Annotated in this window: 172 protein-coding genes, 1 tRNA gene and 2 pseudogenes (2 of these 175 running past the window's edge); 78 read left to right on the plus strand and 97 right to left on the minus strand. The window is 46.1% G+C overall.

Annotated elements, in window-relative coordinates:
* The 6 genes and pseudogenes from SEDOR53_RS0112530 to SEDOR53_RS0112565 form a co-directional block, all read left to right on the plus strand.
* A protein-coding gene (locus SEDOR53_RS0112530) for a DUF5977 domain-containing protein (RefSeq protein ID WP_037361224.1) crosses the window boundary here: on the plus strand, positions 1 to 1,601 show its end. Its footprint begins 2,773 nt before the window's first position; only the last 1,601 of its 4,374 coding nucleotides appear in the window; its start codon lies beyond the left edge, outside the window; the stop codon is at positions 1,599 to 1,601.
* 17 nt (positions 1,602 to 1,618) lie between these two features.
* Positions 1,619 to 2,164, plus strand: a complete 546-nt coding sequence (locus tag SEDOR53_RS0112535) for a hypothetical protein (RefSeq protein ID WP_157576811.1) — start codon at positions 1,619 to 1,621, stop codon at positions 2,162 to 2,164.
* Positions 2,165 to 2,195: 31 nt separating this feature from the next.
* Positions 2,196 to 6,785 (plus strand): DUF6443 domain-containing protein, encoded by a 4,590-nt coding sequence (locus SEDOR53_RS0112540; RefSeq protein WP_037361228.1) that lies wholly within the window; start codon positions 2,196 to 2,198, stop codon positions 6,783 to 6,785.
* A 553-nt stretch (positions 6,786 to 7,338) separates the two neighbouring features.
* A pseudogene (locus SEDOR53_RS19125) lies at positions 7,339 to 8,405 on the plus strand (IS3 family transposase); the annotation flags it as partial.
* 329 nt (positions 8,406 to 8,734) lie between these two features.
* Entirely contained in the window at positions 8,735 to 8,995 is a 261-nt protein-coding gene (locus tag SEDOR53_RS19130; protein ID WP_157576813.1) for a hypothetical protein, read from the plus strand.
* A 431-nt stretch (positions 8,996 to 9,426) separates the two neighbouring features.
* Positions 9,427 to 10,581 (plus strand): ATP-binding protein, encoded by a 1,155-nt coding sequence (locus SEDOR53_RS0112565; RefSeq protein ID WP_026770041.1) that lies wholly within the window; start codon positions 9,427 to 9,429, stop codon positions 10,579 to 10,581.
* Between the two features lie 460 nt (positions 10,582 to 11,041).
* Here the strand turns inward: SEDOR53_RS0112565 and SEDOR53_RS0112570 are convergent, their stop codons facing one another.
* On the minus strand, positions 11,042 to 11,845 hold the full coding sequence (locus tag SEDOR53_RS0112570; RefSeq protein WP_051416628.1) for a Fic family protein: 804 nt from the start codon (positions 11,843 to 11,845) through the stop codon (positions 11,042 to 11,044).
* A gap of 184 nt (positions 11,846 to 12,029) precedes the next feature.
* On the opposite strand from SEDOR53_RS0112570, the gene bshB1 reads away from it, so the two are divergent.
* From bshB1 to SEDOR53_RS0112585, 3 genes are read left to right on the plus strand one after another with little or no spacing between them, the layout of a single operon-like run.
* On the plus strand, positions 12,030 to 12,761 hold the full coding sequence (gene bshB1 / locus SEDOR53_RS0112575) for a bacillithiol biosynthesis deacetylase BshB1 (RefSeq protein WP_026770043.1): 732 nt from the start codon (positions 12,030 to 12,032) through the stop codon (positions 12,759 to 12,761).
* Positions 12,762 to 12,767: 6 nt separating this feature from the next.
* Complete coding sequence (locus SEDOR53_RS0112580) at positions 12,768 to 13,643, plus strand: carbon-nitrogen hydrolase (RefSeq protein WP_026770044.1); 876 nt, start codon at positions 12,768 to 12,770, stop codon at positions 13,641 to 13,643.
* Between the two features lie 14 nt (positions 13,644 to 13,657).
* Entirely contained in the window at positions 13,658 to 14,695 is a 1,038-nt protein-coding gene (locus SEDOR53_RS0112585; RefSeq protein WP_051416764.1) for an agmatine/peptidylarginine deiminase, read from the plus strand.
* Between the two features lie 8 nt (positions 14,696 to 14,703).
* Here SEDOR53_RS0112585 and SEDOR53_RS17915 read toward each other — a convergent pair whose 3' ends face one another.
* Positions 14,704 to 15,141, minus strand: coding sequence for a ubiquinol-cytochrome c reductase iron-sulfur subunit (locus tag SEDOR53_RS17915; RefSeq protein WP_051416629.1), 438 nt, complete (start codon positions 15,139 to 15,141; stop codon positions 14,704 to 14,706).
* A gap of 60 nt (positions 15,142 to 15,201) precedes the next feature.
* Positions 15,202 to 15,807, minus strand: coding sequence for an HD domain-containing protein (locus tag SEDOR53_RS0112595; protein ID WP_026770046.1), 606 nt, complete (start codon positions 15,805 to 15,807; stop codon positions 15,202 to 15,204).
* Positions 15,808 to 15,863: 56 nt separating this feature from the next.
* Between SEDOR53_RS0112595 and SEDOR53_RS0112600 the strand changes: the two genes are divergently transcribed.
* The 4 genes from SEDOR53_RS0112600 (at position 15,864) to SEDOR53_RS0112615 (ending at position 19,877) form a co-directional block, all read left to right on the plus strand.
* On the plus strand, positions 15,864 to 16,685 hold the full coding sequence (locus SEDOR53_RS0112600) for an N-acetylmuramoyl-L-alanine amidase (protein ID WP_026770047.1): 822 nt from the start codon (positions 15,864 to 15,866) through the stop codon (positions 16,683 to 16,685).
* A gap of 67 nt (positions 16,686 to 16,752) precedes the next feature.
* The gene (locus tag SEDOR53_RS0112605) at positions 16,753 to 17,907 is read left to right on the plus strand and encodes an acyl-CoA dehydrogenase family protein (RefSeq protein WP_026770048.1); all 1,155 of its coding nucleotides are present in this window, start codon (positions 16,753 to 16,755) and stop codon (positions 17,905 to 17,907) included.
* 166 nt (positions 17,908 to 18,073) lie between these two features.
* Positions 18,074 to 19,213, plus strand: a complete 1,140-nt coding sequence (locus SEDOR53_RS0112610) for a hypothetical protein (protein ID WP_026770049.1) — start codon at positions 18,074 to 18,076, stop codon at positions 19,211 to 19,213.
* A gap of 13 nt (positions 19,214 to 19,226) precedes the next feature.
* On the plus strand, positions 19,227 to 19,877 hold the full coding sequence (locus SEDOR53_RS0112615) for a YggS family pyridoxal phosphate-dependent enzyme (RefSeq protein WP_026770050.1): 651 nt from the start codon (positions 19,227 to 19,229) through the stop codon (positions 19,875 to 19,877).
* 5 nt (positions 19,878 to 19,882) lie between these two features.
* Here SEDOR53_RS0112615 and SEDOR53_RS17920 read toward each other — a convergent pair whose 3' ends face one another.
* Positions 19,883 to 21,172, minus strand: a complete 1,290-nt coding sequence (locus tag SEDOR53_RS17920; protein WP_037361233.1) for an amidohydrolase — start codon at positions 21,170 to 21,172, stop codon at positions 19,883 to 19,885.
* Between the two features lie 128 nt (positions 21,173 to 21,300).
* On the opposite strand from SEDOR53_RS17920, the gene SEDOR53_RS19250 reads away from it, so the two are divergent.
* Positions 21,301 to 21,738 carry a YqaE/Pmp3 family membrane protein gene (locus tag SEDOR53_RS19250; RefSeq protein WP_198018920.1) on the plus strand — a complete coding sequence of 146 codons (438 nt, stop codon included), beginning with the start codon at positions 21,301 to 21,303 and terminating at the stop codon, positions 21,736 to 21,738.
* A 2-nt stretch (positions 21,739 to 21,740) separates the two neighbouring features.
* Here the strand turns inward: SEDOR53_RS19250 and SEDOR53_RS0112630 are convergent, their stop codons facing one another.
* Both SEDOR53_RS0112630 and SEDOR53_RS0112635 read right to left on the minus strand, forming a co-directional pair.
* Positions 21,741 to 23,303 (minus strand): methylmalonyl-CoA mutase, encoded by a 1,563-nt coding sequence (locus tag SEDOR53_RS0112630; RefSeq protein WP_026770052.1) that lies wholly within the window; start codon positions 23,301 to 23,303, stop codon positions 21,741 to 21,743.
* The gene (locus SEDOR53_RS0112635; protein WP_232214774.1) at positions 23,300 to 23,872 is read right to left on the minus strand and encodes a hypothetical protein; all 573 of its coding nucleotides are present in this window, start codon (positions 23,870 to 23,872) and stop codon (positions 23,300 to 23,302) included. The genes SEDOR53_RS0112630 and SEDOR53_RS0112635 overlap by 4 nt, the downstream gene beginning before the upstream one ends.
* 15 nt (positions 23,873 to 23,887) lie before the next feature.
* Between SEDOR53_RS0112635 and SEDOR53_RS0112640 the strand changes: the two genes are divergently transcribed.
* Positions 23,888 to 24,235, plus strand: coding sequence for an iron-sulfur cluster assembly accessory protein (locus tag SEDOR53_RS0112640; RefSeq protein WP_157576815.1), 348 nt, complete (start codon positions 23,888 to 23,890; stop codon positions 24,233 to 24,235).
* A gap of 104 nt (positions 24,236 to 24,339) precedes the next feature.
* Here SEDOR53_RS0112640 and SEDOR53_RS17925 read toward each other — a convergent pair whose 3' ends face one another.
* The 9 genes from SEDOR53_RS17925 to groES all read right to left on the minus strand — a co-directional run bounded on the left by SEDOR53_RS17925 (position 24,340) and on the right by groES (position 36,731).
* The gene (locus tag SEDOR53_RS17925; protein ID WP_051416630.1) at positions 24,340 to 27,528 is read right to left on the minus strand and encodes an efflux RND transporter permease subunit; all 3,189 of its coding nucleotides are present in this window, start codon (positions 27,526 to 27,528) and stop codon (positions 24,340 to 24,342) included.
* Between the two features lie 17 nt (positions 27,529 to 27,545).
* On the minus strand, positions 27,546 to 28,655 hold the full coding sequence (locus tag SEDOR53_RS0112650; protein WP_026770055.1) for an efflux RND transporter periplasmic adaptor subunit: 1,110 nt from the start codon (positions 28,653 to 28,655) through the stop codon (positions 27,546 to 27,548).
* Positions 28,656 to 28,681: 26 nt separating this feature from the next.
* Positions 28,682 to 30,088: a TolC family protein gene (locus tag SEDOR53_RS0112655; protein WP_051416631.1), complete on the minus strand. Its 1,407-nt coding sequence runs from the start codon at positions 30,086 to 30,088 to the stop codon at positions 28,682 to 28,684.
* 47 nt (positions 30,089 to 30,135) lie between these two features.
* Positions 30,136 to 30,519 (minus strand): hypothetical protein, encoded by a 384-nt coding sequence (locus SEDOR53_RS0112660; RefSeq protein WP_157576817.1) that lies wholly within the window; start codon positions 30,517 to 30,519, stop codon positions 30,136 to 30,138.
* A gap of 113 nt (positions 30,520 to 30,632) precedes the next feature.
* Positions 30,633 to 33,707, minus strand: coding sequence for a protein translocase subunit SecDF (gene secDF / locus SEDOR53_RS0112665; protein WP_026770058.1), 3,075 nt, complete (start codon positions 33,705 to 33,707; stop codon positions 30,633 to 30,635).
* Between the two features lie 68 nt (positions 33,708 to 33,775).
* Positions 33,776 to 34,345: an FKBP-type peptidyl-prolyl cis-trans isomerase gene (locus SEDOR53_RS18895; RefSeq protein WP_198018922.1), complete on the minus strand. Its 570-nt coding sequence runs from the start codon at positions 34,343 to 34,345 to the stop codon at positions 33,776 to 33,778.
* Entirely contained in the window at positions 34,314 to 34,772 is a 459-nt protein-coding gene (locus SEDOR53_RS19255; protein WP_051416633.1) for a hypothetical protein, read from the minus strand. The genes SEDOR53_RS18895 and SEDOR53_RS19255 overlap by 32 nt, the downstream gene beginning before the upstream one ends.
* On the minus strand, positions 34,735 to 36,369 hold the full coding sequence (groL, locus tag SEDOR53_RS0112680) for a chaperonin GroEL (protein ID WP_026770060.1): 1,635 nt from the start codon (positions 36,367 to 36,369) through the stop codon (positions 34,735 to 34,737). The genes SEDOR53_RS19255 and groL overlap by 38 nt, the downstream gene beginning before the upstream one ends.
* A gap of 80 nt (positions 36,370 to 36,449) precedes the next feature.
* Positions 36,450 to 36,731, minus strand: a complete 282-nt coding sequence (groES, locus tag SEDOR53_RS0112685) for a co-chaperone GroES (RefSeq protein WP_026770061.1) — start codon at positions 36,729 to 36,731, stop codon at positions 36,450 to 36,452.
* Positions 36,732 to 36,999: 268 nt separating this feature from the next.
* Here groES and nusB point away from each other — a divergent pair, with 268 nt between their 5' ends.
* From nusB to SEDOR53_RS0112710, 5 genes are all read left to right on the plus strand, one after another.
* A complete protein-coding gene (gene nusB, locus SEDOR53_RS0112690; RefSeq protein WP_026770062.1) occupies positions 37,000 to 37,929 on the plus strand; it encodes a transcription antitermination factor NusB in 930 nt (309 codons plus the stop codon).
* 5 nt (positions 37,930 to 37,934) lie between these two features.
* Positions 37,935 to 38,363, plus strand: coding sequence for a DUF1573 domain-containing protein (locus SEDOR53_RS18615; RefSeq protein ID WP_051416634.1), 429 nt, complete (start codon positions 37,935 to 37,937; stop codon positions 38,361 to 38,363).
* 15 nt (positions 38,364 to 38,378) lie between these two features.
* On the plus strand, positions 38,379 to 38,720 hold the full coding sequence (gene yajC, locus SEDOR53_RS0112700) for a preprotein translocase subunit YajC (RefSeq protein ID WP_037326523.1): 342 nt from the start codon (positions 38,379 to 38,381) through the stop codon (positions 38,718 to 38,720).
* An 89-nt stretch (positions 38,721 to 38,809) separates the two neighbouring features.
* Entirely contained in the window at positions 38,810 to 39,415 is a 606-nt protein-coding gene (gene coaE, locus SEDOR53_RS0112705; protein WP_026770064.1) for a dephospho-CoA kinase, read from the plus strand.
* Between the two features lie 71 nt (positions 39,416 to 39,486).
* Entirely contained in the window at positions 39,487 to 39,870 is a 384-nt protein-coding gene (locus SEDOR53_RS0112710; RefSeq protein WP_026770065.1) for a hypothetical protein, read from the plus strand.
* Positions 39,871 to 39,873: 3 nt separating this feature from the next.
* Here SEDOR53_RS0112710 and SEDOR53_RS0112715 read toward each other — a convergent pair whose 3' ends face one another.
* Together SEDOR53_RS0112715 and SEDOR53_RS0112720 are read right to left on the minus strand one after the other, a co-directional pair.
* Positions 39,874 to 40,905, minus strand: a complete 1,032-nt coding sequence (locus SEDOR53_RS0112715) for a PorP/SprF family type IX secretion system membrane protein (protein ID WP_026770066.1) — start codon at positions 40,903 to 40,905, stop codon at positions 39,874 to 39,876.
* A complete protein-coding gene (locus tag SEDOR53_RS0112720) occupies positions 40,905 to 45,335 on the minus strand; it encodes a PKD-like domain-containing protein (RefSeq protein ID WP_084220427.1) in 4,431 nt (1,476 codons plus the stop codon). Before SEDOR53_RS0112720 ends, SEDOR53_RS0112715 begins: the two co-directional genes overlap by 1 nt.
* Before the next feature lie 434 nt (positions 45,336 to 45,769).
* On the opposite strand from SEDOR53_RS0112720, the gene SEDOR53_RS0112725 reads away from it, so the two are divergent.
* From SEDOR53_RS0112725 to SEDOR53_RS0112735, 3 genes are read left to right on the plus strand one after another with little or no spacing between them, the layout of a single operon-like run.
* Positions 45,770 to 48,901, plus strand: a complete 3,132-nt coding sequence (locus SEDOR53_RS0112725; RefSeq protein ID WP_198018924.1) for a SusC/RagA family TonB-linked outer membrane protein — start codon at positions 45,770 to 45,772, stop codon at positions 48,899 to 48,901.
* A 27-nt stretch (positions 48,902 to 48,928) separates the two neighbouring features.
* Positions 48,929 to 50,590, plus strand: coding sequence for a SusD/RagB family nutrient-binding outer membrane lipoprotein (locus tag SEDOR53_RS0112730; protein WP_037361239.1), 1,662 nt, complete (start codon positions 48,929 to 48,931; stop codon positions 50,588 to 50,590).
* Positions 50,591 to 50,607: 17 nt separating this feature from the next.
* Positions 50,608 to 51,519, plus strand: a complete 912-nt coding sequence (locus SEDOR53_RS0112735) for a hypothetical protein (protein WP_037361242.1) — start codon at positions 50,608 to 50,610, stop codon at positions 51,517 to 51,519.
* A 356-nt stretch (positions 51,520 to 51,875) separates the two neighbouring features.
* Here SEDOR53_RS0112735 and SEDOR53_RS0112740 read toward each other — a convergent pair whose 3' ends face one another.
* The 3 genes from SEDOR53_RS0112740 to msrA all read right to left on the minus strand — a co-directional run bounded on the left by SEDOR53_RS0112740 (position 51,876) and on the right by msrA (position 57,829).
* On the minus strand, positions 51,876 to 53,543 hold the full coding sequence (locus SEDOR53_RS0112740; RefSeq protein WP_026770071.1) for a RagB/SusD family nutrient uptake outer membrane protein: 1,668 nt from the start codon (positions 53,541 to 53,543) through the stop codon (positions 51,876 to 51,878).
* An 11-nt stretch (positions 53,544 to 53,554) separates the two neighbouring features.
* The gene (locus SEDOR53_RS0112745) at positions 53,555 to 56,719 is read right to left on the minus strand and encodes a SusC/RagA family TonB-linked outer membrane protein (RefSeq protein ID WP_026770072.1); all 3,165 of its coding nucleotides are present in this window, start codon (positions 56,717 to 56,719) and stop codon (positions 53,555 to 53,557) included.
* Positions 56,720 to 57,178: 459 nt separating this feature from the next.
* Positions 57,179 to 57,829 carry a peptide-methionine (S)-S-oxide reductase MsrA gene (msrA, locus tag SEDOR53_RS0112750; protein ID WP_037361246.1) on the minus strand — a complete coding sequence of 217 codons (651 nt, stop codon included), beginning with the start codon at positions 57,827 to 57,829 and terminating at the stop codon, positions 57,179 to 57,181.
* An 86-nt stretch (positions 57,830 to 57,915) separates the two neighbouring features.
* On the opposite strand from msrA, the gene SEDOR53_RS0112755 reads away from it, so the two are divergent.
* Positions 57,916 to 60,030: an endonuclease MutS2 gene (locus SEDOR53_RS0112755; RefSeq protein ID WP_026770074.1), complete on the plus strand. Its 2,115-nt coding sequence runs from the start codon at positions 57,916 to 57,918 to the stop codon at positions 60,028 to 60,030.
* 6 nt (positions 60,031 to 60,036) lie between these two features.
* On the opposite strand, the gene SEDOR53_RS18620 is transcribed toward SEDOR53_RS0112755, so the two are convergent.
* The 5 genes from SEDOR53_RS18620 to SEDOR53_RS0112780 form a co-directional block, all read right to left on the minus strand.
* A complete protein-coding gene (locus tag SEDOR53_RS18620; protein WP_084220428.1) occupies positions 60,037 to 61,725 on the minus strand; it encodes a hypothetical protein in 1,689 nt (562 codons plus the stop codon).
* 5 nt (positions 61,726 to 61,730) lie between these two features.
* Complete coding sequence (locus SEDOR53_RS0112765) at positions 61,731 to 64,886, minus strand: TonB-dependent receptor (RefSeq protein ID WP_084220429.1); 3,156 nt, start codon at positions 64,884 to 64,886, stop codon at positions 61,731 to 61,733.
* Between the two features lie 101 nt (positions 64,887 to 64,987).
* Positions 64,988 to 65,704 (minus strand): DUF4397 domain-containing protein, encoded by a 717-nt coding sequence (locus SEDOR53_RS0112770; RefSeq protein ID WP_026770076.1) that lies wholly within the window; start codon positions 65,702 to 65,704, stop codon positions 64,988 to 64,990.
* Positions 65,705 to 65,826: 122 nt separating this feature from the next.
* The gene (locus SEDOR53_RS0112775; RefSeq protein ID WP_026770077.1) at positions 65,827 to 66,663 is read right to left on the minus strand and encodes an alpha/beta fold hydrolase; all 837 of its coding nucleotides are present in this window, start codon (positions 66,661 to 66,663) and stop codon (positions 65,827 to 65,829) included.
* An 18-nt stretch (positions 66,664 to 66,681) separates the two neighbouring features.
* Positions 66,682 to 67,770, minus strand: a complete 1,089-nt coding sequence (locus SEDOR53_RS0112780) for an exo-alpha-sialidase (RefSeq protein WP_026770078.1) — start codon at positions 67,768 to 67,770, stop codon at positions 66,682 to 66,684.
* A gap of 102 nt (positions 67,771 to 67,872) precedes the next feature.
* Here SEDOR53_RS0112780 and SEDOR53_RS17945 point away from each other — a divergent pair, with 102 nt between their 5' ends.
* Entirely contained in the window at positions 67,873 to 70,110 is a 2,238-nt protein-coding gene (locus tag SEDOR53_RS17945) for a transferrin receptor-like dimerization domain-containing protein (protein ID WP_037361251.1), read from the plus strand.
* 54 nt (positions 70,111 to 70,164) lie between these two features.
* Here SEDOR53_RS17945 and SEDOR53_RS0112790 read toward each other — a convergent pair whose 3' ends face one another.
* Positions 70,165 to 72,474 carry a mechanosensitive ion channel family protein gene (locus tag SEDOR53_RS0112790; RefSeq protein ID WP_026770079.1) on the minus strand — a complete coding sequence of 770 codons (2,310 nt, stop codon included), beginning with the start codon at positions 72,472 to 72,474 and terminating at the stop codon, positions 70,165 to 70,167.
* A gap of 170 nt (positions 72,475 to 72,644) precedes the next feature.
* Between SEDOR53_RS0112790 and SEDOR53_RS0112795 the strand changes: the two genes are divergently transcribed.
* Together SEDOR53_RS0112795 and SEDOR53_RS0112800 are read left to right on the plus strand one after the other, a co-directional pair.
* A tRNA-Ser gene (locus SEDOR53_RS0112795) sits at positions 72,645 to 72,729 on the plus strand.
* 563 nt (positions 72,730 to 73,292) lie between these two features.
* Positions 73,293 to 73,937, plus strand: coding sequence for a hypothetical protein (locus SEDOR53_RS0112800; RefSeq protein ID WP_037361254.1), 645 nt, complete (start codon positions 73,293 to 73,295; stop codon positions 73,935 to 73,937).
* Here SEDOR53_RS0112800 and ppsA read toward each other — a convergent pair.
* The 3 genes from ppsA to SEDOR53_RS0112815 are packed head-to-tail and all read right to left on the minus strand — an operon-like array spanning position 73,930 to position 78,304.
* On the minus strand, positions 73,930 to 76,347 hold the full coding sequence (gene ppsA / locus SEDOR53_RS0112805) for a phosphoenolpyruvate synthase (protein ID WP_026770081.1): 2,418 nt from the start codon (positions 76,345 to 76,347) through the stop codon (positions 73,930 to 73,932). The two genes, SEDOR53_RS0112800 and ppsA, sit on opposite strands and share 8 nt — an antisense overlap.
* Positions 76,348 to 76,359: 12 nt before the next feature.
* The gene (locus SEDOR53_RS0112810) at positions 76,360 to 77,190 is read right to left on the minus strand and encodes a universal stress protein (RefSeq protein ID WP_026770082.1); all 831 of its coding nucleotides are present in this window, start codon (positions 77,188 to 77,190) and stop codon (positions 76,360 to 76,362) included.
* 19 nt (positions 77,191 to 77,209) lie between these two features.
* Positions 77,210 to 78,304 (minus strand): hypothetical protein, encoded by a 1,095-nt coding sequence (locus tag SEDOR53_RS0112815; RefSeq protein ID WP_026770083.1) that lies wholly within the window; start codon positions 78,302 to 78,304, stop codon positions 77,210 to 77,212.
* 355 nt (positions 78,305 to 78,659) lie between these two features.
* Between SEDOR53_RS0112815 and SEDOR53_RS18900 the strand changes: the two are divergent.
* The 4 genes and pseudogenes from SEDOR53_RS18900 to SEDOR53_RS0112835 form a co-directional block, all read left to right on the plus strand.
* A pseudogene (locus SEDOR53_RS18900) lies at positions 78,660 to 78,860 on the plus strand (helix-turn-helix domain-containing protein); the annotation flags it as partial.
* Between the two features lie 128 nt (positions 78,861 to 78,988).
* Entirely contained in the window at positions 78,989 to 80,815 is a 1,827-nt protein-coding gene (locus tag SEDOR53_RS0112825; RefSeq protein ID WP_026770085.1) for an ABC transporter ATP-binding protein, read from the plus strand.
* Between the two features lie 112 nt (positions 80,816 to 80,927).
* A complete protein-coding gene (locus SEDOR53_RS0112830) occupies positions 80,928 to 81,371 on the plus strand; it encodes a DUF3276 family protein (protein ID WP_026770086.1) in 444 nt (147 codons plus the stop codon).
* A gap of 102 nt (positions 81,372 to 81,473) precedes the next feature.
* Positions 81,474 to 81,959, plus strand: coding sequence for an asparaginase domain-containing protein (locus tag SEDOR53_RS0112835; RefSeq protein ID WP_026770087.1), 486 nt, complete (start codon positions 81,474 to 81,476; stop codon positions 81,957 to 81,959).
* Positions 81,960 to 81,971: 12 nt separating this feature from the next.
* Here the strand turns inward: SEDOR53_RS0112835 and SEDOR53_RS0112840 are convergent, their stop codons facing one another.
* From SEDOR53_RS0112840 to SEDOR53_RS0112850, 3 genes are all read right to left on the minus strand, one after another.
* The gene (locus SEDOR53_RS0112840) at positions 81,972 to 82,454 is read right to left on the minus strand and encodes a GNAT family N-acetyltransferase (RefSeq protein ID WP_026770088.1); all 483 of its coding nucleotides are present in this window, start codon (positions 82,452 to 82,454) and stop codon (positions 81,972 to 81,974) included.
* A gap of 4 nt (positions 82,455 to 82,458) precedes the next feature.
* Positions 82,459 to 84,117: a glucose-6-phosphate isomerase gene (gene pgi / locus SEDOR53_RS0112845; protein WP_026770089.1), complete on the minus strand. Its 1,659-nt coding sequence runs from the start codon at positions 84,115 to 84,117 to the stop codon at positions 82,459 to 82,461.
* A gap of 62 nt (positions 84,118 to 84,179) precedes the next feature.
* The gene (locus SEDOR53_RS0112850; protein ID WP_026770090.1) at positions 84,180 to 85,193 is read right to left on the minus strand and encodes a low specificity L-threonine aldolase; all 1,014 of its coding nucleotides are present in this window, start codon (positions 85,191 to 85,193) and stop codon (positions 84,180 to 84,182) included.
* 174 nt (positions 85,194 to 85,367) lie between these two features.
* On the opposite strand from SEDOR53_RS0112850, the gene SEDOR53_RS0112855 reads away from it, so the two are divergent.
* The 7 genes from SEDOR53_RS0112855 (at position 85,368) to SEDOR53_RS0112885 (ending at position 94,381) form a co-directional block, all read left to right on the plus strand.
* Positions 85,368 to 86,708, plus strand: a complete 1,341-nt coding sequence (locus SEDOR53_RS0112855) for a TolC family protein (RefSeq protein ID WP_026770091.1) — start codon at positions 85,368 to 85,370, stop codon at positions 86,706 to 86,708.
* A 20-nt stretch (positions 86,709 to 86,728) separates the two neighbouring features.
* Positions 86,729 to 87,856, plus strand: a complete 1,128-nt coding sequence (locus SEDOR53_RS0112860; RefSeq protein ID WP_026770092.1) for an efflux RND transporter periplasmic adaptor subunit — start codon at positions 86,729 to 86,731, stop codon at positions 87,854 to 87,856.
* Between the two features lie 21 nt (positions 87,857 to 87,877).
* Entirely contained in the window at positions 87,878 to 91,075 is a 3,198-nt protein-coding gene (locus tag SEDOR53_RS17950; RefSeq protein WP_051416638.1) for an efflux RND transporter permease subunit, read from the plus strand.
* A gap of 183 nt (positions 91,076 to 91,258) precedes the next feature.
* Positions 91,259 to 92,116: an RNA polymerase sigma factor RpoD/SigA gene (locus SEDOR53_RS0112870; protein WP_026770093.1), complete on the plus strand. Its 858-nt coding sequence runs from the start codon at positions 91,259 to 91,261 to the stop codon at positions 92,114 to 92,116.
* A 92-nt stretch (positions 92,117 to 92,208) separates the two neighbouring features.
* Positions 92,209 to 93,156, plus strand: coding sequence for a thioredoxin-disulfide reductase (trxB, locus tag SEDOR53_RS0112875; RefSeq protein WP_026770094.1), 948 nt, complete (start codon positions 92,209 to 92,211; stop codon positions 93,154 to 93,156).
* Between the two features lie 112 nt (positions 93,157 to 93,268).
* Entirely contained in the window at positions 93,269 to 93,622 is a 354-nt protein-coding gene (gene folB / locus SEDOR53_RS0112880; RefSeq protein ID WP_051416639.1) for a dihydroneopterin aldolase, read from the plus strand.
* A gap of 3 nt (positions 93,623 to 93,625) precedes the next feature.
* Positions 93,626 to 94,381 (plus strand): hypothetical protein, encoded by a 756-nt coding sequence (locus SEDOR53_RS0112885; RefSeq protein ID WP_026770096.1) that lies wholly within the window; start codon positions 93,626 to 93,628, stop codon positions 94,379 to 94,381.
* Between the two features lies 1 nt (position 94,382).
* Here SEDOR53_RS0112885 and SEDOR53_RS0112890 read toward each other — a convergent pair whose 3' ends face one another.
* The 3 genes from SEDOR53_RS0112890 to SEDOR53_RS0112900 form a co-directional block, all read right to left on the minus strand.
* Positions 94,383 to 95,075: a hypothetical protein gene (locus tag SEDOR53_RS0112890; protein WP_037361260.1), complete on the minus strand. Its 693-nt coding sequence runs from the start codon at positions 95,073 to 95,075 to the stop codon at positions 94,383 to 94,385.
* 238 nt (positions 95,076 to 95,313) lie between these two features.
* Positions 95,314 to 96,264 carry a class I SAM-dependent methyltransferase gene (locus SEDOR53_RS0112895; protein ID WP_026770098.1) on the minus strand — a complete coding sequence of 317 codons (951 nt, stop codon included), beginning with the start codon at positions 96,262 to 96,264 and terminating at the stop codon, positions 95,314 to 95,316.
* A 151-nt stretch (positions 96,265 to 96,415) separates the two neighbouring features.
* Positions 96,416 to 97,606, minus strand: a complete 1,191-nt coding sequence (locus SEDOR53_RS0112900) for a pyridoxal phosphate-dependent aminotransferase (protein ID WP_026770099.1) — start codon at positions 97,604 to 97,606, stop codon at positions 96,416 to 96,418.
* Between the two features lie 86 nt (positions 97,607 to 97,692).
* Here SEDOR53_RS0112900 and SEDOR53_RS0112905 point away from each other — a divergent pair, with 86 nt between their 5' ends.
* The 3 genes from SEDOR53_RS0112905 (at position 97,693) to SEDOR53_RS0112915 (ending at position 102,916) form a co-directional block, all read left to right on the plus strand.
* Positions 97,693 to 99,120 (plus strand): L-serine ammonia-lyase, encoded by a 1,428-nt coding sequence (locus tag SEDOR53_RS0112905; RefSeq protein ID WP_026770100.1) that lies wholly within the window; start codon positions 97,693 to 97,695, stop codon positions 99,118 to 99,120.
* A 99-nt stretch (positions 99,121 to 99,219) separates the two neighbouring features.
* Positions 99,220 to 101,319: a tetratricopeptide repeat-containing sensor histidine kinase gene (locus SEDOR53_RS0112910; RefSeq protein WP_026770101.1), complete on the plus strand. Its 2,100-nt coding sequence runs from the start codon at positions 99,220 to 99,222 to the stop codon at positions 101,317 to 101,319.
* On the plus strand, positions 101,312 to 102,916 hold the full coding sequence (locus SEDOR53_RS0112915; RefSeq protein WP_026770102.1) for a histidine kinase dimerization/phospho-acceptor domain-containing protein: 1,605 nt from the start codon (positions 101,312 to 101,314) through the stop codon (positions 102,914 to 102,916). Before SEDOR53_RS0112910 ends, SEDOR53_RS0112915 begins: the two co-directional genes overlap by 8 nt.
* Before the next feature lie 21 nt (positions 102,917 to 102,937).
* Here the strand turns inward: SEDOR53_RS0112915 and mqnE are convergent, their stop codons facing one another.
* The 5 genes from mqnE to dnaE form a co-directional block, all read right to left on the minus strand.
* A complete protein-coding gene (mqnE, locus tag SEDOR53_RS0112920; protein ID WP_051416640.1) occupies positions 102,938 to 104,107 on the minus strand; it encodes an aminofutalosine synthase MqnE in 1,170 nt (389 codons plus the stop codon).
* Positions 104,108 to 104,166: 59 nt separating this feature from the next.
* A complete protein-coding gene (locus SEDOR53_RS0112925; protein ID WP_198018926.1) occupies positions 104,167 to 104,853 on the minus strand; it encodes a class I SAM-dependent methyltransferase in 687 nt (228 codons plus the stop codon).
* 22 nt (positions 104,854 to 104,875) lie between these two features.
* Positions 104,876 to 106,120 (minus strand): nucleoside permease, encoded by a 1,245-nt coding sequence (locus SEDOR53_RS0112930; protein WP_304412464.1) that lies wholly within the window; start codon positions 106,118 to 106,120, stop codon positions 104,876 to 104,878.
* A 116-nt stretch (positions 106,121 to 106,236) separates the two neighbouring features.
* On the minus strand, positions 106,237 to 106,554 hold the full coding sequence (gene trxA / locus SEDOR53_RS0112935) for a thioredoxin (RefSeq protein WP_026770106.1): 318 nt from the start codon (positions 106,552 to 106,554) through the stop codon (positions 106,237 to 106,239).
* Between the two features lie 144 nt (positions 106,555 to 106,698).
* The gene (dnaE, locus tag SEDOR53_RS0112940; RefSeq protein ID WP_026770107.1) at positions 106,699 to 110,370 is read right to left on the minus strand and encodes a DNA polymerase III subunit alpha; all 3,672 of its coding nucleotides are present in this window, start codon (positions 110,368 to 110,370) and stop codon (positions 106,699 to 106,701) included.
* Between the two features lie 141 nt (positions 110,371 to 110,511).
* Here dnaE and SEDOR53_RS18905 point away from each other — a divergent pair, with 141 nt between their 5' ends.
* Positions 110,512 to 111,219, plus strand: a complete 708-nt coding sequence (locus SEDOR53_RS18905) for a C40 family peptidase (RefSeq protein ID WP_232214775.1) — start codon at positions 110,512 to 110,514, stop codon at positions 111,217 to 111,219.
* A 1-nt stretch (position 111,220) separates the two neighbouring features.
* Here the strand turns inward: SEDOR53_RS18905 and SEDOR53_RS0112950 are convergent, their stop codons facing one another.
* Positions 111,221 to 112,903, minus strand: a complete 1,683-nt coding sequence (locus tag SEDOR53_RS0112950; RefSeq protein ID WP_026770109.1) for a M1 family metallopeptidase — start codon at positions 112,901 to 112,903, stop codon at positions 111,221 to 111,223.
* Positions 112,904 to 112,930: 27 nt separating this feature from the next.
* On the opposite strand from SEDOR53_RS0112950, the gene SEDOR53_RS0112955 reads away from it, so the two are divergent.
* Complete coding sequence (locus SEDOR53_RS0112955) at positions 112,931 to 114,541, plus strand: ABC transporter substrate-binding protein (RefSeq protein ID WP_026770110.1); 1,611 nt, start codon at positions 112,931 to 112,933, stop codon at positions 114,539 to 114,541.
* A 7-nt stretch (positions 114,542 to 114,548) separates the two neighbouring features.
* Here the strand turns inward: SEDOR53_RS0112955 and SEDOR53_RS0112960 are convergent, their stop codons facing one another.
* From SEDOR53_RS0112960 to SEDOR53_RS0113085, 26 genes are all read right to left on the minus strand, one after another.
* Positions 114,549 to 115,895 (minus strand): carbohydrate porin, encoded by a 1,347-nt coding sequence (locus SEDOR53_RS0112960; protein ID WP_026770111.1) that lies wholly within the window; start codon positions 115,893 to 115,895, stop codon positions 114,549 to 114,551.
* Positions 115,896 to 115,948: 53 nt separating this feature from the next.
* Positions 115,949 to 118,654 carry a magnesium-translocating P-type ATPase gene (mgtA, locus tag SEDOR53_RS0112965; RefSeq protein ID WP_037326489.1) on the minus strand — a complete coding sequence of 902 codons (2,706 nt, stop codon included), beginning with the start codon at positions 118,652 to 118,654 and terminating at the stop codon, positions 115,949 to 115,951.
* A 4-nt stretch (positions 118,655 to 118,658) separates the two neighbouring features.
* Entirely contained in the window at positions 118,659 to 118,856 is a 198-nt protein-coding gene (locus tag SEDOR53_RS0112970; protein ID WP_026770113.1) for a hypothetical protein, read from the minus strand.
* Positions 118,856 to 119,566 carry an MgtC/SapB family protein gene (locus tag SEDOR53_RS0112975; RefSeq protein ID WP_026770114.1) on the minus strand — a complete coding sequence of 237 codons (711 nt, stop codon included), beginning with the start codon at positions 119,564 to 119,566 and terminating at the stop codon, positions 118,856 to 118,858. The genes SEDOR53_RS0112970 and SEDOR53_RS0112975 overlap by 1 nt, the downstream gene beginning before the upstream one ends.
* A 225-nt stretch (positions 119,567 to 119,791) precedes the next feature.
* Positions 119,792 to 120,715, minus strand: coding sequence for an alpha/beta fold hydrolase (locus tag SEDOR53_RS18630; protein ID WP_051416642.1), 924 nt, complete (start codon positions 120,713 to 120,715; stop codon positions 119,792 to 119,794).
* 40 nt (positions 120,716 to 120,755) lie between these two features.
* Positions 120,756 to 122,123 (minus strand): HAMP domain-containing sensor histidine kinase, encoded by a 1,368-nt coding sequence (locus SEDOR53_RS0112985; protein WP_026770115.1) that lies wholly within the window; start codon positions 122,121 to 122,123, stop codon positions 120,756 to 120,758.
* 1 nt (position 122,124) lies between these two features.
* Positions 122,125 to 122,808, minus strand: a complete 684-nt coding sequence (locus SEDOR53_RS0112990; protein WP_198018928.1) for a response regulator transcription factor — start codon at positions 122,806 to 122,808, stop codon at positions 122,125 to 122,127.
* Between the two features lie 30 nt (positions 122,809 to 122,838).
* On the minus strand, positions 122,839 to 124,188 hold the full coding sequence (locus SEDOR53_RS0112995) for an ATP-binding protein (RefSeq protein ID WP_026770117.1): 1,350 nt from the start codon (positions 124,186 to 124,188) through the stop codon (positions 122,839 to 122,841).
* Positions 124,189 to 124,702: 514 nt separating this feature from the next.
* Positions 124,703 to 125,902: a DUF4157 domain-containing protein gene (locus SEDOR53_RS17960; RefSeq protein ID WP_037361269.1), complete on the minus strand. Its 1,200-nt coding sequence runs from the start codon at positions 125,900 to 125,902 to the stop codon at positions 124,703 to 124,705.
* A gap of 15 nt (positions 125,903 to 125,917) precedes the next feature.
* Positions 125,918 to 131,035 (minus strand): DUF4157 domain-containing protein, encoded by a 5,118-nt coding sequence (locus SEDOR53_RS18635; RefSeq protein ID WP_051416643.1) that lies wholly within the window; start codon positions 131,033 to 131,035, stop codon positions 125,918 to 125,920.
* Between the two features lie 17 nt (positions 131,036 to 131,052).
* Entirely contained in the window at positions 131,053 to 132,546 is a 1,494-nt protein-coding gene (locus SEDOR53_RS0113010) for a contractile injection system tape measure protein (protein ID WP_026770118.1), read from the minus strand.
* Between the two features lie 2 nt (positions 132,547 to 132,548).
* Positions 132,549 to 136,787, minus strand: a complete 4,239-nt coding sequence (locus SEDOR53_RS0113015) for a PKD domain-containing protein (RefSeq protein ID WP_026770119.1) — start codon at positions 136,785 to 136,787, stop codon at positions 132,549 to 132,551.
* Positions 136,788 to 136,798: 11 nt separating this feature from the next.
* On the minus strand, positions 136,799 to 139,798 hold the full coding sequence (locus tag SEDOR53_RS17970) for a hypothetical protein (RefSeq protein ID WP_026770120.1): 3,000 nt from the start codon (positions 139,796 to 139,798) through the stop codon (positions 136,799 to 136,801).
* A 20-nt stretch (positions 139,799 to 139,818) separates the two neighbouring features.
* Positions 139,819 to 143,529, minus strand: a complete 3,711-nt coding sequence (locus tag SEDOR53_RS0113025) for a baseplate J/gp47 family protein (RefSeq protein WP_037361272.1) — start codon at positions 143,527 to 143,529, stop codon at positions 139,819 to 139,821.
* 6 nt (positions 143,530 to 143,535) lie between these two features.
* Complete coding sequence (locus tag SEDOR53_RS0113030; protein WP_198018930.1) at positions 143,536 to 143,988, minus strand: GPW/gp25 family protein; 453 nt, start codon at positions 143,986 to 143,988, stop codon at positions 143,536 to 143,538.
* Between the two features lie 9 nt (positions 143,989 to 143,997).
* On the minus strand, positions 143,998 to 144,288 hold the full coding sequence (locus SEDOR53_RS0113035; protein WP_026770123.1) for a PAAR domain-containing protein: 291 nt from the start codon (positions 144,286 to 144,288) through the stop codon (positions 143,998 to 144,000).
* Between the two features lie 11 nt (positions 144,289 to 144,299).
* Positions 144,300 to 146,048, minus strand: a complete 1,749-nt coding sequence (gene vgrG / locus SEDOR53_RS0113040) for a type VI secretion system tip protein VgrG (RefSeq protein ID WP_026770124.1) — start codon at positions 146,046 to 146,048, stop codon at positions 144,300 to 144,302.
* Complete coding sequence (locus SEDOR53_RS0113045) at positions 146,048 to 146,731, minus strand: hypothetical protein (RefSeq protein ID WP_026770125.1); 684 nt, start codon at positions 146,729 to 146,731, stop codon at positions 146,048 to 146,050. The genes vgrG and SEDOR53_RS0113045 overlap by 1 nt, the downstream gene beginning before the upstream one ends.
* Before the next feature lie 4 nt (positions 146,732 to 146,735).
* Positions 146,736 to 146,918, minus strand: a complete 183-nt coding sequence (locus SEDOR53_RS0113050) for a DUF5908 family protein (RefSeq protein WP_026770126.1) — start codon at positions 146,916 to 146,918, stop codon at positions 146,736 to 146,738.
* Positions 146,919 to 146,926: 8 nt separating this feature from the next.
* Positions 146,927 to 147,382: a phage tail protein gene (locus tag SEDOR53_RS0113055; RefSeq protein ID WP_026770127.1), complete on the minus strand. Its 456-nt coding sequence runs from the start codon at positions 147,380 to 147,382 to the stop codon at positions 146,927 to 146,929.
* A gap of 37 nt (positions 147,383 to 147,419) precedes the next feature.
* Positions 147,420 to 147,857 (minus strand): phage tail protein, encoded by a 438-nt coding sequence (locus SEDOR53_RS0113060; RefSeq protein WP_026770128.1) that lies wholly within the window; start codon positions 147,855 to 147,857, stop codon positions 147,420 to 147,422.
* 31 nt (positions 147,858 to 147,888) lie between these two features.
* On the minus strand, positions 147,889 to 149,352 hold the full coding sequence (locus SEDOR53_RS0113065) for a phage tail sheath C-terminal domain-containing protein (RefSeq protein ID WP_026770129.1): 1,464 nt from the start codon (positions 149,350 to 149,352) through the stop codon (positions 147,889 to 147,891).
* A 29-nt stretch (positions 149,353 to 149,381) separates the two neighbouring features.
* The gene (locus tag SEDOR53_RS0113070) at positions 149,382 to 150,551 is read right to left on the minus strand and encodes a hypothetical protein (RefSeq protein ID WP_026770130.1); all 1,170 of its coding nucleotides are present in this window, start codon (positions 150,549 to 150,551) and stop codon (positions 149,382 to 149,384) included.
* A gap of 8 nt (positions 150,552 to 150,559) precedes the next feature.
* A complete protein-coding gene (locus tag SEDOR53_RS17975) occupies positions 150,560 to 151,147 on the minus strand; it encodes a DUF4255 domain-containing protein (RefSeq protein ID WP_051416644.1) in 588 nt (195 codons plus the stop codon).
* Between the two features lie 269 nt (positions 151,148 to 151,416).
* Positions 151,417 to 152,952, minus strand: coding sequence for a right-handed parallel beta-helix repeat-containing protein (locus SEDOR53_RS0113080; RefSeq protein WP_026770131.1), 1,536 nt, complete (start codon positions 152,950 to 152,952; stop codon positions 151,417 to 151,419).
* Positions 152,953 to 152,978: 26 nt separating this feature from the next.
* Positions 152,979 to 155,501 (minus strand): DUF5686 and carboxypeptidase-like regulatory domain-containing protein, encoded by a 2,523-nt coding sequence (locus tag SEDOR53_RS0113085; RefSeq protein ID WP_026770132.1) that lies wholly within the window; start codon positions 155,499 to 155,501, stop codon positions 152,979 to 152,981.
* A gap of 102 nt (positions 155,502 to 155,603) precedes the next feature.
* Between SEDOR53_RS0113085 and SEDOR53_RS0113090 the strand changes: the two genes are divergently transcribed.
* From SEDOR53_RS0113090 to SEDOR53_RS0113105, 4 genes are all read left to right on the plus strand, one after another.
* Positions 155,604 to 156,188 (plus strand): RNA polymerase sigma-70 factor, encoded by a 585-nt coding sequence (locus SEDOR53_RS0113090; RefSeq protein WP_026770133.1) that lies wholly within the window; start codon positions 155,604 to 155,606, stop codon positions 156,186 to 156,188.
* 40 nt (positions 156,189 to 156,228) lie between these two features.
* Positions 156,229 to 157,239 carry a FecR family protein gene (locus SEDOR53_RS0113095; RefSeq protein ID WP_037361278.1) on the plus strand — a complete coding sequence of 337 codons (1,011 nt, stop codon included), beginning with the start codon at positions 156,229 to 156,231 and terminating at the stop codon, positions 157,237 to 157,239.
* 49 nt (positions 157,240 to 157,288) lie between these two features.
* Positions 157,289 to 159,856, plus strand: a complete 2,568-nt coding sequence (locus tag SEDOR53_RS0113100) for a TonB-dependent receptor domain-containing protein (RefSeq protein WP_026770135.1) — start codon at positions 157,289 to 157,291, stop codon at positions 159,854 to 159,856.
* Between the two features lie 86 nt (positions 159,857 to 159,942).
* Positions 159,943 to 160,503, plus strand: coding sequence for a dihydrofolate reductase family protein (locus SEDOR53_RS0113105; protein WP_026770136.1), 561 nt, complete (start codon positions 159,943 to 159,945; stop codon positions 160,501 to 160,503).
* A 3-nt stretch (positions 160,504 to 160,506) separates the two neighbouring features.
* Here SEDOR53_RS0113105 and SEDOR53_RS0113110 read toward each other — a convergent pair whose 3' ends face one another.
* From SEDOR53_RS0113110 to SEDOR53_RS0113120, 3 genes are all read right to left on the minus strand, one after another.
* Positions 160,507 to 161,073, minus strand: a complete 567-nt coding sequence (locus SEDOR53_RS0113110) for a DUF4256 domain-containing protein (RefSeq protein WP_026770137.1) — start codon at positions 161,071 to 161,073, stop codon at positions 160,507 to 160,509.
* Between the two features lie 101 nt (positions 161,074 to 161,174).
* Positions 161,175 to 161,642, minus strand: coding sequence for an SRPBCC domain-containing protein (locus SEDOR53_RS0113115; RefSeq protein WP_026770138.1), 468 nt, complete (start codon positions 161,640 to 161,642; stop codon positions 161,175 to 161,177).
* A 5-nt stretch (positions 161,643 to 161,647) separates the two neighbouring features.
* Entirely contained in the window at positions 161,648 to 161,971 is a 324-nt protein-coding gene (locus SEDOR53_RS0113120; RefSeq protein ID WP_026770139.1) for a helix-turn-helix transcriptional regulator, read from the minus strand.
* 129 nt (positions 161,972 to 162,100) lie between these two features.
* Between SEDOR53_RS0113120 and SEDOR53_RS0113125 the strand changes: the two genes are divergently transcribed.
* Complete coding sequence (locus SEDOR53_RS0113125) at positions 162,101 to 162,478, plus strand: septal ring lytic transglycosylase RlpA family protein (protein WP_026770140.1); 378 nt, start codon at positions 162,101 to 162,103, stop codon at positions 162,476 to 162,478.
* A gap of 48 nt (positions 162,479 to 162,526) precedes the next feature.
* Here SEDOR53_RS0113125 and SEDOR53_RS0113130 read toward each other — a convergent pair whose 3' ends face one another.
* From SEDOR53_RS0113130 to SEDOR53_RS0113140, 3 genes are all read right to left on the minus strand, one after another.
* A complete protein-coding gene (locus SEDOR53_RS0113130; protein ID WP_026770141.1) occupies positions 162,527 to 163,900 on the minus strand; it encodes a hypothetical protein in 1,374 nt (457 codons plus the stop codon).
* Between the two features lie 34 nt (positions 163,901 to 163,934).
* A complete protein-coding gene (gyrA, locus tag SEDOR53_RS0113135) occupies positions 163,935 to 166,496 on the minus strand; it encodes a DNA gyrase subunit A (protein WP_026770142.1) in 2,562 nt (853 codons plus the stop codon).
* A 64-nt stretch (positions 166,497 to 166,560) separates the two neighbouring features.
* Entirely contained in the window at positions 166,561 to 167,277 is a 717-nt protein-coding gene (locus SEDOR53_RS0113140; protein WP_026770143.1) for a head GIN domain-containing protein, read from the minus strand.
* 69 nt (positions 167,278 to 167,346) lie between these two features.
* Here SEDOR53_RS0113140 and SEDOR53_RS0113145 point away from each other — a divergent pair, with 69 nt between their 5' ends.
* Positions 167,347 to 168,657 (plus strand): saccharopine dehydrogenase family protein, encoded by a 1,311-nt coding sequence (locus SEDOR53_RS0113145; RefSeq protein ID WP_026770144.1) that lies wholly within the window; start codon positions 167,347 to 167,349, stop codon positions 168,655 to 168,657.
* On the opposite strand, the gene rnr is transcribed toward SEDOR53_RS0113145, so the two are convergent.
* From rnr to SEDOR53_RS0113175, 6 genes are read right to left on the minus strand one after another with little or no spacing between them, the layout of a single operon-like run.
* Positions 168,641 to 170,644, minus strand: coding sequence for a ribonuclease R (gene rnr / locus SEDOR53_RS0113150; protein WP_026770145.1), 2,004 nt, complete (start codon positions 170,642 to 170,644; stop codon positions 168,641 to 168,643). The genes SEDOR53_RS0113145 and rnr overlap by 17 nt on opposite strands.
* A gap of 2 nt (positions 170,645 to 170,646) precedes the next feature.
* The gene (gene lpxK / locus SEDOR53_RS0113155; RefSeq protein ID WP_026770146.1) at positions 170,647 to 171,732 is read right to left on the minus strand and encodes a tetraacyldisaccharide 4'-kinase; all 1,086 of its coding nucleotides are present in this window, start codon (positions 171,730 to 171,732) and stop codon (positions 170,647 to 170,649) included.
* A complete protein-coding gene (locus tag SEDOR53_RS0113160; protein WP_026770147.1) occupies positions 171,722 to 172,291 on the minus strand; it encodes a 5-formyltetrahydrofolate cyclo-ligase in 570 nt (189 codons plus the stop codon). Before SEDOR53_RS0113160 ends, lpxK begins: the two co-directional genes overlap by 11 nt.
* Positions 172,288 to 172,944: a dethiobiotin synthase gene (bioD, locus tag SEDOR53_RS0113165; RefSeq protein WP_026770148.1), complete on the minus strand. Its 657-nt coding sequence runs from the start codon at positions 172,942 to 172,944 to the stop codon at positions 172,288 to 172,290. Before bioD ends, SEDOR53_RS0113160 begins: the two co-directional genes overlap by 4 nt.
* Positions 172,945 to 172,946: 2 nt before the next feature.
* Positions 172,947 to 173,486 carry an RsmD family RNA methyltransferase gene (locus SEDOR53_RS0113170; RefSeq protein ID WP_026770149.1) on the minus strand — a complete coding sequence of 180 codons (540 nt, stop codon included), beginning with the start codon at positions 173,484 to 173,486 and terminating at the stop codon, positions 172,947 to 172,949.
* Positions 173,467 to 174,324 (minus strand): DUF3822 family protein, encoded by an 858-nt coding sequence (locus SEDOR53_RS0113175; RefSeq protein ID WP_026770150.1) that lies wholly within the window; start codon positions 174,322 to 174,324, stop codon positions 173,467 to 173,469. The genes SEDOR53_RS0113170 and SEDOR53_RS0113175 overlap by 20 nt, the downstream gene beginning before the upstream one ends.
* Positions 174,325 to 174,383: 59 nt before the next feature.
* On the opposite strand from SEDOR53_RS0113175, the gene SEDOR53_RS0113180 reads away from it, so the two are divergent.
* The 7 genes from SEDOR53_RS0113180 (at position 174,384) to SEDOR53_RS0113210 (ending at position 180,352) form a co-directional block, all read left to right on the plus strand.
* Complete coding sequence (locus SEDOR53_RS0113180; protein ID WP_026770151.1) at positions 174,384 to 175,721, plus strand: MATE family efflux transporter; 1,338 nt, start codon at positions 174,384 to 174,386, stop codon at positions 175,719 to 175,721.
* Positions 175,722 to 175,763: 42 nt separating this feature from the next.
* The gene (locus SEDOR53_RS0113185; RefSeq protein ID WP_026770152.1) at positions 175,764 to 176,276 is read left to right on the plus strand and encodes an antitoxin Xre/MbcA/ParS toxin-binding domain-containing protein; all 513 of its coding nucleotides are present in this window, start codon (positions 175,764 to 175,766) and stop codon (positions 176,274 to 176,276) included.
* A gap of 14 nt (positions 176,277 to 176,290) precedes the next feature.
* Positions 176,291 to 176,746 carry an RES family NAD+ phosphorylase gene (locus SEDOR53_RS17980; protein WP_037361286.1) on the plus strand — a complete coding sequence of 152 codons (456 nt, stop codon included), beginning with the start codon at positions 176,291 to 176,293 and terminating at the stop codon, positions 176,744 to 176,746.
* Between the two features lie 69 nt (positions 176,747 to 176,815).
* A complete protein-coding gene (locus tag SEDOR53_RS0113195; protein ID WP_026770153.1) occupies positions 176,816 to 177,835 on the plus strand; it encodes a LacI family DNA-binding transcriptional regulator in 1,020 nt (339 codons plus the stop codon).
* Between the two features lie 84 nt (positions 177,836 to 177,919).
* Positions 177,920 to 178,993 carry a phosphotransferase enzyme family protein gene (locus tag SEDOR53_RS17985; RefSeq protein WP_051416645.1) on the plus strand — a complete coding sequence of 358 codons (1,074 nt, stop codon included), beginning with the start codon at positions 177,920 to 177,922 and terminating at the stop codon, positions 178,991 to 178,993.
* Between the two features lie 27 nt (positions 178,994 to 179,020).
* Positions 179,021 to 179,326, plus strand: coding sequence for a hypothetical protein (locus tag SEDOR53_RS0113205; RefSeq protein ID WP_026770154.1), 306 nt, complete (start codon positions 179,021 to 179,023; stop codon positions 179,324 to 179,326).
* A 12-nt stretch (positions 179,327 to 179,338) separates the two neighbouring features.
* Positions 179,339 to 180,352 (plus strand): isoaspartyl peptidase/L-asparaginase family protein, encoded by a 1,014-nt coding sequence (locus SEDOR53_RS0113210; protein ID WP_026770155.1) that lies wholly within the window; start codon positions 179,339 to 179,341, stop codon positions 180,350 to 180,352.
* A 17-nt stretch (positions 180,353 to 180,369) separates the two neighbouring features.
* On the opposite strand, the gene SEDOR53_RS0113215 is transcribed toward SEDOR53_RS0113210, so the two are convergent.
* Together SEDOR53_RS0113215 and SEDOR53_RS0113220 are read right to left on the minus strand one after the other, a co-directional pair.
* Complete coding sequence (locus SEDOR53_RS0113215; protein ID WP_026770156.1) at positions 180,370 to 181,155, minus strand: universal stress protein; 786 nt, start codon at positions 181,153 to 181,155, stop codon at positions 180,370 to 180,372.
* Between the two features lie 35 nt (positions 181,156 to 181,190).
* Positions 181,191 to 182,573: an HAD-IB family phosphatase gene (locus SEDOR53_RS0113220; RefSeq protein ID WP_026770157.1), complete on the minus strand. Its 1,383-nt coding sequence runs from the start codon at positions 182,571 to 182,573 to the stop codon at positions 181,191 to 181,193.
* A gap of 181 nt (positions 182,574 to 182,754) precedes the next feature.
* Here SEDOR53_RS0113220 and SEDOR53_RS0113225 point away from each other — a divergent pair, with 181 nt between their 5' ends.
* The 3 genes from SEDOR53_RS0113225 to SEDOR53_RS17990 all read left to right on the plus strand — a co-directional run bounded on the left by SEDOR53_RS0113225 (position 182,755) and on the right by SEDOR53_RS17990 (position 185,453).
* Complete coding sequence (locus SEDOR53_RS0113225) at positions 182,755 to 183,072, plus strand: hypothetical protein (RefSeq protein ID WP_037361289.1); 318 nt, start codon at positions 182,755 to 182,757, stop codon at positions 183,070 to 183,072.
* A 99-nt stretch (positions 183,073 to 183,171) separates the two neighbouring features.
* A complete protein-coding gene (locus tag SEDOR53_RS0113230; protein ID WP_026770159.1) occupies positions 183,172 to 183,879 on the plus strand; it encodes a copper homeostasis protein CutC in 708 nt (235 codons plus the stop codon).
* A gap of 65 nt (positions 183,880 to 183,944) precedes the next feature.
* On the plus strand, positions 183,945 to 185,453 hold the full coding sequence (locus SEDOR53_RS17990) for a bifunctional UDP-sugar hydrolase/5'-nucleotidase (protein WP_157576819.1): 1,509 nt from the start codon (positions 183,945 to 183,947) through the stop codon (positions 185,451 to 185,453).
* Here the strand turns inward: SEDOR53_RS17990 and serA are convergent.
* Complete coding sequence (serA, locus tag SEDOR53_RS0113240; protein WP_026770160.1) at positions 185,450 to 186,688, minus strand: phosphoglycerate dehydrogenase; 1,239 nt, start codon at positions 186,686 to 186,688, stop codon at positions 185,450 to 185,452. The two genes, SEDOR53_RS17990 and serA, sit on opposite strands and share 4 nt — an antisense overlap.
* Before the next feature lie 115 nt (positions 186,689 to 186,803).
* Here serA and SEDOR53_RS17995 point away from each other — a divergent pair, with 115 nt between their 5' ends.
* From SEDOR53_RS17995 to SEDOR53_RS0113270, 6 genes are all read left to right on the plus strand, one after another.
* Positions 186,804 to 188,045 (plus strand): serine hydrolase, encoded by a 1,242-nt coding sequence (locus SEDOR53_RS17995; RefSeq protein ID WP_051416647.1) that lies wholly within the window; start codon positions 186,804 to 186,806, stop codon positions 188,043 to 188,045.
* A gap of 62 nt (positions 188,046 to 188,107) precedes the next feature.
* On the plus strand, positions 188,108 to 190,318 hold the full coding sequence (locus tag SEDOR53_RS0113250) for a sodium-translocating pyrophosphatase (protein ID WP_026770161.1): 2,211 nt from the start codon (positions 188,108 to 188,110) through the stop codon (positions 190,316 to 190,318).
* A 174-nt stretch (positions 190,319 to 190,492) separates the two neighbouring features.
* Positions 190,493 to 190,786 carry a type II toxin-antitoxin system HigB family toxin gene (locus SEDOR53_RS0113255; RefSeq protein ID WP_026770162.1) on the plus strand — a complete coding sequence of 98 codons (294 nt, stop codon included), beginning with the start codon at positions 190,493 to 190,495 and terminating at the stop codon, positions 190,784 to 190,786.
* Between the two features lies 1 nt (position 190,787).
* Entirely contained in the window at positions 190,788 to 191,144 is a 357-nt protein-coding gene (locus SEDOR53_RS0113260) for a type II toxin-antitoxin system HigA family antitoxin (protein WP_026770163.1), read from the plus strand.
* 82 nt (positions 191,145 to 191,226) lie between these two features.
* Positions 191,227 to 191,610 carry a BlaI/MecI/CopY family transcriptional regulator gene (locus SEDOR53_RS0113265; protein ID WP_026770164.1) on the plus strand — a complete coding sequence of 128 codons (384 nt, stop codon included), beginning with the start codon at positions 191,227 to 191,229 and terminating at the stop codon, positions 191,608 to 191,610.
* 5 nt (positions 191,611 to 191,615) lie between these two features.
* Entirely contained in the window at positions 191,616 to 193,349 is a 1,734-nt protein-coding gene (locus SEDOR53_RS0113270; RefSeq protein WP_026770165.1) for a M56 family metallopeptidase, read from the plus strand.
* A gap of 3 nt (positions 193,350 to 193,352) precedes the next feature.
* Here the strand turns inward: SEDOR53_RS0113270 and SEDOR53_RS0113275 are convergent, their stop codons facing one another.
* The 3 genes from SEDOR53_RS0113275 to SEDOR53_RS18000 all read right to left on the minus strand — a co-directional run bounded on the left by SEDOR53_RS0113275 (position 193,353) and on the right by SEDOR53_RS18000 (position 199,603).
* A complete protein-coding gene (locus tag SEDOR53_RS0113275; RefSeq protein ID WP_026770166.1) occupies positions 193,353 to 194,381 on the minus strand; it encodes a type IX secretion system membrane protein PorP/SprF in 1,029 nt (342 codons plus the stop codon).
* A 5-nt stretch (positions 194,382 to 194,386) separates the two neighbouring features.
* Positions 194,387 to 198,790 (minus strand): T9SS C-terminal target domain-containing protein, encoded by a 4,404-nt coding sequence (locus tag SEDOR53_RS0113280; RefSeq protein WP_037361291.1) that lies wholly within the window; start codon positions 198,788 to 198,790, stop codon positions 194,387 to 194,389.
* A gap of 150 nt (positions 198,791 to 198,940) precedes the next feature.
* Positions 198,941 to 199,603: a WbqC family protein gene (locus SEDOR53_RS18000; protein WP_051416648.1), complete on the minus strand. Its 663-nt coding sequence runs from the start codon at positions 199,601 to 199,603 to the stop codon at positions 198,941 to 198,943.
* A gap of 973 nt (positions 199,604 to 200,576) precedes the next feature.
* Here SEDOR53_RS18000 and SEDOR53_RS0113295 point away from each other — a divergent pair.
* The 10 genes from SEDOR53_RS0113295 (at position 200,577) to SEDOR53_RS0113340 (ending at position 209,953) form a co-directional block, all read left to right on the plus strand.
* The gene (locus SEDOR53_RS0113295; RefSeq protein ID WP_026770169.1) at positions 200,577 to 201,197 is read left to right on the plus strand and encodes a hypothetical protein; all 621 of its coding nucleotides are present in this window, start codon (positions 200,577 to 200,579) and stop codon (positions 201,195 to 201,197) included.
* A 63-nt stretch (positions 201,198 to 201,260) separates the two neighbouring features.
* Positions 201,261 to 201,713 (plus strand): LEA type 2 family protein, encoded by a 453-nt coding sequence (locus tag SEDOR53_RS0113300; RefSeq protein WP_026770170.1) that lies wholly within the window; start codon positions 201,261 to 201,263, stop codon positions 201,711 to 201,713.
* A 51-nt stretch (positions 201,714 to 201,764) separates the two neighbouring features.
* A complete protein-coding gene (pruA, locus tag SEDOR53_RS0113305) occupies positions 201,765 to 203,396 on the plus strand; it encodes an L-glutamate gamma-semialdehyde dehydrogenase (RefSeq protein WP_026770171.1) in 1,632 nt (543 codons plus the stop codon).
* Between the two features lie 51 nt (positions 203,397 to 203,447).
* On the plus strand, positions 203,448 to 204,443 hold the full coding sequence (gene pdhA / locus SEDOR53_RS0113310) for a pyruvate dehydrogenase (acetyl-transferring) E1 component subunit alpha (protein ID WP_026770172.1): 996 nt from the start codon (positions 203,448 to 203,450) through the stop codon (positions 204,441 to 204,443).
* Positions 204,444 to 204,472: 29 nt separating this feature from the next.
* Entirely contained in the window at positions 204,473 to 205,171 is a 699-nt protein-coding gene (locus SEDOR53_RS0113315) for a tetratricopeptide repeat protein (protein WP_026770173.1), read from the plus strand.
* Positions 205,171 to 205,650 carry a 6,7-dimethyl-8-ribityllumazine synthase gene (gene ribH / locus SEDOR53_RS0113320; RefSeq protein WP_037361297.1) on the plus strand — a complete coding sequence of 160 codons (480 nt, stop codon included), beginning with the start codon at positions 205,171 to 205,173 and terminating at the stop codon, positions 205,648 to 205,650. Before SEDOR53_RS0113315 ends, ribH begins: the two co-directional genes overlap by 1 nt.
* Positions 205,651 to 205,654: 4 nt before the next feature.
* A complete protein-coding gene (locus SEDOR53_RS0113325) occupies positions 205,655 to 206,374 on the plus strand; it encodes a (Fe-S)-binding protein (protein WP_026770175.1) in 720 nt (239 codons plus the stop codon).
* 19 nt (positions 206,375 to 206,393) lie between these two features.
* Entirely contained in the window at positions 206,394 to 206,807 is a 414-nt protein-coding gene (locus tag SEDOR53_RS0113330) for an EVE domain-containing protein (protein WP_026770176.1), read from the plus strand.
* A gap of 4 nt (positions 206,808 to 206,811) precedes the next feature.
* Positions 206,812 to 209,151 carry a TonB-dependent receptor gene (locus tag SEDOR53_RS0113335; protein ID WP_037361300.1) on the plus strand — a complete coding sequence of 780 codons (2,340 nt, stop codon included), beginning with the start codon at positions 206,812 to 206,814 and terminating at the stop codon, positions 209,149 to 209,151.
* 7 nt (positions 209,152 to 209,158) lie between these two features.
* Positions 209,159 to 209,953, plus strand: a complete 795-nt coding sequence (locus SEDOR53_RS0113340; RefSeq protein ID WP_026770178.1) for a DUF4249 domain-containing protein — start codon at positions 209,159 to 209,161, stop codon at positions 209,951 to 209,953.
* 6 nt (positions 209,954 to 209,959) lie between these two features.
* Here the strand turns inward: SEDOR53_RS0113340 and SEDOR53_RS0113345 are convergent, their stop codons facing one another.
* From SEDOR53_RS0113345 to rhaT, 5 genes are read right to left on the minus strand one after another with little or no spacing between them, the layout of a single operon-like run.
* Complete coding sequence (locus tag SEDOR53_RS0113345) at positions 209,960 to 212,725, minus strand: glycoside hydrolase family 2 TIM barrel-domain containing protein (protein ID WP_051416649.1); 2,766 nt, start codon at positions 212,723 to 212,725, stop codon at positions 209,960 to 209,962.
* A 6-nt stretch (positions 212,726 to 212,731) separates the two neighbouring features.
* Positions 212,732 to 213,991, minus strand: coding sequence for an FGGY family carbohydrate kinase (locus tag SEDOR53_RS18010; RefSeq protein WP_037361304.1), 1,260 nt, complete (start codon positions 213,989 to 213,991; stop codon positions 212,732 to 212,734).
* Positions 213,988 to 215,262, minus strand: a complete 1,275-nt coding sequence (locus SEDOR53_RS0113355; RefSeq protein ID WP_026770180.1) for a TIM barrel protein — start codon at positions 215,260 to 215,262, stop codon at positions 213,988 to 213,990. The genes SEDOR53_RS18010 and SEDOR53_RS0113355 overlap by 4 nt, the downstream gene beginning before the upstream one ends.
* A 60-nt stretch (positions 215,263 to 215,322) precedes the next feature.
* On the minus strand, positions 215,323 to 217,428 hold the full coding sequence (locus SEDOR53_RS0113360; protein WP_232214776.1) for a bifunctional aldolase/short-chain dehydrogenase: 2,106 nt from the start codon (positions 217,426 to 217,428) through the stop codon (positions 215,323 to 215,325).
* A 6-nt stretch (positions 217,429 to 217,434) separates the two neighbouring features.
* Positions 217,435 to 218,520 carry an L-rhamnose/proton symporter RhaT gene (gene rhaT, locus SEDOR53_RS0113365; protein ID WP_232214777.1) on the minus strand — a complete coding sequence of 362 codons (1,086 nt, stop codon included), beginning with the start codon at positions 218,518 to 218,520 and terminating at the stop codon, positions 217,435 to 217,437.
* Positions 218,521 to 218,672: 152 nt separating this feature from the next.
* Here rhaT and SEDOR53_RS18015 point away from each other — a divergent pair, with 152 nt between their 5' ends.
* The 3 genes from SEDOR53_RS18015 to SEDOR53_RS0113380 are packed head-to-tail and all read left to right on the plus strand — an operon-like array spanning position 218,673 to position 222,430.
* On the plus strand, positions 218,673 to 220,835 hold the full coding sequence (locus SEDOR53_RS18015; protein ID WP_051416650.1) for a TonB-dependent receptor domain-containing protein: 2,163 nt from the start codon (positions 218,673 to 218,675) through the stop codon (positions 220,833 to 220,835).
* 3 nt (positions 220,836 to 220,838) lie between these two features.
* Positions 220,839 to 221,948 carry a cytochrome-c peroxidase gene (locus SEDOR53_RS0113375; RefSeq protein ID WP_026770183.1) on the plus strand — a complete coding sequence of 370 codons (1,110 nt, stop codon included), beginning with the start codon at positions 220,839 to 220,841 and terminating at the stop codon, positions 221,946 to 221,948.
* Between the two features lie 32 nt (positions 221,949 to 221,980).
* Entirely contained in the window at positions 221,981 to 222,430 is a 450-nt protein-coding gene (locus SEDOR53_RS0113380) for a rhodanese-like domain-containing protein (RefSeq protein ID WP_026770184.1), read from the plus strand.
* Positions 222,431 to 222,443: 13 nt separating this feature from the next.
* On the opposite strand, the gene SEDOR53_RS0113385 is transcribed toward SEDOR53_RS0113380, so the two are convergent.
* The 7 genes from SEDOR53_RS0113385 to SEDOR53_RS18915 form a co-directional block, all read right to left on the minus strand.
* Positions 222,444 to 223,769, minus strand: coding sequence for an alpha-L-fucosidase (locus SEDOR53_RS0113385; protein ID WP_026770185.1), 1,326 nt, complete (start codon positions 223,767 to 223,769; stop codon positions 222,444 to 222,446).
* Positions 223,770 to 223,784: 15 nt separating this feature from the next.
* Positions 223,785 to 226,331 carry a beta-galactosidase GalB gene (gene galB / locus SEDOR53_RS0113390; protein ID WP_026770186.1) on the minus strand — a complete coding sequence of 849 codons (2,547 nt, stop codon included), beginning with the start codon at positions 226,329 to 226,331 and terminating at the stop codon, positions 223,785 to 223,787.
* A gap of 58 nt (positions 226,332 to 226,389) precedes the next feature.
* Positions 226,390 to 229,059 (minus strand): glycoside hydrolase family 3 protein, encoded by a 2,670-nt coding sequence (locus SEDOR53_RS0113395; protein WP_037361307.1) that lies wholly within the window; start codon positions 229,057 to 229,059, stop codon positions 226,390 to 226,392.
* Between the two features lie 102 nt (positions 229,060 to 229,161).
* Positions 229,162 to 229,377, minus strand: a complete 216-nt coding sequence (locus SEDOR53_RS18910; RefSeq protein WP_084220433.1) for a GDCCVxC domain-containing (seleno)protein — start codon at positions 229,375 to 229,377, stop codon at positions 229,162 to 229,164.
* Positions 229,378 to 229,401: 24 nt separating this feature from the next.
* Positions 229,402 to 230,010 (minus strand): mercuric transport protein MerTP, encoded by a 609-nt coding sequence (merTP, locus tag SEDOR53_RS0113405; RefSeq protein WP_026770189.1) that lies wholly within the window; start codon positions 230,008 to 230,010, stop codon positions 229,402 to 229,404.
* Complete coding sequence (locus SEDOR53_RS0113410) at positions 230,007 to 230,381, minus strand: metalloregulator ArsR/SmtB family transcription factor (RefSeq protein WP_026770190.1); 375 nt, start codon at positions 230,379 to 230,381, stop codon at positions 230,007 to 230,009. Before SEDOR53_RS0113410 ends, merTP begins: the two co-directional genes overlap by 4 nt.
* Before the next feature lie 107 nt (positions 230,382 to 230,488).
* On the minus strand, positions 230,489 to 230,686 hold the final stretch of the coding sequence (locus SEDOR53_RS18915; protein ID WP_084220434.1) for a pyridoxamine 5'-phosphate oxidase family protein. 204 nt of this gene lie beyond the right edge of the window; the window shows 198 of its 402 coding nt (coding positions 205-402); the start codon falls outside the window, past its right edge; its stop codon occupies positions 230,489 to 230,491.

A 230,686-nucleotide genomic window follows, 5' to 3' on the forward strand; every position in this document is an offset into this window, starting at 1 on the left:
AGGGAGTGATTACCGGCAACATCCAAACTGCGATCAGTGCACCAACAGGGAACAAATATTATACTTTTTTCGGCAGTACACTCTCTGCCGACGGACTCGATGGCAGCATAAAATATACAGTCTCTTATTGGAGCAATGCAGGCCCTTGCACCATAACCGGCACTACGAGCACCTTATCAGGACGCAAGTCTGGTAATTGGACTTACTATGAACATGAGGTGGCTGGTGGAAGTAACGTTACCGTTACCGGAAGCGGATCTATTGATGAATTACGCCTCTACCCTAAGTCAGCACAGATGACCACCTATACCTATGATCCATTGGTGGGAATGACAAGTATTTGTGACATGGCCAGTAAAATAATTTATTATGAATATGATGGTTTTGGCAGGCTGCATATCGTACGTGACGGGGACCGCAATATTGTAAAGGAATTTTGTTATAATTATAAAGGAGATTATGCTGGCTGTCCAGTAGTATTTGTGAATGCCAAACAGTCGGGAAACTTTACTCGGAACAATTGTGCTGCAGGCATTACGGGCTCAACAGTTACCTATACAGTATCAGCGAGCACTTACAGTTCCACTGTGAGCCAGGCCGATGCCAACCAGAAAGCCATCAACGACGTGAATACCAATGGCCAGATTTATGCTAATACCAATGGTACCTGTACAGCAGTTGTAGCGACTACTTATTACAATACAGTACAATCCGGAAGCTTTACCAGGAATAATTGTGCTGCTGGCACTGCGGGCTCGACCGTTACCTATACAGTGGCAGCAGGAACTTACAGTTCTACTGTGAGCCAGGCCGATGCTAATCAGAAGGCAATCAATGATGTAAATACCAATGGTCAGACCTATGCCAATACCAACGGCACCTGTACATCAGCTGTTGTGACTACTTATTACAATGCAGTACAATCCGGAAGCTTTACGCGGAACAATTGCGCTGCTGGTGGCACCGGCTCAACAGTTACTTATACAATAGTAGCGGGCACTTACACTTCTACCGTCAGCCAAGCTGACGCCGACCAAAAAGCTATCAGTGATGTGAACACGAATGGCCAAACCTATGCCAACACCAATGGTGTCTGTACTTTCTATAGCGCTGTTCAATCCGGCAGTTTTCAGAAGAACAACTGTCCTAACGGAGCCATCGGCTCAACGGTTATGTACACCGTGGCGGCAGGTACTTACAGTTCCACCATCAGCCAGGCTGACGCCGACCAGAAAGCCATGAATGATGTGAACACTAATGGCCAGACCTATGCTAATACCAATGGTACCTGTGCAGATACTACCCTGATCAATGTGAAGTACACCAATATAACACCAGACGATGTTTATCTGACGATGACGATGACCAATACGTCTGCCAACGTAGTGTACAAATTTACCCTGCGTGGCAATACACCTTCTCTTACAGTGGCAGGACAGGTGCCCAATGGTACATATAATGTAACCATGACACCCATCAGTGGAACAGGGCCGTACTCTTATGGATTTTATACGTTCTCAGCATCCGGCGTTGCTTACGCTGATTTTTATAATGTTCCCCTTTGTGCTACCTGTGCTGTAGCAACGGTAACAACTCATTAAACTTTAGAAAAATGAAGATGAAAAAGATACTCATAATGGTCAGTATACTAGGATTTTCTTTTAGTCCTTTCAACAGCAGTTTATACCAGCTATCATGCAAGGGGATCGACCATCAGCTGATTAACCTGGCAGCATTCAAAGGCAGGAAAATATTAATTGCTGTTATAGATGCAGGGAAACTCAACCGGACACAACTGTTGTCGCTTGACAGTCTGCAACATAGTGGTCCTGTGGCGGTCATTGCCGTTCCGGTAACTGATTTTAACGGAGCTCTGCCGGAGGTGCAATTAAGAAGCCTGTTACAGGACAGCCTTAAACTAAGTTTCCCCGTTACAGAAATCAGCAAAGCGCAGAAGAAACAAGGATCAGGTCAAACTCCCTTACTGGGGTGGCTGACCCACCGTTTGCAGAACGGGCATTTTGATCAGGATATAGAAGAGGCTGGGCAGCTCTTTGTGATCAGTGAATCGGGCGTGCTGTATGCCACGCTTAAAGGTATCGGTCTGCCCAACGGAGGTGTGGTGAGAGATATCATCGCAAAACATGTAACATTAAGCGAATAAAGAAAAAGCAGTTAAATAAAACCATAGCACTATGGCTTTGATCAAACGAATAACCGGCTGTGTTATATTGCTCTCCTTGCTTGCTGAAGAGGGCAGGGCGCAAAGCAATGCACCCACTAACGACAGCAAGACACCTGCCGCTACAGCGCCGGTATATAAGCCCGCAGCTTACGGTGCAGGTGTACCTGTCAATTTCATCCGTACCTGGGAGCCGGAAAGGCCTTACACAGTTGATTCAGATGTGGTATCCGTTAACAGGCTGGTTACAGAAGTGGCGCACACCACCCAGTACGTGGATGGTCTTGGCCGCCCCCTGCAAACGGTAAGCTGGCAGAACAGTCCCTCCAGGCAAGACCTGGTGAAACCTGTTGTGTATGATGCATTCGGCAGGGAAGCGTATCAATTCCTGCCTTACAGCGCAAATACTGCTGACGGTCTGTTCAAGACGGATCCTTTCGGCGGGCAAGGCAATTTTTATGGTACAGTGTACCCTGTACAGCAGCCGGCTTACACGGGCGAATCGGTATATTATGGCAAAACCAATTTTGAAGCTTCACCACTGAACCGTGTACAAAAAAGTTTTGCTCCCGGTAATAGTTGGGCAGGCAGTGAAGGCAGCGCGAGCGAACATGCGGTTCAGATACAGTACCTAATTAATGGACAGAACGATTCTGTGAGGATATGGACTATTGCAAGCAATGCGCTTACCTACCAGGGTAATGATGTAAGCACCAACATCCCCGTTACCACTGCCACCTATGGCGTGGGCCAGTTGTACAAGAGTGTAACGACAGATGAAAGGGGCAGCAGTGTAGTGGAGTATAAGGATAAGGACGGTCATGTGGTACTCAAGAAAGTGCAGATCGCACAGGCGCCCGGGAGTGCCCATGCAGGTTGGTTATGTACTTATTATGTGTACGATGATCTTGGGTTGCTTCGTTTTGTGATTCCTCCCAAAGCGGTGGAAACCTTACTTGCCAGCGTCGGTTGGGATCTGACGATCAGCTCCGGCAGCCTGGTACAGGAACTGTGCTTCCGTTATCAGTACGACACCCGCCAGCGGATGAATGCGAAGAAGGTACCAGGGGCAGGCTGGGTGTATATGATCTACGATAAGCGCGACAGGCTGGTATTTACCCAGGATGCCAATATGCGTACCAACCAGCAGTGGCTGTACACTTTATACGATGGCTTAAACCGGCCTGTGCAAACAGGTATGATGGTCTACGGCAACAGCCCCACATCCTTGCAGGCTTATGTAGACGGTAACACCGGCAATGCACTGAGCAGCGATATTACTACAAATGGCAGTTATGTACCTTCAGCGCCTTTGAGTTTACTCATCGATGCACGGCAGAGCGGGAGAAGCAGTTACCAGGCTACCGACAGCATCGTTTTCACGAGCGGTTTTGCTTCCGAGAGCGGCGCCAATTTTACCGCCGAGATCGTAGCGGGTACCAGTACGGGCTTCAGTAATACGGTAACAGTGATGGACAACCCGATGCCTGCGGGTAGCAGCCCTGTTGCCCTCACTATTACTTATTACGATGATTACAGCGCTACCGGTAAAGCTTATTCCAATGCCAATAACAGTAAGCTTGATATAGGAGCCAACCAATACGGCGAACCACTGCCTGCCTCCAACAGCAGCCAGACCAAAGGCATGGTAACGGTAACCAAAGTGAGGGTAATAGAAGACCCGGCGAACCTCACGGTTGGCAACTGGCTGGAAACGACACATTTTTTTGATGACAGGGGCAGGGTCATTCAAACACAGGCCGACAATTACAAGGGTGGAAGGGATATAATTACGAACCGTTATAATTTCACCAACAAAGCGGTCTGCACTTATCTGCTGCACAGCAATCCTGCAGGAGGAGACATCATTACGGTGAAGACAAATATGGACTATGACCATAGCGGAAGACTGCTGGCTGTTACGAAGCGAGTCAACGACAGCGATAGTACACAACGGGTGATCACAAGGAACAGCTATGACGCATTGGGACAGTTAATGCACAAGGAACTGGGACAAAAAAGCATGGCCGATGTTTCAGCGCTGAACATACAGGACTATGCGTACAATATCCGCGGCTGGTTGAAGGGTATGAACTGGAACTATGGAACGGCGTCAGGGCCTACTGTTTCACAAATGAGCATAGCGGGTAACAAATGGTTTGCGATGGATTTGAGTTATGATTGGGGCTTTGGTAATAATCAATTCAACGGCAATATTTCGGGTCAAAGGTGGCAGAGTGCGGGTGATGGAGCAGAGCGTGCTTATGGCTATGGCTACGATGCAGCCAACAGGCTGCTCGCCGGGGATTTCAATCAGCGATTCGGCAGCAGTTGGGCCAAGTCCGATCCGGGCAATGGCAATTTCACGATCGATTTTTCGGTGAAGATGGGAGATGGACTCAATGGTAGCAGTGCATATGATGCCAATGGTAATATCCTGGCCATGCAGCAGTGGGGCCTGAAGCTGAACAGCAGTTCATTGATCGATAACCTGGGATATAACTATATTCCCAATAGTAACAAGCTGCTCAATGTGATCGATGCGCAGAACGATCCGCAGACGAAGCTGGGAGATTTCAGGGCCTCACAGAGCTACCTGGGCAACATCGGCAGTAAAACCGCTGCTACAGCTGATTACAGTTACGATAATAATGGAAACCTGACCAAGGACCTGAACAAAGACATAGGGAGTGGCTCATCCAATGGCATTAGCTATAATCACCTGAACCTGCCATACCAGGTAGGTGTAACGGGCAAGGGTACGATCACCTATATCTATGATGCTACAGGTAACAAGTTGCAAAAGCGCACAAATGAAGCAATGATCAGTAAAACAACCATCACGGATTATGTGAATGGGTTTGTGTATGAGAACAACAGTCTGCAGTTTTTCGGTCATGAAGAGGGAAGGGTGAGGTTGAACAAGCAGGTTACGCTGGGTAGTCCCAATGTATTCAGTTACGATTATTTTGTGAAAGACCACCTGGGTAATACAAGAATGGTATTGACGGATGAGCAGCAGCAGGATACCTATCCGGCGGCAACGCTGGAAGATGGAGCGGTAGGAACCGAGGCAAATTATTATACGATCAGCACCGGTGCTATTGTACAAAACCCTGCTTCTTTACCAACGACTTACCAGAACAACAATGGCAACCCGCCTTATAATACGAACCCGAATGTAAACTCCACGGCCACGAGCCAGAAGATGTATCGGCTGAATGGAGCAACGGGCGATAAAATGGGCTTAGGTATCACGTTGAAAGTGATGGCGGGAGATAATGTAGCAATCTATGGCAAAAGTTTGTGGCATAGCAATGGAAGTGCTCCTTCGAACAATAACAATATTTTGGTCAATGACCTGCTAACGGCATTGGCGGGAACAGGTGGTGTAGCCAGTGCCGGCAAGAACGCCACAGCAGCGGCATTGACGGGTTCGGCAGTAACACCGGGCGATGTAAGTAACTGGCTGACGAATGCGCCGGTAACAACTACCCGACCCAGGGCATATATTAACTGGATATTGTTTGATGAGCAGTTCAGGGCGGTGAGTGAGAGCAGTGGGTTCAGTGCGGTGAATGATATTAGTGATCAGTTAAAGACGCATACACAGGCGGTATCTATTAACAAGAATGGTTATCTTTATGTGTATTGTTCAAATGAGAGCAACATAGATGTGTTCTTTGATAACTTGCAGGTAATCCACAACAAAGGGCCCTTGTTAGAGGAAACGCATTATTATCCGTTCGGTCTCACCATGAGCGGGATATCTTCCAAAGCAGCAGGTAAAATAGAAAACCGGTACAAGTACAATGGCAAGGAGTTGCAGCATCAGGAGTTCAGTGATGGTAGTGGATTAGAGTTATATGATTATGGAGCCAGGATGCAGGACCCGCAGTTGGGTAGATGGCATGTGGTAGACCCCAAAGCTGAAATCTCAAGAAGATGGTCACCTTATAATTACGCTTATGACAATCCATTGAGGTATATTGACCCGGATGGAATGGCAGCATTGGATGACCATTATTATGATAAAAATGGTAAAGAGGTAGCAGTCGTAGGTAGAGATAAAAGTATTCCAGATACCTATCACGAGGTTAAATCCGATGGTAAAGGTGGATGGGAAGTAACAAAAGAGTTAAATGGCCCACCTACTACGAATGACACAAAAACCTCTACAACTACAAAGGATAAAGCAAATGCAGAGCCAGCTAATGAGGGGGGCTTGCATAAAGGGCTTGAAACAGCACATACTGCAGTTGATGCAATAGATAACACAGTACGATTAACAATCGAAAAGGGGTTTGAAGCTGCAAATAAAATTAGCCCTGCTGCGGCTTTAGAAGAAGGAGCAGCAGCAGTTAAAACAGGAGGCAGAATTTTAGGTAGTGCAGGTATTGCTTTATCTGTTATTGATGCTGCAACAGACCCGAATGGACCTCAATTAAAACATGGCATTGATATAGCTGTTGGTGCTGCAACATTTATTCCGGTTGTTGGAGAATTTGTTGGCGTTGGATGGTTTGTTGGCAATCTAATTTCTTTAGGTGTTAACGGGAAAAGTTTGAGTGAAAATATACAAAACGCAATTGAGAAAAAATAGATAAAGAGTAATATGGGATTTTATAACAACATTTATGCTTCGTCATATAGGTTTTACGCCAGGTTCAAAGGTGAAACACCTTGGAGTACATCTATCGTTTTGGTTACTATTTGCCAGATAGAGTTATTTTTTTTAGTACTGACAATCGTAAAAAAAATTACGGGGTATAGTGCTTTTTTACTGCTTCCTAATAAATTTTACTTTTTACCAATCTTTATTTTATGGTTGTTGCTAATGTTTAGGTATTACTCAAAGGAAAGAGTGGCTAACATTGTTGAGGATTTTGGGAAGAAAGAAAAAAGGCACAGACGAATGTGGGGAGTATTGACTTTAATCTGTTTTTTGGTTCCGCTGGTGTTGATTTTAGTTTTATTAAAAAAATAAACAAAGCCGCGGCTTTTGTATTTACTTAGAAGCTCTGGGAGTGTCCCAGGGCTTTTTTGTTGGCTGTTAAAATTTTAACAGGAGTGGTATGACCTCTCCCCAAAAAACCGGGCATACATAAAGTAGAGAATCGGGCCAAAATTGCGTAACTTTTAAAAGCAATACGGCCATGAAAAAGACAAAATTTACCGAGCAGCAAATTGCCTTCGCGCTCAAGCAAGCCGATACAGGCACACGGGTGGATGAGGTTTGTCGTAAGATAGGCATTTCAGAAGCGACCTTTTACAACTGGAAGAAAAAGTATGGTGGTCTTGGGATGTCTGAACTTCGGCGGCTGCGCCAGTTGGAAGAAGAGAACTACCGCTTAAAGCAGATAGTGGCAGACCTGACCCTGGATAAGCAGATGCTTCAGGACGTGTTAAAAAAAAATCCCTGAAGCTGCGACAGCTTAAAGTATGTGTTCAGCGACTGCGTGATCAATATCGTGTGTCTGTTCAACGTGCCTGCAAAGTGGTATGCATGCATCGCTCGGGTTGGTATTATAAAGCGCATAGAAGGCCTGATGGTCCGTTGAGACAAAGGATTAAAGAGATTGCAGCTGTTCGTGTCCGATATGGTCTATGGCGGATTTTTATGGTTCTTCGAAGAGAAGGATGGAAGGACGGCGCTAACCGCGTGTACCGGATTTACAAGGAAGAAGGATTGAATTTAAGAAGTAAACGCCCCAGGCGCAACAAAGCAGCCGCCCATCGGCTGGAACGAGTGGAAAACAACAGTTTAAACCAATGTTGGAGCATGGATTTCGTTTCAGATAATCTCTTTAATGGCAACCGGTTCCGATGCTTAACTGTAGTGGATAATTTTAGTCGCTTTTGTCAGGCGATACGAGTGGGAAAGTCGTTAAAAGGAACAGACGTCGTGGAAGTAATGGAAGCGCTGAAAAAACAAAATCAACTCGTTCCGGAAAGAATCCAGGTAGATAACGGAAGTGAGTTTATCAGTAAGGATCTGGATAAATGGGCATATGAAAACAAAGTCACTTTGGATTATTCCCGACCTGGAAAGCCCACTGACAATCCATTCATCGAGTCCTTTAACGGATCATTCCGCGATGAATGCTTAAATACGCACTGGTTCCTATCTCTGGAGGATGCTTATGAGAAAATAAGTGGCTGGGTAGCGGAATATAATCACTATCGACCGCACAGTTCTTTAAATGGTAAGACGCCTGCTGAAGTAGTAGATGAACAACTGATAAAACAATCAAAAGAGCGAAAGGAAAAAAACATACCCAAGGTTCCTCTTCATGAAGGGATGTATTTTGCAGCTACAGAAAACCTGTCGGCTTCACCGGAAAATACATACCTTCATAAAGAGTTTTTTTATCCTTCAAACAGTCCGAATTCTCCAACTTAGGAGTGCCCGAAATCCGGAGGGAGGTCAGGTATAAAATGTATGTCGTCAAAACAATCTGAACTTTTCATTATGGACAGTTTAGCTGATGCTGAGACTTCACAACAGCAGGTACTGTTCTTGGTTGGGCTTCTCTTGGCGTAGGTGTAGTTATGGATGGCATTGGAGTTTATAAATACTATCATTCAGGAGCTAATAATCCTAATGCAGTTCAGCCAGGAAAAGCAGGGTTAAATACAGCAATTGGCGTTTATGGATTGTGGAACCCTGCTATTGGAGTTACATATTTTGGAGTAGATGCCTTTTATCCTGGTGGAGTACAAGGATATGTAAATGATTATAGCCGTTCATTAAATACTAAGAGCAGTTCACAGCAAGAACGATTGTCATTACAGCTAGGTTACTGGCATTAAATTAAAATGATTATTAATGACCTTGAGGAAAGCATACTATTACCTGTTTTATAAGTTTTATAAACTGTTTGAAACCTCGCCTGCTAAGTGGGCAAGTGAGTGGAAGGCGTCACTTTGTATTACTGTTCTTATTGCTTTTTTAATAATAACTTTTGGGGGATATTATGCAATAGGGACAAAGAGAGATGCTTTTCCTGGCAATCCATTGCCAATAGCAATAACAATAATTGCAGTGGTCTATGTGTCGGCTCCCCTATAATTCGCTATAGTTAAAAGTATAAAAATTCATGTTTAGTTTTTAGTGAGTAACACAATAACTGCTAAATAGTAATGTATGTAAATTCATCAATTTTAATCGTGTAAATTCGTCAATTAAAATCGTGTAAATTCATCAATATTTACTATTTTTGCCCTGTAAATCAGTATGTAATATGTTTATAGAACGGCGGATAGCAGGACAGATTAAGGAACAGAAAAACAAATTTCCCGTTTTGGGTGTTACCGGCCCGCGGCAATCGGGCAAAACCACCTTGCTCCGAAAATTATTTACAGATTACCAATATGTGACGCTGGAGAACCCGGATAACCGGCAATTTGCTGAAAGCGACCCTGTGGGTTTTTTGAACCAATATGAAAAATATGTGATCTTTGATGAGGTACAGCGTGTACCTGAATTGTTTTCTTATATACAGAGTCGTGTGGATGAAAGCGGCATCATGGGGCATTATATCCTTTCCGGGTCGCAGAATTTTCATTTACTGAAAAGTATTACCCAGTCATTGGCGGGGAGGGTGGCGCTGTTTAAACTTCTACCACTTGATTTTGCAGAACTCAACTCTAAAAAGCTGTTAGCAAATGATTACATGAATGCTGCAATAAAAGGAACATATCCAGCCATCTTTGACAGGGATATATCATCTTCTGCCTTTTATGCCAACTATATTCAAACTTATATAGAAAAAGATGTAACAGAATTGCTGAATATACGCGATACCCGGCAATTCAGGCAATTTCTGGGGCTTTGTGCAGGGAGAGCCGGACAATTACTCAATATCAGCACATTGGCAAACGATTGTGGTATAGCATTTAATACTGCCAAAGCCTGGCTCTCCATATTAGAAAGCAGTTATCTCATATTCTTTCTGCAACCTTACTACCAAAACCACAACAAAAGGCTGGTAAAAACAGCTAAACTTTACTTTTACGATACGGGACTTCTCTGCTTTTTGCTAAAAATAAAAACTGTGAAACAATTTGAAGTTGACCGCTTAAAAGGCAGCTTGTTTGAAAACATGATCATTGCCGAATACCAGAAAACCAACCATCACTTATATAAACACCAGGAGTTTTATTTCTGGCAGGACTCTTATGGCAATGAAATTGATTTGCTTTGGTTTGAAGAGCAGGATTGCTTTGCAGCAGAGATCAAAGCAACGCAAACCGTTACTGCCGGGCTTTTTAAACAGTTAGACAAATTTGAAACCGGATCGGGTATTACTGCCCCCCTTCAAAAAATACTGGTGTACGGAGGTAATACCAGCCAGCGACGCACTCATCACAAAGTAAAAAGCTGGCGGTCTGTATAAGCGAAAGGGTAAAATCTTCCACGAAAAATAGTATATGAACGCCGTCTGATAGTTAGCGGATCGAGAAAAAAAGCGCATAGACTCCCTCAAATAGTTATCTGGATAAAAAAAATAATATACGGCATCCTCCGGGTAATTACCGGAGAGGGAAAAATAGTATACGGGCTCCGGCAAATAGCTGCCAGGCAGTAAAAAATAGTGCACAGTCTACGACAAATAGTTATCCGACGGAAAAAAATACGGTATAAACTTCCCCCAATAGTTACCGGCCCCCAAAAAATAGTGCACGGACGCCGCCAAATAGTTATTTTTTCCGGAAAATATGATCCCGGTAGCGCAAAAACACGGAAACATATCATTTTGTAGCCTTCCGTGTTTTTGAATAACAGTAAGAGAAACGATGTAGAGCAGGCGAGGAATGCTTTGCTTAAATATGCCAATGAAGGATTGGCAATGACAATTATAATATCGGCTTGTAACACACAGCCTTAGGCAATAGCGTTAGAAAGGGCAAAATCTTGTCCAGCTTTTCAAAGGTTTCATAATAATCTATCCCTACATTCAGACTAGCATAATAGGCCTGTCTGTTATCGTAATAATACTTTTCTGTTGGGATACCCCAAACAGCCGCTCCTAAGCATTCAGCTAAAAACCACTTTTCCAGCAACCTGGCGGCCCTGCCATTGCCATCTGCAAAGGGATGTATTTTGGCAAAAATGAAATGGATATATGCAGCATAATATAAGGTTTCCTTCAGACTTAAATTTTGTCCTAAAAGCATTTTAATATCTGTAAAAAGCTGATTCATGGCTTCAGGTACATTTTCCGGCTCTATCGCTAAATAAACAAGTCCCTGCCAACTGCTGATCCCCACCTTTGTTTTTCTGTATTTTCCCTTTTGGCCTTTGGTAATATTGCTGAATGTTCCAGCCAGTATTTCATGGCATTTCAACAGTCCCTTTTGGGTCAGACTATATCTCTTTGCATACTGATAAGCTCTTAGTAAATCCTCTATTTCCTTTACCTCTTTGGTGTTCTTTTTATTTGCCTTGCTTTGAATGAAACTGTTTAAGTCCAATGTGCTGCCCTCAATTTGTGAGGACGCTACTGCACCAGCCAGCATATAATGTTTGAAATCATGTACAGTAAAATCTTTCTCTGATAAGTCGGAAAAACACTTGCTAACAGATGCTTTCACCTGCTTTTCAAAAGGCTTCAATAAACTTTTCTGCAATATTTCTAAATCCATCTTTTCTGTACCCATTTTCAACAAATTTAGCGATTCCCCGGACTGCTTTTTTCCCAAAAACCAGCGATGCTATTCTCATAACATGCAATTGCCAATTATATTATAAAGTGTACAAATGGTATTTGTATAAGCGCTGTACCGCTTCAAAATAGGTTATTTATGAAAAGCAATATCTTTGCGCCCCATAATGGCATTATTAATGAAATTAGATATACTGGCTTTTGGCGTTCACCCCGATGATGTAGAACTGGGCTGCTCAGGCACCCTCATGGCAGCCATTGCTGAAGGCAAGAAAGTAGGGGCTATTGACCTCACCAGGGGAGAACTGGGTACCCGCGGCACAGCTGAAACTCGTAAAACCGAGGCAGTTGCAGCTGCAATGGTTATGGGCCTGCATATCCGGGAGAACCTGGGCATGGCCGACGGCTTTTTCCTGAATGATGAGGCTCACCTCCGTAAAGTGATCGCAGCCATCCGTAAATACCAGCCCGAAATAGTGCTGGCCAATGCGCCCGAAGACCGCCACCCCGATCATGGGCGAAGCGCCAAACTGGTGGCTGATGCCGCTTTCCTCGCGGGCTTGCGTAAGATTGAAACGAAAGACGATCAGGGGAATGCCCAGGAAGCGTGGCGCCCCAAATACGTGTTCCATTATATACAAGACCGTTTTATCCAGCCTTCTTTTGTAATTGATATTTCGGACTTCATGGAGAAAAAGATAGAAGCAGTGCTGGCCTATACTACGCAGTTCAACAGTCCGGGTACCGATGAACCCCAAACCTATATCTCAACCCCACAATTCATGGAAACCGTAAAAGCGCGCGCCATGATGCTGGGCAAAAGAATCGGTGTTGCTTATGCAGAAGGATATATTTCAGAGAAAGTACTGGGATTGAGCAGTTTCGATTCGATCATTCAACAAACTACTTAAATTAAGATGTCAAAAGTAAAAATAGGTCTGGTACAAACCACTTGCTCCGCCAACAAAGCGGAGAACCTTGCCAAAGCCATTGTAAAGATCAGGGAAGCGGCGGCCAAAGGCGCGCAGATCGTTTGCCTGCAGGAATTGTTTACTTCCCTGTATTTCTGCGATGTGGAAGATTATGACAACTTCCAGCTGGCCGAACCCATACCCGGCGATTCTACCAATGCGTTGAGTAAAGTAGCCGCCGAGTTGAATGTGGTGATCATTGCTTCGCTTTTTGAAAAGAGGGCGCAGGGGCTTTACCACAATACAACGGCTGTGCTCGATGCCGATGGCACGTACCTGGGTAAGTATCGTAAAATGCATATACCCGATGACCCGGCTTACTATGAAAAATTCTATTTCACGCCCGGCGATCTCGGCTATAAAACATTCAAAACAAAATACGCCACACTGGGTGTGTTGATCTGCTGGGACCAATGGTATCCCGAAGCCGCACGCATCACTTCACTCATGGGTGCGGAAATATTATTTTATCCCACAGCCATCGGCTGGGCTACTTCGCAGGATGAAGCCACCAATACAGAGCAATACAATGCCTGGCAAACCATCCAGCGCAGCCATGCAGTGGCCAACGGTGTGCACGTGGTAAGTGTGAACAGGGTAGGACTCGAACAAAACGGCGCCATGAAATTCTGGGGCGGTTCTTTTGTGAGTAATCCCTTCGGCAGCTTATTATACAAAGCATCACACGACGCAGAAGAAGTAGCGGTTGTTGAGATCGATACCACAGCAACCGATCGTTACAGAACACACTGGCCCTTCATGCGCGACAGGCGTATCGATTCTTACCAGCCTGTTACCAAAAGATACATCGACGAAGATTGATTAAACCGCATCATTTGAAATCACCGAAAGAAGCCGGTTATTATTTCCCGGCAGAATTTGAACCGCACGAAGCCACCTGGCTCAGTTGGCCGCACAAAGAAGCCAGTTGGCCCGGTAAGATCCATACCATCTATCCGAACTATTCATTGTTTGTGAAATGGCTCGCATTGAGTGAGAAAGTACGCATCAACGTAACAGATGAAGCCATGAAGACTTTTGCTGTTGAACAGCTGCAAAAAGCGGGCGTTGATATGCAGCAGGTTGAATTTTTCCTGCACCCTACCAATGATGCATGGTGCAGGGATCATGGCCCGGCTTTCCTGGTCAATCCACATGCTGAGCACAAAAAGCTAATTGTTGACTGGAACTATAATGCCTGGGGCAACAAATACCCTCCTTATGAATTGGACGATGTGATACCCACATTGATCGGCAGACATTTCAACATCCCGGTATACCATCCTGGCATTGTGATGGAAGGCGGGTCCGTAGAATTCAATGGTAAAGGAACGATACTCACTTCTACTTGTTGTCTCCTCAACCCCAACCGTAACCCGCATCTCAACCAGGCGCAGGTAGAAAAATACCTCTGTGACTATTATGGTATGGAACAGGTATTATGGGTAGACGAAGGAATTGTAGGCGATGATACCGATGGACATATCGATGATACCATCCGTTTTGTGAACGAAGACACGGTACTGACCGTAGTAGAAACCGATAAGCAGGATGAAAACTACGAGCTGCTGCAAACCAACCTCAAACAGTTGAAACAAATGCGCTTACTCAGCGGCAAGCAACTCAACATCATCGAATTGCCCATGCCCGATGCAATGGTGTATGAAGACCAGCGTTTACCGGCATCATACGCAAATTTTTACATCAGTAACCGGCACGTGATCGTTCCCACCTATCAATGCGATAAAGACGACCAGGCATTGAATATCATTGCCGCTGCTTTCCCGGATAGGGAAGTGGTAGGTATTGATTCTACCGACATTATTTGGGGGCTCGGCAGTTTTCATTGCCTCAGTCAGCAGGAACCCAAATAATTGCCAAATTATCCAGTGATTGTCATAGTAGAGCCGTTGATTGCTATGTTATACGCTTTAAGGGCGGTGGCAGTTCCACCGTTATCAGGACCACTGATCAGAGTACCATTAGTGTTGAACTGGGAATGATGCAAAGGGCAAATAAACTTGTTTCCGCTGCTACTATAATTGATAGGAGTACCCTGGTGTGTACAGGCAACCTGCACGGCTGCGAAAGAAGAAACAGCATTTCCAGCAGCTACTCTTGCTACAATTACACCGCTCTGTACCAGTGAATCACCCACATTCGGCAATTGCGAATTAAGGTTGACGGTAAAGTTAACGCCACCGCCGCCGCCGCTGTTGTTGGATGGTGAAACATCGGCTTTAGTGCAAGCGCCCAAACATACTGCACAAACAGCCAATACCGGAGAACCAAGATCGCCAATGAATTTTCTTCTGTCCATAAGAAAGGTTTTAGGGATATACGATCCTCATAAGCAACCGGTTGCTTCCCGGCGGCAATTTTATTTTTCGGTTACCAAAGCCTGGCGAGGTATAATAAAATAGATCAAATCATCCAATTGTATGGCAGCCCTTTCACAGGCATCTGCAATATCTTCCCTGGATACATTGGCCGCGAAAGATTTTTCTTTCAGTCTTTTTTTAACACCTTTCAGATCCATACCCTCGTAACCACCGGGACGCATCAATGAATAGGCATGTATCAACCCCGATAACTCATCGAATGCATACAATAATTTATCCATCTGTGTTTCGGGTACCACACCGAAATGCGGGTGACCGTGGGAAGCAATAGCCCGTATGATTTCAGGATCTATCTGGCGTTGTTCCAGTTCTTCGATGATTTTTTTACAGTGCAGATCGGGCCACTGGTCCCAGTCGGCATCATGCAATAATCCTGCCAGTTCCCAACGCCATTGACCCGCTTCATCGAGCTGTTCTTTTTCGGCTGCCCAGCTACGCATCAATGCGGCCACCTGTAACATATGCAGTTTCAGTTTTGGGTTCAGTACCCAACTATTGAACAGTTCCATGGCGTCTTCACGCGATAATACCCGGCCTTTGTTGGCAGGATCTCCAAATACGGTTCTTCCCAATTGCAATGACATGGTATGCGTTTTGTTTCAAAGATATCAGTACTTTTCATTTTAATACATGTTTGATTATGAAACTGATACTGAAATCTATCGCTCTTTACTTTTTACTCGTTTTTGTTGTTGCCTGTTCGCGCAACCCTTATGCTGCTACCAACAGATCGTACAGGCAACAATCGAAAGATTATGCCAGTACCCTGAACGCCATGCCGGTGGAAACGGCTTTTTCCGATTCTATGCGTGTGCCACCGTTCTGGGTAGGTACCACCAACTTCAATATGCGCAAGCCGGGTTTTGTAATCATCCATCATACCGCACAAAACTCCTGTCAGCAAACATTGCGAACCTTTACGTTGCCCCGTACGGCCGTGAGTGCACACTATGTGATCTGTAAAGACGGAACCATCCACCACATGCTCAACGATTACCTGCGCGCCTGGCATGCAGGCATCAGTAAATGGGGCAATTACAGTGATATCAATTCAGCCTCTATCGGTATTGAACTCGATAACAACGGCTTTGAGCCCTTCGACAGTTTACAGATCAACAGCCTGCTCAGTTTGCTGGCCCGCCTCAAAAAGAATTATGGTATTCCCGCTGCCAATTTTATTGGTCACGGTGATATTGCGCCCACGCGTAAGAACGATCCCAATTACCGTTTTCCCTGGAAAAAACTGGCTGAACAGGGATTCGGATTGTGGCAGGATGAAGCGCTGGTGCCCGCGCCGGCAGACTTTAACCATATCGGCGCGTTGCGTATCATTGGTTATGATATAAGGGATACTTCCGCAGCCATACAGGCTTTCAAACGGCATTTCCTGCAGGATACCACTAAAACGATGAACGATAAAGACAAAAGCGTCTTATACAACCTGGAGAAAAAATATATGTAACACTCATGCTAACAATTGTTAGGTTTGTGAGCGTCAATCCTTATTTTTGGGCCCTCAAATGAACACCATGCAATTCCAGTTAAGTGAAGAACACCTGATGATCCAGAAAGCGGCCCGCGATTTTGCCAGGACCGAATGTTTGCCCGGCGTTATTGAAAGGGATGAAAAACAGCAATTCCCCCGTGAGCAGGTGCTGAAACTGGCTGAACTGGGTTTTATGGGAATGATGGTAGACCCGCAGTATGGCGGCGCTGGTATGGATACGGTGAGTTATGTATTGGCCATGGAAGAGATCAGCAAGGTAGATGCCAGCGTGAGTGTTTGCATGAGTGTGAACAACAGCCTGGTATGCTGGGGACTCGAAGCATACGGCACCGAAGAACAGAAACAAAAATACCTCACACCCCTTGCACAAGGCCGCAAGGATGGTGAATTATACATCGGCGCTTTCTTGCTGAGTGAGCCGGAAGCCGGAAGTGATGCCACCAGTCAGCGCACCATTGCAGAAGACAAAGGCGATCATTACCTGTTGAGCGGCACCAAGAACTGGATCACCAACGGATCTTCCGCATCTGTATACCTGGTGATGGCCCAGGCCGACGCTTCAAAAGGAAGCAAAGGCATTAGTACTTTCATTGTAGAAAAAAACTGGCCTGGCGTAACCGTAGCCGCTAAAGAGAATAAATTGGGTATCCGCGGAAGCGATACCCATACCATATTGCTTACCGATGTAAAAGTGCCCAAAGAGAACAGGATAGGAGCGGATGGATTCGGATTCACTTTCGCCATGAAAACACTGGCCGGCGGACGAATCGGCATCGCTTCACAGGCATTGGGCATTGCCAGCGGCGCCTATGAATTAGCATTGGCTTATAGTAAACAACGAAAAGCTTTTGGTAAAGAGATCATGCATCACCAGGCCATCCAGTTCAAGCTGGCCGATATGGCCACACGCATAGAAGCCGCCAGGCTCCTGTGTTTGAAAGCCGCCTGGGAAAAAGACCAGCACCTCGATTACGGGTTAAGTTCCTCGATGGCCAAAGTGTATGCAAGTGAAACGGCTATGTGGACGGCCACCGAAGCGGTACAGATACACGGCGGATACGGATTTGTAAAAGAATACCATGTAGAGCGCCTCATGCGCGATGCCAAGATCACGCAGATATATGAAGGTACCAGCGAGGTACAACGCATTGTGATCAGCCGCAACATACTCAAATAATCAATCGTCATCCTGAGCGAGCGAAGCGAGTCGAAGGACCTGCTGAGCATTCGTGCAGCTCCCTCGGCTGCGCTCGGGATGACGAATGATTATGCCAGGATGACGTTCGAATAGTATTTGGTATTATTGCGTCATGTATCGATGGACATTGATAGTGTGCTGCTGCATGTTTTTGCAAGCAACTGCAGCAGGGCAGGACAGTCTCTTTGTACAAAAGCTGCTGCAACGCATAGAACAGTTGCAGGTAAAAGAGAACGGCATATTTCCGGGTGGATCTTTCCCTTCTTATCGTCTATATGCATGGAATAAAGACAGGTATAAGGCCGATGTGAATCCCTTTTTTACCGGGCTCATCGCCATGACACTGCGCGATATAAGGCCATGGTTGGATACAGCACAGCAAAGGATCGCCGGCCGCATCATTGATCGCACCATACCGGCTTATGCTAAATTCCGCAATCGCAGCGGAAGACCTACTTATAATTTCTGGCCCACTGATACGCCTGCCATTTTTCCTCATTCGGGATGGATCAATCACTTCAATAAAAGCCAGGCATTGCCCGATGACCTTGACGATACCGGGATCATTCTCCTGGCCATGGGCGCTGCAGATTCAACCGCAAGGCAGGTACATCAATTGATGCAGTCGTTCACCAATAACGATGCCGGTAAAGTCAGGAATACATTCAAAGCATACAGCAATATCGGCGCTTATTCTACCTGGTTTGGAAAGAAAATGCCGGTGGATTTTGACATCTGCGTATTGTCGAATGTATTGTATATGGTGCAATCTTATCACCTTGCATGGACAGCTGCCGATTCTGCCAGTCTCGATCTGATCGTTCGCATACTGAAAGACCGCCGGCACCTCGATGCAGCTTCGTATGTATCTCCACACTATCGCAAAAGTTCTATCATCCTATATCACTTGTCACGGTTGATGTCGGTAAAACCCATACCTGCATTGGAACAATACAAACCTCAGTTGATCGCTGATGCACAGAAAGAACTGGCAACCCATCAACAGTTCCATGAGCAATTATTGTTGAGCACGGCCCTGATGCGCTGGGGCGTGCGACCTCCTGAAATAACAGTGCCGCTCAATGGAAACTTAAACAGATTAACAGAAGATGAGTCTTTTTCTTTCTTCATCGCTAACATCGCTTCGATGTTTCCCGATCCATTGAAACGTTGGGCTGGCGCTTCGGGTATTACCCGGTTCTATTATTATTGTCCGGCTTATAATAACCTGTTGTTATTGGAAAACCTGGTATGGAGAAAACGGATGCACTTACATTTGCAGTAAACCATACCCTTTCATGCCGGTGGATATTGCCCAATACCAATCTGTTTTACGAACCCTATCATCCAGTCATACTACACTGGTAGCAGTGAGCAAGACCAAACCCGCAGCCGATATTCAAACGCTGTACGATTTGGGACAGCGTGATTTCGGTGAAAACTACGTACAGGAACTGACTGAGAAAGAAGCGATACTGCCTAAAGACATCCGCTGGCATTTTATTGGCCACCTGCAAAGCAATAAAGTAAAATACATAGCGCCCTTTGTGCACCTGGTACATGGCGTAGATAGTTTTAAGCTGCTCAAAGAGATCGATAAGCAAGCCGCCAAATGCAATAGAAAGATCAATTGTTTACTGCAAGTGCATATTGCACAGGAAGAAACCAAGTTCGGACTCGATGAACAGGAACTAAGCGAAGTAATAGCTGCATTGGATACCTTGCAACACGTACAGGTAAAAGGATTGATGGGCATGGCCAGCTTCAGCAACGACACTTCCAAATTGCGCGAAGAATTCCACACCCTCAAATCTTTGTTCGATCGGTATAAAAATACACAACAGCCCTGGTCTGTATTGAGCATGGGCATGAGCAGTGATTATACCATTGCCATCGAAGAAGGCAGTACCCTGGTAAGGATCGGCAGTCTGTTATTCGGCGCCCGTTGATGCAGTTATTTGGTTTTGGCGTAATCGAAAACCAATTGGCAGAATGCTTTTACACCTACATCAAAACCGCTTTCATCGATATAGAAATCGGCTGTATGATGTGAAGGCGCTGTTTTCGGATCCTTGCCTTTGGGCAATGCACCCAGATCGAAAAAGAAAGAAGGTACTTTCTCTCCGTAATAGGAAAAATCTTCAGAGCCGGTGATCCAGTTCATTTCTTTTGTCTTATCTGCACCGGCGGCAGTTACTAAAGAAGAAAGGGTTTTCTTCACCAATGCAGGATCGTTATAAGTAACCAGTGTTTTCGTTTCAATGGTTACTTCAGCAGTAGCGCCACAACTGGCGGCAATATGTTCTGCGGTGTTCTTGATGCGTTCATGCACTTCTTTCTGCATTTTGCTGTCGAGCGTGCGAATGGTGCCGATCATTTCGCATGTTTCGGGAATGATGTTGCTGCGCACGCCTGAATGAATAGCGCCTACGCTGACTACAACAGGTGCCTTTGTAATATCTGACTCGCGGCTCACAATATGCTGCAGGCCTTCGATGATCTGAGCAGCGGTGGTAATCGGATCAATGCCCATCCAGGGTGCAGAGCCATGCGCACCACGGCCTTTCACTTTGATGGTAAACCAATCGGAAGAAGCCATGAAAGCGCCGGATTTATACCATATTTCTCCTACGGGTATGCTGGCAGCAATGTGTAATCCGAATACCGCTTCTACCTTGGGATTGTCCAGCGCCCCTTCTTTGATCATCAGGGGTGCACCACCTTCTTCAGTACCGGGAGCGCCTTCTTCGGCAGGCTGGAACAGGAATACCACAGTGCCGGGTACCTGCTGCTGCATTTGTTTCAGAACGGTAGCAGTACCCATCAGCATAGCAATATGCGAATCATGGCCACATGCATGCATAACACCCACGGTTTGTCCGCCGTAAGAAGTGGTTATTTTGGAAGCAAAGGGAACAGGCGTACGTTCTGTTACCGGCAAGGCATCGATATCGGCGCGCAATGCTACCACCGGACCCGGGCGGCCACCTTTTAAAACAGCTACTACGCCGGTACGGGCAATAGGGGACTTCACTTCCAATCCCAACGATTTTAAATAACTGGCTATATAGGCGCCTGTATTGACTTCCCGGTTGGATAATTCGGGATGTTCATGAAAATAACGGCGCCATTCAACAACTTTAGGCGTCACATCTGTCACTAATTTAGAGTAGTTCGCGGGTATCTGTTGCGCAGAAACGGCAGATGCAAAAAACAGGAAAATAACCAAGGTCTTTTTTCTCATGCGGAACATTTTATGGGGTCTGATAATAAAGGATGAATGTAACACTAATATCATTAAAATTCATTTTGAATATCATTGGTTTTGTTTATATTAGTGAAGCTTTATTTGACATCTCTAAAACCAATCTTATGAAAAGAATGCTCCTCTGCACATTCCTTATTGCTCAATTAGGTCTTACCGGCGGTTATGCTGCCGCTGTTGTAGCTACAACAGATCCGGAAAAAACAACAAAGGACGCTGCTGCTGCTCCCGACAAAGAAATCAAGTTCAACGATGTGGTCGTTACCGATGCGATCCGTGAATTCAAAAGTTTATCAAGGGTTGACAGGAAAGCGCGTGTAGCCGAAGCCAAAATGATGATCAAGGAATACAAAGCGGCTAAAAAGGCCAATGCCGAGCCCAGTACCAATACGGTATTACTGGCTATCCTGGCTATATTATTGCCTCCATTGGCTGTTTACCTGAAAGAAGGCGTTATCAACGGTAAATTCTGGCTGAGCCTGGTGCTTACGTTGTTGTTCTGGATACCCGGTGTGATCTATGCATTGATCGTGGTATTGAGCTGATATTATTTATACTCTCCAAAGACCTTACGCAGGGTGTCTGCAATTTCACCCAGTGTACAATCTTGTTCCACGGCTTCAATTACCCATGGCAGCAGGTTTTCGTTGCCATGGGCAGCCGTTTGGATCTTGGCCAGGCAGGCCTGCACTTTTTCGTTATCCCGCTTTGCTTTTAAACGGTTTAGTTTTTCTGTCTGAACAGTGCGGATGGTATCGTCGATCTTGAAACCGGGAACGGGTTCTTCTTTGTCAACCGTGAACTTGTTCACGCCTACAATGATCTTTTCACCGCTTTCAATGTGACGCTGGTATTCATAAGCGCTCCGGGCAATCTCATCCTGCATGAAACCCTGTTCAATGGCATGCACACTTCCGCCAAGCGCGTCGATCTTGTGCACCAATTCCCAGGCTTTGGCTTCCACTTCTGCTGTAAGTGATTCCATAAAATAACTGCCGGCCAGCGGATCCACCGTATCAGGAGCGCCGCTTTCATAGGCAACGATCTGCTGCGTGCGCAATGCAATGCGAGCCGCTTCTTCGGTAGGGAGACTCAGGGCTTCATCGTACCCGTTTGTATGCAGACTTTGTGTACCACCCAATACTGCAGCCAGGGTTTGTATGGTTACCCGGCTGATGTTGTTGAGAGGCTGCTGGGCTGTTAAGGTAGCGCCGCCGGTTTGGGTATGGAAGCGGAGCATCAGGGCTTTCTCATCGGTAGCGCCGAGTTCTTTCATCATTTTCGCCCACATCCTGCGGGCAGCCCTGAATTTGGCCACTTCTTCGAACAAGTGGTTATGGGCATTGAAGAAGAAAGACAATCGCTTTCCAAAAACATTGATATCCAGTCCTTTTTCAAGGGCTGCCTGAACATAAGCTTTGCCATTGCTGAGGGTAAAAGCGATCTCCTGCACAGCAGTACTGCCGGCTTCCCTGATATGATAACCCGATATCGAAATGGTATTCCAGCGGGGTAATTCCCGGCTGCACCATTCAAAAATATCGGTGATGATGCGCATGGATGGTTGGGGCGGATAGATATAAGTGCCCCTGGCTGCATACTCTTTCAGGATATCGTTCTGGATGGTGCCGGTGATCTTTTTCAGATCGGCTCCCTGTTTTTTAGCGAGTGCAACATAAAATGCCAGCAATATAAAACCCGTGGCATTGATGGTCATGGAAGTACTCACATCTTCCAGCCGGATACCTTTGAATAAAGTTTCCATGTCTTCCAGGCTGTCGATGGCAACGCCCACTTTTCCTACTTCACCTTCGGCAAGCGGATGGTCGCTGTCGTAACCGATCTGCGTAGGCAGGTCGAAAGCAACGCTCAATCCCATCACGCCTTGCGACAACAGGTAATGGTATCTTTTATTGCTTTCTTCTGCGGTGGAAAAACCTGCGTACTGTCGCATCGTCCACAGCTTACCCCGGTACATATCGGCCTGCACGCCGCGGGTATAAGGGTACTCACCAGGATGTTCATTCGCTTCTCCCTGCGGCACATCAGAAGGGTAATAGACTTTCTCTATGGCTATACCGCTATCGGTAGTTAATTTTTTTTCACTCATAACAACTTTTTGGCTTCGTAACTCAGCGCTTCGCTTACGATCTCGTGAAAATCTGCTTTAGGGTCCTGCATCAGGTATTGCAACAATGACCGGTTCAGTTCCTGTCCCGTTGCGTTCGCAGGAAGTGCATTGGCCACCTGGTTAATGAGCAGCAGGTTTTTTTCTTTTAATTGCTTCACCGCATTCCATGCTTCCCGGCTCACGTAAATCTGTTGTGTTACATTATAATCAAATTCATCACGAATGGTTTTGATCAGAATCAGTTGCATTTCCTGCGCGGTAAGTCCGCCGGTATTGGTGCGGCTCACCAGGTTGGGAATGGCAATACGGTCAACCAGCAGGGTCAGGCGTTCATAAGCCTGCAAAGGCAGGGAAGTGCTGTTGGATTTGGTTTTCAGCTCTTCTCTTTTGTTCTTTCGTTGCAGGTAGAACAGCCAGGCCAGGAATGCAGCGATCATGAGGGCGATGATCACGGTAAAAAGAATGGTGGTATCGAGCATCGGTTGTTTTTGGCAAAAGTAAGGTTGTATGGTGGTAGTTGGTGAATAGAAGGTTTCGTATATTTGCATATACAAAAGATGCTTATGGAAACGATAGCAACAATACCTCCGGTGACCTTAACAGACGGCGCCATTGAAGAATTGAAACGTTTAATGGGAGAAGCCGGGTTTGATCGGAGTCAGCAATTACGCATTGGCGTAAAAGGCGGCGGATGCAGTGGCATGACTTATATACTGGGTTTTGACCAGCCCGATGCCAATGATATGTCATTTGAACTCGGAGGCATTCCCTGCATCATGAACAAGAGCCACCAGTTGTACCTGCACGGAATGGAGGTGGACTGGCAAGGCGGACTCAACAGCCGCGGATTCACTTTCAGCAATCCCAATGCCAGCAAAACCTGTGGTTGCGGCACTTCCTTCGCAGTATAATCCTGTCTTAATGAAATAATAAAAAAAGGAGGCCATTCGCCTCCTTTTTTATTAAAAACTCTTCCTGACTTTGCCCCATGCTTCAACATGGGGAACAAGGGAAATTATTGGGCATTTGTTGTGTTTTCAGTTTCAGCAGGATCCACATGTTTGGTGTCTACATTTTTGTAGGCCAATCTGAAGATCAGCGGGAATACCCACAGCGAGAAGATCATGGCACAGAGGATACCTCCGATCACCACCCTGGCCAGCGGCCTGGAGCTTTCCGAACCGATGCCGTGAGAGATCGCCGCAGGGAATAGGCCGATCGCCGCCATCAGCGCCGTCATCATTACGGGTCGTATCCGCGAATTCACTCCCAGCTTAATAGCATTGTAAAGCGATGCCGTTTGCCCTTTGATGTGATCGAGGTTCTGTTTGAATACCGTGATCAGCAACACACCATCCTGTATACAAATACCGAACAGGGCAATGAAACCGATACCTGCCGAGATACTGAAGTTGGTGTTTGTAATGTGCAGGGCGAATATACCACCTACAATGGCAAAGGGTACGTTCAGGAAGACCAGTCCCGCGTCTTTGAAATTCCCGAACATGGTAAACAGTAGCAGGAATATCAGCAACAGGCTGATGGGTACTACCATGGCCAGTCTTTTCGAAGCGCGCTGTTCGTTCTCGAAATCACCCTGCCATGCCATGCGATAACCTCTTTTTACCTGCACTTTGGCGTTCACCTTTTCCTGGCTTTCGGCAATGGTGCTTCCCATATCTCTTCCGCGTATGGAGAACTTGAGCGCAGAATAGCGTTCGTTGTCGTCGCGGAAGATCAGGCAGGGGCCGGTTTTTTCTGAGATGGAGGCGATCTCTTTGATCGGCACTTTGGAGCCCGATTGCGTGGGCACCAACAGGTTGCCGATATCATCCGGTGTTTTCCTGAATGCTTCCGGCAGGCGTAAACGGATATCAAAGGTTTTGATGCCTTCATAAAGAGTAGAAGCGGTTTGTCCGCCGATGGCCATGGCAATCACGGCATTGGCATCGGCTGTAGCCACACCATAGAGCGCCATCTTCTGTTGATCGAGGTTGATGTCCAGCTCCGGCTGGCCAATGTTACGGATGACGCCGAGGTCTTCAATACCTTTTACTTTCTTTAAGATATTGTACACATCGTTGATCTTTCCTTCCATATAATCCAGCGAATCGCCGTACACTTTCACACAGATAGACCCTTTCACACCCGATACCGCTTCTTCCACATTATCCATGATGGGTTGTGAGAAGTTGAGGTTGGCGCCGGGAATTACCGATAGTTTGGCATTCATCTGGTCTATCAGCTCTTCTTTGGAAATTTTCGGCTTCCAGTCTTCGCTGGGATACAATATCACATCGAATTCATTGTTGTAAAACCCGGTTACATCCGTACCATCATCCGGACGGCCCGTTTGCGATACGGCATGTTTCACCTGCGGGAACGATATCAATATATCCCTTACCTGTTTGGATATTTCCACCGATTTGTCGAGCGATACACTATAAGGTAACTGCACCCTGAGCCAGATCGATCCTTCATTTAATTCGGGAAGAAATTCAGTACCCAGGTGTCTGAAAGAATAGAGGCCGAAACACATCACTATAAAAGCCAGTGGAATGACCAGTTTCCTTCTTTTGAATGCCAGTGCAAAACCATTCAGCATAAAACCGGTGAGATGATGCACAATGGGATTGTGCTTTTCACGAACATTTTTTCTAAGCAGCATATTGATGAGCACCGGTACCAATGTAAGCGTAGTGATCAACGCCCCTAATAAAGCGAAGCCAAGGGTATAGGCCAGGGGTGAGAACATCTTACCTTCCACTTTCTGGAAAGCGAAAATGGGCAGCAGTCCTGTGATGATGATCACTTTGGCATAGAAAATAGCTTTGGCCAATTGACCGCCGCTGTTTTTGATGATGCCCATTTTGGTGATCTTATTGAAACGTTCCATGCCCATGTCCCGCGCCTTATGATCGAGCACTACGAACATGCCTTCCACCATTACCACTGCACCGTCGATGATGATACCAAAGTCAACAGCGCCGAGCGATAGCAGGTTAGCGCTCATCCCCATCAACCGCAGACAGATAAAGGCAAACAACAGGGCCATAGGAATGATGATCGATACGATCAATGTGGTACGCCAGTTGAACATGAACAACGACACGAGCAAGGTTACCAATAGTATACCTTCTGTAAGGTTATGCAATACCGTATTGGTGGCATAAGAGATCAGGTCGGCCCGATCGTAATAGGGAACAATTTTCGTATCCTGCGGCAATACAGTAGTATTCAGTTTTTTGATCTGCGCTTTCACCGCATCTACTACTTTCGAAGGATTCTCTCCTTTACGCATCAGGATAATGGCTTCTACCACATCGGCTTCATCGGTACTGGAGCGGCGGCCAGCCGAATCAACAATGGCGTCGGAGCGGCTCACGTGTCCCAGGCGGGGCATATTGGATATCTCCACAGTAGCCACATCCTTCACCAATACGGGTACTCCATTATTGGTTTCAACGATGATGTTCTTGATCTCGTTGATATTGTCGAGCAACCCAATACCTCTTACCACATAGGACTGGTTGTTCTGTATGATCACATCACCGCCGATATTGATATTGCTTTTTTGAACGGCGTTGAACACATCCAAAGGCGTGATACCAAGATTGTATAATTTACCGGGATCCACCTGTATTTCATAGGTTTTGGTACGGCCGCCAAAGCTCACGATATCGGCTACACCCGGCACAGCCCGCAGGCGCCTGTCGATGACCCAGTCCTGCATGGTTTTCAGTTCGCGCTCATCGCGGAGGTTACTGCGCAAAGTATAACGGTAAATCTCTCCAGTAGGACCGGTAGGCGGTTGCACCGAAGGGGAAATACCATTGGGCAGGTTGGCATTACCCAGCAGGTTCATTACCTGCTGGCGCGCCGCAGGGTCTTTTACGCCATCTTCAAAGATCAGCTTAACAAAAGACAGTCCGAATATACTGCTCGAACGAAGACTCATTTTTTGCTGAACCGGGTTCATCGCAATTTCGATGGGGATGGTAATGAATTTTTCTACCTCCTCAGCACTTCTGCCCGGCCATTGTGTAATGATACTGATCTCGGTATTGGTAACATCGGGGAATGCTTCAATGGGCATATCACGGAATGTGATCACACCCACGATCACCAGCAACACCGAAACAAATAAAATGAAGTATTTATTCTTCAGTGAAAAAGCTATGACGCCTTTCAGAAATTTATTCATCTCAACTGATTTTAATGTTAGTTATTTAAAGACCCATAGATCAACAAAGCCTGAGACGCAATGATCTTGTCGCCTTTGTCAACGCCTGAAGAGATGAAGGTTTTATCGCCTACTGTATTGATGAATTTAACAGGGGTGATCCGTACATCCGATTTGCTGTGATACACCAGCACATAATACTGACTGTGATCGAATATCAGGGCGCTGGTAGGGATGGTGATATTTTCTTTGTTTTCCTTATTGGTAAGGGTAACACTTGCAAACATCTCCGGTTTCAGCATATAATCCTGGTTGGATAATACCACGCGCACTTTCATTACTTTGTTATTCGGATCGAGCACGTTCAGCATCTTGTCTACTTTGCCTTTGAACACTTTGTTGGGATAGGCTAGGGTGGTAACGTCTACGTTCTCACCCAGGTGAATGAGGCTGATATTCGATTCGTACACATTGGCTTGTACCCAAACATTTTTCAAATCTGAAATAGTAAACATGTTGCCGCCATTGTCAGACCGGATGGCCATATTGTTGGTGGCAAATTTCTCCACGATGAAACCGCTGATCGGCGCTTTTACCACGTATTCGCCTTGTGTATTTCCGCCATTGATCTTCAGCACGCGGTTGATACGGGCCAGCTCCGATTTGGCCTGCTCGTGTGCCGCTTCTGCCGCCAGCAGGTCTTTCTGCGATGCGAGTCCGCTTGTAAACATATCCTGCGTAGCATCGAGGTTCTTTTTAGATACCCGCAGGTTGGTTTCTGCGTTCACCAGGTCATTGCTGAAGCCGGCCATCTCAGAGCTTTTGATAACAGCCAGCGTTTGTCCGGCCTGCACATAATCGCCCAGCGCCACTTTAATGTCTTGTACATTACCACTCACCATGGGATAAATCTTCACCACATTGTCTTCATTGAACGACACTTTACCTGTTAACGTAAGCGAGTTCACAAACGGAGCAGAGGAAACCGTATCTATCACCAGGGTTTTAAAAATAGAATCGGGTATCACGTATTTTTCCCTTTCATCGGCCTTGGCTTCATTGTTGGATTTGCATGACTGCATTCCGAGCGCAGCGGCTAATATCAGGATACCGGTGGTGATAAAAGATGATTGCATTTTCTTTTGCATAAAAAATATTTCTGGTAGTAGGTGATCTAGTTATAAAAATTAGTTCCTGTATAAAAGTTGATGTCTTCAAACGCACTTACCCTGTTGAACTGGATGGAATTGATCTGCAGGGTATTCGATTTATAGGCATCGTAAAAATCCAGGAAATCCAGCAGGCCTATGTTGCGGCGCTGGTAGTTGATCAGCACTTCATTCAGCAGCCTGTCGAAATCGCCGGAGAATTTGGGGTCGATGTTCTTATACAGTTTGTTGTTATCATAAGCTTTTTGCAGCGCCCTGTATAGCTGTTCTTCCACCGAAGCTTCCACGCTTTTCTCCATTGTCTGGTTCACCTGGATCATCGCTTTGGCCGATTTGATATTGCCCTGGTTCCTGTTGAAAATGGGCAGGTCCATGGAAACGCCTACCGAATGGAAATTCTGCACATAACTACCTAACCGGTCGTACCCTAATGAAGCCGTTAAATCGGGCACCGCCAGTGCTTTCTGGTAATTGTAGTTCAGCTTGCTGATCTGGGTATTGGCGCGTGCGATCTTCAGGTCTGTACGGCTTTTGAAAGCAGTATCTACCAACGTAGTCAGACTGTACGCGGCCGGGTCGAGCGCGGCGTTTTTTTGTGTATCAACGATGGGCGACACATACACGTTTTTTACCTGCATTACCAGTCTCAGTTCACTTTGCGTATCGTTGATCTGGTTAATGAGGTCGTTGTATTCGCTTTGCAGGCTGTAGAGCTGCGCTTTGATACGTACTACTTCTTTCTCTGCAATATATCCCTTGCCTTGCTGCGATTCAAAAGCAGTTACTACCTGCTGCATAGCACTGATCTCTTTGTTGTACACTTTGGCCGATCGCTGCAGGTAATAGATATTGAAGAAATCGGTACGCAAAGTATATTTCAGTGTGCGCAGCAGATCGTAGAACTGGTATTCGGCCAGTTTGGCATTGGCTTCGGCGATCCTGATCTGCTTATTTCTTTTGCCGGCCAGTAAGATCAGTTGCGATATGGCTGCGGTGTTTTCGGCATAATTGAAAAAACCGGCGTTTACCACATTGGAAGATTCATCGTGGATGCCGAATATGGGGCCACGCGCATAAGCGAGGTTGGGATTGGGCCAAAGCTTCGCCTGGATGATCAACGCCTTCTGTGCATCGATATTATAGCGTTGCGCCAATAACAAGAGGTTGTTCCGTAAAAAGATCTGTTCTGCAGAATCCAGGGTCAGACTCGTACTATCTACCTTTATAGGAGCAGCCGGTGCCGGGTTTTGTGCATTTGCCAGAGCAGAAACATCCAGCAAGCACGCCAGCAGCAATATCCGGTAAAAGACTTTCATGTAAATATTCGATTTGGGTTCAAGAGTTACAAAATCATCATTACAGACTTCCTGGTTTTCAGGCTTTGTAACGGCGCTGCCAGGAAGGTCTATCATGCTTTATTTATTCAACTAAAATAAATATTAGTATAAAAATGCTGTTATCAGCACTTCGGGGGTGGGGGATTGATCTCTTTGAAAAAGAGATAGCGATAAGGATCTATTACCGAAGCAGTATGATCGATTAGTGGCTCTTCTTCTTTCTGCAAAAAAGCAAACCCATCGGGGATGAAGAGCTTGATATTGGAATGCTTTTCAAACTGTGCTTTTGAGCTGGTCGATTGCTGCTCCGATTCGGGGAAAGCGTTCTTATGGTCTAAGACGATCTCTGTTACGTATTCAATGATGGTATTCAGGTCATTGAACTCATAGAGATTGGTGGTATGAAATGGCTGAAAATCAATGGCATTGGTACTCAGGTTGAGTATCTGCAACGCCATTAACAACAGAAGCGCCCGTTGGGCTATATGTAACAATTTCTTTACCAAGGGTTATTCAGGCGCAAATTACGCTAATATTTGTTAAATAAAACTTGATTATAAAGGTGCAATAAAAATCCCGCTGTGTGTGCAGCGGGATTTTATCATTTTGAGAATTGTGTTTATTTTTTTGTTTCGTCTTTACCCAGGGGTTTGTTCTTCGCAAAGTCAACCAGTATCGGCGCTGCCACGAAGATGGACGAATAAGTACCGGTTACCACACCAATCAGCATCGCAAACGCAAATCCACGGGTTACTTCTCCTCCGAAAATAAAGAGGATCAGGATGGTGAGGAATACCGTGAGTGAAGTCATAACGGTACGGCTCAGCGTATCGTTGATGGCCCTGTTGATGATGGCTGCATTGCTGGAGCCTTTCAACAGTTTGCTGTCTTCACGTATACGGTCGTACACGATCACGGTATCGTTCATAGAGAAACCGATCACCGTTAGGATGGCTGCGATGAAGTGCTGGTCGATCTCCAGCGGGAAGGGCACAACTTTACGCGCGAAGCTGAACACGATGAGGGTTACGAACACGTCGTGCAGCAAAGAGAAAATGGTACCCAATGAATATCGCCAGTCGCGGAAACGGATGAAGATATACAAACAAATAGCGATGATGGCGAATATGGTGGCTTTGGTAGCTCCAGCCTTCAGGTCATCCGAGATAGTAGGCAGCACCGTTTGAGAGCTTTGCTTGTACTTGGTTTCAAACTCGTTGAACGTGATGTTCTGCGGCAGGTGTTTGTGCAGGCCGTTGAACAACATTTGTTCTACCAGCGAATCCACGTGGTTGCCGGTTTCGTGTATCTTGTAAGATGTTGTGATGTTCAACTGGTGCGTAGAGTTCACCGTTTTGATAATGGGCGCTTCGCCGAATACCTTTTTCAGTTCATCGGTAATCTCTGACTGGCTCACAGCATGGTCGAATTTGATGGTATAGCTGCGGCCTCCGGAGAATTCCACACCCTCATCGAACCCGTTGAAGAAAGTGCTGATACCTAATATGAGTATCACAACAGAAATACCATAAGCGATCTTCCTGTATTCGATGAATTTGAAAGCGGCATGCTTGAAAATGCGCTTTGAAATACCGGTGAAATATTCAAAGTGGCGGTTCTTATTGGTGTAGAAATCTGTGATCAGTCTCGATACCAGGATACCGCAGAACAGCGACAACAAAATACCGATGATCTGTGTGGTAGCGAAGCCCAATACCGGGCCCAGGCCAAAATAGGCCAGGATGATAGCGGTGAGCAATGTAGTCACGTGCGCATCGAGTACGGGTGACAATGAACGCTTGTAGCCATCGTTCACAGCCAGCTGATAAGATTTGCCCCTGCTCAGTTCTTCCTTGATACGCTCGAAGATGATTACGTTCGTATCTACCGCCATACCAATCGTGAGTACCAGACCCGCGATACCGGGCGCAGTAAGGGTGAAGCCCAGTGCGCTCAGCACACCAATGGTGAAGAGCAGGTTCAGTATCAGCGCGATATTGGCTACCCAGCCTGCAGTATTGAAGTACAGCAGCATCAGGGCGAAGATCACGATGAATGCAATGAGGAACGACAGTCCGCCGCCGGTGATGGATTCTTTACCGAGTGTTGGACCTACCTGCTGCTCCTGCACAATCTTGGCCGGTGCAGGCAGTTTACCGCTTTCTAAGATTTCAGAAAGGTCTTGCGCTTCTTTGATGGTATAACTTCCGGAGATCTGCGAACTACCGGTGGTAATAGGATCGTTCACATTCGGAGCAGAGTATACAAAGTTATCGAGCACAATGGCAATGGGTTTGCCCACGTTGCGGGTGGTCATCTTTGCCCATATATTGGTGCCGATCTTATCCATGTTCATCTTGATGGCAATGCGTCCGCGCTCGTCGTAATCCTGCGCAGCATTGGTAATATGGTCACCTTCCAGTTCAGCTTGTCCGTTGTCGAGGGTCTTGATGGCATAGAGCATCAGGATGTTTTTCATCTTCGGATCGCCCGATTCGGTTTTGCCGTACATGAATACCAGGTTGGAAGGGAACTTGTTCTTCACCAGGTCCATCCGCAGGTAATCATTGAGCGTGCCGGTATCTTTTGCCTGGATATAACCCAAAGCGGCAGGATAGATGGGTTTGCCACCTTTGTCCTGGTAAGGCTGCGTAAACTGCAATAAGCGCGCGATCGGATTCTTATTAGAATTGATCTTGTTTGAATCGGCTTTGGCAGTTTCTCCATGTGTGTTGCCTAATCCTGAAAGCGTGGCAGTTTTGTTGGTATCTGCCTTGGCAGTAGCTGTGGTTGTTTCAACAGCGGCTTTTTTAGCAGTATCTTTTGGAGCGCTGCCGTTGAGATAATCTTCCACGGCTTTATCGGCCGCTACGATGCCATTCTGCAGGTCGCGGCTTTCAAAAGTGTACACTTCAAAGAACTGCAGGTTGGCAGTAGACTGGAGGTAATTCCTTACCCTTTCTTTATCGTTGACGCCTGCCAGTTCAATGCTGATAATGCCTTTGGCAAGATCGGGGTTGATATTGGGAGATGCCACACCAAAACGGTCGATCCTGGTACGCAGGATACGGTAGGTGTTGTTGAAAGCAGCAGTGGCCTGTTCTTTCAGGTAGCCCGCTACCGCGTCATCGCTGGCATCGAACTTAACCTTGCCGTTGCTGCGGGCCGCAAAGAAAGGAGCCAGCTTACCGGTGGGGTTTAACTTGGAATATTCATCACGGAAAAGGGTGATGAGGTCGGCGCCGCCATTGGCTTTGCGCAATACGGCTGCGTCGAGCGCTTTATTGAACTGTGCGTCTTTGGTGAAATTGGCCAGTGATTTGATCAAACCGTCAAGCCCCACTTCCATGGTCACGCTCATACCACCCTGGAGATCCAGACCCAGCATCAGTTCTTTTTCTTTGGCGCTGCTGTAAGTAGTGAGACCAAAAGCGAGCTTGGTATCTTTGGTGCTGTCGAGCAAACGTTGCAACCTTTCTTTTTTCAGTTCAGCGAGACTGTCTGCATACAATGCCTGTAATTCCTTATTGCCGGGATATTTAACTTCGGGTGAAGGGAAGCGTTTAACCCAGGCTTCGGCTTTTGCATCCTGGGCGTTTTCATGGCTGTGGACGAACCAGGTAAAAGATAATTGGTACAAGCAGATCACAATCAGTGCAATCGCAAAAAATCGCACTAAACCTTTCAGTTGCATATTCGTAACGGTTTAATCAGTTTTTTTAGAGTGGGCAAAGATAGGGGAAAGGGGGTAATATATAGAAGCTATTTGGATTTGACGTCGGTAAGGGTTACATCGAAAAAAAGAGGTGAATTAGGGGGTATGGCACCCGAGCCCATGCAGCTATATGCCAGTGAAGAAGGCAATACCATTTTGATCCTGCCGCCTTTTTGCAGCAAGGGGATGGCTATTTTCCAACCGTCGATTACACCCGACAGACTGAAAGTAACGGGGTTGGCTGCAGCGTCGAACGTGGTGTTGTTCATCAGCTTGCCGGTATATACCACACTGATGATAGAATCCACGGTTGGCCTGGAGCCGGAGCCGGGACTGACGATTTCGTATAATATGCCACTGCTGTGCTCGGTGTAATTGATGTTATTGGCAGTACAATAGGCCACCATCTGGCTTTTTTCTGAGGCAACAGATGCCGGTTGGCAGGCGCCTGAATCGGTCTTACCACAGGAAATGATCAATAAAGAGGATAGAGAAAGGAAAAGAACCGAAGCGAACAATAGCTTTTTCATTGGAAGGGCAGTCAGTTTTATTTTATGATCGAATAATTCAATGCGTTGCTGTAATCTAAGACCCTTTTTCAGGTTCGTTGGCTGCATGCGACCTGTTTCTTTTTGCCATAAGTTCCTGGTAACGTTGCTCTTGCATTTCCCACCGGAACTTGCGGTAGAAAAACGCCAGGAAAAAAGAAAGCAATAAAATGGCCAGGATGAATACCACCGAACTGAAGCTCGCATTGGCCACCATTTCGGCGCGCTGGTACCAGCCGGAGGATAAACTAACCAAAATGAGTATGCCTATCATAAAGCCGGAGGACATGCCTACCAGGAGGGGTCGGATACTTGTTTTCTGTTTTTCCCTGTTTTCAGCCCAATACTTCACAAAATCATCATCGTGCTGCATTGAACAAATATAGGATGAATCGGTGCATAATAAAAATCCCTGTAACGATTGTGTTACAGGGACTTTATTCATAGTGAGGTATTGATTAATATCCACCCATTCCACCCATATCAGGTGCGCCATGAGGCATCGGAGCTTCAGGCTTGGGTTTGTCGGCGATCACACACTCAGTGGTCAGCAGCATAGAAGCGATAGAAGCGGCGTTTTCCAGTGCTACGCGGGTTACTTTGGTAGGGTCGATTACACCTGCTTTGAACAGGTTCTCGTATACCTCGGTGCGGGCGTTGAAACCGAAATCGGCTTTGCCTTCTTTGATCTTCTGTACCACGATAGAACCTTCGATACCGCTGTTGGCAACGATCTGGCGAAGGGGCTCTTCGATGGCGCGTTTAACGATCTGGATACCGGTGATCTCGTCTTCGTTACCACCTTTCAGTTTTTCCAGGGTTTCTACGGCACGGATATAAGCCACACCACCACCCGGTACAATGCCTTCTTCAACGGCAGCGCGTGTTGCGTGCAGGGCATCGTCTACGCGGTCTTTCTTTTCTTTCATTTCTACTTCAGTAGCAGCACCTACATACAGTACAGCCACACCACCACTCAGTTTAGCCAGGCGCTCCTGGAGTTTTTCGCGGTCGTAGTCAGAAGTGGTATTCTCGATCTGTGCTTTGATCTGGTTTACGCGGGCAACGATATCGGCTTTTTTACCTTTACCGCCAACGATGGTGGTATTGTCTTTATCGATGGTGATTGAAGCAGCCTGACCCAGGTAGCTGAGGTCGGCATTCTCCAGTTTGAAGCCCTGCTCTTCGCTTACTACAGTACCTGCAGTGAGGATAGCGATATCGGTGAGCATTTCTTTCCTGCGGTCGCCAAAGCCGGGTGCTTTAACAGCAGCCACTTTAATGGTACCACGCAGTTTGTTCACCACCAGGGTAGCGAGTGCTTCACCTTCGAGGTCTTCGGCGATGATCACGAGCGGACGGCCGCTCTGTGCTACTTTCTCCAGGATGTGGAGGATATCTTTCATAGCGCTGATCTTCTTGTCGTAGATCAGGATGAAGGGGTTCTGCAGTTCAGCTTCCATTTTTTCGCTGTTGGTAACGAAATAAGGAGAGATATAACCGCGATCGAACTGCATACCTTCTACTACGTCAACGGTAGTATCGGTGCCTTTTGCTTCTTCTACAGTGATCACACCTTCTTTGCCTACTTTGCTCATAGCCTGGGCAATCAGCTTACCGATTTCCATATCGCTGTTGGCAGAGATAGCAGCTACCTGCTCAATTTTTTTGGTGTCGTTACCTACAGTCTGTGATTGCGCTTTCAGGCTTTCAATCACTTTGGCAACGGCTTTGTCGATACCGCGCTTCAGGTCCATCGGGTTGGCGCCTGCTGCTACGTTCTTCAAACCTTCGCTGATGATAGACTGGGCCAGTACAGTAGCGGTAGTGGTACCATCACCTGCAATATCTGCAGTTTTGGAAGCCACTTCTTTTACCATCTGGGCGCCCATGTTCTCGATGGCGTCTTCCAGTTCAATTTCTTTTGCTACGGTTACACCATCTTTAGTAATAGAAGGCGCACCGAATTTTTTCTCGATAACCACGTTACGGCCTTTAGGACCGAGGGTTACTTTTACAGCGTTGGCCAGGGTGTCAACGCCTTTTTTCATTTTATTTCTTGCTTCGATATCGAAGAATATCTGCTTTGCCATGTTATTAGTTTGACAATTTGATAATTAGATAATTTGACAATGTATTTATCGGCTCATTGTCGGATTGCCGGATTGGCGAATTAAACAATTGCCAGAATATCGCTCTCACGCATGATCAACAGATCCTGTCCTTCGATCTGGATTTCCGTTCCTGCATATTTACCATATAAAACGGTGTCGCCGGTTTTAACGGTCATCGGTTCATCTTTTTTACCGGCTCCGGCAGCTACAATAGTGCCGCGTTGGGGTTTTTCTTTAGCGGTGTCGGGGATGATGATACCGCCTGCAGTTTTTTCTTCGGCAGCGGCAGGCTTAACGATTACCCTGTCGTGCAAAGGTGTAACGTTGAGTTTCTTAGCCATACGTTATTGATTTTTTAATAATTGAGTGAATAATATGCTTCTGCCCATCGATTTCCATGCCATCACCATTAGTTAAGCCAAAATTTCAGTCGGCTTCATTTGTGGGTGCCCGGTAAAGTCCCTTTGTCAGAAACGCCCGCAAATATGCACCAAGTTTTGCTAACCCTGTCAATTTTTCATTTTCCGGGGCATAAATATACCTATTACATTTTGCATGGCCCTATTTATGCGCTACCTTTGCCGCTCCCAAACAGAGTTCTTAGAAAATATGATCAGCAGAAGAAATATCCGGGTAAAAGTAATGCAGCTCCTGTATATGATTGAAGCGGCAGACGGTATACCGGCTTTTAAACAACCGGTAGGAGAGCTTCAAAAACAGCTCGACAAGAGCCGGGAGCTTTTTGTCTACCTCCTTTATTTCCTGACAGAAGTGGCGCGTTATGCCGAGGTTAATGCCCAAAAAAGGGCTTCCCGCAACCTGCCCACCGAAGCCGACCTCAACGTTAACACCAAAATTGCCGGTAACCAGCTCCTCTGGCAGATACTGGAAGACGATTCTTTTAAAAAGGCAGTCGAAAAAGATATGCCCCAGCAACTGATCGACAGGGAACTGGTGAAAAAGATATATGAAGACCTCACCGGAACGGAACAATACCAGACTTATATTGCCACGCCTTCCCGCGATAAGAACAGCGAAAAAGAGATCCTGAAACTGATCTTCACCCATCTCATGTTGCCCAATGAACATTTTATCACGCATGTGGAAGAATTATTCAACAACTGGGACGATGACGCCGATATGATTGATCAACTGATGATGAGTTATTTGCAAAAGCCTGCATCTTTCCACCTCTCGCAAATGCTGAGCGAAGAAAAATGGATCTTTGCGAAGACCCTGCTGGAAACCGTTTTAGAAAAGAAAGAATACACCACCAGTCTCATTACACCCAAATTGAAGAACTGGGATGCAGAGCGTATTGCCATACTGGATATGATTTTGATGCGTATGGGCGTTTGCGAATTGCTCTACTTCGAAACCATTCCTACCAAAGTAACCATCAACGAATACATCGACCTGGCCAAGGAATACAGTACGGCGCAAAGCGGACAGTTTGTAAATGGTATCCTGGATAATATCCATAAGGAACTCACTGAAGCCGGGAAGATCAATAAGATACAATACAAAAACAAAATATAAGTCTTATGAAACGGATATTGACGGGTATGCTGTTCTGTGCAACCGTGGCGGCTTTTTTGTCGGCCTGCAATAATACCGTGAAAGTAAACCAGCAGCCCGCTGCCGATACGGCTCATTATACAACCGTACAGTGGCTGGATTCTGTGGTGAATTTCGGCAGCATCAAAATGGGAGAGCAGATCGATATCCGTTTCCGCGTCAGGAACAGCGGTCATCAGCCACTTTACCTCACCGATGTGAAAGCGGTTTGTGGTTGTACGGTTGCCGATTATACCAAGCAAGCCATCGCCCCGGGCGATACCGGCATAGTGGTGGGGTCCTTCGATAGCAAAAAAGCGCATGTGGGCACGGTTCGGAAAAGTATACTGGCTACCACAAATTCACGCAATGGTTACAATCACGACCTTATCTTTACGGGCGATATTCAAGAATAATAAAAAAAGAACAACATGTTTTATCTGAATTCAGTTTTACTGGCGGCGAACCCTCAACAGGGCGGCGGCATGATGCAATTGGTATTGATGGGTGGTATCATCCTTGTTTTCTGGCTGTTCATGATCCGTCCACAAGCGAAAAAAGCAAAAGACCAGAAAAAGTTCATCGACAATATGCAGAAAGGCGATAAAGTGGTAACCATTGCAGGTATCCACGGTACGGTGAACAAGATCAATGAAGACAATACCCTTCAGCTGGAAGTAAACCCCGGCAGCTACCTGAAGATCGAAAAATCTTCTATCAGCATGGAATGGACGGCTGCGATCAACAAAGCTGCTGCGGCTGATAAAAAATAATAGTAGCAAAAACTGCAACCAAGCATTAATTTAGACCTGGAATCGCACCTGCGGTTCCAGGTTTTTTATTCTATCCACTTCGAAACAATATGCTCAGGATCGGTTTAACAGGAGGCATCGGCAGCGGGAAAACCACCGTATCCAATATCTTCAGGGTACTGGGTATTCCTGTATTTGATGCCGACAGCGCCGCCCGGAAACTCATGGAAGAAGATCCTGCATTGCGCAAAGGACTTATCCATTTATTCGGACCGGCCGCTTTTGCCAACGACCGTCTCGACAGAAAATACATTGCCCATATTGTTTTCAACGATCCTTACCGGTTGGAGCAGCTCAATGCATTGGTGCACCCGGTTACCATTGCAGCTGCCGAAAAATGGGCAGATGCACAGCCCACAGCTTATACTATCAAAGAAGCCGCTTTATTTTTTGAAGCAGGATCCACTACGGGTCTTGATTATATCATCGGGGTCTATGCTCCACGTCATGTGCGGATCAACCGTGTGATGAAAAGAGACGGTGTTTCGCGGGAGGAAGTACTCGGCCGTATGAACAGGCAGATCAATGAAGAGATCAAAATGCGCCTCTGCGATTTTGTGATCCTGAACGATGAGCAGGAATTGCTGATACCGCAGGTGTTGAAGTTGCACGACAAATTCCTGCAAGAGAAGGATGACGTTGGATTGTTGTTATAGGATTGTTATAATCTGAAACGTCCTGTTGCTTTTGCCCACTTTTTGCATCTAATTCAATGTAAAACAGGGTTATGAAAAAGTTGTTTATCATATTGTTACTCATGAGTTCATTTGTAACAGTGACTTCAGCTTCGGCGCAGTTCCATGGTTATGTGAGGGGTGGATATTACCGGCCTTATATTGTACATCGCTATTATTATTACGATCCGTTCTTTTCGCCGTATTGGTATGGATATCCATACTATACGTATCCTTATGGTTATCCGCCTTCACCGAGAGCTTCTAAACTCGACCAGGAAATAGCCGACCTGGAACATGATTATTCGCAAAAAATTGCTTCCGTCCGTATGAACCATTCCCTGAGCCGTCCTGAAAGAAGGTCACGCATCAGGGAACTGCGCCATCAAAGGAATGAAGCAATTGAAAATGCGAAAAGAGACTATTATAAGTCTTAAATGTCATTTCCAGGGGCAAGGAATCGCATGCGCCACTTTCTGAGGCGAACGGAGGATGAGTGAAAACTCGAATGTCTTCATCGATCCCAGTGAGTTCTTGGAAGAGGAGAGGGTTACGTCGTAAGTCAACCCCAGTTGCAAGTTCCGGTACATTAATCCCAGGTAGGGAATCACCGCATCATTGCTCCTGTACCACAAGCCCGTGTTGAAAACGGTAGGTGTTTCCGAATCGTCGAGGATATGACCCAGGTTCACGCCCAGTGAATAAAAATTCTGGCTGTTCTGAACAATGTACACGGCATTGGCATTGAATGCCAGCCTGTCGCTCAGAAAGGCCTGGTAATCGGCATGAAAATTATAATGCGGCGGATCGAGCTGCGTGGAATCATTCAATGCAGAGCGGCGCGTTTTCATGAAGCGGTATCCTGCAACACCTACATCAAAATTGGAACTTTCATCGGTATAAGTATAGGTGATGCCTGCGGCCATTGAAACATAGGGTTTGACAGTAGACAAGTACGCTTCATTGGTAGGCAGCGCCCTGTTGAAACCGGAAGAAGCGAGCTGACTCGAAAAACTGAGTTGCGTATAATCGATGATGAGATTGCTATAAGTTGCAGCCAGTCCTATTGACAAGCCATGGTAATCATTTTCATCGATGGCCACATGAGAACTCAGGATGCCGTGGAAAGAATTGTTCTTATAGGCGCCCGACATACCATAATCCTGCATGAACATGAGCCCCCCGCCAATGTAATTCGTTTCTTTGTCTTTCTGTTTGAACAGTTTACCATCAAAAGAAACAGAAGTGGTATTGAACGGTTCTACGCCGCTGGCAAACCACTGGCTCCTGCGGTTGATGATGAGGCGCCAGTCGGCACTGCCATTGCCCGCCAGCGCTGGATTCACACTCAGCGGTGATGAATAGAACTGCGAAAAAACAGGGTCCTGCGCCTGCAATGTGCCCGTGAAAATTGTCAGTAATAACAATAAACCAAAAGATCGTTTCAATAGTATGATCATAGTCATTTTCATCAGCGTAATAAAAGTGTTTCCCCGGTTTTTCTAATCAGGCTGCCGTCTGCGGCAATGCCTTCCGCTATCCATATATAGACACCCATCGGCTGCGCCGTTCCTCCTGCCGTGCCGTTCCAGCCTGCATCGGGATCGCGGGTCTCAAACATCAGTTGCCCGTACCGGTTGTATATTTTGAAATAATGGAATTGCGTCAAACCTATATGATACGAATATAGTATGTCGTTCACCCCATCGCCATTAGGCGTGAAAGATCGTGGAACCAATATATCTAACATGCCATTATCAAAAACGCGCACCAATAATGTATCGGGCGTATAACATCCGCCTGAAGAGATGAGGTTCACCAGGTATTGTTGTGTTTGTGAATGGTTGAAAATGGTACTGTCGCTATTGGGTGAAGTGATACCCCTGGTAGGATTCCATTGATAAGTATAACCCGGCAAATATCTTCCTCCAATCATGGTAGGCACACTCTTATAAGCGCTGATCGATGGCAATCGCACTGCTGCAATCGGAACCTGTATGGTGATAGTAGTATCAAGCGATACACTATATGCAGCACAATTCGCCTGGGTGGCAGTGAGCCGTATATGCCTGTCGCCGCCAGTAAGATAAGTATCTGTAGCATGATAGGTGTTGGCCGATGTACTATCACCCAAATTCCACAACCATTGAACGGCGCCGGTGAAAGTAGTATCGGTGAGATTGGTTAAATGCATCAACGTGTTAATGCAATAGGAATCGTAACTGAATTTGAGAACGGGTTTATTGATGAGTATCAACCCCAGGTTGGATGCCGCCGTATCCACGCAACCGAACTGGTTGGTGAGTCTCGCATTGTAATTGCCGGGCGTGAGTGTGCCGATGGAATCGGTGGTGGCTCCGGGAAGGGCCACTCCGTTCAGCAACCACTGGTAACTGACGGTATCGGAAGGCAATGAAACAACATACAGGGTATCCAGGATATTATTGCAGATATAATTACCGTGCAGCGAAACGATCTTACCAATCGGCAGGTGATTGATCCTTTGTGAGAAATAGAAGGTATCGGTGAAGTTGCTGCAAGCCATTTCTTTCACACCGCTGATGGCGAAAGTCTGGCTGGTGGCATTGCGCAAAGAAGGTGTGATCCAGGTATAGGGCGATGTTTTGATACCCGAAATAGTACGCGATACACCGAGGGTATCGGTATAATTAAAACTCCAGGGTGCATTACCGGTAAAGCTGATGGATAATGTGTCTTGCGGATAAGCACAGATCACTGCATTGCCGGTAATATTGGCTTTGGGTGATGGCTTTACGCGAACGGTAGCGGTAAAAATATTCCCCTGGCAACCGGTATTGTAAGGCCGCACAAAATACACTACCGTGTCGGTAACATTGATGAGGTTGGTAAGGGTTTGACTGATGATGGGCTGTGGAGTAGCAGCAGCGCTCAATCCCAATACACTGCCGGCGGGACTCACCACCGGCACACTCCAGGTATACGTGGTGCCGGGCGGTGCAGTAGCCGGCGTCATATTGAAGCTGGTACCGCTACAAATAATGGTTGATTGGTTGGCAATAGGTGGCAGCGGTACACCTACTACAGCTGTTAGCGTAAAAGGTGCGCCTGTGCAGCCGGTAGCCACCGGCGTAATGGTGTAAACAACCTGACCGGTAGCGGCGGTAGTATTCACCAGTGTTTGCGAAATAGTAGGTACCGGCGTGGTTTGCTGGCCTCCGTTGATCACTGAACCAAATGGAAATACCACCGGTGTAGGCCATGTGTATGTTGTGTTGGCCGGTACAGGTGAAGGCAGTATACTGAATGGAGTACCGGAACAAATGGTATCTGTCATGCTGAAAAGAATCGGTACTGGCTTAACCGGTACGGTAACGGTGAAGGTATTACCCGCACATCCATTGGTGGAAGGCGTTACCGTATAAGTGGCTGTATCCATGATATTATTGACGCTGCTGAGCGATTGCCCGATAGAAGTCTGACTGATCGGTTGCGCACTGCCGCCTGTTAAACCGCTCGCAGGCGCCAGCAAGGGATTGCTCCAGGTATAAGTAGTTCCTGCCGGCATGCTGGCGGGCGTATAATTAAACGCGTTACCGCTGCATATAGCTGCCAGCAACTGGTTAGCTACAGCAGGAACAGGGTTGAGGGTAACAGTGGCTGTAAATGACGCGCCGGTACATCCTGCCGCAGTGGGCGTAACCGTATAGGTAGCCGTAGCAGAGTTGATGGTTTGGTTGGTGAGCAACTGGCTGATGCTGGCTTGCCCGGTTGTTTGTGCAGATCCGCCCGAAACAGCGCCAACGGGTGCGATCACAGGCGCCGTCCAGGTATAAGTGGTGTTCGATGGAACGCTGGCAGGTGTGAGGTTAAATACGGTATTGCTGCAAGCCGCGAGGGTTTGGTTGGCAATATTGGGTACCGGGTTAATGGGAACGGTAACAATAGCTGTACTGGAACAGTTATTGGCACTGATGGTATAGGTATAAGGTACATTCACCGGGTTGAGGCTGGTATTAACCAGTATCTCTGCCGGGTTATAAGTACCATTGCCCGCTCCGTTGCTGATAGAAGTAACTACCGCTCTGTTCCAGGTAAAAGTAGCGCCTGCCGTAGCAGAAGTAGGAATATAATTGAAGGTGCTGCCACTGCATACAGCATTGGGAGTTTGTGTACTGCTCAGTGTAGGCGTTGGATTGATATTCACCACCACCGATTGGTTATTGGTACAACCATTGGGTGTAATAAGATTATAGGTGTACGTAACAGCAATGGACCCGCTGGTAGTATTGATCAGTGTTTCATTGGGATTGCCGGTTCCGCTGGCCGCTGCATTGCTGATGCCATTTACAGATGCCCTGGTCCAGTTAAATGCAGTGTTGGCTGTTTGGCTCATAGGCGTATAACTGAATACCGTATTACTACACACAGCAGGCGGTGTAAGCGAAGTGCTTAACACTGTAGAAGGATTCACATTAACTGCAATATCCTGTGTATTGGAGCAGCCATTGGATGTGGTAGTAATGGCGTACTTGACAGTAACCGGAAGAAAAGTGGTATTGGTCAATGATTCATTGATATCTCCACTGCCTGTTGTTACAGCCTGACTGATGCCCGCTACTGCGAAGCGTGTCCAGCTGAAACTGGGACCAGCAGCGGCTGAAGTAGGATGATAAAAGAACGATGTGGCGCTGCATATATCAGGTGGTGTGAGGCTGCTGCTGAGCATTGCAACGGAACCGCCCGGGTTTACGTTAACAGTGGCAGTAAAACTGGTTCCAACGCATCCATAGGAGCTTGGTGTAACCGTATAAGTGGCAGTAGCTGTAGATCCGCTGTTGTTGGTAAGCGCCTGGCCAATATAATTCTGTCCAATGGTATTGGTACCGCCTCCTGTAATCGCACCAGCGGGAGAGATTACGGGAGCCTGCCAAGTGTATGTTGTACCGGCAGGTACTGGCGAAGGTGTTATCATAAATATATTGCCACTACACGAACTAATGGATGGTGGATTAGATACCGATGGTACCGGATTTACCGTTAAAGACACATTTTGGTTGTTGGAACAACCATAGGTATTTGCAGTTAAAGTATACACATAGGTAACTGTTTTGGGCAGGAGTGTGGTATTGTTGAGTTGTTCATTGACGTTAGGTCCGCCACTGTTAGGTCCTGCGCTGATGCCGCTTACAACAGCCCTGGTCCAGCTGAAACTGGTATTGGCAAGACTGGAAGCAGGCGTATACACAGCTGTTCCGCCACTGCAAATGGCAGGAGCTATCAGGGAAGTAGTCAGTGTGGGTAAAGGCTTTACTGTAACAATCACTGCCTGGTTATTGGTACAGCCATTCGCGGTTAATGTATAATTGTAAGTAACATCGATGGGATTGGTGGTGGTATTATAGAGGATTTCATTCGGATTGCCCGTGCCCTGGCTAGAAACATTATTGATACCGGCGATCGCAGGCCGGCTCCAGTTGAAGCTGGTGCCCGATACCGTGCTGTTGGGTGTATAGGTAACCGGGCTGCCGCTACAGATGGATCCTGCATTGGTGGGAGTAGACAATTGCGGCTGCGGATTCACTGTTACCACCAATGTAAAGTTGGTATTGTTGGAAGTCGTAACAAGGTAAGTGGCAGTTGCCTGTGATGTGGTGTTATTGGTGAGTGATTGTACTACCATGCTCTGCGGTGTAGCAGCCGCGGTAGCATTGCTGATGGCGCCACCCGGATTGATGGCGGGCGTTCCCCAGGTATAAGTAGTGCCGGTGGGAGCGCCGGGTTGAACAAAACTGAAGGTACTGCCACTACAGCTGTATACGCTATAGGTTTGCTGCGCGTGGGAAAAGAAAGAAAAGGCGAGCAGGGCAATAACAAGTAAGTGCAATTTACGCAGCGTAGAAAGGGACATCGGATGAAGCATTTGAGTATCAAATATTAATAAAATAATACTATGAGCAAATAAAATTTGCTTTATTTTTTAAAAGATACCTAATACAAGCTATTTGTTGCTTAAGGTAATCATTAATAATAGCCAATACATCGCCTCCGTCTTATTATAATGTTGTCTTTACTTCTGTAAGGACGGAAACTGATGAAGTTTACGTGCAATAACCGATAAAATAGTAAAACTACTCCGCCAACAACCAGGTTATCTGATACGGGGATTGCCGGTGCTTAACCCCCCCCCTTTACTTAAGCTTAAAAACAGCTTAAAGTTAACATTTTGTTAATGCTAACCCGTTTTTCTTTTTTATTTTCATCAAGATTCCGTCTGTCTTAGAATCAAACGTCTAAAACTTAAAAAGCATGAGAAAAACACTATTAATGGTTTTTTGTGCGCTGTTATTTACAAGTATGACAGCAATCGCACAAAAAAGTACGGTAACAGGAAAAGTGACCGACGACAAGGGGAGACCGATTGAAGGGGCTTCCGTTGTTGAAAAAAGATCTAAAAACGGTATTGCAACAGATGCCAATGGCGTATTTAAACTTTCGGTCAGCCCCGGTGCAGTACTGGTTGTTTCAGGTACCGGATATGAAAGAAAAGAGATTGCTGCTTCTTCCGGTGCAGCACTGACCATTTCCCTGAAAAATATAGATGAAAGCCTGAGTGAAGTCGTAGTAACCGCGCTCGGTATTAAGCGCGAGAAAAAAGCACTTGGTTATGCTGTTACTTCGGTAGCAAAGAAGGATATTGAATTAAGACCAGAAGGCGATATCGGGCGTGTGCTGGCAGGTAAGGCTCCGGGTGTTGATATCCTTGGAACCAGTGGTATTTCCGGTTCGGGCACGAACATCGTTATTCGGGGGGTAAGTACGATTACAGGCGGTTCTGTTCCCCCGCTTTTCATTGTAGATGGTGTACCTTTCGATGGTAGCACCAATGCTCCTTCAGGCTTTACTTTTGGTGGGCAAAGTTCCAGCCGTTTCCTCGATATTGATCCGAATAATATAGAGAACATTACGGTATTAAAAGGATTGAGTGCAGCCATTCAGTATGGCGACCTTGCCCGGAATGGGGTTGTGCTGATTACAACCAAGAATGGTTCTGCTAATAATAAGCAGAATAAGAAGACTGAAATTACAGTTTCTCAATCCTTATTTGCCAATAAAGTAGCCAACCTGCCCGATTATCAGGATACTTATGGTGGTGGTTTCAACTTAGCGCCATCTCTTGCCTTCAGTAACTGGGGTGCTGCTTTTAAAAACCCGCCTGATTCTTTCAATCACCCATACAGCCGTTCTGCGCTGAATGTAGCTTTCCCGGAATACAAAGGAAAAAAATACGCGTATAAAGCTTACAACAGTGTACCGGCTTTCTTCCGTACCGGTTGGGTAAGCAATACTGCAGTCAACGTATCTGGTGGTAATGCTGTTACCCGTTTCAGCGGTAACTATTCCTATACAAGCGATCAGGGCTTTTTGCCAGGTAACAGTGTAATCAAAAACAACTTTGGTTTCGGCGGATTAACCAAACTCTCCAACAACTTCACTTTGAGTGGTACCATCAACTTTGCTACAACTGATTATATCACGCCCACTACCAGTACGAGTTTTGGTAGTAGCGCTGATAATCCTTCTGTTTACGGAGACCTCATCTATACGCCCCGTAGTATTGATCTGATGGGATGGCCTTATAAAAACCCCATTGACGGATCAAGTGTATACTATCGTGCCAACAACGGTATTCAAAACCCGCGCTGGACTGTAGAAAACTCCCTCATACGGGAAAAAATCTACCGCACATTCGGTAATATACAGATGAAGTACGATATCATGAAAGGACTGAGTGTACTGTATCGCCTGGGTATCGACGTGTACAATACACTGAATGAGCTCACCGTGAACAAAGGCGGCACCACCGGCGGATTGCAATATACCACTGGTATGTATCGTACCCTTAATTCTACCAACTCCATTTTAGATCATAATATCCTGGTGAACTATGTGAAGGACCTCAATGAGGACTGGAACCTGACCCTGGATGGTGGCCTGAACCTTCGTAATGATAATTATACGCAAAATGGCATGAAGAGTACCCAGCAATTGGTATTCGGCCTATTCAACCATGGCAACTTCGTAAACCATGAAGCGGTAGGTGAGGATGGAGGTAACCTGAACTTTAATTCACAACAAAAACGCTTCGGAGCGTTTCTGTCTGCCTCAGGTGGCTACAGGAATTACCTGTATCTGAACGTAGGTGGCCGGGAGAGCTGGGTTTCCACACTGGAAGAGAGCAATCGTAAAATATTCTATCCAAGTGCCAGCATTTCTATGATACCTACGGCAGCGATCAACGGATTAAAAAACAACAAATGGGTGAACTTTCTTAAAGTTCGTATAGGTTATTCTACCAGCGCCCGTTTCCCAGATCCTTATACAACCAGGACTGCTTTAAATATCCAGACCAATGCTTTTGTTGACAGGAACGGAAATGTGATCAACCAGAATGCGATTCCCAACAGGCTTGCTAATCCAGCCTTAAAACCCGAGCTCCTGAAAGAATATGAAGCTGGACTGGAAGGCACTTTCATCAACCACAGGCTGACAGTAGATCTTACTTTCTATAAAAGGATTTCCAGCAATCAGATACTGGATCGTTCATTGGACCCCTCTACCGGTTATACCGTTACCTCTGTGAATGCGGGAGATGTTCGTAATGAAGGTATCGAATTGGGACTGGGTTACAATGTGGTCAAGGCACGCGATTGGAACTGGCAGTTGAATGCCAACTGGACCATCAACAAAAGTCTGGTGTATGACCTGCCCAGTTATATCAAGCAGATCAATTTTGCCGGCTACAGCAACTTAGGAAACTTTGCCATCAACGGACAGCCACTAGGTATTTTGCAGGGTAGTGTTACCTCTGTTGATCCTAAAACCGGACAGAAATTGCTTGATGACAATGGTTATTATGTCCAGGACCCCAATATTGGCATCCTGGGTAGCCCGCTGCCTCAATACAAACTGACAGGTATCAGCGAGTTGACCTGGAAGTCACTGACTTTCCGTGCGCAAATGGATTACTCTGTTGGCGGAAAAATGATATCACTCACCACTGCATCTTTGCTGGCCCGCGGTTTAACAAAGGATATGGACTTCGACAGGACCATTCCGATCACTTTGCCTGGTATACGCCAATCAACCGGAAAACCCAATGATATTCAAACCGGCGCTACCAGTGCATACTTCAATACTTATTTTGGCCCGAACGATTTCCAGGTATGGGATGCAACGCTGATCAGGCTGAGAGAAGTTTCATTGAGTTATTCATTGCCTTCCAAGTGGCTGGCCAAAACACCTTTTGGAAGCGTATCCGTCGTAGCATCTGGCCAGAACCTGTTCTACCTGGCTCCGAACTTCCCTAAATATGTTCGTTTCGATCCTGAAACTTCCAGTTTGGGTGTAGGTACCGGCCGTGGTCTTGAGTTATTGACTGGTCCATCTTCCCGTCGTTTTGGTGCGAGCATTCGCGTAACTTTTTAAACTTCAATAACCAAATAGAATTAAAAAATGAAAAAGTTAATGATATATTGTTCAGTTGTTTTATTGCTGGCTTCCTGCAATAAGCTGAACAGCGATTTTAACGGGTTATTGAATAACCCCAATCAACCCAATACTGCGTCTGCGGATGTAGACCTTTACCTGAACTCCATACAGCTGAATTTTGCCAACTTTTATTCCGGGTTGTCGAACCTGGGTGCACAGTTGACCAGGATGGAGACCATGTTTGGCCCCACTTATAATGCAGCTTACCAGCCGCAGACAACAGATGGAACCTGGACAACCGCGTATGCTTCACTGTTTACTAATGTGAATGCCATGATCCCGGTTGCTTATTCCCAGAAAAAAAACATACATGTTGGCATCGGTAAGGTATTGAAAGCATATACGCTGATGACCCTGGTGGATTATTTTGGAGATGTGCCTTACAGCCAGGCCAACAAGGGTATTGCTAACACCAATCCCGCCCTGGATAAAGGCAAAGCTGTATACGATAGTGCAATTGCACTTTTAAACAGCGCTATTACCGACCTAAGTAGCAATGGTCCCACTCCAACCAACGATATCTTTTATGGAGGTAACCGTGCCAATTGGAGCACATTGGCAAAAACATTAAAGCTGAAAGCATACATGAACTATCGGTTGGCAGATGCAGCTACTGCTACTACGAACATTACAGCCTTGTTGAGCGAGAATGACCTGGTGAATAGCACATCGCAGGATTTTCAATACCAGTATGGTTCTAAATCCCTGGCACCTGATAGCCGTCATCCTAAATATGCAGGTAATTACACCCCTACCGGTTCGAGTGATTACCTGGGTAATTATTTCATGTGGACAATGGTAACAGAGAAAGGGTTGATTGATCCCCGTACACGTTACTATTTTTATCGCCAGACCACTGATATTACAGCAGCCATTACCGATCCGGTTACCTTGCAGTTTACCCAGCCCTGCCGTTTCCAGGCTTATCCGTCTAATTATCCTTCAGGTACCGTTTTCTGTTTGGTGTCGAATGGTTATTTTGGACGTGACCATGGCGATAATTCAGGTACACCGCCAGATAACCAGCTCAAAACCACATGGGGGGTGTACCCGGCCGGCGGCCAGTTCGACGCTAACCAGAATGTCGCTGTGAAACCAGGTATCGGAGGCCTGGGACAGGGTATCCTGCCTATATGGATTTCAGCTTTTACAGACTTCCTTAAAGCAGAAGCAGTGCTCACGTTGAATGCTTCCGGTGACGGGCGCGCGCTGACTTTATCGGGTATTAACAAATCGATCTCAAAAGTAATGGCATTCCCTTCCTCGATAGGAGTAACACCAACAGCCAGTTTTGTACCTTCTCAGTCTACCATCAACAACTATACAGGTTTTGTGGGCAGTGCATATGATGGAGCTGCTACCCTCAATGATAAGCTGGCCGTGGTAGCCAAAGAATTTTACATCAGTGCTTGGGGCAATGGCATCGAATCTTATAACCTTTACAGGAGGCTTGGGTCACAGGCCATCAAAATGCAACCTGCGTTGCAGCCCAATCCTGGTTCGTTTATTCGTTCCTTTTTCTATCCGGCAGTATATGTGAACTTTAACAATACGGCAAAACAGAAGACTGATTTAACCACCCAAGTATTCTGGGATACTAATCCTAAAACCGGCTGGGTTTATTAATCTAAAAAATCACGAACATGAAAAAACTAATCATACCATTTATATGTATTTCAGCTGTTTTGCTCGTGTTTTCCTGTAGCAAGAAAGATGATGCATCCGTTAACTTGCGGTTCGGCGTAGCAAATGGCGGATTCCTGCAATGGAATCAGAAGGTACCTACCACACCGCTTAAATTCGATCCTAATAACCTGGCAGCTTCTACTGTTTCCATTAAAGTGAAAAGGTACCCCGGTGGGTTGGCTATGTCAAGCGTAAACATATATGTAGGAACCAGCGGCAGTAAATCAACCTGGAAGCTCATCAAAAACGTAGCGATGACAGATAGTGGCACTTTAAGTGTGACTGGTTCGGAAGTAGCCAAAGCCATGGGCACAAGTACCGGCACTTTCCAGATTGGCCAACAGTTTACTTTTTATAATGAGTTTGTTGCAAGCAATGGTAATTTGTATTCACTGGACAATACCAATTCGGCAGATTTTGAAAGCCAGGCTCCTTATAATGCCAGTTTTCGATGGAATGCAGTGATATTCTGTAATTACGATCCATCAGTTTTTAATAACGCCACTTATACGGTTGTTCAGGATGACTGGGCTGATTATCCAACAGCTAATGCTTCCCCTATCACCAGTACGTCTTCCGCTACTGCTAATGCAGATGGTACTTATAGCATTACCTTGCTTTGTTATCCGAATATGGATCCTGCAAACGGCGGTGCCAACCGGCACCCTGTTACCTTGTATGTGAATCCGTCAGACAATTCTGTCACGGTGCCTAAACAAATTTATGGAGACTATCCACCTGTTACAGATGTATCGCATGCCGGAACAGGTAGTGTAAACTCCTGTAAGGGAACCATTAAACTTACCTTGACCCATTATTATGGAGTGAACTCTTATCCCGGTCAAGTATTGATTCTTCAGAAAAAGTAGAAGCCTCTTCCTTGCATAATGGTTATCCAAAAGGGCTGCCTCGAAAGAAGCAGCCCTTTTGGTTACGTCCATATCAGGCAATCAAGGATGTTTCAATTTAAAATTATATTTACGGACAGGATGAAAACAGATATCTGACAGTGCGCTGTAAAAAAGAGGCGGTGCCTTGCTCTGAGATTGAGCCGACACCGCTTCTTTTAAACTATAACCGGATTATTCTTAGACACAGTTCATTTTACAAATCCACAGATACCGGGTACATGGTCTTTGTTGCTTCTGCTAAGCAACTATATCAACAAAAAAGCGGCTCCCATGAGAAAGCCGCTTTAGTTGATGCTGGGTTTATTAATCGGTATTTATTGGTTCTTCACTGGTGCACTCCCTGATGCAGCCGGGTTGAAATCAAGTTCGTTCTGGGGCACATCCCAGTACGACATATAGCTATAGTTAATGGTAGCATTGGTGTTTACTTTTCCGGTCCTATCCAACACTACGCAACCATTTCTGCCACCACCTTTCGATACGTCATCTGCCATACCCATCCTGCGCAAGTCATAAAAAGCCACCCCCCTGAACAGCAATGCGCATCTCCTTTCTTTGCGCAACTCTTCCTTCGCCTGCAAAAGGCTCAAACCAAGCCCGCTTACAGATGGTACTCCTGCTCCCTGCAAAGTACGTACCCCGTCAACGATCAGTAAACCCGGAACAATCTGTCCTGTATTGATCAGGGCTTCTGCTTTCATCAACTGGTTCTCCTCATAACTGCAGGAAATGTATGAGTTCACTACATTCGGCTGTGAGGAATAATAAGTAATGGCTCCATTACCCGTGCCCCCATCGATCATGTAATAACGGGTTCCGAATGTAATACTCCTTCCTCTTTTATTGATCACCGGGCTGGGAAGCAGATCGAAATTGTTGCTCAGCCTTTTGTCGCCGGTGTTATAATCCTGTATCAGTCGCTCACTGATGAAAAAGGTATTATTATCGGAAGAAGCAGCATACCCTTCGCAAGTTCCGTCTTCAGGCAGGTTGGAGAAAATAGATTTCGACTGGTCGCTATACGTTTTTGCGAGGAAAACATAATCGCTTTTAGACGATACACCGGCATTCGCCAGGTTGAGTACCTGTCCCCAGTCCGATGCAGTCATATCGTTGGTACGCTTGTTCACCAGCAGGTTGCGCGCTTTCAGCGAGTTGATGTTCTTAACCCAAGAAGCCGGTGTAGGAATACCTGCGGAACCATTGGGAAGGAATTGCATATAACCGGGAATGATCTGAGTCATCACATTATCGAAATCACCACCAGAAGACAGACCGCCGATGATGCCAGCCGCTTTGTCGAGATTGGCATTTGCCTCAGTGATCAAAGCATCGTGGGTCATATAGGTTCCATTCGTAGCATTCGGGGCATCAATTTTAAGCCCCGCTATGTACATAGATCCTATGCGTGAATACGCATAGCCTTTCCACCAGTATGCCCAGGCCTGTAATACTTTCTTTTTAGTGGCGGCATCACCGGTAAAATTCACTTTATCGATTAATGACAATAAAACATTTGATGAGTTGTTGAGAAAATACATGTAGGTCCATTCTGGTAAGAATGAATTGGAAGCGCCATAAGCGCGGCTGTTTCGCAGTTGCAGTTCCCTTTGTTGACCTTGCCCGATGGGGTTATTAACAATGCTGCCATCATCTAACTTCACAGAAAGCGGGTTATCGGCAAACTTGAACGAGTTATTGCCCCAGGGAACAAAGATGTTATCGCCCATGCCTTCATGAAAGCCTTGGACAATCAGCAGCATACCAAAGCCCAGACCGTCGTCAAGAGACCCCACCGATTGGTCGCCGAAACCAATTTTATAAAACCCTTTTGCATAAGAAAGGATGCCGCTCTCGCTGTTGAGTACCCCATAAGAAGGTTGATTCAGATTGGTAACATCCAAATCTTTTTTACTGCACGACATGATCATAGCAGCGCTTAAGAGGCCCAAAAGGATGAATGATTTATTTTTGTTTTTCATTGTTAGCAGTTTTAATTTAATCCAATGTTGATACCAATCTGATACGATTTAGTGTTGGGGAATGAAAAATAATCGAGGCCTTTTTGTACGGAAGTCTGTGCAGCACCTGTGCTTCCACCACCATTCGTATTCACATTCGCTTCCGGATCCATGCCGGTGTACTTGGTACTGGTCCAGATATTTCTACCACTCAACACAACCTGGAGCCTATTGGTGAATTTGATCCTGGTGAGTTTGGCCACATCAAACGATAGGGCAACATTTCTCAAACGCAGGAAGGAAGAGTTCTCCAGGAAATAATCCTTGGTGCCATTACTTTCAGAAGCATCGTAGAAACTCTTATAATAAGCGGTCCAGGCGCCTGTTTGCCCGTTGATGGTTACCGGCTTGTCAAAATCGCCATGCAATCCTTCAGAATACATCCATTCTTTGGTCTGATTGTACTGCAATGCTTGGGCCACCCAGTCGAGCTGGAAACTCAGGGTCAGGTAGTCCTTAAAAGTAAGGGTATTGGTGAATGACATAGTGAATTTGGGTGTGGTATTGCCGAGTACATATTTATCAGAGGTAAACATTACTTTCTTACCTGCTTTTTCTACCACTCTTCCGTCAACCATTTCATAGTTGCCTACAAGAGATTTATCAATATATCTTTTACCTTTTACATCAGTCTGGTCAACACTGGTCAACGCTTTGTAACCGTAGATCGTACCGAACTGTTCACCTGCACGCAAAGTATATGTAGCGGCACTGCTGTATACCAATGGTATATCAGGTGTTCCGGTGATCTTATCAGTGAATGTTTTTTGTGTACCGAATATAGTCAGCAGGTTCCAGTTGAAATTCTTCGATTTGTACATGGCCGCATCCACGCTGAATTGGAAGCCGCTAGAGGAGAGGTCCAGCACGTTTGATTTCAAGGTAGAGGCACCGGAAGAAATGGCCAAGGGTATCGACCATATAATATCACTGCCTTTACGATTCCAATAAGTGGCGCTTGCTGTGATAAAAGGCAGCCATGATTGTTTACCTATTTTAAAGTTCATGTCAACACCCACTTCTGTTTCTTTGGAACGTTCTACGGTAAGGGCGGGGTTGGCTACCTGCGACGGGTTGTAGAAAGACGGACCATTGTCTACACTGAAATTGTTCAGCGTACTGATCCTGTCGAATACACCTGGTTGAATACCTGCCTCACCATAAGCGGCCCTGATCTTGAATTCAGGGATTACCTTTCCGATACCATTGTTCCAGAAATCCATGGAAGACAGTCTCAAATAAGCATCTCCCCTCGGGAAGGTTTGTGCTTTCTGGCCACTTCCGAAAGTAGAAGAATAGTCAGAACGCATACCACCGGAAACGCCTGCAATATCAGCCCACTCTAATTTCTGATTTACAAATAAACCGTAAGTGATGAAATTGTCTTCATACACATTCAGTATGCTTTTGGTAGCAGCCTGGTTGGCATTCGCCGGGAAAGTAGGCAATCCGGTATATTCAAGGGAAGTAATGTTGTATCTTTTTTGCCTCCAATCATACGCTGCTGTAGTAGTAGCAATGATCGGCAATTTTTTCATATTGAAATCCTTATCAAAATCGAATTTCAAGATAGCAGTGGCAATGGAATTCTGTGTTGTATACCGGGCGATGTTATTGTCAATGGTACCACTGACACCGCCTGCACCAATAGAAAATCCATAAGCCGCTGATGATTTATTACCCGTTTGATTGGCATCGGTGCGCGTATAATCATCCCTGTTCTGGTTGATACTGAACTTATAGTCCAGGTCCAGGAAACGCGGAAACTTATAACTCAGGTTGATGGATGGGATGATGTCCAGTTGCCTGTCGTCAAATTTTCTGTATTGACGATAATAATAAGGGTTGCTACTGTTGGCTCCAATACCTTGTCCGAATTTAAACGGACTGTTGCCATCAGGATCTTTGAATGTAAAGTCGCCTATCGGATAAGTGTATAACGCAGCGCTAATGTTGTTATTACCGGTAGAATTGGTTGTGTATACCAGTTGATTGATGGCCCTCACTTTGAAATTCTTGAACAATTCAAAACCAAAATTCAGGGTAAGATTGGTTCTTTTTAATTCGCCATCGATAATGCTTTGTTGCGTTAATTGCGAAAGGCCTATTGCGTAATCCGATTTTTCTTTACCACCGGAAAGGAATACACTGTGGTTGGTTGTCATAGCCGTACGGAACAACTGTTTGATGTGATCATAGTACTTTGTATTGTCCTTATATGGTTTATTGTTCTGGTCATTCGGACCGGCCAACCAAATGGGATTACCCCAGATACCAAGTGCGTTCCGTTTCAGGGGAACAAATCCGCCACTTCCATCACTCTGAACGACATCACCATTGTTATCTACCTGGAAAGAATGATTGACGGGCTGGTGCATATTGCCTACATTGATGTAACTGTCCCAGCTCACCCTGCTTGATACATCTATCTTTGCGGCACCAGGCTTGCCTTTTTTGGTAAATATCTGTATAACACCGTTGGCACCTTGTGCACCATAAATGGTTGCTGAAGCAGCACCCTGTACTACTTCCACTCTTTCGATTGAGTTAAGGTCCAGCGTGCCTAATGAGGAAGCCGCCATTTCAACGCCATCAACCAGGATCATAGGTTGTGTGCCTCCCTGGATCGTGTTCATACCACGGAGTTGTATGCTCACTGCCTGACCGGGATTACCGGAAGTGGTACTGATCTGGGCCCCGGCTATTTTTCCTACCAGTGCTTGGTCAATACTGCCACTGGGTGTTGAAGGCAGCTTGTCTGCTGTGATCGACTCTACTGAGATGGCTAGTTTCTTTTTACTAGTGGCTACACCCACACCAGTTACAACTACTTCGCTGAGGGAACGAACATCAGCAGTCAGTGTTATGGAAAGAGGGGATGAAGAGGCAACAACTTCCCGATTCTCAAATCCTAGAGCAGTGATGAGCAGGGTAGCTCCTTTTTTTACCTTGATAACGAAATCACCTTCATTCGTGGCGCTAGTGCCATTTTTGCTTCCTCTTTCGAGGATAGTAGCTCCGGGGATTGGAGCTCCTTTGTCGTCTACAACCTTACCGGTTATAGTAGCGGTTTGTGCAAGACTGACCAATAGGGTCATGAAAAGCGAACAAACGCTCAGTAGCATTTTTTTTCTCATGTTGTATTAATTTTAGATAGGGAATAGCCTGATGAACGGCTATTCGCTGTCTAAATAAAAGAAAATTGCGGCATTTTGATTTTATTGATTTGATTTTAAGCTTTTTTTAAAATTAACGATAGGTTAACATTGATGATTAGTCATGTACATATTACACATCAATGGCTTGGGAGATTATGGAAAGACAAAAAACGATAGCTAAATGATAAATACTTGTAAAACAATATATTGGACGCAGGAAAGCGGATGAAATCTCCGGATAGTTTCAATTTTAGTTCCCCAGGTAAAGCAAATCATTGATAGGGGAAAAAAGAGGATTTTATATTAATGTCCATTATATATAGGTATAACTGAGCTATTTTGCAGTTTATTAATTCATTTTATTGCAGATTTCATTACATTAATATTTTAATAATGTATTTATCGTAGGATAAAGCATCTGCCTTTCAAAATAACAGGTTATTGCTTCTTGAGCTTGTTCTTGAAGACTTTTTCAAATTTTTCCAGCTTGGGCCGGATCACAAAGCGGCAATACCCCTGGCCCTGGTTATCGTTATAGTAATTCTGGTGGTAATTTTCTGCGGGATAGAAATTCTTGAACGGCTCGATAGCGGTAATAATAGGTTTATCCCAGGCCCCGCTTTTATCAAGCACTTCTTTGTAATGTGTTGCTTTTTGCCGTTGCGCTTCATTGTGGTAAAAGATCACGCTCCGGTATTGCGGACCAACATCATTGCCCTGCTGGTTCATGGTAGTGGGGTCATGGGTCTTCCAAAAAACTTCCAGCAACTCATCGTATGTGATCTTAGTAGGATCATAAATGATCCTGGCCAGTTCTGCATGGCCGGTGGTTTTGTCGCACACTTCTTCATAACTGGGGTTTTCTACATGGCCACCTCCATAGCCACTTACTACTTTCAATACACCATTTAAGCGCTGGAAAAATGCCTCGGTACACCAAAAACACCCTTCGCCAAAAGTAGCGGTATCTGTTTTCAATCCTGCAGGAATGGTTTCGCTGTTCATATCTGCCAGTTTTTTTTGTTGCTGCTGCTGTGCGCAGGATGAAAGGGCGACCGTTAATAATACGATAGAAAATAAAGCCTTCATGTACTGCGTTTTGATGAATACCTAAAAATACGAATTTTAGCTTTTACTTCCCTTTACCTTTGCCACTGTAAAAAAGATCAAATCACATGCGTTTGTATCCCGATTCCACGCTGGTTCAGCTGGAATTTGATAAAGTCAGGTCTTTACTGGAAGCTCATTGTAAAACAGTATATGCACAGCAAAAAGCTTCCCATCTTCGCATACATACACGTAAAGAATATATTGAGCTGGAACTGCGGCAAAGTTTTGAATACAAACAACTCTTCCTCCAAAGCCAGTATTTCCCCAACGATTTCATATTGCCCATTGCCAAAGACCTCAAATTATTGGGCATTCCGGGCGCCACGCTCAGTGCCGAGCAATGGGTGCATATCCGCAAACTCTGCGAGAACACCGCATCTATCTTTCGTTGGTTTGATACCGAACGAAGACTGGCTTTCTCCTCCATGGCAGCTATCATTGCCGGCACCCACTACGAAAAACAGATCGTGGAGAAGATCGACGAAGTGCTGGATGAAAATGGCAATGTGTTGGACACCGCCTCCCAGGAATTGCAACATATCCGCATGAGTCTTTACCGCAAACGCAATGAACTGCGCCGGGTATTCGAAAAAGTGATCGGCAAACTGGCCAAAGCAGGTTATACGGCCGATATCGATGAAAGTTTCAGCAACGGCAGGAGGGTAGTGGCCGTTTTTGCTGAACACAAGCGCCAGGTAAAGGGTATTTTGCATGGCGAAAGCGACAGCCGGAAAACAGCATTCATTGAACCCGAAGAAACCATTGAACTCAATAACGAAGTCTTTGCATTGGAACACGAAGAAGGCCGCGAGATCCAAAGAATATTGCGTGCACTGACGGCTGCTTTATCCGTTCACGCACCGTTGTTACAACAATACCTGGTCATTGCCGGTGAATTCGACTTCATTCGCGCCAAAGCCAAACTGGCGCTGGATATGAACGGCGAACTACCCAACCTGGCAGATAAGGCACAGGTACACCTGATCAATGCCTATCATCCATTGTTATTGCTGTATAACAAATCATCGCAAAAAACGACCATCCCGCTCACACTCACGCTCGATGAACGCAACCGGATACTGGTCATCAGCGGTCCCAATGCGGGCGGTAAAACCGTTGCCATGAAAACCCTGGGCCTGAACCAACTGATGCTGCAGAGTGGCCTGCTGGTGCCGGTGCACCCTACTTCGGAAATGGGGATTTTCAAACAGTTATTTATCCATATAGGTGACACGCAGAACCTGGAATTCGAATTGAGTACCTATTCCAGCCACCTGCTGCACATGAAATATTTCATTGAAACAGCCAACGGTAAAACACTGTTCTTCATCGACGAGTTGGGCAGTGGCAGTGATCCCAATCTCGGAGGCGCTTTTGCAGAAGTGATCATGGAAGAATTATCACGCAGGCACGCATTCGGTATTGTAACTACCCATTACCTGAACCTGAAAGTGATGGCCAACCATACGCAGGGTATCATCAACGGCGCCATGCAATTCGATGAAGTAAACCTCCAGCCCTTATATAAACTGGTGGTGGGTAAGCCGGGCAGCTCTTATACTTTTGCCATTGCAGAACGCATCGGATTGCCGCAGCACCTTATCAATAAAGCCAGGAAACTGGTAGAAGAAGATCATTTCAAGCTGGACAGGTTGCTCAACAGGACTGAGCAGGATTTGCAGGAATTGGATAAGGAAAAGAAACAACTGCAAAAACTGCTGAGAGAAAATGAGCGCCTGAAGAAAGAAATGGAAGTGGTGATGGACAAAGAACGCCACCGGCAGCAGGTAGAATTATTGAAGAACCAGAACCGCATCACCGAAGAGCGATTGGCTTACCTGAAAGACATGGAGCGCAAGCTCAGGCAAATTGTACTCGACTGGAAAAAATCGGAGAACAAGAACGAGGTGATCAAGAACCTGCAAAACCTGTTGTTCAAACGGAAAGAAGAAATTGTAGTTAATAAACTGGCTAAAAAAGTAGACCAGAAATACAAAGAACTCACGCAACATATTTCCGTTGGCTCTCTCGTAAAACTGAAGAAAAATTACCAGGTGGGTGAAGTCAAGGAAATACGCGGCAAGCGCGCCATTGTTCAGATTGGTGCATTACCTATGAATGTAGAGTTGAGCGACCTGGTATCAGTTGAAAAGCTTGCCGATGATGAAAAGAAATCATAACGGGCATTAGTGACGAACGCCCAGATCTTCACATATCCACTCAGGCCATTCCGTTTTAACAGCAAAATTGTAAGGGAGAAAATACCGATTGATCACTGCATTGTTCAAGCAGGATACCATCATATATCCTTTACTGCGCAGCGCTTGCGAAAGGTCTACCGGTTTGGAAAAATTAATGAAGTCGTGGAAACTACCCGTAAACTTTTGAGGCCAATGTTTGGCAAATGGTGAGTGTAGCGATTGATGTCCTTTTGTAGACAATTTCTTGTAAATAGCTTCATTGTAATGATATAAATTCACTGTGTCTGATGAACTGTTTTCCCGAATGAAAGGGTACTCAATATCTTTTGTATCAGTCAGTATGTCGATATCCTTCCAGCCCAATGGCATAGAACCGTGTTTTCCCCATTGTACAAAAGCCATTGCGCGATTCTGGTGTTGTCTGGCATCTATTACAGCTTGAGGGCATGCTTTCAGTATACGGCCATGAAAATACACAAAGTAATCGCTTATTTCTGTCCTTTCCTGGTTCAAACGTACCCAGATGATCTCATGATCGCAAGGATCATTGTCATCAGGAAAATCAATATCATCTTCCCAAAATAAATGATAAGCGATCCAGGGAGCTGAAGGGTGCATGATGGCAACAGCATCTTTTAACTTAAAGGGTTCCGAAGGCACAGTCATTAAACGGGGAGCAAATTTCAGGATGATTTTTTGCTCTTCCGGCGATGCTTCTTTAGGAGGCGCAAAAAATAACGCCTGATCGTATCGCTTACTGGCATCTGTCAGGCATCGTTGTTGATGGAACTCAATAGCAGCCTTATTTGCATCCGAAGCACTGTCGTTACAGGCGCAACTGGAATACAATGCTGATCTCTGAATTGTAGTGGCTGAAGTTTTTTTTGAGGCATGCAATCTGTTCAATGTATCCGAAAGAGCCGCAATATGATCCGTATTGATGTAATCGACTCCCAGTTCCATGAGTGTTTGCCATGCTTCCGGATTATCAGGCGCTCCCCAGAAACGAACGGGTTTATGCAAATCATGCGCTTTCCGGATAGCAGCGATGAGTACAGTCCTGTCTTGCGCTGGCAATGGTTCTGTTCCTTTCCAGGCAGTATAATCTTTCAGGTTGGCGCTCATCATAACTACTTTTTGCAAAGCCTCATTGTTGTAGTCCTTCTTCAACTCAGCATCGAATACAATATAGGGTGGGTATAACCGAAATGAGTCCTGCGATGGTCTGTTGCCAGAAATGGCGAACTGTACTGAAGTATTATGTGTCAGCTCAGGATATTTTTCCAATGTTTCTACCAGCTTTTGCAAAGTAGGTGCCGCCGTTGTTTTTACGTCGATCAGTATTTGCAATTTTTGGTTAACATCCACAAAAGGATAGCCCCCATGTTGACGCATACATTGTAGCAAAGGCAGCAGGTACAAGGAATCCAATCTTCTCTTATTTTGAGCAATTTCTTCCAACGTATGTGCCACCAGTAACTCAGGTTCTTTGTTCAGCAGGAAAATATCTGCTTCAATGCTGCCAAACCCATGCTGGTAAGCTTCCCAGAAAGGCAGCGATTGTTCATAATCGTTGTGAGAATGAGCGTTGGCTGTAGTATAAACAGCAGGTTGGGCCATCAATGACCCAACACTGCTGCACAAAAATAAAATAACAATTAATCGATTGAACATGGACTTTAGAAATTATAGCGTACGCCCAGTTGAATGGTGTAAGGAACCGTGTTCTTGAAAAGAGTACCGGCATTGGTATTGACAGTATACTTCCAGTTGTTGGTAGTGTTGTCAAAACCAGTAACTCTGTACAGGTCGGTATTGATTACAGACCGGTATCCACCCCATTCATGATTCAACAAGTTGAGCACGTTAAAGATATCTGCCCTGAAATTAAGCTTTTGCTTTTTATCGATGCTGATGCTTTTGGCGATGCTCATATTCCACATAAAACGCCAAGGCATCAAACCACCATTGTTCTCTGCGAAACGGCCCATGTTGTCAAGAAGGTATTGACGGAACTGGGGACTGGTCTTTTGCAGCAATGTCTGCATATCGGTCTTGATATTATCTGGTGTTTTGCTGTCGTTCGGGTCGTAGATATAAGCCAGGTCGTTTTTATTACCATCTCCGTTCACATCGGTGTTAACCATGGCAGAGAAACGATCGCCCTGGTAATAAGTCATGGAAGAACTTACCGTAAATCCATAATAAGCAGGGGTAAGTACTACCAGCACCAATTTATGTTTCAGGTCTTCGTTGCTGTACCAGTTGCTTCCATAAGAACTGTAATCCCAGTACGAAGAGCCTACATTCATATTCGCATTGCGGGGGTCGCCGGCATTGTAGTTGGGAGTGCCGGTGGCTTTTCCACGGGTATATGAAAACGAAACCGTTCCGCCTTTACCAAAAGTGGCTGCTGCATCCAGCACGAATGCGCGGAAACTGGAGCCCCAGGGTGTATTGGTGAACATCCTTACCTGGTTGAAATCGGTAGTGATCCTGGCTTTGTTGTAATCGGCCATGGTACTGGTTGCACTCAACGAGCTGGCAGGCACATATATACCTCTTCCTTCACCGGTATAAAATTCAGGCGTACGCTTCACGTTCTGATCCATCAGGTAGAAGTTGTTCCAGGTGTAGTTATAATAGAAGTTGGCGCCTACCCTTAACCAACTGGCAAGGTACCTGTAATAGCTCAGGTTGGTTTTGAAAGTAGAAGGTGTTTTCAGGTTTTTATCCATCATGGTAATCGTAGCGGCCGGCTTTACTGCGAGTGAATTGTAATAATCAAGACCGGGCACTTTTGAAAAATCGTTTTGATAAGCTACCCAGTCGGCATAAGGGATCGCAGCACCCGGTGCACGGGCATCTACCTGCCTGAAGTCGATACCATTGTCGATATGTGAGAAAGTGATGGCCTGTGTTGTAAACTGTGAAGCAAAGAGGCCTGCTCCGAATTTAACGATATCAGTTCCTTTACCATTTACATCCCAGGTGATGTTTACACGGGGTTGAATTTTTTTGTAGTCAAAAGGAACCACATGATTGTTCAAGCCAAGGTCTTTTTCCAACAGGGGATTATACACGGGAGGATCTGCGATAACCGTTCCATCCCAACGAAGACCTGCTACCAGGTTGATATTCTTGGTGATATCTGTTTCCATTTGTGCATAAGCTCCCAACTCAATTACATTACAATTACAGTCGCCCACAGGGTTCAACGCGATCTTCCTGTTAAAACGCCAGGGGTTGTTATTGGCGAAATCGCCGAGACTGGCATAATAGAACTGTCCTTGCTGATCGTGAGTGAGCCTGTCTTTGATCTTGGTAATGATATTGTCTGTACCGAATACAAATGAAAACTTGTTGACTTTCAACCGCAGGTTATCAACCAATTGCCAGGCAGTAGAAGCGCTTTTCTCGGGTACCCAGTTCTGGTTACCGAAAGCCACTGTTTTCTTATTGGTGCTACCATCACTGAATGTTGATACTACATCTACAAACCCTTCGGGCAAACGGTTATACAGGAATCCCAGGCCACGGTAGTTATCGTCGTAGTTGATCTTTAAGTCGTTACTCAGGTTCTTGTTGATATCGGAACGAAGACTGAGGTAAACCGCTTTATCCCACTGATCACCGATGTATTCGGTTGATAACAGTCCGCCGCCTTTCAACTTATCCGGATCAGAAAAACTTTGATAATTGAAACGAAGCGTGAGGAGGTTTTTAGTGTTGAGGTTCCAGTCGAAACGGGCCATGAAATTCTTGGTTACCTGTTTGATATCAATGGCGCCATACTGCTGTACATTGGCAAAGCCCATTTTATTTCGCATGATACTGATCACAGAATCGAGGTTGGCTTTGGTGATACCCAGGTTTTTTTCGGCCTGGTCTTGCGTGGCACCCTGTGAAGTAAAATCGTAGGCGCGGAAAGGATAAGTTTTCTGGTATTGATCATAAGAAACCATGAAATGCAATTTGTTCTTGATAATCGGACCGCTTAAACTGGCACCTCCCTGGAAAGTCTCGTATTTGCTTGTGATCGGTTTACCGTTCACATCTGTATGTTGTGAAAGTGAATTGGCTGTGTAATAAGTCCATACAGCACCAGTGAATGTATTGGTACCTGATTTGGTAATGGCTTTCACCACACCGCCAGAACCGCGGCCGTTGGTTACATCATAAGAGTTGGTCTCCACTTCAAACTCACGAACGGTCTCCAGTGAAATAGGAAAAGCGCCTTCGGTAGGTGATCCAAACAGTGTACGCCTGTTGGTAACACCATCAATAAGGTAACCAATTCCGCCTGGCTTTGTTCCACCCAATGCTCCATTGCCTGAAGCAAGGGGCGAAAGGGTAGCAAGCTCCAGGTAGTTCCTGGTTTGTAAAGGCAATTTTTGCAAAGCCCTTCCCGAAATAGCGGTAGAAGCGCCCAGCCGGTCTTTCGAATTGATGAAAGAAGTGGATCTTACCGAAACCTCTGTCAGCGTAGCCGCACCCGCAACCAGTTGTACGTTGGGAAGATTGAACCTGTCGCCCAGGTTGAGGTTGATGCCAGTGAATTCTTTCGACTGGAAACCTATGTGCGACAATATGATGGTGTAATTACCTACAGGCAAGTTCGTTACTTTGAACTGCCCTTTGATATCGGACACAACGGTAGTGGAAAATCCTGTTGACAGGTTTTTGGCCGTAACGTTGGCACCTTGTATGGGTTTTTTAGCAGTAGAATCGAACAGGTATCCGTTGATACTGATATCGGTACCCTGCCCGAAAGCAAAAGCAGAAGACAACAAGAAAAGAAAAAAAAGACGCACATGCAGGTAGTTCATTCGCATATTTCAGAATTTTTGCAAAAGAACGCCACAGAGATTATGTAAATGTTACACAAATGTTATCCGAATGTGAAGCATCAGGACATATTCATTTCTTATTTTATTTAAAGCTGCCCGTTGGAGATATAACGTATCTGCACTGCTTTGGTGGAGTCTGCCTGGTTAGGCGCTCCTATAAATAGTAATGTATATACTTTCTTTGCCTCCAGCGTAATGGTACGGCTTGCATTGATGGTTTGTGTTTTGTTACTGATATTGATGCTGGCTTGTCCGGGTGCTGCCGCCACAAACCCCGAAATGCTTTGAAAAGCTGCGTTTTCTTGAACAATGGCACTGCCATTAGCAATGATACTAACCGTAGGGTAAGTAGAATCAGGTATGGCATTGATATAACGGATATAAGCTTGTCCGTTTGCACCGGAGAGGCTATCCACCTCATCTTGCACCAGCACATTTTTATATTTACCACCAATGCCTGTCAGGAACATGGAATAATACTTACCAGGTGAAAATGTACGGGTAGCCGTATCGATATTGGTATTGTTGCTGAAATCATACGCCACTACTGTACGGGTTCCCGAGTAAATATTTACATAAGCACCGGTATAACCCGCAAATGGTAAAGGGTTATAAGTAAGACTGTTCCCTGAAAGCAAAAAACCGGCAGCGGGTTTATCAGGCGCCAGGTTGAAGGCCATCAATAAAGCAGTCTGCGCCGTATCGTGATTATTAAGTGATTTTGTACAGGATGATGCAGTCATTCCAATCACAAACAGGGTAACAATCGCCAGGAAAATGCGTGAAAATGAAAAAGTCTTCATGTGTTACAGTTTTTGGGTCATAGCCAAGGTTAACTGTTACCACAGAAAATTTAATGCCAAAAAAGAAATGGCTGTTTGAAAAGCTGCTAAAATTTTGTCAATTCATTGAACGGTTCATCCGGTTATTTTAAAAAAGTATTGATCATACTAACGACAAGTTTTGGCAATGCCGTATTCTCGCTGCAAATCTCACCAATGCATTCACCGTGTGCGCCGGGCAGGATGATCAACTGTGCATGAGGCAGCGCGCGCGACAATTCCAATGCATGTTCGGGTAGCACTACATCTTTATCACTATTGATAACCAATGCAGGCGCTGTTATGGATTTGATATCGACATCACTGATGTCTTTGAACGCCATCATCCGGTCAACATCGCGGTTGAACATGGCCTGCAGCCCTTTGGTGTTACCGGGACTGGCTTTCAAATACGCATCCTGCAAAGGCTGCGGCATATTGGCAAGTGTTGCGTTGGGAAAGCCTTCAAAAAAGCCGGGGGGCATACCGCTTCGCTTGTATGTTGCAGAAACCAGTACCAGCTTATGCACCAACGCAGGATGCCGGATGGCGATCTGCAGGCAGGTGGTTCCACCGTTGCTGAAACCCATGAAATCCGCTTTCTCAATGTGCAATTGCTGCAACAATGCTGCTACATCATCCGCGTCCTGCTCAAAACTCAAAGGGCGGTCAATATCTGGTGTATGACCATGTGCCTGTAATTCTATGGCAATGACCTGGTGTGTTTGAGCAAGTTCGGGCAGTATACGACCATAAGTAGATTCTATGGTAGAACCTCCGCCGTGCAGTAATACAAGCGGCATCTTGCCGCGGCCATGTATTTCGTAATAGAGGTGCAGTCCGTTGACGTTGGCATAACGACCGGCTGGTGATGTTTGTGCATTCATGTATAAAGAAGTAATGATGATCAGGGATAATAAAATGCATTTACGTTGTGTCATAAACATGTTTTATAACAGTTAATCCGGCCATTGTCCTTTCAGGATCTTTTGGGTTTTGAGTTGGGAAGGATCGATCTTTACGTATTTTATTTTTTCACGCCTCCAGGTGTATACAATATGCACCATTCCATCTTTCGATTGAATAACAGATGGATAAGAATACTCACTGACCGGGGAATCTTCCAGCACCAACGCTGCATACCATTGTTGCCCGTCTTTTGATACCGCTACATTTAAAGGCGTTCTTATGCCCCTGCCTTCAGCTGCGGTTGCCGGTGGCTTTACGTGGTTATACACCAACAGATGCCTGCCATCCTTTAGGGAGACAGCATCTGTTCCTGAATTGTTGTTGGGTAGCTCCGTGGCTGTCATGCTGCTCCATGTTCTTCCGCTGTCGTAACTCCACGATTGGTTGATAGTAGTATTTTGGCTTCTGCATAAAACCTGCAGGCTTCCGTCTTTGTATTGCAATATGCTTGGCTGAATGGCCGAGAGGGTTTTACCGTCGTTGATATCGGCCGACTTTGTCCATGTTTTTCCCATATCATGGGTGTATTCAAAATGGGCTTTCCATCCGTCTCTCTCCGTACTGGAAGGACAAATCAAGGTTCCCGCTACCGCTACAGGCTTATTCTTAATCGGCCCCAGAAACCCAGTAGGTAAGGACTCGCGTTTGCTCCAGGTGTGGCCATTGTCTCTTGAACGGATCATCCAACCGGTCCATCCTGCTACATTAGGGCCTATTTTGTAAAACAGCAACAATTCACCATCCGGTACCTGGTACAATACCGGATTATAACAAGCATAACGGAGTGTATCATTGATCACACCATCCGCAACTTTTACAGGATCTGTCCAACGATCATTTTTCATCCTGCTGGTATAAATACACACATCATTACAGCCTTCATAACTGCCGCCAAACCATGCTGCAATCAGTCCCTCTTTTGTTTCAGCAATCGTAGCGGCATGGCATTGCGGAAATGAGGCTTTTTGATAAATGAATTCATCTCTTAATATCCCGGCCTTCCATTTTTTTACCTGGGCAAAACTGTGCCAGGAAAAAAACAGGAACAGTATATTCAAAATAAGATATCTTTTCTTCATAAAATAGCTTCCAGTGCCAGGTTCAGGTATTCCCATTTAAACGAAGATACAAGACCTGGTGCTGAAAGAAGTCCATCTTTATAATCATAATCGATTCAAGACATGAGAAAAAAACTATTCCTGCCCTTATTGTTGCTCAACACGGGTTTACTGGGTTCAGCTCAAAACAAACCATTGACAGGTTTCAGCGCAACCGCTTCATTAAAACAGGTAGCCGCTGAAAAGCAGTTCGACAGCTACCTGCTGGCCAAAAACGTAGATCATTATATCAAAGATCTTTCTGCAAGACCCCACCATGTAGGATCGCCCGGAGGTGAGGCCGTAACCCAGTACATCTTAAACCATTTTAAAAACTGCGGTTTCGATGCGCATGTTGAAACATTTTATGTGCTGTTTCCCACACCCAAAGAAAGATTGCTGGAAATGACCGGCCCTGTTAAATACAAGGCTGTATTAGCGGAACCGCCGTTGAAAGAAGATGCTACATCGGGACAAACAGCAGAGCAATTACCCGTCTATAATGCTTTCAGTGCCGATGGAGATGTAACCGGTAAGCTGGTATTTGTGAACTACGGTGTTCCTGCCGATTACGAGCGACTGGAACGGATGGGCATAGATGTGAAAGGAAAAATTGTGATTGCAAAATATGGCCGGTCCTGGCGTGGCATTAAGCCGAAAGTAGCGCAGGAACACGGCGCTATCGGATGTATCATCTATTCTGATCCGAAAGATGATGGTTATTACCAGGGAGATGTGTATCCTAAAGGGGCATTCAGGAATGAATATGGAGCGCAACGCGGATCGGTGATGGACATGCCCGTTTATCCGGGCGATCCTTTGACACCCGGAACGGGCGCTACCAAAGACGCTAAAAGACTGGATCGAAGCGCTGCCGGGAATCTTTTAAAGATACCCGTATTGCCCATCAGCTATCACGATGCTGCTCCGTTGCTGCAATCGCTTGAGGGGCCGGTAGCCCCGGAAGAATGGCGCGGTGGTTTTCCTTTTACTTATCATGTAGGGCCCGGTAATACAACAGTACACCTTAAATTAGCTTTCAACTGGGATATCAAACCCATACACGATGTGATCGCTGTAATGAAGGGTAGTGAATTGCCCGATGAGTGGGTGATGCGCGGCAACCACCACGATGCCTGGGTTAATGGCGCAGAAGACCCCATCAGCGGACAGGCAGCTATGATGGAAGAAGCAAGGGCCATCGGCGAGCTGGCAAAAACCGGATGGCGTCCTAAACGTACCATCGTATATGGAGCCTGGGATGGGGAAGAGCCCAGCCTGCTCGGTTCTACCGAATGGGCCGAAGAGCATGCAGCAGAACTTCAACAGAAACTCGTATTGTACATTAATTCAGATGGTAATGGCCGTGGATTTCTTTTCGCAGAAGGCTCGCATGCATTGGAGCCCTGGATGAACGAAATTGCTGCGGATGTCCACGATCCGCAAACAGGTATCAGTGTACTGGAAAGAAGGCGGGCATTTGATATCATCAGCGCCGGTAATAACATCAAAAGCAAAAAAGAACTGCTGGCGAAAAAAACGATTGCATTGGGTGCGCTTGGCTCCGGTTCCGATTACAGTCCCTTTATTCAGCACCTGGGCATTCCTTCACTCAACCTGGGTTATGGTGGTGAAGATGCAGGTGGTGAATACCATTCTGTATATGATTCTTACGACAACTACCGGCGCTTCAAAGACTCCAGTTTCGAATATGGTGTAGCCCTTGCTAAAACTGCAGGCCGCAGCACATTGCGCATGGCCGATGCCGATATATTGCCTTTCGATTTTACCACACTTTATAAAAACATCGGAACTTATGTGAAGGAAGTGATCGCGCTTGCCGACCAGTCGCGCGAAACCACCGAAGTGGAAAATCAACTGGTGAAGGAAAAACAATATGCTTATGCTGCCGACCCGCTGCACAAAGAATTACCTCCTGCCGCAAAAGATGAAGTGCCGTTCTTGAATTTTGCAGCGTTACAAAATGCGATGACCGGCCTGGAGAATGCCAGCAAACAACTGGAGACTGTGATTGCCAAAGGCGGACTTACCAAAGAGCAGCAAAATAAACTGAATCGCAGACTCTACCAGGCCGAGCAGCAATTGCTGATGGAAAAAGGCCTTCCCCGCAGGGGCTGGTACCGTCATGCCATTTATGCGCCGGGTTTTTATACCGGCTATGGTGTTAAAACATTGCCCGGCATTCGTGAGGGCATAGAACAACGCAACTGGAAAGAAGCGCAGGAACAGATCGATATCGATGCCGGTGTAATAAAGAACTTTGCTAGCTGGTTGAATGCGGCAGCGAATGGCGCTGAATAAATTTTAAAGTAAAAATCCGCTTACTGCGTTCAGTCAAGCGGATTTTTACTTTAGTTATGACACTTCAATACCCTTTTTATCGAGGTAATTGTAAATCGCTTCACGGGCTGCAGCACTAGTGGCGGAAGATGAACCAACATCTGTACACCAGAAACTCACTTTCAGCCGCACTGCTTTGGAAGTCACGTGTTCAATGGACAGTTCCGGTTCCTTCCGCAGAAATATGCCCGGTATTGTTTTAACCAATTCTTTTATTTCCGGTTGTATCGAATCAGTGTACGTTGTCTTATCGAGATTGAAAGACAACGTTGAGCGCACCTGGTTATTGCTCAGGGTCCAGTTAATGATATTATGCGAAAGCACATCTCCATTGGGAATGATCACTTCTGCTCCTTCATCGGTAAGAATGGTACTTGAACGGATGCTGATTTCCTTGACCCTGCCTTTTTTACCGCCTACCTCAACGGTGTCGCCTAAACGCATCGGCCTGTCGAAAATAATGATGATGCCCGATACAAAATTATTAATGATACTCTGTAGACCAAGACCAATACCTACGCCCAAAGCGCCGAGTACAAAAGTGATTTTGTCAATCGGCAATCCCGAAGCGGCCACAGCCAGGAAGAATCCGGCAATTAACAGGACAAGCCGTGTAACCAACAGCCTGGAACGCTGGTTGCGGTCGTCTATCGAAGCATCGTCACCTGTATCGCCAAAAAAATAAGCAATGTATTTCTGGAAGAAGTTGGCTATCCAGATAATACCCAGGAACAGGAGGATACCATTGAATGTAAAACTGATTTTGCCCACGTTCCTAGAGGTATTGAACAGGTCTGAAAGTGTGTCACCCAGCATATCATATACATTGAGACTGTTCGTGACTACAATCAGCCATACAATGGCAGCCACAATGCCCATGAGTTTCGTGATCGAGCGGACAATACCCTCAAATTCAAATGAATCCGGGTAATTTTTCCGCATCCGGCTGCTTTGAATTTGCAGTAAAAATGTTTCTGTAATCAGTTGTACAAAAACCATGAGTCCAATAGCCGACGAAAGCGAAAAAAATGCGGTGGAGCCCGCTATTTGCGACAATGTAACCCTTCCAAGCAGGTTGCAGGCTATGGCAGTGAGGTGCAAGGCAAGATAGATGATTACGGCAAAGCGCAACATCCATGAACGGCCGGGCTTTTCTTTCGAGGTGAAAAAGAAATACACTGCCAGTGCTGCGGAAGCAGCATTCAATAGCAGCCTTGCCCATCGCCCGGAATAAGTAGCGAGTAAATGACCCGATTCGGCAAAATATAGCGTGAAAGACAATACAATGAAAATGCACCACAGCATAAAATAATGCTTTGACAATCGCCGGTAGAAAAGAATACCCAGTGCCAGCACCAACAACAACTGGCTATATTCAATGTAAACGGCAGGTGCGCGTGGATCGAAAAGTGGGGCAAGATTCAGTGTGAATACCAGGCAGGCGATGACCGGCAGGGAACTGACATAATGGAAATGAAATTCAGTTATGGATGACAGTTTATCCAACCGCCTGAGGCTGCGGAAATTGAACCAGACCCAGTAAAAATAAATGACAAGGGTAATGACCAGCCAAAAACGGATACTACCGGCATTCATAAAATAATAACTGGCCAGTTTTTTTTCACCGGCATACCTGATCTCGTTATCCTGCCGGGCCGCTGCCCCGCTGTCGACCGAAGAAGAAGTTTCCCACAAATACGATTGTTCTTTACTGAAAGCATTATACCTCAAATCATCGGAAACAGCATCCACCTGGAACAATAGATCAGCAATAGTAATGTTATTTGCAGCAACACGGGACTTCAGGTTATTGATAAGCTTGTTGCTGGATTTAAGCAGGCTGTCGGCCTCGTGCCATTTACTGCGCAGCCGTTTCAATTGCGGCGCAAAAACACTACGCAACGCAGTATCTCTAAATATATATCTAATCAGGGTATCTTTTTTAAGCCCGATGATCTCTTTTTTTAATCCATCCAATTTTGTACGGTAATCATCCAGGTTATCCTCATAACCCTTCATAACCATAGCCAGTTTATCCAGTAAGGTATTATATACCTGCAGGCTGCGGATATTCAGGAAACGGGTATGCGTCATCCTTTCCTTAAGAATGGCCACAGCAGCATCATTCTGTCCAATGTCATGTTCAATGTTATCCAGGTTCAGAAAACTTGAAGTCACGATCGGCACTTTATTCAACACCTGGAACACCTGTTCGAAACTTTCCAGGTAATCATTTTGCTGCGGAACCGCGTTTTCAGTAAAAAAAGTGGAGTCTGCCCGGTGGTGGACATGTTTGATCGTATCCTGGCAAAACTCGTCCCGCATAAGAGCAGCAGGACAAAAATAAACTGGCACCTGGTCATTAAGTTATTACTTGACGGTTGATACCGAAAGATAGATCATTTTCGGTGATGATAAGTTTTGCCCAACCGGCTGTGCAGCACTGATTTTCAAGATTTTTTTTGCTGTTTGGATTCAAAACGTACTTTTGCGCCGGAGAGATGGCAGAGCGGTCGAATGCGGCGGTCTTGAAAACCGTTGACTGTAACAGGTCCGGGGGTTCGAATCCCTCTCTCTCCGCTAAAAGGGAAGTTTAAACTTTTCAAAATCCCTAAAAAGTATAGAAAGTCTGTAATTTTCAATGAATTACGGACTTTTTTTTGGGGTAAAAACAAGTGCAGATTAAGATTTGTCTATCTACGTATCACCATCACTCAACTTTTTCCTGGATTGCCTAACTACTAAAGTGAACAAGCATAAAACTGAGTTCATGAATAGTGATGTCACTATTACAGCAAAAGGATTAATAGGTTTCGTGCAAGGCAAAACCGTTTCCAAAGCAAAAGTGTATCACTTAAGAGATGGATTCCTGTTCTGATAGTAATCATTGGCTCTGTTGACTGGTATCATAGTTTAAAAGGAAGCTGATTGATAATTTTAATATGTTGATATGGGAGAATATGAAACGCATATCCATTGACACTGTTTAGAACCTGTTTGAAATTTATAAAAATGGAGTCAATAAGCGTTGAGATTGCCATGTTGTCGCGCTAAATAAATTCGAGATAAGCTTTATGCACTACTTCTCGCAATTGACGCAACTTCCATAAAACAAAACATCAATCTCCAATAAATCAAATGATATGCAGAATAATTTCAAAACAATGCATAATGCTCTTCTACTCTTAACTTGTTGTCTGTCTCTGTTCATTTCATGCAGCCCTTCCATACGAATGACGGCATCCTGGAGCGATAATAATGTTCAACCAGTACGGTTTTCTAAAATACTGGTTGTGGCGATTGGGAAAGATCTGGAAAAAAGACGATTGGGGGAAGATCATATAAAAGCCGAATTACAGAAGCGAGGTATTTTTGCAGCGACAAGCCTTGATGAATTCGGACCCGGCCTCGCCAGTCAAATTGACTCGGGAAAAATGCGTCAGACAATATTAGACAAGCAATTTGACGGAATCATAACGGTCAGGGTATTGAACATTAATGAACATGATCGTTGGGTACCGGGACATATTTATTATGGCCCGGTGGGATTCTACCGGGGATTTTATGGATACTACACCAGGGTTTGGGGTTATTATGGAGACCCCGGATATACGGTCACAGATGTGGAGGTCTTACTGGAAAGTAATCTTTTCAAAGCAGCCACAGGGGAACTTCTTTGGTCAGGGCAATCAAAGTCTTTTACCAGAGATCCTACATCGGAAATGGCTACCCGTTATGCGAAGAATATTGTGGAGGATATGATCCGAAAAGGAGTGATCGTCATATGAGCCTCCCACGCGTTTGTAGTTGTAATGTGTTGAATATCTCGTTTTCGGCTTTCCTGATATTTTCAATTCCTTTTATCAATGCATCGGAATTAAATGAAATGCTGTCTATTCCTTCTCTTACTAAAAAGCCTGCGAATGCCGGAATATCGCTGGGAGCTTGTCCGCATAAGCCAATTTTTACGCCTGCTTTTTTTGCTTTTCTGATTACAGTGGCTACCATTTCCATAGCAGCTTCGTCTTGTTCGTTGAATAATTCGCTTATGGTGGAAGAATCCCTGTCCACACCTAAAGTGAGCTGGGTAAGATCATTAGAACCAATGGAAAATCCATCAAATACCTGGGCGAATTTTTCTGCCAGCAGCACATTGCTGGGTATCTCTGCCATTACATAAATTTCAAGATCGTTAGAGCCCTGTTCAAGCCCGAAATTTTTCATGACAGCAATCACTTTGTTGCCTTCTTCTACCGTTCTGCAAAAGGGGATCATTATTTTCACATTTTTAAGCCCCATCTCATCCCGTACTTTGCGGATGGCTTCGCACTCCAGTCTGAAGCCTTGTTTATATGATTCATGATAGTACCTTGAAGCACCCCGGAAACCCAGCATTGGATTTTCTTCTTTCGGCTCAAATTCTTTTCCACCCACCAGGTTAGCATATTCATTTGTTTTGAAATCACTCATCCGCACAATGACATCTTTTGGATAAAAAGCGGCCGAAATGGTGGCAATGCCTTCGGCCAGCTTATCGATAAAATATTTTTCTTTATCAGGGTAACTATGAGTCAGCTCTTCTATTTTTTGTTTTGCTTCGGTGTCTTTTAGCTGCTTGAATTTTACCAGTGCCATCGGATGTATGCGAACGGTATGTGTAATGATGAATTCCATCCGCATAAGTCCTACACCGTCATTGGGATAGAAAGAAAGTTTAAAGGCTTTGTCAGGATCTCCGGTAATCAGCATCACTTCAGTAGATTCGGGTTTGCTGATCTTTGAAAAGTCCAGCTCCAATTCTTCAAAATCGGCTTTGCCTTCATATATAAAACCTGTTTCGCCCTCACAACAGGATATGGTGATGACGGCCCCATCGGAAATCTTTTCGGTCGCGTTTCCACATCCTACAATAGCCGGCACCCCCTGTTCCCGGGCAACAATAGAGGCGTGGCTTGTTCTCCCGCCTTTATTAGTAATAATGGCTGAAGCTTTTCTTAAAATTGGATCCCAATCCGGGCTGGTAAGATCGGTTACAACAATTTCTCCGGGATTTAATTTGTATGATTCCTGCGGAGAGTCCAGGATTCTTGCTGTTCCAATTGCAATATTGCTGCCAACGGCTTCTCCTTCCGCAAGCAATCGTCCCTTTTTTTGTAATTTATATTCCTTTACAATAAGCGGATTCTTTTGTGTGTGCACAGTTTCCGGCCTTGCCTGGATAATGAACAACTCGCCAGTTTCACCATCCTTGGCCCATTCAATATCCATCGGTTTACCATAATGATCCTCAATAATCATTGCCCATTTAGCCAGCTTTGTTATTTCCGCATCTGTAAGTACATATTGTTCCTTTTTTTTCTTTTCGGTAACAATGTTTACTACGGGGGTATTTTCATCGTCACTGTAAATCATCGTTTTTTCCTTTTCTCCCAGCTTCTTTTGCAGGATAGCTTTTTTTTCTTGTAACAGGGTGGGTTTAAACACCAGGAATTCATCCGGTGTTACTGTTCCCTGAACAATGTTTTCTCCCAGGCCCCATACACCGGCAATATGTATCACATTCCGAAAGCCCGATTCAGGTTCCAGGGTAAATATTATGCCGGAAGAGGCTTTGTCGGACCGAACCATTTTCTGAATTCCTACTGATAACAAAACTTTGTTGTGGGCAAAGCCATTGTCCTCCCGGTATTTAATGGCCCGATTCGTGTAAAGTGATGTAAAACATTTTTTTACAGCGCTTAGTACCGCTTCATCTCCTTTGATATTGAGGTATGATTCATGCTGTCCTGCAAAACTGGCCTGTGGCAGATCTTCGGCAGTAGCGCTGCTGCGAACGGCTACCGCTGAAAGATGTTCCCCGCATAGCTCGTGGTATGCCTGTGTAATAGCCAATTCAAGATCGGCGGATAGCGCTGCTTTTAAAACCAGGTTTCTTGCTTCTGCACCTATCTTTTCAAGATTAGTAAAATTTTTTTTGTCAAGCTGCCCCATCAGTTCCTGCATGGGTACAAGAAGATTATTATGTTTCAGGAATTCTTCGAATGCGAACGCTGTTGTAGCAAAACCATTGGGAACAGGAATACCCTTTGAGGAAAGTTTTGAATGCATTTCGCCCAAGGATGCATTCTTGCCCCCAACCACTGCTACATCGTCAATAGTAATTTCATGGAACTTTTTGATTAATTGATACTTTTCCATCTTAAATAAAGTTTATTCATGAATAGTCATGATGGGAATATGTGCGTGCAGCACCATATGTCTTGAATGACTGTGCCGGAAAAGCCGGCTGATAAAGTCATGATTTTTGGGGATGATGATCAGCAGATCTAGTTTATTCTGTTCGGCAAATTCAATGATCGCGTCCTCTATGTTAGTATGGGTGAGGTAATGGAATGTGGGGCTGGTGGCTCCAAGCATTTTTCGGAGGCGTCTCAATTCGATCTCTGTTTCCCATTCAGCTTCAGGATTGGAGGGTTCATTACGTACATAGAGTATGTGTAGTTCAGCATTGAATTCTTTAACAAGCTGTTTTATTTCTTCTGCATGCACAGATTCATTTACATCCCTGAAGTCACAAGCGAATCCTATTTTCTTGATATCTTTAAATTTTGTGTCAGCAGGGACTAAGATCAACGGCCATTCTAATTCATTCATGGCCTTGAAACTCCTGGCTCCCAGGAAGAATCTATCAACTGCATCGGCACTTTCAGTACCCATAACTACGGCATAAGGTTTGAGCCGGTTACTATATTGCTCTATCTCTGTAACGACATCGCCCAATTTTGCTTCCACATGGATAATTATTTTATCCTGAAGCCGGTTCAGCATTTGTTCTTTGATAGCCGATAGTCGTATACCGACCTCCTCTTCTATATCATCCAAATAGGTTGAAAGGAGTGGGCCTTCAGTCATTGTAACAGGTATACTGTATACATGCAATATGTTCAGGTTGGCTCCGATACATAAGGCCATATCTGCAGCATAATCAACAGCATTTAAGGAAATAGGCGAGAAATCAGTTGGGGCAATAATCGTTTTCATATAAGTTCTTTATTGGCAGTTAATAATAACATACTAATGCAATGTGCTGGTAGTTCTTGAGCGCGTTCTTTTCAACAAATTCTACATCGCCGCCACTCTCTAATACTTTTTCAATTATATTATCTACAGGGTTTTTAATGGGAGAAAATTTATTGTAAGTATTCCTGGTAGGGATTGATGAATTTTTGCTACGGTCTGTATATTTATAATCCTTCTCCACGATTAATAAACGGCCTTTATGATTGATGGCCTCTTTCCAGACATCGCGTATACCGGTAGCCAGCTTTTTTTTATCTGCTGCAGCTTCCAGCTGGCTTATTAAATTCTTTTGTGTCACTTTTTCCCATTCATCTGTATAGGGGCGCAATATTTCGTACAACTGCTCAATATTGGCATCTTCGTAATTACCATAGATATAGTCGGTAATAAAGTTTGAATGCTTGGTAATACTTTTAAAATGACCGATCATTTTTTCAACACCCATGACGAAAAGAGGTTGGTGATATGAGTGGAGGATAATGTCCAATGTATTATCAATATGATGCAGGAACTTATCCATTATTGTTTCCCTGCGGCGGGGTATATCGGTAAAGTTGGCCACTCTTTCAGGAATGTCATTATACACTTCATAGACAGAAGGGAGTGAGTCTGACATTATTTTAATGAGTTTCCCGGAGTCTCCCAAATACATTTTGCTTTCTTTGCCATTTATCTGAAGTGCCAGGAATTGATGGTTTGTTTTTTTGTTATACACCAGCTTGCGGATATCAAAGGAATCATCGACAATAATTTTAGATTCAACAGCGATATCGAGATATAATACTTTTTCAAAGACCGGTGATACATAGATTACAATACTCTTTTTATTCGTGCTGAAATTCAGGTTGCCGATCAATTCCTGAAGTTTTTGCAGCATCAGCTTAACGATATCTTCCGAATAAGACTTTCTTAATTCATGTTCTACACAGCTTGCTGCATTGTTCAAAGAATGGTATAGTTCTGCTTTTGCATTCATTTTGGGTTCGAATGGGAGAGTAACGGAAACGGCAGGGTGATAATAACCGGCTTTTGTCTCTTTTTTATATTTAAACTTTGGAGTAATTATCCTGTTCATAGCTATAGATTTTAGAAACCTAAATTACTTGCTGCACTATTTAAAAACACTGATACGCATCACCGGCTATATTGATTATCCTCATTTGGTATTGACGTCATATAATCTCTTTTGTGGTTAAAGAAAAAGCTGGTTTTTCAATTACTATATGCCATGATGACTCGTAAGATTAGGTAGTAAAGTGCTTGTGTTTTCTTTTTGAATAGACCTCGTTCATATGCTGACGGCGTTAAAAACTGCTTCGGGCGTTTGATCTACCCAAAAAGCTATAGTAAAATCTGAAGTTGATATATTTTTCATTTGCTTGCTTTTGTTATTGCGGCTGTGAGCTGCTGTTGTATATATTGTGTCTATTAAAGCTACCGGCAACACTCCTATAGAATATGCACAAAGAGTAAAAATCGAGTCTGCAAAAAAGACTTTGGAAAGCACCCGCAAAACTATTAATGAGGTGATGTATGAAGTTGGTTATTCAGATATAAAAGCTTTTAGAGAACTATTTAGAAAGATAACCGGCTTGTCGCCACTTGAATATAAAAACAAATATAATCAATGAGTTTCCTGCGTGTGTTAACTGGAGAGGATGACTTTCCACCGAAAAACCGCATGTTTTCAATGGATATCTTCTCCGTTTATCAAATACCTGTCCGGTAAATCCCTTAGTCTGCGCTACCTTTGGGGGGCATGGCACCTTTATCTTCTTTACGTAAATATTTCTGGAAATACCGTGTACGCTTTATAGTAGGTACCCTGTTTGTTGTATTCTCCAACTATTTTGCCGTATTGGCGCCACAGATAACCGGTTTTGTGGTGAACCTGGTACAGCAGCGATTGCCCGGCGCGAGGCCGGTTGTTTCCAAACCGGTACATGATGTGCTGGTGCACCGGTTCATCACCTGGGTGCAATCGGCACAGTTCAGTTTTGGCTGGCTCATCGCCGTTTGCAGCCTCACCATTTTATTGCTGGCCATACTGCGCGGTATTTTCATGTTCTTCATGCGCCAGACCATCATTGTCATGAGCCGGCATATTGAATACGACCAGAAGAATGAAATTTTTAAACATTACCAGCGGCTCGATACGAATTTCTACAAGACCCACAGCACCGGCGACCTCATGAACCGGATGACGGAAGACGTGAGCCGTGTGCGGATGTACACCGGTCCCGCCATCATGTACCTGATCAACCTCGTAACCCTCATTGGATTTTGCGTGATGAATATGCTGCGTAAAGATGTGTCGTTAACACTCTATGTACTGGCGCCATTGCCACTGCTGGCCATCACCATCTATTTTGTAAACAGCATCATCAACAAAAAAAGCGAAAGGATACAGGCGCTTTTGTCAGACCTCACCACCAATGCCCAGGAATCGTATTCCGGTATACGCGTGATCAAATCTTTTGTGCAGGAAAAAGCCATGCTCGGTTTCTTCACCAGGAACAGCGAAGCATATAAAAAGAATGCCGTGAGCCTGGCCAGGGTCGAAGCCATTTATTTCCCCAGTATGGCACTGATGATTGGACTCAGCACGTTGGTCACCATACTGATAGGAGGTGTACAGGCCCTGCACGACAGCAGCAAGATCGGACTGATCGTTGAATTCGTCATCTATATTAACATGCTCACTTTCCCGGTAAGCGCCATCGGGTGGACGGCCAGCATGATCCAGCGGGCTTCGGCTTCCCAAAGAAGGATCAATGAATTCCTGCTCACCGAGCCTACCATTGCCAATCTTCCCGAAGCCCAGCAGGTAAAGGTTTCCGGCGATATTGTATTCGATGCAGTAAATTTTATTTATCCGCATACCGGTATCAACGCCGTCAAACAATTCAGCTTGCGGATTGCGAAAGGAGAGAAGGTGCTGGTATTGGGCAGAACCGGCAGTGGTAAAACCACCCTTGCGCAGTTGTTGTTGCGTTTTTACGATCCGCAGGAAGGGAAGATCACCATTGGCGGCAACGATATCCGTACGATGGACCTCAAATCTTTCCGCGACCAGGTGAGTTATGTGCAACAGGATGTGTTCCTGTTCAGCGATACGGTGCGTGACAATATCAGCTTTGGACTGGCCGCACCTGCATCGGAAGAACGGGTAATGGAAGCCGCTGCTTTTGCCAGCGTACACAAAGAAATACAGGGCTTTGCCAAAGGTTATGAAACCATGATCGGAGAGCGGGGGGTAACATTAAGTGGTGGCCAGAAACAGCGGATATCCATTGCCCGCGCGTTGATCAAAAACCCCGAGATCGTAGTGTTCGACGATTGCCTGAGCGCCGTGGATGCCAAAACAGAACACGTTATTATTGGTAACCTCTACCGATACCTGCACGATAAAACCGCTATCATCATCACCCATCGCATATTCTCCTCTTTCCCTTTTCATAAGATCGTCGTGCTGGACAATGGCGAGCTGTTGGAAATGGGTACACACGAGGAACTGATGGCCGCCAATGGCTATTATGCCGAGTTATACCGGCTCCAACTGACCGAAGAAAAGGCCGAAGTATAAGGCAAAAGCGGCTTTTTGCGGGGTTTCCGGCAGGTTTTATGAAAATTTTGGTAATTCAATAACAATCATATATTTGTGTCACTCAAAAATTAACCAAACAAAATCTACAACTGTGTCGTACGAGAACAACGAAAAAAAAATGGAAAGTGTGTACAGCACACGTATCAGGGCAGGCAAAAGGAGGACGTATTTTTTTGATGTAAGGGCAACACGCGGTAATGATTATTTCCTGACCATTACAGAAAGCCGGAAACGCTTTGACAACAACGGGTACGACAGGCACAAGATCTTCCTGTACAAAGAAGACTTCAACAAGTTCATCAAGGCACTGAACGAAGCCGTAGATTATGTAAAGACAGAACTGATGCCTGATTTTGATTTTGACGCTTTTAACCATGAATACAACGATGCCGAGGGTGAAGTAGTAGAAGTTGCGGAAGAAACCGCTGTAGTAAGCGAGCAACCAGTAACTGCTCCCGTTGCCGCAGCTGCTACTCCCATTGTTGATGCGGTAGCCGCATCCAACACCGCTTCGGAAGAAGTAGACAAATGGTAACCAGCCATAAACTAATTGCTTATCCAAAAGCCGCTTTCACCAGCGGCTTTTTTTATGTGCGAATGATTTTGAATCTTTACATCCGAATTCAAATTGCCAGCTATGATCCGCATCTTTATTACCGGTGGAACCTTCGATAAGGAATACAATGAACTGAATGGAGAACTTTATTTTAAGAATACCCACATGCAGGAACTGCTGGAAAAGGGAAGGTGCCGGCTGGATGTTCAGATCCGCACCCTGATGATGATCGACAGCCTGGAAATGACCGATGAAGACAGGGACCTGATCGTACACCAGTGCATCCAATGTGAAGAAGACAAGATCGTTATCACCCATGGCACCGATACCATGTCTGTAACAGCCCGTGTGCTGGCAGAAAAAGTCAAGAACAAAACGATTGTACTCACAGGGGCCATGATCCCCATCAAATTCGGTAGTTCCGACGGCCTATTCAACCTGGGCGGGGCTTTAGCATTCGTGCAAACCCTGCCGCCCGGCGTTTATGTAGCCATGAACGGCCGTTGGTTCAATTGGGATAATGTACGCAAGAACAAACAGACCGGCGTATTTGAAGAAATAAAATAGCCCGCAAATCGGTTACAGATTTTTCAGCATCCAAATGCCGCAGCCGCAGTGCCCGCTGTTTCCCATAGGAGCTGTAAGGTATTGAAAGCCAAATAGCTCATAAATGCCAACTGCTTTTTTTAATTCAGGCATACTTTCAAGATAAACCCTTGAAAATCCTTTTGCTTTGGCGGTTTCCAAACATAAGTTGATCAGCTGTCTGCCGAGGCCCAATCCGCGTGCAGCAGGCGCCAGGTACATCTTCACCAGTTCGCAGGTATCTGCCGGCAATGCATTAGTAGGATAAATGCCCGCACCGCCCAATAGCGCTCCGTCTTTTTCCGCTACAAAATAGATGCTGGCGGGCTCAGCCTGGAAAGTTTCAAATAAATGATCGGTGGTTTCGTCGTAATAAACGGTTCCGGGCTTATTGGCGCCAAACTCTTCCAATGCCTTGCGAATGATGGAGGCAAGGGCTGCATTATCTGTTTGTGCTATTGGCCTGATGTTAACCATTGATTCAGTTTTTCCTGAACTGCTTATAGGCATTGACCAATCCGTTCGTGGATGAGTCGTGCGTAGCCACTGCTGCATCATCGGTTAATTCGGGCAGTAATTGATTGGCCAGTTGTTTACCCAGTTCCACGCCCCATTGATCGAAGCTGAAAATATTCCAGATCACGCCCTGCACAAATATCTTATGCTCATAAAACGCAATCAAACTTCCCAATGAATGCGGTGTGATCTCTTTTAACAGGAATGAATTGGTAGGCTTATTGCCTTCGAATACTTTAAAGGGCAGCAGCCGCTTGATCTCTTCTTTACTCTTATCGGCTTTCTCTAACTCCGCTCTTACCTGGTTCTCTGTTTTGCCATTCATGAGCGCTTCTGTTTGCGCAAAGAAATTAGACAACAGTTTGGTATGATGATCGCCTGTAGGATTGTGGCTGATAGCCGGTGCAATAAAATCGCAGGGGATCATCAATGTGCCCTGGTGGATCAGTTGGTAAAAAGCGTGTTGTCCGTTGGTGCCCGGCTCGCCCCAGATCACCGGTCCGGTTGCATAATTAACCGGGTGCCCGCTGCGGTCAATGCTTTTACCGTTGCTTTCCATATTGCCTTGTTGCAGGTAAGCCGCAAAACGATGTAAGTATTGATCGTAGGGGAGAATGGCTTCACTTTGCGCACCAAAGAAATTGGTGTACCAGATACCGATAAGCGCCATCAACACGGGTATATTCTTATCAAATTTCTCTTTGCGGAAATGTTCATCCACTGCTGCCGCACCTTTCAGGAGCGCTTCAAAATGTTCATATCCGATGGTGAGTGCAATAGACAAGCCGATAGCGCTCCACAGAGAATACCGGCCGCCTACCCAGTCCCAGAATTCAAACATATTGGCTTTGTCGATACCAAATGCCGTTACTTCTTTTTCATTGGTGCTGAGCGCCACGAAATGTTTGGCCACATGCGCCTGGTCTTTTGCGTGCTTCACAAACCAGTCACGCGCCGTGTGCGCATTGGTCATGGTTTCCTGCGTGGTGAAGGTTTTGGAAGCCACCAGGAAAAGTGTTTCTTCAGGCGTTACTTTTTTCAGTGTTTCAGCGATATGCGTTCCATCGACATTGCTCACAAAATAAGTTTCAATGTCTTTTTTCCAATAGGGACGGAGCGCTTCCGTTACCATTACCGGCCCCAGGTCGCTGCCGCCGATGCCGATATTGACAATGTAACGGATCTTTTTGCCGGTATATCCTTTCCATTTACCGCTGTGCACTTCCTCGCAGCATATTTTCATGTGGTTGAGTACCCGTTGCACATGGGGCATGATGTCTTTGCCATCTACCAATATAGGGGTATCGGAAAAATTACGCAGCGCGGTATGCAATACCGAACGGTGTTCCGTTTCATTGATCTTCAGACCGGCGAACATATCGTGGATCGCATCTTTCAGCTTGCAGTCTTCCGCCAGTTGCAACAACAACTGTAAGGTTTTCTGGTTGATGATATTCTTGGAATAATCGAACAGTGTTTCTTCAAATACGAGGGAGAAGCGCTGGAAACGCTCGGGATCGGCCGCAAAAAGGTCTTTCATGTGACGGCGGCTCATTTCTTCTTCGTGGTGTTTCTTCAATAAAAACCATGCCTGGGTATTCGTTGGATTGATTCTCGGTAACATGCGCTTGCTTCTTTTCTAATTTCAATGATAAATAAAGTCCACTTAATCAATAAACAGCTGTACTACAAAGTATCAATCACCCTAATGGTTTCGTCCACCATGGAGGAACTAATATCTAAATGCAACACAAACCTGATTTGTGTAGAGGATATGGCAATTGCGTAGATATTGGATTGTTTAAGGATTGCCGACAAACCAGGTGCGGTAAAACGGCCTTTCACTTCAAAAATAATGATATTGGTTTCAACTGGTAAAATCTCGCCTACAAAATCTTTCTTTTGCAATGCTGCTGCAATTCGCTGCGCATGTGCATGGTCATCCGCCAGGCGTGCTACATTATTTTCCAATGCATAAATTCCCGCTGCTGCCAGATAGCCCGCTTGCCGCATACCGCCGCCAAATACTTTCCGTATCCTGCGCGCTTTCTTAATATAAACGCCGGATCCGATCAATACACTTCCTACCGGGGCGCCCAATCCTTTACTTAAACAAATAGAAATACTGTCGAACACAGTTCCATATTGCTGGCAGGTTTCATTCTTCGCTACGAGGGCATTGAAGAGGCGGGCCCCATCGAGGTGCAGCCTGAGGTTATTATCCAAACAAACCTGTTTTATTTCCTGTATATCAGTAAATTGATAACAGCTTCCACCGCCGCGATTGGCTGTATTTTCTAAAGAGACCAATGTGGAGGCCGGCTTATGTACATCATCTGCATTGATGGACTGTTTCACTTGTGCTGCCGTGATACGGCCACGGTCGCCATGCAGCAAACGCACCGAGCAACCCGAGTTGAAAGCAATGCCGCCTCCTTCGTATTGGTAAACATGCGACAACTGATCGCAGATCACTTCATCTCCCGGTTGTGTATGACATTTGATGGCAATCTGGTTGGTCATGGTGCCACTGGGGCAAAAAACAGCCGCCTCCATGCCAAACAAACCGGCACATAATTGTTCCAACCGGTTTACCGTTGGGTCTTCTCCAAAAACATCATCCCCAGTTGGAGCTGACTGCATTGCTGCCAGCATGCCAGGGGTAGGCCGTGTAACGGTATCACTTCTGAAATCGATCATGCCGCTAAGATAGGTGTTGCGATCAGAACAAGATGATTCCGAAGCTTACCGTTTATAAAATAATGTTGCAACTATGATCCTGGTGCCCTTAATTTTGCAAATTAAAAAAATTGCTCATAAATTAATATCTTCAATCTACCGATTGGAGACTTCCGTATTCCTAAAACGGATATCATGATTCGAAAGATCCATATCACTAAACCCGTTTACCTCCTCTGCATCCTTGCTTGTTTGTATTTACCCGGAAAAGCGCAACAGTCGCAGCAGGATGCCACTTTATTACAGAACGCCAGCCTGGACAATGTTGTGCAGTATGCTTTGAAGCACCAGCCTTCTTTTCAACAGTCGCTTATCGATGAAGAGATCGTTGAAACCACCATCCGCAACAAACTATCGGCCTGGTACCCACAACTGAATTTGAACTATAGCCTGCAACACAATTTCCAGGTGCCAACAAGTGTCATTGGCGGAAACCCCATCAGGCTGGGCGTTAACAATACTTCTGCTGCACAATTCACTGTATCCCAGAACCTTTTCAACCGCGATGCATTGCTGGCTTTCCGCAGCAAGAGCGATGTTCGTACGCAGGCACGTCAGCATACCGGTATCGACAAGATCAGTGTGATCTCCAACGTGTCGAAAGCCTTTTACGATGTGCTGGCTACCATGCAACAGATCAAAGTATCGGATGAAAATATTGCGCGGCTGGAAAGCAGTATACAGATAGCAACCAACCAGTACAAAGCCGGACTGACTGACAAGACCGATTATAAGCGTGCTACCATTTCTCTCAACAACAGCAAAGCTACCCGTGCGGCCAACCTGGTAGTATTGAAGGCTAAGTCAGCCTACCTGAAAACGCTGATGGGTTGTCCGGATAGTGTAGACCTGCATATTGCATACGATACCCTTCAACTGGAGAAAGATGCGGTACTGGATACATTGCAGTTGCCCGATTATACACGCCGCGCGGAATACCAGTTCCTGCAAACGCAGAAGAAACTGTGGTCGGCCAACCTGCAATATGAGAAATGGTCATACCTCCCCACAATAGCCCTCAACGGAGCGTATAACATGAATTTCCAAGACAACGATTTTGCCAAGTTGTACAATATGAATTTTCCCAGTTCTTTTGCGGCGTTGACGATAACCCTTCCCATTTTCCAGGGGGGTAAGCGCAAAGCGAATATCGACCAGGCAGGGTGGCAGTTGAAGAAGACCGACTGGGACATCATCAACCTGAAAAACGCTGTCAATGCACAGTATGCACAGGCAATGGCCGGCTATAAAACCAACCTGGCTAATTACCAGGCGCTGAAAGAAAACCTGGCGTTGGCTAAGGAAGTGTATGGCATTATTGAGTTGCAGTACAAATCGGGCGTGAAGACTTACCTGGAAGTCATTACAGCAGAAACCGATCTGCGTACATCGGAGATCAATTATTACAATGCCTTATACCAGGTGCTGGCCAGCAAAATAGATGTGCAGGTAGCCCTGGGCCAAATCGTTTACTAATTTTTAAATCATCTCTTTATATGTTGTTGCATACTTTGAAAAATCATACCGGCATCATTATAACGGCGTTGTTCCTGGCTTCCTGCGGAAGTTCGCAACAACAGGGGCCGCAGCAGGCTGGCCTGCAAGCCGTACCGGTAACCCTCGATACAGTAAAAAGCACTGATGCGGTGTATCACGATGAATATCCCGGCACGGTGGTGGCCTTCAACCAGGTAGATATCAGGGCGCAGGTAAGCGGTTATGTTACGGGGCTGTTCTTTAAAGATGGAGATAAAGTGAGCAGGGGGCAAAAATTATACACCATCGACGCGCAGGTATACGATGCCAATTACCAGCAGGCGCAAGCCAACCTGCAGGTGCAGGAAACCAATTTATTGAAAGCCCAAAAAGACGCCGACCGTTACCATGAGTTGGATAAGCACGATGCCATTGCCAGGCAGCAAGTTGATTATGCCGATGCCGCATTGGAAGCCGCGCACAAACAGGTATCGGCCGCCAAAGCAGCAGTGAACAGCATGAAGAGCAACCTGGGTTTCACTACCATTTATGCGCCGTTCAGCGGCACCATTGGTATTTCACAGGTAAAGCAGGGAGCCGCAGTGGTGGCAGGTCAAACCGTGCTCAACACCGTTTCTACTGATAACCCTATGGCCGTTGATTTTGCTGTGAACCAACAGGAGCTGTATCGTTTCACGCAATTACAACAGAAGGGGAGCAAGGATTCTACTTTCACCCTTGCATTTGGAACAGATGTGTATCCTGCTAACGGTACCATCAGCATGATCGATCGCGCTGTTGATCCGCAAACAGCTACCATCAGAACAAGGCTCAGCTTTCCGAATGATAAAGGCATGTTGAAAGCAGGGATGAGCGCTACCGTACGTGTACTCAACCAGGTATCGAATCACGCTGTGATGATCCCTTATAAAGCGATTACAGAGCAATTAGGTGAGTTCTTCGTTTACGTAGTGGGCGATAGCAGCAAAGTGAACCAGCGCAAAGTGCAGTTGGGTACTCAAATAGGAAACAACGTGATTGTGCAGAGCGGTTTGAATGCAGGTGAAAAAATAGCCGTGCAGGGAGTACAGAATTTACGTGAAGGAGCAGTGATTACTACTGCTGTCAAAGGCAAGAGTCAAAAATAGAGCGTTAATTTTTAATTCAATATGATCGCAGATACTTTTATAAAACGTCCCGTTACAGCCATCGTCATTTCCATTGTGATTGTGCTGGTGGGATTGATCTCCATGACCAACCTGCCTGTTGCGCAGTATCCTGATATCACACCGCCAACGGTTTCCATCAGTGGTAATTTCACCGGCGCCGATGCGCAGACGGTGGAACAGACGACCACCACGGCCATTGAATCGCAGGTGAACGGTACGCCGGGCATGACCTATATGAGCAGTAACAGTACCAGCAGCGGACAGAGCAGCATTACGGTAAATTTTGAAGTAGGTACCAATATCGATATCGCCACGTTGGATGTACAGAACCGCGTGAGTGTGGCGCAACCTACTTTGCCCGATGCGGTGAAACGACTGGGACTCACTACCCGTAAGCGTAACCCCAGCATCATGATGGCGCTGGCGCTGTATTCACCCAATGGTACGCACGATGCGATCTTCCTGGGTAACTATGCGAATATTTATTTGAAAGATGCGCTGCTGCGTGTGAAAGGAGTGGGAGATATCCTGGCCCGTGCCGATGATTTCAGTATGCGTGTATGGCTCAACCCGCGCAAGCTGGCTGCGCTGGGCCTTACACCGGCCGATGTGAATGCTGCGCTCGCAGAACAAAACCTGCAGATCGCGGCAGGAACCGTGGGCGGTAATCCGCAACCGGGACAGCAGGTCTTCGAATACAATGTGCTTACCAGCAGCCGCATCAATACCAAAGAGCAGTTTGAAAACATCATCGTACGTACCAAGCCTTCCGATGGAAGTATCGTCTATTTGAAAGATATTGCCCGTGTTGAGTTAGGTAAATTCGACTATTCCATCAATGCCCTGGTAAATGGAAAGCCTTGTGCTTTCGTGCTTATTTACCAGGCACCCGGCGCCAATGCACTCGATACTTATGCCGGTGTGATGAAAGCATTGGATAACCTGAAAAAACATTTCCCTAAAGATGTCGATTACCTGGTGCCGCTCGAAACAGCATCAGTAGTACAGGTATCGATCGATGAAGTGATCCATACCTTGCTGGAAGCGTTGCTGCTGGTGGTATTGGTGGTATTCCTGTTCCTGCAGAACTGGCGCGCTACGCTGATCCCTGTGTTGGCGATACCGGTATCATTGATCGGCGCCTTTATTTTCTTCGCGCCCTTCGGATTCACCATCAACACGCTTACACTCTTTGCCTTTGTGTTGGCCATCGGTATAGTGGTGGATGATGCCATTGTGGTAGTGGAAGCAGTACAGCATTATATCGACCATGAAAAGATGACGCCCAGGGAAGCCACGCAAAAAGCCATGAAAGACATTTCTGGTCCGGTAGTGGCTATCGCGTTGATATTGGCAGCTGTGTTCATACCGGTAGGATTTGTGCCGGGTATCGTGGGCAGGCTTTACCAGCAGTTTGCCATTACCATTGCCGTTTCGGTAGTGATCTCTGCATTCGTTGCGCTTTCACTCACCCCGGCCCTGTGTATTGTATTGCTGAAGCCTTCTAAAGATGCAACAGCGAAAAAGAACATCCTGGAAAAATTCTTTGCCGCTTTCAACAACAAGTTCACCAGGCTCACCCGTTCTTATGCACGTGGTGTAGGTAAATGGATCCGCGCAACGCCTTATGTATTGGTGATGATGGTGTGTTTGTTCGTAGGATTGTTTTTCCTTTTCAAAGCCAAACCTTCCGGCTTTATACCCACGGAAGACGAAGGCCGTTTGTATGTAACGTATGAAATGCCCGAAGGAACTTCTACGACGCGCAACGTGGCTATGATGAAGGATGTAATGGCCAGAGTGCGGGCGATCCCTGCCGTTAAAGTGGTAGGGGGACTGGCCGGGCTCAACATTGTAAGTTTCTCCAGCAAATCCAACACCGGTACCATGTTCGTGAGCCTGAAACCCTGGGAAGACCGGAAGAAAGCGGAAGAACAATTGAAAGGGGTGATTGCAGAGATCACCAAACGAACTGCCAATATAAAAGAGGCACGTATATTACCCATTGCGCCGCCCGCCATCCCGGGATTGGGCGCCACTTCGGGTTTTACTTTTGAACTGCAACAGACCACCAGTACCGACAGCCTCAGGCAATTCGAAGCAGTAGCCAAAAGATTCCTCGGCGCGCTCTACCAGCGGCCGGAAATTGGTATGGCATACACGTTCTTCTCTACACGAACACCGGGTTACCAGGTAGATGTTGACAGGGAGAAAGCGAAAAAGCTGGGCGTATCTGTGGCAGATGCTTATTCAACATTGTCAACCTTGCTGGGCAGCAGTTACGTAAACGATTTCAATATTTACGGCCGTAATTTCAGGGTGATGACGCAGGCTGACAGCAGTTTCCGCGGATCCATCGATGACCTGCAGGGCTATTACGTGCGTAACAGCCAGGGTGGAATGGTGCCGATGGGTGCGTTGGTCAATACAAAGCTGATTGAAAACCCGGCCGTCATATCACACTATAATATTTACCGTTCTATCGAGATCAACGGAGCACCCAAACCCGGCTTCAGCAGCGGACAGGCCATCGAGGCATTAAAACAAACAGCGGCCCAGGTGCTGCCCGAAGGTTACAGCTATGAATTTTCGGGTATGAGCAGGGAAGAGATCAAAGCAGGCAGCAGTGCGGCGATGATCTTCGCTATCTCCATTGTGTTCGTGTTCCTGTTCCTGGCGGCATTGTATGAGAGCTGGTCCATCCCGTTCTCGGTATTGTTCGCCGTGCCGATCGGCGCATTCGGCTCTATTCTTACGCTTACCTTCATCCCATCACTCAGTAATAACGTATATGCACAGATAGGGTTGATTACCCTGATCGGACTGGCGGCCAAGAACGCCATCCTGATCGTGGAATTTGCCAAAGAGCGGGTAGACAAGGGGATCGACATCGTTCACGCCACTTTACAGGCAGTAGAACTGAGGTTGCGGCCTATTGTGATGACCTCCCTGGCCTTTATCCTGGGGGTATTGCCCCTGGCATTTGCATCGGGAGCGGCGGCGGAATCGAGAAAAACCATTGGCTGGACCGTATTCGGGGGTATGCTGGCGGCTACCACACTGGCCATATTCGTGGTACCGGTATTCTTCGTACTTATTACGAAAATATCCTATGGAAGAAAACTCAAGCGGTTACAGGAGCAGCAGCGGCTGGAGGAGGGTATTGACCAGTCTATCGCCGATTCCCGTTTGAGCTGATTAATTGTCATATTTTGCCCATTTATGCAGTTTTTTCCACAAAAGCTGGCAAAATCCATTGTTACGATGTAACTTTGCGGGCTTCTTATGATCGTATTGGGTAACTTTAACGATTTTAGTACAGCGCTTTTGAAACATTTGAGGTCTTTTAGTCGTTTACATTAAATAAGATAATATCACATCATGAGGCAGCTCAAAATTGCAACACAGATCACCAACCGAGATTCGCAGGCCGTAGAAAAGTATCTGCAGGAGATTTCCAAGATCCCTATGATCACTCCCGAGGAGGAGACTACACTGGCACAGCGCATCAAAATGGGTGATCAGCGAGCGCTCGACAAATTGGTGCAGGCCAACTTACGTTTCGTGGTATCTGTGGCTAAGCAGTACCAGCACCAGGGCCTTTCTCTTAGCGACCTGATCAACGAGGGCAACCTCGGTCTGATAAAAGCAGCCCAGCGTTTCGATGAAACCAAGGGTTTTAAATTCATCTCATACGCGGTATGGTGGATCCGCCAGTCCATTTTACAGGCGTTGGCAGAGCAGGGCAGATTGGTCCGCCTGCCTCAAAACAAAATTGGCACATACAACAAAGCCAACAAAGCCTATATGGCTTTTGAACAGGAGCACGAGCGCGAGCCGTCTACCGAAGAGTTGGCCGAAATCCTGGAGATGAGCGAAACCGAGATCAACAACATCTTCCAGAGCAACACCCGTCACACTTCACTGGATGCCCCCGTACACGAGGCGGAAGATGTAGCCATGGGCGACCTGCTGGAAGGTAGCGATGATACCGATGACGACGTGATGAAAGATTCACTGCGTGAAGAAATCCGCCGTGTATTGAAATCACTGAGTCCGCGTGAAGCCGAAATCGTGAATGCGTATTTTGGTCTGGATGGCGAGAACGGGGTGACCATAGAACAGATTGGCATGAAGTACGACCTGACAAAGGAGCGTATCCGCCAGATCAAGGAAAGGGCCATCAAACGCTTGCAGAAAGCGCGCTACAGTAATGCATTGAAAGCATACCTGGGATAAGGTTCTACAAAGAAACTGACAATAAGACCCCTCTGTGAAAACGGAGGGGTTTTTGTTTGTATGTTTGTTCAAATCTAAATAGTCTAAGTAGTATGGCAAATGAAGCAACGGAAAAAGTACATGTGCTGATCATAGGTTCCGGACCTGCGGGTTATACCGCCGCCATTTATGCGGCCCGCGCCAATATGAAGCCGGTATTGTACCAGGGTATACAGCCTGGCGGACAGCTCACCATCACCACAGAAGTTGAAAATTATCCGGGTTATCCCGATGGCATACAAGGGCCTGAAATGATGGTCCATTTTGAAAAGCAGGCTGCCCGGATGGGCGCCGATATCCGTTACGGACTCGCTACCAAAGTTGATTTCTCCCAACATCCATACAAAGTGCAGATCGATGAAGAAAAATGGATCGAAGCAGATGCCGTGATCATCTGTACCGGCGCTTCGGCCAAATGGCTGGGACTGCCCAGTGAAGAACGCCTGAACGGTTTTGGCGTGAGCGCCTGTGCCGTGTGCGATGGATTTTTCTTCAAAGGAAAAGATGTGGCCATCGTTGGTGCAGGAGACACTGCTGCGGAAGAAGCTTTGTATTTATCGAAACTCTGCACTACTGTTCACATGTTCATCCGCCGCGATAAAATGCGCGCCAGTAAAGTGATGCAGGAAAGGGTATTGAATGCACCCAACATCAAAGTGTATTGGAACACTGATACTGATGAAATACTGGGAGAAAAGAAAGTGGAAGCTGTTCGCATCAAAAACAACCAGACACAGGAAACACAGACCATACCCATCAGCGGATTTTTTGTTGCCATCGGCCATCACCCCAACAGCGATATCTTCAAAGGATGGCTGGATATGGATGAGACCGGTTACCTGCTTACCACGCCGGGCACTACCAAAACTAATATAGAAGGTGTATTCGCTGCGGGAGATGTGCAGGACAAGAATTACCGCCAGGCGGTAACAGCAGCCGGCAGCGGTTGTATGGCGGCATTGGATGCGGAACGGTACCTGACAACGAAAGGACTCGTTTAATTTTCCCGTCACCTTGAGCGAGCGAAGCGAGTCGAAAGGCCTCATGAAGCTTTCAGCAGATCCCTCGACTCGCTTCGCTCGCTCGGGATGACGGTTGCAACAAATGATATTTATGCTTTCAATACATTTAAACAACCTCCTTTTTCACTCCTTTCATGGTTTATATGAAGAAGAGACGGTATTGGGCAATGATTTCAAAGTAGATGTTACCGTTTGGCACCAGCCTGCCCGTATTCCTGTCAATGCTTTACATGAAACCATCAACTATGTCAGGGTTTATGAGTTGATAAAGAAAAGAATGGAAACGCCTACTTTGTTACTCGAAACACTGGCTACTACTATTGCGCAGGAAATACTCGCAACTTTTCAGCAGGCGGAAAAAGTCAAAATATCGATCGATAAATTGCAACCACCGATACGCGATTTTAATGGAAGTGTGGGAGTGGAGTTTGAATTAACTAAATAGTTCATGAAATATAATTTAGTCGTATTCATTTTATTGTTCAGCGCAGCGACCTTGCGTGCGCAGGATGTGAATGTACTGTTGAAAGAAGCAGATAATTTTGAAAAGCAGCAGAAAGACCAGCCGGCATTGGATAAATACAAGGAGATATTATTGATATCGCCTGCTAATATCCGTGCATTGGTGCATTCTGCCGAGTTGAATTTATCGTTGGGCAGTAGGGTAACAGATAAGAACGGCATGCGCTTGTATTATGAGTCAGCAGCGGCTTTTGCGCAGCGGACCTGGCAGGCAGACAGCAACAATGCTGATGCGAATTATATTATGGCGCTGGTAGCCGATCGCATGCCCGAGATAGAAACGGAAGCGAAGAAAACAGCGGTTTATTTTAAAGATGAAAAAAGATATGCTGATAAAGCGCTGTTGTTGAATCCCCGTTACGGGAAAGCGCATTACCTGTTAGGCAAGTGGCATTATGAAGTGTTGACGCTGCCGCCTTTGAAAAAAGCCGCCATCAAATTCCTGCACGGAGGTTTACCACAAGCCGATATGGATTCTGCCATTGCACACCTGGAACAATGCAAAACACTGGAGCCTTATTTTGTAGCGAATTACCTCGTATTGGCGAAAGCATATAAAGAGAACAGGCGGCCCGCACAAGCTATTGAAGTATTGAAGCTCCTGGTAAGGCTGCCTGTTCGCACTGCCAGCGACCCTGCGCTGAAAGCAGAAGGTGCTGAATTACTGCAGTCGATGCAATGATTTAATTCTTGAACAGGTAACGCACACCAAAAGAAAGTGAATTCATCGAAAACCCGCTGAGCCCGGTTGAAAAACCAATTGCATCATTATAGGTCTTGATAGTAGAACCTCCTCCCGAAGTATTCTTTATATCACTGTGACTGTATGCCAGGTTCAGCAGGTTACTCAATTCGCAAGAGACGAGGAAGCGCTCGTTCAATTGATACATCAGTCCCATTGATCCTGATATGCCCAACATATAAGTATTGGTTTTTGTTTCGGGTGAACCGAAAGAAGCTGCTGCCGTACCTGTACCAAAGAGATAATTGCCATACCCGGTTCCGGTAAAGCTGAGATAAAGTTTGTTGGCAAGGGGGTGCAGTTTGGTTTTGTTGACAAAAGCTCCCAGTGAATTTGTTGAAATCGTCTGCTCAAAAGGGTTGCCTATATTGCTCCTCGAACGAATGTAGGAATAACTGATCCCTCCACCGTTCAATACGGTTGGGCTTTTAAACCTGGATAGTGACAGGTTTAGACTGAATGAGGTGTAGCGCTGATCGGCAGGAGAAAATGTCGGGGACGGGTAGGTTGACGTGTTACCACTGTTTGAACCAAATGAAAGCTGTCCTCCCAGCAATTTTTGTCCGGCCTTGAATTGAGCATGTACGCCTGACAGGATAAAAAGCAGGCAGATAAAGAGTAGCATTCTTTTCATAGGGCAAATTTTATATGCAAAAGAACTACATGTATATAAAATAGCTGCATTCACTAAATCGCTTTAACTAATATTTAAGTAATTAGCTATAGCTACTTTTCAACAAATGCTTTCAGGCTTTGCCCGATGATAGATGACGATAGCTCCTGTCGTCTTTATTGGTAATGGCTTTCCAAACCCTGGATACCGGTGCGTTGAGCACTTCTTCAATAACGAATGGCGCGGTTTTCATGGCTATTTATTTGATTAGTTTATAGCACCATCTTTTGAGTTTTCCTTCGAAATCGAACGGGGTAGTGGCTTTGGTAATGTCTTTGATATCGCTGGCATGAATAGCGCCGGCATCCAATTGAAAACGGGTGAAATTGGTGCTGAAATAAATTTGTCCGCCGGGCACTGTAGCTGCAAGCACATCGTTCAGCAATTCAACATGGTCTCTTTGTATGTCCAGGATATCTTTCATGCGTTTGCTGTTGCTGAAAGTAGGAGGGTCCATTACCACCAGGTCGAAACTTTCGGGGGGCAAGGTTTTGAGGTATTGCTTTACATCGGCATGTACAAAGCGGTATTTGTTAGGCGATTTTAAACGGTTGATGGCGAAATTGGTTTCAGCCCATCCCAGGTAAGTTTTGGAGAGGTCAACAGAAGTAACGGCAGTTGCTCCGCCTGCGGCAGCATACACCGAGAAAGAACCGGTGTAACAAAACAGGTTCAATATGCGTTTTCCTTCACTTTCTTCTTTCACCATTTGTCGTGTGATGCGATGATCGAGAAAAAGACCGGTGTCGAGGTAATCGGTGAGGTTCACCTGGAACTTCAATCCGTTTTCCAGCACGGTAAAAAAAGCATCTTCCGTATTCAACCGTTCGTATTGCCCTTCACGGTGCGACATTCGTTTGCGTTGCCGTACATACATATGATCGGTTGGAATACCCATGATCTCGCTGATCGTTGCCAGGCATGCATCGAGCCATGCTTCATGTTCTTCATCGCTCATACCATGCCTGCGCAAATATTCGGCCAGGTAAAGCTTGTCTTCATACAATTCTATACAGAAAGGAAATTCGGGCAGGTCGTGATCATATACCCGATAGCAATCTACCTGCATACGCCGGGCTTGTTTGCTCCGGTGCTTGTACACTTTTGCCAACCGGTTACGGAACATGTCCATTTTATCAGTCTGCTGCATAGGACAAAATTGCAATAAAAACGTCATCCTGAGCGAGCAAAGAACGTCATCCTGAGCGAGCGAAGCGAGTCGAAGGACCTGCTTGAACATTCGGGCAGATCCCTCGGCTATGCTCGGGATGACGACTTGAAATGTTCAGGATGACTTGTATTTATTTCAATTTAGCCAGCGCATCTTTGATCCTTGCCCATGCTTTTTCAATATTGGGCATGCTGTTGGCAAAAGAGAAGCGAACGCATTTGGGTTCACCAAAAGCATCACCCATTACAGAAGACACATGCGCTGTATTCAACAGGTACATGCTCAGATCGGCTGCGTTCTGGATGGTCGTAGTGCCATCTGATTTACCATAATAAGCGCTCACATCCGGAAATACATAGAATGCGCCTTGCGGTGCAAAGCATTTGAAACCGGGGATGCCGCTTACCAGTGCCAGCGTTTTTTCTCTTCTGCGGGTAAACTCTTCCGTCATTTCCTGTGAAGGACGCAGATCACCTACAAGGGCCGCTACTGCTGCTTTCTGGGTGATGGAGCAGGTGCCGCTGGTGAATTGCCCCTGTAATTTTTCACAGGCTTTCACAATAGCAGCACTGGCAGCGATATAACCCAAACGCCAGCCGGTCATGGCAAATCCTTTACTGAGACCGTTGATGAGTACCACGCGGTCTTTCAGATCGGCAAACTGCGCAATGCTTTCGTGCTTGCCTACGAAGTTGATGTATTCATAGATCTCATCTGAAAGGATCACGATATGCGGATGCTTTTTGAAGATAGCAGCCAATGCTTCGAGTTCTGCTTTGCTGTACACAGCGCCTGAAGGATTACAGGGCGATGAGAACATGAACACTTTTGTTTTGGGTGTGATGGCGGCTTCTACCTGTGCAGGAGTTGGTTTGAAATCATTCTCCACACTGGTTCTGATCTCTACCACTTTACCACGGGCAATTTTTACCAGCTCAGAATAAGTTACCCAATAAGGAGTAGGGATGATCACTTCATCACCTTCATCCACCAATGCAAGAATGGCGTTGGCCAGGCTTTGCTTGGCGCCGGTAGACGTGATGATCTGATCAGGTGTATAATCCAAATTGTTATCGCGTTTCAATTTGGTACATACGGCTTCTTTCAAATCGGCAAAGCCGGCAACAGGTGTATAATGACTCCAGTTGTCGTTGATGGCTTTGATAGCAGCGTCTTTGATGTGCTGCGGCGTATCAAAATCTGGTTCACCCAGGCTCAGGTCGATCACGTCGACCCCTTTGGCCCTCAGTTCACGGCCCAGTTTGGCCATTTTAAGTGTTTCCGGTTCACTGAATCTGTTCAAGAGAGAAGAGAGTTGCATAGCTTCAAACATTAAAAAATAAAATATAGATTAATTGCTGCGTGAAGGTCGGAAAAACCAGCCAATTTTAAGCACTAACTTTGACTATGCCTCACGAAACAATTTCGGTTTTCGACATGTTCAAAATAGGGGTAGGCCCCTCCAGTTCCCATACATTAGGCCCCTGGCGCGCCGCTTTGCGCTTTGTAGAAACGCTCCGGGAACGCACCAGTCTTGACCAGGTAGCGGCTGTTACCGTGTTATTATACGGCTCCCTGGCCAAAACCGGTAAGGGGCATGGAACGGATATAGCCGTGCTATTAGGACTTTGCAATGAAGACCCGGTGACCATCGATGTCAACAGCATCACGCCCCGTATCAATGCCATCCGCGATAAAAAGCAATTGATGCTGGGAGGAGAGCAGGTAATCGCATTCAACGCCGCAGAACAGGTGCAATTCCTGTATCACGAAACATTACCCTTTCATCCCAACGGGCTTAGCTTCCTCGTGTCTTTGAAAAACGGGGAAGGATGGAGCGAAACCTATTATTCTATCGGTGGCGGATTTGTAGTCAAAGAAGGGGAAGACAACAGCCATAAAAATGCCGTAGAGCTTTCATTCCCCATTAATACGGCAGATGACCTGCTGCACTGGTGCATGAAAACAGGCATGGCCATCCATGAAGTGGTCATGGAGAATGAAAATGCCTGGCGCTCCGAGGATGCTACCAAAGCAGGTGTATTGCGCATCTGGCATACCATGAAAGACTGTATATATCGCGGCTGTCATGCCAAAGGAGAATTACCGGGCGGTTTGCAAGTGCGCCGCCGCGCGTTCGACCTGAATAAAAAAATGATACAGGGCCGTCCTTATACCGATTATGAAAGCTGGATGAAAGCGATTCGTGCAGGAGGGGAAGGCTTTCATTATATACTGGATTGGGTGAGTTGTTTCGCATTAGCCGTTAATGAAGAGAATGCCGCATTCGGAAGAGTCGTAACAGCGCCTACGAATGGCGCTGCCGGTGTGATACCCGCCGTGTTGCAGTATTTCGTTACATTTTGCAATGGGCATGATGATGACAAGATCATTCGGTTCCTGCTCACTGCTTCTGAAATCGGCAGCATATTCAAAAAAGGCGCCACCATTTCTGCAGCGATGGGTGGCTGCCAGGCCGAGATCGGCGTTTCTTCTGCCATGGCTGCTGCTGCACTCACCGAATCGATGGGAGGTACCCAGCGCCAGGCATTGATGGCTGCCGAAATAGCCATGGAACATCATTTAGGATTGACCTGCGATCCGATAGGCGGATTGGTACAGGTTCCCTGTATTGAAAGAAATACCATGGGTGCTATCAAAGCCATTACTGCTTCGCAGTTGGCATTACAAAGTTCGCCCGATTATGCCAAAGTGAGTCTCGATAAAGTAGTGAAAACCATGTGGGATACAGCTTTGGATATGAGCAGCAAATACAAGGAAACCGCCGATGGAGGGTTGGCGATCCATATTCCGATCAGTTTGCCGGAGTGCTGATAGAGATGTACAAATGACTCAATAAACAATGACTCAATGAAGGAATGATGGCCTTATCTCTAAAAAATCCCTAAATTGTCGGAATAGCAACTGCGGCTGATGGGGATTCTTACCAAATATGGACTCAAGATTGCATGTCGGACTTATGCTGTTGCCCTTGCCTGGTTGTTTGTTATCGCTTGTTCTACCCAATCTACTACCGATCACAAAGAACACGCAGCGCAAGTGCGAAGCATTGTGGCCATTGCCGACAGTCTAAAGAGCAATGGCCCTGCATGGGTTGAACATTTTATCGACTCTGCCTTTCGCAGTATTCCCAATACCAGTGCATTCGATATTGCAAAGAAATACCATTACCTCGCCAGTTATTATTACGATCGGCAAAGAGATGTTGCGAAATCCGGGGCCTATGCAGACAGTATGTTGCTTACAATTACTGACAGCACACAGGTACCGGAACACATAAAACTTTATGCCAACGCCCTTTTAGTTAAAGGCGATGCAGTAAAATCAGAAGGCAGGTACAATGATGCCATTTCCTATTTCTACCGAGGAAAGTTGTTCATGCAAATGACGAAAGACACCTGTAGCTTTTACGAATACGACGCCAGACTGTCCATGCTCTATTATGATCTCGGCAGGTATAAAGAGGCCATCCGGCATTACAAGGAAACACTCGATGCAGCGCTCCACTGTCCTGAAAACCTCTTTACCAGGTTCGCACAAGCGCAGGCGCAACTGGATAATATTGCATTGTGCTATTCAAATATGAAGCAGTACGACAGCGCCCTTTACTATTACGACAGCGCCCTGCATTATATAGACAAGCACAAACAACAATACCTGAACAGTGCCGACCGAACCTCCCGTCAGGCTTTCATTGAAACGGCTATTGGTGTGATTACCAGTAATAAAGGGCAAACCCTGCTGGATACAGGAGACAGCAGTACTACAGAGCAAGTGTTCCGTGAATCCATCCGCATCAATGCACAGCAGGGGCATGACCTGGCAGACGCACAAAACACCATGAGCAGTCTCGCCTCTTTGTTGTTGGGGCAACACCGATACAAAGAAGCGGGAGAACAATTGCAGCAATTGAGGCAATCCCTGGATCAGTCTCCCAGCACGGCTGCTGAATACGATTACCGGAAAGTAAAATGGAAGTATTATGAGGCGCTAGGTCAACCCGAATTGGCTTATGCAACACTGAAGAGCTTCTTACAATTAAAAGATTCTCTTAATAAAGCATCTGAGCCATTGCATTCCATCAATATACAGGATGAATTCACCAATATATCTCAACATTATGAACTGGCATTACTAAAAAAGCAGAGCGAATTAAAAACGGTCTACCTGTCCATTGCATTTGTTGTATTTGTGATGACATTACTGATCATCCTGTTGATATTGAAAAATGTGAGGAAATCCAGGCAGTATGTTCAGGAGCTGGGTAAACTGAATGCTTTCGTTACCAAACAAAACAATCACCTGAAGAAAAATTTATCGGCTTTGAAACAAAGCCAGCAGGAAAACTCCCGTATGACGCGGGTCGTAGCCCATGACCTGCGCAATCCTGTTGGGGGAATGGTGGCCATGACTGAATACCTCGAAGAGCAGCATCCGCTCATCAATAAAGACAGTAAAGAGCCGTTGCAACTGATGGAAGCAGCAGGCGGCCGGGCTTTGAACCTGATCAACGAGTTACTGCACCTGAATATTCCGGCCGATACCCTCAAAGAACCGGTAGAGCTGGATACAACGCTGAAATACTGTGTGGATATACTTCGCCCAAAAAGCAAAGAAAAAGAACTACAACTCGAGTTGCACCTTATACCTGTAACGGTAATGGCCAACAGGGAAAAACTATGGCGTGTTTTCAGCAACCTGATTACCAATGCCATCAAATTCAGTCCGTCTGGCAGCACGATTACCATCTCCATGCAAAAAGAAGGAGCAACCGTTCTTGTATTGGTAAAAGACCAGGGGATAGGTATTCCGGAATCATTCAGGGATAAAATATTCAGTTTTTCACCCGAGGTCAAGCGAACCGGCAGTTCAGGCGAAGCATCCTTTGGACTCGGGTTGTCCATTGCCAAACAGATTGTAGAGGCACATAAGGGAGATATATGGTACGAAAGCACAGAAGGGATGGGTACCGTTTTTTATGTACGCTTAAAGGTTACAGAAGCAAATGCGTAAGTATAGTATCATACTAGGTTGGCTGTTTTCCCTGGCTTGTTCTTCTCCATACCGGCCTGATGGAGAAAAGAACGCTGTAAAGGTGCAGCAGATACTTGCTACTGCTGATACTTATACGGGAACAATGGTTGACCAGATACCTCATTTTATCGACTCTGCATTCCAGCAAATCCATCATCCCAGCCGGTTCGACATGGCCAGAAAATACGATTACCTGGCTTCCTGTTATTTTACTCATCAAAAAAACTACAAAAAAGCGTGGGCTTATTCAGACAGTGTATTGAGCGTACTACCAGATAGCACCCGCTTTCCGGCGTACATAAAAATATATGCCAGTGCTGTATTGACCCAGGGCGACTTATTGATATCGGAAGGCAAATTCAATGATGCCATTTTATATTATTACCGGGGAAGGCAATTCATGTTGAAAACACAAGACACCTGTAACTTCACCGAATACAGTAAACGTATCGCCATGCTCTATTATATGCAGGGCAGATACAGAGACGCCATCCCTTATTTTAAAGAAACATTCGATGCGAGGTCTCATTGCCCTGAAAACAGTTGGGTCCGGTTTGCTGAACAACAAGGGCAGCTGAACAATATCGCATGGTGCTACAATTACCTGGGACAATTGGACAGCGCCGTCTATTATTGCGACAGCGCCATGCGTTATATTGATCGGTCAATCCATCAACATAGGAGTGATCCCGTTTACATACAACAACAGTCTTATATTCAAACCGCTATAGCTGTTATCAATGGCACCAAAGGCGAAGCATTACGATTGAAAGGTGATGAAAAAAACGCAGAACAACTGCTCCGGGAGGCCATCCGAATAACCGGTCAAAAAGGCTACGATATACGCTTTTCACAAGGAACTACGGCCAAGCTGATATCGTTGCTATTGACACAACACCGTTACCCTGAAGTCAGGGAGCAGTTAATAGAACTAAGACAGTCCCTTGATCAACACCCCAATATTCAGTATGAACTGTTATGGCGGGAAAAGCAATGGCTCTATTATGATGGATTGAGAAAACCCCTTCCTGCATTTGCTGCATTGAAAAATTACCTACAACTGAAAGATTCTCTGGCAAAAGTGGCCAGACCTTTGCGGGTCATTGACATACAAAATCAATTCAATAACATATCCCGTCGTTATGAATTAACCCTGCTGAAGAAGCAGGATGAATTGAAAACAGTTTACCTGACCATTGCCGTTATTGTGTTTGCAATGGCCCTGATTGTTCTTATACTGGTGTTGATGAACAACAGTAGATCCAAACGGCAACTTGCCGAACTGGACAAATTGAACAAATTCATTACCGAGCAGAATGATCATATGAAAGAAAGTCTCTCGGAACTGGAGCAAAGTCAGCAGGAAAACACCCGCATGATGAAGATCATGGCCCACGACCTGCGCAACCCTGTGAGCAGCATGCTAGGCACAACAGAATACCTGAGCAGTTATAAAGACCTGACGCAAGAAAACGCCAGGAAACAATTAACGCTGATGAAAGAAGCCGGCTGGAAGGCCTTAAAACTAATCGATGAGCTATTGCGACCGGATATTACCAATGCTGGGAAACAGTAGCAACGGATGCCGGTACTTAATTTAGTTTAAAGTTATTTCTTCAATCGCCAGATCACTATAATCCCTGATCTCATTATACAGTGTACCGCGTTCTACCGGCTGGCGTTTTACTTGTTTGATCAGCGTTACCAGCTCTGTAGTATTCATGGCAGGCGTTTGTTCTTCACTTCCTGCCATAGTATATATTTTTGTAGAGTCGTCGATGGTACCGTCGATATCGTTTACGCCGAATGATAATGCCAATTGAGCATTCTTTCTTCCCAGCATGGGCCAATAAGCTTTGATGTGCGGGAAATTATCCATGTACAGGCGGGCCATGGCGTACATGCGCATGTCTTCCACTATTGTTGATTCGGGAACATGGCTCATGTCATTGTCTTTGTTCCTGAACTTCAGCGGGATAAAAGTATTGAAGCCGCCGGTCTGATCCTGTAACTGACGCAGACGCTCCATGTGATCGATGCGGTGTTCGAATTTTTCAATGTGTCCGTAAAGCATGGTGGCGTTACTGTGCATACCCAGTTCATGTGCGACACGATGAATATGCAACCAGCCTTCGGCATCCACTTTATCATCGCATATCTGCTTTCGGATATCGGGATGGAATATTTCTGCACCGCCACCAGGTAAAGAATCCAATCCGGCTTCGTGCGCCATCTTCATGCCTTCTTCAACCGACACTTTGGCTTTGCGGAACATATAATCGAGTTCAACAGGCGTGAAGGCTTTGATATGCAGATCGGGACGATGTGCTTTGATGGTTTGGAGAAGCTCGATAAAAAATGCCAGGTTCATCTTGGGGTGAACGCCGCCTACAATATGCACTTCGGTCACCGGCTTTCCATCGTAACTTTTAACGATGTGCATCATTTGCTCGATGCTCAGTTCCCATCCTTCTTCACGGTTGGCATAGAGGCGTGAGTAAGCACAAAAGGCACAGGAGAATACACATACATTGGTAGGTTCTATATGGAAGTTCCTGTTGAAGTAGGTTTTGTTTCCGTGCTTTTGTTCGCGTACCCAATTGGCCAGTGTACCAAGAAAGGCCAATGAGCCTTTCTCAAATAGTGTTACGCCATCCTGGAAATTGATGCGCTCTTTGCGCAATATCTTTTCACCTATTTTTTTCAGTTCGTTCGTATCATCGAGGGAAGCAACCAGTGCAAAGGGATCTGACGCGGTCGGGATCATGTTCACAGATTTTGATGTTCAGACAACAAATTTACACCGATTTGGCGGATAAATAATTTTTAAGCGCTGATCTTAAAGAAATCGTAAAAGTAGTCCGAAGGCTGCAGGCCCAGCCATTCAGCCCGGTTCAATGCAAGATCCTGGTAAGTGAATTGGCTGATTTGTTCCTTATCATACGGAAGAAGTGTTGTTGCCGGTTGTTTAACAATGATGCCTAAACCTTGATCGGCATCCAGAACAAAGCAGGTCAGGTCTTTTCGCTGACTGCGAAAATAAAGGATCGCTTTCCATACATCCCCATTCCAGGTTCCCGGGTAGTTCCATTCCTTAAAAGAACAAGCAGCTTCTGCGCTTAAGGGATTGCAATCATGCAGAACGATTACCGCATTAGGAGCAGCATGATTTAATGTATGCTCTACATCCCTGATCACATAATCGCATTCGTGCATTCCATCAATAAGCGCCAGTTCAATTTTCTTATCCTGGAACAATCTCGGGCCATCTTGCGCAAAAAAATCATCGCTTGTTTTTTCAAAATACTGGTTATAGCGATTATACGGATTCAGCAGGAGTTTTATGGCTTTACGGCCACTCCCGAATACAAAATCGGGATCAACTGCAATCTTGAAATTGCTTTTGATACGAAAAAAAATATGCCCGTTAAAGACCCCGATTTCCAGGTAATTCTTTAGATGACGGTGTTGCATTAAAGATTTCAAAACGAATAAACGGTCCATATTTTTCATAGAGGATTTTTATAACAAGTATTTAGTGATGTTTGCTTGTCTCCATATCCGGGTTGTGTTTGTACCGGAATACCAACGGAAAGAAAATACCAAGCACCAATGCATATCCAGCAAAACTTAACCAGATATTGTGCCAGTCTTTCACACCATTAACAGTAAAATAATCCACTACCCATCCGCTGATGGTACCTCCGAGGAAAGCGCCGATGCCATTGGTCATGAGCATGAACAACCCTTGTGCACTGGCCCTGATGCGTATATCGGCTTCTTTTTCCACGAATAAAGAACCGGAGATATTGAAGAAGTCGAACGCCATTCCATAAATGATCATGGACAGGATCAACAGGTAGAGTCCTGGTCCCGGATCGCCTATAGCAAATAGCCCAAAACGGAATACCCAGGCAAAGATGCTGAGGAGCATGACCTGTTTGATACCAAATTTTCTAAGGAAGAAAGGAATGGTGAGGATGAACAATGTTTCAGATATCTGTGAAATAGATAAGAGCAGGTTTGGATGTTTTACACCGAATGAATCGGCAAAACCGGTTTTGAAATCATCCAGGAAAGCGCCGCCGAATGCATTGGTGATCTGTAATGCTGCGCCCAGCAGCATGGCAAAGATGAAAAAGATCAGCATTTTTTTTCTCCGGAACAAAACGAAAGCGTCCAGTCCCAATGCTTCCGACAAAGTTTTCTTCCTGTCCAATTTCACAGGCGGACATTTCACGATCGTGAAAGTGTACAATCCCAACAGGAAGCCCGCACCGGCGCTTACGTATAACTGGAGTGGACTTTTCGTCCAGCCAAACAGGTCTACCATCCACATGGCACAAACAAAACCAACGGTGCCCCATACACGAACGGGAGGGAAATCCTTCACAATATCAAACCCTTTTTTCTCCAGTATGATATAGGAAACGGTGTTGTTCAACGCGATCGTTGGCATAAATGCCATTGAGTTGAGGAGCATGATGAGATAAAAAGTTCTGTAATCGCTTACGGTAGAAGCCCAGAGCAGCAAGCAGGCCCCTACAATATGGCAAATACCCAATACGCGCTCGGCGTTCACCCAGCGGTCTGCCACAATACCCAATAAAGCGGGCATAAACAAGGAAGCAATACCCATGGTAGCATAAACGGCTCCTACTTCTCCACCGGAAAAATGGAGTGTTACAATCATATAAGCGCCGAGGGATATGAGCCAGGAACCCCAAACAAAGAATTCCAGGAAGTTCATGATGATCAGGCGTGACTTGATATTCATCATGCAATTAGTTTTCGTTAATTAATAAAAAAATAAAACGGGGAAAGATAACGAATAATACATAATACCAAATAAAAAGGCCCCCGAATGGGAGCCTTTCATACAATTTGTAACGGCGATTATAAATGCGCCTGGATCTTTTTATCGAGTACAGATTTGGGTACTGCACCAATTTGTTTGTCTACGATCTGTCCGCCTTTGATGAACAGGATGGCAGGAATGGAAGTGATGCCATAATTCACACTCAGGTTGGGGTTATGGTCTACATTCACTTTACCTACATTGATCTTGCCTGCATAGTCTTTCGACAACTCTTCAATAACGGGTCCGATGGCACGGCAAGGTCCACACCATTCTGCCCAAAAATCTACTACTGTCAATTTATCGCTGTCCAGTACGGTTGACTGGAAATTAGCGTCTGTTAATTCTAATGCCATATACTGTTTGTTTTTTTAGGTATTGTTACCTTATTAGGATGTCAAATTTAGCTCCAAATAGCCGTTTATGCAGTTTTGACTTTTCCACGGGTGTGATTAATGACGTTGCAACAGCAAAACTGACAGGGCGTCGGGACTGGTGCATTACCCTGCAAGCCCTACATTCACCTCTAAATCCTGGTTATTGAGCAGGAACTCAGCCATTTCTTCGTTCATCCTGAAGCCTTTATCGAAAGATATCAGGCTCACTTTCAGGTTTTCCCTGGGCTCATAAATATTGAACCGGAGGGCGGTTTTCCCAGGGAAATTGCGAACGTTCTGGTCTACAAACCGGACAAAATCGGGCGATATGGCTGCTGCGTGGGCATTGATCTCCAGGCTCCGGGTCATGGTTTCTTTTACCGTTTCCAGTAACGACATCACGGTGATCTTGAATTCAAACTCGTTTGCTCTTCCGAACCGGGGCCTGAAGAAACCGGTCAGCAGCAGGTTCTGTCCTTTTTCCAGGTAGTTCTGGAATTTGATATAGTCTTCACTCCACAAAATGAAATCTGTTTTACCACTGAAATCCTCTATCACGAACGAGCCGAAATTCTTACCGGTTTTAGTAACACGATGCTGCACGTCGATCACCAATCCTGCTACGCGCAAACTCTTACCGGGGTTGGCTTGTAGCTGCAAGGTATCCTTGATCTCATTGAAATCACTGATCTGCGTAATGCCGTAATATTTCAATTCAAATTTGAAATGATCGAGTGGGTGTCCGCTCATGAACATGCCCGTTACTTCTTTTTCATGATCCAGTAACTCCGTCAGTGTCCAGGGTTCGGATGGAAGTATCTTGGGTTTCGCTACTTCCATCGATTCGGCCAGTTCGCCGAAGAGGGTATTGGATGAACTCGCCTGGCTTTGTGAAGCCTGTCCGTACATGATCAGCCTTTCCAATCCCGAGAGCCGGTCTCCATCGGGTATCTTGAAATACTGCGCCCTGTGCAATTCCGGAAAACAATCGAAAGCGCCTGAATAAGCCAGGCTTTCCAATGATTTCTTATTGACTGTTCTTTGCAGTATCCGCTTCACAAATTCATAGATATCGGAATATACCCCATTTTTACTCCGTTCCACAATGATGGTCTCCACCGCAGCTTCGCCAACACCTTTGAGACCTCCCAGTCCAAAGCGGATCTCCCCGCGTTTGTTCACGGCAAAGCCTTTAAGTGATTCATTAATATCGGGCCCCAATACCTTGATACCCATTCGTTTGCATTCCTCCATAAAGAAGGTGATCTTCTCGATACTGCCTGCGTGGTTGAGTACGGCAGCCATGTATTCGCCGGGATAGTGGGCCTTCAGGTAAGCGGTCTGGTAAGCTACAAAAGCATAGCAGGTAGAGTGCGATTTGTTGAACGCATATTGCGCAAATGCTTCCCAGTCGGTCCATATTTTTTCGAGCTTATCGGCGGGGTGTCCTTTGGCGGTGGCACCGGTAATGAACTGGGCTTTCATTTTATCCAGTACCGATTTCTGTTTTTTACCCATCGCTTTCCGTAATACGTCGGCATCTCCTTTGGTGAAACCTGCCAGGCTCTGGCTCAGCAGCATCACCTGCTCCTGGTAAACGGTGATACCATAGGTTTCGGCGAGGTACTCCTTCATATCATCCAGGTCGTACGTGATGGCTTCCCTGCCATGTTTACGATCGATGAAGTTGGGGATATAAGCGATGGGACCCGGGCGGTACAAGGCGTTCATGGCAATGAGGTCATCGAACTTATCGGGCTTGAGTTCGCGCAGGTATTTTTGCATGCCCACACTTTCAAACTGGAAAGTGGCATTGGTTTCTCCGCGTTGATACAACTGGAAAGTCTTTTCATCATCCAACGGAAGTTCGTCCAGGTCTATAGAAATATTGTGGTTCTCTTTGATGAGTTCCAGCGCCGTTTTCAAAATCGAAAGGGTTCTCAATCCGAGGAAGTCCATCTTGATTACGCCTGCATCTTCAATGATACTGCCTTCGATCTGCGTTACCCACAAACTGGAATCTTTGGCAGTGGCCACAGGAAGCAGTTCTGTAAGGTCTTTGGGGGCGATGATGATACCTGCGGCGTGGATACCCGTATTACGCACCGATCCTTCCAATCGCTCGGCTTCTTTCAACACCTGTGCCCTGATATCGGTGCCGTTGTATATCTCCCGCAGTTTCTTGACGTTCTCAATATCTTCCTGCTGGTAGGCTTCTTTTTCTTCGAGTGATTTGGGGCCTTCTTTGATAGTGATGGGCGCTTTCAATACACGGCCCAGTTCCGTACCCGGTTTATCGGGTACCAGCTTGGCCAGCATATTACTTTCGGCAAGCGGAAGATCCAATACACGCGCCACGTCCTTGATACTCATCTTGGCAGCCATGGTACCATAGGTGATGATCTGCGCTACCTGCTCTTTACCATATTTGTCTACAACATAATCGATCACTTTCTGTCTTCCTTCATCATCAAAATCCGTATCGATATCGGGCATGCTCTTACGGTCCGGATTGAGGAAACGCTCGAACAGCAGGTTGTATTTAATGGGATCGATATTGGTAATGCCAATGCAATAAGCTACCACACTTCCCGCAGCAGAACCACGTCCCGGGCCTACAAATACACCCAGCTCGCGGCCTGCTTTGATGAAATCACTTACGATCAAAAAGTACCCGGCAAAACCCATGGTCTTGATGGTGAACAATTCAAAGTCAATGCGCTCCTGTGTGCTGGGAGCAATATCTGTATACCGTCTTTTAGCGCCCTCCATGGTAATATGCCGCAGGTATTCCCACTGGTTCAGGTTGGCATCTTTGTGTATCTGGAATTCGGCAGGGATAGGGAAGGCAGGCAGCAGTATGTCTTTCTTCAGGTTCAGTATTTCCACCTTGTCAACAATCGCATTGGTATTGTCGAGCGATTCGGGAATATCGCTGAATAACTGCTGCATTTCAGCCGTGGTCTTGAAATAAAACTGGTTGTTGGGAAATTTAAAACGGCGGTTCCGTATCTGCACATCATCATTCACAAAATCATCAAAACCAGGTGTGCTTTGCTTTTCGCCTGTGTTGATGCAGAGCAGGATATCATGTGCATTGGCATCGTCCTGGTCAACATAGTGACTGTCGTTCGTGGCAATCACCGGCACTTTGTATTTCTTTGAGAACTTGAGCAGGGTTTGGTTGATCAGTTCCTGTTCTTTGATGTTATGCCGCTGGAGTTCTATATAATAATCCTCTCCGAACATATCCAGCCACCATTTGAATTCCTGTTCTGCCTTTTCTTCACCATCGTGCAGGATGGTTTGCGGAACATAAGCGCCGATGCAACAAGTGGTAGCGATCAGTCCTTCGTGGTATTGTTCAATCAGTTCTTTATCGATACGTGGGTACTTGCTGTACATCCCTTCAATAAAACCCAAAGAAGTGAGCTTTACCAGGTTGGCGTAACCCGTTGCATTTTTGGCCAATAGTACCTGGTGGTAGCGTTCATCTTTTACATCTTTGGTGAATACTTTCGCATGCCTGTCGCGCACCACATAGAATTCACAACCAACGATGGGTTTTACCACGGGCTCCACAATATCTTTTCCGTTGGCATCTTTTCCCACCACTTTGGTATTTTTCCAGGCCTGGCTTACAAAGTCAAAAACACCGAACATATTACCATGATCCGTAATGGCAAGCGCAGGCATCTGATCATTGGCAGCTTTTTTGTAGAGGCTGCCAATAGCCGCTGCGCCATCGAGCAAAGAATATTGAGTATGAACGTGTAAATGAGAGAATGCAGCCATATCTACAAAGGTCGTAAAAACAGGCCGTACTGCCCTGATTCCAGTTATCCACAGGGGTGCAGGAATGGGAGAGAATGTTAAAAAGTTATGCGCATCGGAGCCGGCATCGGATTCAGGACATTATATTGCAAATCACCTACTATGAAATTACCATATATAACCATATCATGCCTGCTCGTTTTTGTTTTCAGCAGTTGTAAATCCCTCAGCAAGCTGGGGGCTAAAGACGACTCTGTAGCCAAAACCAGCAATGCCGCCAGGAGATCCGGCCAGCCTCAATTCATTGACCAGATAGAGGTAACGCCCGGCTCGGCGGTCACCACCCGTCATAAAACCAGCACTACCACCTCTAAACGCAACACTACTACCGGTGCAGAACGCATGCCGGGCTATGGATTGTCTTCTGTTGAAATTGAAAAAGCCAACTGGCTGCAGTTGAAATATGCGGTGATGATCGATGCAACTGTGGAGCAACTGACCAATATTCCGTTATTGGAAACGATTGACAAATGGTGGGGCACCAAATATTGCCTGGGCGGAGCTACCGATAACTGTATCGACTGTTCTGCCTTTACACAGATCGTCATGCGGGATGTATACAAACACAATCTTCCCCGCACCGCGCAGGAACAATACGATGCCTGCGAAAAAGTACAGCTGGAAGACCTGAAAGAAGGCGACCTGGTATTCTTTCATACCAGCGGCCGCAGCATTTCACATGTAGGTGTGTACCTCCTCAATAACAAGTTTGTTCATGCCGCCACCAGCGGCGGCGTTATGATCAGCGACCTGAACGATAAATATTGGCAGCCGAAGTACAGGGGCGCGGGCAGGTTAACCGACAACTGATTCAATTATCCGTTGCTTTTTGCACTTTAACGTAGAACAGTTTTTCTATGTTTTCCGGTTTCCAGTTGGCAGCATTTTCATTGCTTAACTGCAAATTGGTAAAGCTACCTGTTACTGGTTTAATCAACTGTGCCTGGTTGCCGGTGCCCGCCCATAGGGGGAGGTTAAATCCGTCCATACAATTACTCCAACGGAATGAGACCTGCACACCATCCTGCTTGTATTCCAATACAGGTACCTGTGTAGTGTGCAAATACTGGTTGAATATCTTATCCAGTCCGAACCCGGTAAAGCTTTCCATCGCTTCGCGGATATCATCTGCCGTTACTGTTTGATGATAAAATTTCTTGTTGAGGAAACGCAGCATGTTCCTGAATTTTTCATCATCGTGCATGGCATTGCGAATGCTGTGGATCATGTTAGCCGCTTTGGGATACATATCGCCGCTGCCTTCTTTGTTAACACCATAAGGACCTGTTATGGGTACATCATTGCGGATAACGCGGCGTATGCCGTAATTGTATTCATTGGCTGCCTGCAAGCCGTATTCACATTCGGTAAAAAGCGTTTCTGAATAATTGGTAAAGCCCTCATGTATCCACATGTCGGCAATATCCTTGCTGGTGATGTTGTTGCCAAACCATTCATGCCCGCTTTCGTGTACAATGATGAAATCCCATTTGAGTCCCCAGCCGGTACCGGAAAGGTCTCTTCCCAGGTAGCCATTTTTAAACTGGTTGCCATAAGCTACTGCACTCTGGTGTTCCATGCCCAGGTGTGGCGACTGTACCAGCTTATAACTGTCTTCATAAAAAGGATAAGGGCCCATCCAGTGTTCAAAGCAACGCAACATTTTCGGCGCCTGTTTGAATTGTTCTTTTGCTTTTTCCAACTCGTAGTCCAGTACCCAGTAATCGCAATCGAGCGGACCTTTTTCGCCGTTGAATGTTTCATGCCAGGTAACATATTTACCTATATATGGGATGATGTCGTAATTGTTGATGGGGTTTTTGACATCCCATTTATAAGTAACCATGCCTTTGCTGTGGCTGATCCTGCTGATCAACCTTCCATTACCTACCGCTACGAGTGTATCGGGAACAGCGATGTTGAGCGTAGCTCCTTCATCAGGCTCATCGCTCTGGTGGTCTTTGCAGGGATACCATACGCTGGCGCCGAGCCCCTGGCAGGCCACACTCATCCAGGGTCTGCCCAGTTTATCGGTCTGGAATATCCATCCACCATCCCATGGTGGCCGTTTGGCAACGCGCGGGTTACCGTGGAAAACAAGCGTGAGTGTTTGAACGCTGCCTGTTTTCAATTCTCTCGGGAAACTCACATAATACACGTTACCATCGCGACGAAGCGGCAAGTCTTTGTATGCGGCGGTATACGCTTTTGATAGTTGCATAGGCTCCTGCAGGTCTATCTGCATGGTCTTACCGGGTGCCAGCACTTTGAAACGGATCTCCGTTTTTCCTTCTATATATTTAGATGCGAAGTCGGGCGCTACGCCAATCGTATAATGCAATACATCCCACCAGGCCCTTTCAGGTGTGATGCTTCCGCGAAGTGTGTCGGCCCGGGTAAAGACTTCTTTGGAGGAAAGTGGTGTTTGCGCCTGCATGGAAATGACGGTGACCAAACCAATCATGAACAGGAACTTGTATTTTGCATTATTCATTCGCTAAAAGTACGGTATTCAGAAAAAATGAGAAACTGTCTGGTCCTTTGTTTATTACTGGCTTCCTGTATGCATCACCGGCAGGCAGCCAGGCAAGTATTTTATTACAATGAGTCTACCGGTATTGCCACACTGGATCCGGCTTTTGCCAAAAACCAGGCCATCATGTGGCCTGTGCACCAGCTCTACAATACATTGGTGGAAATAGACAGCGGACTGAATATCATTCCTTCTGTTGCGAAGCGTTGGGATATCAGTGCCGACCGATGCACTTATACTTTCCATTTGCGCAACGATGTTTTCTTTCACGATAATGAAGTATTCCCCGGAGGCAAAGGCAGAAGGGTAGTGGCAGCGGATGTGGCATACAGTTTCAACAGGATCATCGACCACCAGACTGCCAGCAGCGGGGCCTGGATATTCAATGGCCGTATCAATACAAACAATGGTTTTGTTGCGGTGAATGATTCTACTTTTCAGTTAACGTTGGTACGGCCTTTCCATCCCATCATGGGTATTTTAAGCATGCAGTATTGCAGCATTGTTCCGAGGGAAGTAGTAGAGAAATATGGAAAAGATTTTGGCAGGCATCCATGCGGCAGCGGCCCCTTCGTGTTCAAATCATGGGATGAAGGAGAAGCGCTGGTGTTATTGAAGAATGCGCATTATTGGGAAAAAGACAGTGGCGGTCATGCATTGCCTTATCTCGACGCTGTCAAGATCAGTTTTTTTGATAACAAAGCCACGGAGTTCCTGCAGTTCAGGCAGGGCGGACTGAGTTTCATCAATGATATCGATCCATCATTCAAAGACGAAATACTGACTAAGAAAGGAGCGCTGCGTGCTCAGTGGGCATCAAAGATCCAATTGAAAAAACACGCTTATCTCAATACAGAATATTTTGGCATTTTATCGGATGAAGAAAACCCGCTGGTACAACAATCGCCCACAAAAATGAAAGCCATAAGGCAGGCCATGAATTACGCGCTCGACCGGCAGAAGCTGATGATGTACATGCGCAATTCGATTGGTATTCCCGCAGAAGCGGGTTTTGTACCGGGCGGGTTACCATCGCACAATACTGAACTGGTAAAGGGTTATCCTTATGATCCTGTGGCAGCAAAAAAATTATTGAATGAAGCAGGCTATCCCGGTGGCAAGGATTTACCGGTGATGAAGCTGCTTACCATTCCCATCTATGCAGATATTGCCAGTTTTGCTGCGCGGCAATGGGAAGAAGTGGGCATTCGTGTACAGGTGGAAGTGATACAAAAAAGTTTGTTGCTGGAGCAGACTGCTAAATCACAGGCTTTGCTGTTTCGCGGAAGCTGGATTGCCGATTATCCCGATGCCGAGAATTATATGGCGATGTTCTACAGCAAGAACCCGGCGCCGCCCAATTATACACGTTACCGGAATCCTGCTTTCGATGCCTTGTATGAAAAGGCTTTGCTCGAAACCAATGATTCATTGCGCTATGTTTTATACCGGCAAATGGACCAGCTAGTGATCAACGATGCGCCCGTGATCCCCATCTGGTACGATATGGCCATTCACTTAGTGCAAAACAATGTGAGCGGTTTTGCACCGAATGCACTGAACTTGCTGGAACTGCGCAGAACGGTGATCAGAGAATGAGTTACACTTAAAACTCTATGTGGCCACGTACACCGAATACATGCACAGGCCCCCTGTCTTTGTTATAACCCGGGTTGTTCACAAACTGGTAATTCACACTCAACCAGAATTGTTTTGACAGGCGTGCATTGTAAAATGTTTCTACAATGGCTTCCTTTCCGTAATTCAGGTTACCGTCACCAATGATGAAACCATAGCCACCTGCTTTGAGAAAAGCGCGGTGCTCGTCTGATAGACCACTCACAACTGCTGCAAGTCCGAATACGTCTTCAGGTCTTTCCCACCTGTTTCCTTTAAGGGATAAGCCCAGACAAAAAGTACGGTCGATTTCAGTGAAAGCCCATGTGGCATATTTACCATCATTCCAGCCGATCCGCGAAAAAATACCCAGGTCTTTGGTAATTTCCTGGTCGGCACTTACGCCCCAACCAAATTTTTTTCCTCCATAAGAAGTGTTTTCACTATCGCCTGAAATAACGGATAACAGAAAGGCATCGCTGTTGGCAACCGCTTTCAAACCGCTTTGATAGGAAGGGGCTTTGGAATGTGTATTGCTGAGGATCAGGCGTACACTACCCGGATGCTTACGAACTGTCCATTTACGCTCATATTCAAAAGTCTCTGAATGCGCCCTGCTCATATCATACTCCATTTTGGAAGCATTGGCAATCCTGGGAACAGCAACAGTGGATAACCTGATCGCCCATCGGGGTTTGATCAACTCCACAACCACACCCATGGTATAACCCCTTGTATTGGCAGGATAATCCCAGGCGCCATTTGCCCAGATGGCCCAGTTAGAGAATTGGGAACGGGGGCCTTTGCTGTAAGCATTGTCATCATAAAAATCACTGATCGCATATTTCCCTGCTGTAATGGTAATGCGGCTGTCCGGAATTTTATCGGCTACCTGGTTTACATCATCTGCCACATCAACATATTTTGCATCGGCCAGGGGGAAATGTTGTTGCAGATAAGCCCTGGCAATAAAAACTTGTGGTTTAACAGCTCCCACACGATAGGTTTCGCCATTCAATGCACCTGCTACTCCCTGGGCAAAACTGAGTCCATTACCGCCCGATATTTCCGGGTTGAAATAGAGTGCAGCGCCTTTCCACAATTTTCTTCCCAGGAACAGGGTAGAGGTGAGGCTGGTAGCAATGGGTTCAACAGTATCTGCCAGGCTTTTATCTCCGCTGTAAGCAGCATGGAATCCCGCATGCTTTTGCGCAATCACAGTCAACTGAAAATGACTACTCCATTTGCTTTTTTTACTGGTATCTGTATTTTCCTGTGCTTTTGCATGTGTTACGAAACCTGTTATCATAGTAAACAATACAATCAATTTTTTCATGCCAGTCTTTTTTCTGTTTAATAGTTCGGTTTGATTCGTCGTACATCCTTTCATTACAACCATTGGTGGAATTTCTTTATGTACCAGTTTTTAACTGCTTGTGTGAGCAAACAATAACTGGTGAGGATCAATACCAGCCATGGGAAATAGACAAATGGAACCGGCTGCAGCTTCAATGCTGCGGCAAATGGGGTGAACGGAAGTACAATGCCAATGAGCATGATAATGGAAGTCAATGCCACCACCGGTGCAGCCGCCCAGCTTTGTATGAAAGGAATTTTACGGGTTCTGATCATGTGCACGATCAATGTTTGGGAAAGCAGCCCTTCTATAAACCATCCGCTCTGGAACAATGATTGGTGTTCCGGCAAATTGGCTTTAAAAAAGAAAAACATGAGTGCGAAAGTAGCGTAATCGAATATGGAACTGATGGGTCCGATGAAAACCATGAACCGTGATATGCCTGAAGCATCCCATTTTTTGGGCTTTTGCAGGAACTCTTCATCCATTTTGTCCCAGGGAATGGATACCTGCGAAATATCATACAGGAGATTCTGTACCAGCAATTGTACCGGCAGCATAGGTAAGAAGGGGAGGAAAGCACTGGCTCCCAACATGCTGAACATGTTACCGAAATTACTGCTCGCAGTCATCTTGATGTACTTGATGATGTTTCCAAAAGTTCGCCGGCCGTAGATCACTCCTTTCCTTAATACCATCAGGTCTTTTTCCAGTAAAATGATGTCCGCACTTTCTTTGGCAATGTCCACCGCTGTATCCACGCTGATGCCTACATCTGCGTCTCTTAAAGCTGCCGCATCATTGATGCCATCGCCCATGAAACCAACCGTATGGCCTTTTGCCTGTAATACTTTTACCACCCTGGACTTTTGCATGGGGCTCAGTTTGGCCAGTATGGCTATATCATCTATCTGGTTCTGCAATGCTTCGTCGGTCATTTTTTCCAGGTCGCTGCCCAGCATGATCCTATCGAAAGAAATACCTACATCGCGGCATATCTTCTTGGTCACCACTTCGTTGTCTCCGGTAAGTACTTTTACACTTACACCCAGCTTCTGCAAGGCTTCGATAGATGTTTTGGCAGATGGTTTGGCCGGATCGAGGAAGCCGATGAAGCCGGTTAGGATCATGTCTTTCTCGTCTTCCACAGAATAGGTGAGTGCCCTGTCATCGAATTCGCGGATGGCTACCAGTAACACACGCAGTCCTTCTTCGTTCAGCCTTTTGGATGTACTCAATACAATGGAGCGCATCTCTGCATCCATAGGGATCACCCTGTCTGATTCTATATGCAACTGCCTGTTTTCACCCGGATCAAAAGCCCTGTTGCACAGGTCCAGCATTTCTTCCACGGCTCCCTTGCATATGAGCAGGTGTTTGCCATTGCGCTGTTTCAACACAACCGACATGCGCCTGCGCTGGAAATCGAAAGGTATTTCATCTACTTTCAGGAAGTGGTCTTCCACTTTTAAATAATCGTGAAGTTCTGCGTGTTCCAGCACAGCCAGATCCAGCAGGTTTTTCAAACCTGTTTGGTGATAACTGTTCAGGTAGGCCCATTTCAATACTTCTTCATCTTCTTCTCCAAACATGTTCAGGTGACGTTCCAATACGATCTTATCCAGGGTCAGCGTACCTGTTTTATCGGTACAGAATACATCCATGGCGCCTATGTTCTGGATGGCATTCAGGCGTTTAACGATCACTTTACGTTTGCTCATATTCACAGCGCCCTTGGCCAGGTTGGCTGTAACGATCATGGGCAACATCTCAGGTGTTAATCCCACCGCTACGGCAATGGCAAACAGGAGGGCTTCCATCCAGTTGCCTTTCATCAATCCATTGATGACAAGAATGAGCGGCACCATCACCAGCATGAAACTGATGAGCAGGTAACTCACTTTGTTCACGCCTTTATCGAAACTGGTTTCAGCCCTTTTGCCAATGATCGATTTGCTTAATGAGCCGAAATAAGTCTGGTTACCGGTGGTAACCACGATAGCAGTGGCTGTACCACTCACTACATTCGTTCCCATAAAGCAGATATTATCCAGTTCCTGTGGCGACTTCTTATCAGCATCACGGATGGGAATATTTCTTTTTTCTACGGGCAATGATTCGCCGGTGAGCATGGCCTGGCTTACAAACAGGTCTTTCGATTGGATAATACGGCAATCGGCAGGGATCATGTCGCCGGCAGAAAGCAGGATAATATCACCTGGTACCAGGCTTTTGATATCCACTTCTGTTTTGCCTTCCGGCCGCCTGATTACAGTGGCCGTGGTTTTTACCATGCTCTTCAATTGTTCTGCTGCCCGGTTGCTCCTGTATTCCTGTACGAAACGCAGCAGGGAACTCACCATTACCATCACACCCACCATGATCACCGTTTTGTATTCTTCTTCTCCAGGCTTGGCCATCCATACATCCATGATGAATGAAATGATGGCAATCACCACCAATATGCCAATGAACGGGTTCACGAACGCCTGCATCAATTGACGGAACCAGGAAGGAGCTTTTTCGTGCTGCACTTCATTCAAACCAACGGTTTTGAGCTTATCGGCCACCTGTGCATCGCTCAACCCGGCGTTGTTACTTTCCATGATATGGAAAAAATAGTCGCTGTCGTTGCTGCTCACGAGCTTGAGTTTCTGAACAGCGCCTTCGTTGATCCCATTTCCATTGATAGAAAAATGAAACCTGTTCCTGATATTATCTTTTACGGTGGAGAGCATGCGGTTATTTTTTTGTTTTCTTTTTGCTTGTGAAATTCAGTACGATGATAACGAACAGCAATGCCGATAATACGATAATGCTATACTTGAGTACCGGTATACCGTTCATCGGATGTTTGTACCATGCCAGGTTCATATCCGTTAAGAATACCAACACAGCTACCAGTAGAATGGCTTTGAGCCAATTAAAGTCTGTTTTCATTATACATCGGTTTGTTGTCCTGTAACCTCCCAGCTTACTTTCATAACGTCTCTTTCTATGGTAAGCCGGCTGGCTACTTTTTCTATCAATACTTCCTGTGGTGACAATGTTTTGATCTCAGCGGTAATGATGGCATTGGATGGATCGCCATTATCGCTGCTGGTCAGGGAACGCAGCAGCAGCCTGTCGTCATTACCCAGGTACTGCATGAGCAATACCCGGAGATGGTTCTCCACTTCCTGTTTGCATTTGATGGTAAACAGGTATTCGGTTTGCGTATCTTCTGAAGGGGTAAATGAAAATTTGCTCAGCTTGTTGCCCAATGGACGCAGGAGCAAGTGTGTGAGTACCACTGCTGTAGTCAGCACCGCTGCCTGAACAGGCAATCCTACTCCGGCAAGGGAGCCTACTGCTGCAGAACACCAGATGGTGGCGGCTGTATTCAGTCCCTGCACACTCATGCCATCTTTCATGATCACACCAGCGCCCAGGAAACCAATGCCTGTTACAATTTGTGATGCCACACGGCTCGGGTCGCCACTGGAACCGGTGAGAGAAAGCGACAACAGGATGAATGCAGCGGCGCCTGTACTTACCAGGGTATTGGTTCGGAGGCCGGCGCTTTTTTGGCGCCATTGACGCTCAATTCCAATAATAGCACCCAATACATGTGCCAGGGCGAGTCTTAAAGTAAAATCCAAAACGCTCATTGCTGTTCATTTGTGCAGCCATCATATTCCAAACTGCACAGCAAAAGCGGGGCAGGTTAGGAGGGATGGCTACCGTTTAAAGAATAGGGGTCTGCATCCATTGGTGGGTCGGTTTGTTTTTGACAGCACAAAAGTAATTATCTCTTGATAAAAAGGCTGTTAGAGTGCTTTTAGAAATTTATTAGAAAAAAATTAGAGGGTTGATATATGAGGCTGGAAATGATATCATTCCTTCAAAAAGGAAACAATCTTGGGGTTCACTAATTCCGGCCTTTCCAGAAAAGGCAAATGCCTTGCATCATCTACAGGAAAGAAGTCAACTTTTATGTGATTTCGAATGGAATCGCTGTATTGAAAGGGCACGGTCTGGTCGTCTTTTCCCCAGATTAATAATATCTTTTTGTTCAGTCTGCCGAGGCGATCATAGTTGGAAACGATGGTATCGCGCAAATAATTCTTTCTTGTCGATAACAATGCGTGCCGGAAACCTTTGTATTGCATCTGCACTCGATACCGGCTTACCCAATCGGGAAATTTTTCCGGGTATTTAAAATCTTCCAACTGACCGGCAGCCTGCTTTTCATGATTCAATGCCATTTTATAGTTGGTTACTATTTCCAGCTCTGCGCTATTGGCAAAAGAATATACAGGGTCAGCCAGGATGATTTTATCAACCATTTGCGGATAATGCACAGCAAAATCAGCAACCACCGCACCACCAAATGAAACGCCTGCCAGATTTACCGGGGCTTTCAGGTGCAGCAAAGAGATCAGATCCAACAACTGCGTCCTGTAGAGTACCGGGGTGTAGGCAGCATCTGGCCTGTCTGAAAACCCTCTGCCAAATTCATCATAACGGATCACATGAAAACCTTGTTTTACCAAACTGTCATAGGTGCCATCCCAGATATAATAGGGTACACTGAACCCATGAACCAGTATAACCGTTTTGCCGGTATCGGCACCATCTGATTGATAATGCGTGACGCCGCCGCTCAATTGGATGAATTGGCCACCCGCATTTTTTCTTGCTGCCTCATTCATCGTTTGGGTTTCAGGATTGTTCGAATAAAACTTCAACCCCCAATAGCCGCCTGTCAACAAAATGACCAGGAGTATTACAAAAAAAATCTGCTTGAGCTTTTTCATATAGTTAAGATAGGAAGGTTTCGTTAGTTGATATCAAGCACTAAATATGTGGGATTTCAATGGTAAAAACCGTGCCTTCACCCACACGGGAATGCACGCTCAGGTCACCATTGTGCAGTTTGATGATCTTTTGTGTTAACGGAAGGCCGATGCCGTTTCCATCGGTGAATTGTTTGTTCTTTCCCCTGTAAAAAGGAGTAAAAATATGTGCCAGCTCATCGGCTGGTATTCCTATACCTGTATCGGCAAAATGCAGGATCACATGTTGCTGATCATACGAGATAGAAGCAGTAGATTGTTTATTCGCCGAAAATTTACAGCCGTTTTCCATTAGGTTACTGAAAGCTGCTTTCAGCAGGTATTCATTACCCTGCACTGAAACGAAATCATCGTTTTCGATCTCTTTTTCAAAACGGATATTGATGCTCACACCAGGCTGGTTGTGCAGTACATCGTTGCGTGCGTCGAGTAATACTTCGTCTATCCGTAATTCTTTGAACGCTATTTCAGTTTGATCATAACTGGCTTTTGCCAGGTCGAGCAGGCTGTTGGAAAGGCGGATGATCTTCTTGGTATCACCGATGATATGTGTGATCGCCCCCTTGTATTCTTCGTTGCTCCTTTCTTTCGATGCAGTCAGTTGCAGCTCTGTAAGCATGGCAGTCAGCGGCGTTCGCAATTCATGGGAGATATTCGATACAAAATGTTTCTGGGCATCGAATGAATTTTCCAGGCGGTTGAGCATTTCATTGAAGGTGATGGCCAGGGAGGCGATCTCATCTTTCCGGTTACCTTCGGCTACCCTGAAATCGAGGTTGGTAGCCGTGATGGTCTTCACCTTATCTACCATGGTGGCCACCGGCTTGAGCGACTGCCGCGCAAAAAACCGGCCGGCCAAAAAGATCAGCACAATGGCACCTACAAATACAACCAGCAACGTATTACGCAAAGACGCCAGTTTGGCCAGGCCGTTGCCATCCTTTGCCGCTGCAGTGACCACGTAAGTGTGATCCTGGCGTGTATAAATGAATGCTACCACCTGCATGTCTTTTACATAGAACCGGAGTTCTTTCTGTGCAATGGCCTGGTCGATCATAGTGCGGGTTTCTTTCACTTTATCGATATCTACCGCATCGTGGTACAATAAATGAAACCCTGTATCGTAAATAGCTACTTCTTCCTGGAATAAAGGATCGGGGGTGTTCTTGTAAATCAACTGTAATACCCCCGGATCGATTTTCGTATCAAACAGCAGGTTGGCTTTGATGGTAGCTTGCTGTTTAAGCCTTTTGTAATATTCATCTTCCCTTGTTTGAGAGAAAGAAACATACACGATCAGTGCAAAAGCCAGCAAAATGGCTGCTGCCAGTGCAGTGAACAATAATGTTAGCCTGGTCCTGATCTGCATGTTATTCTTTTTTGAAGATGAACCCGAGTCCCGATTTGGTATGGATCAATTTGGTATCGAAGTCTTTGTCGATCTTTTTCCGCAGGTAGTTGATATACACATCGATGAAATTGGTACCGGTGTCGAAAGCAGTATCCCAAACCTTTTCAGCGATCTCTGCTCTGCTCAGCACCCTTTCAGGGTTTTGCATCATGTATTCGAGCAACTTCAATTCCTTGGGCGTCAGCTCAATTTCTTTGTTGTTTCGTTTTACAATTTTGGTATGCATGTTCATTTCTATATCGGCATACCGCAATATGAATCCCTGCACCTGGTTGTTGGAAGCGCTTCTTTTCAGCAATGCCCGTATCCTTACCAGTAATTCCCGCAGTTCAAAGGGTTTTACCAGGTAATCGTCGGCACCGGCATCAAATCCTTCTACTTTATCGTCGGTGGTGCCAAGGGCTGTGAGCATGATAATGGGAACATCGGGCTTAACGCTCCTGATCTCTTTGCACAGGTCGATTCCATTCAGGTTGGGTAGTATGATATCGGTGATAATGATATCGTATGACCTGTTAACAGCCAGTTTTTTTCCCATCAAACCATCATAGGCAGCTGTTACTTCAAATCCCTGTTCTTCCAGCCCCTGCTTGATCAATGCTGCAATACGCTGGTCGTCTTCTACCAAAAGCAACTGAATCATGTTCGCCATTTAATGAACACAAAGGTAATTTTAAAAAGACTTCTCTTCTTTCAGGAACTCTTTTTTCACGCCTTCGAGTAGGTCTGATTGCAATAGCGTGCCATCACCACGGGCATAGCTTTGCAAAGTGGCAAACTGTACGGCATTCAGGATGGAAGCACCCGTTAGCTCGAACTGATCAGCCAGTTCAAGGAGGTTCACAGATGTATCGTGTTGCAAGCCTGCAGGCATTGTTTTTTTCCAGAGATGGTGCCGTTCGGCGGTATTGGGCATGGGGAAATGTACTACAGAATGAAAACGACGCAGGAAGGCTTCATCGAGGTTATTCTTGAAGTTGGAGGCCAGGATGAGCAGACCAGGATAATCTTCCACACGTTGCAGGAGATAGCTCACTTCCTGGTTGGCGTATTTGTCGTGCGAGCTTTGAACACTGGTTCTTTTGCCAAAGAGTGCGTCGGCCTCATCGAAGAATAATATCCAGTCTTTACTCTCTGCTCTTTTGAAAACGGCTTCCAGGTTCTTTTCCGTTTCACCAATGTATTTGCTTACGATCTGTGATAAGTCGATGCGGTAAACATCTTTGCCGAATTCTTTACCCAGCAGTGCGGCTGTTAACGTTTTACCGGTTCCCGACGGCCCATAAAAGAGCACACGGTAACCGGGTTTGATCTTTCTTCTCAAGTTATTGTCCTCCGCAAAACGGTGATGGTGATTGAGCCAGGTGCTGATGTCTTTTACCTGTTGCATGGTGCGCGGATGCAGTACCACATCGTTCCATTCCATGGCCGTAATGATTTGTTTGGCGGGGAAGTCGAGCCCATAACGTGGTGCCGACTCACGACCGAATAAGATGCGTTCTATATTTTCCTGCGGCAACACGATTCGTCCGCTCATTACCGGTTCGCCTTCTTTGACCGGTTCCAGCCATAAAATACCCTGGCGGTAAAAGAAATGTGTTTCACGGAAAAGTTCCTGTAGTTGCAGTCGTTTTTCCATATCATCTCCGGCTATAATGAACTGGATCGTTTCACCGGTAGGCAACATGCCTCGATGATTAGCCGCTTTTACACCGCCAAATTCGGGGAAATCGCCACCGGAGGGCAGGTGTGTTACGATCAGGGATTCAAAAAAATTAGGATACACATGGGGCGCCAATGTTAACATGACCACGAGCCATTCAGCGTATTCCTGCAAGGGGATAAAAGAGAGCCAGCCTTTATTTGGTGGTTCATTTTGATATTGTTCTTTGAGCCAGGCAACCGGGTCGAAAGAGCCGTTGTCGAAATACGCCTGCAAACGCAATCCGATCAGGGTTTTGCAATGATCCAGGGCAATCCTCAATGATGGTACCGTATTGTTATGGTTTAACTGGTAGATCACAGGTTGTATTTTACGTTAAGGTACTGCATTATATGCTAAACTATTATGTACAACGATCCGGGTATGGGGTTAGGTTGCAGCGCGTTAATAATTGTTGGCTGACTTCATCGGGCTCATAAATAACTGGTTTCCAACAGTTGGCCGGGTACTCGGGCTTCATATGCTGACGATTTCCGCGAGTTGGCCGGGTTTCTCGGCTTCATGTGCAGATGACTTCCGCGAGTTGGCCGGGTTTCTCGGCTTCATATGCAGATGACTTCCGCGAGTTGGCCGGGTTTCCCGGCTTCATGTGCAGACGACTTCTGCGAGTTGGCCGGGTTTCCCGGCTTCATGTGCAGATGACTTCTGCGAATTGGCCGGGTTTCCCGGCTTCATGTGCAGATGACTTCTGCGAGTTGGCCGGGTTTCCCGGCTTCATGTGCAGATGACTTCCGCGAGTTGGCCGGGTTTCCCGGCCACAGTGTAGAAAGCGTCCGCGAGTTGGCTGAGTTTATGGGCTTCATAGGCAGAGATATTATTTCTTCTGTTGTTTTTTAGGCGATGGGGAAGCAGGGGCTTGCGGCTCCTGGCAATCAATGTCTATTGTAGTATTGAAAGGGTCCAGCGCATCGCTCTGTGCGTTGGCCGCAGCAATGCGGCTGGCATCGATACTGTTGTGCAAGGGGAGGAGCGCATCGCTCAATCCCTGGTCTGTATGACACGCAGTTACCGTAAACGGTGTACGGACTGTTCCATTATATGTATTGAATGCCGCCACATGCTGTCTTTCGTGCGGCATCAATACGTTATTGATGAAATGTTGTACGCGCAACCGCTGACAGGGTGTGAGTCCGGACGGCATAACAGGCGGCGCAATAACCGGATGCGCATGGAATACCGATATCATGACACCACTCATGGTAGCGCAGGGTGCAGACCCACAATTACTGCAACCTGTTGCGCGGGTGCTGGTGGCGCTGGTTGTTGTAAAAGTCCCATGATCGTAATTGGCGGTCGTTTGCGCACTAACATCTACCGTAGCACTGCCATTGTTGGTTTTATTACCGGTAAGCGTTCCCTTACCTGAAACCGGTCTCAAAGCAGTCTTATCATCGTCTTCATGGATCACCGGATTCACTTTGCGCATGATGGCTCCTGCCTGCTGCACCACATGTGTTAATTCATGTGCAAGCAGTTTTTTCCCTTCGTATGTATCCGGTGCATATTGGCCTTCTTTGAATACAATATGATTGCCCACTGTATAGGCTTTTGCATTGATGGCTTTTGCAGAATCGGAGGCTTCCTTTTCCGTATGGATGGCCACCTGACTGAAATCAACGCCCATACGTTGCTGAAAAAAATGCTTTGTGGAAGCCGGAAGCGGACTGCCTTTGCCATTGAGCGAATGGACATAAGAAGCTGCACCGCCTGAGGCAGTAGCAGCTCCATCAGCTTGCCGGTGCAACTTTTTATCGTCTTCTTCTTTTTTATCCGTTTCGCGATGCACGGTTTTATCCTCTTCCTTTTTATCATCGCTCATACGCTGTACTCTTTCCTCTTTCTCGCATTCAGCGCATTTTCGTTGCACCTGCTGTGTTTGCGGCTGCGGCTGGAAAAATCCATCATGATCAGCGCCGCTGAAAAAACTTTGTTCCTGGGTATTCTCTTTTTTAAAGAACTTGCCCTCATTGGCAGTGATGGATCTGCGTCTGCGTCTTTTAAAAATGGTTGCCATAATTTTAAAATTTATTTAGAAAATCCAATTTACACTTGACAATCCTCTTCTATAAGCACTTATTCGGTTCGATTGTGCCTGGGTAGGACTCAGTGCACTAATAACTTCAGGATCAAAAGATAGAACGTCCCTTCCAAAAACTTCCGATGCAAGCGCTCTTTCCATTTGACGATAATAGGCATAACCGCTTGACGGTCTCCTTGCCCTTAAAATATCAATCATATCTCTTGTTACTGTTGACATATTGACAATGAAATACTGAACATCTGCATCAGTTAAAGCCAGATTAATATTAAAGCCTACATTTTCAGGGGGGTCAATGCCCGCACTATATGTTTTTTGCTTTGTAGGGTCCTCAACCCATTGATTATTTTGATATTTCATCGCACCGGCCTGTGCTGAATACCTGTTCGGGAACAGAGAATTATAAATAGGCCGGTAAGTCACCGAAGCCCGGAGCCAAACAGGTAACCCCGAATTGTAATATCCTTTTAAATCGGTCTCCAAAGCATCTTTGTACTCATTATTTATCAAAGTAGGTGTAGGAATTAAATTAGAATCGGCAGCAATACCACCTACTTCTCTGTTCAGTATATGGAACCTTACCCACCTGCTGCTCAACTGCAGGCCTGTTAATATCCTCCACGCATCAACCAAATTTGCATCTGTTGGTTCGGTTCCATCAACATGGTTTTTAGGTATGGCAACACCGGCAGCTGTGGTACCGCCTTTGTAAACATATCTCGCAGAGAATGACCCGGCTTTGGCATTTAAGAATCCGGGATTGAATTCAGCGGCAGGAACCATTTCTTGTGTACCGCCTGGTTCAATTTCTTTTATGACGCCAATAATTTCTACAATCATTTGCGGGATCCTCGGATTTGAATTGTTTGCTGCTTTGGCGCTATTCATTAATGTTTGTAATCCTTGGAGTAAATTCCTTCCATGTGTGATCTTTCCTAGTTTAGTATTCTTATCTGTGGTAGTCATGGTTGAGGACGCAGTGATAGCGGCTTCCTGTTGGTTAAAGAAAGTAGCAACGTCTACAGGAGAACTTTCAATAATCAGTGTTGGTGCCTGCCCGGAATCTCTTATATATATGGTATGATTTGTTCCATTATCCGTAGCAAATCTTTCCCTGAATCCTAACCAATCAAGCACTGCTGCTACCGCACTTCTTCCCGCAGCCATCAACCGCTCGAATAAAGCGAAGCCTGTATCCACAGCCCGGTTCACCAGCCATGTCACAGCCCTGTCTACCAACTGCCTTGCAGCCCCGATGAGCTCGGCAATGCGGTGTCCAACGCCACTCAAACCTACCTGGTTAGCAAGGAATCCGATGACGATGGGCATGGCCCTGTCGAGACTGTTCTCCAGGAAGTCGGCCGCACGCCGGGTGTTGCCGCTCGCTATTTCTACCACGCCTTCTACAAACGAATTCACCACCGTGAGCATTTCTCGCAGGTAACGGATGAAAGATTGTACAGCCCTGTACAAAGCAATCGCACTGTTGATCACGGCCATGATACCCGTAGGGTCCAGCATACTCAGCAACCTGGCTACCACACGGTTTACGATCTGCTCCATGATCCAATTCTTCACAGCATCCAATATGGTATTCCACAGGTTGCTCAATTGCTCCTGTATCCTGTCCCAGATAGCCGCAATACCTCTTTCTTGAACATCTCTTATGAAAGTCCATATACCTTCGAGTGTATTGATCATGCTGCGTATGCGCGCCACACGTTGTGGTCCTATCCGCGGGTGTTCCGACAATTTCTGCCAGATGGTTTCCATGCTCAACCCCAATACCTGCAATACCCAACTAATGATGCCTCGCAGAGAGAAGTCTTGTGGCGCCGGTACATTGGCATCGCGTAATTCACTCATCAACCAGCCCGTGAGTCCATTCAGTAAATGCCTGAGGATATTATTGAAGAACTGTGTGAATCCTTCCTTGATGGCGCGCAGCAGGTTTTTGAGGAAGCCTACCGGATCGCGCTTGATCATTTCAAAAGCCTGCATGGCTTTGGTGATGATATTGCTGATAAGATCGGTGGGGAAATTCATCACCTGCAGGATCACTTCCACCACAATTTTGACAATCTCTACTACAAAGGCAATGAGCCGGCCAATGGGTTCTCCGAATGTAGCCACGATGCGCCTGAAAGCATCGATCGGGTGGATGAGATCGTTCAGGCTCATGGAATGCCAGAGATTGCTGAACAGTTGTACAATGCCGGCAGGCGTCATGTTAAGCCGGTCAACCGCTGCATTGATGCGTTGCGTGGTTCGGTCGATGGCGCCGGATTCTTTCAGTTGGTTGAACTGTTCCAGTCCGCCTTCCATCAGGCTCATGAATCCGCGGATGATGTTTTCCATTGTGCGCGGAACGACCTCATCTGTGAAAGGATCTTTGCCAATGATCACGGTGAGCAACTGGTATCCGCGCACTGTTCTTGCCCAGTTCGACAACCTGCGCAGCAATACTTCTTTGATGAAACGCAATATCACCACCGCAGTATCGCGCACAAAATTCCATACCTGCTGTATCGGCGGCGCAAATATGTTGTAAATACGATTGAAGGTGTCGATGGGATGCATGAGGCTTTCGATGGACACAAAATCCCATATCGATGCAATGCCCGCCCTTATCTGTTCATAGGCATTACTGAATACCGTTATGCCGCGATCAATCCACGCTGCGATCCGTTGGAAAGTGCCGGTGTCCTGCATCTGGCGTCTTTGCTCTCTTCCTTCTTCACCGCCCAGTTCCAGCAATGCGTTGAGGATATTCGTTCCATTCTTCGCTACCTGCTGGTGCGTGATGGGGTCTTCTCCCAATATCACGCAGAGCAGGGGATAAGCCGTGGTATGTTCACGTACAAAGGAAACCAGTTGGTTCAGCAGGAAGCGTTTGACAATAGAAAGTAATTCACTTGCGGCATTCTCTGCAAAACGCACAATACTGCTGATGGTGTCGTGGATAATATTACCAATGCGTTCGAATACGCGTTGTGGACTGCCCAGATCATCCAACGACAAGCTTGACCAGAAATTTTCAATACTGGTAATAATGCGGTGTACAACAGATACGATGTTGGCTATCTGTTGATCTACCCATGCTTCCGCATCGGTGAGTGCACCCAACTCTTCCAGTTTCTGGTGCAATAACCGGCCACCCGGCATAATATCGAATGCCGCTTCTATGAAATTATGACCATTCCTTTCAACTACTTCATTGGTGATGGGGTCTTCACCCAGTACCACCCGCAATGCGCGATAACCTGGAATAGCCATTGCAAAATCGCGTGCCTCTCTTAATAGGATGCGTTTGCCGGCTTCAAGTCCCTGCGATACAAGATCGCCCACTGCATTCGATACGGTTGACCATGCATCACTCAACCAGGAGCGCTGCACTTTGGGTTCAACTGTTTTCAATTGTACCGGTACAGGCGTGCGTTTTTCTTCTTCCTCTTTGTGCTCTTCCTCTTTCTGTTGCACCGGTTCTTCTTTGGCTTGCACAGCGGAAGGTTGAACAACTGGTGGTGCATGTGTTAACCGGCCGCTCTCGTTCACCTGCCAGTTACTCAGCGGCTCCTGTTTGGCTTGCAGGTGTACTTCTTCGGTCATTTCTCTTTCAGGCTCGGGGCCGTCCTGCATTTTCCTGTTCACATGGAATAATTCCTGTCGCAGTTCGCGCAACGTTTTGGGTTTGCTTTCTGCGGCCTGTTCGCCTGCACCCAGTTCTCCATTCTTCATCATCAATGGATCGAAGAAGCCTGTCCATTCGGCGAGAGGATGGTCTTTTACCTGCACTTGTCCGCCCAGGTTGTCTTCACCGGCCGTATTACCATTGACTGTTGTAACCGTATCGCCACTTGATTTTTCAACGATGGCGTAATGGGAAAACCTGTCGCGGTAAGCAATATCACCTGCTTTGGGATGGTAACCGGGAGGATAAGCTGCGTTCAGGTCTATATTATGGCCGCCCAATATCCAGGGCTTCAGGGGCACGCCGCCTTTATGGAGCGACCAGAACACGAATATGCCACACCAACTGGGCATAGCATCTCTTTGATAAGGTCCACTCGCAGGGCGTGGATTAGCGGGCGGCAGTCCATTAACCCTTCGTTGTTTCTTTATATCTTGTTCCGCAACGGCACCCTGCACCATAGCAGCGCCTTGCGGCAATACTTTATCGGCTCCGAGTGTTGTTTTGAAATATTCTACTAGCCGTTCCCAACCGGTGCGGTATCCATCAGGACCTTCTTTATCGGCATTTACTTTGCCTACTTCCGATTTGGCTTTGGCTACGGCATTATTCAATTGCGAAGGAACAGGCCGGTCAGACGCTGTTCGTTGTAAGATGGGTTTGCGCGCAACAGGATGAGCGTTGGATGCAACAGATTTGCTGGCGCCTTGTTGGATAGTATGTGTTAATTCATGGGCAAGCAATAATCCACCTGCCCCTGTATCGGGTGCATATTTACCGGTATTGAAATAAATATCGTTACCGTGTGTGAATGCCTGTGCCTGTATATTGCTGCTCAGTGATTCTGCTACGGCGCCGGTATGAATGCGCACTCCGCTGAAGTCGGCGCCAAACCTGGTTTCCATGTACTGCCGTGTAGAACCGGGCAAAGCACTGCCTCCTCCTTTGGAGTGGGCCAGTTGTTGTTCAAAACCTGTTACTGGAGTTGGCGGTGCGCGGCCGTGTCTTTGCAGTAAAGCTGTTTGTATCACTTCAGTGTCGGAAGTATTACCCTCTTCTTCTTTACACTGTATAGCTGTTATAGCCGGTGTTTCCAGTTTGGGATGGAGTTCTTTTTTTTTGTCGTCTGCCGCTGTTTTTCGCTGTACTTCGTTGTCTTCCTGTTTCAGTTGAGGTGTTGCCGTATCAGGCGCGCGCATCACATGGTCTGCTACTGCATCAGCTTCTTTTTCATGGGGGTCATCGGGACTGCTTACCGATAATTTGGGTTGTATGAAACTTCCGCCGTTGAAAAATGAGGGCGTTTCCTGTGTTCCGAAAAAAGAAGACTCTTCCGCTTTCCTGAAAAAACTACCGGCAGCTCCTTGTTTAGGAGCTGATGACGCGGTCTTTGATGTTTTTTCAGCAGTTGAGAACATACGATCAACGCAGTTTATCAGTCACCCCATTCCACCACCAGCAACGATTGCATCCAGGCTAATTTGGTCATCTTAATATTCCAGGGCAGGTAATCCAGCAGCATATCGTAAGATAATGTTTGTACTTTCAGACGCCATTGACCGCCTGCCATTTGCAGTTTGCCTTCTCTTTGCAGGAAGGATGCACGCAAGCCTGCAACTGAAGTGTTTTTCAATACCTGCCAGTTGGTAATCACCGCCTGCAACAATTCAGCTACAGCTTCCTTATCGGCTGTTGTAAGCTGGTATTTCTGAGGAATGGGGTCGTGTGGCTTCAAGCCACATAAGAGTTTGGGCAATACCACTTCAAACTCTTCGAAATCATTTTCACCGGTAACGATATGCTGTAACAAGCTAATAGCCCTGGCTATATTATTGATCTGGTTATCATTCAACAATTCGAGTTTATTGAAAAATCGCCCAAGATATGGCGCTACTATTACCAAACCGGCATTGTTGATGTAAATGGTATCTGCTTCGGATAGCACAGGCTGATTATCCTGTGTTGCATTGACCGCGGCAGGAGGCTGTTCTTTTTGCTGTGTATCGGGTTCAGTCTTGTCTGCAATAGTTGCCTGTTGAGATGTTGACCCGGGTGATGTTGTCTTCTTCCTGTGCAGTTCTTGTGTCATAAGTACTTTAAAATCCTTGTTGTTTAGTTCATCAATAAGTTGTTTCAGCGCACCTGTTTCTTTGTGAAGGGTGCCCTTTGGCAATACTTCTTCCAATTGCGCTTTTACTATTTTCGCCAACTGTGCGCTCATTGCATCAGTTGACTGGCCGCTTTTTCCCGAAGGAGTGGAGAGGAGCTGCAATATAGATAACCGGATATTAACGTGAAATGATTGTTGCTGATCTGTACGTGCTATCCATTCAGTGATATGCTGCAAATCATTATACCAATCGTTGAATATTGTTTGTGAACCAGACAGTACATCGATCAATTTCCAGAAACATGCTTCGTGGAACTGTACAGCTATTCTTTGCTGCGCGTGTGTTTCTTGAATGGCTGCCTGCAATTGCGCTTTATCGTATACAGATAAAGAAGCGGAAAAGTTTTCCAGAACAAAAGAATGCCAGTTTCCCGTTCCGGTAAAATGGCTCCACCAGGGCAGGTAGCCGTTCCTGAGATAGAAGATCAGCAGTTGTACGAATTTCGATGCAGGTATTGGCCGGACACTTTGTTTTGCTTCCTTTATTTTCCGGGCAAGCGCTTCGTTGAGTCCTTCTATGATCCTTTGCGCCAGGGCATTTTCCATATCACCGGAATCAAGTGTGAGCTCCAGCGTCAGCCGGTCAATGGCAATCGTTTCATCACCCGGACTATAATGGTCAAACAAAGCCTCCAACTGCGGCAACAATTCCTTGCGCAGCATGTTTTCCGTTGTTCGTTGCAAAGCAATACCGTCGGTGTTACCGTTATAAGTGATGTCCAGGAACTGTTTCCCGATGATATGTTTGCCTGCATGCATGGTTAAATACTCAATAGCGGTATATATCCTGACAGGATATGTGTGTACAATGGTTTAATGGTGGTTTCTTTATTGGTAATTACTCTTTCTTCTTCTGCTTTCACATCATTCAGGAACAGGTTGAATTCGGGTTGTAATTGTTTTTTCTGATCAGCTGTAAACTGCCTGACGACCGCATTTACCCTGCCCAGGTACTCATTGAGTTGTGTGAAATAGGTATTGGTAGGTACCTGCGCTTTATCCATATCTGCCGGCTGTATGCAGGCGATATAGAAAGCAATATCTGTCAGGATCCTCACCAGTTCCATATTCTGCAGCCTGCTGTTCGTGAGTTCCAGATAAGGTATCATTAACATCCGTATCCAGTTGGTCATGGAAGCAACTGTATTCATCTGCTGAAAGGCTTTCAATTGTTTATCGGGTACTCCCATTGCATCTATTCCTTTCAGTTCTTTAAAGAATGGCACAATGGCTGTGGTAAAGGCTTTCTGTGTTGCCTGATCGAGCAGGCGCGCATTCTCTGTTGTATTCAATGTATTGAATGCAGTGATCGCATTATTCAGTGTGTAACATGTTTTTACAACAGGCAGCACGATCTTAACCGTTTGCGTAGCCGTAGCAGCACAGGAGCCATTTGAAACAGTAAGTGATACAGTATAAGATCCTTCTTTCTGGAAATCATGGGAAGGATTGGCTTCGTTGGAAGTTTTGCCATCGCCAAAATTCCATGCTACAGCTCCGGTGGCAGGCACAGAAGTATTCCTGAACAGTTTCAGGGCGGGGGTAGAGCCATTGGTAACAGCGAAACTTGCTTTGGGTTCTGCATAAACGGTTACATCGGTTCCTTTTGATTTACCGGCAGTTGCGTAGGTTAACGTTAGTTTTTTCTGGTCTGCTCCCTGCAACAGCACGCTGGCGGGATTGAACATGAATTTACCGGCTGTATCTTTTGTAATACCTTCTCCGCTAACCGTTCCGCCGGCAGGCGTACCGGTTACTTCTACCGGTTTATCATTTGCACAGAAACTGTTTTTGGGAATTGTAATGGTAAGATCGGGCGTGGTAATGGTTACTTTTTGGGTGACTTTCTCTGAATTGCAAGCGCCATTGACTGCAATCAGGCTTACATTATAATCGCCGTCTGTTCCGAAATTGAAGACCGGTTCTTTTTCCGTAGCTGTTTTGCCGTTACCGAAATCCCAGATCCATTTATCAGCAAAGGCAGAAGATTTATTAATGAAGCTGGCGCTGGTACCGTTTATTTTCACATCAAAAGCTGCAACCGGTTGCTGGAACACATCTACTGCTATAGTAACTGTTTGTTCATTGATGGTATACGTGAGTGTGATATGCTTCTCTTTATCAGCCGGAGCCAGTTTAATGGTGTTGGGAGTGAAGCCGTATTTGCTATTGTTGTCTTTTATAACGCCTTCGCCCGTTACTTCTCCACCGGCAGGAGAAATGTCGATGGGATAGGTTTTGCTGTCACCCGAACAGAAAGTAGTAGGTGTAATATTTATTTTGGGTTGAACAACCAGATCGTTTACGGTGAACAATACAGGCGGACAATCCGAGCAGCAGAGGTAAGGAAGATAAAAATCTGCGATTACCGTATAGTTGGCCAGGTTTGATAATACTTTGTCGAGGTCGATCTCTTTTTCTTGCGCAGTGCCGAGCAGGGTATGCAGGGCTTCCAGTTGCTTTTCGGTGGCGATCTTGAATTCATCCGGAGCCGTTTCAACCGGCTCTTTCTCTATCGTTTTTACCGGCGTCTTGTATATGTTGCGGCTACCTACATACCTCGATCCCATGGGAATATTGCCCAGTATATCTTTTATATGCGTGGCAACAGCAGATTTTTTTTCAATAGCGGTTCGCATGCCGGTGTTTTCTGCCAGCATCACTTCTTCTTTTGCAATATCTATTGGCGTGTATGCAACAGGCTTTTCATGATAGACCAGTATGAAAGTGCCTCCAACCGGAACACCGGCTTTGTGCTGAATGCCAGGATGTGATTGGATGAAATAGCCGAACTTCTGCAGCATCATCACATATACCCATCGCAACAGGTAATCCCTGTATAAAGTGTCTATTTGCTTCTGTATGCAAACAGCAATCAGTTGGTCGATGTGCACCAATGTCTGGGCTCTTTCTGCAGAAAGGGTGCCTCCTGCATTGGTAATCTGCGTTTTGATCCTTTCCGCAGTAGCAAGCATTGCTGTATACGCCGTATCGAAATGAGCCTGGTTGAAAGTTCCCAACGAAAGTGCCAATGTATCGGCCAGTTTACCCATACTCAGCAACAAGGCAAAATACTGGGAGGATGTATTTTCATACATCGCCCTGTTCTCATAGCTAAACATCATATACTCTACAGCTGATATTTTTGCTGTATGTGCATAGTATTGTTCAAATTCATAACCCAGGGTACCGGGCATAACCTTAAAGGTTGGATCACATTTTTTTAAGAGTGGAAATTTAGGTGTAATCGGTTTGGCATCCGCTGCTGCTTTCGTTGCAACAATTCCATAATAATATTTCGCTTCTTTACACAGCGTGCAAGTGAGTTCGGCTGACAGTGTATCATACAAAGCTTCCAGGTCCTGGAATTCACAATCGCATTGTAACTGTTCTGCGTATTGTTCAATGAGTTTCGATACGGTATCCATCTTACCCAATGACTCCAGCGAGGTCTTCAATGAATTGATATCGGCACTCAAAGCAATCACGTCGAAAGGAAGTCGATATTGGTTGCGAATACCCAGGATGGTTCTCAACGCAGTCTTATAAGGCTGCCCGATATGTCCTTCTATCCGCAGAAAATTGTAAGGTTCCAGGTCGTAACGCAAAGGGTTTTTGGTATAGTCGTCGTTCGCATATTCATCTGCATGATAAGAGAGTATCTCCCGGGCACTGCTTTCCTGGCTGCGTTCCAGGCTCCATGCTTCGTATAACTTATCCTTGCCCTGTGCCACCTGGTAATAAAAGGGGATGGATTTTTCTGCCAGTTCTATATTGCCCAACCTGCTGGGCGTAATGCGTATAGAGGTATGGATGCTTCTTTTCACCAGCATTTCATATTCCAGTTTCCAGGAAGCGCCGAAACCGCCTTTTACAGATAAAGAGATGAAAAAATTCTGCAGCATCAATACCATTCTCTTGAACAACCAGCGCAGGCGGATGGTTTGTTTGCAATGACAACCGAGGATCGGAGAGGGAATGAAATAAGTTCTGTATTGACTGGAAATGGCGCCTGCATCGTGAATGGCCAGGTCGAGCAATAAATGCAGGCGGAACAGGTTGTGATCGGGTGAACACATGCTGATGATCTCCATACCTGTTTCCCTGAGTTCTTCATAAGCCAGCAGCAGATCGGAGAACAGATCGTAATAATATTGCAGGTTGATCGCTTCTGTTTGATTGATGGTTGTGTGTAAAAAGGCAAACTCTTGCGAGAATTTGGCAAAAGGATTCGTGCCATACAAATCTTTCACCAGTGGCGATAATAGTTTGTAGGTTTCAATAAACGCATTTTCCATACTGCCGATAAAAGCAGGGGTGAGTATTTTGCGGTACTCTTCCAGTACTTGCCCCGATGATCGCAACTGGGTAGCGATGATGTTGAAGCGGTGCATCTTTAATATGGGCAGGGCGATATAAGCAGCAGGCGTGCTTCCCGATGATTGCTGGCTAAGCCATTTATCTGCCACGGCTTTGGTAACCAGCAGGGGTTTGAACGTAATGGTGACTTCTTTCCCTTTGTCATCGCAGGAATTGGGATTGCAGTTCTTGGCATTCTCTTCCAGCAACTCTACGTATAACAGCACTACCTTATCTGCCAGGTAAGCAGCCGAGAGCGATGTGGTTTTCTCTGCTACGGCCGATTCCACCAACTCATCCAGGTCGAACAGTTTCTTGCTCTTGTCATCGGGCTTTATGTCTACAAAACGCTCGTAATATTTTTGTTTAACCGGATCATAGGCTTTGTATTGCGTGTACGTGGTTTCCGGAAAAGAAACCAGGTACCCGTCCGATGTAACACCGCAGCCCTTGGTAATGGTTAATTCGGTACCCGAAGTATTTGTTCTCACTTCCAGTCCGCATACAATACCAATACCCAGCAGGTTGGTCCTGGTGATCCTTTCCTGCTCTTCCAGGTAACCAAACAGCTCATTCAGGTTGCCGGAGGTGAGCAATTGGTCGGGTACAAATTCCGGATAATTGAATTGCGTTTGCTGCATAACTATTTCGTTTAAATGATGGTCTGGTTTAAATAAACACGGTTCTGATCATCTCCATCAATACAATCATGAAGCGTGGCTTTGGGGTAGACGCTTTTTAAATGAGAGAATTCATCCAACAGTTCTTTCAGTTGCTGGTGCAGGTCTTTTGCGTCGGGCGCTGCTTTTGCCAGTGCCTGCTGCCAGGCGCAATACAGTTTTTCAAATTGATCCAATTGTTTACCTGTTACCCAGCATATCTTCAATCCCAGGTGTGCGGGTATTTCCATACGGATGGTGGTTTCTGCAAACCGCCTGAATTCAATGCCGGAGTTGGCCAGTCCTTTCTCCCCGTTCATTACAATGGTGAGGCGAAAAGAATAAGGGTCTTCCTCGCCGCAGAGTTTGCAATCAGGGGGAATGCAAATAGACAATAAGGGATCGCCTTTGGGGAAGTCTTTGTTGGGCTTGTTCCGTGGGCGCAACAACAGGTGTTCAACCACCAGTATTTTCTCTGCGAGTAACAGATCGTTTACAAAAGCAACAGTGGTATCGATATAGGCTACGCCATCGGCCTTTTTGCTGAAAGGGGTGGGGTTCTCTGCGATGGGTTCTTTCTTGCCGTTCAGCAATGTAAGCACCCACTGCTTGCTTTTCCTAACGTCATAGCTGTTCTTATCTGTGAGATAAACAACGATGTCGTTAATTTCCTTTTTGGCTTTGATCACGGCCTCTTCCCGGGAATCGCTGCTGTAATCGGTTTTGCCGGTCAAATACACGAGCCCGTTCTCATCTTCGAGTTGCCATTTCCGGCTGGTTATTTTTGCCTGCGCATCGGTTTCTTCGGCAAAAACAATATAATCGTCCAGCTCTTTGATACCCAATAATTGCTGTATCCTTTTCTTCAATCCGGCAATATTGTTATCGTTACAGATATTACCTGCATCTTTATAGTTATACGCTCTTGCCCGGTTACTACCGGCAAAAGGTATTTCTTCAATAAAAGCGATCTTATCGTTGATGAGTATTTTGTCGGCGATCTTTTTATTATCGGTATAAGAATACAGCATCAGCGCATAATCGTTGAACTGTTCGCCGAATCGGGCCATCAGGTGGTCGAGGAAACGGTTGCGCCTGTTGAGGAAGACCTGTTCGGTTTCCGAGAGCGCTTGCAGCTTCGCAGCATCAATGGCGTATATTTCATCGATGCCATCTACCAGGGTGGTGCCAATAGTTTTAGAGAAATAAGTGCGGTCTACCTGGTGGTTTACAGAAAAAAGATCCCCTACATGACGCAACTGCTCGAGGTAATTCATAAATAACTGTTCAAAGAACAACAGGTAAGCTTTGAGTTGCTGGGCTTGCGCCTTGCGTTGCAAAGAAACGTTGACCGGTAATTGCCGGTAACCCACACCATAGGTGGCGGGCAGTGAATATTGCAAAGGATAATAATCTCCCAGCTCATAATAATGACCAGGGGGCACAGGCAAGTCGTTATCACCAATTGCAAATTTGGGCCGCTGGTGATGGCCTTCTATCACTTTCAACGTATCCTGCAATTCCAGTTTATCGGGGAGAAAGGGAAGTCCGTTTTTAAAAACCAGGAACTTGGAGCCTGTCAGATATAAACGCGGCTGGTATCCTTTATCTACAGGTAATACCCATTGTTCTCCTTTTAACCGGTTGCCATCTTTATCGTAAGGCGACAAGATCAGGTTCCTTACAGCCAGTACGCCGGGGATATTCATCAGTATGGCAATGATCTCCGATGCATACAATGATTTTTTCAATTGTGTAGACGCTAACTGGTCGTCTTTAATAAACCCGCTGCCGAGGGGAGGGCCATTGAAGATGGTATCCACTGTGAAGCCCGCAGCGAGCATTTCCTTGAGGGAAAAAAATTGTATATCCGGACTGAAATACTGGTCTATCTGGTAATAAGCTTCTGCCAGTATCTTCTCTATATCGGCATCTGGCGTTACATCTAGATCGGCGCAGATAGCAATATCTTCCGTTTCAACAGCATCGATGCTGCAAAAATCTTCGCAGAGGTTACGATGTGCCTGTAAAGCATTGGTGGCCTGCTGTAACGCCCTATCGGCCAATACTATTTTGGCAATGTATTTTCTCAGGATGCCCTGGCTGGTTGCATCGCTGATGGCATTTTGCAAATCGGTAACAGTCAATACTTTTCCATCAGCATCACTGTTCAGCCATACGGTGAAAGGAATATCCTGCATCACCATCGATTTACCGCCATCGATGATGGTAAATGTTGCATACAAAGGATTGCGCAGCCCTTTATACAGATCGGCCTGCGGAATGTTCAGGTTGTCTTTCTTATTGCCCGAAATGAATTGTACATGGATGGTCATTCCCGCTTCGTGTTGCAATGTCAGCAGGAATGTTTTAGTAGCCGCATCTTTCATCAACGCTTTGTAGGAAGGCAACCGCATTTCAATGGTAGCCGTTCCATTGTTTGCCGCAATAGGGAATTGGTACAATATTTTACCGCTGTTCAGATCGCCCAGCACGAGATCATCTTCAAACTCCAATTGCACATCGTACATACCTTTTATAATAATGGTATGCTCCGTGGCGGCGTATTGTAATGCACTTTTTTTACAGTTGGCATAGAGGAACATACCATCACAAGGACAACACATGCATTGCAGCCAGGCGTTCTTGATACCAGGAATATCGATGAGCAATTTCCGGTAGTCGGCTACTGTCCAGGGGTTCACGGTCAATATCTCCCGCGCTGTAAAGAAAGCCTGTTCAGCAGGATCCATCTTTTCGCCCGGTGGTGGCGCCAGCAGGTCTTTGATATTGAAAGATGTGCGATAACCAAGGTCGGTAATGGCATAGCAGAGCAGCTCGAGTATGGTAACGCCCGGGTCGTGGATATTGTAATCTGTCCAGTATTGACTGCCCAGCGATTCAATATAGTCTAGTCCCACTTGTCGCAGCAGCCGGTAATCCTGGCCTGGTTCAAATGTTGGGTTCTTTGCTATGGTAGTGTAATCTGCCATGTCTCAGTTCTTTTCATGGGTTAGTTTGTTATACTCGTCTTTACAGATCGTTTTTTGTTTGTTGCCGTATCATCGGGTATTTGATGCACCAGGTGTTTGTCAGCCGGCACCGATACCAGGATGGATATGGCCATAGAAGCCGTTATCTCGTCTTCATCTGTAAGCGTTGCCTGGTTGTTTTCGGTGAGGTGATACATTTTCACATCGGTGATATAATCCACGTAATACTGGCTTTCGATGAAATTGATGAGCACCGATTTTTCTATTTTGCCTCCAAAGCGTACATCATCTGCTTTGCCATAGGCCCATGGACTGAGCAATGCAGTGATACTTTCTTTCAGCAAATTGCTGTAATAGCTGAATTCATATCCGGGCAATAATTTCAGGTTGAACTCCAGCAATACATCTTCAAAAACAGGATTGCAAACGTTCAACTGTACGTGACAGGATATCCGTTTTTGCAGGAATTCTTTTACCTGGTCGAGTGTATCGGCATTGGTATAGGGCCGCAAAGGGTTGGTATCATTGCGGTTGACGAGATCGGGTATGGTGATCACCGTTACATACCCCGGCGCTACTTCGTTGTAATCTTTGTTGATGTATTTGGTATGGTTCAGGCATTTAACACGGTGTATTTCAGGGAACGCTTCTAACACCAATCGTTCATAATCCCAGATGGTAATGGCCCTGTCTTTATGCCGCAGCCTTTCGTTCACCCGCATATAAAAATGCGTGCTGGTCTCCACCGGTTTGCCACCGAAAGAAGGGTAGGGCTGGCTGATCTTTTTCAAATCAGCAACCGGGTCTTTCAATTTTGAAATGGTATTGGCCGGCAATGCATTGTTCAGGAAATCAGGCGCATTGCGCTGATCTGCAAAGCTGACCGCTGCTGCTTGCGCAGCAACATTCAGAAGCTTGCATACGGCAGCCGGTTTATTGGGTGGTGAAACCGATGCTTTCAGCCAGATCAATCCGGCAGGCATCATAGTGTGTTGCAATGTGGCGTCTTCCGGTATTTGGAAGGAAATAATGCCCGACTGACGCAGGCTCCTGGTTTGATCTACAACAGATTGTTCATCAAATGGTTGCCACTGGTTATTGCGCAAATAACTCCAATGGATCAATGTGCCCGTAACGGAGAGGGTAGGATCGCTGGTGCCTTCCATTACCTGGAACAACACGTTAACGCTTTGCTGCGGCTTCAGGTCTTTCAATCCAATGAAAAAAGAACCGTTATCTGCTATATGATTTTTGGTTTCTTCTGCGTGTGTGAATTGCGGAAGAAAATCGATCGTTGTATCATTGTTCAGCCAGGCATGCTGCTCACTTTCTCCGAAAGGATAGAGGTGGAAATAGCGTGTCGTTCTTGCATTGTAGGTCGACTGATCTTTCTTGTTCAACTGGCTGTTGGTGGAAGCGGTATAACTTACGTAGAGTGAACTGATCATGGGCATGTACGGTGCAATGGGTGGCGTATTGCTGGTATCGGTAGGATCTTTGGCCAACTTAACCAGGTAGGTGATCCTGGCATCCTGGTAAGCGTCATTGCCCAAATCATTGTTCAGGCTCAATCTTAAGAAACCTTTATTACTGCTGCCGTTATAAGGTTGATAGGTATCTGCATAATCCACAATCGTTTCATCTGCCAATGGAATGGCTTTGCCGCTTGCATTGGTAACTGCTACTTTTGCCGTGCTGCCATTGAAAATGGAAGTATCCAGGTCTTTGGTCCAGACACCTTTTGCCAGGTGACGGAATGCCGCACCGGGCGCCGTGCCGGCAGGATAAATGATCTGCGTGCCATTGGCTGGAAGATTTTTCCATTCAATATTCAATACAACGGCTGCATTCCTTTTACAGAACAATTCTTTGTTACCAATGAATATCGACGAACCTGCTTTGGGCAAAGCGCCGAAAGGTTGAAAAGGTTTGGAAGTATCTACCAATCCGGCATCATTGGCTACGGATAATTGTTTCAATCCGCTTTGACTATACGTACTGCTATTGCCAACGGATACGGACACTTTGATATCTTCTATTTTCAATCCACTCAGCGAATCGTAATAATAAGACATGTCATCGCCCTGGTTGAGATAAACTTTCACTACCGGCAGGTTACAATTGAATGAGCCGCCGTGAACCGCTGCCACATAGTTGGTGATGGGCGGTTCATTTCCGTTCAACATAATATGAACGGTATAATAAGCTTTACCCGAACTGTTCGTGCCACAAAATATTTCATAGGTTTTGATCCGGTACCACCCTTTGTCAGTAGTAGCGTAACATTCAAATGCACCGGTTTCGGATATATCCTCGGAAGTGCCGCCGGCAAACTGCATGGTGAGGTCAACTGCCCGTTCTCCTTCTGTTAGGTAGAGGTAGTGCGAAGCAACTGCAAAGCCCACTTGCGCCCGGGGTGTATCGATGGATTTCAGTTTACCGTCCGTATATGTTTTGATGAAAAAGGGGTGCCATTCTTTATTGAGTGATTTCAGCTCTGCGCCTTTTCCATCCTGTGAATTGGCTATGGCTGCTGCAAAAAGTCTTCCTTTGTTGTTGATCTTACCTGTCTTATCATCTGCATCGCCTTTATACACGTTCATCAATGCTGCGATAGACGCTTTATTGAATACCGTGTCTTTATCGAGTGCGTAAAACAGTTCTTTTCCTAAACTGTCTTTACCTGCCTTAAACAAACTGCCTTTTGCAAGCATGTATTCATCTGTTTGTTTAGCCAGTTCCATCACCAGGTGTACATGATCGGGTATTTCGGCCCTAGGTACGAGCGACAATACTTCCTTATAATAAAAGTCGAGATGACGTTGGGTAAGCGTATTGATGCCTGCTTTGGCGTATTTGAACAGCTTGAGAAAAGTCAGGAACAAAGTATAGTGTGGCGCGTGACTGCTCCAGTTACTGAGGGTTTGTAACAACAAACTCTCTGCATCACTGATAATGCGGGTATAGGCTTTGAGGAACTGGTCGAAAATACCGGTGAATAAATTATGATTCACCGCGTGGTGTATCTTCTGCCAGGGCTCTGTACCCGTTCCGAATATTTCTGTATTGGCAGCCAGGCCGGCAGACTGGTAATAATCATTGAGTGTGGCCGCACCATGCAGCCAGGCAGCCGATAACTGGTCATTTGTGAGGATATGAGCAGGGCTTTCCACCTGTTTATCCAAAATGATCCAACCGGCGTAAGTTGTTTCTTTTACAAGACTGGCTATCGCTGCACCTTTGTACACTGCCAGCAATTGGGTAAATTCATTTTGCAGCCTGGAACGTACCAGGTTTTGAATGGTTTCCTTCAATGGATTGCCATCGGGTAATTTTGCAGCCGCTGCATCTATCGCCACACATAAAGTAAGTATGCCACCGAATAACCCATTGAAAGTTTCTTTCAGCAGATCGGTCTTCAGTTTATTCTTATCGGCCCTGAGCACATTAAATTTTTCTTTGAAGCTGCGCCTGTATTCGTCTATATCCTGTATGGCGGTGGTGCCCAGCACAGCCGATATATCTGAGGTGAAAAAAGACTGCCAGTTACCGTTGGGTTGGTTGGTGGTATCAAAATACTTGATCCATTGCGCGAACTGACCGGCAAATACGATCCATTCTTTATAGTCGCGCTCTTCCACCAGCACATAGCCGTCTTTCAGTGCTTCGGGCATGCGTTGCTGCTGGCCGGTGCCATTTCGCTGTAAAGGATTTTTATTATCGCAACTCATAATTTATCAGGCTATCTGTGTGTTGGTAGTCACCATTTGTAATTCAGTTCCTTCGTCTTTATAATAGGGGTAAACAAAATTGAATCTTGAGTTTGTAGCGCGTACTACATACTCTATTTTAATCAGCACCACGCCTTCTATTTCATCATCCATATCGAGCTCAATGTTTTTGGCATCGATCCTCGGTTCGAAATACAGTATGGCTGTTTGTATCCGGTCTTTCATGATGGTAACCGTTGTAGTGTTCAGCGGCTCGAACAGCAGGTCCACCATGTTGCATCCGTATTTGGGTTCCATCACGCGTTCACCGATTGTGGTAGTGAGTAATATCTCCAGGCTTTTATGGATGTCTTCCATTTTTTCCGTCATATCCACGCCTGCATTGCCCGCGTTGAAGTTGGGAGGGAAGCTCCATCCTTTGCCCAGGAAATCGTCGTTGATTGCTGTAGTTGTTGCCATAATGTTATTTTATCCTCCAATGATCACAGTAGGGGTACCCATTACAATAACGCCTCCGTGTGCTGTAGTATCTCCCTGTCTTGCTGCCGGCGCTCCACCGATCATTACCGTAGCCGAACCTTGCGCGATCGTATCGGGTGGTCCCACACAAGTGAGCATATCGCCCACGCGTGCAGCCGGCATGCCGCCGATGAGCACGGTAGCACAGCCGGGGCCTGTTACAGGTCCGCCTACATGCGGCACCGGTCCATTCATCATTGGACAGGTATGCATATCTCCGATCTTTGCTGCTGCTGGCATAATCATTCGTTTTAGTTGATCTGAACAATGGATCCTTTTACGGCTGTATTGCCACCCGATGAAACTTCCGCACCGGAACCACCCTGCACTTTCAGCTGCGCATCGCTTTTAACCGTTGTATTCAGGCCCTGCGCCTGGAATTCGTTGGCCGCTTTTAAAGTGAGGTCTTTGACGCTTTCCAGCTTGATGCCGTTTTCATCCATGGTGAACTTATTGCCGTTCTGGTCTTCCATTTTGATGGTCTTGTTTTCTTCCGATATCAATACTTTGTTTCCACCGGGTGTTTCTATGCTGATTGTTTTTTTGTCGTCGTTGAAGATCATTTTCATGGCGCTGCGTGATACATATCCTTTCTCATTATTTTGGTCACTTGCCTGCAGGGGAGCGGGCTTCTTACTGCTGTTGCACATACCCAGTATCACGGCGTGACGAGGATCGTTGTTGATGAATCCCACGATCACTTCATCGCCAATTTCGGGGCGGAAAAACATGCCCCGCTTATCGCCTGCATCCAAAGAGCACACGCGGCTCCATATCCCATCATCACCGGTATCGATCAATGGTAAACGCACCATGATCCGGTCTTCTCCGTCGGGATCGCTTTCGAGTTTGGTTACTACACCCAACTGCAATCCCTGTACGGCAGGCAATAGTGCGCCTGCCATTGGCTGTTGCACATCGTAGGTTTGTGCAAACCATTCGGGCTCTACACCGAATTGAAAAGTGGTGAGCCAATTCCCCTTTTGTATTTCATGCCGCACACCGGTAACAAATAATTTTCCGTTGAACCGGTCGCCTGCGCCATTGATCTGTATGATCTTTCCGGGCAACACATCTGCCGTGCCATCGGTGCTTACCCTACCCCTTATTTTAGCGAGGCGGTGTTTCAATAGTTTGGCATTGGCCCATTGCTGCAGCTCCTGGTCAACCAGCTTACCGCTGTGTTTCAACACATAATCGTCATCGCCAATCACACCGGCAAGTGTGTCGGCACTGATGTTACCGGCTTGGGGCACACCAGCATCTGCGGCTTCTATGCCATCTACCAGGCTTTGTTGCGATGGATCCCAGGCCGTTGCTTTGACCCCTTTTAACTGGAAGCGGGCATCGATCTCTGCATCCAGGTCGTGCACGGTGGCGCCGTATTGTACAGTGAGTGCGACATCACCGGAGAAATTGGGTTTGGCAATGGTAATCTTGCCATCGTTTGGTATGCATAAAAGACCGTTGGCATCTGCGCGGCACATAATGAAATCCCAATCGGTTGTATTGTATTGCACCAGTTCTTTATGCTGCAGGTCTGTAGCACTTACTTCTTTATCCAGTTGATGCGCACCGATCAGTTGTTCCATCACATCACTGTCTTTGCTGTCCTTGAAATATTTGCTCTTACTGGTTACGGTCATCTTAACCGCTTTGTCTTTGCATTCTATCACCAATACTGAACTCGTCTTCCGCACTTTGATGCCATGTTTGATAACGATGCCTTTGAAGATGGTTTTCTCATCGCTCCGGTAACCAGCCTTGATCTCAATCTCTTTGCCTGGTTCAAAATCAGGCGTATTACTGATGGCGAATGTTTCTTTCGAAGGCTCTCCGTCTACCAGTATAATGGTAGCAACGGGGATACGGTTAATTTCTTTGTTGACTGCGATGGCCATTACCTGGTAAGTTCTGGACACCGCATTGCCGCCCGAGAGGATGGTAAACGTGCATACGCTTTTGGATGCTTCAGATGGTATCGTCCTTTCGTTGGGCATTAAGCACTGTTTTTATCAATAGGGGGGAAGAATAATTGCTGGCCTTGTTGCAGGTTCCTGAAATCGACCAGGTTGTTCACCCTGGCTACCTGCATATAATATTTTGAATCGCCGTAAACCAGGTAACACAGCCATGGCAAAGTTTCGCCGCTTTTTACCACGCGGTAATGTGTGATATCGGGAGAGTGCGCATTTTCTGTTGCCACGCGCAACTGCTCATCGATACTGCCTTTGAACGTGGTCTTGCATACGGCGCGAATGGGTGATCCGTTGGAATTGAACAATTTGAAATTGATGGTCAATGCCGTGCAACGTCCTTTGAATATAAAAGTGCCCCATATCACTTTGAAAAACCTGGGTTCATGCGAATCACTGTCGTATTCCAGCAGGAGTTTTTTGAATGCTTCCACATCATCGTGTATACTGTCTTTAGGATTGTCATCGATGATGCCGGTGCAATCGAACAGGAATTCGAACGACATTTCTTCCGGCTTCTTGAAATTGAAGCGCTGGTGTGCTGTGCTCGTACCATGTCCTTGCCCTTCTGTGAACTCTACTTTATAATCCAGCGAATAATTCTCCGGATTGATCATGGCTTTAAAAGGATTGCCCGGATCATTCACTTTGTGACTATCTGCATAATCCTGGTTATTGTACGCTATGATCTGAACTTTTTCGAGCATGTTGTTATCTTTCTTTCTTGTTCTGTATGATGTCGAGCACTTGTTCCACACATTGCGATACGATGCCGTCCAGGTCTGTTTTAGCCCCGCCACCTTGTGCAGCCGGTGGCTGAACCGCTTCCTCTGCCTGCGGATTCGGGTTGTTGACCGTTGCTTTGATAACCAGTTCTCTTATTTCAATGGGCATGAGCAGTGTTATTGAACGGTGAAATAACTATAACAGAGATCCAGGGTTTCCACCACCACGGTGTTTTCCTGTGCATTAAAATCCGATACCGACCATTTCTTGGGCCATGCATTGAATACATTCCATGTTTTAAGCGGCTGGTGTTGTTCATTTAGCAGCATGATGCTGATCTGTACGGGATCGAACTGCCTGTCGCGAAAGGCTTTGATGCACCAATTGATCACATCCGAATCGGTGAGCATACCTCTTTTCAATGACAGGTCGGGGTACTTGGTACGCACCGGCAACTTGTGTTCATAGCGGTTCTCGCCACCTTCTTTGAATGATTCGGTGTCGTATTCAACGGTGAGTCCGCTGACCGACTGGAACCGGGTGTCGTTGTCGTTACCAACGCCAATGAACTCAACCTTGAAATGGAATCCCACCGGCGGATAATATCCGCCTGCCGATGTATCAGCCGCCATAGCTTGTTCTTTTACCTGTTAAACAATGATCGCTGTTTTACATCAGCACATCCAATCCTTCATGTGCGAGTTCCAGGGTTTCAATGGCCACTTCATTACCATCGGCTTTGAGATCGCTGGCCTGTATTTTTACCGGGAAGGCGTTGATCACTTTCCAGGTAATAACAGGATCGTGGTTCTCGTTGAGCAGGCTGATGGTTACATCGCGGCGCTCTACTTTGTTGAGGTTGACCGTATTGATCCATTTGTAATATTCTTTATCGCCCTCGAATGTGCCGCGTTTCAGCGTGATGTTGCTGAACTTGTGCAGGCCGGGCATTTTGATCTTAGAATAAGTAGGACTGGAGCCTTCCCGGTATTCGATGGCTTCGATCTGCTTATCGAGTCCCGTAGCTTCCGAAAAGCCAATGCGTGAGCCGCCCCATTCTACACGGAAATGGAATTTTGGTATAGGGTATGTGTTTGCTGTTGCCATTGTTTTGATTTTTAAATTTTATGGATGAGGGTTAGCTTTTGGCCATCATTTGACTGAAGCGGAGGATGATGAACTCAGCGGGTCTTACTACAGCCATACCTATTTCAACGATCATACGGCCTTCCAGTATATCCTGCGCAGTCATGGTCCTGTTCAATCCCACCGCTACATAAAAAGCATCGGATGGTTTTGCGCCTTGCAAAGCGCCGGCTCTCCATTGCAGGGTGAGAAAATTTTCAAGCATGCCTTGCACTTTAGCCCAGGTATTGGCATCGTTGGGTTCGAACACAAAAGTGCCGGAAGCCAGTTTGCTGCTGATCTCTACCATGATGCAGAAACGCCTTACATTGATATAACGCCATTCATTGTCGTTACCGGCCAAGGTACGTGCACCCCATACCAGTATGCCTTTCCCGGTGAACGCCCTGATCACATTGATCGATTTGCCTGCAACAGGATCTACGTTCAATGCTGCCTGGTCTACTGCATTGACCAGCTTAGTAAGTCCGTTCACCATTTGCAAGCCTACATTTGCAGGCGCTTTCCAAACACCGCGCAGGTTGTCTACATTGGCGTATACGCCAACCATGGCTGCACATGGCGGGAGTACAACCCCCAGCTTATCTATCTCCACTTTTACCAATGTTTTTTGTTCTGCATTCAGACTGGCGTAAGTTTTAGTGACTGCCGGCTCGCCTGCATCGGTGAAATTGCCATCGTTGTTCAGGTCCTGTTGCAGCGTTATGGTCAAGCTACTCTCATCGGTAAGATCGTATTTGTAACTAACGGCCGATCTCAGGAAAGGATGGTAAGCTGCTCCATATTTCAGGTTATCAGTCAAACTCGCAGCATTCCTCAGTGTATCTGTATCATCATTATAGCAGTCCATCACCACAAAGCGGTCCTGCAAAGTAGCCGCCTGTAACAATGCCTGGCTGTATATATTGTACGCATCATCTGCAGTACTCAATTTGGCAGCTTGCGGGAAGACTGTCAGCGTGGGTTCATCATACCGTTTGGCCATCTCCAGTCCCGCCAGCAGGCTGTTCTTGGTTACAGAGCCCTCTGTTGTTTTGCCTACACTGATGATATAGCAAGGGCCACCACCATTGGTAAAATACAATTGCATGTGGTAGTACATCGTATGAATGCTTGGCGTAAGCACCGAAGCGGTGATTGACCTGCTTACCAGCTTGGAATAAACAGCCGCTCCGCCGGTGAACGTTTCAGAAATACTGATGGTGAGGTGTTCCGTGGGGCCCGTTCCGAAGTATGTGATGTATTCCAGTAATGATTCAATGCGTTTTGCCTCCGATACTATCACATCGCCGCCACCGGGATTGATGGTAATGGTTGGCAAAGGTGCATTAGCCAATCCTGCTCTTTCAGTGTAACCAATGAATACCGGGATGGCCGTTTCAACTTCCGCAACGGATGGCGGAAACTTCGATATCTCTTCTATGTAGACACCGGGTGTTTTGTAAGATGTTGCCATGTTTTAATTGTTTTTATGAAGTGTTGGTATTAGTAATTCAGGTGTTTTTCTGCACAGTAATAATGATCACTGCCCTGTATGATGGTACTTAATCTGTCGGTAGGGGGATTGGGAATGGGGGAGATATTTCCCAGGGAGGCCGATTCTAAAAAGAGGCTGTTCAATGGTTGCTCTTTGAACGGAATGGGAACTGAGGAAGTAAACACGGTACTCGCCGGCACATTGTTGAACGTGTATACAGACGCGTTGTCTTTGATAGCTGTTACATCGCCGGAACGCGCAATGTATTTCCAGATGGCTGAACGGTTGGCAAAACGAATGCTGTATATAGACTGTTTAGGCAACCCGGTAGCATCGAACCAGGAAAAATCATTGGCAGCCGGCAGGTTGTTGAACAGTTCTATCATTCCAAAACAGTTTTGGAGTATCGCTTCTTTATCATGATAAACCAATGAGCTGCTGCCATTGATTTCTATCCTGTACTTGCCATTCTTCAGCAAGCTCAGGTCAACCGGTACAATTGACTGTGCAGCTGGGTAGTGGATCGTACTGGTGGTGAGTAAATTGTCGTATGCACTGGTAGCCGTGTTGAGTGTATAGATATGGATGGTGAAGTTGGTATTGGCGGCGCCATGAAATAAATAAGTATCACCTGCAAGCGATATACCATCACCATTATTCACGTACTGCGCCGTTCCTTTGGGTTGCCAGTAACCAGGGTCGGATAGATCATGGATATTGCTGCTGCTACTCGATTTGATCGCTTCATAGTTGTTGCCTATGGCATCACCAGCCAAAGCGCCAACGCGGTAATCGTTGGCGCTGTTGTATTGCACAACAGCCGTATTTAAATATAAGCCGGCGCCCACCTTCGTTTGGTTGAGGTTGGTGAAATAAAAACGGGTAGCATCGAAAGGATGAAAATTGATATTGGTATAATTGGCAAAACGAACGTTGTTGATATTGACATAAAAGCAAAGTTTTAATGAGGAATTGGGTACAATAATAGGTTTACCGGTATCGTCTGTTTTGATCAACAGGATCAGCTTGTTGCCAATGCTTTTGTACAGCATATCATGCCCTTTGAGGGCATCGGCTGTATCGCGACTGGGTACAAAATCCAGATCGGGACACCGCAGATCGTTGTAATAGTCGTGCAGCATTTCAACCTTCAGCAGTATGGCGTATTTGAGCAACATAGTGGCTGCTATTTATAGTTCTGTGGTATTGAAATATTGATCTCCTGTATGAAACCGCTTTCATACTCAATGGCATTTTCATCTATCACTACCTGTCTTATTTTATATACCACCGATGGCAGGTATTTACCACCGATCACACTCCACAACTGGTTGATCTGTTCAAAATTGAGGTTGTACAGGTCAACGATCAGCTTCTGTATACGGCCGTCGAGATTGGGGTTGCTGGTTGGCGTGAATACATGCTGTTGTTGGAAAAACTGTATGATGTACGCCAGCCATTTGAGCGAATCGCTGTAATCTGTTCGGTTGATGGCGAACAGCACATACAGGTTCAAATAGAGTGGGGGATTCTTATAGGTTACCTGCGTATCGGATTTGAGGTAATTATCCTGCTGCTTGGTAATACGGTCTTCTTCTACATTAATCAGTGAAAGAATGGCTTTCCCGGTAAGTGTGTTGGTGCCGCTGGTGTCGTTGTCAGACACTTTGCCTATATTACCCAGCACAAGGCGCTGGTCTGTGGTAACACCCAGCTTTTGCGACAGGTAACCGTTGAGCTCTTCGCTCAGGAATTTAAACGTTTCGGCAATCATAAGGATATTGGATTTTACCAGGATACTACCAAAGCAATATCCTGCGCCTTTTATTCTTTTTTAAGCTGCTTCTCTGAAACGTTGAAATAGAAAGAGGGGAAATCCAGACGAACGGGGTACTTAACGGGCACTAAAGTAGAAAAACAATTCTGTATTTTTTACCTGAATCTGAAGAAAAAAACACTGAATTTTTCTGTCCAAAACACCGAATTTTTCTTTCACCGTCAAATAACGGTTGACATTCTGCGGAACTTTTATTACATGCTTGCTCATTGACGTTGATACGCACCCATATCTGCTTTTCCATTCACGACCCGGGGTTTTCCGTCGTAGTCTCTTTCAGTCGGGAGCATGATCCATGCAGGGTTTCCCTGTTGTAAACAAGGACTCGTTGATTGTAAATGAAGATCAGGGATTGGTGTTCCAACGTTGCTGAAAAGCGGGTCGGAGAAAATAGAATGTGCTTCTTGCCGTGTACCCGTTCTATAATCTTTAAAAGAATTGAACTGCCGGCTGCGCCAGTTGATCCAGGTTTTTCCGGCGTCGGCTCCAACAGTAAACCAATCGTTGTAATCGAGGCTGATGCCGGATTGTGGCAAGATATCGGCCAGGGAAAACAGCAGGTTTTGGTTGTTGGTATAAAACACATTGTTTCCGATCACGCAACGGGATGCTTTTGTAATATACAGTTCACCTGAACCATCGAGGTTGGTATTGTTTTGATAAAAACTGTTGTTCCGGAAAATACAGTCAACCACCTGTCCGGTGGTTTTGGGATCGTATCCACCGATAGCAAGTCCGGAAACCTTGTTCCGGTAGATCAGGTTATTGGTAACACTGATATTACTGGTAGTGCCGTCTTTTTCATTGCCGACTTCTATTCCGTAGCCATTCTGAAAACTGGTATTCCTGTCTACCCGGATATCTCTTCCACCATCTACATAAATACCACCGCTTGTTGCATAAAGCGAAACATTATTGTAACAAACATTTTCGCTGATGACGCCCTCTCTTGCCTGATCCAGTGAAGCGGTAGCGCTTGTTCCATAATGCCCTTCTGCAGCAATGCCAATATTGGTGTTGTCGTGTACTTTGTTATGGGTAATGAAAAATCCATCTACATTGCCATCGACCGATAAAGACTCACTGAAGCCTGTGATATTATGACTGAATTCGCAACTATCGATGACCAGGTTGCTAATAGCATTGTCTTGCGTCAATCCACGTCCTAATACAATGAAAGGCTGTGCATTGTCGTTGGCGCCGGGAATAGCCTGCGCGTTGTTGGTCCAGTTGATGTTCTGAAAGCGGATATTACGGAAATAAAGGGCGCCTGCTGCTCCATTAGGGCTGGCCACAACCAGGATGCCCCGGGCATTGTTCCTGGTAATATTTTGTATTGCCAGGTTTTTAAAAACCAGGAAACCTCTATCTGTGATGGACAGGATGGTGTTACCTCGGATCTTTGAGCCATCGATCATTACTTTTTCCTGTGCGTAGTTGGTAAAAGTGATGAGGTGGTCCGGTTTTCCGCTCACGTTCACCACCAGTTCTTCATAATAAGTGCCTCCCCTGATGACAACGGTACTGCCGGGTTGTGCAGCATTAAAAGATTGTTGAATGGTTTTCCAGGCCCGGGCCAGGCTGAGACCATCGTTCTGGTCGTTGCCGGTTGCGCCATCTACATAATAAGTATGAAGCGAAGGAACAGGCGGTTGCTGGTCCGGCCGGGTAAAAGAATATTCTTTGTTACAGGAACAGGAATAAAACAGTACAGGAAAAATCAACAGGTGTTTGATAACCATAAAGCAGGGTTTAGTTGTATGAAATATCAGAAATTGAATTGCAGGGATGCTTTGAGTCCGAAATTGACAACGCCGGGTCTGTCGCGGTAGGTGAGCCGCCAGATAGCATCTACTCTTATCACGCGGAATATGTTTTCGACACCCACGCCTGTTTCCATGTACGGTACTTTGTCGGGTACGATAAAATGATAGGTGAGGCCATTGTCGCGGAATTTATTGGCTGTTTTATTTGCATCAGTCATGCTGCCGGTAAGTGCCCGGAAACTGGTAACGGTTCTCCAGTTCGCTTTTTTCAACAGCGGCAGGCGATTGAAAGGGAAGCCGCCCCAATGGTGCTCCAACAGCAGACTGGCATAATGATCGCTCACAAATTCATAGCGGTTCATGTTATTGAATGCGTAGCGGTTGTAATAATATGTATCGTTTCCTTTTGCCACATCGAGCAGGAGTATGGGTAATGTACCGTCGGTAATTCCTCCTTCCAATGTATAATTGATCTTACCCAGTGCGGGAATGTTCACCTGATGTGAAACCGATAAGCGGTATTGGTTGTAATCGAAATCACTGTGCAGCATACCGCCTTCTACCTGGAAACCATGCGTGTATTTAAATTCAACGATCGGGTATTTGCTGCCGAGGCTGAGCCTGGTAAAGGGTCCGGCATAGATCTTTTCCTTGTATGCATACCTGATACCGACAGACGCTTCAGACACTTTATAGGTCTTGCCCAGGTGAGGATATGCAGGGTGCACAATATTCGGTGTGAATTTTCCATAAGTATAATAGGTATTGAAAGCGGGTGATAACACGCGCTTGTCCAACGCCAGTTGAACAGAAAATCCATTCTGGTAAAAATGCTGGTATTGAATTTTGGCCTGCTCGGTGTTGACGAGCTGTATACGTCCCCTTGGCACCCTGCGCATCAGAGCGCCGAAAATGGAATTCTCATTGAGCTCGTTGAGGTGGTCTGACAAAGGCGTAAAATCATCTTCATAACTCAGCCGGATGGTTTCCCAATTTTTTCTGTTGAGGATAAACAAATGACTGAGTGCATATTTGAACGTATTGTACTTCATACCCAATCCTGCATAGCCCCTGAACTGGTACCACTTACTGAAATTGGCATTGGTGCGGAAACCAAGATTTAAACGAGGGCCTTCGATGATATTGGCAGTAAAAGTTTTGTACAGGTTGCCAATATCTATTTTACCCGCCGGGTAATAACCGGTTCCCAGCGCTGTAAGCATATTACTGTAAGTGGTATACGCAGGTACTTTCCTGATAGAATCGATCATAGTATAAGCCCATTGTTCCCTGGAGCTAAGCGGTGCAAAACGATGCTGTTCCCAAAATTGTGTGCCGGGTTGTGTAATGACTGGTTGGCCTGCAATTGCCAACTGTAATAAAACACTGTCAGTCACTGCATCGTTGATCCGTATGTTCCGGTAGTAGGAGCTGCGCGTACCTGTGAAGCCCAGCGATTTTTTTGAAAGCGTGATGAAGTTAATGGAGAGCATTGTTTTAGTAATCGCCATGGCTGAATCTGCTCCCAATGGCATGAAGTCCTGCGACAGCGCGATGTCTTTCACCCAGTTGATATTGGCGCCGGCATTCATTTGCACGCTGATGGATTGCAGGGCATAGGTTCTGTCTATCACCCAGCATTCGCCGGAAAAAGTATTACTGCTGCTGTGCAAAGGGCGAAAGCTGAGCCGGAAATATTTCCGGTTGCCGATGGTCTTTCTTTCCTCTATGTGGTACTTGTAATAACTCAAACCATTATCGGCCAGGGGACTGATGAACGAGACTTTCATCAACACCAGGTAATTGTCGTACAGGTTTACCTGTTGTTTCAGATCATCCAGGTATTGGATCACCGTTTCATTGCGTATGCCTGTTACCTGCCTCGCTTTGTAAATGGTCTTTTCTTTTCCCAGTTTTTTACTGTAATAATAATCGGCCAGGCTTTCGGTAATAAATAAGGGCACCCGGGGCTTAGCGGGGCTGGCACCAGAATCCGTATGGGTGAAAACAAAAGAGAAAGGCTTAAGTAAGCGGCTTCCGATGGCTTTCTCGGAAAAATTACCCGCTTCGAATTGTAATTTGTCATAGACTTCAGATTGATAGTTAGAAAAATGAGCAGGGTTGTTCTGTTCTTTGTGTTGCAATATTTTTTTGAAAAGATGCACGGCGGGGTCATATCCTTTCGGATAAACCACCACTTCTGTCAATGTATTTGTTTCAGGGGCCAGGGAGAGATTGATTTCCTGGGATGTTTTCGTTTTTATCGCGCGGGTAATGGTTTGATATCCCATCATGCTGAACTGAATGGAATCGATACCAGGACTTACCATCAATTCAAAATGCCCAAGACTGTCGGTGATCACGCCTTTCTTCAGGTTGGTAGCTTTTACAGAACAATATATCAGCGGGGCCTGCGTCAACGAATCCTTCAATGTACCGCTGATGGAGATGAGCTGTCCCTTTACAGTAACAGTGCATCCCATAACCAAAAAGAGCAATAAAAAGCGGGTACAGTTTTTTTGCATATTTATCCATTGAATGATTGTCAGTAAAAAGACAATCAAACAGGCCGTATGGTCCTAATCAAAAAATAATTATCTTTAATCCATTAACTTTTATTTATCTGCATGACCCCTGAAGAATCAGCTATCTGGATACGCATACAGCAAAAGGACATCAGGGCATTTGAGGAATTTTACCGGTCGGCCTACAAGCGCTTTTTTTTGATGGCTTTTCAATATTTAAAAGACGCAGATATTTCGCAGGAAGTGGTAAATGATGTGTTCATGAAATTGTGGGAAGACAGCGCTGAGATCACCATTGAAAAATCGCTGGTATCTTATATCTACCGGGCTGTGATCAACCGGAGCCTCAACCAGTTGCAGAAACAGAAAAGGGATCTGGCGCAAATACGATCCTTGCAGTATTCCTTGCAACATGATGCCACATATGAGTTGCGGCAGATGGAGGAAAACGAGCTCAAGGCGGCCCTGTACAAAGCCATCGATCAGTTACCTGACCAGTGCAGGCGGGTGTTTTGCCTGAGTCGTTTTGAGCAGTTGAAACAACAGGAAATTGCCGACCAACTGGGTATTTCCATCAAAACAGTAAAAAATCATATTACATACGCTTTAAAACAATTACAGAAAGTGACAGGAGAGCTGCTGGTTATTGGTATTGCCTTGCTGAAATTATTTTTTTTCAGGGATTGACCAGGACCCTGGCAGTTTTTGATTGTCATACTGAATGAAAATGGATCCTTTATCTGAACATACTATCCCCTGGGACCTGATCGCCGATTCTTTGCAGCAGGATTTGCCTGCTGAAGAAGACACCAGGCTGCAACAATGGCTTGCTGAAAGTACTGCCAACCGGGAAACCTATCAGCGGGCCAGGGAGCTCTGGACCATGCGCCTGGCAGATTTTCCTGCTTACCAGGCTGCCGATGAAGCAACTGCCTGGGGGGCGCTGATGCAACAATTACAGGAGAAGAAAACAGCGCCTGTAGTTACCATGTGTTCAGGAAAAGATCATTTCATACGGAACTGGACAGCAATAGCAGCCGTTTTACTCGTCATGGCCGCAGGTATTGTCTGGTACCTCTTGCCGGACAGAAACGGGCAGGTTTACACTACTGCTACTATACAAAGAGAGATAACTTTGCCAGACGGATCGAGTATTACCATGCAGCCTTATACTGAAGTGAGGGTGGGGGGCCGTTATAACCAGCGCGACAGGGCGGTGCAACTAATAAAAGGAGAGGCCTTTTTTAAAGTAACACACAATGCGAATTTACCTTTCCTGGTAAACATGAACGAATCGAGTGTGAAGGATATCGGTACCAGTTTCAATATCCGGCGTTCACCCGATACGATCAAGCTGGCGGTCATCAGTGGTAAAGTAGCATTCTTTGGGAATGATAATCAGGAGACGAGGGAATTATCGGCCGGCATGAGCCTGGCTTATGATGTGGTGAAGAGAAATTTTACAGAATGGGCGCCGTCGTCTGACCATGGCGTTACCAACCGTGAAAACCTGTTGTATTTCGATCATACAGTCCTGACAGATGTTGTGAAACAAATAGATAAAGTGTACGGGAAGAAAATAGAATTGGGCAGCAGTGCTATCGGAGAAAGGAAATTGAAAGCTAATTTACAGGGGCTGTCGTTCGATAAAGCATTGCAGGTCATTTGCACATCACTTAACCTTGACTATACCGATAAAAACGGCATTATTGTACTGAAGGACAAAGAAAACAAATAGAATGCCCCGATTTTTTATCACTGCATGTATGCTGTGTTGTTCTTGTATTATGTTTACAGGAAAGACGCTTTATGCGCAGTCGGTCATCACTACCGCTACCATCCAACTCAATATCAATAATCAGCCCATTGAACAGGTATTCAGCCTGATTGAAAAGCAAACAGGTTACCGGTTTGCATATAATACCGATCTGCCGGAACTGAAGAAACGGGTGAGTTATACATCAGGGCCCATATCCCTGACTGCTTTATTGAAAATATTGTTGCAGGGCACAGACATCACCTATAATATCATTGGCAACCAGATCGTATTGCAGAACAATAATGCAGCCGATAAAATAGTGGTCAACGGTTATGTAAAAGATGCCGGCACCGGCGAGCTTTTAATTGGGGCGGGCGTGTACCTTCCGGAACAAAAAACAGGTACCGTATCCAACAACTATGGATTCTATGCGCTGACTGTTCCCAGGAATGCCAATTTGGAAATGCAGGTATCTTATGTGGGCTACCGTACAGAAGACCGGAAGCTGAATGCTACACGCAATACGGCCATGAACATTGGGTTGATGGCGCGGCAGGATTCTGTGTTGTCGCATGTAGTAGTGACAGATGACAAGAGCAGTGAAAACCTGCGGCTGAACCAGTTAGGTCTGGTAGATATTTCTACCGATATGCTTACGAACGCGCCGTCTGTGAGCGGAACAGGTGATGTGATCAGTTCAGTGGAGATGCAGCCGGGTGTGCATGCAGGCATGGAAGGCACGCCGGGATTTTTTGTAAGGGGAGGGAATGCCGGACAAAATTTAATTCAACTCGATGAAGCTACTTTGTATAATCCCAGTCACTTGTTTGAATTGGTGAGTATTTTTAACGGGGCGGTCATTAAAAGAGCTTCTTTACTCAAAGGCGGCTTCCCTGCTTCCTATGGAGATCATGTGAGTTCGGTACTCGATATTGCCATGAACGACGGCAGTAATGAGCATTTTGGCGGAGTGGTGCAGGCGGGCAGCATTGTATCGGGACTGACATTGTATGGTCCACTCAAAAAGAAAAAAGCATCTTTTCTTGTATCAGCCCGGAGAAGCATGCTGGATTATCTCTTACAGGCTTTTGATGTAAAAAGTAATTATTACAGCAATTATGCTTTTTACGACGTGAACGCCAAAGTGAACTGGCAGTTTTCTGAGCGTGACAGGATATTGCTGAGTTATTATAAGGGGCAGGACAGGAATACTTTCCAGGATCAGCCGGATGATACCACTTCCATCACTTATGGCAATAAGTTTGGCAATGAAGTGTTTGCATTCCGCTGGAACCATTTGTTCAGCAAGCGGTTGTTTGCCAATACATCGGTGATGTACAACAACTATTACCAATTGCTTTCCGCTTTGCAGGATGATTATTTCGCCCAATTGTATTCGGGCATCAGGGATATCAATGCGAAGGTTGATTTTTATTACTATCCCAGCCAGGCGCATCGCATCAAAGGAGGGATTAATTTTTTGCGGCAACAATTATTTCCGGCAACATTCTCGAATAAAATTCCTCCTTCGGGTAATATCAACAACATCAAGCCCGATGAAATTCCTGAACACCTTACGGCACGTGTAGCCGCTTACCTGAGCGATGAGATACGGTTCAATAACCGGTTGAACCTCTACCTGGGCGTACGGGCGCCGGTCTTCTATTCCGATAGTATTCGATATACAGACATAGAGCCGCGCGTATCCTTGCGCTACCTGATAAGTCCTGCCACCAGTATCAAACTGTCGTATACACAGATGCACCAGTACATTCACCTGGTACAGAGCTATAATTCTTCTTTCCCAGCAGAAATATGGATCGGCAGTAATAGTATGGTAAAACCGCAGTCAGCACAACAGTATTCGCTTGGTCTCTTTAACAACTTCAGTAACAATAGTTTTCAGGCCAGTGTTGAAGTTTATTACAAAACGATGGAGAATCAGTTGTTATTCAAAGGAGGCACTACACCTGCAGTGGATGTGAACCTTGATGACAACCTGATTTTTGGAAAGGGCCGCAGCTATGGAGCGGAATTTTTCCTGAAGAAAAGAAAGGGGCGATTGACCGGATGGTTGGGCTATTCATTAGCGTATGCTTACCAGCAGTTCGACTCGCTGAACTTGGGCCGGGAGTTTCCTTTTGCATATGACCGGAGGCACAGCTTTTATCTTACAGGTGCCTACACTTTCAACAAACACTGGCGGGCGGCTGCCAATTTTTTTGCCGCCAGCGGCAGGGCCTTCACCATTCAAACACTGACTACCAACCCACCAGGCTCCACTGGAGGCAACCCATTATATGACGACGACAACGGAAGTGGCGGTGGGGGAGTGCCCACACAAACCCTCGAAGTAAATAATTACCGGCTGGCGCCTTATGACAGGCTCGATTTATCGCTGAGCTACAAACTCGTTAAAGAAACCAGGACGGGCAGCAGGGAAGCGGAATGGACGCTTTCAGTTTACAATGTGTATGCCCAGAACAACGTGTTCTTTGCCTATCGCGCCATTGACCCCTCAACGCACCAGGCTGTTGTTAAACAGGTTTCTTTTATTCCGGTCATTCCCACGCTGAGTTTCCGTTATAAGTTTTAACAGGAAAACACTGTTTGTTTGTGAGTGTAAGCATTACTTTAGCGGAGCAATGCAATTTTCCCATCATTATAAAATAGCATTTTACCATGCGGAAATTGAAATTACAAGTACAGATGTCTGTTGATGGTTATGTAGCTGGTCCTAATGGCGAGCTGGACTGGATGACATGGAACCTGGATAGCAAGCTCATCAATTTCATTACCGAACTCACAGACAGTTCAGATACCATTTTGTTGGGCCGTAAAATGACGGAAGGCTTCGTGAATTATTGGGAAGCCGTACAACCCAACAGCCCGGAATATTCTTTTGCATTGAAAATGGTCAATACCCCCAAAGTCATCTTTACCAAAACCCTCGATAAACCCATCGGCAAAAACACTTCACTGGCCAAGGGCAACCTGTCCGACGAAATTACCAAGCTGAAAAAGCAGGAGGGGAAAGACATTGTTGTATATGGTGGCGCAGGGTTTGTTTCTGCTTTGATACAAGGCAGGCATATCGATGAATTTAATTTTTTCATCAACCCGGTGATGATCAATAAAGGGATGCGCATATTTGATCTGGCCAATATGCGGCAGGAGCTTTTATTGGTGAGCGCTATACCTTATGAATGTGGCATTACCGTGCTTCGGTATCAATTGAAATAAAAATTAAACCCTTAAAGATCCTCGAAAGCCCCTGGCAGCGTAGTAGGAAATAGCGCCGTTGTGATACAGGAAGACATGATCGTAGCGACGATCGCAAAAAACAGCCCCGCCGAGTTTCCTGATGGCAGGAGGGGTTTGCACCCAGCTAGATGTTTTCAGATCAAATTTTCCCAATTGTTGCAGCTCATGGTATTGCTCTACAGTTAAGAGTTCAATACCCATGGCAGCTGCCACATCCATCGCATTGTTCTCTGGTTTATTTTCTTTTCTTTCTTCCAGTGCTTCGCGGTCGTAACAAAAGCTTCTGCGGTCTTTAGGGCTTTCTGCGGAGCAATCATAAAAGATATATTCACCTGTTTTTTTATCATATCCAACAACATCGGGTTCACCACCGGTTCTTTCCATTTCATTGAGCGACCAGAGCTTATCCGGATGCGCCTTCAACCTTGCCTGTACATGATCCCATTCAATCCCTTTATGGCGGTTCTTGTTTTTCTCGAAACGGGTTCTTATTGTTTTGAGTAGTTCTTCACTTTGTGCAGGTGATAACTTCTTTTTATTGTTACTCATAGTCTTATTGGTTGATGGAAGTGATTTTTCTATTATAATACCAAGATACAATAGTCAGAGCGAGGATTTGTTAGTCACACCGTTATTCGTCTTGGGCTATATTATTTTAATTTGCTGACAATTTCTTGCAAACGGTTATGCGCCATATTGATGCCTTGGGCAAAGGGGAGTTGCAGCATTTGATCTCTCAGCGCAATTGATCTGTAGACAACATGCATATTGAGTTTGCTGGTATTGTCTGTAAGCCGTTCAAATTCCAGGCATTCCAGTTGCACATCGAAGGGAGTATTTTCCATTTCAAATGTGCGGATGATCTTCTGATTCGGAATAAACGCATGGATAACACCGTTGGCCCGGAACACTACATTTCCTTTAGGATCGGTTGTTTCAAACTGGTAACCGCCGTGTTTCTTGTTTTCTAATTTCAGCACTTGGGTTCCCATCCATTGTTCAACAATACTGGCATCCTCGTATGCTTTAAACAATAACTCCAGTGGCAAATCGAATTCCCGGATAATCGTTAATTCTTGTTTGCCGTCTTCGGCGTTGATCTTTGTCTTGCGTTCCATATTGGCTATTTTTTTGTTTGGTAGTTTTTCATGATGGATTCCAGTTTATTAAACCGGTCGTCCCACATTTGGCGGAAAGGTTCTATGAAGTCGGCTATTGCTTTCATTTTTGTTGCATTGATGTGGTAATGGATTTCCCGGCCGTTTTGCTCTTGTGCCAGCAATTCGCACTCGGTAAGTATTTGTAAGTGTTTTGAAACCGTAGGCCTGGCCGTATCAAAATTCGCTGCGATGGCACCAGCTGTCATAGACTGTGCAGCAACCAACAATAATATTGCTCTCCTGGTTGGATCCGCTATGGCCTGGAAAACGTCTCTTCGCATGTTCATTGTGTAGCTATTTGACTACAAATATAAATGTAGTCACTTGGCTACGCAAGTAAATTGCATTATTTATTTTATCTTATAATTAATATTATGTTAAGTAAATAATAGCACGATTTTCGCGTTAATAAGGATATGCAAGTAACAAAGTCCTTTATCAGATTAGCCATCCCCCTGCTGCTGGTTATCACTGGCTGCTCCAGGAGAATTACCGAAACCGGTATGGCTTCTTATTACGGTGTGAACGATGGATTCAATGGAAGGAAAACAGCCAATGGTGAAATATTCAACACCTATAGATTGACGGCCGCTCATAAAACACTTCCTTTTGGCACCGTGGTAAAAGTTACCAATCTCTCAAACGGCGAAAGCGTTAAAGTGCGCATCAACGACCGTGGTCCATACATTAAGGGACGGATCATTGACCTGAGCGCGAAAGCCGCCGAAAAGATCGACATGACTTCCAAAGGCATTGCCCAGGTAAAACTCAGTTATAAAAAGAAGAAAAAATAAAGCCCTCTCCGCAGAGAAGGCTTTATTTCAATCAATTATGAACGGTGATTAGAATTTTCCATGCAATGCATCAAACTCTTTGTACTTGGCATCATAAGTATCATAAGCTTTCGCATCTTTTCCTCTTACTTTATCACGCTTGTAACCATACAAATTGGCCAGGAAATCTACCGATTTGTTGATCACACTCTTTTCTACAGCACTTTTGTCTTGCTTGTCTTTCAGAATGTTATATGATTTAGTTAACCATTCTATTGAAGCGTCGATGTTATCGAACAATGGTTTTTCCAGGTCGGCATTCGCTTTTTTCAGCGGGTCCATCTGCTGTTTCAAAGCAGCTTCGGCAGCAGCTTTTTTCTTGGGATCTTTTTCAACAGGCTTATTGCTGTTCAACTGGCGCATGGCCCTGATGTTGGCGCTGTATTGGTCGTCGTACTCACCAAAAATGGTATAGTAAATAATTCCTACGTTGAAGGCTGCCAGTGACTGGCTGGGGTTCTCGGCAAATGCTTTCTTGAAGGCATCTGCTGCTTTCAATGTATAAGCGGCCATCTGTGCACTGTCGAGATGTCCCTTCTCTTTGTTCTTCACATTCACGAAAAGATCGCCAAACTGCAGGTATTGCTTTTCAGTCATGGTACCGGCAGCATCGTCTTTATCGTACATGGCTGTTTTCTTTGCCAGGTCGTAGTTCTTGTCAATGAAGTCCATTTCAAATTCATCCCAGGGCATGTCTTTAGGATATACTTCCTTAGCCAGCGCCAGGTATTTATCGAACTGGGCTTTGTTATTGGTATTAGTATAGTACACCACCAGGAAGCGGTACACTTCTACATATCCTTCTCCTTTTACTTTGTTATCAGCCAGTTTGCCATAATACTTGGCTGCGCCTTCGAGCTTATTGGCGTTCTGCAAAGAATAACCGGCATACAACAGCGAAGTAGTGTCGAAAGCGATGCTGCTGTTGGTCCATTTGTTTTTGATGATCTCATCAATATAAGTGATGGCTGTTTCGAAATAATTGGCAGCATCATTCCACTTTTTTTCATTGAACAGTTTCACTCCTTTCTGAAATGAAGCACCATATACGTCAAAGAAAAAATCAGCGCCTTTGCTTTTCGTTACTGCAAATGAAGGATCTGCTGCCATATATTTCTGCATGGCGTCTTTCACATCCTGGTCGATACTGGGGAACTTTTCGCTCAGCTTGGCATCTTTGTAAAGAGCTGCATAAATTTTGGCTTTCCAATAAAGGACTTCCGGTTTGGTAGCATTTTTGGGGTCGGCCAGCACTTTATCGATTTCCGTTTTGGCGTCTTCAACCCTGTTCAGTACCATATTGTTCTCTACTTTCTTGAGGTCCTGCGCAGTGGCAAGCTGAACAGAGGCCGCCAACAGGGAAACAAACAATAGTTTTTTCATGGTGTTGCTTTGTTGTATTTTTTATTTCTCTTAATTACAAAGGCTGTGCCTGATTTTCAGCATTTTCATCGTCAGCATTGCCTGCCGACTCATTATCAGGTGTTTCTACTTCTTCCTCCTGGTCTTCTATTTGAGATATCGCTGCAATTTCATCGCCTTCATCTATGCGGATCAGTTTAACACCTTGTGTGGCACGTCCCGCTTCCCGGATATCTACGATACCGGTACGGATGGTAATGCCCGATTTGCAAGTGATGATCAGGTCTTCTTTTTCTGTTACGTAAAGTATACCTACCAGGCTGCCTGTTTTATCGGTAACATTGATGGTCTTCACTCCTTTTCCTCCCCTGTTGGTGATGCGGTATTCATCTACCTGTGTACGCTTACCAAAACCTTTCTCGCTTACCACCAATATAGTGCGGGTAGTATCTTCTTTATTGATGCAGATCATACCAATCACTTCGTCTTTCTCATCATCCACTTCTATACCTGCCACACCAATAGCGCCGCGTCCGGTTGCCCTTACTTTTTCTTCAGGGAAACGGATGGCCCTTCCACTCTTCACGGCCAGCATGATCTCTGAATGTCCGTTGGTCATTTTTGCTTCCAGCAGTTCATCGCCCTCCACAATGGTAATGGCATTAACGCCGGTAGCGCGCGGACGGCTGAAATCTTCGAGTGAAGTTTTCTTGATCACGCCTTTCTTGGTACACAGCACAATATAATGGCTCTCTACAAATGCTTTGTCATCCAGGTTCTTCACGTCGATGATGGCTTTTACCTTATCGTCGTTCGGTATCTGTATCAGGTTCTGTATTGCCCTGCCCTTGCTCTGCTTATCTCCTTCCGGTATTTCATACACACGCAGCCAGTAACAACGTCCTTTTTCGGTGAAGAACATCATGGTATCATGGGTAGATGCTACAAACAAATGTTCTACATAATCTTCTTCGCGGGTTTTGGAACCTACCGCTCCCCTGCCTCCGCGGCGCTGCTGGCGGTATTCGCTGGCTGAAGTGCGTTTGATATAACCTAAGTGCGAAATAGTAATGACCACATCTTCTTCTTCAATGAGGTCTTCAATCCGCATTTCATCAGCGAGGTATTGTATTTCTGTTTTTCTTTCGTCGGCGAATTTGTCTTTTACTTCCTGCAGTTCTGTCTTGATAAGATCATAACGCAATCCTTCATTGGCCAGCAGTTCTTTTAGCTTGCCGATCTGTATCATCAACTGATCGAACTCTTCGCGGATCTTGTCGCGCTCCATGCCGGTAAGCCTTTGCAGCCTCAGTTCCAGTATGGCTTTGGCCTGTATTTCATCCAATCCCCATCCTGCATTGACCAGGTTTTCTTTGGCCGCTTCAGGCGTAGATGAACTGCGTATCAGCTGAATCACTTCATCGAGGTGATCGAGTGCAATGAGGTATCCCTGTAAAATATGCGCACGCTCTTCGGCTTTGCGCAATTCATAACGGGTGCGGCGTATCACTACGTCCATCCTGAATTCGATGAATTCGGCAATGAGGTCTTTCAGGTTCATCACCCGCGGCCTTCCTTTGCTGATGGCCACATTATTGATACCGAAACTGGTTTGCAGTTCGGTGTATTTATACAATTGGTTGATGATGACCTGTGCCACGGCATCGCGCTTGAGGTCAAGCACAATACGGGTTCCTTCGCGCATGTTGCTTTCGTTGTTCACATGCGCTATGCCTTCGATGGTTTTATCGTTCACGAGCTGTCCGATCCTGTCGGTCAGCTTGTCCCGGTTGACGAGATACGGTACCTGTGTAATCACGATCTGTTCCCGCCCGCTGGCCTTGGTATCTACATGGCATTTACCCCGCAACACCACTCGTCCCCTTCCGGTGATAAGGCCCTCGCGCACGCCTTCCATGCCATAGATCACGCCGCCCGTAGGAAAGTCAGGAGCTTTTACATAATTCAACAGTTCTTCTACTGCTATCGCCTTGTTGTCGATATATGCAATGCAACCATCCACCACTTCACCCAGGTTATGGGGCATCATATTAGTGGCCATACCCACGGCAATACCCGATGAACCGTTTACCAGCAATTGCGGTATACGGGTAGGTAATACGCTGGGCTCTGAGAGCGAGTCGTCGAAGTTGAGTTGAAAATCTACAGTCTCTTTTTCGATATCATCGAGCATGGCTTCGGCCACACGCTGCAGCCTCGCTTCGGTATAACGCATGGCAGCAGGCATGTCCCCGTCCTGGTTACCGAAGTTACCCTGGCCGTCTACCAGGGTATAACGCATGGTCCAGTCCTGCGCCATACGCACCAACGTATCGTAAATGGAAGCATCTCCGTGCGGATGGTATTTACCCATTACTTCCCCCACAATACGGGCTGATTTTTTATAGGGCTTATTGCTGTGGTTGCCCAGCTCATTCATGGCGTAGAGCACGCGGCGATGAACGGGTTTGAAGCCATCCCGCACATCGGGAAGGGCCCTTCCTACTATGACCGACATCGAATAATCGATGTAAGCGGTCTTCATTTGCTCCTCTATATTGACCTGTATGATACGATCGTTGTCGTTCGTCTGTTCGGGTAAATGGTTTTCTTCCATGAATTCGTTCTCGTACTTGATTTTAGCAATTTCAAGAACGGCGAAGATACCTTTTTTGGCCCTTTCAGCCCACTTTTTTTACGTCCGATCCACCGCTTTTTGAACTGGTTACAGCAGCGCTCCCTTTGTAGTACACATCGCTGCCGCCGCTGGCTTCGGCTTTGATTTCTTTGTTCACCGTAACATATACATCACTGCCCCCGCTGGAGTTCACGGTACAGTAATCGCTGGTGAGGTCATACGCATGCACATTGCTGCCCCCGGAGGCATTCAGGTTCAGTTTTCCCGCCTTACCGGAAACCGATACACCGCTGCCTCCACTGGCTGAAAAAGCCAGTTCGTTCATGGCTACCCTCCCTTTGAAATCGGCGCCGCCAGAAAGTGATACATGCATTGTGGAACCATTCAGCGTGCCATCAACCTGTACATCCGATCCGCCGGAGGCCGATAGCGCATTGATTGTTTTGGCCGATACATAGGCTTTCATTTTCCTGCCGCCTCTCCAGTTGATACCAGGGCCTTTCTTTTCGTAATATATTTTCAGCACCCCGTTTTCTACTTCGGTAACGATCCTGTCGCGGTCTTCGTTGTTCTCGGCACTAACCGCCACGGCCTCGGTATTGCCCTGGCTCAGGTAAAGGTCTATACCCCCGGATATTTCAATGGCATGAAAACCACTTACCTGCCGGCTAACGGCATTGGCATCTTTTACTGTTTTTTGGCTATAGGCAACCGACAGGACCAATCCCCATAAGGCAATGAGCAGAAAACGTTTTTTCATAACGGTGTTTTTTGCCCATACGATCCAATGCCTGTTTTGTTACAGCCATTTGTAAATATATTTGGTGATATGAATCCAGCCAGGCATATCCTGTTATTAGGCGCCGGGAAATCGGCCACCGTGCTCATCGATTACCTGAAAGAACAGGTATCGGATCGGAATTGGCAACTTACCGTAGCCGATCATGACCTTGCATTGGCTTCCGGCAAAGTAGGCATGCACGCGAATGCCCGGGCTGTTCAGCTTGATATCCTAGATCTTACACGGCGCCATGAACTGATCAGTGAGGCCGATGCAGTGATCTCTATGCTGCCTCCTGCCCTGCACTTGCTGGTGGCAAAGGATTGTCTTGTATTGGGCAAACACTTGCTCACTGCGTCTTATATCGATCCGGAGTTGAAAACATTTGAAGAGGATATCCGCAATAAAGGATTATTGTTTCTATGTGAAATGGGACTCGATCCCGGCATCGATCACATGAGCGCCATGCAACTGGTCCACGAGATCAGTAATGCCGGTGGTTTTATCAGAAGTTTCAAATCACATTGCGGCGGACTGGTAGCGCCAGAGAGTGACAACAATCCCTGGCATTATAAGATCAGTTGGAACCCGCGCAATGTTGTATTGTCGGGCAAAGCCGGCGCGATATGGCGTGAAGGAGGTGCCACCAAAGAACGGACTTACCCCAACATGTTCAGCAACTGCGAAGAAGTTAACATAGATGGTCTGGGTAAATTAGCCTGGTACCCGAACCGCGATTCGCTGGGTTATATTGATACGTATGGATTAAACAATGTGGATACATTTCTGCGCACTACTTTACGCTACCCCGATTTTTGTAACGGATGGAATTGGATCGTGCGATTGAAACTGACAGATGAAACCATTGTGTACCCAACCGATCGTATAACAATTAAAACATTCCTGCAACAACACTTGCAACATCACCAGCTTAATTTTTCCATAGCAACGTTGAACGACCCGGTGGTGCAGGAACAATTCCGTTTCCTCGGCTTCGATTCCGATGAAACGCTGGATCGCGGCAATTGTACGGCTGCCGATATCATGCAATATTTACTGGAAAAAAAGCTGGCATTGCAACCGCGGGACAAAGACATGATCGTGATGTTACATGAAATTGAGTATGAACTGAAAGGCAAAACCCATTCTATTAAAAGTTCCCTGGTAGTAAAAGGTGAGAACAGCTTACATACCGCCATGGCTAAAACTGTAGGATTACCCCTGGGTATGGCAACCATTTTGTTGCTGGAAGGTAAGATACCAGAGAGAGGATTGCATATTCCCATCGCTCCTGCTATTTACCAGCCGGTACTGACAGAACTGGCCAAGCGGGGAATCAGTTTCAGTGCTTCTTCTTGACTTTTGACTTCTTAATTTTGAGTTTTTCATCGCCGCCATCGATCACCCACTCATAATCCAACTGTCGCTTTTCTAAATTAGCAGCGATCACTTTGATCCACACTTTATCACCCATCCGGAACTGGCGGCCGCTCCTTCTGCCTACCAGGCTGTAATCACTTTCTACCAGCCGGAAATCATCGTAGTCTGAAAGACTCACCAGGCTTACAAGGCCTTCGCATTTATGTTCGATCGTTTCTACCCAGAAACCAAAACCGGCAACACCACTCACCACACCCTCGAATGTTTCGCCCAGGTAATTGCGCATGTATTCTACCTGTTTGTATTTGTTGCCGGCGCGCTCGCATTCCATGGCCGCTCTTTCACGCTCGCTGCTGTGCTTGCATTTCTCTTCCATTTTTTTATCGATGATGGGCTTCTGTTGCAACACGGATTCCAGCACGCGGTGCACCAACACATCGGGGTAACGGCGTATGGGTGAAGTAAAATGACAGTAGTGTTCAAAGGCCAGTCCATAGTGACCGATGTTTTCGGTGGTGTACACCGCTTTGGCCATGGTACGGATACCCAATTGTTCCAGCACATGTTGTTCGGGCTTGCCCTGTACATCGTGCAGCATTTCATTGAAGCTTTTGGCAATGGTTTCGGGTGAACTGATATTGAACTTATGTCCGTATTTTCTTGCGAAGTCCATAAAGGGCCGCAGCTTCTCTTCATCGGGCTGGTCGTGCACACGGTAAGGGAAAGGAATAGGCTTTTTGTTCACTTCCAGCTTGGAAACATTTTCCGCCACCGTTCTGTTGGCCAGGAGCATGAACTCTTCTATCAACTGGTGCGCTTCCTTGCTTTCTTTCACCACAATACCAATTGGCTTGCCTTTTTCATCGAGCTTGAACCGCACTTCCTGCGAAGAAAAATTGATGGCGCCTTTGCTGAATCTTTTCTTCCGGAGGCGCTGGGCCATATCATTCAGCAATAATATCTCTTCCAGGTACAACCCTTTTTTATTTTCAATGATCTCCTGCACGTCTTCGTAAGTAAAGCGATGATCGGAATGGATCACTGTTTTACCCAGCCAGTATTGTTTGATTTCTCCTTTTGTAGTCATCTGAAAAATGGCAGAGAAAGTGAATTTGTCCTCATGCGGACGCAACGAACACAATTCATTCGAGATACGCTCCGGCAACATCGGATTCACACGATCGGGCAGGTAAACGGAAGTAGCGCGCTTGTATGCTTCCGCATCGAGTTCGGTATCGGGGTGTACATAATGACTCACATCGGCAATATGAACGCCTATTTCATAATTCCCGTTTTTGAGTTGGCGTATCGACAGGGCATCGTCGAAATCCTTGGCATCCACCGGGTCGATGGTGAACGTGAGCACATCGCGACAATCTTTTCTTTTAGCTATCTCTGTCTGTGCCAGTTGTTCGGGCAATCGTTCCGATTCTTCCAATACATCTTCCGGAAAAAACAAGGGGAAGCCCGCCTGCGCCAGCAATTCTTTCATGGCGGCATCATTCTCATCTTCCGGATGCATGATACTTACCACTTCACCCACCGGCTTTTTGTCTTCCTTATCCCATTTCACCAATCGCACCACTACCCTGTCTTTGTTTTGGGCTCCGTTGATTGCTGTGAGAGGTATGAAGAGATCCGGCATGGGCTTGTCGGTATCGGGAATAAAAAAAGCATAATTGGTAGAGAGTTGCAGGTGCCCGATGAACTCTGTTTGTTTGCGCTCTACTACTTCCAGTATCCGTCCTTCTTTTTTGCCGGTGCGGGTGTTCTCTTTTACAACTTTTACCCTTACTACATCTCCATTCAGGGCTGTATTAAAGTCACCGGGTCGCACTAATACATCCCCGCTGCCATTTTCTACTATCACATAACCCATACCAGACCTCGTTACTTCCAGTCGTCCTTTGATCTGTTGAACCGATACGGTCTTTGTTCTTTGCTTCTGTTTTGATTTCTTCTTCATATTCATACTATCTGCTGGTGACTAAAGTTCCTGATAAAATCAGTAACCGCCGCATTAAATTGTTCACCTTCTTCAAACAGGAAACGGGGTTCAATGGGCAATACATACATGGGCAAGCCGGCCAGGTCTTCTGTGAATTTTGACAAACGCACGGCGTCTTTTTCTGTTGTGAGGATCAGTTTATCCCGCGCGTGGATGTCCCTGAATTTTTTTTTGATATCGTTGAGGTCATCAATGGAAAAAATGTGATGGTCTGAATAATCCTGCTGATAATAGGTATGTGTATGCTCGAGCAGGTGATCTTTCAGTGGTTTGGGATTGGCAATACCGCACACCAGCAATACCTCATCCTGTTGTGTAAGTGGCCATTCATCATTCCTGTCGCAGATGTGATAAGGGATGCCATACGCAATGGTAGTAAAAAATATGCGCTGATTTTCTGTAGGATGCAGGCTGCGTATGATCTTCTGCTTTTTCTCCAAGCTCAGGTCGGCCGGACATTTGGTTACCACGATCACCTGCGCTCTTTTAGCCGAAGACCTTTCATCGCGCAGGTCGCCCGTGGGAAGAAAAAAGTCATGCGTGTACAGGTTACTGTAATCCGTTAATAAAATATTGAACCCCGCTTTTACAGAACGGTGCTGGAAAGCATCATCTAGAATGATGGCTTGTAACCAGGGAGCATCCTGCAACAATTGCGGTATAGCCACCAGCCGCTCTTCGCCAACTGCAACAGGTATATCGGGGAATTTGATGTGGAACTGCATGGGCTCATCGCCTATTTCCAGGGCGGTGGTATTGGCATTGGCCAGTGCATAACCCCTGGTCTTTCTTTTATAGCCCCTGCTCAGCGTACCTACTTTAAACTGCGGTTTCAATAACCGTACGAGGTATTCTACCATGGGCGATTTACCGGTTCCCCCTACCGCCAGGTTACCCACACATACCAGTGGAAAATTGAAGTCGGCAGATTTGAGGTAATTTTTATCGAAGAGGCGGTTGCGTATGTACACGATGCAACCATATACAAGCGCTACCGGCAAAAGCAAAACACGGAATGATTTGAGAAAGATCGTGTTAAAATTCATAGATGTGTTGCGGTGTGATACAGAAAGACAAAGGTACATCAAATTGATCTCTGTCTGAGATGTACGCTACCGGTTCAAAATAAGACAATCCCATTTTAACAACATCTTTCCTGCATTGCGACAGATACCGGTCGTAAAAGCCCTTACCATATCCTACGCGGTATCCTTCCGCATCGCAGATGAGCATGGGTACCAGCACCATGTCTATTTCAGAGGGGTCTATGATCGTTCCCTTTTGTGGTTCTGTAATACCCCATTCATTGGTGCGATACACAGTGTCTTCATCAATGAGCATCGCCTGCATCTGGTGCGTATGCATATCGCTTACCGGATACGTGATCCTGAGTCCGGGTAACAGGTGCCGCAGGTAACTGCTGAACAGGTGCGTATTGGGTTCCCCTTTTTCGGCCATGGGCCAGTAAGTAAGTAAACTGTGAATGCCTCCGTAATCGAAATCCTGGAATTGCAGCAGCATCAGGTCATCCAGCCGGAGCCTTTTTTTCGGATCCTCGGCTATGCGTTTGGCTTTGTATATTTTCCGGAGTTCCTGTTTGGTCATGTTGTTGGATGGATGGCTTTCATCAATGCGGGCTTCATTTGCAAAGCTAATGCTTGAATGGCTGAACTGCTAATTTCCTCCAGGCGATGTATGGCGCCTAAAGAAGGATAGCCTGTCCAGTCAACGATCTCCTGCTCGTACTGCATGTAATCATCGTTGAAGATCCATCCCAATACGGGAATGCCGTAAGTTCTGCAACAGTTCGCCGTCATCAGGGAATGGTTGATGCTTCCCAGGTAGTTCCTGCTCACTAGTATCACTTTTGCGCGCAGCGCCAGGATCATATCTGCCACCGTTTCATGTTCATTCAATGGCACCAATAAACCGCCTGCTCCTTCTATTACCAAAGGTTTATTGGGAATGCTATTTTCTATGTTGATGGCGGCTGATTGAATGGTTGCCAGGTCAATCGTCAGCCCTTCATTGCGTGCTGCAATATGCGGGGAGGCTGGTGTGGACAGCTTGTACACTTCGGGGTGTATCGTTGTTTGCGGATTACTGACCAGGCTGCCAACGGTGAGCATGTCTGTCCCGGCTGCATAACCCGCCTGAACAGGCTTCCAGTAATCAGCGTCCAGCGCTTCTGTTACCACAGCCGCTGCAATGGTCTTTCCTACATCGGTACCGATGCCTGTAATGAAAATTGGGTTCATAATTATGAGCAAACAAAAAAAGAAAACAAAGTGGTTCCATAATTCCGTACGAAGCTGAATCCTTCGAAACGTTCGTAGGCATTTCGGGGTGTATGTTCCAGCACAAAAAAACCACCCGCATTGATCATTTTTTTGGCAACGATGATCTTCGGCAGTTCATCAATGGTGCCGAGTGCATAGGGCGGTCCGGCGAAAATAAAATCAAAGCCATCATTCACTGAATCCAGGTAGGAGAACACATCCATCTTTAATACCCGGCAATTGTCTACCCCCAGCGTGTCTATGTTCTTACGGATGAAAGCATGCATCGCATTGTCCTTCTCTATGATGGTAAGATCAGCGGCACCGCGTGAAGCCAGTTCATAACTGATGCTGCCTGTTCCGCCAAAAAGGTCGAGGGTTTTGGCTCCTTCAAAATTCATGCGGTTCTGCAATATGTTGAAGAGGCCTTCCTTGGCAATATCGGTAGTGGGACGGGTATGCGGCATATTAGCAGGCGGATTGATTCTCCTCCCCCCCCATTTACCTGATATGATCCTCATAATCGGCCAGTTTAAAGAACGGGGTGAAATAATGTGATGGATAACCCGCGTCTGCTATTTTCTGTAAGATATCACCAGCCACCATTTCGTCGAGATGCACCGTTTGAAAAAGTTGTACAAGCCGTTGGTGCAGCTCTCCATCACGATCGAAAAAGCCGCTTACTTCCACAGGTATCGATGAAGGAGGCAATGCAAATTGCTGTGCGGTATTCAGCAGGTAATACAATATATCTTCTGCTGTCTGGTATTCGAATGATTGTACCAGTTGCAATTGCTGATCGTTGATCAACACCAGTACCAGGTGATGACTATAGAATTGCAATTTCATGAACTTACTGTCCTGCCAGTGTCCCGACAAAACATCTTCCAGCAACGGAGCATATACATGATGCACTTCGTGTGAGGGAAAATAACGTCCTGCCAGTTCATGGATGTTTCGTTGTATGCGGTACGCATTCAGGAACTGGTCTTTTGCACCTATTTTGTCGTATTTGAGTTCATGCCATTCCGATTCTCCATACAATAAAGAAAGATGATCCTCGGCCGCTACAATATTCTTTTGCTCTCCGGGCATGAGCATGGCCTCCTCGAAATTATAAAACAGGCGGATGCTGCTGCAAAACTGCTGCAATATGGTGGAGTACTGCCTGATCTCATAAAACACATCATTCCACTCCTGCGGTGTTTCATCAAGCTGGAACAATTCAAAAGCTTCCACTTCGTCCGTCTCTGTGTTTTTAATCATGCAGGCGAACTGGTGCCGGCCAATTTCTACCACCAACTGTTTGTCAGTTGTCACACTGTCTTCACAATAAAAACCAACGATCTTTCTGGCCATCTGTACGTGTAATTGCTATGCAATGATATAAAAAAGTTAAGAGTTAGCTTTGCCTTTATATGAATTTACAGGTTAAGGTCACTAACCGCCAGATACTGAGCATTGCCCTGCCGATATCTGCTTCTATAGTGGTACCGCAGATCAATTTTATTACCAACAATATTTTCCTGGGCGGACTGGGACAAAAATCCCTGGCCCTTGCCGGAATCACGGGTGTGTATTATCTCATTTTTGCTGTTGTGGGCCATGGGCTCAACAATGGCTTACAGGCGCTCATTTCCAGGCGCGCCGGCGAGAACCGCATAGACGCCATTGGCAACCTGTTCTGGCAGGGCGTACGTATTTCATTGGTATTTGCGGCCATTGGTATCCTGCTTACCTGGCTGGTGGCTCCCAGGGTGCTGCACTGGTCGCTGCATGATGAAGAAGGGGTAAAAATGGCGGTGCAATTCCTGAATATACGCATCATTGGCTTACCCTTTCTCTATGTATACCAGATGCGTAACGCCTTGTTGGTGGGCACCAATCAAAGTAAGTACCTGATCCTTGGAACGGCTACGGAAGCTGTAGTGAATATTTTTTTGGATTATTGTTTGATCTACGGCAAGATGGGACTGCCTGCGCTTGGATTCAACGGAGCGGCTTATGCATCGGTTGTTGCAGAGATAGCCGGACTGGTTGTTATTTTCATCGTTATCCATGCAAAAGGAATCAGCCGGCAATTACAACTTTTTCGCAGTTGGGGATTTGATGCCGCCAATACAAAACTGATCCTGAAACAATCTTCACCGCTGATATTGCAGCATACCATTAGTATTACCAGTTGGGAATTCTTTTATATCCTGATAGAGCATCATGGCGATCAGGCCCTGGCCGTATCCAACACCATGCGAAACATTTTCGGATTCTTTGGATGTTTCACCTGGGCTTTTGCTGCCACCACCAATACCATGGTTAGTAATATCATTGGTCAGGATATACACCACCGGGTAATAGAATTAATCCATAAATTAATTAAATGGAGCGTGGGATTCGCGCTGATTGTTTGTGTATTCTTAAACCTGTTCCCGCATGCCTGTTTGTCTATTTACGGACAAGGCGAAGATTTTATCCAGGCGGCTATTCCGGTATTGCGTATTGTATCGTTTGCTTTAGTGCTGATGTCTGTTTCAGTGATCTGGTTGAATGCAGTTACCGGTACTGGTAATTCTAAAATGAACCTCGCAACAGAAACTGCTGCAATCATTTTGTACTGCATCTATAACTATATAGTGCTTGAGAAGCTCAACCTTCCCATTACCTGGGGATGGGCCAGCGAAGTGATCTACTGGTCTACCCTGTTAATTCCTTCATTCTGGTATATGCACAGCGGGCATTGGAAAACGAGAAAAATTTGACCAAAAGACAAAATTCCATTAAATTTGGGAAAAATGTCCACTATGGATACAAGCGTCATTCATACCCCAAAAAAACGCAGCTCCCGGAAATTACTCGATCAACTGGAGCAGGCAGTGAAAAAAAGCAGTTCAGCTAATCTTATCGCATGGGATATCCTGGGAGGCAGTTCATTATCTGCGCCCTTGTCAATGAACGACTTTGTAAAAGCAACCGATAAGGGCATTCCCAAACGTGCTGTCATGAACCTGGCTGAAGTCATGGACGTACCCATGAAAGAAATGGCGCCTCTTTTAAATGTCTCCTATAAAACACTGAGTAGAAAAAGAACCACAGATGTGTTAGATGCCCTAACATCTTCCCTTTCCATAGAACTTGCAAGCACAGTGGCAAGAGGTTTATCGCTCTTTGAAAGCCGTGAGAAATTCAACCACTGGTTACAAAAAAAGAACAGGTCATTGGATGGCTTTACACCGTTCCAATACCTGAATACCCCTACCGGTATCAGAACCGTCAACCGCATCCTGGGCAGGTTAGAAGAAGGCATTTACACTTAATCCGGTGGTTGTTTATGTTTGTTTACCGCATTGTAAAAAGCAAAAAGAGAACAACCGATCTTTCCGGCATCGGCGCCTTTTATGAAGGCGGCCGGTGGAACAATGAAGGGGTATTTGCTTTATATACCAGTGAGCACGAAGCGCTTGCCCTGCTGGAAGTACTGGTGCATGTGCAGGAAACGGAACTGCCACCGGATATGTATGTTACCAGGATTGAAATAGGTGACGCTGCTCCGATACTCGCCTATCCCGACAAAAGACTCCCAAAAAGCTGGCGCATGCCCGGTAATATTGCACTGAAGACACTGGGCGACCGGATACTTGAATCGAATGAATACATTGGCATCAAAGTACGCTCGGCTGTAATGCCTACTGCTTACAATTATATATTGAATCCCAGGTATCCGCGTTATTACGACCTGGTGAAAGTAAAAGATGTATATCGGCTGGAGGTGGATAAACGGCTGTAAAGAGATAATCGAAAGATGTCGTAATATTCATATTGTGTTAACTTTACCCCTCCGCCACAAATCACTGCCATGACCAAACCAGCCACGCTTAAAGAAATTGCCCGCAGACTCAATGTTTCCGTATCTACGGTCTCACGAGCCCTGCACGATCACCCTAGTATCGGCCTGCGTACCCGTACACAGGTGCATCAACTGGCGCAGGAACTCAATTACGAGCCAAACAAAACCGCTATTTTCTTTAAGCAGGGCAAGACATTCACCATTGGCGTCATCCTGCCCAATTTGTCGGAAGAATTTTTCTCCATGGCCATTACCGGTATCGAACAAACCGCTCTGAAACATAGCTATAATGTACTGATGGGCCAGTCGCACGACTTGCCCGAACTGGAAAAACGGATCACTGCTACCATGAAAGACCACCGGGTAGACGGATTGATCATTTCCCTGGCGAAGGACAGCAAAGATTTTGAACATTTCAACCAGTTGGATAAATACAATATTCCCGTTGTATTCTTCGATCGCATTCCTCCCCAGAAGACTGCGCACTATGTGAGCTGCAACCTGCGTCCGGGTATTTCGCAGGCCGTGCAGTTCCTCATCAAAAAAAGTCACAAACGCATTGCATTGATCAACGGGCCATCCTCATTGCTGGCTACCAAAGAGCGCATGGAAGGATATACTGCAGCACTGCACGCCAAGAAGATCAAGATAGATATGGGACTGGTGGTATCCACCGATCTTTCTACCGGCGGAACAGAAGATGCCATGAAACAACTGCTGGCATTGAAGAACCCGCCAACGGCTATTATCACGTTCAACGATTATGTGGCCCTCGACGCCATCCGTTATGCCCGCAGGCATCATAAAAAGATCAATCAGGATCTTTCTTTTGTCAGTTGCGCCAACCTGCCCATCACCCATTATCTCGATACCCCACCGCTGGCATCTGTAGAACAGTTCCCGCGCGAACAAGGTGAAAAAGCCATGGAGATCATGCTGCAACTGCTTACCCGAGGCGAAGAACTCAAACAAAAGGGACAGTTTTTTCAAACAGAACTCGAAAGTCGCCTGGAATTGATCGAACCTTGAAAATAACGCAAACGTTTGAATGAGTTTTCTTGCATGAATCCCTTTTATTTTTGAAACAGCAGTTTTATCAAGCTGATCCCAACTATGCTCGCAACTGTTTTAGCACAATATGGCCTTGCCGATACCCATTGCAGGGTGCTTCCTTTTGGAACCGGCCTGATCAACCGTACCTGGAAAGTAGTAGATGACACGCAGGAATACATCCTGCAAAAGATCAACGGGCAGGTATTCAGCAACCCTGTACACATCAGTGAGAATATCAGCGCGCTGGCCGATTATTTTGATGCGCACCATCCCGGCTACCTCTTCGTAAAACCGGTTAAGACCTTGACAACCGGAACCGGTTATGTACTGTATGAAAACGATTGTTACCGGCTGCTTCCGTTTGTACCCGCTTCCCAAACTTATGATACTGTTTCAACGCCTCAGCTGGCATTTGAAGCCGCACAACAATTCGGACGGTTCACCAGGTTGTTGAGAGATTTCGATGCTGCATCCCTGCACATGACCATCCGCGACTTTCATAACCTCACTTTACGTTACAGGCAACTGGAGCAAGCCATTGAACAGGGCAATCCGCAAAGGATCAGGCAGAGCCGGGAACTCATCGATTTCCTCCAGTCGCAGCACGGGATCGTGAAAGCTTATGAAACATATACTTCACAAAAATTGTTCAAACTGCGTGTAACGCATCACGATACCAAGATCAGCAATGTATTGTTTGATACAGAAGGCAAAGGGCTTTGCGTGATTGACCTGGACACCGTGATGCCCGGTTATTTCATCAGCGATGTGGGCGATATGATGCGCACCTACCTTTCGCCTGCCAGTGAAGAAGAGACTGATCGGGAAAAGATCATCATCCGTGATGAATTCTTTTACGCCATCGCCGGCGGCTACCTGGGTGAAATGCAGGATGAAATGACGACAACAGAAATCGATCATTTCGTATTTGCAGGTAAATACATGATCTATATGCAGGCCATCCGCTTCCTGGTCGATCACCTGAACAACGATGTTTATTACGGCGCCCGCTACGAAGGCCATAATTTCAATCGCGCCGCCAACCAGGTAACTTTGCTGCAGCAACTATTGTTGAAAGAAAAGTTGTTCAGTGATTTTGTAATATCGAAATCCTACCTGCAAACGCAGGGATAATTCCGTACCTTTCCACAAAATCTGCACATGCCTGCTTACGACACCCTCGTGGAAGCATTGAATGATGCTAAAAAAAGAGGATACACTACCGACTTCAACCTGGAATTCGATGCGTTGAAATGCAAAAACACAGGCAACAGCCTCAATCCTTCTCAATTTGAAATTGTTGAGTTTTACCGGTTTGAAGGTTTTACCAATCCAGATGATTCCAGTATTCTTTATCTCATCGAATCGAAAGACGCTACAATGAAAGGTGTGCTGGTAAGCGCTTATGGCGTTTATACAGACCCCATCAGCGACAGCATGATCCAAAAATTAAAAGTGCATCACTAATATCCCCCTATCATGTTACATAGAAGACGTTTTTTGCAATTGGGGTCACTCGGACTCTCTGCTTTTTCATTTTCATCTTTCCGTATGCCTGCCGCTTCACGCAAGCCTATCGTGATCTCTACCTGGGATGCAGGTATCGAAGCGAATAAAGCCGCCTGGAAAATATTGCGCAATGGAGGCCGTGCACTCGATGCCGTAGAACAAGGGGTAATGGTAACGGAATCCTCTTTGAATTGCTGCGTAGGGTTGGGTGCCAACCCCGACCGCGACGGACATGTAACCCTCGATGCATGTATCATGGATGAGCATGCCAACTGCGGCAGCGTTGCTTTTCTCGAACGCATAAAACATCCTGTCTCTGTAGCCCGGCGTGTAATGGAAAAAACACCACATGTAATGCTGGTAGGTGAAGGCGCGCAGCAGTTCGCTGTTGCCGAAGGCTTTCCGTTAGAGCCGGACAAACTCTCCGATGATGCTAAAAAATCTTACGAGAACTGGTTGAAGAAAAGCGAATACAAACCCGTCATCAACATTGAGAATTCAAAAAAATCAACTGCAGCAGTACCCACGCGTTTGGAAAATGGCGACTGGAACCACGATACCATTGGTATGGTGGCCATGGACGCAGAAGGCAACCTCAGCGGCAGTTGTACCACCAGTGGTATGGCTTTTAAAATGAGAGGCCGCCTGGGCGACTCTCCCATCATTGGTGCAGGATTGTATGTTGATAACGAAGTGGGGGCCGCCACGGCCACCGGCCAGGGTGAAGACGTGATACGTATTTGCGGCACCCACCTCGTAGTTGAATTGATGCGCCAGGGATTGTCTCCCGAAAACGCCTGCAAGAAAGCAGTAGAACGCATCATTAAGATCAAAGGAGCCAAAGCCAAAGAGATACAGGTTGGATTCATTGCCATCAACAAGCGCGGTGAATATGGCGGCTATTGTATCCAGAAAGGATTCAATTTCGCCGTATGTTATGCAGATGACAAGAATTTCCTGGTAGACGGCAAGTATATTTTATAATACTGCGCGGCTTAATCTTAATCCATCGTCAGCACCGGCATCCTTGAATGATAAGACATTAATTTCCTGGTAATCCTGTTCCAGAATCCCGGCATGCAGAAATCCTTGATCGGATTGATCATGATCAGGTCGGCATTGATCCTGCCAGCAAAATTAAGCGTGCTGGTAGCCAGGTTTTTTCCTTCCAGTATGATCGATTGCACCGGTATGGTTGTGATGCTCTGGATCACATTCAATGTCTCGTTCAGTACCGGCAAGTTGTATTCACCGGTGCCCTTATTCCGGAGCGATACCAGGTAGATCGTGGATTTAAAATGTCTTCCCAGCAAAGCGGCCAGCTTGATACGACTCAAAGGAATATGGTCATTCAACGGTAATATGATTTTCTTGAAATGGTGCACCAATCCGCTCGCCCTTACCGCCAACACCGGCACATTCGCCTTGCGCGATAAGCGGCTGATGGAAACAGAAGACAGTACCCTCTCAAAAAAATTGAACCGCGACAACCCTACGATTACCAGGTCCATCTGGAAATGCGTGATGTAATCCGACAATTGCTGATACGGATTTCCATGAAGCATACTGATCTCCATACTACCTTCCCCGCATAGATGGTCCTTATAATGCTCCTTCATCGTCAACAATCGCTCACCAGCCAGCTTTGGTTCGTCGCCATTCAGCACATGCACCAAATGAACATTGCAGTGCAATGAATTGGAAAGTTCAATGGCCTTGGCAATAGCCCACTCGTTCTTGCTGGTAAAATCCACCGGCACGAGTATGTTATACAGGCTGTTTGTCATAAGGTAGTTTTTAAGGGTGATGAAATAGTTGTTTGTTATTTTACGAACTCGAATAATGACCTGAAACTCTTTTCCCGGATGACTTTCGCCGCTACTTTTTCCAGCAACTTTTCTTTCGCACAAAAAGCCACTCCTATTCCCGCATGTCCAATCATGCATAAATCATCCCTACTATCTCCCACCGCGATGCAATTACGGAACTGCACATTAAATTTCTCACACACATATTGCAACGCATTGGTTTTACAAAATGCATGTCCGCATACACTCTCCGGAGAAGCGAAATAACTCGATGGCATATTAACCTCACCTGTTGCTTTTCCATCGAAGAATTCCAACTGGTTGGCAACAGCGAAATCCGCATCCACATTCTTTATTATATAATTGGTAACAAGGGTGTAACCGTGACTGATGAGCCCAACCAGGTACCCCTTCTCTTTCAACCCCCGGACAGTTTCCTTGAAATCTGCAACCATTTTTATGCCATGAATGGTATTCAATAAAGCGTCCATGCTTATTCCTTTCAACAGCAAGCCAATGCGTTTTGTAAGAATTAAAGGATCTTTTTCGTGCTGCCGGAGGTCCTCAAGTTTCGCCGTGAAACCATATTCCCGCGCACATACATCGATGAAGCGGTCTGTCAGCACCGTATCATCCACATCGAATACAGCCAGGCGTTTGTGTTCAGCAAGGTTTTCCTGCAATGCCTCATGCATCGCATTATTGATCTCTTCAATCGAAGCCACATCCTGGTTTGTAGCCTTTGCGGAACTGTCTTCTTCCCTGGCTTTGCTGATGATGGCCTTGGCCACTTCCTTACTCATCTTGCCAAGTCCTTCCCAGGACTTACTCTTGTTCTCGATATAACCAATGTTTACTTCCTGTATCCTTGCTTTCATCAGGTACATATCGAGGAATATGCCAATATCTACTCCATAATCATTGAAGAATTCCAGCTTTTTAAAGAATTGTTTTTTTCCTGCGATCATACCGCTCAGCGGCTGGGCAAAGGACGACAGGGCTGGAAAAAAAATGGCCAGCAAGGGCTTGGCTACCAGCTCGGTAACCCTGCCTGCATTGCGACTAAAACCTCCTTTTACAAAATCAGCTTCATCTGCAATCAGCGGAGCAGTCAATGCATCAATAGTATTAATGGGATAAGGATCAATATCGCCATCCAGGAACACAATGATCTCATGTTTCGCGGCATCAACACCTTCTTTCATGGAGATGCCTTTTCCCCTTGCCGCACTTTTCAACACAATGGCGCCAGCTTCTTTTGCAATTTCAGCAGTACCATCTTCTGAAGTATCGTCTATCACGATCACTTCGTCTACATGCCGCTCTTGTTTACAAAATTGAACTACCTGCCGGATTGTATTTGCCTCATTCAAAGCAGGAATGACTACTGTAACCATAATTTCCATTTTTATGCGTTAGACCTTCGCAGGCCCGACATTTCGCGGATAGCGCTTCAAAACATATACCACAATCAGAGAATACGAGCATTATTTTTTTATTTTTTTTATCAAATTGCTTTCTCCGGCGGCATGATAGTTGGGTTGTATATCTCTTTGTCATCCAAAAATTTACCACGCCATGAAAAACAAAAAACTGAGCCTGTTGGCCATCGCTGTGATTACAGCCGGATTATTTGCTTTTAAGCCTTTTTTGGGCGGAACCGTTAAAGGAACCGTCGCCCCACCCGAAGCGGGTGTAAGAGCCTGGGTTTTATCTGCTACAGATACGCTCAAGGCCAGTGTAAACCAAGGTTCGTTTGAAATTGCCGATGTAAAGCCAGGGCTTTACAAGCTAATCATCGAAGCCAAACCTCCATTCAAAAATACGTCAAAAGACGGAATTCAAGTAACCGACGGAGGTACTGTTGATGTTGGTGAAATAAAATTGAGCCAGTAGCAATGCATTATTTGTTGTGAGCTGTTTGTTGTTAGATTGTTAAAAGAAGTTGTTTATCTTGGCCGCTTCTAATAACAAACAGCTCACAACTTATTATTCATGCTCGAAATCGCTGTATTTAATATTCAATCTGCTTTACTGGCCGCTACAGCGGGCGCGCACCGCCTCGAATTATGCGAGAACCCCTACGATGGAGGCACCACCCCCTCTTATGGTACGTTGAAAACAGTAAGAGAAAAAATTTCCATTCCTGTTTTCCCGATCATTCGTCCGCGTGGCGGTGATTTTTTATACAACGATGCGGAATACGAAGTGATCTGCAAAGACGTACAACTTTGTAAAGAGTTGGGCTTTGACGGAGTGGTGATTGGTTTGTTGCATGCAGACGGAAGCATTGATAAAGAATGGACAAAAAAACTGGTTGACCTCGCTTACCCCATGGAAGTTACTTTTCACCGGGCATTCGACCGTGCTGCTCATCCGTTGCAGGCTTTGGAAGACATCATTGCATGCGGATGTAATCGTATTTTAACGAGCGGACAGGTACCCAATGCCTGGGATGGCCGCGAGTTGATCAAACAGTTGGTAGAAAAAGCAGATGACCGCATCATCATCATGCCCGGCAGTGGTGTGCGCAGCAGCAACATCAAAGCCCTGGCCGATTTTACCGGTGCAAAAGAATTGCATTCATCCGCAAGGGAGCTCACTCCTTCCGGCATGCAATTTCAAACTACAAGCATGCAGGAAAATTTGCAGAACACGATCGTAGATACCACAGAGATCAAAAAAATGCTGGCTGCTTTGTGAACATCAGGGAGCGGCATTGCAATGGTTCTGATAATATCAGTACATTTAAGATAGAAATCAACTGCATGAAACAATTGCTCATCAGTGTACTATTCTTATCCTTTTTCATCAAAGGCCAAACGCAGGTATCAACAGATACAGCCTGTATCATTCAACTCAACGATGTGTACGAGATCGGTCCGCTCGAAGGCGGCCGTAAAGGTGGCATGCCCCGCGTAGCATCTGTGATCGCCGATGCCAGGAAAAAATACCCCACCCTCGCTGTGTTAGCGGGCGATTTTTTAAGTCCCTCTGTAATGGGCACCGCCCGCCTCGACGGTGAACGCGTAAACGGCGCACAAATGGTAGACCTCATGAACACCGTGGGTATTGACATGGTTACATTCGGCAACCATGAATTCGATATCCCTTATGCAGCTTTGCAAAAAAGGATCAACGAATCGCAATTCCTTTGGATCAGTTCCAATGTGCAGTACAAAGACAGCCTCAATAAACTCTCTCCTTTTTATAAAAATTTGCATGGCTTGCAAGTGCCTTTTGTGCAACACATCGTATGGTCGCCACTCAGCAACTTGCGCATCGGGTTCTTCGCACTTACCATTGATGCCAACCAGCAGCATTTTGTTCAGTATGAGGCGCCCGATGCAGCCCTGTCACGCGAGATCGCGGCCTTAACGGATCAGCAGGTGAATTGCATACTCGGACTTACCCATTTATCTTATAAAGCCGATAGCACCCTGCTCAGGCAACTGCCTGCCATCAGGGGTATCCTCGGCGGACATGAACACCAGCACATGTACGTACCTGTAGAAGACCACTTTGTAGCCAAAGCAGATGCCAACGCCAAAACGGTTTACAAACACCTGGTTTATAAAGACGGCAATGGCAACCTGCAGATACAAAGCACGCTGATAGCGCTCGACAGCAGCATCACAACCGATACCGCTGCCATAGCGCAGGTAAAAAAATGGGAAGACAGGATATACAACTCGTATATCAAAAATGGCATCAATCCCACACACCAGTTGGCCGTTGTTACCACACCGCTGAATGGACTGGAATCGGCTATCCGTTATCACCAAACCAACCTGGGTACCCTCATCACGGAAAGTATGTTGTTGCCTCAACCACATGCAGATGCTGCTATTTTAAACAGTGGTTCCATCCGCATCGATGATATGGTGCAGGGCCCCATCAATGAAATGGATATTGTAAGGATATTACCTTTTGGCGGCGTGGTATGCGATGTGCAAATGAAAGGAAGCCTGTTATTGAAGATATTACAAAGCAACAATGATCGCCTGGACCTGGGCGGCTTCCTGCAAATGAGTAAAAACCTGGTTTACCAGGATAACAACTGGCAGATCAACAAAAAAGCCATCCACCCGGAAAAAACTTATACCATCCGTACATTAGAATTTTTAACCACAGGCGCGGAAAAAGGGCTTGAATATTTCAAGGAAGGTAATCCTGATATCATCCACATTACTAAATATAACACGGCGGATAACCTTTTATCAGATATCCGCCGCTTAGTCATTGATGCATTATCGAAACAACAAGTAGCTTTCTAGTACAGCATCCGTACTTTGATGGTTTCTTTCACGCCGCGCAGCAATTCAAGCGCCTGCTTCGATAATTTCTTATCGATGTCCAATACCACATAACCAATTTCATCATTGGTCTTGAGGTATTGTCCCACTATGTTGATGTTGTTCTTAGACAGTGCAGTGTTGATAGCGCTCAATACACCCGGTACGTTGTTATGGATATGCAGGATGCGATGCGCTCCTTCCACCGGGGGCAATCCGATGGCGGGCACTGTATGCGATCCGTTGGTGATACCCCTTTCGAGGTATTGGAACAATTTCAGGCTCACGTCTTCGCCGATATTCTCCTGCGCTTCTTCAGTAGAACCACCGATATGCGGTGTAAGGATCACATTGGGCAATCCCTGCATGGGCGATTCAAAACGATCACCATTCTTTTCAGGTTCCCAGGGATACACATCGATGGCCGCCCCTTTGATATCTCCTTCCTGTATGGCTACGCTGAGCGCTTTCAGGTCTACCACTTCTCCCCTTGCATAGTTGATGAGTATGGAACCTTTCTTGAAATTCTTGATGACATTTTTATTGATCAGGTTGCGTGTCAGCGAGGTATCGGGAACATGCAATGAAATGACATCTGAATTAGCTACCAGTTCTTTCAGACTCTTGGTAGACTCTGCATTGCCTAATGGCAGCTTTGTTTCGGTATCGTAAAAACGCACTTTCATACCCAGCGCTTCGGCCAGCACACTCAGTTGCGAACCAATATTACCATAACCTACAATACCCAGCGTTTTGCCGCGCAATTCATAACTGCCTTTTGAATCTTTCATCCAGATGCCTTCATGTGCCGCCTTGTTCTTATCGGGTATACGGCGGATAAGCAGGATGCTGGCGCCGATAACCAGTTCCGCCACGCTCCTGGTATTGCTATAGGGGGCATTGAATACCACCACACCGGCCTTGGTAGCGGCTTTGAGATCCACCTGGTTCACGCCAATACAAAAACAGCCGATGGCCTGTAATTTCTTGGCCGCTTCCAATACTTTGGATGTAATGCGTGTTTTCGAGCGGATACCAATAAGGTGTACGTCTTTGATCTCTCTGATCAGGTCTTCTTCACTCAGGGCGCCGGTGAGCTTGCGTACATTCACATAACCATTTTGTTTGAACTGTGCTACTGCTTTGTCACTGATGTTTTCTAGGAAGAGAATATTAATTTTTTCTTTGGGATAACTGGTGCTTGCTTGCTTGTTCATGTTTGCGAAAATAAATGTTATTTCTGTGACTGCCATACGGATAATTTTCCACGGAAGTTGGCCGGAGCCTCGGCGGAGGCTATATTTGCGGCTTTAGTGTAAATTTTAGAATCTAATGTTGCGTACGATGGTCATTGCACTTCTTTCCACGTTGATGATGGCCTGTGGCTCTCCTGCTGCTAAACAACCTGCAGTTGGAGCAGATACCGGGCTTGTTCATACTGTTGCTCCAGTCACCCACCATTTCACCCCACTTACCGACAAGCAAAAAGAATACTATGCGAATGCCATAGAGCCCCTGTACCGCTCTCTACTGCTGCGCACCGGTTTCAACGGAAGTATTTTATTAGCCAAGAACGGAGAAGTGGTGTTCGAGGATTATCATGGCCTCATCAATTTCAAAACTGGCGATAGCATTACGGCCACCACACCTTTCCACCTGGCATCGGTCTCTAAAACCTTTACCGCCACCGTGGTATTACGATTGATGGAACAGGGCAAGCTGTCACTGGATGATCATATAGAGAAATACCTGCCTAACTTCCCATACAATGGTATTACGATCAAAGACCTGCTCTCCCACCGGAGCGGACTGCCCAAGTACGATCATTTCATGACCGATGTGCGAACGGAACCTTATCGCGTTAAAAACAAGCGCGGCAAATGGGTTACCCGTTACCGCAGTTTTAAAATAGCGCCGCAGTTAACCGGTTTCGCTACCAATGAAACCGTATTGCAATACATGATCAATAACCGGCCACCTATAGAAGCTTTGCCCAACAGGCGTTTCAGCTACTGCAATACCAATTATGCCATGCTGGCCCTGATCGTGGAAAAGATCACCGCCATCCCCTTCCCCCAATACATGCAAGACAGCGTATTTACGCCGTTGGGCATGAAGAATACCTATGTGTTCAATATCAAAGACACCGCTAACTATACCCCTTCTTATACACCCGGCCGTCGCCCTTACCCGCTCGAAAAACTGGATTGTGTTTATGGCGATAAAAACGTGTACAGCACGGTGCGGGATCTCCTCGCGTGGGACCAGTCGCTCTACCTGGGCACCCTGGTAAGCCTCCCCACACTGGAGAAAGCCTACCAGCCATACAGCAATGAACACAGGGGCGTCAAGAATTATGGCCTGGGCTGGCACCTGCTGGTGAACCCATCCGAGCCTACCATCGTTTACCATAATGGATGGTGGCACGGCAACAACGCGGTGTTCAAACGCCTGGTGCACGACAGCGCCACAGTGATCATCCTGGGCAATAAATTCAACCCGGCCATCTGGCGGGCGGGCAAAATGAGCTCCGTATTCACCGGGCATGCCGATACCACAGTATTGGAACAATAGCGGTTAACCCCTATTTTTGCTAACTTTTCAATAAACACTACCAAACCAGACTAAAACCTATTATGGACAATGCCTTGTTTTATGCCGTTCCGGCGATGGGAGTTGTGGGCCTTCTCTACACTTTCTTTAAATTCAATTGGGTTTCGAAGCAGGATGCGGGTAATGACCGCATGAAAGAGATCAGCACTTATATTGCCGAAGGGGCTATGGCCTTCCTGAAAGCGGAGTGGAGAATCCTGACTTATTTCGTGATCATTGTTGCTCTACTGTTGGGTGTGATGGCCAGCAGCAATCCACATTCACACTGGTCTATTGCCCTGGCCTTTGTACTGGGCGCCGTTTGCAGCGCCGTGGCCGGTTATATAGGCATGAAAGCCGCTACCAAGGCCAATGTGCGTACTGCGCAGGCAGCCAGGACAAGCTTATCCAAAGCCCTGAATGTATCGTTTACAGGCGGTGCTGTAATGGGATTGGGCGTAGCAGGATTGGCCGTATTGGGACTGGGCACTGTATACCTCATCCTGAAACAAACTTTTGCACCCGGCTCAGCAGCTAATTCTGAAGATATGTTGCGCACCATTGAAGTGCTCACCGGTTTTTCATTAGGCGCTGAATCCATTGCCCTCTTTGCCCGCGTAGGCGGCGGTATCTATACCAAGGCGGCCGATGTGGGTGCCGACCTGGTAGGTAAGGTAGAAGCCGGCATTCCCGAAGACGACCCCCGTAACCCTGCTACCATTGCCGATAATGTAGGCGATAATGTGGGTGATGTGGCCGGGATGGGTGCCGACCTGTTCGGATCTTATGTAGCTACTGTGCTGGCTACCATGGTACTGGGACAAGAAACCATATCAACCGATAATTTTGGCGGATACGCCCCCATCCTGCTGCCAATGCTGATTGCAGGCGTGGGTATTTTGTTCTCTATCATCGGAACTTTCTTTGTGCGCATCAGCGATACAGCCGGCATCAACACTTCTAGTGTGCAGAAAGCCCTGAACATGGGTAACTGGGGATCCATTATCCTCACAGCCATCGCCTGTGCGGGTCTTGTTTACTATATTTTACCTGAGACCATGACTTTGCGTGGGCATGAATTCACCCGCAATGGTGTACTGGGAGCCATCGTAGTAGGTCTGGCTGTGGGTACTTTAATGAGCATTATTACTGAATATTATACTGCCATGGGCAAACGCCCGGTAACGTCCATCATCCGCCAGTCTTCTACCGGTCACGCTACCAATGTAATTGGTGGTCTGGCTGTAGGTATGGAGTCTACCTGCTTACCTATTTTGGTGCTGGCAGGCGGTATCTGGGGCTCTTATGAATGTGCAGGTTTATACGGTGTGGCCATTGCCGCTGCCGGTATGATGGCTACTACTGCCATGCAGTTGGCGATCGACGCTTTTGGTCCGATTGCCGATAACGCCGGTGGTATCGCCGAAATGAGCGAGCTGCCCAAAGATGTGCGTGAAAAAACCGATGTACTCGATGCAGTGGGTAATACCACTGCTGCCACCGGTAAAGGTTTTGCCATTGCCTCTGCTGCATTGACTGCCCTGGCCCTGTTCGCCGCTTTCGTAGGTGTAGCAGGTATCAAGGGTATTGATATTTATAAGGCGAAAGTGTTGGCTTCTCTTTTTGTAGGAGCCATGATCCCCTTCATCTTCTCTTCATTAGCTATCCGCGCAGTGGGACAAGCCGCTATGGCCATGGTGGAAGAAGTTCGCCGCCAGTTCCGCACCATCAAAGGAATCATGGAAGGAACAGGCAAACCCGAGTACGATAAATGCGTGGCCATTTCTACCGAGGCATCTATCAAAAAAATGATGCTGCCCGGCGCTATCGCCATCGTATCTCCATTGATCATTGGTTTCCTGCTGGGTCCCGAACCATTGGGCGGTTTCCTGGCAGGCGCTACCGTAAGCGGCGTGCTGATGGGTATGTTCCAGAACAATGCCGGTGGTGCGTGGGATAATGCTAAAAAATCTTTCGAGAAAGGCGTAGAGATCAACGGTGAAACACACTATAAAAAATCAGAGCCGCATAAAGCTTCTGTTACCGGAGATACTGTTGGTGATCCTTTCAAAGACACTTCCGGACCTTCTATGAACATCCTCATCAAATTGATGTCGATCGTATCATTGGTAATTGCTCCTACCCTGGCGCAATTACATAAATCCGATGCGGAACAGCCTGCTACTACTGCTGTTAAACATGTAACTACACCAAAAGCAGTTACACAGCATAACAACACTGTAGCGCTCAAATAAAGTATTCCTATTCAACAAAAAGCCGCTACATATCCTAATGCAGCGGCTTTTTTGTTTTCGTTTTCTAGCGGTCGAAAATGCGCTCCTTTAACATCATTACCTGGGGACAAATTGTCCCCAGGTAAAATTTCCCATTTTGGGAACTATTTACTATCTTTGATGTAAACTACCTCGTTGAGAATTATAGCTAAAAAGACTTTAAGGGACTTTTGGGAAGAGCATCCGGGCAGTAAACAACAATTACTTTCCTGGTTCCAGGAAGCGGCAAAGGCAAAGTGGACGAGCACAAGACCTATTAAAGCAGCATATCCAAGCGCTAGCTTTTTAGCCGAAAACAGAATTGTATTTAACATCAAAGGCAATACGTATAGACTTGTAGTAAAAATCAATTACGACTACCAGATGATTTGGATAAGGTTTGTTGGCACGCATGCTGAATATGATAAAATAAACGCGAAAACAATATAAAATGAATATCAAGCCAATTAAAACAAAGAAAGATTATCAAGCTGCCCTTGAAAGGTTAGATATCATTTTTGATGCAAAAAAAGGAACTGCCGAAGGTGATGAGTTGGAAGTTTTAAGTGTTCTTATCGACAATTATGAAAATCAGCACTTCCCAATAGGTTTTCCTGATCCCGTTGAAGCCATCAAATTCAGAATGGAGCAGCTTGGATATTCCCAAACCGATTTTGCAGAAGTCATAGGATCAAAAAGCCGCTCAAGTGAGATTTTAAACAAGAAAAGAAAGTTATCACTCGATATGATCAGGCAAATTCATGACATATTGAACATACCAACAGAAGTATTAGTCCAGGCATATTGATAACTGAATTTAGCCGTTTAACGAAATTTTATCGTTTTTTTACGAATGAGGTCGTATATTGCTTACGAATAAAATCGTACAAATGGCTGTTTCAAAGAATATCAAGCCCACTGAAAGTGAGCTGGAAATATTGAGGGTATTATGGGATAAAGGCGCCGCCACCGTAAGAGAAGTGCATGAAGTACTGGCCGAACACAAAGACTCAGGCTATACCACTACGCTAAAGCTCATGCAAATCATGTTCGAAAAAGGCATTGTAAAGCGAGACGACAGCAGTAAAACGCATATCTATCGCCCCAATATCTCACGTGAAAATACACAACAGCAATTTGTAGGGAAAATGATCCATTCCCTCTTTGGCGGTTCTTCTACCCAACTGGTGATGCAGGCATTGGGCAATCATGCACCCAGTAAAGAAGAACTCGAAGAAATTCAGAAAATGCTGGACAATCTTAAAAAACAGTAGTGCTTATGCAACACCTCTTTCAATCTCCTTTTCTGCAGGCATTGGGTTATGCTATTGCCAACAGTTTATGGCAGGCTGCATTGGTGTGGTTGGTGTTTGTGTTGTTGAACAGTGTGCTCAGACTCAACGCCTCCAACCGGTACAAGCTAGCGGTGGCCTCGCAGTTGTTGATACTGGTATGGTTCCTGGTTACTTTACAGTTTTATACAACCCTCTGTAACAATATTGCCACACAGGTGCCGGCGAATGCAGACCGCTGGCAACAGGTAGTGCTGAACAAAGACGGCAGCATGCCTTCCCTTTTTATTGCTGCATTGATCAAAGCCGAGCAATGGCTCCCCTATTTATCGGTTGCCTACCTGGTGCTTATGTGTTTCTTATGTATCCGTTGGGTCATCGGTTATCGCAAAACGCAATTGATACGCAGCACAGGCCTCAGTAAAATGCCCGCACAGTGGCGCATCTTCACGTCCAACCTGGCATTACAATTGGGCATTAAAAGAAAAGTTCAGGTATTCCTGTCCGAAACCATCCATACCCCGCTTACCATTGGTTTTCTCAAACCGTTGATATTAATTCCTGTTGCCAGTATCAACCACCTCAGCGCAGAACAACTCGAAGCAGTGATCCTGCACGAAATGGCACACATCAAACGTTACGATTACCTGCTCAATATCATTTTATCGATCGTAGAGATCAGTCTTTTCTTTAATCCTTTCACGCAATTATTGAGCAAACAGATATGCAAAGAAAGAGAGAACAGCTGCGACGATTGGGTGCTTCAATTCCAGTACAATGCCGCTTCTTATGCAGAGGCATTATTACAAATAGCACGTTTGCAAACGGTACCCGCTGCTTTTGCAATGGCTGCTGCCAATCCTAAACACGATTTACTAGGCCGTATCAAACGCATGATCGACCCGCAGGAAAACCGCTTCAACTATCGCAGGCAATTGCTGGCTTTTGGTATGGTAACCCTCCTGCTCGCATCCATTGCCTGGTTCAACCCGAATAAAGGCTTTACACAATCTTCAACCGGCGGCAAGACGCTTGTTAAAGCACCGCAAGCTCCTTTGCAACCCATTGCAGCCGAGCCGATGACCGTACAAGTAAACAACCCGCTTTTCAATCCCGTATTCTTTCTTTCCGAGCCATTGAAAAAGAAAATAAAGAAAGACATGGAAGTGGCTGCCCGGGAAATACAATCGTCTACTAAAGAAGTGGTAGCTGTTACCCCGGTGGTTTCTGCAGCATTGGAGACCGCTGCGCAGCAACTCAATCAGCAGCTTCAACTGAGTAATATACAACAGGAAGCTGCATACAAGGAAATGGCCAAAGCTGCTTCCTGGCCAAAGCAGATCAACAATGTTGTGGATACCGCTGCCATCTTCGCATCCATCCGTAATATTCCAAAGAAAGAAGAGCTCGACCGTACTTTCCGGAAAATGAAAGAAGACATTGATAAAGCACGCAAAGATTTAAGCTTTCAACTGTCTCAGCAAGCAGCGCAATGTAGTCAGTCTCCAGAAGCGGCCAAAATGCAGCACGAAATGGCACTGGCCCTCAAAGAACTGGAGAAGCTGAACCTCGATAAACTGGTGTCTGTTACCTTGCAGCAAATAAAGATCCCTGAAATAATATTTGCATCCGATAAGAACAGGAAAGAAAAGCAGGTGATCATCAAGGATAAGGCTGCCGATAATAAAAGCACAACAGCCATCATCATGGAAGATCTCTGAAGATCACCATAAATGCCGCGGACACCAATCGCTATAACGGTTACCCAGTAAAAATCCGATCATTATTTCGTGGGTTCCCTTACTCACTGTGTTCAACTGTGAAGTTTGCAGGTCATAAGAATAACCGATATTGATGCTGCGGTTGAGGTTGATGCCTGTCATGGCCGCATAACCATCTTTATAACGGAAAGAACCGCCCAGCCAGATCAGGTCCTGGTACTGCAACTTGAGGTTGATATCAAACCCAAGCGGCAAAGGCGTTACATAACGGACCAACGCCGAAGGCAGGAAACTGATATCGTCTGAAAGCTGCATGCGATAGCCGGCACTGAAAAACAAATGCGGCAATAACTTCCCCTTGTCCAGGTAAACACGGTTATCGGAAAAAGCGATCTGCTGCGGAACGATCTGCTGTGCCGCGATGCCCAGGAAATAATCTCTCGAATACAACCACAGTCCTGCACTGATATCTGGTTTGATGCGGTTGATCTGGCCGCTGCCGGCTACTGCCGGATCAACCGTGGTAGTACCGAAATTCAATTTACTCGCATCCAGGCTCATATTGGTAAAGCCTACGGAAATACCACCGGCAATATTCGTGTGCGGTGAAAGACCTACATGATAAGCATAGGTACCATAAGCGGCGAAGCGGTTAAGCGGACCTGTTTTATCATTCAACAAAGTGAACCCTATGCCATGGTGTGGCTCGGCAGCGACGTAATCGCGCCAGTAAGCAGGGCCGCGCGGGTTCTCTCCACTGGCATGAAAGCTGGTAGCAGTCTCCCTGTCGTAATCGCTTTTCGTAAGCGGCCCCTGTATGGTGAGATAAGTAGTCACCGGCGCATCCTGCAATCCCACCCATTGCATGCGGTGACTGGCTTTTACATCCCAATAATTTTCAATACCCGCCACAGCAGGATTGATGATGTAATTGTTCATGATGTACTGGGTGTAATAAGGCCTTTGCTGGGCCTTTGCAGCAGCCATGCAACAAACCATACTCATCAATACAAATAGCAGTTTCCTGTTCATGCGCGTCATTTAATAATGGTTACCGATCCGGTAACGATTTTTCTCCCGTTCTTGGGATTGATCACATAATAATAAGTAGCCACCGGCAAAGGCTGTCCATTGTAAATACCATCCCATTCTTTATCATATCCCTGCGACCTGAAAACGAGCTGCCCGTAACGGTCATACACTTCTACCGTAGCGCCGGGATAGCTTTCCAGGTAACGGATCTTCCAGGTATCATTGATGCCATCGCCATTGGGCGAAAACGCATTGGGCACATCGATACTCAACAACACTTTAATGAAACTGGTATCGGATACCGAACAGCCGCCCTTGCCGGTTAATACAAGCGTATAAGTAATGTCCGACTTAGGTGTTGACTTCGGCACCGAATCTGTATTGGACGTAAGATAAGTGGCCGGCGTCCAAAGATATTGCAGGTTGGTTCCATATACATATACCGGCCTGAGCGTAGCTGTGCCCCCTTCCAATACATTGATCTTCGAAGGCAGTTTTAATTTCGGATAAGGATCTACGACAACCTGCTGGATAGCCGTGTCGCTCACACATCCTTGCTGGTTGAAGAAATAATAACTGATGTTGAATGTTCCCGAATCGGTAAAACGTTTCAGCGGGTTTTGTAATGCAGAAACATCCCCACCCGAAAGCATCCAGTTCCAGGATATGGCATTGCTGGTGATGCCATTACCCTTATCAGTGAAACGGATCGTATCACCCATACAGGCTTCTGAAGGGCTCGCGATAAACGCCGCCTTTGGTTGCGGGTAGATCGTAGTCAGCATCTGCGTCAATGAATCGATGCATCCGTCTTTGGATGTTAGTTTCAGTTGCACAGGGTAAGGTCCCACTGCACTATAATGATGTGATGGGTTCTTTACCACCGCTGCTGTATTGTTGAAGGGGTCTCCGAAATTCCACAAATAACTGAACAATGCCTGCGAGCCATCGGCAATGGTGGATTGATCGGTAAATTGTCCGTTGCCATCCGGCAAACATATTTTCGGCAATACAAACGCAGGTTTGGGTAACGGGTTTACTTTCACTGATTGTGTGTTGGTGGTACTCACGCAGCCACTGTCTGTTGCTACCTGCAACGATACGGTATAGGTTTGCGCAACCGCATAGGTTACGCCAAAAATAGTATTGTCCAGCCTGTTCGCCGTACTGCCATTACCAAAATCCCATTTCCATTGCCGTATATTGGAATAGTTGGCCAATGAACTGTCAACAAAAGAAACCGCGTTCTTCTCACACTGCAAACTGCCTACATTCCATTTAGCCACAGGCGAAGGCCATACGGTTATGTTCTGCGTGGCCGAGTCGCGGCAACCTTTGTCAGACACTGCCAGGTATTGTATGGGATAAGTACCTACGCCTGCCATTTTGGGATCGAAGAGTCCGCTTGCAATATTGGCAATGCCATTGCCACCGAAAGAAGGGCTCCCCGCTGCATTCGATACGCTGTTGTTGTATGAAGCCTGTGTGATGAGCCTTGCAGATGCATCATAACAAATACCGGGTAAAGTACCGAGACTCACTTTCGGACTCGCATTCAGTGTAACCGTTTGCGAAGCCTGGCTCCTACAGGTAGAAGAAGTAGCGCCTGAATAAGCTTTGAGTATAATGGTAAAATTCTTCGAAGCAGGCGACTGGAAATTAGGATACAGATGCTTGTATTTTTTAAATCGAACCGGTGTTGAATCCACTGTTTTCTGTGAAAGATCATTCTGATCCCAATAGATCTCTATAAAGCTGAGGTTACCGAAATCAACAAAAGAGGTATCGATAATTTCCACCTGCCGGTTGCTGCACAATGTATTGCTGTTGCTCACCGTAAAACCTGCATCAGGGTTACTGCCATTCACCGTAAAGTTTTGTGTAACGGCAGTAGTACATCCATTGGAGGTAACCGTGAGGTTCACTTTATAATAACCATAGTTCCTGTATCGCACCGATGGGTTCTTTGCCGTACTGGTAGTGATATTGGGTCCTGGTGTTACCGGAGGTGTTCCTGCATTGAATTGCCAGTTATAGGTAAAACCGGCAGCAGTACCATCTGCTACTTTTGACGTATCGGTGAATTGTGCCAGTGCATCGTTCAAACATATTTCAGGCATCACAAAACCGGGTACAGGATACGCGTGAATGGTAACAGGTGTTGCAGGTGTGAACAGGTCGCTTTTACAACCAGCGCTGGTGGTTACCTGCAGGGTAACGTTTTTCTTTCCGTATGCCGGGTAATTGGTCGTTTGTTGTGCCCCTGTGCTTGCGGTCAAAGGCCCTGCCGCATTGTCGAGGTCCCAGGTCCATTGTGTAATGGTTCCTGTTTGCACTGTAGAGGCATCGGTATACGTAATGTTATCATTCACACAGGTAACGGCAGGATAGGTAAAACCGGCAACGGGTTTGGAAGAAAGGTTCACGGTATTGACCGTTTCGGTTGAACTGCATCCGATGCCGGAGACCGCTTTCAGTTTGATGGTATAACTGGCCGGCGTACTGTATTTTTTCGGAGTCAGTAAAGCAGTTGAATTATCCGCAGTAGTACCATCTCCAAAACTCCATAGCCAGCGTGTAACAGCACCATTCGCGGTAGTGCTTTGGTCGGTAATATAAACCGAGTCTGTTACGCAGCCGCTTTGAGTGGTGGTAAATTGGGCCACCGGCAACGGATTCACACTAACGGGAATGGTAAACAACTGGCTGGTGCTGCCGCATCCATCGGGTGAGTTGGATGTGGTATATACTTTAATCGTATCACGCAAAGCAGCTGTATTGGCCTTACTGAACGTATAATTCTGTTTGGAGCTGTAGTAGTAAAGTGTTTGTCCGCTGGCAGCGCCCGTGCTGTCGTAAGCAGGTGCATTGGCAGGACCAATGGGCGTATTCGGACTAATATTGGGTGCCGCAGAGAAATCCCACAAAATACTTCCCGGCTGAAAATTGAACGGCACTGAAAACTGGAAAGCGGTATTGACACAGGTCACGGCTGAATCCACTACGCCATAAGGATTGCGGAACGAAGCCACTTGTGTAAAGTCGCGGATATTGGTTCCTGCATTATACCCATAACTTTCCGCCGATCCAAAACCATATGCAATGGCATTGAAGCCTGTATCGGAATACAAAGCATGCGACCCTGAACTCACAGACATGATGGCGTAGGCATAGTTTGGATCCTGCGGATGCGGCTGGAAACTCGATGCCATGGAAGTTCCATCGAGTGTAAAACTGTTGACGCCTTCTTTTTTGATGATGACGTTGATATAACTCTGCAATATCTTGTACAGGGTGGCCGAATACAAAGTGATCTTGTTGATGGTTTGTTCTACCGGGCTGAGATAGATCATTTCAGGATCACCATAAGGAAAGCTATTGGGATTACCCTCCTGTCCTTGTGTGGTACAATATTGCGCTACCAGTACGGGTTTATCTGATTCAATGAGATTGGGTGCTGCCGGATTATAAACAGGCAGGTTGCTGTTCTTGAATTGATAATAAAAACCGTTGATCAGTGTAGATGGCGACAGCTGAACCCCATTGAGTTTAACAACAGTAGTCGGATCGGTTACACAAACCCGGAAAAAATTATTAGGTTGCGAGCCTGTAGGTGCAGTCAGGTAACGCTTACCCCAAGCTACTGCGGGAAATGCCTGCGCAAAAAGATTATCAGCAGAACCCGTCGCCGATCCTCCGATGCTGATCTTACCGGCACCGGAGAATACCGCGATCTTTTTACATCCCCCGCTCCCGTTACTGCTGATGGAACGTATTCTCGAACCGGTAAGGTCGGTCCCCTGGTTGCCACTGGTTGTTCCCATGACGTTATAGATCTGTCCCTGGTTCAACGTAACGGTAAAAGGAATGCCTGCCGGTTTCCCGTTTTTATTTGCGGCCGTGGGCGTTATTTCAACCGTTGTATTGTCTTCCGTTGCCACTACGAAGAAGAAAGAGTTGGCATAAGACTGGTTCGACGATTGGGTATAATTCACCGAATAATAATCTTTACCCAGGGTATTGGTAGGAAACAAGATAGATGCCCCGGAAACACTTGCATTATAAATATGCGCATAAGCCACGATGGGTGCATCGCTGGTAATATGTATGCCTGTATTATAAAGCCCCGCATCTGCTATGCGGCAATCCTGGCTGCCTGTTTTGGGAAGTGTATAAGAAACCGTTATCTGGTTTTTGGGAACGAAATATTGTTGTTTGTAACCAACCGCAGGGATTTCCACTGTTACGTTGGCATCTTTATCGGAAGTAAAATACAATACCATTTCCTGCGTGCCACCGGTAACCAGGGGCACTCCATTGGAGCCGGCCATACTTACATGGTAGCCGTATCCCAGCCAAAAATCTTTCCCTTTATTGGAATAATCCTGCGTATAGGCCTTTAGGGCCATGCATAAGAATAAAAGCAGCAGTCGGTGTTTGGTCATCGGCAGCTCAATGGTTCAGTTCATTAACAAAACGAAGCAGGGCAGATACAGTTCTTACGCAGTAGGATATGTGGGACGGATATTAAAATTAAGGGGAAAATCTATTCAACTACTTTAAATCTTTGCTCCGGGGAAAAAATTACTGTTCTGGAGCAGCAGGCGGGCTTGGGGACCGGTACAACACAACAGGTCCAGGACCGACAGGTTGGGCTGGAACCCGATGCGGTCTTCAAACACCTGGGTGTACACAATGGGGTGAGGACATCTCTCGGGCGACTGGAAATTTTTAGGCATGAAATACCCCCTCAGGTCAATGGCTCGCGGATCGATGGGGTAGTCTGTTTCCCGGTCGAGGACTTCCCATGACTTTTCCAGTCCCGTTTGTTTGCATACCCATTCCAGTATTTCCAGGTTCATGTCTGCCAAAAAAACCGGCTGCTTTTTGTAAAAAGCTTCCAGCCAATCGCGGTAAAATTCAAAGAAAGGGGAACGTCCATAACAGGATTCAATCGTTCGCCAATGTTGTAGTTGCCAGTCGGTAGCGTAACTGATCTTCACATCCTTCATCGGCTGGCGCTGCGACCTTCCTTTCTGCAGGGGTACCGACAAATGCACCAAACCATTGCTGCCTGCCACCACGCACCTGTTGCGGAAACTCATCTTTTGATAGGTTTCGCATAGATCAATTTTTATATCTTTATTGAGAAACAAAATATTTATCCAATTAATTGTTGGAAAATATTGGCTTTCAATGATTATTAATTCATTTTTTCCCATACCTCTACTTATTTCACCACAAGCTGTAATAGATGCGTTTTGGTTCTAAAATACTATCATAATTTACTAAAACAAATTATCATAATTAATTGATTATAAGCAGTTTAATTTCTATTTATTTATGCTAATAAAATGAGCGAACAAAAAATCGTTCCGTTTCCTTCATTTTTCTAACTTTCTTAGTAATAAAAAGAGCAATAACTGCGGGAATTATATGCCGCTTGGCACAGATCAATTCCTAAGGTGTTAGCCGATAAAGATAGAAGCCGGGTACACTCCCCTAGTACACATTCTTTGCACAAGTCGTTGGTCAGGTTTATAGGATTCTCCTGCTGGAAGCTTCCATGGGTTGGCCCAGTTCTCCAGGTTCCTACGCAAATGATCTCGGCGAGTTGGCTGGGTTTCCCGGCTTTATGTACAGAACAGTTCCGCGAGTTGGCCGAGATTCTCGGCTTTATATACAGATCAGTTCCGCGAGTTGGCCAGGTTTCTCGGCTTTATGTACAGAACAATTCCGCGAGTTGGCCGAGATTCTCGGCTTTATGTACAGAGCAATTCCACGAGTTGGCCAGGTTTCTCGGCTTTATGTACAGAACAATTCCGCGAGTTGGCCGAGATTCTCGGCTTTATGTACAGAGCAATTCCACGAGTTGGCCGAGATTCTCGGCTTTATGTACAGAACAGCTCCACGAGTTGGCCGGGTTTCTCGGCTTTATTTACAGAACAGCTCCGTGAGTTGGCCGGGTTTCTCGGCTTTATGTACAGAGCAGCTCCGCGAGTTGGCCGGGTTTCTCGGCCAACATACAAAACGCTTCTGCATCCTGGCTGAATCTCCCGGCTTTGTAGATAAAAGATTGCCGCCAGCAAGTGTAGATGTTCTGCTCAATATTAAAAAGTACTATATTTAATAATGTATTCAACTCTACAATAATTAAACAATGTCGCACCTGTTTGCTGAAGAAAAACATTGACTATGAAACTACTTGCATCCTACGTACCCAAAGCCGACGGACAACTGGTCATTTGGGCCAACACTTACAAAGAAAAGCTAGGCTCAATAGGCGCCGAATTGGGTTTGTCTGCCACCGTTATTGCAGAACAACAGGCAACCGCTCAAAAACTCATCGACAGTATTAGAAAAGCAGCCTTGAAAAGGGTGGAAATGAAAGAAGCTACGTCAGCCAAAGAACTGGCCAAGCGAACCGATTTACAGCTCATTCGCTCAATGGCTGCTTATATTAAGGCCATGCCTGCTTATACGCCCAGTATGGGTTTGGAACTGGGTATTGTTTCCCCGAGCCAGATGGTGGATGAAAATGAGGTAAAGCCTATTATCACACCAGTTTCTTATACAGGTTATGTAAGCATTGGTTTTAATAAACAACGCATGCTGGGAATCAGGCTGTACAGCCGCTTAAAAGGAGAACAGGAATGGAACCTGCTGCGTACCGTCCGGAGACCTCCTTTTATAGACAAAACCCCACCAAGAGAAGAAGGTAAACCCGAAGTGCGGGAATACAGGGCCATCTGCTTCGATGGGTTTAAGAATAAAGGCCATTGGAGCGATATCGTAGCTGTTGTTCACGGAGGATGACAGGTTGTAACTTAAGATTTCATTTTGAGTGACTTGCCATAAGTTTGCTGCAAAACCAGTGTTTTGAAAAAGTTACGCCCCTTTGTTTTCCTGGTAGCCATCAGTTGCTTATTCGCTTGCGCAAAACCCCAGGCTTTTGATTATCGGGATGTCAAAAATGTGAAAGTGGAGAGCGTGGGTTATGACCAGACAGCCCTTACGATGGACCTGGTGTACTACAACCCCAATCATTTTGGCGTTAACCTGCAAAAAGTAGATTGCGACGTTTATATCGATAACCGTTACCTGGGAAAATACCAGCTCGACACGTTGATGCATATCAGCCGTCTTTCAGAATTCACCCTTCCTTCAAAGATCATGGTAGACATGAAGACCGTTTTCAAAAATGCCCTTACTTTTCTTTTCAATAAAGAAGTACTGGTGAATGTAAAAGGAACTACCCGTGTAGGCAAAGCAGGTATCTATACTACCATCCCTTTCAACTACGAAGCCCGGCATAAAATCGAGCTTTTTTGAGCCTGTCCGAATTCGTAACTTTGCCATCGCTAAAACTATAAAATACCTAACATGAGTCTTGGTTATTTCTCTTATCCCATGCCTGTCAATGAGCCCGTACTGTCTTATGCCCCGGGCAGCAATGAAAAGAACGCGTTGAAAAAAGCCCTCGCCGACCTGAAGAAAAAAGAACTGGATATCCCCATGTATATCGGCGGCAAAGCAGTGAAGACCGGTAAGAAAATAGCCATCCATCCGCCGCATGAAATTGCCCATACCCTGGGCCATTTTCACATGGGAGAAGAAAAACATGTGAAGCAAGCCATCGACGCCGCGCTGAAAGCCAAGGAAGACTGGGCTGCCATGAGCTGGGAAAACAGGGCGCATATCTTTTTAAAAGCAGCCGATCTTTTAGCTACCAAATACCGCTACCAGATGAATGCCTGCACCATGCTCGGGCAGAGCAAGAACGCTTACCAGGCCGAGATCGACAGCGCCTGTGAGCTGATCGACTTCTTACGTTTCAATGTGCATTTCCTGAGTGATATATATAAGCAACAACCTATTTCCGGTCCGGGTATGCACAACCGCCTCGAATGGCGCCCGCTGGAAGGATTCGTGCTGGCTGTTACACCTTTCAACTTTACCGCCATCGGCGGTAACCTCCCCACTTCTGCAGCCATGTGCGGCAACGTGGTAGTATGGAAGCCTGCCAATACACAAATCTATTCAGCGCAGATCTTCATGCGCATCCTCAAAGAAGCCGGCCTGCCCGACGGCGTGATCAACCTGATTTATGTAGACGGTCCTACTTTGGGTAAAGTATGTTTCAGTCACCGCGATTTTGCAGGCGTACATTTCACCGGCTCTACAGGTGTTTTCAATTCCATGTGGAAGACCATCGGCGAAAACATCCCCAAATACCGCACGTATCCGCGCATCGTTGGCGAAACCGGCGGTAAGGATTTTGTGATCGCGCATAAGAGCGCCGATGTAGATGCAGTGGTAACTGCGCTGGCCAGGGGCGCTTTTGAATTCCAGGGGCAGAAATGTTCTGCCGCTTCCCGCGCTTACCTGCCCAGTAATATCGCTGAACAGGTCAAGACCAAACTGGTTGCCGCCATTCAAAGCATGAAAATGGGATCAGTGGAAGATTTCAGCAACTTCATCAATGCGGTGATCGATGAAAAAGCTTTCAACAACATTGCCCGGTATATTGATAATGCTAAGAAAGACAAGAAGGCCAAGATACTGGTGGGCGGTAAATACGATAAAAAACACGGTTATTTTATAGAACCTACTGTTATTGAAACCACCGATCCAAAATATGCTTCTTTGTGTGAAGAGATATTCGGCCCTGTACTGACCATCTATACTTACGATGCCGACGAATTCGAAGCGGCCCTCGACCTGGTGGACAATACCTCACCTTATGCACTCACCGGCTCCATCCTTTCGCAGGACAGGGCCGCCGTTGAGCTGGCTACGAATAAGCTGCGCAATGCTGCGGGTAATTTCTATATCAACGATAAGCCTACCGGCGCTGTGGTAGGCCAGCAGCCTTTTGGTGGCGCACGCGCCTCTGGTACGAACGACAAGGCCGGCAGTATGCTGAACCTCTACCGTTGGCTGAGCGCCAGAACCATTAAAGAAACTTTTAATCCGCCGGTGAGTTACGGCTATCCCTTTATGCAGGAAAGCTAAAGAGGATTGAACCCCTAACTTCCTTATATTTGCCCCTCAAAATTTCGTATAGTGGCTACAAAATTCTCCAAAGAAACCTACCTGTACTGGTATGAGCTGATGCAACTGATCCGCCAGTTTGAACTGAAAGCGGAAGAAATGTATAAAATGGCCGGTAAGATCCGTGGCTTTTTCCATGCTTATGTTGGGCAGGAAGCCATTGCCGCCGGTTGCATGACCGCTACGCAGCAGGACGATCCGTTCATTACCGCTTACCGCGACCACGGTCTGGCCCTGGCCAAAGGCGTAGCGCCCAATGCCTGTATGGCAGAGCTCTACGGTAAAGCCACAGGCTGCGCCAAAGGGAAAGGGGGCAGTATGCACTTCTTCAGCCTGGAGCATCGTTTCTTCGGTGGCCACGGTATTGTAGGGGCACAGATCGGAACAGGCGCGGGACTGGCTTTTGCAGAAAAATACAAAGGCACCAATAACGTGGCGCTTTGCTTCTTTGGCGATGGCGCCGCCCGCCAGGGTATCCTGCACGAGACTTTCAACCTGGCCATGCTGTGGAAACTGCCGGTGATATTCATCTGCGAGAATAACAACTATGCCATGGGTACTTCTGTAGAACGTACCAGCAACGTAATAGATATTTATAAACTGGCCGACGCTTACGAAATGCCGGCTGATATGGTAGATGGTATGACCCCTGAAAATGTGCACGAAGCCGTTGCCCGTGCCGTGAAAAGGGCCCGCCAGGGGGATGGTCCTACCCTGCTGGAACTGAAAACCTATCGTTATAAAGGGCATTCTATTTCCGATCCGCAGAAATACCGTTCCAAGGAGGAAGTAGATGAATACAAAGATCAGGACCCCATTACGAAAGTGAAAACCACCATCCTGTCTAATAAATACGCTTCTGAAGAAGAACTGAACGCGATCGATACCCGCATCGGTGCAGTGGTGGATGCCTCTGTTAAATTCGCCGAAGAAAGCCCCTGGCCCGATGAAAGCGAAGTACTGAAAGACGTGTACCTCGACCAGCAGTATGAATTCATTGTTGACTAACTCTATCTTAATTACAAATCAATTTTTCCATGAGCGATAAGCACGAACACGAATTGAGTTCTGAACACCACGAATCACTGGTACGCCTGCAAAGCACCTGGCAACGCATCCAAAAGCCGGTGATGATTGCAGTAGCAGCCATCGTTATCATTGGCGGAGGCTGGTATGTTTACCAACAATATATCGTTAAACCCAAAGAAGAAAAAGCATCTGAAGCGCTGTTCAAAGCGCAGGAATATTTTGCCAAGGATTCACTGAACCTGGCGCTGAACGGCGATGGCCAATACAAAGGCGCCTTGTATGTTATCAATAATTTCAGTGGTACCAAAGCGGCTAACCTGGCACATTATTATGCCGGCGTAAGCTACCTGCGTTTGGGCGATTTCAATAACGCTGTAAAGTACCTGAAAGATTTTTCTACCGGTGCCAAACAGATCCAGCTCATGGCTTATGGCTGCCTGGGTGATGCTTATGCAGAACTGAACAAAAAAGACGAAGCCATCGAATCGTACAAAAAAGCGGCTTCCACTTTTGAGACCGATGAAAGCAATTCAGCAGAATACCTGTTCCGTGCAGCCCTCCTGTCTGAAACCACCGGCAAAACAAAAGAAGCGCTGGAACTGTACAAAGAATTGAAAGATAAATTTCCCCGTACCGATAAAGGTTTCCAGGCCGATAAATATATCTATCGCCTGAGTATTGATAAAAACGATTTCAGTGTAAAATAATGGCTACACCAGGAAATACCACATTGAACAAAGGCATCCCCTCCATCAAGGATGCCTTTGTTGTTATTGTTAAAACGGAATGGAACGCCTCCATCGTGAATAAACTGGAGGCTGGTGCAAAGAAAATGCTCAAAGCACAGGGCATCGATTGTAAAACCCTTACCGTGCCCGGCGCTTTTGAAATTCCTTTCGCTGTTAAAAACCATTATGCTTATGCGGCAACGCCTCCCGACGCTTATATCACACTCGGCGCCGTGATCAGGGGCGATACCCCGCATTTCGATTATGTATGCAAAGCCGTGACCGACGGCGTGCTGGAACTGAACCTCATGCTCGACGCACCCGTTATCTTTGGTATACTCACCGTAGATAATGAAGAACAGGCCAGGGAACGCATCGGTGGTAAGCACGGCCACAAAGGCGAAGAAGCGGCGGTTACCGCATTGAAGATGATTGCCCTCAACCGCAAACTAAAATAAACGCATGAACGTTCAAATCTTTGTACCCTGTTTTATTGACCAGCTTTACCCACAGGTAGCTTTTAATATGGTGAAGGTATTGGAGAAAGCAGGATGCAAAGTGCGTTACAACGATAACCAGACCTGTTGCGGTCAGCCCGCTTTCAATGCCGGCTTTTGGGGTGAAGCCAAAGAAGTGTGCAGCAAATTCCTGAAAGACTTTGAAAGCGCCGATTATATCGTAGCCCCCAGCGCCAGTTGCATTGGATTCGTGCGGAATTATTATGAAAAGCTGTTTGAAAACACCTCCCAGCATTCACGTGCAAAAAAGATCGGCAACCGGGCTTTTGAATTATCCGATTTCCTCGTGAATGTGCTGCAGGTAGATGACCTGGGCGCCAGCTTTCATGGCAAAGCCACTTACCACGATAGTTGCGCGGCATTGCGCGAATGCAAGCTCAAGCAGGAGCCCCGGCAATTGCTGAGCAAAGTAAAAGGACTGGAACTGGTAGAAATGAATGACGTAGAAACCTGCTGCGGTTTCGGCGGCACTTTCGCCGTTAAGTTCGAACCCATCAGCATCGCCATGGGCGATCAGAAGATCACCAATGCAGTTACCACGGGTGCAGAATATATCATCAGCACCGACATGAGCTGTCTCATGCACATCGATGGTTGCAACAAACACAAAAACGCAGGTTTACAAGTATTACACCTGGCTGATGTGCTGGCCAGTGGATGGTAATTTTATTTATTTTTATTGTATGAACTACTGGCTGATTAAATCGGAACCCTTCAAATACAGTTGGGAGCAGTTTGTCAAAGACAAAGAAACATTTTGGGATGGCGTACGCAACTATGCAGCACGCAACCACCTGCGCACGATGAAGAAAGGCGACCTGGTTTTCTGGTACCATAGTAACGAAGGCACCGAGATCGTAGGTATTGCCAAAGTAATAAAAGAAGCCTACCAGGACCCTACCACTACAGAAGAAGCATGGGTAGCCGTAGATTTCAAACCACACAAAAAACTGAAAAAGCCGGTAACCCTCGTACAAATCAAGGCCGACAAACGTTTGGCCAATATGGCACTTGTGCGTTTGGGGCGTTTATCGGTACAGCCTGTTACCGAAGCCGAATGGGCGATTGTTATGGAGATGGCCGGAGAGATAATTTAGCCCTATGACTGCTGTAACCAAAAGAATACTTACCCTGTTTTGCCTCTTCTCCGTTTCTTTATTGAATGTTGTTTATGCACAGGACCGATTCACTGTCAGTGGTATCGTCAAAGACAAAAGTACCGGGGAAGTACTCATCGGCGCAGCAGTAAAAATAGAAGAACTGAATACCGGCACTACTACCAATGCTTACGGTTTTTATGCCATCAGCGTTAAGCCGGGAACGCATACGCTGAATGTGAGCTTCCAGGGTTACCAGCTCTTTTCACAAAAAACGGAGCTCCGCGCCGATCTGCGCAACGATATAGAATTAATGCCCGTGAGTACGGTATTGAATGAAGTAGTGGTCTCTTCCAAAAGAAAGAACGAGCATATAGCCAAACCGGTTATGGGTGTTGAAAAACTGAACCTCTCCGAGATCAACCTGTTGCCGGTATTATTGGGTGAAAGAGATGTACTCAAAAGTATTCAACTGCTTCCCGGCATTAAATCGGCGGGTGAAGGCAATAGCGGTTTTTTTGTGCGCGGCGGAAGCGCCGATCAAAACCTGATCCTGCTCGATGAAGCGCCTGTGTACAATGCCTCTCACCTGCTTGGCTTCTTTTCTACTTTCAATTCCGATGCGATCAAAGACGTGAGCGTTTACAAAGGCAGTATGCCTGCCCAATACGGTGGTCGCTTGTCTTCTGTGGTAGACATCAAAATGAAAGACGGGAACAGCAAGGACTACAATGTAAGCGGTGGTCTCGGGCTGATCTCTTCCCGCATCAACATAGAAGGGCCTATTGTAAAAGACAAAGGTTCTTTCATTATCAGCGCCAGGCGCACGTATGCCGATCAATTCCTGAAGCTCTCAAAGGATACGACTGTTAACAACAACAAGCTCTATTTCTACGACCTCAACCTCAAAGCGAATTATATGCTGGGCAAGCGCGACCGTCTCTACCTCTCGGGCTATTTCGGCAGAGATGTATTGGGCTTTGCCGAAACATTCAAAAGTGATTGGGGTAATACCACCGGCACTTTGCGATGGAACCATATTTTCAGCCGGAATCTTTTTTCCAATACATCGCTCATCTACAGCAATTACAATTATGTGATCAAGATCAAATCGGGCAAGCAATTGCTCACCATCAACTCTAAAATAGAAGACCTCAACTTCAAACAGGATTTTGATCTTTTCCTCAACAATAACAACAAATTGAAATTCGGGGCCAACGCCATCCTGCATACCAATTCTCCTGGCCGGGTTACCTCAGACGATTCTGCATTTACAGGCAATAAAGTACAAAACAAAAAATCACTCGAATCGGCCGTTTATTTTTCTCACGAGATCAAAGCCAGCGAGCGGCTCAACCTGATTTACGGGTTACGGTTATCGAACCTGACCGTGCTGGGTCCCGGTAATTTTTATACTTATGATACGGCAGGCAACACTACCGACACGATGCGTTACGGTCCCGGAGCTACCGTTGTCAGCTATTGGAACCTCGAGCCCCGCATATCGGCCAGTTACCAGTTGAATGAACGCCGTTCTATCAAAGCTTCTTACACACGCAATGTGCAGAACCTGCATTTTTTAAGCAATACCACCACCAGCAGTCCTACCGACCTATGGTTGCCCAGCACCAACAATGTGCAACCCGAAACAGCCGATCAGTTTGCCATTGGTTATTACCAAACATCTGCAAACGATCAATACGAACTGACAGTTGAAACTTATTACAAATGGATGCAGCACCAGATCGACTATAAAAGTGGCGCCTTATTAAGGGCCAATGATAATGTTGAAAACCAGTTATTATATGGTGTAGGCAGGGCTTATGGTATTGAATGGTTGCTCCGAAAAAAATATGGCAGGCTGAGTGGCTGGGTGGGCTATACCCTCTCCAAAACGGAACGCCGCTTCGACCAGATCAACAACGGACAATATTTCCCGGCCAGGCAGGATATTACCCATGATATTTCTGTAGTGGGTATTTATAAATTATCAGACCGATGGACATTGTCGGGCACATGGGTATACAACACCGGCAACGCCGTTACTTTTCCTTCCGGCAAATACCATGTAAACGGACAAACCGTTTTCGTATACACCGAGCGCAACGGATATCGCATGCCACCCTATCACCGCCTCGATATAGCTGCTACTGTTGAAAACAAGAAAAACAAGAGCAGGCGTTATCAAAGCAGTTGGACCTTCGGTATATACAACCTGTATGGTCGTGAGAATGCCTATACCATTACTTTCCAGGATGACCCCGATCACCCGGAAAAAACACAGGCTTTACGAACGGCTTTGTTCAAATTCATTCCAAGCATTACCTGGAATTTTAAATTCTGATGATCACATGTCAATTTTTGCAAAATATACATACCGCCTGTTGATACTGTCACTCCTTTTTGCTTCCTGTAAAAAAGTGATCGATGTGAATTTAAATAATGCGCCTTCACAGGTTGTGATTGAAGGGATTGTGAACAACCAGGGGCCTGCCAGTGTCATCATTACCCGGTCGGTCAGGTTCGGCGACAATAACAGCTTCCCTCCTGTTTCGGGTGCGGTTGTAAAGGTCCGGGACAATGCCGGCAACAGCTATCAATTGCTCGAAACAACCCCGGGTGTTTATACGCACCCCAATGCTGTTGGTGTTCCGGGCAGGACTTATTCCTTACAGGCCATCATCAACCAGGTTAGCTATACCGCTAGTTCTACCATGCCATACCCTGTAAATTTCGATACACTGACGACCGACCAATTGGCTTTCGGTAATAAAGTGCTCAAAGTGGTTCGCCCATGGTTCAGAGATCCTGATACGCTGGGTAACAATTACCAGTTCCTTGAATACGTGAACAGGGCGCTGGTGCAGAACATTTATACATGGAATGATTACATCAACAATGGCGGCGTTTATTACAGGCCGCTCATCTATCAGGCAGAAGATAAACATCGTGATATTGTATCCGGCGATACGGTTACCGTTGAAATGAGGTGTATCGACAAAGCTGTCTTTACCTACATGCGCGCCCTGGCAGATCTCAACACCAATAATATTACACCTGCCAATCCGCCCAGTAACCTGTCTAACGGCGCATTGGGTTATTTCAGTGCACATACCAGCCAGGTTAAATCGGTGAAGATCCCTTAAAGGCTGTTACCTGAAATCAAACCACAACACCCCATGAACAGGGTCGGCGCTTAGTTTATTTTTTTCGCTTTGCGGACCCATCTTTTCATTGGCCGGCTTGAATTTGGTGCCAATCGGACTGATGGTTTGCAGAAATCCCAGCTCGCCTTTGGGAAATTCCGGCACAACATTGTTGTTCAGCGGTGCGTCTTTGGGTCGCTTCGGTTTACCCATTTGCAGGAATGTATTTTCATTCTCCGTAAAAACAGTAAACGGCGCTTCTTTATTTTCTATGACTGCCCAACTCCATGCAGCATGGTACCCTTTGAATTCAGGATAGTCCCAGGTTTCACCGGTTACTGCATCGTTGTATGCTTTGTGCCATACGCCCATCTGCATACCCTTCATCCTGTTTTTCCATACCCGGTAAGGCCCCCTGCCCAGCCACTTCATTCCTGTTATTTTTTCTTCGGGGTAATTGAATGTGATGCCTGAAAAATTCACTTCACCGGTCTGCACATACGTGTATTCCAGTTTCACCGGTTGTCCGGGATGGAAGGTCCACCGCACATGCAATGAAGCATCGCCTGAATAGGTACATGCCACAATATGACTGTTGGCAGAATCGCGGTGCGTCAATTCATCCAGCCTGCAATCAACTCCCGCCAGCACTGGTCCGCCTGACAGTGATATTACCGTATTCCCTTTTATCACCCGGTGCAGGAGCCCTGTTCTCTTGTTGAAATAATAATTGATGTGATCGCTGCTGACAACGAGCGAACTGTCTGTATCTTTTGTTGTAACAGCCGAAGCATTCACTGCAGACCTCAACAAGCGGTCGGCCGTTTGTTGAGGTGTTCGTAACGACCAGCTCCAGGTAAAAATTTCACGATAATTGGGGTCATACGCTGTTAAGTAAAGCGCATCCGCTTTGTTTTTTGCAGCAGGCAAATGTAAATCCAGCACGCCTTTTTTTCCCGGCTTCAAAAAAGAAATGGTTGCCTGTCCCTCTGCTATTACTTTAGAGAGGGTTGTTGCATCTTTGGGTGAAGGGAAAGAAAGCAGTTTCCATTCAAACCTGCATTGGTTAAGGTTGGTAAACAGGTACCTGTTTTCTATATCGAGCTTATCATTAAAACCGGGTTTGTTCAACCGGGGAGCAATATAAACTGGCGACCATATTTCTTTGATTGTATAAAAGCTGGCTTCTTTTTCACGATGCGGTCCTAGTATACCATCAGGTGCATGGTTCCCATCTGTATCATACACACCGTTCTTATCTGTTCTGACTACTCCTTCATCGAGCAATGCCCAGAGGAAGCCTCCTGCGCTGCGCGGGTGGCGTAACATCAGGTTCCAGTAATCGTCGAGCCCTGCACCCAATCCGCCATCGTATAAGCCATGCAGGAATTCAGTTGGAAAGAATATCTCTTCTCCTTTTTCTGCAGAAGCCTGTATATACTGGTAATCGGGATAATGCTTGGTATCTGTGCTGCCGAATTTCTGCCAGGGGTGGATCACTATACGTTTTTGCGGATCATACAACTTGAAATCTTCATCGATGGAAGTATTCCATCCACCTTCATTACCATTATCCCATATTACAACTGAAGGATGGTTCACATCTCTTACAACCATCTCCTTTACCAGTCTTTTGGCAGTAGCAGTGTCGTAAGATTTTTGCCAACCATTCAGTTCATCCAACACGAACAAACCCAGCGAGTCACAGAGATAAAGAAATTGTTGGTCTGGCGGATAATGCGACATGCGAACCGCATTCATGTTCATTTCTTTCATCAGCCTGATGTCCATCAGGTGTACATCCCTGCTCAACGCCCTGCCGCTTTCAGGCCAGAAGCTGTGCCTGTTGGCCCCTTTGAACATGACTTTCGCACCATTTATATAAATGCCCTCTTTTGGCTTCACTTCAACCGTTCTGAAACCGAACGACTGTTTTACCTGGTGAATAACATTTTTAGTATCCCTGATCGTTACCAGCACCCGGTACAGATTCGGGAACTCCGGGCTCCACTGCAAGGGATGGTCAATCTTTATATGAAGGGATGTCTTTTCCTTATCGCCTTTCACCTTTTTAGAGAAAAGTTTACCAACATGTTCTCCGCTCAGCTTTTGAATCTGTGCTTCAATAACCTGTCCTTCGCGTGCATGCGCATGATATACATCCATATTAAAAGCACCATCGGCTTTTGCATCTATTGCAACTCTTTCAATGAATGTTTCGGGAACAATTTCCAGGTACACGGGACGGTAAATACCGCCGAATACCCAATAATCGCCGCTGCGTTCTGCTCTGTTTACAGATTCATTGGCCGACATTTTACTCACGCGTACTTCGAGCAGGTTGCTTTCCCCTGGTTTGATGAGCGAAGTGATATCGTATTTAAATTGGTAAAAACTTCCCTGGTGAACAGCACCGGCTAAATGTCCGTTGATCTTGACTTCTGTATCGGTCATGGAGCCTTCGAATACAATGAAAACCCTTTTCCCTTTCTTCAACGCCGGAACCTTGAAAGCATGCTTATATAACCCTTCTTCGTTTGCTTTTACTTTATCGTGTCCGTAATTATACGCACCAAAACCTTGCAGCTCCCAGTTGGAAGGCACTGCAATCTTTTTCCACTTCCCGCTGTTCATACCGCCGGTACAGAAGAAATCCCACTGAACAGTATGGTCTTTATCGGTGCCGGACAAATACTGGATAATGGTTTCCTGCGCAGATGCGGTACAATATCCGCCCAGGCAGAGCAAGAAAAGAAAAAAATAATTTTTCATGATAATTCAAATAGATCTTTTACCAATTTGCCAGGATCCGTGAAGAGCGAGTGCGGCTCCCAGGGCAGAAGCCTGTGCCAATACAGACGCAACAACCACGGCATGCGGAAAAGCACGAGCCAGCAAGTGCATAAAGATACTATTTTGTGCGAAGCCGCCTTCCACTAATAAGCGCATAGGGTCTTTTTCCGGATGCACATTTCTTATCACGGCCACTTGTTCTTCCACCAATTCAAAAACCAGTTGGTGATACGCAGCAACAAAACTATCTGTTTGTTTGGGTGTCCAATGCAAATCAAAAACAACTTGTTTGTATGCACCTGACTGCACACCAAAATCTTTTTCCAGTTTGGCGGCTTGTTCTTCATGCTTACGGCCCAATAGCAGTCTTCCCGCTTTCACGGGACGGCCTTCATACGTGAGGTAACACAGCATATCTGAAGACAGTTCCGCCGCAGTCAACGATCTATCGTTGAAAGGATTGAGTGTTACTGACCATGTACCGGTTGATACCAGCACAAAAGGTTCTTCTGCCTTGATCAAATAAGGAAGCAATGCAGCAGAACTGTCGTGCAATCCAACACCAACATGCAGCGGGCGTTCACGGTATTGTATTTGAATAGCAGCGCGACTGGAATAAATAGGCGGCAACTTACTGGTCATATTTTCTTCCTGTACCCATGGGTGATAATCCTGCCGCTGAAAATCCCACAGCGCTGTATGACAACCCAGGCTGGTCATTTCACTGCAACATTCTTTGGTAAAAAGATAACTCAACCATTGCGGCAGGTGCAGTGTTTGATGTACATCGGCAAAAACAGACGGCTGTTCTTTTTTCAACCGGTAGAGTTGTAAACCCGTATTCAGGCTACCGGTTAAAGGCGCTCCGGTAGCAAGTGACAATGCTTGTTCACCTCCATAAGTACTGCAAAACTCCTGTAATAGTGTTGCAGGATATGGCTTGAGGTAATTGTACAATGGCATCAAAGGTTTTCCCGTTTCATCCAAATGCACAATGCTGGCGCCATAGCCTGAAAAATTCAAAGCCTGTATATCGAAATCCGGATGATCGAAAGCCTGATCGAATATTTCCTGCATCCACTTCGCCAGTAGATCCAGGTCTTCCGAAGGATAACCATCCGCATCTGTTGTTTCTTCCAGCTGCACAGTCCGTTCATACACAACCTCATAGCTCCTGTCGAAGAGAAAGAATTTTTTATTGGTCCGGCCAATATCAAATACGGCAATTACTGGAAGCGGTGTCATAGACCGGTTGTATGAGCATGGTAACCACGTTGTGCAATGAGTGCTTTGCGTACACCGGCCTGCCTGAACAAGTCCAGCGGACGCAGTGCGCCGCCTGAACGTAATCTCGCTTCTGCAACCAGCGGCCGCAGGTCGGTGCGGTAAACTTCCTGTAATATTTCTTGTGCGGCTGCCACGTCGTTGTTCTCCTGTGCGTGGCGCAGTGCTGCCTGGTCTACCAGCAATGCCTGTGCATAAGCCAGTCGTATGGCTTCTACCGATTGCAGCAGGTCTTCCAGCGGGTCTTTGATATTATGCGAAGCATCGATCATCCATCCCAAATCAGCAGCGTGGTTCATACCTCGCGCATCCATGCCTTCCACCAGTTCGTTGAAAATAAGGAAGAGTTGATAGGGATTGATGGAGCCTACAGTGAGGTCATCATCGCCATATTTGGAATCATTGAAATGGAAACCTGCCAGTTTTCCTTCCATCAGCAACAGCGAAACGATCTGTTCGATGTTCGCATTTGGTAAATGGTGACCTAGATCGACCAATGTATAAGCTTGCGGACCGAGTTTGCTGGCATAGAGATAGGATTGTCCCCAATCTCCTACCGTCATAGAATAAAAATTGGGTTCGAATGCTTTGTATTCAACGAACATTTTCCAGTCTTTCGGCAATGCCGCATATATCTCCTGCAAACTTTCCAATGTGCGCTGGAATGCTTTCCTGAAATTCAACTGACCCGGAAAGCAGGAACCATCCGATAACCAAACGGTGAGCGCTTGCGAGCCGAGGGCTTCACCGTGACGTATCACTTCCATATTGTGTTCAATGGCTTGCCTGCGCACCTGCTCATTCAGGTGTTGAAGTGATCCGAATTTATAAGAATGCGCTTGACCGGGCTGGTCCTGGAAAGTGTTTGAATTCACGGCATCGAAACGAAGTCCGTGTGAAGATGCCAATTCCCTGATCGCTCTCGGGTCACTGGGTATATCCCAGGGAATGTGTAATGAGATAGCACCACTGCCCTGGTTTAACCTGTGCAGCAAAGCCACGTCTTCTATTTTTTCTTCGAGGCTACGCGGCTCGCCGCCACCCGGAAATCTTCCGAAACGCGTACCGCCGGTACCCAATGCCCAGGATGGAATTGCTACCTGGAAATCCTGTACCAATTTGATCACGCGCTCGGGATCAGCAATACGGTCTTTCAGCGCAGTGAGCGCTTTTGCATGTTGCGCATAATGAGTTTCGTTGTGCGCCGTTATTGCGGCTTTGTTGACAAGCATTGTTCTATCGTTTAGCAATCTTTATCAAATATCAAACCTTATTCATCACCAGCCACCTTATCAGCGTAAAAATCCTGCGGCAACACCTCCATCCACATTCAATACATTGCCTGTTGATTTGTTCAGTAATCCGCTAACCAGTGCATAGCAGGCATTGGCAATATCTTCGGGCAGGATGGCTTCTCCCAGCAAAGTACGCTTGGCATAATAAGCCGGCAGTTCTTCTACACTGATGCCATAAGCTTTTGCACGCCCTTCGGCCCATCCGCCGGCCCAGATATTGGAATCGGCGATCACCGCATCGGGATTCACGATGTTCACCCGTATTTTTTCTGCACCCAGTTCAGCCGCCAACAAGCGTGAAAGATGTGCCTGTGCTGCTTTGGCCGAACCATAGCCAGCGTTATTGGGTCCGGCTACTACGGCGTTCTTCGATACAATATTGATGATATCGCCACCCATTGCCTGCTTACGCAGAACGTCTACCGCAACTTGCGATACCAGGAATTGTCCTTTTACCAGTATATCATAGAGCCTGTCCCAATCGGCTACTGTATGGTCTGCCAATGGTTTGGAAATACTAATGCCTGCATTGTTTACGATGATATCAACACCTCCAAATGCCAATACTGCCTCTTGCATAGCATTGTGTATTTGTGCGGCATCTGTTACATTGAGCAATCCTGCCGCCACTGCATCTTTTCCGAAAGCCTGTTCAAATTCTGCTTTCGCGCCTTGCAATCTTTCTTCATTCACATCATTGATAAAAACACAGGCGCCTTCTGCTGCAAACTTTCTTGCAATGGCTTTGCCGATGCCTCCTGCGCTGCCTGTTACCAACGCTATACGTCCGGAAAGCGCTTTAGGCTTGGGCATACGCTGCAACTTGGCTTCTTCCAGTAACCAGTATTCAATATCAAAAGCTTCCTGCCTGGGCAATGAAGTGTAGCCCGATATGGCTTCCGCGCCACGCATGACGTTGATGGCGTTGATGTAAAATTCTGCGGCAACACGCGCTGTCTGTTTGTCTTTCGCAAAAGTGAACATGCCTACACCCGGATATAATATTACTACCGGGTTGGGATCGCGCATAGCGGGACTATTATCGTGCTTGCATTTGTTATAATATTCGGCATACATGCTGCGATATGATTCGAACAGCGGGAGCAATTGTTGCTTTAATGCAGCAGCATCTGAAAGATTGGCGTCTGGTTGCAGGTTCAATACCAGCGGACTGATCTTGGTGCGCAGGAAATGGTCGGGACAACTGGTACCCATCGGCGCCAACCGATCGAGGTCGTTGGAGTCGATGAATTGCAATACACGTTCATCATCTGTAAAATGACCCACCATTTTTGTATAGCCGGAACAAAATCCGCGCAGCAAAGGCGCGAGCGAGGCTGCTTGTTGCAGGCGCTGCTCTTTGGGTAATGGTGTTATTTTTTCTCCGCCGAATACAGATCCCTTCTTTTGAATATTTTCTTCGATATAAGCGGCACAACGTTCCACTACTTCCAATGTATTCACATAACTTTCATAAGCCGTATCGCCCCAGGTGAACAGCCCGTGCGAGCCCAGCATGATGCCGCGGATACCAGGATTTTGTTCCAGGCATTGACGCAGTTGCAGGCCCAGGTCGAACCCCGGCCGCTGCCAATCTACCCAGCCGATGGTTCCGCCAAACAGTTCCTGTGTAATGCGTTTGCCATCTTTGGCAGCCGCTATGGCAATAGCTGCATCGGGATGCAGGTGATCGATGTGTTTGAAAGGAAGAAAACCATGCAGTGGTGTATCGATGGATGGCGCTTTGGAGGAGAGATCGTATATGCAGTGGTTGAATAATTCTACCATTTCATCTTCATGCGCGCGGCCACGGTATACATTTTCCAGGCTGCGTAAGCGGTCTACATACAACGCTGCAAGGCCGCTTTTTTTCAGTGTGCCCAGGTCGCCACCGGATCCCTTCACCCACATAATTTCTTTCATTTCACCCGTGAGCGGGTCTTTCGCCATGGCTTTGCATGATGTATTGCCTCCGCCATAGTTGGTTAAACGAAGATCTGCACCCAATAAATTAGAGCGATAAATGAGCAAGGCCACTTCATCACCTGCGAGCGCAGTCGCTTCACGCTCGTCCCATAAATAGTTTACGTATTTGAATTGCATTTTCATCTATTTGATTGAATTACCATACCCTACTACCAATACCGAAGCGATGATGGTAGCGATGCCTATCGCAATGGTTCGTTTGGTAGGCCCATGGGTACCTTTCCATTCTTTCGAGAGGATACCCCACATATTGGCTATGAGTATGATAAAAGACATGTGTAATATCCAGGAGCTGGCGCCATTACCCATTTTGCTTTCTCCCATACCATAGAAGAAAAACTGCAGGAACCAAGTGACACCACCAAGTGCGCACAACAAATAATTTTTCAGCAAGGGCGTTGCACGATTGGTATAATCGCCAAAGCTTTTGTTGCGCGCATTGAGTACCATGCACCAGATGAAGTTGGTGGTCAACCCACCCCACAATATAACCACAAATACCACATTGTTTCGGAACAGGAACTCCCCTGTTTCGGCAGGGTTGGCCGTCTTCCACAACTGGTTGGCCAGAATAGCCATGCTGCTGCCGGCTTCTATGCCAAAGCTGAAACAGGCGCTGAGCACACCCGATATAATGGCCAGTGTTAACCCGCGCGTGATGTTGAATTCACTACCGGAAGCATCTGTTTTCGCATGCCCCATTTCCTCATCTTTCATACTGCCTGCTTTGCCGCAGATGATGATGCCAATAATACAAAGTACCAGTCCGGCCAGCACCCATTGTCCCCAGGTATGTGTGAACAAATCGGCAATGGTATCTTTTCCCGGTTGCGGGTTGAAATAATAATAGATTGATGGAACCAGGGAGCCGAAAACCGAACAAAGCCCGAGAATGATAGAGCTGCCCAATGCCACGCCCAGGTAACGGACACCCAGACCGTATGTCAGTCCGCCTATACCCCAAAGTAGTCCCATCAGGTAAGTAGAGCCGATCACCGACTTGGGCGCCCGCCCGATGATATCCATAAACCCGGGGATGGTAAGCCAGGCCGCCACGAGCGGGGCGATGGTCCAGGAGAAGATTCCTCCCACGATCCAGAAGCTTTCCCAACTCCAGCCTTTGACCTTTTTAAAAGGCATGTAAAAACTACCTGAGGCGAAACCGCCTAAAAAATGGAATAATACTCCGGCAAGCGTAATCAGCATCATATAAGCAAATCTATTTTACCATATACAACCGGCCATCATGTCCTGTCCTGCACCCACAAATTCCATGATTCGTAACCCCATTTTCCCGATTTTGATAGTGACGGCCCGTGAATTCGAACAACTTTGCACAAAATTTTAGTTAAAAGATAACGATGAAAGGATTCATAACAACAGGATTACTGATTTTGAGTGGTTTGACCGGTTTTGCGCAGCAGGACAGCGCCCGGACCTTGAAGCACGTAACCATCACCGGTTACCGCACTGTCAATGGCGTAGGCCACATGATGGATGTAAAGGAAGGCATTATCTATGCCGGTAAGAAGAATGAAGTCATCATTACCGATAGCCTCGATGCCAATAAGGCCATCAACAATACCCGCCAGATCCTGGGAAGGATCCCGGGGCTCAATATTGTAGAAACCGAAAGCAGTGGTTTTACGGCCAATGGTATTGCCACCCGCGGCCTCAACCCCACGCAAAGCATAGAAATGAATACCCGTCAGAATGGCTATAATATCAGCTCCGATATTTATGGTTATAACGAAGCGTATTACCTGCCCCCCATGGAAGCGGTCAACCGTATTGAAATGGTGCGCGGTGCGGCATCGTTGCAGTTCGGTTCGCAGTTCGGGGGCCTCGTTAACTATGTTATCAAAAATGCACCTACCGACAAGCCCGCTGAATTCAATACTTCATTTACCGTTGGCAGCTATGGCCTATTCAATTCTTTCAACTCATTCGGCGGAACGTATAAGAAATGGAGCTATTATGGCTTCCTTCAATACCGCAATATGCAAGGCTACCGTGCCAACAGCGACCAGTGGCAGTTCTCCGGCTTTGGTAAAGTGCAGTACGCCGCTTCCGACAAAGTAAAAGTGGGCGTAGAATATTCCTTATTGCGTAACCAGGTACACATGCCGGGAGGTCTTACTGACAGCATGTTCCAGGCCAATCCCAAGACTTCTACCCGCGCGCGCAACTGGTTGAAAAGTCCCTGGAATATTGTAACGGCTTATCTCGATTATAGCCCGTCTGAAAGAACAACCATCAGCCTCAAGTCATCTTATTTATTCAGTAACCGTTCACTTGTTTGGCGGAATGAAGACGGAGGTCCGGAAGCGCTTGATGTGATTGACCCTGCCACCAATGCTTTTGTTCCCCGGGAAGTGAGCACGGAAGACATGCACAATACCACTACGGAGTTCAGGATCTCTCACCGTTATGCTTTAGGCAACAATGAATCTGTACTGGCAGGCGGACTCCGCTACAGTTATGCATGGTTCAACAGGAAAGGTGGCGGTGAAGGCACTACCGGCAGTGATTTTGACCTGCACATTAATGGTGACTGGGGATACAACCTTGATTTTACCACTACCAACATCGCCCCTTTCGTAGAAAATATTTTTAAAGTAGCGGATAACTTTACCGTTACACCTGGTTTCCGTTTTGAATACCTGCACAGTACCGCTAAAGGATATAAAGTTGACGGGTTGGATAAGATGGTGGCCGATCAAAGCCGGAACCGTTATTTTCCGCTTTTCGGATTGGGTCTTGAATACAAACCCACACACAATACAAGCCTGTACGGAAACATCAGCCAGGCTTATCGCCCGATAGATTATAGCCAGTTGGAACCATTTGGGGTTACTTCTAAAATTGACCCGAACCTGAAAGATGCATCGGGATTCAATGCCGACCTGGGATACCGTGGTACGGTGAAGAATTTCCTGAATTTCGACATCAGCGGTTTTTATTTGGCTTATAACAACCGTATTGGTGTGGTATTGAAAACAGATAACCAGGGAAATCAATATTCTTATCGTACCAATATTGCCAACAGTGTGCACAAGGGTATTGAAAGCTATATAGAATTCAACCTCCTGAAATACCTGAACCCTGCTTCCAAAAACGGTATAAGTATTTTTAACTCGCTCGCTTTCATCGATGCAAAATATACTTCCGGTGAATTCAATGGCAAGCGCGTAGAAGCTTCTGCTAAAATAATTAACCGACTGGGTATTATTTACAGCAGTCCCCGTTTCTCCGGTACTTTCCAGTTTAACCGTACCGGCGATGCCTATGGAGATGCATCAAACGTAGTGAGCAGCAGCGATCCCATTGCAGGATACATTCCCGCTTATACTGTGCTTGATGTAAGCGCTACTTATAAGATCTGCAACTATGCAATAAAAGCAGGTATCAATAACCTGGCCGATAAAGCATATTTTACCCGCCGTACAGACGAGTATCCTGGTCCCGGTATCATTCCTGCGATTGGAAGGAGTTTTTATATTGGTGTAGCGGTAAAATTGTAATGGATGCGGAACAAAAAGCCTCTTTTCATACTTGTTGGCATCATTACAGGTATTGCATTTTTTACAGCGTGCTCTAAAGATCATAATGAGATCACCATTGTGCCTGTTGATAAAGTGCAGCTTGGCAAAGCCATCTTTTTCGATAAGAACCTTTCCAACCCGGTTGGACAGGCCTGCGCCAGCTGTCACAGTCCCAATGCGGCTTTCAGCGACCCCAATCATGGCATTACGGTACCAGGAGCAGTAAGCGGATTGTCTTCCAACCGCAACTGTCCTTCCCTCACCTATGCTTCATTTACACCTCTTTTTCATTATGACCCGGTTGATTCCGTATATGTAGGCGGCTTCTTTTTAGACGGGCGTGTGAATACCCTCCAGGAACAGGCTATGCGGCCGTTCCTCAACAAACTGGAAATGAATAATACAGATACGGCCATGGTCATTGCCAAATTGCGTGGCGCTGATTATTTTCCGCTGTATAAGAAAGTATATGGAGAGCCTGCTAATATCCCGCAGGCTTTTGCGAACATGGCAGATGCCATTGGCAATTTTGAAATGTCTTCAGTGTTCAGTCCCTTTACTTCAAAATTCGATTACTACCTGAAAGGTGTTGCGCAATTGAGTCCCGAAGAAGAGCGGGGATTGAAACTATTCAACAATCCTTTAAAAGCCAATTGCGCCGCCTGTCATCCTTCCACTCCCGATGCTGATTTAGGTAAAGTGATGTTTACCGATTTCACGTATGACAATATTGGTGTTCCTAAGAATCCGGCCAATCCTTTCTATTCCATTCCTTTGGCTTTCAACCCGGATGGCGCGAATGCGCTTGATTATGGATTGGGCAAGATCTTGAACAATGCCGATTTCTACGGTCATTTCAAAGTATCAAGCCTTCGCAACGTGGCTATAACGGCTCCTTATTTTCACAATGGCTTTTTTAATACGCTGGAAGAAGTGGTGCATTTTTACAACAAGCGCGATGTAGAGCCTTTCCCCGCTGCTGAATTTCCTGCAACCGTTAACCACAAGGAAATGGGGAACCTGCACCTGACTGCACAGGAAGAAAAAGACATTGTTGCCTTTCTGAAAACATTAACCGACGGCTATAAATAGCATTCTGCCTCTTATTTTTGTAAAAAAGAAGCATGAAGTACCCGTTTTTCTTCCTCCTTACCGGTCTGTTCCTGTTTGGGAATATCGCAACAGCACAAAACAACGAACCCTGGACAAGCAGCCAGTTAATGGCGCCGGCCTTTCTTGCCGAAAAAATCACCAGCAACCAGGCCAATGATATGCTTGTTTTATGCGTTGGTCCCGGAGCGCTGATCAAAGGATCAGTAAACATTGGCGCTGCGCATGAAGCGGGCAACATTCAAAAATTAAAAGACTATTTAAAAGGGGTAAAAAAAGATACGGAAGTGATCATTTATTGCGGTTGTTGTCCGTTCGACAGATGTCCGAATATCCGGCCCGCCTTTACCGCATTAAAAGAAATGGGATTCAACAATGCACGGCTGCTCGATCTGCCTAAGAATATCAAAGCAGACTGGCTGGATAAAAATTATCCAGCTGCCGGCAACAGCGATCACAATTGATCTATCAGATTGTTTAATTCAATCCCCCATGCCCTTTATACAACCTGAGTGGTTTATCTAATTTTATTTTTAATACGGTTACATATTTATCTGCAACTGAATCTGGTACGGTGATATAAACCAGGCCGGGAACAGGGCTCCAGGAAATCTTTCCTACCACTTTAGACTGCAACTTAGTGCCATTGCCCAATACGGTTACTTCTTCTATTTTATTGCTGAGTCCTTTGATCATCACCTGGCCATTCACTTTCCCATGCAGGAACAGGTACAAAGTAGTAGAGTCTTTGGACAATGTAGAGGGTCCATAAAAATGTCCTTGCGGTAATCCGCCCACCGTATTAAAAATAGCTTCTTCGTGTTTTTTATTCCATGCACCCAACTCTTTCAGCAAATGAATCTGTTCTTCCGGAATGGTGCCATCTTCTTTTGGTCCCATATCGAGCAACAGGTTACCGCCATTCGATATCACATCTGCAAAAATAGTGATCACCTCATAGGGTGTTTTCCAGTTACTGTCGTGATGAAAACCCCAGTTATCATTACTGGTCATGCATAGCTCCCACCAGTTATAGCCGGGACGTGAAACGGGAAAATTCTGTTCCGGCGTTTCATAATCGCCGTACCCTTGAAGCCTTCCATTAATGATAGATTTGGGGTTGCCCGATAAAATGATCGTCCTTACTTTTTGTGACTCCCACTCTTCGGCACTGTGTTCCCAATCTCCATCAAACCACCAGAGATCGGGACGGAACGTGTCGGATATTTCTTTGATCTGTCCCTGGAAAAAAGCGCGGAAGCGGTTCCATCGGTCATAATCCTTTGATACCGTATACCTCGAACTGTCTTTCAGGAAGCCGGGATAGTTATCAGAACTCCAGTCAATCAGTGAATAATACGCGCCACATTTGATATTGCGCTTGCGCAATTCTTCGAAGAAAGGTTTCACCATATCTTTTTTAGCAGGCGTTTGCTTCACAATGCTGAGGTTGCTCAGTTTGGTGTCGTACATCGCTACCCCATCGTGGTGTTTGGTGGTGATGACCGCATAACGGGCGCCACTTTCCTGTATTAAGCTGGCCCAGTAAGCAGGATCGTATTTTTTCAAAGTGAAGCCCTGCAGTTGTTTCATATAATCTGCATAGCTGATCTTTTTATTATGAAAACTCCAGGATTCGTCGATACCGTTGACTGCATAAATACCTGCATGAATGAATATGCCCAGCTTGGCATCGCCAAACCATTGCATCTTGTCGTGAATTTCTTTAGGGTCGATGTTTTTTTGAGCAAACCCTGCCTGTATACAAACAAACAGGCAAACCATTGTAATAAGCTGCTTCATGCGTGATGGATGATTTTAGTGAAATGCTGTAATCTCTGTATTTGCCGATGCCAGGCCCGGACTTGTAGCTTTTACTTTGATGGTACCCAGCTGTCCTTTCCTGGCTTTTACAATAACCAGGGCCATGCCATTATAGGCAGGCCGTGTATGACTTTGAAATGAAACAAAACTGGTGGCGTCTCCGTTATCGGTAGCAATTATTTCGCCGGGGCCTTCTACAGTAAAGGTTACTGCAGGGTTAGAGCGGGGAACAGTGAGTCCACCTGCATCCTGCACTTTTACCGTAATAAAAGCCAGTTCGGCTCCATCATTGGATAAACGCTGATGGTCTGATTGCAGGGAAAGTCTGGCTGCATCGCCTGTAGTTTTTACTAGATCCGTAGCCCAACGTTTGCCATTTTTATAAGCAACCACTTTGAGTTCACCTGGTGCATATACTACACTGTCCCATATCAAACGAAAATCCTGGTTTTCTTTTTTCACTTTACGACCCAGGCTTTTGCCATTCAGGAACAATTCTGCTTCATCTCCTGAAGTATATACATGCACGGGCACGATGGAATCTGTTCTTTCTTTCCAGTTCCAGTGAGGAAGGATATGCGCCATGGGCAATTCAGGCCGCCAATGAGCCTGGTAGAGATAATACCTGTCTTTGGGAAACCCGCAGAGGTCAATAATGCCAAAATAACTGCTGCGGGAAGGCGGATTCTTTTTCTTCAGCTCTTCGAGCTTTTGTCTTAATGCTTCCTGTTGTGTGGGGTCATTGCGAAAATTCAGGAGGTTGGTTTCATCAGAGCCATAAGGTGTGGGCTCTCCCAGGTAATCGAATCCTGTCCAGACAAATTCACCCAATAAGTGAGGATATTGGGCATTGGTTCTGAATTGCACATCCGGTATACAACCCCATCCCGGCCTGGCCAGGTCGTAAGATGTCACCTGCCAGTTTTGATAGTTCGCGTTCTTTCCAAAAAAATATTCCCCGCGTGAACTAACACAACTGGATGTTTCACTTCCGATGGTAGGTTTATCGGCATAGCGTGGATCTACATCCCATTGAGCCTGTTTACCGAAATTATAATTAACCCCCATAATATCCATTGCCATTGCAGCACCTGATTCCCTTCCGCCATTCGGATCGTTATAACCGTTAGACACGGGGCGTGTAGGATCTTCTTTGTGCACAATATCGGTCAGCATTTGGGTCATCGATACATTGCGCTGATCCGGTACTTCATTGCCGATTGACCAGATGATTACGGAAGGATGGTTCTTATCCCTGCGCACCATGGCTTGCAAATCTCTTTCATGCCAGGCATCGAACAATTGGTTATAGTCGTTCTTTTTCTTCCCTCTCTTCCATGTATCAAAAGCTTCATCCCAAACGAGGAAGCCCATCTGATCGGCCAGTTCCAACAATTCCGGCGCGGGAGGGTTATGAGAGGTGCGCAATGCATTACATCCCATTTCTTTCAAGATTGTCAGTTGTCTTTTCAGTGCGCTGGTATTGATGGCTGCTCCTAAGGCACCCAGGTCGTGGTGGTTACAAGTTCCTTTTATATCAACCCGCTTTCCGTTCAATAAAAAACCATTGCGTGCAGTAAAACTGATGGTGCGTATGCCAAACGCTGTATTGTAACTGTCTACGATCTTGTTGTTTATTTTGATAGTTGTTTGCGCCTGGTAACGATGTGGCGTTTCGAGGCTCCATTGTTTGGGATTCGATACAGTGGCCTGCGATGATGACAGTGCTTCACCACCTGCATGAATAGTGATAATAACAGGATGGGTTGTTGCTACTTTTTTTACAGGACGATTGTGCTGATCCAATTCGAACAGATCGGTATTTACCACCGCTTTCACCGGCTGATGGCTTTCGTTGTTGACTTTGATTTTCAGATCAACCACCGCTTCATTGTCTTTAACCACAGGCGTGGTAACAGTTGTGCCCCAATGGGCAATATGCACCTCATTGGTTTTTACCAGCCATACATGACGATAAATGCCGGCACCCGGGTACCAGCGTGAATCCCATTTTTCTGTATCCAGACGAACGGCAATTACATTTTCTTTACCAGCAATGATAAAGGGACTCAGGTCCATCCTGAATGAACTGTATCCATAAGGCCAGGTGCCCACATATTTTCCGTTCAGCCAAATCTGTGCATAGGCCATTGCGCCGTCAAAATCGATAAATATTTTTTTACCTGCATCTGCGGCCGGCACTACAAAATGTTTGCGGTACCATCCGATCCCCTTCCACGGTAATTTACCAGTCTCACCTGCCAACTCTATGCGAAACGGACCTGTAATGGCCCAATCGTGCGGAAGGTCCAGCTTCTGCCAGGCATGATCATTATAAGCAGTTGCTTCCACAGCAGCCGGTTCATCTTTTCTTGTTCCGTCGGGCTGTAATCCAAACCGGTTAAATAACCAGTCAGCATCGAAAGACTGCGTATTCGCATTACCCATGCGTACGATGGGAGGATGGTTTTGTGCAACCGACACAAATGAAACGCATCCAAACAAAGCCATTGTAACAATCAATCCTAATAACCGGTTCATTCTTCTTTTTATTTAGGGGTGATATCGTCGATTTTGGAAGGGGCTAAATTAATCACTTTTATTTCACTTCAAATATTTCACGCAATCGTATGTCTGAACTGGAACAACCAATCATGATCCGGAATTGCCCAGGTTCAATTACTTCTTTCATGTTTACGTTCAACATGGTGAGCATATCGGGTGTAATGTTGAAACGAATTTCTTTTTCTTCTCCCTTGTCAAGGCTTACCCGTTGAAACGCTTTCAGTTCTTTCACAGGCCTTGCCACGGATGCCAGTTCATCGTGCAGGTATAATTGCACCACTTCATCAGATTTATAATTACCTGTGTTTTTCAGTTTAAAGCTGAGCGACAATGTTTCTCCTGTTTTGATCACATGTTTCGCCAACCGGAGATCCGAATAGGTAAAACTTGTGTAACTCAACCCGAATCCAAACGGAAACAGCGGCATTCCGGTAAGGTTGTTATAATCGTCGCCGCGGCCGGTAGGTTTGTGGTTATAAACCAGCGGTAGTTGCGCTTCCGATACAGGGAATGTAATGGGCAGTTTACCTGAAGGCGACCGGTCTCCGAATAAAATAGCCGCCACTGCATCTCCGCCTGCTTCGCCCGGATACCATACATCCAGCACACCATTCACTTTATCCAGCCAGTTGCGCATCGTAACAGCGCTGCCGCCTACCAGCAATACCACAACCCGTTTACCCGAAGCAGCTACACGCTGTAACATTTCATCCTGCAAGCCCGGCAACGCCAGTGAAGCCCTGTCCCTGAACTCTCCTTCTTCAATACCAGCAACCACTACCGCTATATCAGCGCCGGCTGCTGCATTCACTGCTTGCTGTATCTTGTATTCGCTGCTGTCTTGCACACCTGCATTCCAAATGAGGTGGAACCGTGCATTACCCGCCGGTTCAAAATATTCTACCCTGATATCGTAAGCTTTTTCTTTTTCAAAATGAAAATTGGCCAGCTTCGTAGCATAGCTCTGTTTTTGCCAATTATCGATGATGAGTTGGTCGTTGATAAACAAACGGTAGCCATCGTTACCGTCGATACCAATATCAACATTACCCGTTACAGGAGATTGGATCTTCCCCGTCCATCTTGCCGAGAAAAAATCATAATTGATCTTTGCGGGATCGGGAGAAAACAAAGTCCACTGAAAATTGATGGCCGCATCCACCCTTGATAGTACCGGCGTTCCTTGCAGCGTAATATTGTTGAAATAAGCTGCAGATAATCCTGGCACCCTTTTTCCATTTTGCATGGTGAATAAACAACTATCCGGAACGACCGTCCAGGTTTGATGTTGCCTTCCAGGTCCGGGTGCGTACACTACCTGCCAATTATTTCCGGCTCTTTCTTGTATACCTGCCAGGATGGATTGCTTATGAATACCGGGACCGCTGTAACCACCCAGCCGCGCTTCGACAGCGTCTGTACCAAGCACCGCAATTTTTTTGAGGGATGTGGTAAAAGGCAATACCTGGTGATCGTTCTTCAGCAGCACCATTGAACGGATGGCTGCTTCTTTGGCCAGTTCCCGGTGTTGTTGGATGCTCCACTGCTCCAGCATCGATGCATCTACATAAGGTTTTTCAAAAAGACCCAGTTCGAATTTTGCCCTTAATACCCTGGCTACGGCGCTATCAATGGCGCCTGGTCTCATGCTCTTATCGAGAAAATGTTTTTCGAACAATTGATGGTGTTCATACGCAGTCTGAAAGATCACATCCAATCCGTTCTCAATAGCCTGCTTGCCGGCTTCTGCATAATCTGCTGCCGTAAAATGTAATACATTGGCGCCACCGGTGGCTCCTGCATCGGACAACACGAATCCTTTGAACCCCCAGTCTTTCCTGAGTTTTTTATTCAGCAACCAGTCATTGGCAGAACAAGGCGAACCGTCCAGTGAATTGTATGCTGTCATGATACTCCTGGCGCCGCCCTTTTGTATCACCGCTTTGAAGGGGACAAAATAAGTTTCTTCGAGCAACCGTTCATTGTAATGGATCGGGTAACTATCCCGACCACCTTCGCCATGGTTCACCGCAAAATGTTTGGGATTGGTGATGATCCCTCTTTGTTCAAATGCTTTTACAAAAGCCACACCCATGGCTGCCGAGAGTACCGGATCTTCTCCATAAGTCTCTTCCACCCTTCCCCAGCGCGCATCGGTGGCCAGGTTTACCACCGGTGAAAGAATATGACGAATGCCTCTCGATTTTGTTTCATTGGCAATGGCAGCAGCTACTTTGTTCATTAATGTGGTATCCCAGGTAGCTGCCAGGGCAATCGCCTGGGGAAAAGCAGTGGCTTCATCGCGGATGAGGCCATGCAATGCTTCATCGAAAGCAATGATGGGAATGCCCAGTCTTGTTTGTTCTACAAAATACTTTTGTATGCTGTTGATCTTTTGAAGGGTTTGTTGCGCGGTTTGTCCGGATTGATAATTCAACAGTTGTGCGGCGGCACCATGCTGCTGTTGCACGGTATTTACCTGGAAACCAAAAATGCCATTCTTATATTTTGAAGGATCATTACCCAGGTCGCCCGGTATCATGAACAGTTGCCAGAATTTTTCTTCCGGTGTCATGCGCTTCAGCAAGTCTTTTACCCGCACTTCTATGGGAAGGCGGGCGTTCTTATAAGCCGGAATCGTTTGTGCAATGGAAGGGTTGGCCAGGGCCAGGCAAAGCAGGAGAAATATGGTTATTTTTTGCATACAACTGTTAATAATACACTTATTATCCGAATGGACTGTAAGTTGCAGCAGCTTTTCTGATTTTCAACCAGGATTCTTCTATTTATAGGGGAAACTGCTTCTTCAGCAATGGCAGGTTCCCTGTTGAACAGGCGGGCATTTAACCGACCCGTAGCTGCAATACACACAGCAGTCGCCCGCCTTGGGTTGCAGGCGCTGGTGGCAGTTTTCGCATACATAGAAATACTGGCATGCATCGGTGGGCATGGTTTCTTCTTTTTGATGTCCGCAGTGGGGACAAGTAATGATAGATTGCAATTGTACCGCAGTATTTGACATACTATGAGATTTTGTTCCCGGCTGTTATTTGCCGGGGGATGGAGATATTACTTTATAGCCTGTTTCATTTTCGATGACGCCAGCCAGTTGTTGCAACGATATACTCGTGCTATCGAATTGGATGGTTACAGTGCCCTGGGGATAAGAGGTGTGAACCTGTTGCACACCTTTCTTTTTCAGCAAAGCGTTGTTCACATGTCCCTCGCAGGCTTCACAGTCCATGCCCTGTAAGTGTAATACAGCCTGCTGCTGGTTGGGCAAATGATTCGCTGCCTGTTGCTGCGGGATTTGAGGTTGCAAATATTTTGCATAATAGGGAAAGGCTGACAGCAAAAGGGAGACCGCCGCAACGATCCAAAGAAAAGATTTTGATTGCAAAAAGCTGCGCTTTGTTTCGCATGCACATTCGTCTTTCGCTTTTGGTTTATACGCCTGGTAAAAAGCAAACCCCAGGATCAATACCGTTGCCCCTAACAAGTAAGGCCTGAGCGGTGCAGCCCAGCTAAATGCGGCAACAGCGCTGCCGGTACCGCTTATAATGGCCAGTGCAGGAACAATACAGCATAACGATGATGTCAGCGCCAGCACCAGTCCGGAACCAAGCAGTATCTTATTGTTTTTTTCGTTGCTCATATTGCCGCTGCTTTTGCATTCAACTGGTTGATGATCTTAAAGAACGGCCTCAACAATTTCAGGTGCTCCGTTTTAAGGGAATAGAAAATCGTTTGACCCTCTTTACGCGATTCGATGATATTACCATCTTTCATTTTGCGCAGGTGCTGCGAAATAGCTGGTATGCTCATGCCAAGGATATCACTGAGGTCACAGGGGCAAAGTTCTTTTTCTTCTTCCAGCAGGTATAAGATCTTCAGCCGGACGTCGTTTCCGGCCAATGACAAGATACCAGATAGTTGCGAAAATGATCTTTCATTGTCAGCTATCTTTTCCCTGCAATCATTGATCTGCTCCGGATTGGCATTTTCACGAATACAAGTCCTCCTCATAACGAATAACTTTCTCACAAAAATAAACCTATTTTACTATTTAAGCAATTAGTTAAATAACTATCTCACAATCACCAATGCCTTGACTGTCTAGTCCTAAAATACTTTTATTTTTTTCCACCGGGTTTCCTGCTGGCCATTTTCACACTCTGCAACTGAATGGCCGACACTTCCCCCGGAATGGCCAGCGCGAAAGGATACTTGAGATGATACTTTTCTGTTGCACTCGGGATGCTTGGATGATCCTTGGGCAACCACATCCCATGAAACTGCAAGCCTTGTACGGCCAAAAGTCTTATCCTATC

The sequence above is a fragment of the Asinibacterium sp. OR53 genome (assembly GCF_000515315.1).
Lineage (GTDB): Bacteria > Bacteroidota > Bacteroidia > Chitinophagales > Chitinophagaceae > Sediminibacterium.

Bases quoted from the DNA above. Each gene is read 5' to 3' on its own strand.
- SEDOR53_RS0112535 (WP_157576811.1), top strand. From the start codon at position 1,619: ATGAAAAAGATACTCATAATGGTCAGTATACTAGGATTTTCTTTTAGT.
- SEDOR53_RS0112540 (WP_037361228.1), top strand. From the start codon at position 2,196: ATGGCTTTGATCAAACGAATAACCGGCTGTGTTATATTGCTCTCCTTG.
- SEDOR53_RS19130 (WP_157576813.1), top strand. From the start codon at position 8,735: ATGGATGGCATTGGAGTTTATAAATACTATCATTCAGGAGCTAATAAT.
- SEDOR53_RS0112565 (WP_026770041.1), top strand. From the start codon at position 9,427: ATGTTTATAGAACGGCGGATAGCAGGACAGATTAAGGAACAGAAAAAC.
- SEDOR53_RS0112570 (WP_051416628.1), bottom strand. From the start codon at position 11,845: ATGGGTACAGAAAAGATGGATTTAGAAATATTGCAGAAAAGTTTATTG.
- bshB1 (WP_026770043.1), top strand. From the start codon at position 12,030: ATGAAATTAGATATACTGGCTTTTGGCGTTCACCCCGATGATGTAGAA.
- SEDOR53_RS0112580 (WP_026770044.1), top strand. From the start codon at position 12,768: ATGTCAAAAGTAAAAATAGGTCTGGTACAAACCACTTGCTCCGCCAAC.
- SEDOR53_RS17915 (WP_051416629.1), bottom strand. From the start codon at position 15,141: ATGGACAGAAGAAAATTCATTGGCGATCTTGGTTCTCCGGTATTGGCT.
- SEDOR53_RS0112595 (WP_026770046.1), bottom strand. From the start codon at position 15,807: ATGTCATTGCAATTGGGAAGAACCGTATTTGGAGATCCTGCCAACAAA.
- SEDOR53_RS0112600 (WP_026770047.1), top strand. From the start codon at position 15,864: ATGAAACTGATACTGAAATCTATCGCTCTTTACTTTTTACTCGTTTTT.
- SEDOR53_RS0112605 (WP_026770048.1), top strand. From the start codon at position 16,753: ATGCAATTCCAGTTAAGTGAAGAACACCTGATGATCCAGAAAGCGGCC.
- SEDOR53_RS0112610 (WP_026770049.1), top strand. From the start codon at position 18,074: ATGTTTTTGCAAGCAACTGCAGCAGGGCAGGACAGTCTCTTTGTACAA.
- SEDOR53_RS0112615 (WP_026770050.1), top strand. From the start codon at position 19,227: ATGCCGGTGGATATTGCCCAATACCAATCTGTTTTACGAACCCTATCA.
- SEDOR53_RS17920 (WP_037361233.1), bottom strand. From the start codon at position 21,172: ATGAGAAAAAAGACCTTGGTTATTTTCCTGTTTTTTGCATCTGCCGTT.
- SEDOR53_RS19250 (WP_198018920.1), top strand. From the start codon at position 21,301: ATGAAAAGAATGCTCCTCTGCACATTCCTTATTGCTCAATTAGGTCTT.
- SEDOR53_RS0112630 (WP_026770052.1), bottom strand. From the start codon at position 23,303: ATGAGTGAAAAAAAATTAACTACCGATAGCGGTATAGCCATAGAGAAA.
- SEDOR53_RS0112635 (WP_232214774.1), bottom strand. From the start codon at position 23,872: ATGCAAATATACGAAACCTTCTATTCACCAACTACCACCATACAACCT.
- SEDOR53_RS0112640 (WP_157576815.1), top strand. From the start codon at position 23,888: ATGGAAACGATAGCAACAATACCTCCGGTGACCTTAACAGACGGCGCC.
- SEDOR53_RS17925 (WP_051416630.1), bottom strand. From the start codon at position 27,528: ATGAATAAATTTCTGAAAGGCGTCATAGCTTTTTCACTGAAGAATAAA.
- SEDOR53_RS0112650 (WP_026770055.1), bottom strand. From the start codon at position 28,655: ATGCAAAAGAAAATGCAATCATCTTTTATCACCACCGGTATCCTGATA.
- SEDOR53_RS0112655 (WP_051416631.1), bottom strand. From the start codon at position 30,088: ATGATAGACCTTCCTGGCAGCGCCGTTACAAAGCCTGAAAACCAGGAA.
- secDF (WP_026770058.1), bottom strand. From the start codon at position 33,707: ATGCAACTGAAAGGTTTAGTGCGATTTTTTGCGATTGCACTGATTGTG.
- SEDOR53_RS18895 (WP_198018922.1), bottom strand. From the start codon at position 34,345: ATGCAGCCAACGAACCTGAAAAAGGGTCTTAGATTACAGCAACGCATT.
- SEDOR53_RS19255 (WP_051416633.1), bottom strand. From the start codon at position 34,772: ATGGCGCACCTGATATGGGTGGAATGGGTGGATATTAATCAATACCTC.
- groL (WP_026770060.1), bottom strand. From the start codon at position 36,369: ATGGCAAAGCAGATATTCTTCGATATCGAAGCAAGAAATAAAATGAAA.
- groES (WP_026770061.1), bottom strand. From the start codon at position 36,731: ATGGCTAAGAAACTCAACGTTACACCTTTGCACGACAGGGTAATCGTT.
- nusB (WP_026770062.1), top strand. From the start codon at position 37,000: ATGATCAGCAGAAGAAATATCCGGGTAAAAGTAATGCAGCTCCTGTAT.
- SEDOR53_RS18615 (WP_051416634.1), top strand. From the start codon at position 37,935: ATGAAACGGATATTGACGGGTATGCTGTTCTGTGCAACCGTGGCGGCT.
- yajC (WP_037326523.1), top strand. From the start codon at position 38,379: ATGTTTTATCTGAATTCAGTTTTACTGGCGGCGAACCCTCAACAGGGC.
- coaE (WP_026770064.1), top strand. From the start codon at position 38,810: ATGCTCAGGATCGGTTTAACAGGAGGCATCGGCAGCGGGAAAACCACC.
- SEDOR53_RS0112710 (WP_026770065.1), top strand. From the start codon at position 39,487: ATGAAAAAGTTGTTTATCATATTGTTACTCATGAGTTCATTTGTAACA.
- SEDOR53_RS0112715 (WP_026770066.1), bottom strand. From the start codon at position 40,905: ATGAAAATGACTATGATCATACTATTGAAACGATCTTTTGGTTTATTG.
- SEDOR53_RS0112720 (WP_084220427.1), bottom strand. From the start codon at position 45,335: ATGCTTCATCCGATGTCCCTTTCTACGCTGCGTAAATTGCACTTACTT.
- SEDOR53_RS0112725 (WP_198018924.1), top strand. From the start codon at position 45,770: ATGACAGCAATCGCACAAAAAAGTACGGTAACAGGAAAAGTGACCGAC.
- SEDOR53_RS0112730 (WP_037361239.1), top strand. From the start codon at position 48,929: ATGAAAAAGTTAATGATATATTGTTCAGTTGTTTTATTGCTGGCTTCC.
- SEDOR53_RS0112735 (WP_037361242.1), top strand. From the start codon at position 50,608: ATGAAAAAACTAATCATACCATTTATATGTATTTCAGCTGTTTTGCTC.
- SEDOR53_RS0112740 (WP_026770071.1), bottom strand. From the start codon at position 53,543: ATGAAAAACAAAAATAAATCATTCATCCTTTTGGGCCTCTTAAGCGCT.
- SEDOR53_RS0112745 (WP_026770072.1), bottom strand. From the start codon at position 56,719: ATGAGAAAAAAAATGCTACTGAGCGTTTGTTCGCTTTTCATGACCCTA.
- msrA (WP_037361246.1), bottom strand. From the start codon at position 57,829: ATGAAGGCTTTATTTTCTATCGTATTATTAACGGTCGCCCTTTCATCC.
- SEDOR53_RS0112755 (WP_026770074.1), top strand. From the start codon at position 57,916: ATGCGTTTGTATCCCGATTCCACGCTGGTTCAGCTGGAATTTGATAAA.
- SEDOR53_RS18620 (WP_084220428.1), bottom strand. From the start codon at position 61,725: ATGTTCAATCGATTAATTGTTATTTTATTTTTGTGCAGCAGTGTTGGG.
- SEDOR53_RS0112765 (WP_084220429.1), bottom strand. From the start codon at position 64,886: ATGCGAATGAACTACCTGCATGTGCGTCTTTTTTTTCTTTTCTTGTTG.
- SEDOR53_RS0112770 (WP_026770076.1), bottom strand. From the start codon at position 65,704: ATGAAGACTTTTTCATTTTCACGCATTTTCCTGGCGATTGTTACCCTG.
- SEDOR53_RS0112775 (WP_026770077.1), bottom strand. From the start codon at position 66,663: ATGACACAACGTAAATGCATTTTATTATCCCTGATCATCATTACTTCT.
- SEDOR53_RS0112780 (WP_026770078.1), bottom strand. From the start codon at position 67,770: ATGAAGAAAAGATATCTTATTTTGAATATACTGTTCCTGTTTTTTTCC.
- SEDOR53_RS17945 (WP_037361251.1), top strand. From the start codon at position 67,873: ATGAGAAAAAAACTATTCCTGCCCTTATTGTTGCTCAACACGGGTTTA.
- SEDOR53_RS0112790 (WP_026770079.1), bottom strand. From the start codon at position 72,474: ATGCGGGACGAGTTTTGCCAGGATACGATCAAACATGTCCACCACCGG.
- SEDOR53_RS0112800 (WP_037361254.1), top strand. From the start codon at position 73,293: ATGCAGAATAATTTCAAAACAATGCATAATGCTCTTCTACTCTTAACT.
- ppsA (WP_026770081.1), bottom strand. From the start codon at position 76,347: ATGGAAAAGTATCAATTAATCAAAAAGTTCCATGAAATTACTATTGAC.
- SEDOR53_RS0112810 (WP_026770082.1), bottom strand. From the start codon at position 77,190: ATGAAAACGATTATTGCCCCAACTGATTTCTCGCCTATTTCCTTAAAT.
- SEDOR53_RS0112815 (WP_026770083.1), bottom strand. From the start codon at position 78,304: ATGAACAGGATAATTACTCCAAAGTTTAAATATAAAAAAGAGACAAAA.
- SEDOR53_RS0112825 (WP_026770085.1), top strand. From the start codon at position 78,989: ATGGCACCTTTATCTTCTTTACGTAAATATTTCTGGAAATACCGTGTA.
- SEDOR53_RS0112835 (WP_026770087.1), top strand. From the start codon at position 81,474: ATGATCCGCATCTTTATTACCGGTGGAACCTTCGATAAGGAATACAAT.
- SEDOR53_RS0112840 (WP_026770088.1), bottom strand. From the start codon at position 82,454: ATGGTTAACATCAGGCCAATAGCACAAACAGATAATGCAGCCCTTGCC.
- pgi (WP_026770089.1), bottom strand. From the start codon at position 84,117: ATGTTACCGAGAATCAATCCAACGAATACCCAGGCATGGTTTTTATTG.
- SEDOR53_RS0112850 (WP_026770090.1), bottom strand. From the start codon at position 85,193: ATGATCGATTTCAGAAGTGATACCGTTACACGGCCTACCCCTGGCATG.
- SEDOR53_RS0112855 (WP_026770091.1), top strand. From the start codon at position 85,368: ATGATTCGAAAGATCCATATCACTAAACCCGTTTACCTCCTCTGCATC.
- SEDOR53_RS0112860 (WP_026770092.1), top strand. From the start codon at position 86,729: ATGTTGTTGCATACTTTGAAAAATCATACCGGCATCATTATAACGGCG.
- SEDOR53_RS17950 (WP_051416638.1), top strand. From the start codon at position 87,878: ATGATCGCAGATACTTTTATAAAACGTCCCGTTACAGCCATCGTCATT.
- SEDOR53_RS0112870 (WP_026770093.1), top strand. From the start codon at position 91,259: ATGAGGCAGCTCAAAATTGCAACACAGATCACCAACCGAGATTCGCAG.
- trxB (WP_026770094.1), top strand. From the start codon at position 92,209: ATGGCAAATGAAGCAACGGAAAAAGTACATGTGCTGATCATAGGTTCC.
- folB (WP_051416639.1), top strand. From the start codon at position 93,269: ATGCTTTCAATACATTTAAACAACCTCCTTTTTCACTCCTTTCATGGT.
- SEDOR53_RS0112885 (WP_026770096.1), top strand. From the start codon at position 93,626: ATGAAATATAATTTAGTCGTATTCATTTTATTGTTCAGCGCAGCGACC.
- SEDOR53_RS0112890 (WP_037361260.1), bottom strand. From the start codon at position 95,075: ATGAAAAGAATGCTACTCTTTATCTGCCTGCTTTTTATCCTGTCAGGC.
- SEDOR53_RS0112895 (WP_026770098.1), bottom strand. From the start codon at position 96,264: ATGCAGCAGACTGATAAAATGGACATGTTCCGTAACCGGTTGGCAAAA.
- SEDOR53_RS0112900 (WP_026770099.1), bottom strand. From the start codon at position 97,606: ATGCAACTCTCTTCTCTCTTGAACAGATTCAGTGAACCGGAAACACTT.
- SEDOR53_RS0112905 (WP_026770100.1), top strand. From the start codon at position 97,693: ATGCCTCACGAAACAATTTCGGTTTTCGACATGTTCAAAATAGGGGTA.
- SEDOR53_RS0112910 (WP_026770101.1), top strand. From the start codon at position 99,220: ATGGGGATTCTTACCAAATATGGACTCAAGATTGCATGTCGGACTTAT.
- SEDOR53_RS0112915 (WP_026770102.1), top strand. From the start codon at position 101,312: ATGCGTAAGTATAGTATCATACTAGGTTGGCTGTTTTCCCTGGCTTGT.
- mqnE (WP_051416640.1), bottom strand. From the start codon at position 104,107: ATGATCCCGACCGCGTCAGATCCCTTTGCACTGGTTGCTTCCCTCGAT.
- SEDOR53_RS0112925 (WP_198018926.1), bottom strand. From the start codon at position 104,853: ATGAAAAATATGGACCGTTTATTCGTTTTGAAATCTTTAATGCAACAC.
- SEDOR53_RS0112930 (WP_304412464.1), bottom strand. From the start codon at position 106,120: ATGATGAATATCAAGTCACGCCTGATCATCATGAACTTCCTGGAATTC.
- trxA (WP_026770106.1), bottom strand. From the start codon at position 106,554: ATGGCATTAGAATTAACAGACGCTAATTTCCAGTCAACCGTACTGGAC.
- dnaE (WP_026770107.1), bottom strand. From the start codon at position 110,370: ATGGCTGCATTCTCTCATTTACACGTTCATACTCAATATTCTTTGCTC.
- SEDOR53_RS18905 (WP_232214775.1), top strand. From the start codon at position 110,512: ATGAAATTACCATATATAACCATATCATGCCTGCTCGTTTTTGTTTTC.
- SEDOR53_RS0112950 (WP_026770109.1), bottom strand. From the start codon at position 112,903: ATGAATAATGCAAAATACAAGTTCCTGTTCATGATTGGTTTGGTCACC.
- SEDOR53_RS0112955 (WP_026770110.1), top strand. From the start codon at position 112,931: ATGAGAAACTGTCTGGTCCTTTGTTTATTACTGGCTTCCTGTATGCAT.
- SEDOR53_RS0112960 (WP_026770111.1), bottom strand. From the start codon at position 115,895: ATGAAAAAATTGATTGTATTGTTTACTATGATAACAGGTTTCGTAACA.
- mgtA (WP_037326489.1), bottom strand. From the start codon at position 118,654: ATGCTCTCCACCGTAAAAGATAATATCAGGAACAGGTTTCATTTTTCT.
- SEDOR53_RS0112970 (WP_026770113.1), bottom strand. From the start codon at position 118,856: ATGAAAACAGACTTTAATTGGCTCAAAGCCATTCTACTGGTAGCTGTG.
- SEDOR53_RS0112975 (WP_026770114.1), bottom strand. From the start codon at position 119,566: ATGAGCGTTTTGGATTTTACTTTAAGACTCGCCCTGGCACATGTATTG.
- SEDOR53_RS18630 (WP_051416642.1), bottom strand. From the start codon at position 120,715: ATGAAAAAGCTCAAGCAGATTTTTTTTGTAATACTCCTGGTCATTTTG.
- SEDOR53_RS0112985 (WP_026770115.1), bottom strand. From the start codon at position 122,123: ATGCAGATCAGGACCAGGCTAACATTATTGTTCACTGCACTGGCAGCA.
- SEDOR53_RS0112990 (WP_198018928.1), bottom strand. From the start codon at position 122,808: ATGATTCAGTTGCTTTTGGTAGAAGACGACCAGCGTATTGCAGCATTG.
- SEDOR53_RS17960 (WP_037361269.1), bottom strand. From the start codon at position 125,902: ATGGCAACCATTTTTAAAAGACGCAGACGCAGATCCATCACTGCCAAT.
- SEDOR53_RS18635 (WP_051416643.1), bottom strand. From the start codon at position 131,035: ATGTTCTCAACTGCTGAAAAAACATCAAAGACCGCGTCATCAGCTCCT.
- SEDOR53_RS0113010 (WP_026770118.1), bottom strand. From the start codon at position 132,546: ATGCATGCAGGCAAACATATCATCGGGAAACAGTTCCTGGACATCACT.
- SEDOR53_RS0113015 (WP_026770119.1), bottom strand. From the start codon at position 136,787: ATGCAGCAAACGCAATTCAATTATCCGGAATTTGTACCCGACCAATTG.
- SEDOR53_RS17970 (WP_026770120.1), bottom strand. From the start codon at position 139,798: ATGGCAGATTACACTACCATAGCAAAGAACCCAACATTTGAACCAGGC.
- SEDOR53_RS0113025 (WP_037361272.1), bottom strand. From the start codon at position 143,529: ATGAGTTGCGATAATAAAAATCCTTTACAGCGAAATGGCACCGGCCAG.
- SEDOR53_RS0113030 (WP_198018930.1), bottom strand. From the start codon at position 143,988: ATGGCAACAACTACAGCAATCAACGACGATTTCCTGGGCAAAGGATGG.
- SEDOR53_RS0113035 (WP_026770123.1), bottom strand. From the start codon at position 144,288: ATGCCAGCAGCAGCAAAGATCGGAGATATGCATACCTGTCCAATGATG.
- vgrG (WP_026770124.1), bottom strand. From the start codon at position 146,048: ATGCCCAACGAAAGGACGATACCATCTGAAGCATCCAAAAGCGTATGC.
- SEDOR53_RS0113045 (WP_026770125.1), bottom strand. From the start codon at position 146,731: ATGCTCGAAAAAGTTCAGATCATAGCGTACAATAACCAGGATTATGCA.
- SEDOR53_RS0113050 (WP_026770126.1), bottom strand. From the start codon at position 146,918: ATGCCCATTGAAATAAGAGAACTGGTTATCAAAGCAACGGTCAACAAC.
- SEDOR53_RS0113055 (WP_026770127.1), bottom strand. From the start codon at position 147,382: ATGGCGGCTGATACATCGGCAGGCGGATATTATCCGCCGGTGGGATTC.
- SEDOR53_RS0113060 (WP_026770128.1), bottom strand. From the start codon at position 147,857: ATGGCAACAGCAAACACATACCCTATACCAAAATTCCATTTCCGTGTA.
- SEDOR53_RS0113065 (WP_026770129.1), bottom strand. From the start codon at position 149,352: ATGGCAACATCTTACAAAACACCCGGTGTCTACATAGAAGAGATATCG.
- SEDOR53_RS0113070 (WP_026770130.1), bottom strand. From the start codon at position 150,551: ATGTTGCTCAAATACGCCATACTGCTGAAGGTTGAAATGCTGCACGAC.
- SEDOR53_RS17975 (WP_051416644.1), bottom strand. From the start codon at position 151,147: ATGATTGCCGAAACGTTTAAATTCCTGAGCGAAGAGCTCAACGGTTAC.
- SEDOR53_RS0113080 (WP_026770131.1), bottom strand. From the start codon at position 152,952: ATGGTTATCAAACACCTGTTGATTTTTCCTGTACTGTTTTATTCCTGT.
- SEDOR53_RS0113085 (WP_026770132.1), bottom strand. From the start codon at position 155,501: ATGCAAAAAAACTGTACCCGCTTTTTATTGCTCTTTTTGGTTATGGGA.
- SEDOR53_RS0113090 (WP_026770133.1), top strand. From the start codon at position 155,604: ATGACCCCTGAAGAATCAGCTATCTGGATACGCATACAGCAAAAGGAC.
- SEDOR53_RS0113095 (WP_037361278.1), top strand. From the start codon at position 156,229: ATGGATCCTTTATCTGAACATACTATCCCCTGGGACCTGATCGCCGAT.
- SEDOR53_RS0113100 (WP_026770135.1), top strand. From the start codon at position 157,289: ATGTTTACAGGAAAGACGCTTTATGCGCAGTCGGTCATCACTACCGCT.
- SEDOR53_RS0113105 (WP_026770136.1), top strand. From the start codon at position 159,943: ATGCGGAAATTGAAATTACAAGTACAGATGTCTGTTGATGGTTATGTA.
- SEDOR53_RS0113110 (WP_026770137.1), bottom strand. From the start codon at position 161,073: ATGAGTAACAATAAAAAGAAGTTATCACCTGCACAAAGTGAAGAACTA.
- SEDOR53_RS0113115 (WP_026770138.1), bottom strand. From the start codon at position 161,642: ATGGAACGCAAGACAAAGATCAACGCCGAAGACGGCAAACAAGAATTA.
- SEDOR53_RS0113120 (WP_026770139.1), bottom strand. From the start codon at position 161,971: ATGAACATGCGAAGAGACGTTTTCCAGGCCATAGCGGATCCAACCAGG.
- SEDOR53_RS0113125 (WP_026770140.1), top strand. From the start codon at position 162,101: ATGCAAGTAACAAAGTCCTTTATCAGATTAGCCATCCCCCTGCTGCTG.
- SEDOR53_RS0113130 (WP_026770141.1), bottom strand. From the start codon at position 163,900: ATGAAAAAACTATTGTTTGTTTCCCTGTTGGCGGCCTCTGTTCAGCTT.
- gyrA (WP_026770142.1), bottom strand. From the start codon at position 166,496: ATGGAAGAAAACCATTTACCCGAACAGACGAACGACAACGATCGTATC.
- SEDOR53_RS0113140 (WP_026770143.1), bottom strand. From the start codon at position 167,277: ATGAAAAAACGTTTTCTGCTCATTGCCTTATGGGGATTGGTCCTGTCG.
- SEDOR53_RS0113145 (WP_026770144.1), top strand. From the start codon at position 167,347: ATGAATCCAGCCAGGCATATCCTGTTATTAGGCGCCGGGAAATCGGCC.
- rnr (WP_026770145.1), bottom strand. From the start codon at position 170,644: ATGAAGAAGAAATCAAAACAGAAGCAAAGAACAAAGACCGTATCGGTT.
- lpxK (WP_026770146.1), bottom strand. From the start codon at position 171,732: ATGAATTTTAACACGATCTTTCTCAAATCATTCCGTGTTTTGCTTTTG.
- SEDOR53_RS0113160 (WP_026770147.1), bottom strand. From the start codon at position 172,291: ATGACCAAACAGGAACTCCGGAAAATATACAAAGCCAAACGCATAGCC.
- bioD (WP_026770148.1), bottom strand. From the start codon at position 172,944: ATGAACCCAATTTTCATTACAGGCATCGGTACCGATGTAGGAAAGACC.
- SEDOR53_RS0113170 (WP_026770149.1), bottom strand. From the start codon at position 173,486: ATGAGGATCATATCAGGTAAATGGGGGGGGAGGAGAATCAATCCGCCT.
- SEDOR53_RS0113175 (WP_026770150.1), bottom strand. From the start codon at position 174,324: ATGGCCAGAAAGATCGTTGGTTTTTATTGTGAAGACAGTGTGACAACT.
- SEDOR53_RS0113180 (WP_026770151.1), top strand. From the start codon at position 174,384: ATGAATTTACAGGTTAAGGTCACTAACCGCCAGATACTGAGCATTGCC.
- SEDOR53_RS0113185 (WP_026770152.1), top strand. From the start codon at position 175,764: ATGGATACAAGCGTCATTCATACCCCAAAAAAACGCAGCTCCCGGAAA.
- SEDOR53_RS17980 (WP_037361286.1), top strand. From the start codon at position 176,291: ATGTTTGTTTACCGCATTGTAAAAAGCAAAAAGAGAACAACCGATCTT.
- SEDOR53_RS0113195 (WP_026770153.1), top strand. From the start codon at position 176,816: ATGACCAAACCAGCCACGCTTAAAGAAATTGCCCGCAGACTCAATGTT.
- SEDOR53_RS17985 (WP_051416645.1), top strand. From the start codon at position 177,920: ATGCTCGCAACTGTTTTAGCACAATATGGCCTTGCCGATACCCATTGC.
- SEDOR53_RS0113205 (WP_026770154.1), top strand. From the start codon at position 179,021: ATGCCTGCTTACGACACCCTCGTGGAAGCATTGAATGATGCTAAAAAA.
- SEDOR53_RS0113210 (WP_026770155.1), top strand. From the start codon at position 179,339: ATGTTACATAGAAGACGTTTTTTGCAATTGGGGTCACTCGGACTCTCT.
- SEDOR53_RS0113215 (WP_026770156.1), bottom strand. From the start codon at position 181,155: ATGACAAACAGCCTGTATAACATACTCGTGCCGGTGGATTTTACCAGC.
- SEDOR53_RS0113220 (WP_026770157.1), bottom strand. From the start codon at position 182,573: ATGGTTACAGTAGTCATTCCTGCTTTGAATGAGGCAAATACAATCCGG.
- SEDOR53_RS0113225 (WP_037361289.1), top strand. From the start codon at position 182,755: ATGAAAAACAAAAAACTGAGCCTGTTGGCCATCGCTGTGATTACAGCC.
- SEDOR53_RS0113230 (WP_026770159.1), top strand. From the start codon at position 183,172: ATGCTCGAAATCGCTGTATTTAATATTCAATCTGCTTTACTGGCCGCT.
- SEDOR53_RS17990 (WP_157576819.1), top strand. From the start codon at position 183,945: ATGAAACAATTGCTCATCAGTGTACTATTCTTATCCTTTTTCATCAAA.
- serA (WP_026770160.1), bottom strand. From the start codon at position 186,688: ATGAACAAGCAAGCAAGCACCAGTTATCCCAAAGAAAAAATTAATATT.
- SEDOR53_RS17995 (WP_051416647.1), top strand. From the start codon at position 186,804: ATGTTGCGTACGATGGTCATTGCACTTCTTTCCACGTTGATGATGGCC.
- SEDOR53_RS0113250 (WP_026770161.1), top strand. From the start codon at position 188,108: ATGGACAATGCCTTGTTTTATGCCGTTCCGGCGATGGGAGTTGTGGGC.
- SEDOR53_RS0113260 (WP_026770163.1), top strand. From the start codon at position 190,788: ATGAATATCAAGCCAATTAAAACAAAGAAAGATTATCAAGCTGCCCTT.
- SEDOR53_RS0113265 (WP_026770164.1), top strand. From the start codon at position 191,227: ATGGCTGTTTCAAAGAATATCAAGCCCACTGAAAGTGAGCTGGAAATA.
- SEDOR53_RS0113270 (WP_026770165.1), top strand. From the start codon at position 191,616: ATGCAACACCTCTTTCAATCTCCTTTTCTGCAGGCATTGGGTTATGCT.
- SEDOR53_RS0113275 (WP_026770166.1), bottom strand. From the start codon at position 194,381: ATGAACAGGAAACTGCTATTTGTATTGATGAGTATGGTTTGTTGCATG.
- SEDOR53_RS0113280 (WP_037361291.1), bottom strand. From the start codon at position 198,790: ATGGCCCTAAAGGCCTATACGCAGGATTATTCCAATAAAGGGAAAGAT.
- SEDOR53_RS18000 (WP_051416648.1), bottom strand. From the start codon at position 199,603: ATGGGAAAAAATGAATTAATAATCATTGAAAGCCAATATTTTCCAACA.
- SEDOR53_RS0113295 (WP_026770169.1), top strand. From the start codon at position 200,577: ATGAAACTACTTGCATCCTACGTACCCAAAGCCGACGGACAACTGGTC.
- pruA (WP_026770171.1), top strand. From the start codon at position 201,765: ATGAGTCTTGGTTATTTCTCTTATCCCATGCCTGTCAATGAGCCCGTA.
- SEDOR53_RS0113315 (WP_026770173.1), top strand. From the start codon at position 204,473: ATGAGCGATAAGCACGAACACGAATTGAGTTCTGAACACCACGAATCA.
- ribH (WP_037361297.1), top strand. From the start codon at position 205,171: ATGGCTACACCAGGAAATACCACATTGAACAAAGGCATCCCCTCCATC.
- SEDOR53_RS0113325 (WP_026770175.1), top strand. From the start codon at position 205,655: ATGAACGTTCAAATCTTTGTACCCTGTTTTATTGACCAGCTTTACCCA.
- SEDOR53_RS0113330 (WP_026770176.1), top strand. From the start codon at position 206,394: ATGAACTACTGGCTGATTAAATCGGAACCCTTCAAATACAGTTGGGAG.
- SEDOR53_RS0113335 (WP_037361300.1), top strand. From the start codon at position 206,812: ATGACTGCTGTAACCAAAAGAATACTTACCCTGTTTTGCCTCTTCTCC.
- SEDOR53_RS0113340 (WP_026770178.1), top strand. From the start codon at position 209,159: ATGTCAATTTTTGCAAAATATACATACCGCCTGTTGATACTGTCACTC.
- SEDOR53_RS0113345 (WP_051416649.1), bottom strand. From the start codon at position 212,725: ATGAAAAATTATTTTTTTCTTTTCTTGCTCTGCCTGGGCGGATATTGT.
- SEDOR53_RS18010 (WP_037361304.1), bottom strand. From the start codon at position 213,991: ATGACACCGCTTCCAGTAATTGCCGTATTTGATATTGGCCGGACCAAT.
- SEDOR53_RS0113355 (WP_026770180.1), bottom strand. From the start codon at position 215,262: ATGCTTGTCAACAAAGCCGCAATAACGGCGCACAACGAAACTCATTAT.
- SEDOR53_RS0113360 (WP_232214776.1), bottom strand. From the start codon at position 217,428: ATGCAATTCAAATACGTAAACTATTTATGGGACGAGCGTGAAGCGACT.
- rhaT (WP_232214777.1), bottom strand. From the start codon at position 218,520: ATGATGCTGATTACGCTTGCCGGAGTATTATTCCATTTTTTAGGCGGT.
- SEDOR53_RS18015 (WP_051416650.1), top strand. From the start codon at position 218,673: ATGAAAGGATTCATAACAACAGGATTACTGATTTTGAGTGGTTTGACC.
- SEDOR53_RS0113375 (WP_026770183.1), top strand. From the start codon at position 220,839: ATGCGGAACAAAAAGCCTCTTTTCATACTTGTTGGCATCATTACAGGT.
- SEDOR53_RS0113380 (WP_026770184.1), top strand. From the start codon at position 221,981: ATGAAGTACCCGTTTTTCTTCCTCCTTACCGGTCTGTTCCTGTTTGGG.
- SEDOR53_RS0113385 (WP_026770185.1), bottom strand. From the start codon at position 223,769: ATGAAGCAGCTTATTACAATGGTTTGCCTGTTTGTTTGTATACAGGCA.
- galB (WP_026770186.1), bottom strand. From the start codon at position 226,331: ATGAACCGGTTATTAGGATTGATTGTTACAATGGCTTTGTTTGGATGC.
- SEDOR53_RS0113395 (WP_037361307.1), bottom strand. From the start codon at position 229,059: ATGCAAAAAATAACCATATTTCTCCTGCTTTGCCTGGCCCTGGCCAAC.
- SEDOR53_RS18910 (WP_084220433.1), bottom strand. From the start codon at position 229,377: ATGTCAAATACTGCGGTACAATTGCAATCTATCATTACTTGTCCCCAC.
- merTP (WP_026770189.1), bottom strand. From the start codon at position 230,010: ATGAGCAACGAAAAAAACAATAAGATACTGCTTGGTTCCGGACTGGTG.
- SEDOR53_RS0113410 (WP_026770190.1), bottom strand. From the start codon at position 230,381: ATGAGGAGGACTTGTATTCGTGAAAATGCCAATCCGGAGCAGATCAAT.